This window comes from Vibrio sp. vnigr-6D03 (assembly GCF_002835515.1).
GTDB classification, from domain to species: Bacteria; Pseudomonadota; Gammaproteobacteria; order Enterobacterales; family Vibrionaceae; genus Vibrio; species Vibrio penaeicida.
This window is the reverse complement of sequence record NZ_PIZL01000012.1, coordinates 288,358-519,043: the sequence shown is the minus strand read 5'-3', so window position 1 is coordinate 519,043 and position 230,686 is coordinate 288,358. Positions and strand designations below refer to the sequence as shown.

Here is a 230,686-nt window from a genome sequence, read left to right as displayed (position 1 = left end):
CCCTTCTCTTCAATGTTCATATGGTACGTGTCCAAATGAATAAAGATGTTGTCAGAGCCAATTCTTTCTAGCAGTTCCACGGCTTGCCACGCAGTATTGAATAAGTGATTTTCGTACCGGTTGATCACTTCAATGCCCAATTCAATGCCCTGTTTTTTCGCATAGTCCGCCGTTTGTCTCATGGTTATAGCAACGTTATCCAGCTCCTTTTGTGTGGGCGGTTTTCCCGTTCTTTCACCAATACCGCCATACGTCACCCCTGTAAGGGATTGTCCGCCCAATGCCACCGTTTTATCAATGGCAAGCTTAAGAAAATCGAACGCTTTATCAGGTACTTGAGAAGGTAAACAATGCAAAGGTACGCCCAAAGAGCACACGGCATTTAACTCCGCTTTTTCCAATAGGGCTCGGGTATGAGGAGCGTCCACACCAGGGGGATCCAACATGGTGATTTCTAAAAAGTCGATACCTTGATATTGGCTGGCTTCGGAAATCGCACGTTCTGCTCCTTCACGGGTCCACTCCAATGCCCACATACTTGTATGTACACCAAATCCTTTCATTTTGTTTCTCCTATTAAACTTTCTTTCTGTAGAACCGTATCCAGCCCCATCGGATAACCATGACGGCAATCAAAAATAGCCCCCACGCCGCGGTAGCAAAATGTTGATTAATTCCAATTAAATTCAAACCCGAGGAAAGCGCTTGCAATATCACGAGTGCCAAAAGAACAGACACCACTTTTCCGAACCCACCAAATGGATCGACGCCGCCGAGAAAACACGCCAACACGGTGATCAATAAATAAGACTCTCCATGCCCCACACGCACCGAGTTAAAGCGCAGCATCATGACAATGCCCGCTACAGCGCAAAGTACGCCAGACAAGGTATACACCAACGTAAGAGCGCGTTTTGTGTGGATTCCGGAGTAACGCACCGCTTCGATATTTGACCCCATTAGATAGGTGATGAGGCCAAGCCGACTTTTGGCGAGGAAGACGTAACAGACCAAAAATACCGAAAGCATGATCAAGAGAGGAATGGGTATCCCCAAAACGCTGCCATGACCTAAAGGTTGAATAAAATCGGGGAACCCTGAGATGTCTTTCCCACGAGTAAGAAACTCGCCTAACCCACGTAAAAAAATCATCATGGCCAGCGAAACCAAAATCGGATGCGCATTGGTGTAGGCAATCACAGCGCCCATCATGTAACCAGAGAGTGCCCCAACCAATAAGGCAACCAAGCATCCGCCAATAAATGCCGCAACAGACGCATCCGTTCCACCGAACTGTGTCAAAATCCACGCCAGCGTCAGCCCACAGAAATTGGCGCTGAAGGTGATGGCGAGATTCAAACCACCCGTTAAAATCGGCAGCAGCATAGCCAGAGTTAAAATACCCAGCTCCGGTAATTGAAACGCCATGGATTCAAAATTAGCCACCGACAAAAAACGCGGAGAGGCCAAACTGAAACCTATAAATACCGCCGCCAGTAAGAGGCTTAAGCCGATATTCTCGATCCCTACGGTTTTAACAAAGTGAGGCCAAACGGAATCGTCTTTTTTCGTCGAAGATAGCTCAGACGCAGAGTGCTTGGGCGAAGATTGGCTATCCGAATGACGAACAGATTGATCACTCATGTGCTTCTCCTTTTGCCATCGCTCTTTTAAACCGCCCCGAAGGCAAAGACACGGTAGACCAATCCATATTTGAAACGGATATTGCCACCAATATCACCACGCCAACGACCATCTTGAAGGCGTAAGGCGATACCCCTAATAGGTTAAGACCGTTTTGCGTGACCGCCACCAGCATCACACCCAAAATACAACCGAGAACGGTTCCCCGCCCCCCGCCAAGCCTTGCTCCGCCAAGTACGACTGCCGCCAGCACATCCAGCTCGCGGCCATACATCGCATTAGGGACAACCTCTTGAGCGTAGTTGACCTGCATAAGCCCTGCGATTCCCGCCATCATCCCCATCCAGCCAAACGCAATGTACTGCATGGCGCCAATATTGATGCCAATTCTCCGAGCTCCTTCTGGATTGTTTCCAAAGGCATAGAGCTGACGCCCTATATTGGTGTGGCGAATGAGCACCCATGTCGCGACCACACACACCGCCATAACAACGACGGGAAGCGTCAATTCCGCCCACGATCCGTTTGCCATCTCGCGTTCAAAAATGATCACTCGATCCGTCCACCAATCTGGAAGGTTGTAAATGGAAACCCCGCGGGTGAAGAACATCAGCAAGCCAAAGAAAGCATTAAATGTGGCGATGGTGACCACTATAGAAATGATCCTAAAATGATGGATAAGCGCGGCGTTGATCGCGCCGAGTGCAATGCCAACTACCGCCGACAAACCAACGCCTAACGCCCAACTGCCGCCTCCTAAATCAATAATGGTGGTGGCCACGATGTATTGAACAACCGAAGCGCCCACGGCAAATGAAATATCAATGCCTCCTGCAATCAAAACCACCAGCAACCCGACAGCAAATATCAAATTGATGGAGCTCGCATTCAGCAAATCAAACAGGTTCGTTAAGGTAAAAAATTGCTCGGTAGACAACGACAAGCCAACACACGCCAGCAGCAACACTGCGCCGAGCCAGACTTCTGTTGCTTGATGTCGATACAAGGCTTTCCACCACGGCAGTGGCAATGATTTATTTGAATCAGACATACACGACCTCTTCCAACGATTTCAGCTCTAACTGACGCGGATCGTACTCGCCCACAATGTGCCCATCCGCCATATGAAGGACACGATCAGCATTGAAGTACACTTCTTGAATTTCATCGGAGATCAGTAATATTGCTAGCCCTTGCTTCGCTAGGCTCCTCACAATCTCAAAAATGCCCGCACGTGCGCCGACATCCACCCCAACGGTCGGGGAATCTAAAATCAGTAATTTAGGCTGAGTGGCTAACCATTTTGCAATGGCAATACGCTGCTGATTTCCACCAGATAAAGTGGCGATGGCGTCGTCTTGCAAGCCAATTTTTACGGCTAATTCTTGAATCCAATGTGTGACCAGTGCGTTTTTCTTGTCTGAGGAAATGAGTTTTGAACCGGAAAGTAAGCGGTCTAAAACAGGCAATGCGATGTTGTCTGCGATGGATTGCTCTTGAATCAAACCAAGTGAAAGACGGTCCTCAGAAAGATACGCAATGCCGAAGTCAATCGCGTCTCGATTCGATTGAAAGCGCGTGACTTTCCCATGCATATGAATGGACCCAGATTGGGGAGAAGACATACCAAAAAGGGTTTTCCCAAGCTCTGTTCTTCCTGCACCGATTAGACCAATGAGCCCAACCACCTCGCCTTCTTTGACGGTTAAAGAAACATCGTAAAACTCATTGTGACGCGTCAAATTGTGGGTTTGAAGCACAGTGGGGAAATCTTGAGTATCGGTTGCCGCGACTTCGGAATTCAAGAGCTTCCCCGTCATCAGCTCCGTCAAGCGAGACTGCGTCATGTCTTCTGTGTTGAATACTCCAACAAGCCGACCATCACGCAGCACAGTAACTCGGCTGGAGATTTCCAGAACTTCGACCAAGCGGTGGCTCACAAACACTACGGCGACACCTCTATCGGAGAGCTTACGGACGACATCTAACAAATAGTCTGTCTCTGCTTGCGTAAGCGATGCTGTAGGCTCGTCCATGAACACCACTTTCGCATCCGAGACCAGAGCACGAGCAATCGCGACAATTTGCCTCTCGGCAATGGGTAAGGATTTCACCGTTCGATTCAGATCCATGTCCACACCAAGTTTTTTCAGCGCCCGCGTTGCCATATCGGACATCTTGGCGTGATTCACCCAGCGCGGCGCCATGCCTAGGCTGCTTTCCATTGCAATGTTCTCTGCCACGGTCAGTTCTGGAAACAGTGCCAGATCTTGCCAAATAACCGCTACACCTAACGAACGTGCCAACTGCGGTGTCACCTTATTGACCTTTTGACCCGCCAGTTCCATTTCCGCACCTTGCGCAGGCTGATAAACACCGGTAATCACTTTAATGATGGTGCTTTTTCCGCACCCATTTTCTCCCGCAAGGCAATGTACCTCGCCAGCCCCTACCTCAAACTCGACATCATCCAAAGCCTGCACACCACCGAATCGAATCGAAACGTGCCGAAACTTCAGAATCGACTTTTGGTTCTGATTTACACTAGAACTATCCACCCAACAACTCCTGTAACTGGTTTACTAAAGCGGGTCAAGTTAGCTGACCCGCGATTGTGTTACTGACACTGAGTTACAGCCCCATAGCGGCAAGATCGTCTACCGTGTTTTTGTTGAGTTCGACCAGTTGATCGACAATTAAGTTGGTTGAGCCCGGCTCAGGGTTAACCACACCAAGACCCGGAATGCTGGTGCCTGCCTGAATCGTCTCTCCTTTGATGAGTTTGTCAGCCATAGTCACAAACACCTTGCCCGCTTCCATGGGGTTCCACATAAAGCCACCAGTTAGCACACCGTTGTGAACGAGCTTGCGCCCTTGCCCCGGAGAAAAGGGACCAAGTACCAGTACTTCACCCGTTTTTCTGCGCTCTTGCACTGCGCGAGCTGCACCAATTGGGCCTTGGCTTCCAAATGCGAGGAAACCTCTCAAACCGGGGTTTGCCGACATCAAATCCAAAGCCGTTGTGCGGCTATCATCCACACTTTCAGCCACGCCATAGCGATCGCCTGTTAAGGTCATATCGGGATGGTTTGCTTTGATGTATTCAATCGCGGCATCTGCCCAAGCGTTATGAAGTGGCACCGTTAGAGAACCGACAAATACAGCGTATTGCCCTTTGCCCCCAAGCTTTTCAGCCAGTAGTTTCCCGTAGGCATCACCAAAGCCCTTTACAGACGCCAATTCGAAATTCCAATCCACATTTTTTTGAGCAGGCGATTCGTGGGTAATGACTTTGATTCCTTGCTGACGCGCTTTTGCCAACACAGGCTCTAGCACTTCGGCATCATTAGGAACCACGCCAATCGCATCGACCCCTTGGGCAATCAAATCTTCAATCGCACGTACCTGAAGCGCAGGGTCGGCGCTGGTTGGCCCTATCATAAAGGCATCCATTCCCAGAGCTTTCCCCTGCTGTTTAATGCCTTCTTCCATTGCGTTAAACCAAGGGATCCCCCCTATTTTCACCACTACTCCCATGGTCGGTTTGTCGGCAGAAAAGACAGGCAACGAAGCCATTAATGCGAGAGAACCTATTGAGATCAATTTCAGCAAACGTTTCATAGCGTTAAAATCCTTCTTCTTCATCACACTCAATTCAGAGCGCGGCTGAATAACGTAGAGCGAATCGAACAATGGCAATTGGCTCTGCAAAGTAAGATGCTTTCAACCTTAAAAGCACCATCGATTGTGCAAAAAAAGGAAAACATAAATAAAAGGCAAACGAGCGAGCTTGTCGCACATGTTTTTTGCCGAATGACTCATATTTAGCACAATCGATAGTGCAAATAGTAAGGTATACTTTGAGAAAGTGGTTGCCTCACTATTGATACGACAGTAAAAAATAAAGCATTGATTTGGTAACTTATTAAAAAATATATGGTTATTTTTTAAACGTTTTTTTAAATGAAACGTCGATAAGCAAGAAAGGAAGCGCGATGAGCAAGTCAGAAAAGAAAACCACCATTTATGACATTGCCAAAGAACTGGAGATTTCAGCCTCCACCGTTAGCTCTGCACTCAATGGGACATGGAAAGCAAGGCGGATATCAGAAAAGAAAGCCATGCATATCCAACAATTCGCCAGAGAAAAAGGCTACTCCATTAACATGCAGGCTCGCGGGTTACGAGCGGCTAAATCTGGCATGATTGGCTTGTTAATTCCTCAGCACGATAGCCGATTTTTCGCCTCATTAGCACAGGAATTCGATCACAGCGCTAAGCGCCGAGGCTTATGCCCCATCGTTATCGCAACAGAGCGTGAGTCATCCGATGAACGGCAAACCGCAGAAACGTTGATTTCCTTTTCGGTCGATGCCTTGTTTATTGCAGGCGCAACCGATCCAGATGCCATCAGCGATGTGTGCACACAAGCTGGTGTACCGCACATCAACCTCGATTTACCCGGAAAAAAAGCGCCTTCGATTGTGACTGATAACTTCTCGGGCGCGACCGATTTAGTGGTCGCCATTCGCGATCGAATTAAAAGTGATTCAGCACAAAGCCTTGTTTTTATAGGCGGTAATTTGGAAGACTACGCCACTAAAGAGCGCATCAGGGGGTTTAAACAAGCAACCTCGGATCTTCCTAATGATCTTTGCAGTATCTACGCTGAAGGCTACCAACCCAAAGATGTACATGAAACCGCGAAGCGCATATTTTCCCCTTCTCATCCCGCCCCTGCTGGCGTGTTCGTCAATTCAATCACTGCTTTTGAAGGGATAATTCAATTCATGCAAGAAAACCAACGCCATCCACTCCGCCGCTCCATAATTGGCTGTTTCGATTACCACCCCTTTCTTGCCTACGTGCCCTACAACGCATTTATGGTGAGGCAGAACGTAAAAGAAATGATCCATTTAGCATTCGAACTGTGGGAACGTGGCGATACAGGCAATCACATTGTAAAGGTCAAACCCGAGTTGGTTATCAATGGAGCATAGCCCTTTAGCCCTTATAGATCTGGAGCTATGGGGCTTTGGGCTTTGGGCTTTGGAAAATAACTCAGTGGAAAAACGCGTCTGCTGCCAGAGAGCATTGTGAAAATGTAATAAAATGGGCACTGATCAGAACTCGCCTCACCATGACTTGCGATTCATCACTGACATACACATAATCGAACTCATTCATTTATTTCATTTTTGTTTCTAAGCCCTTTGGGTCAGTTGACCTAGGCAGGACAGGTTATCGCTTCATGAATATCATTTTGAATACCGACTCGTACAAAGCCTCTCATTACCTCCAATATCCGCCAAAGACAGAATTCGTCTCAAGCTACATTGAGTCCCGCGGTGGTGAATACCCGCAAGGAGTGTATTTCGGCTTGCAAATGTTTCTTGACCAATATTTGTCACACCCCATTTCTCAAGAAGACATTGATGAAGCGAAAGCGGTTTTAACAGCGCACGGTGAACCCTTCAATGAAGAGGGATGGCAATATATTTTAGAGACGCATAAAGGCTACTTACCGATTGAAATCCAAGCACTCCCAGAGGGCAGTGTTGTGCCTGCGCGTACACCTTTGGTGCAAATTCAAAATACGGATCCAAAATGCGCGTGGCTAACCAGCTACCTTGAAACATCCTTATTGAGAGCGGTTTGGTACCCAACCACTGTCGCCAGTAAATCTTTCGCGATTAAATTGATTATTCAACGTTATCTGAAAGAAACTGCCGACAACCTAGACGGGTTACCTTTCAAACTTCACGATTTTGGTGCTCGTGGCGCAGCAAGTAATGAAGCGGCATCCATAGGTGGTTTGGCCCATCTATTGAACTTTATGGGTACGGACACCGTTTCTGCATTGGTTTATGCCAAACGCTACTACAACGAAGACATTGCTGGGTACTCCATCCCCGCAGCCGAACACAGCACTATAACGGCGTGGGGGCAGAAAAACGAATCTTTGGCCTACCAAAATATGCTAGACCAATTCTCAAAACCCGGAAGCTTAGTGGCGGTTGTGAGCGACAGTTATGACCTGTTCCACGCCATCGATAATATTTGGGGGGACGAGTTAAAAGCGAAAGTCGAAAACAGTGGTGGAACCTTGGTTGTTCGTCCTGATTCGGGCAACCCAGTCGAGATTGTGGCGCAAACCATCGAGCGCTTAATGGCTAAATTTGGGGAATACAGAAACAAAAAAGGATTCCGTATGTTGCCAGATTGCGTTCGGGTCATTCAAGGCGATGGGATCTCTCAAACCACCATCGAACATATTCTCTCCGAACTTAAATCCAAAGAAATCAGTGCCGATAACTTGGCGTTTGGCATGGGTGCTGAACTGCTGCAAAAGGTAAACCGAGACACCATGAAGTTTGCCATGAAAGCGTCTGCCATTTGCATTGATGGGAAGTGGCACGACGTATTCAAAGATCCGGCGACCGATCCTAATAAAGCCTCTCGAAAAGGTCGCTTAGCCGTTATCGAAGCATCCAATTGGGAAACAGTCCGTGAAGACGAGTTAAACGGGCGTGAAAACGCGCTTCAAGTGGTATTCAAAGACGGGCAGGTACTTAAACGTCATACGCTGCAAGACATTCGCGAACGTATCCAATCATGCAAGTAATTTTTAGTGCAGTGATTATTAGGGTCTGTTGATCTTTCTCGGTTAAATTTTGTTCGAGTTCTATGCCTTTTAATCGCGGCGCAAGGTGTGTAGCCTAGTCATTCTAAGCAAATACCTGCAACAATGAGTAAAAGGCAAAGAAATGAACCCTTCAGGCAGCAAATTCCGTAGCGATTTCCTTCCGCCCCCACCATCTGCATCTTAGACCAGCAAAGTTTTTCTTTTTAGAAACATGACATTTCCTTTTTGCTTATCGAATAACCCCCTCTTAGATAATTAAAAAGCGTTCCTCTGTTATTGACTCAATAACACATTAATAAATAGAGACTTTACTGAAGGATTAGTTCTCCGTGACCAGACAAAATATGGGGACATAAAACAGATATTGTGCTAAGAGTACCAAAGATTAGAAATCGAAAGGAAACAATGGCTTTAAATAGAGTAAGCTATCAAAATTAAGGAAGATGAAAATCATTTTTCATCTCGGGTGATACAAGGCAGCATAGAGTTTCCGTTTCAATAAGCATACCTTGCAACACTTTCTAAGTTTGCTCCGCCGAATCTCATAAATTCAACAAAACTCATAACAAAACATCAATACTACGCTCGATTACATAAGCAATCATTGACTCCCGTCTAGCTGGCTAAACTCTCATCTAGCTTCACTTTGCTTTCCGTTTCAACCATCTCCTTTAACTTTTTCCATTCGTTGTATATAAAATAGATGGCAATAACAGAAAGGAATATATTGGAAATAGGGACAGCAAGCCAAATACCTTCTTTACCAAAGATGGGAGGAAGTACGAAAATGAAAGGAATTTGTATCACCATATTTAAGGTTGCTATTAACGACGCTCTGTTTCCATTACCTAAACTTTGAAAAAAGACACCAGCGGCAAATATCAACCCATCCAGACAAAGTGCAAATAGGTGCAACTTGAGCCCCAAGTTTGCAGCTTCATTGAGTGCGGAATCAGTACTGTTGAAGAAGTTAACAACTGGGTCTGTCCAAATATAGATAAAAGCAGTAACAATCAGACCAGAACCAATAGAAAACGAGAACATATATTTTACAACAGATTTGACATTCTCTATTTTTTTCCTGCCGAACTCATAGCTGATAAGTGGTTGTGCTCCCGAGACTATCCCTTCTGCAAACAAAAAATACAATGAGGTTACATAGCCCACAATGGCATATGCACCTACATACACAGGACTGGTGTAGTGCAAGAACAAGTAATTGTGAACTGCGACCACAAAGCTAATATAGGCATACATAATCACGCTAGAAAATCCAATGGAGCATATTTCCTTTGCTAATTCGAATTTTACCTTTAGGTGCTTCGCTACAACTCTAAATTCTCGGCTTCCCGCAAAGAAGTGGGCTAATGAAATGATCACCACGACGGATTGGGAAATTACCGTTGCGAGTGCAGCACCTGTCATCGCCATGTTCAAGTGAACAACTAAAAACCAATCCAACAATACATTCAATAGAGCGCCTATGCCTATAATAAAAGTGGCTTTTACAGGGCTGTTGTCGTTTCGTACTAAAAATGGCAGTGCGACTCCCCCCATACAAATTGGTGCGGCGAGATAGATGACCAATAAGTATTCTTTAGACAGACTTAGGGTTGTGCCTTCCGCCCCTTGAATTATCAGTAAGCCATTTCCTAATAAAAAGCTTGCCAGTCCAACAACTAATCCCAACCATAAAATGATGGATATAGAGTTTCCAATTTGCAGATAGGCTAGAGAGGTATTTCCTTCACCCTTCGACATCGAGCTAAGTGCCCCACCGCCAATACCTATCATCATACCCAAACCGTATATGATACCAATTATAGGCCAAGACAAATTGATTGCTGCTAGCCCTTCAGCACCAACATATTGCCCAATAAAATACCCATCAATAACTTGATAGAGTCCACTAACGATCATCGCCACAACCGATGGAATGACATACCCCATAAATTTCTTTCTTATAATAGACTTACTACTCATTGAATTTTTCCTTACACCTAGCCAAGTGACCGTCTCTAAATACTATTTTTATGTGAACGGCATGCCGCTGCTTCTGCCAGCTTTTCCAATGCCGCTTCTGTGTCTTTCCAACCAATACAGGGGTCTGTAATAGACTGCCCGTACGTTAACGTTTTACAATCATTAATCTGTTGAGAGCCTTCTACTAAGAAACTTTCAAGCATTACTCCAGCTAAGTATCGGCAACCATTTGTGAGCTGTCTGCACATTTCTTCTAACACGACCAATTGATTGACATGTTTTTTTTGGCTGTTCCCATGACTGCAGTCAACAATGAGGTTCGATGTTATCCCCGCTTCTCGCAACGCTATGCGGGCCTTTTGCAGAGAAAATTCATCGTAGTTTGGCTTCTTCCCTCCACGTAAAATAAGGTGACCACAGCTGTTTCCTATCGAAGTTGTCTCAGAAAGCCGACTGTCTCTGTCTAAAGACATATACCGGTGCTTCGCTGCGGCACTTACAATTGCATCAGTAGCAATGTCAACATTCCCATCTGTACCATTCTTGAAGCCAATAGGAAAAGGAAACCCTGAGGCCATTTGTCGATGAAGTTGGCACTCCGTGGTTCTTGCTCCGATTGCGCCCCATGACACTAAGTCTTGCAAATAATTTGCGTGTAAAGGTTCTAAAAATTCCGTTGCTGCACTTAAACCAAGTTCATTGATGGACTTGAGAATTTTTCTCGATAGCTTTAAACCATCATTAAAAGCAAGCGTACCATTTAGATAAGGATCGTATATCAACCCCTTCCAGCCATTCCGGGTTCTAGGTTTCTCAAAATAAGAGCGCATAACAATCTCTAAGTGAGATTTATACATTTTATTGAGTTCGGCTAGTTTCTCAGCATACTCTATTGCTGAGTTCTCATCATGAATAGAACAAGGACCAACTATCACGAGTAATCGATCACACTTGCCCTCAATGATTTTCGCTATTCTTTCTCTACTTTTTGCAACGCTTTGAGCTATGCCACGAGTTATTGGATGCTTATTGTCCAAATCGTTGGGAGTATAAACATAACTGCTTTCTTGTATATTTAAGCTGGTTAAAACTTCCATATATATATCCTTTATTTATATTAAAATTTAATTTTTTTACATATAAACAAGAGCTAAATCACTTTTTCTAATTATTCTCTCTCATACTTCTAGAACAGGCTCTTGAAAACATTTTTCCAAATATGAATTTAAATATTTTTCGAACAGCTCTTTTTGCTTATCAATGATCAAATTCATTGATTTTTTACAAATGTTAGGATTGCAAAAAACAGCCCGATAAACGGAATAGCATTCTGAGTTTCGACCTTTCAACTCAGTTAATGATACAAAACCATCACCATCTCGAAATATCTCTTTCTGTACTTTAGTGTTTAACAAGTTTTCAACTTCTCTTCTCTTTTCCTCATTCCAATGAGGTGCTCTTTGTATTCTTATTCGGTACGTCACGATATTTGTTTTGGGTTTCTCAAATAATTCAATTCCCTTTTCTTGTTCTATCAAACTGGCAAATTCTCTTGCTTTTTCTATATTGCTATTCACTACAGCTTCTATCCCATCTCTACCCCAAATAGAAAACAGTGCATGAAGCAGCATAGAGTATGCCGGACGTGTACCTTCTAGGGTGTACCTTCCTAAGTCATAACTCTCTTTCTTGCATTGATATGCCGTATTATTTTCAGAGTGGAGAGCAAAATCTGGCTGCCTGAACAAGCAGAAGCTAATTCCAACAGGTAGGTAGAATTGCTTGTGACCACAAACTGTGATGGAATCTGCAAGTTCAATTCCCGAGAATACGTGCTTGTGCTTGCGAGAAAAGAACATCGGTCCACCCCACGCTGCGTCAACATGGAAATGTGCGTTGTTGCGTCGAGCAACATCGGAAAGACGTACTAATGGATCCACACTTCCCGTCTCGGTTGAACCTGCAATTCCAACCAAAGACAATACTTTGATGCCCATTAGTCTTAGTGAAGATAAAACACGTTCAAGCTCATCTATATCGATGCTTCCATCAGGTAATGTTCTTACGCGAACCACTGAATTTTTGCCTAACCCTATGAGTTTCGCAGCTTTATCAATGGAATAGTGCATCCGTTCTGAACCGACAATAACTACACCTTCTGTTTTATAGTGTTTTAATGCATTGTGAAGCCCTTCTTGAGCAATACCTTCGAAAGAATTGCTTTTCGAGAACATCTTATTTAAAGCAAATGACATGGCTGTAATATTGGCTAACGTTCCCCCACTTGTGCCGACTCCCAAACAAACATTAGGGTTCTGCATTTTTTCCTTATAGAAAGAATGGCTTTTATCAAAATAAGCGTGATGCAGTGTTCCAATTACCTGACGCTCGATCAACGTTAAAATATTGGATGTCTCAACTTTGACAACGTTTTGGTTCATCTCGGTTATGGTGTTCATTAATTGCTTAATAAATTTTGGGATAGGTCCAGTCATGTGCCCCATGTAACCTTTTGAATCTAGGTTAATTGAATTGGGAATAATGGTATTCCTGAGCATTTCGTCATAGCTAGACACATCATCAACTGCTTTCTTTTGAATCAAACTGTAAATGTAATCATTCACTTTATTGCCTATTTCAAAACCACCTGAAAATGCTTCGCTTTTTCTATCCTCGAAGTTTTCTTGGTCTAATTCAAGCGCACAATCAAACAAGGTGTTACTTTCTAATTTTTCACTTTTCATTTTTCATTTTCCAAAATTATTAATAGGCTAATGGGAATTATTATCTCGATACCATGTAGATTTCTTAACACGCCCAAATCTCATGTCTGTAAATTTAATTTCTTCTAACGTAATTTCCCATATATCATGTGCTCTACTCTTAAATAGTGGATATTTATCAAGATATAAAGACTTTGCCTTTTCCAGTTGCGAACCCGATAAATTTTCAATTTGTCCTTTGTATTGAACCCCTTGCTTTAAGAACAAAAATGGCGATTTAGAGTACATAGTCCCTGAAACAACATAGTTTTCTTTCATTATTTTGGCGTGCCGAGTTTCTTTATGAGTTGATATGATTAATGCCATTTTTTCTTCGTCAAATTTAAATATACAATTCGCTGACCACAAGTCATCATCACTTGAAGAACATATACTTAATATATTATTCCTATGAAGAAATTTTTTCATGGTTTTATTTTTGCAAGTTAATTTATTTTCCATATGTCCACCATATAGGCAATTAAAACAAACACAACGTTATTTATTTATCTTCACTGCCAAATCAATAATATTTTCAGAGTTTTTAATCTGATTAGCTGTTACTTTTACATTCAGTTCAGAACTTATTTTTTGGGCAGCAATAAAGAATGATATAGAGTTCACACCTAATTCTGAGAATGTTTTTTCAGAAGGGAACCGAGGTATATTAGTAACTGAACCAAATATATCGCATATTCTACTAACTAAACTTCCTGGAAGTTCTATCTCTAGATCACTTAAAAAATCTTTATTACTTTTTAATATATTGTTCGGGTTAGGCTTTGGTAAAGACTTGCGATCGACTTTCCCATTCGCCGTTATCGGAAACTCATCAAGAACAATATAGTGCTCCGGTATCATGTATTGCGGCAGTTTTGACGACAATTGCTCGTCCATATCACGCTTTTCGATCGGGCTGTTTGTTGTTAGGTAAGCCGTCAACGCTTGAGCATCCCGAACTTCTGACTCAGCTAGGGTGACCACTGAAAAGTCAATCGCATCAACTTCCTCAATCACAGATTCGATTTCTTTAGGTGCCACCCTGTTTCCTCGAACTTTTATTTCTGAATTACTTCGACCTACCCATTCGTAAAGCCCCGAAGGTAACTTTCTAACCTTGTCACCGGTTTTGTACATGACTTCACGAGTCTCAGGGTGATGAATAAAAGACGCCTTATCACCACTGCAATACCCTAAACATACCCCATGCCCACCGATGTAAAGCTCGCCATCCTCGGAATAATTACCACCTGTATCAATTACATAGAAGTTGACATTCTCCAAGGGCTCTCCGATAGGGATCACCGTATCTTTCTGGTCAATCTTATAGCAAGAGGCGTAGATGGTGGCTTCTGTTGGTCCATACAAGTTCCATATAGACTTCGCGCCCTTCATCGCTTTGACTAGAGAAGGACGAATAGCCTCAGCACCGGAAAATACATTCAAGTTTTCGTGAGGCTTCCAGCCCGTTGCTAGCAATATTTGAAGATAGCTCGGTGTTGCGTGAATGAATGTCACTTCTTCCAATAACTCGGAGACAGCCATAGGGTCGGATGCTTGATCTGATGTGGCTATAAGTGTTGTTCCACCAAGATAAAGAGGTAAAAGAAGCTCAAATATTGACACGTCAAAGCATACCGTTGAGTGTGCAAGCGACGTGTCTTTTTCGGTTAAGGTGAGACGCTCCGACATTGAAGCCATAAAATTCAGAAGCGAACGATGAGAGATTTTGACCCCTTTTGGTGTCCCCGTTGAGCCACTGGTATACAAGATGTACGCAAGTTCATGTGGTTCTGGAAATTGGATACGGCATTCCTGTTCCCAAGTATTTAAATCCACTTCATCGATTTCAATGACTTTGCAATTCAATTGCTTGGCGACATTCACTGTCGTCTTATCAGCAATAATCAGCAAGGGGTTCGCCATAGAAGTGTATTGTTGAATGCGTTCCAGAGGATGATCTGAGTCTAAAGGATAAAATGAAGCGCCAACTGACCAACAGCCCAACATAGCGGGAACAAGAACAGAGCCCCGCTCAAGCATAATCCCCACCGTTTGGCCATGTAAATTTCCTTGCTCAGACAACAAATTGTTTATGTAAGAGCATTGGCGATATAAAGATTGATAACTGGTCTTCTGACCATTACAAATAATTGCGTCACTGTCTTTATGTGTCACTATCTTATTCCACAATGCGGACATAAACGTTTTACTTTCAGGTTTTGAGGTGCACATATACCTCTCCTTAAGGTAGATAAACCTTTGAGTTATGTTTTAATAGCTAATTGTTAAATATTTATTTGTAAATAATACGTAATATTATTTTTATATTTAGTTACTTAATTTAAGGAATTAATATACTAAATAGAAATTCAATTTAATTATTTTCAACCCAACTTTGATCGAAATACTCTGTTGGCAAGAAAAAGTTAAGTTCCAAACTTCTCAGGAAAGGACCAATACACACGACATTATCTAACTTATCTTGTTTTTGCTGCTCTAATAGCTCATCTAAATACAATGTTTCAATCTCATTCTTTGTTATGGCACTCTTAACATCTTCTGCTTCACTTAGACGTTTAAGATCTTTAAAACAAGTATTCACCGGATAATCACAGCGGTTTAATTCCATACCCTCTAGTAAACTTGAGATCTTCAGGCTTGCCGCCCCCCTTAAAGGAGAATGATAGGCGGTATTACATAGCTCTTCAGGAAGGACATCTATATCTAACAAGCTCTCTTGAGCCGCTTTTTCTAGGTCTTTTCTTAGCCCCGAAAGCATGACCAAACGACCTATCCCGCCTTGTATCTGACCATAATCTACAGCGACGTTAATTCTCTCAAAGTCTGAAGCGGAATGTTCTACCTCATTAGGGATAAATACAAACCCAACACCTTCAGGCTCATCACGTCGATCATGCGGTTTTTCTTCTCCATTCAGAATAATCGATATTGCGTCCTTTAACGAGATAGCAGAACTAAAGCACAGGGCAACAAGCTCACCTAAACTCACACCACCAACACTTTCTGGGGCACCGTGAGTAGACTTTATATAGTCGGCAATCCCAAGCATTCCTGCCATTAGCCCTAGCGAGCTCAATTGGAAGTTCGAGACTGAACTCGGGGTTTCTTCTTTTTTCAGCAAAGCATTAACCGAAATGCCCGAATACTCTGCCACTTCATTAAAACGCTTCGCTACGCATAGATGTCGTTTCACAAGTACCTGCATGTCTTCCATGTTGTGCGAAACATCCGCAGGTCCAAACACAATTGAATATTTATTCATAAGCTTTTGAAATCCTCTCCAATACACCATTCTTTATGAATTCGATACCCCCTAGCTTTGGTAAGAAACTCAGCGAGATAACCGTCGTGGGGAACATGCTTTGACATCCAAGTCGTGGGTATTGGACCAACATACACATTGCCGATATCAGAAAGTTGGAGTACATCTTCAACTACAGACACGTCTGTTGAATACAGGCTGACCGCCAAAGACCCCTTAAGTTGGCTTGGTAAGTTATCTCTATCCAAGGGAAGGACTGACACACAAGGAAACGGTAATTCTCTGTGTCTAAGAGACTCACTATCGCCCAAACTGTAGTCGACATAAGGTTTAACAATAATGCCATCATCAGTATGCGTTGTATGAAAGCCAAAACTGCCGCTTGAGGAGCTGAGATTTAAGGTTTGTTTGAATGCTTCAATCTGACTGTCGGAAGCCTTAGGGTAGTGCTTTTCATACTCACTCCGTTTAAAGTAATCTGCCAACTTTGTTGCAAACTCTTCGACATCACCATCGACATACACCACACTTGTAGAGACACATGCAGCACCTCCAAGAGTCATAACACACTCTGCGGTATGTTTTATTGCACTCTGCTGATTGACTTCTGAAGTCACCACTACTTTGGAATGCCCCGGTCCTTGAACCAATATGTTAGGTTGATGAGCGTATTGCTCAACCGTTTTCTTTCCACCATAAACAATGCCCAAGTCGGTCGTTTCCAGAAGTGTGCTGACACCTTTATGATCGGTACAACAGAGAGAAACATAGTCAACTAGCCCCACCTGAGATAACGATTCCACTAGGCGTTGAGCAGTAAACGGCTCGCTGTTTGATGGCTTTATTATGACTCGGTAGCCCAGAGCAACCGCTTGAGGCCAAAGCGCATGAAGCCCAGGACCATTTCCTGCGGCCACTACCGATAAGACGTCTCCCCTACGTGAAACGATACCCGTACCTTCAAATGCATCCTTTCCTATCAGGTCTGTACATAAACCTCTGGGAAGAGAAAATTGAACTGTATCAGAAATGTGTTCCAGCGCATCGCCAATGTAATGAATGGAATGCTGAACGGTAGACTCTGGTAACCCGGTCGCACGATGCACTAAGTTCATATATTGCGAAGGGCTTAAGCCACATACTGTGCCATTCAAAAACACGTCCGATGCTTCGCAAATTGCAGCTTGTATCTCTGCAAGCTTGAGACGTTTTCGGCTTTTGGCTTGTGAAGATAGCTCGTGAACATAGATGGGGGGAGCTAGGCTAATTTCAGCAATGGGCGTTGAACTGAAGTCCAATATTTTAGAACGCTTGCGAGCTTCGTAGCCTTTTCCAAACCCACAACTGTGCACCTGGTGTAAAGCGCCATCCTCTTCATTCAAACTGACAGAGTCCATTAGTACACTCCCTCAATGACTTCAACACCACCTACTTCTTGCAAGGGTTCAACCATCGCAACCGCATCGCCAACCAGCCCGTCGTTACGAGGCAGACGAATCGCCGTGTCCCTTTCTAAAATGTTGGGTAAAAATGCATATCGGGTAAGATGGTGCATGAGGACACGACCTCTGCTACCGTATTCCACCGTATTTTCGGCTTTCTCTACATCTATCACCTCAAAGAGAACATTTGGGCTAAAGCTGTCAAAAATGGGGTTGTCTTGATACTCTTCTCCCATTCTCGCACGGGCTTCTCCCAAAATCATTGTACTGCCATAGCTCGCATTGAATTCAACATCTGGAAAAACGTGCTCCTTCAGGTAATCCAATGTATCTGGATCCATTTGAGTCCCCCCCCAGGTAATGACTTTCAAAGTCCGATTTAGCTTTTCAGTTAGAGGCTTATTCTTTGCAATATTTTCAAGGAGAGGAGGAGTAGCAATTAAATAGCCGATATCTTGGTTAGACAGAATATCCTCTATTTGTTTAATGATGTGTTGGCTGTATTGGTTGGCTACATCAAATTGCTTTTCGTGAAGGAGTTTTTTTACCCACCTAGGATCCATATCGACCGTAAAGTAATACCCACCATAAGCCTTGGCTCTTCTTTTATTTATTTCCCCTACGATATGAGGACCACTTGGGACAACAGCAAGCGTATTAAGTGGTTTTTCCTCCTGTGAGTGAGATACGTTCTCCACTCGCCATGTCACTAGATTATTCAACCATTCATCAAAAGCGACCACTTTTTTTGGCTTGCCCGTTGTCCCTCCACTTTCATAAATTCCCGCAATTTCAGCTGAAAGAAGCCCCCTGGGAATAAGAGATTCCGCATCTACATGCTTTAAGTCTTCCGAAACGTCAGGGAATAACCGTAAATCAGACAGGTTGTTTATGTCTTTTAATGGGTCAAAATTGAACTTCTTTCTCTTTTCAAGCCAGAAAGGGGATCCTGTCTCTGGTGAGAAATGAAACGCTATGACCTTTTTCAAATGTTGCTCAAATGATGGATTACTAATATTCATGATGTACCTCTGCGATAGCGTTATGGTTGCAACCAAATAACATTCCAGTGACCATTGTCTTTTTCACAACGAATTCTTCGGTGAAGCCGATCGGAGCTCGATGCCCAAAACTCAATTTCTGTAGGAATAAGAAGGTAAACAGAGAAATGTTCAGGGCAAGGCAAAACGCCTTGTTGCTCTAGCTCTTCCGCTTGCTTCAACATCTCGCTGGGTTTTATAAGTGGTTCACTTTGCTTTGAAATGGTTGACATAGGATGTAACCCTGCCGGTCTTGCATTCCAATACTTTTCTATTTCATCGCGATTTAATTCTTTCACTTCTCCGCAAACCGAGAGCTGCCTACCGAGCTCTTTCCAATAAAAATGACAAACTGCTTTCGATCCTGCTTCTGCGTCCTGAATTTTTCGGCTACAACTGTGGGTGGCAAAAGTAATACCATCAATTGAGAATCCGAGTGCTGCCATGACTCTAGATGTGAGTTGACCTTCTCCATTTTGGGTGGTTAATACCATCGAACTTGGCTCTCTCGCTTTTATTTCCTTTGCATATTTCAACCAACTCTGAGCCAAATTAATGGGATCAACCGAAGTATCTAAAAATTTGGGGAATGGCGTATCAGCTATTCCTGACATACTTTCCAATTTACTTGACATATTATTTCCTAACTAAAATACACACCTTGAGCAGAAATAATTGCATGCCCAGCTACTTGAAGAGTAAAGGAATTACTCCCATCAAATGCAGTGCCATACATAATTGACTCTCTACCCATTTCAATACCTTGAATAATTTTTATTTGATCCCCAAAGTTTATTTTTCCATGCCTCGCTAAATGCAATGCAAACGGTGCGGCGGCAGAGCCGGTTGCGGCATCTTCAACAACACCATAAGCGGGAGAAAACATCCTAAGCCGCCAGTAACCATCGGATTCACAAAAGCACAAAAGAGCCATATCTTTATGTTTGGCCAACTTATTTATGTCCGGTTTAATATTTGCTAAAGTTTTTTCGTCTTTAACGCCTACAAATACATGCCTCGGTCCAACATCATAAAGCTCAATAGGTAATGTACTACGGTCGAGACCAGCAGCTTCTAAGAGGTGTTCATATGAGTGATAAGAAGAAATAACAGGTTCAGGCATTTCCATATTTATAAACGCTGACTGAGTTTCTCCCTCGTGTTTTTGATCACTGATGTTAAAACGGAAATTGCCTTTTTTCGTTTCAAATACTATTGAGTTTTTTCCATCTCTTATTGATATTGCCAGTGCAGTACCAAGTAACGGATGACCAGCAAAAGGCAGTTCGTTTACCGGTGTAAACACGCGAATATTTACATCAGCGTTTCCATTCGTTCGACATACAAATGTACTCTCAGACAAATTCATTTGAGATGCCATTAATTGCATTTTTTCTGTCGGTATATCATCACTGTCGAAAAATATTGCAACAGGATTTCCAGATAATGGGCGTTCACAAAAAGAGTCCGCCACAACATAGCTATGCATAATAATTACCCTTAATTAATAGAGCGACTTATTCTGTCTTTATAACCTTGATATTAAATTTAGGCTTAGCCTTATGTCTGGGTCTCGGCCTATTATTGATTTAGGCTTATTTGGAGGAAGGCTAGATAAATCTGGCTTTTCTTTATCCCAAATTACAATAGCTCCCCAGTATCCATCGGATTTATTTTCAAACCATAACTTATCGACAAGATTTTCGACGCTACTCCATTGGGAGAGGCAATCTTTATCAATTATTCGATTTAGGACAGATATGCTTGGGTCTGAATCTTTTATTTCCCAGTAAATAATCTCTATATTCATATTTGTACTGCGGACGCAATAGATTCATAGATAATCCTTGAACCATCTAGTGTGAGTACAGATTCTGGGTGAAACTGCATCGAGGAAAACCTTTCTCCCCGAATACCAAAAACATGACCGCTGGATTGATCAAATGCCACATCAAAATTACGAGAAAGGCTTTCTGCACTTTTATCATAAACAGCAGTAAAAGTATTATAAAAACCAACCGTTTCCTGGGTTCCAAAAAATCGTATTTCTTTTTGCAGCCCTTGATTTGGTATTTCTAGTGATTCTATTTCAAGCCCTAGTACTTGGCATAATAACTGATGACCAAAACAAATTGCGATAATAGGCTGATTCTTCCTAATGGCGTGTTTTATGACATCTAGGCTTTTTCTAACTCTTGGATCATTCATATCCCTTGGATCACCAGGTCCAGGTCCTACAACGATAATCTCATGATCAAGTATTTCGGTCGTATCAGAGTAGCTTATCAATCGAACCTTAAAGTCCATTTGTTTAAGCTGATACGCCATCATAGAAGTAAATGAATCTTCATTGTCTAGAATAACAACACTCTTGTGAGCTAAGAGCGAGGAATGGTAATTGTTCCTTTGTCGCCAAAACTTAGCGATTCTCGTATTTTTGCTGTCTAATAATTGACTTATTCTCCTCTCTTCGTAAAAAGGCTGATTTTTGTTCATGCCCATTGCATCTTTTAAAGAGGCCACTTTTGCTTTAGTTTCTTCTAATTCAGAAACAGGGTCCGAGTTGCGCACTAATGTGGCACCAACACTCAGAGAAAATGCCCCAAACTTATCGGATTCAACCGTCCTGATTAAAATACAAGAATCTATTTCTGGTTGTGAGTTCTCAGCACTTATCAATGCGGCAAACCCACTGTAATAAGAACGACCATCTGGCTCATATTTCACAATAACGCGCGCAGCATTTTCTATTGGGCTTCCGGTCACGGTAGGGGCAAACATCGACTTTTTTAAAATGCTGGATACCGGAAGGTGGCTTCTTCCATGAATGGTATACCCAGTGTGAAGGAGTTTTGACATTGGGAATAAAAAAGGTCCATCCACATTGACATCTTCGCTACATATGTCAGTCATTGTTTTGAGCTCTTCATCTAGTACCATGTAAAGCTCGCCTTCTTCCTTCTTATCCTCAAGAAATTGAGTCAACCCTTCTTGAGTTGGACCCGATGACGGGTATCGGTAGGTGCCGCTTATCGGCATCATGGACACCATTTTATCTTTGAGTGAGATGTGACGTTCTGGAGATGCCCCCACTAAAAGGTGCGAATCTGTTCTGACGATAAAAGTCCAGTATGCTCCCATTTCTTGGGTAAGCAATGCTCTGAATATCGAGAGCATTGTATCTATGGAAAACTCTTCAAACTCACCTTTCAAACTGCGCTTGATAACAAAATTAGCGCCTTGTCCCGTCCCGATTTCTTCGTTAATGATATTGGTTACTTTAGCTTTGTACTCATCATCAGATTCTGAAAATCCAGAGTGTTTTACTGAAACTTTCTTGTTAGTCAGATTTAAAAGCACCTCATCTACAGGAATCTCTACTCTCGCTTCAATATCAATGGCAACAAGTGGTGTATCATCCTCAATAACATCAAACCCTCTTTCTCTGATTTGCCGATATGGGGCGAGTAAGAAGCAACCTTTTGTTCCGCGGTCTGGAGAAATCAACGCGTCTATCTCATCTATGGATGAAAGCACCTTCTCTCTTCCATAAATGAAATCGACATTACCTACATTTTCTTCGTGATTTCGACATACCAATGCGAAGGATTGATGACTGTTAAAAATGACATCTTCAAACATCTTGCTCACATGCAACTTTGTCATAAAACCTCACTTACGCTTAAGTTCTTTGCACAGCACTGAGCCATATAATCAAGCGCCATACTGTGGTGAAGTGGAGAAAAATCTGCAATGGCGTCTTTTGCTATAAACACTTCAATATCATTCGAATAGGCTTCAACCGCCGTCGCTTGAATACCAATGTGGGCATATACACCACATATTATAATTTGATCTCGCCCTAGTTCTCTGAAAGTGTTGATGAGCTCTGTTTTTGAAAATGCGCTATATCGCCACTTCGGAGAAACAATTTCGCTATCTAAGGGAGTAAGAGGTTGGGCTATACGAACATTATCAGCGTCTGAAGACATGCCTTTGCCCCAGAAATCCTTTAATAGTCCTCTCTGATCTTCAGTCATATCCCCACACTGAGCGGTAAAAATAACGGGAACAAAATTCTGCCTTGCTTTTATCAATAGAGAGTGACAGTTATTGATAAGCGTGTTTTTCGTATCTAAAGATAAGTTTCTTAAAAAATAATCTTGCATATCATGGACAAGTAATACACAACGAGACTCGTCTAATTTCCAGTCAACAAGGTTATTTTTCGATGTATTTAATTTAGATATATCGTACGATATTATTTCAGGAATACTCATAACCAATGAATCACTCTTCAACCAAGCCTTTTCTTACAATTTTAGGTAAAGTAATACCTAAAGCTTTATATTGTTGACAGGGGTTCATAAACTCCCTTTGTAGTTTTATTTTCTCGTCTTCAAAATAGAAATAATGTATAAACTGGTTTTCATATTCTCCTTCTGGGTACCCTTCGTATATAATTTTTCCTTTTCCTTTACACTCTACCCAAAAAACATCGCTATTTAAGGTTTCGTGTATCTGAATATCGTACCACTTCCAATCAGGGAAACATTTCAAAGACCAAATAGCGTGTTCTGCTAACGCTTTTTTGCCTTCAATGATAATAGGCTCACCACTGTCTGTGGTCCAAAGCCCACCACATCCATCCTCAGTAAATAACTCATGCCTGTGCAGCCTATCTTTCCCTCTCGTTTCCATGTATTGCTTTACGATATCGTAATTACTATTCTCTGATATTTTCATCATGTGGTTGTCCTTAAAATATGATTTATTTCTCTAAGCAAGCCGCTCTATCTCGAAGAGTTTCACAAATCGTGTTTTCAAGCTCTTCACCAAGTAATAGACGTAAAGGAGGATTCGGGGAGTCGACTAGGTTTAAAATAGGATTAGCAGCAGAGCTTGGAGAGCATAAAGGGAAACGCGGCCAAAATTTCATCATAAAATCCTCTGTTGAGGGATAATTATTAGATGCAGCAGGTCTCACAGAAGAGTCACCTATCCAATCCGTCGCATGCGGCCCAGGCTCAACAATTGAAACGTTTATGTCGAATGCTTCTACCTCGCTTTTTAATGATTCTAAAAGACCTTCTATTGCCCACTTAGTTGCGTTGTAAAGACCCATTCCGGGTAAAGCTAATAGACCTGCGATACTCGATATCTGAACAATATGGCCTGACTTTTGCTCGCGTAGATGAGGCAAGACTTCTTGAATAACGTTTAATGAACCAAAAAAGTTAGTATCAAAAATGCTTTTAGAATCCTGTTCCGTCGCTGTTTCTATGGGGCAAAACAGACCATATCCTGCATTGTTTATAACGATATCAATTTTGCCAAAATGGCTTATTCCCTTTTCTATTGCACTTTTCACTTCAGCTCTGTTTGTAACGTCAACCCGAACAACTAATATATTGTCGAACTGGGATTTCAAATCTATCAAATCATTTATATTTCTTGCTGTTGCTATAACATTATCGCCACGTTCCAAGGCTGCTTTCGCCCATATGTTACCCAGACCACGGGAGCATCCAGTAATTAACCAAGTTTTATTCACCATAACCACCAATCATTAAAAATAATAAATTAGCCAACCCCTACAGGTTAAATTATCAAAGAATCTATACACTATTTTAAATTGGCTAATAATTAGACTTGAAGATATAGATTTTAATCTAATCCTGTAGTATCTGTTGCACACACTCTCAGCCTATGACCGTCCGGATCCAAACCAACAGAAGTGTAACCAAAATCCAAATTTTGTGGAGGAAGCTCTATGACAACACCTATTTTTTCCCAGTATTTATATATACGATCTACGTCTTCATTACTGATATCACTGAACGATAATTCAAAGCCGCCAAAATTCTCTTGAGCTTTGGGATCAATAACGTCTTTTTGTTGTAACCCGAGCATAAACCCATCGGTCAAGGAGTATAAAGAAAAGTCTTTAAAGCTCTCAATTGGTTCAGTAGATAAAATCTTATTATAAAAATCTGTACTTTCTTCAACATTAGAAACATAAAGTATGACACTGTTAGGTTTAAACATAATGGTTTCCTTTTGTTAGTTACTCTAATTAATAGTTAACACATAAATCATCTTTCAGACAAACCAATTAATCTGTGATAATTATCTTGTCCAAGATCAATGAAAAAACATTTAGTAACACTTTGAAATAATTTGATTCAACAAAAATATCAATAAATATCAATAAATATCTAATCGTAACAAAATCGGATTAAATATAAGTCAAATTTATTTATAGAATTATTTTTTACATTGAGTTCTCAAATAAACTTATTGTAAGTCACTTATACAAAGTAATAACTTTAAGTAAAAAGATGTTAACCATGTCGATTTTATATAAAAACAAAATACATACGGAGGTGTTGCCACAACTAAGTGTGGTAACACCTCTTTACTCTCCCATGCCTGTAGTTAGACACAGAAGATCAGTGGAAGGTAAATCCACCGTCCACATTCACTGCCTGACCCGTCACGTGCTCTGCCTGAGCAAAATACACAGCAAGTTTCCCCATATCCTCCGGTGTTTGACCAACCCCTTGAGGGATCAAAATATCCTGATGTCGCGCCCAAGACTCTTCCATGGTTTCACCTTCCAGCTTCCAACGCTCGGCTAGCCCATCCGGTCCGTACCACATTGATGTGGGCACAATGCCCGGACAAATCGCATTAACTGTAATTCCTGTGCGTTGTACTTCTTTTGCCAGCGAATTGGTAAACCCGACCACCGCAAATTTCGATGCGCAGTAGTGAGCCAAATCTGGGAAGCCTTCTTTTCCTGCAATGGAAGCGACATTAATGATCCGTCCACTACCCGCTTTTTTCATAGCGGTAATTTCAGCTTTGCAACACAAGAACACCCCTTTGGCATTCACATCGTTCACAAAGTCCCAGTCTTCTTCGGTTAATTCTTCAACAGATTTTATACTGATAACTCCAGCATTGTTTACCGCTATATCCAGCGTTCCAAAGTGTTCTACAGCTTTCGATACCATGCTTTGCACATCTTCCCATTTTGAAATATCACTTTGCAGAGCCAGTGTCTCAACGTCATAACCAGCCAGCTCTTTTGCTGTGGCTTGCGCATTATCTACATTGATATCGGCGATCACTAAATTGCACCCCAGCTTGGCAAATTCCGTTGCTATACCTTTGCCAATCCCTCTCCCCGCACCTGTCACGAGCACTGTTTTTCCTTTCAGAGACATAAAGTTTCCTTTCTGTTTATTGGTTTATTCATACCTCAATAGTCAAAAAGTGTTCCTGATAGAAAGATCGAACAACTCTTTAATAAATAGAGTTTTTAGAAGAATTAGAAACCTATGTAGCGTTGCAAGGAGGAGTTAGATGCAACAGGTGTGGCATTGATGGAATCAAAGATGAGAAATGGTATGAAGAGGTGAAACCGGCTGTCACCGCTAAAAGTGAAGCCGGTAAGATAACAAAAACAGTGAGCTCTTCATTGCTAATTTTCTTATATCAATCAAAAAGCCTCCCGTTTAACGGTAGTTATACTCAACTACCTACGTTGGCACTGAATAAACATAAATTGAGGACGAGTTTTCAGCCTTTGGTATCTCTCTTCTGATAGCGCTTTTACTTTTTCAGTCACCTCCCCTTCTGAAAATTGGGCGACGACTAAGCCACTTTGAGTAATGGCGTTAAACGTGTCGGTAAGTGAGCGGCGGTAGAAAGAGACTTCCACAGGCTGGCTGAGTGTATTCCATTCCTCTTCAATCAATTCGCATTGGAAATAGTCACCAGAAGGCGATGATTTGAAATCCACCATCGGGTGATGAGTGGAAAAAACAAAAACACCACCGGGCTTCAAAACACGCGCAACTTCTTTGAAAAACGCGGCCAAATCTTTTAGGTAATGAACCACCAGCGGGCACACAACAACGTCTGCGCTATCGTTTTCTTCGTTAGGCAAACCAACAGAGAGATCTTGAGAGTAAGCGCATACTTTGTTTTTAAACCTTGATTGAACAATATCAATCATATCTTGAGACACATCCACGCAGGTGACACTCGCAGCCCCCTCGGCAAGAAAATGGTTGGCATACTCACCGGATCCGCAACCTAAGTCCAATACCGCTTTCCCACTCACATCTCCAACTAATGCCAATGTAGAAGGACGTTCGAAATTCGCATTGTAAATATTGTCTTCAACTGCTTTTGCGTACTCTTTTGCGTGTTTGGTGTACATGTCCGATTTCATAGAAGCCCTGTGTTCAAGAGAAGAATGAGAGAGAGGTGGCTATCTTCTCTTTTTTTCCATTCTATGCAATCAAAATCCAATCTGATTCGTTTATAGAGTGAAGTACATACTTTTACTCACTAAGAAGAGAATCAAAATGGAACAAAAACACTCGCATTTTGCGCAGGCAGCGCTGTTTCTTCGTATCGGTCTGGGGTTGGTCTTTGTCATTGGGGGGCTATCTAAGCTCAGTTTATTGCTTTCAACTACCAAGCAAGCCGGTATGGTGGCGAATTACATGGGCACTACCGGCTACATCAACGAACTATTCCAAGATTATTTGTTCAGTAACGGCATTTTGACACCGTGGTTTTTCCTCACCTCCCTTTCTGCTTTTGAGCTCATTTCAGGGGTCGCACTTATCGTTGGTTTTATGGTTCGACCTTTGGCGCTGTTTTATGGGCTATTGCTTTGGACGTTTGTTTTCTCTCTTCCTGTCGATACGGTGCCAGGGGCTTCCGTAGGTGTAAAAACGTACACCTCCCCCGCTTTGTTCGTTCAGATCCGTGACATTACTCTGTCGGGCATGATGTTTGTTTTATTTAACCTAGGTGCGGGAGCCAAAAGTATCGATCTGCGTAGGGGATACGGCTCCGAGTCTGCTCAAAATGTGGATTGGAATACTCTTGGTCTTTTGCTGCGATTTTCCCTTGGTTTGACCTTCATTGTGGGTGGCTTTTTTGGTGCTTACGCAAAAATCCCAACTTTCGCAACGCCTCAAGTGGTTTTGGCTCTCCTCGGCGTAGTACTTGTTCTCGGGCAGGGAAGAGCACTCAAAGTTGCCGCCATCGCTGTCGTGGCGGTCATGCTTTGGTTTATGGCAACAAAAATCAGTGTCGATAAGGGTGTCATTGCCAATTTAAATGGCTTCAAGCGGGAATTTGCGCTGGCGGCAGCGGGTCTTGTACTTGTGGAGCTTGGCGGTGGAGAGCGATTTGCAGCACCCGACCTTATTCGCCGAACAAAACGCGCATTGGGGTATGGCAAGCTTTTAAAGTCATCATCTGTATAAGGAAATAGGCTCATCAACCGTGAGAGTGTTTGGTGAGCCACTCAATGAAATGATTCGATTATTTAAACGTCCAGCAAAAACCACCTTCGATGAAGCGTTGTTGAATCAACTTTTCCGCTATGCTTTTTCGCTTTGCCACGACGAAACACAAGCTTTCGATCTTGTTCAGCACAGCTGCGAAAAATCCTTATCGAATAATAGCAATCACGCTCATTCCAAACCGTATATGATGAAGGTGATTCGACACGCTTTTATTGATCAATACCGGCGAAAGCGATTTGAGCTCGTGAAAGACATTACCGAGATAGAATCGTCATTGGAAGAAGAGAGTCATTGCCTTAAAACGCTAGAAGAACTGCATATTGATAAACAAAATGTCGCCATGATTCTGGACCAAGTCAGCCCCCAAGAGCGAGAGCTTTTATATTTATGGACAATAGAAGGCATGAGTATTCAAGAGATTGCCGACATGACAGAAACACCTAAAGGCACACTGCTCGCAAGATTGAGTCGGTTAAGAAAAAGACTGGTGAAGCAATTTGAACATCTGGTGGAACAGGAGGCGTAAGAATGGATAAGCAGAAAAGTACACCCACCTTAAAAGAAAGTCTCTCTGAATTTTACGGCGAAAAAAGCCTGTCTAGCGAGCAACTTAATAAGCTTCAAACACAAACAAATAAGCGCAAGAGTACGGTATTTCCATACGCAGTGGCAGCAATGTTACTCGTATTGGTGTTATCTGCGGCGTTGCTGCTTCCTATAAAAAGCCGATACTTCGACATCTCGGCTGAGATTGCATACAACCATAACAGCCAAATGCAAATGGAAATCGCCAGTCACTCGCTGGAAGATATCGCCCAGTATCTCAATCGGCTGGATTTTTCCCTTATTGCTTCACAGCAACTTCCAGCAAAGGATTGGCAATTACTGGGGGCGCGATATTGCAGTATTGAAGGAAAAATTGCCGCGCAGATAAGCGTCAAAAATCGAGAAACCAACCAAGTTTACACGCTGTATCAAGCACAAAAACCCGACGGTATAACCGCGAATATTGAGCAGTACCAAGCTAACGTAGACGGCGTGAGCGTAACACTTTGGGAAGAAAACGGGTTATTAATTGGTTTGGCCAATTAATAACCCCGAACTTGGCTAAAAGATTACGTTAGAAATGAAAGTTACAAAGGAAACACTTTTTTGAACCTTTCCAGTACTAACTCCGACGAATCATTGAATTCAGCACCGACTTCCTTGGCATATTGAGTAAAAAAGTTCACATGCGCGGTATGCCACCATTCATAGGTGCCATCTCCTTCGCCTTCGGCTTTTGCAAACTCTTCGGTTACCTCCTCAAACGGACAAAAAGAAACGTCTGTTAGCTTCACAATACAAACGGGTTCTTCTTTCCAGTTTAAGACCAGGGTCAATCGCCCAACAACGGGCAGGGGTTCATCTTCGATATCGTAGCCTTGTTTCAAGCTACATGAAGCAGTTTTAGTACCTTCATTGATTAAGCGCGCGCATTCGTTGGCGTTGTATTCGTCGGCACAAAAATACTCAGCGGTTATTTGGGGGATAGTGTCTCTTTCGCTTTTAGGCAAGGTATCAAGATATTGATTTAAGAAAGCGTGTTGAGTCGGTGTCATTGGGTACCTTTAATAATGCAGAAACGAGCAGCAGTCTCACTGCCACTCGTTTTTCTTGTTGATTAATCATTTCACTGATTCAGAAGCCCCTAATTCAGCGACCTCTGTTAGCCATTGCTGTCTTTGAGCTTCATCAGAACCAATTATCGATCCAAACAAATTGACTTTTGCCGGTGACATTCCGCTGAATTGGAATGTGAATAGATCGAGTTGATCCAAAACGGGTTTCGCTTGATATTCCAAATACTCTTCCGGTGCATCCATTGTGAGTATGAGTCGAACCGTCTTCCCTGTTAGAAGCTGTGCCGGCTCTGCACTGCCCTTTTCATACTTGAACGCAAAGCCAGGTAGGATGGATCTATCTAGCAGCCCTTTAAACTTGGCCGGTATGCCTCCCCACCATATAGGGGAAATAACCACAATATGATCCGCCCAAGTGATCGCTTGCTGAAAGGCGTCCAAACTTGGTTCTAGTGGCTGCTCACTATCGTAGCCAGTGTCCAAGCTGAGATTAAACTCCATCTCTGACAGGTTCATTCGACGAACTTCTGCTTTCTCTCTAGCTTCAACTTCATAAGAATCGGCCAGCAGTTTAGCAAAACTTGATGACTTCGGGTTGGCATTAAGTAACAGTATTTTTTTCATTGTCTGATTTCCATTTAACTAAGCAGACAAGCATTACATCTTTGCCCTTAGGGGCAGAGTCAACGACTTTTTGGGCAAGAATCCATAGATTCGATGCAATTATCTATTTTTTCTATATTTTTCAGTGCCCTATCAAGTTCAATTTGTAGATTCTTTTTTACTTCTAACAAAAATTGATGCACTTTTTGCCAATCCACTTCACCATCTCGATAAGTAATCACGCCTTTCAGTTGCGCTAATGTCACGCCAAGTGACTTTGCTTCGACAATCAATTGAAGCACATCAAGGTCTTCTTCAGAGTAGACTCGATAACGACCTCGACGAGCGGGAGGCTGAATAAGCCCCTTTTCTTCATAAAGTCGAATCGCTTTGGTGGTTAAGCCAGTGGATTGAGATACTTGTCCGATAAGCATTGAGTTATTCCTTTCGTTTTACATCGATTGTCATTTGCACTTCAATGGTCGGGCTACCATCGGTAAGAATTAAGATATCAGATTCAATACGTTGCGCGATCGTGAAGCCTATTTTCTCAAATACAGATACATTGCCCGTTTGCTCGACACACCAGAGCGAAACACTTTGGGCAGAAGCATAAGATCCCATTGCCGCCTTGATCATCTTTCCGGCAATACCTTGCTTTCGATACTGATGATCAACAGCGACAGATCGAATACTGACGGAGTGACCATCGAATTGGGCTTCTAAGCTCCCTACCAGCGTTCCCAGAATCAACGCACCAAAAGCTTGATGATTATCGGTCCGGTATTTTTGGATCTGGTGTGCAGTCTGGCGCGGTGTGTATACGTTTCTTAACGCTTGAAAACATGAATGCTGCAATTCCTTATGCGCCATATCTTCCGAAGAAATAGGAACGATATCGACGTTATTCATTCTTGTTTTCGATGTCGTAGTTGAAAGGGGTTGTGACAGCGAGCTGCTGAAACCCGTGTTTTTCGGCAATGGGTTGACTCATATCTGACGCATCAATGGTGAGATAGTGAATCCCGCGGCGTTTAGCGTCGTTGATTCGTTGGTGTAAAAGTGCGGTATAACAGCCTTTTCCACGGTGTACTTCCAATGTACTGCCGCCCCATATACCCGCGAATGGACTTTCACTGTTATAGGTTATCCAACCGGAACTCACAGGTTCATTGTTGTCGTACACCACATAAATAGTGATTTGGTCTGGCTGCGTACGTTTGAAGTTGCTGAGGTAATCGAAATGCCCACTGAGATCGCTTTCCCAAACGGCCTCTTGGACAGCTATTGCATCTCGAATGCCTTCCTCATCACTGACTTCGACAACTCGGCCAGATACAGGGAGGTGGGCGTCAATGGTATCGAGATCCAACACCATAAAAGATTCAGGCTCATCTGCCACAAATCCTTTCTTCTCTAATCTTTTTCCCATGTCGCTCGGAGAATCAAAATCGTAGACTTTCCATTCAAAGCTACGTCGAAGCGAATTGAAGTAATCCACTTCACTATCAATGGCTGCATTCGCGTTAGCATCATTTAAATCAAAATACGAAATGAGACTGCCATCAGGGCTATCTGACACCAAACGAACCACTCCCATTGTTTGGTGCCTCTGATACCCCGTAAGGTTAATGTTGATTCGCTCAAACTGATTGTATTGAGTTAAAACTGCTTTTTTGTCCATTGTATTTCCCTATAAACCTGAACTCGGGATGCGTCACTAACGCATCATACTATTGTTTTAAATACAGGACATTAACGCTAATTTACAATGTAAACTCTATCCACTATTTTTGATCACGACTTGCGTAAAATCTATCCATCCATTAGGTAAAAGCTTGGTCATGGTCAGCTTGTCGGAAACACTCATATCTTGCCGAATATGAAAAATTGGCTGGTACAACCCTTTGGTCAAGAGTATGAATGATAGATAAGCTCTCAGAACCCTTAGAGATATGTGTCTTATAGTGTTAGGTATAGATGTGAAAAATTCAGCAGTGATGGCAATCCCAAGTGCATCATCAAAGACCATCGCAAAGCGCAGAATACTAACGCTTAAACGATTAGTGAGCCTGAAACTCTCGCACTAACGTGATTAGGGTTTACAGTGTAAATAATGGAATTGGAACAGCGCTCAAGCCATAGAACAATACCCAAGTAACGCAGAGGCGGTTACTTGGGTACAAACACAGGAAAACACTTTTTGATAAAAGCGCTCCGGCTTTATTTGGTTTGAAACCTAATGAAGGCTTCTAGTGAAGCAAGCCAAGTTCTTCTGCTTCTTCCAACGTTAAGCCGCTTTCCTTAATTTCGCGAAGCATTTCAATCCGACGGCGCGCTTCTGCCGATTTGCGTTTGTGGTCTGATTTCGCTTCAGTGACTTCATCCTTAAAGTCCCACTTTTCAGCTATTGTTGAAATCTCAGAGTGGTCAATAGAATTTATAGACATATATTGCCTCCAAAACACCTTCTATATCAGGGACGTCTAATCTTTAACAAAGGCCATTGAGCTTGTTAAGACAATTAAATACAGAATGTGACAGATACAAAATTTCCTGAAATATGTCTCTGCATTTACAATTAATATTTTGATAAATTGCCTTTCCAGTATTAGATTTAAAGAACTATTCGCTGCAATTTTTGTTCTGAGATACCCACCTGTTTTTTCTTGTTCTCGTAAAATGAAACTCGCCTTACTGACCTTTATAACAACGAACTCGTTGACATCTTTATAAAATCAATAAATTGAAGTAGCTCGCATTTTGTAAAACTCCCCCCCCATAGATACATGACCTTTATCACCCTTTTCTACCTGACTTATTTTTTAATGCGAAATTATGGGCGATGATAATCAATATCATTTCTACCCTGGAAAAGCTGTTATGAGTGAGTCAAAACACCCTCAGGCGTTTCACCCTGAACCCATTCTTCAGATACGCGATTTGTGTGTCGATTACATTACCGACAACGGCGACTTTAATGCGGTTAAGTCTGTCAGCTTTGATATCGGTAAAGGCGAGATTTTTGGTCTAGCTGGTGAATCCGGTTGTGGTAAGAGTACGATTGCTTTTGCTATAAACCGCCTTCACAAAGCGCCTGCCTACATTTCAGGTGGACAAATTTGGTTTAAAGGCAAAGACATCATTCGTTTATCGGATGAAGAGCTAAGAGTGCTTCGCTGGAGCGAAATCGCGATGGTTTTCCAAAGTGCAATGAACTCACTCAACCCAGTTTTAACGGTTCAAGAGCAATTTGCAGACGTTTTGCGTCATCACAAAGGCTTTAGCGATGCAGAAGCGAAAGAACGCGCTGAAAAGTTACTTGATCTGGTGAACATTCCACGTGAACGTCTAACGGAATTCCCTCACCAATTCAGTGGCGGCATGCGTCAGCGTTTGGTTATTGCTATCGCGCTCTCTCTCAACCCAGAAATGATTGTTATGGACGAGCCAACCACCGCATTGGATGTTGTAGTACAGCGTGAAATCCTACAGCAGATTTATCAGCTTCGTGAAGAGTTTGGATTCTCTGTGCTCTTCATCACCCACGATTTGGCCTTAATGAGTCAACTGTGCGACCGCATAGCCGTTATGCGCCATGGTGAGCTGGTGGAAGTGAATACGTCGAAGGAAATCCGCAACAATCCACAGCACCCATACACTCAAAAACTTTGGGCGTCGTTCCCGAACATTCACGAAGCGCGTAATAAGAATGAGCAAGGAGAGCCAGTATGAGCAGCGAACCAATCATCCAATTGAACAACGTGACTAAAGAGTTCAATATTGGCGGCGGCTTTGCAAAAGTCGAATCCTTTAAAGCGTTGCAAGGTGTTAGCTTTAACCTGTACAAAGGCAAAACCTTAGCGCTTGTCGGCGAGTCTGGCTGTGGTAAGAGTACTTGTGCTCGCCTGATGACCAAAGTGTACCCAGCTACCGAAGGTGAAATCCTTTATCGCGGTAAAAATATCAACGATATTAAGAGCCGAAAAGACGTGCTCGATTACCGCAGTAAAGTACAAATGGTTTTCCAAGACCCGTTTGGTTCGTTAAACCCAACGCATACCATCGAGCACCACCTCACTCGCCCAATTAAGATTCACAAGCAAATTGCCGATAAATCTAAGATTCCAGCAAGGCTACAAGAACTGCTAGATTTGGTCGAGTTGCCGGCTGAAACACTTAAAAAGTTCCCGCACGAACTGAGCGGTGGTCAAAGACAACGTGTTAACTTGGCACGCGCACTCGCTGTTGGCGCAGAAATGATTTTGGCTGATGAACCTACTTCAATGCTCGACGTATCCATTCGCCTTGGTGTGTTGAATTTGATGAAACGAATGAAAGAAGAACTTGGCATTGGTTTCTTGTACATCACGCACGATTTGGCGACAGCGCATTATATCGCGGAAGAGACCGCGGTAATGTACAAAGGTCAGATTGTTGAATGGGGCGACACTAACTCAATCCTAACTAACCCTCAGCACCCGTACACTAAGCTGCTTATCTCAGCGGTACCTGATCCTGATCTTCCGTTTGGCAACTTAGTTGAATCTGAGCCGAACTACTCTCAAGATGCCGACAAGATCCGTGCAACTAGCGGTATCTTACAACCTTTATACGATCAAGTTGGCGATAACCACTTTGTAAGACAGTGGACTAGCGCTGCATGATCTCCCTAGAGGCTTGGCAAGCCGAAGTCTCTGATTGGTATCAATCTGGGAAACATGATCAAGTGGAGCCGCTGGTTCCACTGATCCTTCAGCCACCAGAAGCCATTTGGGGTCCTTTGATCACAGACGAGCAAAGTAAGGCTATAGCCTGCTGGTTGGATGGATGCTTAAGAATATTTCAGCATTACAAAAGAGAAGAATCTCCAACAAAAAGCTACGAGTACTTAAACTTTGCTTATGCCAAGCTTCAAGCAGTCTCTTGCAACCCTGAAGCGGAGATAGATTTAAAGCACTGGTGTTTGAAAAGGCTCGATCACTTAATCGTCGTTATGCTGGAACAGTGTAATCAATTAGGATGGACTGAAGAATCTCAAAAGCAGATTCAGTGTCATGTGGAGTTTATGTCTCAACAACAGCAGAACATGAACCTGACCGTCGGAAATGGATCATAAATTCGAAAGCATGATCAAGGATAAATAGAGAATATCATCGGTTCTACGGAACGATGATCAAGCATAGAAACATGATCAAAGCATTTCCTTGATCATTCTTCCTAAAAATCCAAAACCAACCGAAATAAATTCATAATTTTCAATTCATTAAGAGTGTGTCCTTCCCTAAAACTCACTTATATCTCGAGTTTTAAGGTCACTCTACGCTTTGTTAATCTCAAATTTTAGGCAAAAAAATAGCAGGTTTTTCAACCTGCTAAAGTAATTCATTGTTTGAATGAACAATTGAGCCATTTATTAATCCATTGGAAAGAACAACAAGTGTTGTCATTTCGAGGGGGAGAATAAACAGCTCAGTACGTCGTCTTGTCAGAGTAATGTCAAACTTATCAGAACCTTAATGAATTTAGATGACGCGGGCGAGTTAGCCACCCGTAGCAACTTCATCCAAGGTGCGCATCACCAACTCATCGATGTGCCCTTCGAAAACTTGCTTGCACACTTTCTTGCGCACAGCCAATCCTCTGATGAGCTTTTCAATCGACAGATGATTAACCTCACGCTGACTATTGAACAGTTCGATGGTTTTGCTTAAAACCTCGTATGGTATGACATCTTCACCCACTCTAAGCCAATCAAGCTTCTCTATAAGCTCCTGACACTCTTCACGGATAGATCCGGGAGAATGTCCGGTCATAGCGGAAAGAGCCGTTATGCTGCGTTCTAGAGCCTCTGGAGAGGTATATTTGGACAGAGTGATCGTCAATTCATCCGCATTGATCTCTACAAGGTGTTTTCGCAGCTTCACTCTGCGCCCTAACCTTCCTTTTGGCGATGAGGGTTTACGCTGGATCGGTTCAAACTCACCGTCGATGATCTCGGCAAGTTCTTCTAATTTTTGTTTGGACACCATTTCGTGGCGCAGTGGGTTAGGCAACGTCGGCGCCATGTTTCGCTTACCAGCATTTGTGGTGCGCGCCCTAGAGTAACGAAGTACTTCTTCAACATCGCATTTGATATCAAGTTGGTAATCCACCACCTTAGACTTCTCTTCGATGTTGGTTACGGTGATGTGGTAACCCCAAAGGTTTACCACAAACATGTCTTCGGTGCCCTTCCCTTCTGACAGGCGTTTAAGTTCACGCATGAGATCCATAGAGAACCGTCGCCACTCGATGTTCCTGGCTAGTTTCAGGTTTAATTCACTCAAGAGCATGGTATCGGTAAACCGGCGTGACATGCGGCTACGGAAGAACGAATACAACTGGAAAACAAGGGTATGTTGGCGAAGAATTTCCGGCGGGAACAAGAAGAAATAATCGCGAGTGAGGAGCTCTTCATAGAACGATGGCTCCCAAACCAGGATGTATAGGTTCGGTTTAATGCGTATTTCGCCCGCAGCGTCCTCTGAAGGTGCTTCTTCCGATGCAGTGATAGTTCTGGCCAAAAAACGAAAACGATCGCTCTTAAAGCCTTCTGGCATGTTCTCGCTCATCCAGCGACCTGTTAGCTCATGAAGCTGAAAGTCGGTGTATTCGATCCTATCAATACTTTCGCGGATCGAATCACGCGCAGGTCCACTGTCTTTCTTGCCTCGCAGTGCCAAAATATCCGTGATGTACAACGGTGTCTTGTTTGGCACCTGACGCGCATTCATCTGATAATCTTCCTGATGATGCTCGTGATATTGAACAGTAAGAGTAAACAAGGCAAACAAGGTCATCAGATCGTCTACGGTCATGATGTTTTTTGATGATCGTGTCTCGATCACAGCTCGACTTCCCGAGATCGACACCATCGATTTTTGGTAACTCTTGCGAGTGCGTGGTGGCGCAAGCGCCTGATCAATGATTCCAGCCCAGTTTGTTGGTGATACGACAAATTGCTCCGATTCGTCTTTCATCGCAGGGGGAATATTCAAACCGTGTTCATTGAGTAAACGGCGATTGACTTGTGTTTGAGCCAATGCCTTTGAACGCTTCTGTTTTTCATTCTGCTTGCTTGACTCAGTCATTAAACTGGTCGCGCCTAAAACGGAAATCAACTGGCTTGGGTTTACAAAGGCATGGAGCATGGTTTTTCCAGCCAGCCCTTCTTCAAAACGAACTGGGGTTTGGGTAAACAAGCCAATGCTCACAGCGGCTCTTAACCGTTGCTGGATGGCTGCTCGTGTGAGTTTTCCATCTGTGGCTTCCACTAACTCCGTCGTAGAGACATACCCATCTTTACTGGAAAAGCCGCGAAGCGAAATTAAGTTCAACAGTTCAACAATGCTTTTCGTGACGCCTTTGAAGTGCTGGTACTGTTCAATCCAATCAACGACTTGCTCGCTAACTAAAAACAGATGCCCATCTTTATGATTCCTGGGATGCTTGATTAAGATCTTATCTTCAGACGTCATTTGTTATCCATGGCCGCTTGACCGTAATTCTGCTATCTTTCCGAAAGAGTAAAGAAAAATTATTCATAAATAAAGAAAAAATTACTGCTCTTTAAAAAACTGATCTTTATGATTTAATTGATCTAAATTGATTAAGTGATCATATGATCTGGGCGAAAATCTCTCCGTAAATTTATGAAAATAAAAGAGTTTATTTTTTTGCCTTCAGAAGCATGATCATGAAAAACTCGAAACGATGATCATTAAGTTATTGAAAGCATGATCAAAAAAATCAGAAACGATGATCATCAGTAGATCGAACCCATGATCAAGTACTTCACGAAACAATGATCAAAGAGCTTTAACAAGTTATCCACACAAGGCATTTCGTTTGGCTATTAAAATAACGGGTTATACGGATCAATGATCAAGTACGAATTTCAAGAACAACCATATTTGTTTTGTAATTCGGTTGAATTGGCACTGTAAACAACAAAGCAGCGAAACTTTTCCACAGCCCACTCTCTCTGAAGCATGATCAAGGTTTTATCGCTAACCGTTTGTGTCCATTGGATGACACTAATTTTACGATTCTATCGCTAGTAGAAATAAGCGATGCCTTATTGAATCTACACTCTCTGTAAGTTGGTCGATAATTTTCATGCTTCCGAGGGAAGAATACAACTTGATCATTGATCCGAAATGGATCTGTGTGAAGTAGTTAGCAATGAAGTGGTATTTACACCGATATTTCCCATGATCATGCTTCCTAAGCGGCTATTTATGCCTGAAAGCATGATCAAGTAGTGCTCCCTTGATCATGCATCCGTAATCGCGAACTTATCTTAATATCTGCTTAGAAGAAGTCGAGACATCTCTTACCATAAATTCAATTTACACCCCCCGTAATTTGTGGGCGCTCAATAATCGTTCCGTTGATTTTTAAGGGTTAAAAAGGTCCTGTTACTCCTTTAAACCCAAGAAAATCGCCCTTTGGAGCTTATCTTTTGTCCCATTTCATCGTCAAAGAAGTTAGACAGAACCCGCCATTCCAGCTTCTTTATGGCTAGAGAGGCGTGAATTGAAACGGAAGATGGAATTATGAATACTGCAGTTTTAAGGAGCTTGGAGCCAAATATAGGTTTGGTTTCTATCCTTCCCGTTCTCTGTCGGCGGGTATTTTTAAAAAAATCCAATAGGGTGTATTCATTTTTACTGGGGCTTATTGCGCCGAGCGATATGGTCGTATTGAAAATCGTACTTTCTCAGAAATAGTTCGCTTTTTTGTATAGCCAGCCAGCTCGAAGGTGTTAGCGTGTAAAAAGTAGAATTTTTCTAACAAAATAAGATTTGGGCTTTGACTCTCCACTTTAGTTATTACTTTGTTTGAAAAATGCCCATCTCTATTTCTATGGTATTTATTTTACAGTTCTGCTGATCAGATTTCGTTTACAGTGTAAATAAGTGATGCTGTAACACTTTAAATCTGTTCCGGTATGTAAACTAAGTCACGTGTTTTTTAAATCATGAAATTTTGAATTTTGCAGGGAATTCGTCTAAATAGCTTTATTTAATGTGATTTTGCTCAAAAGTACGTGTTCACCTTTTTATTGTTTAAGTTAGGTAATGCTGTACAATGCAAAATAGTTAATTCGTTTGGATGCTTAAAGATGAAACGAGAAAAAACAATAGAAAATCTCATCGAGTTGGCTGAACAGACTCAACAAGTTCAAGCCGACCGAATTGAAATTGTATTAGAAGAACGCAGTGACGATCATTTTCCTCCCATGTCGAAAGCGTTGATGGAGACTCGTTCGGGGTTAACAAGGCGTAAACTAGACGATGCTATCGGGAAACTAGAAGAGAGCGGGCACCAGTTCACAAAGAATAACGCTAATCACTATTCGATCTCTCTTCAAGAAGCGCATATGTTGATGGATGCAGCGGGTATTCCTAAGTTCCATGAACGTAAGAAGAATGGCGATAATAAACCGTGGATTGTTAACGTACAAAATCAGAAAGGTGGCACAGGTAAGTCTATGTCTGCCGTTCACCTTGCTGCTTGTTTAGCCCTAAACTTGGATAAGCGTTACCGTATTTGCCTAATTGACCTTGATCCTCAAGGTTCGTTACGACTATTTCTTAACCCACAAATTAGCGTGACAGAGCATGACAACATTTATTCTGCTGTCGATATCATGCTTGATAATGTTCCTGAAGGTGTAGAAGTCGATACGGAGTTTCTACAAAAAAACGTTTTACTTTCTACCCAGTACCCTAATTTGAAGACGATTTCAGCGTTCCCTGAAGATGCAATGTTTAATGCGGAAGCATGGCAGAGCTTATCTCAAGATGCATCTTTGGATATTGTCCGCTTGTTAAAAGAGAAGCTGATAGACAAAATTGCGAACGAGTTTGATATCGTCATGATTGATACCGGTCCACATGTCGATCCATTAGTTTGGAATGCGATGTACGCTTCTAACGCACTTTTGATCCCTTGTGCAGCGAAGAGGTTGGATTGGGCATCTACAGTTAACTTTTTCCAACATCTTCCAACGGTTTACGAAATGTTCCCAGACGATTGGAAGGGGCTTGAGTTTGTTCGCTTAATGCCTACTATGTTTGAAGATGACAACAAAAAACAAGTCTCTGTACTTACAGAAATGAATTATCTTTTAGGTGAACAAGTGATGATGGCGACGATTCCTCGTAGTCGTGCTTTTGAAACCTGTGCAGACACCTACAGCACAGTATTTGACTTAACGGTCGGAGACTTTGAAGGGGGTAAGAAAACCCTCTCTACGGCGCAAGATGCCGTCCAAAAAAGCGCATTGGAATTAGAGCGCGTAATGCACAGTCACTGGTCATCACTCAATCAGGAGTCTTAATTTATGGCACTGAAAACATCCGAATTGAATGCAAAGTTGTTTGGTAAAGCGAATAAGCGCCGAGCAACATCTCCACAAGAAGCTCAAACGGCTGCCAAAGAAAAGGCGCAGTTTATCGAACTTGCCGTTGCAGGTCAGGATTTGGTTTCGTTTGAACTTGTGAAAATTCCTGCAGGTAAAGTGGAATCAGACACGTTGGTATTTGAGCAAAATGCGCGAGAGCAGTCTTTCCTCAACCAGCATGCGCTTTCCGATATCTTAACGACCTTGGAAGAAAGAGGGCAGCAATACCCCGCTGTTGGTCGTCGTACTCGTGATGGAAAGATTGAAGTTCTTGATGGTAGCCGACGTCGCATGTCGTGTATTTTGGCTAAGAAAGACTTCTTAATCTACGTTGCTGAAAATATCGAAACAGAGCACGCCAAGTTTCTATCTGATGTAGCGAATGCCCATAAGCCGTTATCGTTGTACGAGCGTGGCCGTGAAATGCAGGCAAAATTAGACAGCAAAGAAGCGGCAGATCAAAAAGCATTGGCAGCGTTATTTCAATGCAGTGAAGCGTTAGTGAGTGGCGCGTTGAAAGCTGCTACTCTCCCGCTTGAGTTACTTCGTGCATACCCAAATGTTGGCGATTTAGGCCGCCCAACCATTGTCAAACTGCACAAACAATTTTTCCAGTTAACGGCAGATCAGCAGAAATCGCTATTGAAAAAGTGTCACGGCAAAAGCGGTTATGTATGGCAAAGTTCGCAAACCCAAGGGGTTAGCCGTATTACTAAAGAAGTGACTGAGCAGCTTGAAGCTTGGATTGAAGAACTGTCTCCAAGTAAGAAAGCAGCAAGTTCTGAAAAAGTGGATTTAGTGAAAGGACGCGTAAGCTACACTCGAAAAGGCAATGCACTTTCTTTGAATATGAAAAAGGTCGATAACCAAACGGTGGATGAAATATTAGCCTTTTTGCAGGAAAAACTCTCATAGAGAGCCATTGCTTATTCTTGTTTCGAAAAGCCGCTTTGTTAAGCGGCTTTTTTTCTTTTGTAATTAGGAACGCACAATAGGGAGCTCTTTCCATCTTTGCCTTCTTGAGCTTGTCGCGGGATCACTGATAACATGCCCTCATTCTCAGATTATTTGATGCAGGTTTTACGTGACCCATTCGGACTTCATTACCCAGCTTTTTGACATTGCCAATCACAATAAACATCGCTATTTGGTGGAGGTGTCAGGGGATGAGGAGTGGGTCGAAACAACACTAAATCCAGCCATTAAAAACATCATCTCTACATGTGATGAGAGTGTATTCAAGCTGGGAGGGAAACCGCTTTTTGGAGCCACTACAAAACCGTTTAAGTATGGAACGAAATTACTCGGCTCCGAAATGAGAGCGCTCATCTACGATTGCACAGACGGATTCGATGCCAACAGTTTTACCGCAGCTTGTGGTGCTGTTGTGGGTGGCGGAGTTGTTTTCTTGATTAATCTTCATAAATTGGAGAATAATTTAGGTACACGTTGGCTGAGAGCCCACCTAGTAAGTGCGATTAAAATAGGTCCATCAGTCGATATACCTGCACTTCCTGAGAAAATGCTTAAAGCGACTACTCTTCAATACGCAGATCAACGAAAGGCGGTTGATGCCGTTCAAAAGGTGCTAACAGGAAAGCGTAAACGACCACTAGTTATGACGGCCGACAGAGGGCGAGGGAAGTCTTCTGCAATTGGTATTGCGGCGGCAAAAATGATGCTGACCCGTAAAGTCGAGATTCTTGTTACAGCGCCTTCGACGAGCGCTATCACACCTATATTTGAACATGCTCAACGACAACTTGGTCTCGAAGCTCGCATTACCAAGCATATTGTAGAAAAGGCAAACGGGAGCAGTTTGCGTTTTATTGCTCCTGATGAATTGCTATCGACGTTACCAGATTGCGATTTACTGATTGTGGACGAAGCATCGGCAGTTCCTATTCCTCTTCTTATTCAAATGACTGAGCGGTATCACCGAATGGTCTTCTCGACCACCGTGCATGGATATGAGGGATGCGGTCGAGGGTTTACCCTTAAGTTTAATCAATGGCTGCAACAACATCGTGCTGGGTGGCGTTCCATATCTTTGAATCAGCCGATTCGATGGGCGGAAGATGACCCAGTTGAATCTTGGCTGTTTGATGCTTTTTTATTGGATGCTAATCTTGAGAAAATCAACATGCCATCGGGAGTGGACAGTCAGCATTTCACTTTATCTCGTCAGAATAAAAACGAGCTTGTTGAAAACAAAGCCCTTCTTAAACGTTGTTTTGGTCTTTTGGTTAATGCTCATTATCAAACGACCCCTAATGATTTATTTCAGATACTCAATGATAGCAATGTCGAATTGTGGCTCACGGTAGCGGACAACAACTTGGTTGGCGTTATCACCGTCATAAGGGAGGGCAATCTTTCTTTGGACGTGATTTCAGGTATTGTGAGCGGTAAGAGACGACCAAAAGGGCATTTAGTCCCGGCAAGTATTGCTAACCATTTAGGGTTCGATGAAGCGGCACAGCAGAACAGTGCGAGGGTAATGAGAATCGCGGTTCATCCAGAAATGCAAAGACAAGGGGTAGGTGCAAAAATGCTGTCTGAGCTGCATGCTCGTATAGATGGTATTCAGTACTTGTCCACCAGTTTTGGTGCAACCGACGAATTGCTCCGCTTCTGGCAAGAAAATCAATATCAAGTGGTTCGAGTTGGAAATACAAGGGATCAAGCCAGTGGTTGCCACTCTGTCATTATGGTACGCCCTATTGCTCAATTATCTTGGTTTAGAAGTGCCGTTCAATATTGGCAACAAAATTTTGTTTCTCAGTTGTCTAAAGAGTTAAACATACTTGAGCCGGAATTGATTTCTCAGTTCTTTATGCAGTGGCAATCGGAAACGCAGGTATTATCTGATCATCAATTCCGAATGCTTTCTCGCTACGCTGATGGTGGAAATGGTGAAGAATCTATCAGTCATATCTTAAGTGAATGGTTGGTTTCTACGTTATCTCAATCTCGTCAAGTATCGCTTTATCCGCTGATCACTCTATTTTTGCAACATCAAACTTGGACTAAGACTTCGAACCTGTACGGCTTCACTGGAAGGAAAGCGCTAGACGCATACTTACGTGAGCAAGTGTCGATAGTACTTAATGATTTACAGTGTAAATCGTAACGAGTAAATTTCTATTTTCATAGTCTGAAGGGGTTTGATGTACGTAGGCTGCTAAATATGCTCTTTTGTAACCAGGCTTAAACAACAACGCAAAACGCTAACATTCTGAAATTTACACTGTAAATTTCAATATTTCGTCTAACTCCACTGTCAAAATCTCACTTCTTCTAGCACAAAAAATAAATTATTTTCAAAATTGAATTTGAGCCGTAAAAGCACTCTTAGTGCGCGATTTTTTTGTGAGTAAATTTCTATGTATATATTTGTTTATCAGTAATATTTTTAAATTTAAGTGCTAGTAAGTGACTAGAAAATTAATGTGCAATCCTATTCGTACATAAGTGCTGATTGAGCCTATTACGTACTTTTATTGTTGATAAACAAAGAATCCCTCCTACACTCAAAATAAACGTCAACTCCGATAATGGCTAGGTCGAAGGGATGGATACATGGAACGTCAACTAGAAGAATCCTTAGAGATTGGTAACGTCCTAAACATCAAAAATGAGTATCAGCAATGGCTCGATAGCAACGAAGAGCTAATTGTTGACGCTTCCTCCGTTGTTAGAGTTGATGCAGCAGGATTGCAAGCATTGGCATCTCTTTTCTTTAGTGCCAAGCAGGCAAATACCAACATACAACTTGTCAATGTTCCTGATGACTTACAAGAAAGTATCAAGTTACTCGACTTACAAAGTGTGTTTGAAAATTAAGGAATTGAGAGGGATTTTTATGACTAAGATTCTTGCTGTCGATGACTCTGTATCGATCCGTCAAATGGTTAGTCACACTTTAAAGGACGCGGGTTACGACGTAGAAACCGCGAACGATGGTAGTGATGCATTAAAAAAAGCAAAAATGACCAAATTTGATGTAGTGATATCAGACGTAAATATGCCAGTTATGGGAGGGTTCGAGCTGGTAAAAGCCATTCGTGGAAACCCTCAGTACAAATTCATTCCTATCTTGATGCTGACGACAGAAACCAGCATGGAGAAAAAGCAACAAGGTAAATCGGCAGGAGCAACGGGGTGGTTGGTCAAGCCATTCAATCCGGAAACTCTCCTAAAAACCTTAAAGCGCGTTATATAGAAACAGCGTTTGTATCGAGAACGTGTTGCAAGATTTAGGTAGGTGACCCATGGCTTTAGACATGAACCAACTTCGTAAAATGTTTTACGAGGAATGTCGTGAAAACTTAGAAGTGCTTGAAACCGTATTGTTGGATCTCGATCCAGAGAGTGTCGACCTAGAGACCATCAATACCATATTTCGTGCCGCTCACTCCATTAAGGGGGGCGCAGCTACTTTTAACTTGCTTGACATCAGTGAGTTCACCCACAACGTCGAAGCTTACCTAGATGAAGTCCGAAACGGACAAATGAGCCTTACTCGGCACAGTGTTGACATCCTGCTGAAAAGTGGCGATTGCATTACTGAAATGCTGGAAGGGTATGAAACCGATACACCAGTCGAGTCGGCGTTAAAAGAAGAAGTGAATCAAGCGCTATCGACATTACTGGAATCGCCAGCGGAAAACCAGCGTAGTGATACTTCTCAAACCCCTTCTTCTAACAAGCAGGGTGGGGCAGTGTCATCTGATCATACTGAGAGCTCTTCTATTCATGCTGAAAGCGCATCTGACTGTGCCCCTTGGCATGTCTCTTTTACTCCGCATTCTGATTTATTCTTTAGTGGCAATGACCCACTTAGAATTCTGGGTGAAATTGTTGAATTGGACCCAGATTGCAACATTGTGTGTAACACATCCGAGTTACCGGAGTTAAGCGAAATCGAAGCCGAGCTCTGTTATTTGAGCTGGCGAATAACGCTTGCTGGTAGCATTGCTGAAGAGGACATTCGCGAAATATTTGAATGGGTAGAAGACCAATGTGATTTGGAAGTGCAACGTGAAAGTGTGCAAAAGGAAAACGTTGCTCCACCAGTGCCTGAGGTGACTCAAACAGAAACTCCACCGGAAGAACCACAAGTTGTCGACAACGCGCTTGTCGCAAAACCCAAAGATACCCAAAAGCCAGCGAGTAAACCCGCCAAATCCGAGTCTAGCGTGAGCTCCATTCGAGTTGATATAGACAAGGTGGACAGCTTAATCAATCTTGTTGGTGAGTTGGTGATCACCCAATCAATGCTCACCGAAATCGGCAATGATTTCACGGTCGATAAATTGGAGAAGTTAAAATCCGGGTTAGACCAACTTCTGCAAAACAGTAAAGACCTTCAAGAAAATGTTCTGAATATTCGAATGCTTCCAATGAGCTTTGCCTTTAGTCGGTTCCCTAGATTAGTACGGGACTTATCAGGCCGTTTAGGAAAGCAAGTTGACTTGCAGATCAAAGGTGAAAATACCGAGTTAGATAAAACTGTCTTGGAACGCATTGTGGATCCGTTAGTTCACCTAGTGAGAAACGGAATCGACCACGGCTTAGAGCTTCCTGAGCAAAGGCAAGAGCAAGGAAAGCCAGACATGGGCGTTATAGAGCTGAACGCCTTCCATCAAGGTGGCTCTATCATTATCGAAGTGAAAGATGATGGCGCTGGTATCAATTGCGACAAGCTTTGGCAGAAAGCGGTTGATAAGGGCGTGTTACCTCCAGAATCTCGACGTGAAGAAATGACTGACAAACAAGTGGTGAATTTGATATTTGCCCCTGGCTTTTCTACTGCGGATGAAGTGTCGGATATTTCTGGTCGTGGCGTAGGCATGGACGTAGTTAAGAGAAATATTGAAGAGCTTGGTGGGTATATTGAAGTTGAATCCCGCCTTGGTACTGGCAGTACATTCACCATTAGCTTACCACTTACATTAGCCATATTAGATGGGCAGCTGGTTAAGGTTGCCGGTGAGGTTTACGTTATTCCGTTGCTGACCATTATCGAGTCCATTCAAATTGATACACAGTGTGTGAAACACGCGGCAGGTGGTGTCGAATTGTATCGTCTCCGAGAGGAAAATATCCCTGTACTGCGTTTGCATGAAGAGTTTGAAATGGGAGAGAGCGGAGAGCTCGAAGGACGGATTCTTTGTTTGGTTGAAGCGGCAGGTAATCGAGTTGGGTTACTGATCGATGAGTTGCTGGACCAACAACAAGTTGTGATTAAAAGCCTCGAATCTAACTACAGCAAAGTCGCTGGCATTTCAGGTGCAACCATTCTTGGTGACGGTTCAGTTTCTTTGATCTTGGATATTCAAGGGTTAATCACCTCATTTTTGAATCGTCAGTCAGACAGTAAAGGCGGCATTGCAGCCTAGGGAGCGACAGTGAACGAAGCACTTCAAGTTGTCGAAGGTGACACCATTTCCGATAGCGAGATCAGTGAAAATGCTGACTTTTTGAGTTTTTGTTTGGCTGGTGAACTGTATGGAATCGATATTCGAGATGTGGAAGAAATCCGAGTTTGGGAGCGCCCAACGCCCATTCCTCGCTCTCCTAATTTTGTAAAAGGGGTTATCAACTTAAGAGGCATGATTGTGCCTGTGGTTGATCTTCGAATTCGTTTTGGTATTGGTGATTGCGCTTATCTTCCGACGACTGTGGTACTTGTTCTTCGTTGTGCAAGTACCGATACAGAGCGATTGATGGGGCTGGTTGTCGATGCGGTTTCCGATGTGGTGAGCCAAGGAGATAAAGAGCTGACTCCTGCTTTGGGGGATTCTGCTGTTACCCCGTTCACGGTTGGGCTTCTCAACGTGGAGGAGCAAGTGATGTCTCTGTTAGACACCGATGAATTGCTCAACATGGAAACGATACTCAAGGCAGGGTGAATGATGGCAATACAAGAATTCCTGAGTTTCATCTTAGATGAAGAAGAATATGCAGTACCCATTCTGGATGTAAGAGAAGTCAGAGGTTGGAGCAACGTACGCTCGGTTCCGAATTCACCCAGCTATTTAAATGGTGTCTTAGAAATTCGAGGGGAGTATGTCCCCATTGTTGACTTGAGAAAACGCTTCAACCTTGAACCTGCAGTCATTAATGCAACAACGGTTGTGATTGTTTTAAACGATACGCATGGACAGCCATTAGGCATCATAGTGGATGCGGTATCTGAAGTGTACGCATTGGACACGGACGATATTAAACCTGCTCCCAATATGTCGTTAACGGTAGATAAAAACTTCATAGTCGGCATTGTTCCGGCAAAAGAAGGACATGTGATCTTAATTAACTTGGAAGCTCTATTTAATGTCGCAGAGCTCAACAACTTATCAGAAGAAAAAGCGCTCATGTGAGAGGTAAAGTTATGTCATTTTGGAACCGAAAAAAAGAAAGAGCAGAAAGACAGTTTGTTGCTCCATCCCAAGACAACCTAATGGGAGAGACCGATAGTGTTTCGGGAGCCGTCAGTAATGAGCAACTGCTTTCCGCATTGAACACGGCGCAAACCGCCTTGATGATGATTGATCGGGATTTCAACATAACTTACGTTAACAGGCGTTCTCTGGATTTGTTAAAACAACACGAGTTACTTTTTCAATCGACATGGCCCGGATTCAGTGCGGATGAAGAGTTTCTGATAGGAAGCTGTATTGATGGTTTCCATACCAACCCAGCACACCAGCGTCAGTTACTCTCCAACCCCCAAAACATGCCTCATACAGCGACAATCCAAGTCAAAGATGTGCTACTGGAACTTAATGTAGGAGCCATCATCGATGCTCAAGGTAACTACACCGGTAACACATTAGAATGGGAAGATGTCACAGAGCTTAGGCAGCAAGAATCCAACATTCTGCGGTTACAGTCGGCTGTGGATCAGGCACAAACAGCCATGGTTATGATTGACCGTGATTTTGAGATTACCTACACCAACCACGAAACGCTTTCTTTATTTAAAAAACACGAAGCGAAATTTCGCAGTGTGTGGTCCAATTTTAGCGCAACAGAAGATTGGCTAATGGGGCGATGTATTGATGGCTTCCATAAAGATCCATCCCATCAAAGAAAATTACTCGATAACCCATCTAATCTTCCTTTTAGTACTGACATCGAAATTGCTGATTTAAAAATAGAGCTCAATGTCGCAGCAATTATAGATGCGCATGGCAACTATATAGGGAATACACTCGAATGGAGTGACGTTACTGAACAACGTAAGCAAGCAACAGAGATTGCGCGTTTGAGTGCCGCTGTGCACCAAGCTCAGACAGCGATGGTCATGATCGACCGAGATTTTTTAATCACCTACACCAATCTAGAAACCATTAACTTATTCAAAAAGCATGAGAACACACTGAGAACTGTTTGGCGTGATTTCACCGCTAACGAGGATTGGTTGATAGGTCGCTGTATTGATGAATTCCACCAAAACCCCGCCCACCAGCGAAAGCTTCTGGATAACCCGAACAATTTGCCAGTTAAAACAGACATTGTCATTGCGGACCTAAAAATTGAGCTAAACGTTGCTGCAATTACTGATGCTGAAGGGAACTACGTTGGCAATACATTAGAGTGGAAAGACGTTACAGAAGAAAGGGCAAAAGAGGCAGAAATTGGTCGTTTAGCCTCTGCTGTTGCAGGCATGACAACGAACCTAATGATGGCCGATGAAAATGGCATTATCCAATACTTAAATCCGTCTCTTATCAATTTACTGACCAGTAGAGAAAGCGATCTCAAAAAAGCGTTGCCGAGGTTCGATGCCAGTAACCTCATAGGGCAAAATATTGATATTTTCCATAAGAACCCAGCTCATCAAAGAGGCATCATTTCTAACCCAGATAACTTGCCGTTTTCTTCAAATATTGCCGTTGGGGGGCTTGAATTTAACTTAACGTGTATCGCCATGCGTGACGCGGAAGGTAATTACATGGGACCGGCTCTGCAATGGGAAGACATCACCGAGCAGCAAGATGGCCAGCGTCAGGTTGAAAGCCTGATTCAAAACGCGATCAAGGGTGAGCTTACAAACCGAATTGATACCAGTGCTTACAGTGGCTTTATGTCTGAACTCGGTAATGGCGTGAACAACTTGTTGGATGCCATCGTCGCGCCACTCGGGCAATGTATTGATGTAATGAGCGAAGTCGCAGACGGCAACCTAAACAAAAATATGTCTGATGATAACGAAGGTGAATTCGGTCGATTGTCTGAAGCCGTGAATACTTCAATCGTTAATCTACGCAATATGGTTGACCAAATCACCACATCGTCCGCAAGAGTCGCCACTGCATCCACAGAAATAGCAGAAGGCAATAACGATCTAAGCCAGCGTGTTGAAGCGCAGGCGTCCAACCTTGAAGAAACTGCCGCCAGTATGGAAGAGATGACCTCTACCGTTAGGCAAAATGCAGAGAATGCAAAAGGCGCAAATGACCTTTCGGATGATGCCGCTAAAAAGGCGGGCAAAGGTGGTGAGGTTGTTGGTCAAGCCATTGCAGCTATGGCAGAAATCAACAGCGCCAGTAAAAAAATCTCCGATATCATTGGCGTGATTGATGAAATTGCCTTCCAAACTAACCTACTGGCATTGAATGCGGCAGTGGAGGCAGCGAGAGCCGGAGAGCAAGGTCGCGGCTTTGCTGTTGTTGCGGGTGAAGTTCGTAATTTGGCGCAGCGCAGTGCCGCCGCAGCGAAAGAAATCAAAGGTCTAATCAACGACAGTGTCGATAAGGTAGATGAAGGTTCGAGACTGGTCGACGAATCCGGCGAAACACTCAACGAGATAGTTGATGCTGTTGCGAAAGTGTCGGAGCTTATTACCCAAATCGCGCAATCCAGCCAAGAACAATCAACAGGCATAGATGAGATTAGCCGTGCGGTTGCCACTATGGATGAAATGACGCAACAGAATGCTTCTTTGGTGGAAGAAACGTCTGCTGCTAGCCAATCACTGAAAGATGAAGGCAAAGAGTTACTTAACCTAATGAACTTCTTCTCCACCGACAATGATGTGAAAACCTTATCCTCAAGAGGAGCGGCTGGAGCGGTAAGAAAGCCGTCCAGCAATGTTGCAGAGATTCGAAATGTCCCCGCATCCAAACCAGCAAGCCGAGCGGTTAACTCGGGGATACAGTTGAGTGAGGAAGGAGACGAATGGGAAGAGTTCTAAGCCGAGCAGAGGCAGAGAGTCCACTGACTGGTAGAGAGTTTGAACTAACAGAACAGGACTTCAAATACATACAATATTTTGTCCACAAAAGTGTCGGTATATTTTTGTCGGATAAAAAGAAGGCGATGGTTTACGGTCGCATCAGCCGTATTTTACGAGAGCACGGGTTTCGGAGTTTCTCTGAATATCGTGAATTGCTCGAAATCAATGATGCCGAAAAAGTAAATTTTATTAATAACCTAACCACCAATAAAACCCACTTTTTCCGTGAATTTCATCATTTTGAATACCTAGAAGGCGTGATGATTCCAAAGTGGTTCAATGAGGGTAAAAAACAACTTAGGTTTTGGTCGGCAGGGTGTTCAACAGGAGAAGAGCCCTACAGTTACCTTGCTATGTTAAAAAAAGCGCAAGTATTCGACCGGATAAGAGATGTGCGTATGCTTGCAACCGACTTAGACACCAATGTATTAGCCCACGCTAAGCAGGGTGTTTACGGGGAAGAATCACTAGAAAGTATACCCAGCGAATACCTAAAAGGGGCATTCGTGAAGGGAAAAGGCCAAATGGCCGGAAAAATAAAAATAAAACGTCAGTTACAGCAACACCTTACTTTTAACCAGCTCAACCTATTAGCTGATTGGCCCATGGATCAGCAATTTGATGTTATCTCTTGTCGCAACGTCATGATTTATTTTGATAAGCCAACGCAAGAGACACTCATTCGGAGATTTTACGAACTTCTTGCCGACGATGGTGTGTTGTTTATCGGTCATTCAGAGAGTGTTGGAAATTGTACTGACATATTCCGTCACCTCGGACACACCATTTACCTTAAACAGTGAGGCAAGAATGAAAGGACAGCAGGCAAATGCACCTATCCAAACGTCACAATTCAGCCGCTTTTACCATCAACAAAAGAAAGTGCACATGGTGAAAGTGATGCCCGGTGGTGTTTACACCAGCCGCGAACCGGAAGTGATTTGTACCGGATTAGGATCATGCATCGCCGCCTGTATGTGGGATCCGCAGGCCTATATCGGGGGTATGAACCATTTTTTGTTGCCATTCGACAGTAACGCAGAAATAGAGCATTGGCATCCAACCGAAATTGTTTCGACTGCCTCTCGATATGGCAATAACGCAATGGAAATGCTGATAAACCAATTGCTTGCTGGCGGGGCTGTGCGAGAACGGATTCGCTTGAAACTGTTTGGTGGTGCGCAATTGATGGGCAGAAGTGCCCTTATTGGTGACAAAAATATTGAATTTGCACTGAATTACGCGCGTGAAGAAAAGTTTGAGATTGAAGCGCAAGATTTAGGGGGGATGATCCCAAGAAAAGTGATGTTCGATCCGCTGAGTGGTCAGGCTTGGGTTAAACGCATCCGACTCTCTGAAGTTGATAAGGTGAAACGAAATGAAGCGAAATACGCCAAAGAGTTGGATATAGAGAGTCATCGTTCTCACGATAATGATGCGGAGCTGTTTTTATGAATAAAAAACTAAAAGTAATGATCGTTGATGACTCCCCTGTATTTAGAGCGCTGCTAACGGAGATCATCGAATCCGATCCTCAGTTGACCGTTGTGGCAGCAGCGGAAAACCCCTATGAAGCACGGGATCTTATTAAGCAGCATAACCCTGATGTGCTTACCTTAGATATTGAAATGCCGAAGATGAATGGTGTGCAATTTCTTAAAAACCTCATGCGACTGCGCCCTATGCCCGTCGTCATGATTTCTACTCTAACTCAGCATGGTGCCGACATCACACTTGAAGCCTTAGAAATAGGTGCCGTCGATTACTTTCCTAAACCTGCCGTAGAAAACACGGCAGAGATGATCCACTACAAACAAATGGTCAATGCCAAAGTCAAAATGGCGGCAGGGGCGAACGTAAAACAGCAGCACAATAATCATCAGGCTGAAAAGCAAGAAAAAGTAAAACACAAAAGCAAGCGGTTCGATTTGATTGCCATTGGTGCCTCGACAGGAGGGACGGAAGCCGTCCGATCGGTATTGTCGTCTTTGCCATCGAATCTACCACCCATCGTCATCACTCAGCATATTAGTGCGTTGTTTACGCCTTCGTTTGCTCAGCGGCTTGATGATGCAAGTGAAATGACGGTACGAGACCTTGCCGTGGACTCTGCTCCACTTGTGAACGGATGCGCTTACGTTGCGCCAGGCGATCAGCACATGGTGATTGTTAAGCGGGGTGGCTGCTTGTATTGCGAATTGGATGACAGACCTCCTGTTAACCGCCACAAGCCGTCTGTTGATGTCATGTTTGATGCAATAGCAGAAACGCTAAAAGACAGAGCCATCGGCGTGATTCTTACGGGAATGGGGCAGGATGGAGCAGCAGGAATGCTGAATATGAACAATGCAGGTGCATTTACGATAGCGCAGGATGAGCAGTCCTCTGTGGTATGGGGAATGCCGCGTGTCGCGGTAGAAGTAGGAGCGGTAGAAAAAGTGGTGTCACTGAATAAAATCCCGAAACTGATATGTGACACGTTGTTTTCTTCCTGAATACTTCTGAATTGAAGGGGTCTATAACAATGCAAAAAATAACAAACTTCGTGACGAATTGGTGGCTCATTCTCGGCTTACAAGTGTTGGGGCTCAGTTTCGTTGCAATGGAAGTATCTTCAATGTGGGTGGTTGTGCTGTCTGTGTTGATCGCCGCTACACCTTGGGTTCTGATTAAATCGCCACAAAAAGAACCCAAGTCATTTGATTCGGGAGAAGAGCCAGAACCCGCCATCGAAATGAATTCAGATCGACGAGTACGGCTAGATGAAATCAAACAGCTGATGGAAGAAGAGCTTCCGCATATAAAAGAAAGTTTAGACAAACAACGTGGTGTGATTGATGAATCTGTCGTGACACTCAATGATAGCTTCTTCGGTTTGCAAGAAGTCTCGCAACGTCAAAGCCTTGTGTCAGAGACTTTAGTGAACAACCTTCTAGCCAATCAAGATAGTAAATACAGCCTGACTCAAGTACTCCCTAAAACAGAAAAAATATTCGCTCAATATATTGAAATTCTTGTCAGCGTTTCGGAAAAAAGCATCACCGCTGTACACAGCATTCATGACATGTCATCAAAATTGGACAACGTATTTCGCCTATTGGACCAAGTCCAAGGGCTATCCGAGCAAACCAACCTGTTGGCTCTGAATGCCGCTATAGAAGCTGCGCGAGCTGGTGATGCTGGGAGAGGTTTTGCCGTTGTTGCTCAAGAGGTGAGGAATTTGTCTCTTAAAGCCGAAGATTTGAACGGGCAGATCCAGAAAGAGATAACGATCGCCCAAGGCACGATCAATGAAGCAAACGAAACGGTGGGTGAGATCGCCTCAATAGACATGACTGTAGCGATCGATTCGAAAGATCAAGTGGAAGATATGTTGCAAGGAGTGCAGCAAGTTAACGTTGAGATTAAGGAAGAAGTCGACAAATTACGAGTGATGGGAAGCGAACTTGCAGAGCAGGTGAGCAACGGTATTCGAGCACTGCAATTTGCCGATATTGTTGCTCAGCAAGGTCAACATGCAGAGCGCAGTGCACATGCTCTGGAAGATATGACAGTTCTAATGGGCAAGTTTAATAGGCGAGAAATAGAGCTTTCAGAGTTGATACAAAGCATTGAAGAGCTAATGGGTCATGCCCAAAGCCGCGGAGAAGCTGCAGCACAGCAATCCGGTATCGATGAAGGTGAAGTGGAATTATTCTAGGGAGAAGAACTATGTCAGTATCCGCTGAAATAGATAACAACCAAAGACGCGTCGTCATTTCGGTTGAAGGGGCATTTGGGTTTAATTTGGTTCACGAATTTCGCCAAAGCTACAGCCAGCAAAAAGGGTATCGTTTTGTGGTCGACTTCCGAAAAGTCGATTACATCGACAGTGCCGGTCTAGGCATGCTACTCAATATGCATAAATTCTTACAACAGCAAGATGGTGATATCGTCATTACCAACAGCATGCCTCAAGTGAAAAAAATTCTACTGATATCGAGATTTGATAAGAAATTCTCAATCGAATAACGAATTCAGGAGGGCTAGGTTATGAGAGTGCTGATTGTTGATGATCAAAAAACCAATCGGGAAATGTTTCGCTACATGCTGACCAGCATCGCAGAAGAGATTACCCTATTTGAAAATGGCGAAGGTGTAGTAGACGCATTAAAAGAAGTAGAGAGCCTTCCCGATGTGATCCTTATGGACGTTATGATGCCAGTGAAAGACGGCTTTACGACGGCCAAAGAAATTCGCGAAGAATTCCCCGACGTACACATGCCCATAATCTTCTTAACCGTTTTGGATGATCGTGATTCGTTCGGTCGCTGTCTTTTTTATGGGGATGACTTCATCCTCAAGCCTGTCGGCAGAAGTACGCTCCTTGCCAAAGTACAGGCGCACTATCGTGTTGCGAAAATGCACAGTGAAGTGAGTAAACAGCGAGATGAGTTGAGTAAGTTTCGAGAGCAAGTTAAGTACGATTACGCCATCTCTGAATCTATCTTCACCAACCTTGCCGAAGATATGTACAAAAATATCGACGGCATTGAGTACATATCTAACCCCTCCACCGTGTTTAATGGTGATTTGATCGTTGTGGCTAACCGCCCCCAAGGCGGGGTTTACGTAATGATTGCAGATGCAACCGGTCATGGCTTACCTGCGGCCATTTCGACTATTCCTGCCACGAGAGCTTTTTTCTCCATGGCTTCTAAAGGCATGTCACTTGGTGAGATTTTAGAAGAAATTAATACGTCTCTCGTGCGCTTTCTACCACTAGGAATGATGGTGGCAGCGAACGTTTTCGAAATCAGTGCAAACGGGCTGGATGTGACGTGGTGGGGAGGAGGGCTACCAGACAGCTATATCCTCGACTCCTCTGGAAAAATCATCAACAACCTCACATCTTCTCATATGCCTCTGGGTGTATTGAGTGGTGAGGAATTTGAAACCAATTTAGTCCACCTACGCTTAGAACCAGGACAACAGATCGTGTGCTATACCGATGGTGTAACCGAAGCGGCTAGCCCCTCTGGTGAGCAATTTGGTGAAGATAGATTAAAACAGGTACTGAATGCGTGTGAGCCTAGTACCATCATCCCATCCTTGTATGAAGCCGTGAATGTCTTTTCAAACAAAAGCAAAGACGATGATCTTTCCATTCTTACCATGACATTCCCTATTCACAATGAGGCTGGGCAAACCCCTGACGCTGAATTGCCCTTTGTTGGCAAAGTGCCATTGAATACTCGGTTAAGCTTCCCGAAAGACGTGCTAAGTGGTGTAACCGTCATGGCGGAGGTTCGTCATTACATTTCTGGCATTGTGAGCGGAGGCCCTAACCTTGATTTGGTTTGCTCGGTCTTGTCAGAGCTCTTTGCTAACGCCATTGAACACGGCTTATTAGGGTTGGACTCAAAACTCAAAAATGATGAGGAAGGCTTTTTTACGTATTACCAGTTACGAGAAGAAAGGCTACAAGACCTCAACGAGGATGCCATGCTAACACTGGAACTCGAATATTTACCTGAGATCAATCAGTTGGGTATGACAATTGAGCATACTGGTGAAGGCTTTAATTACCATAACGTAAGTATGGTTTCTGATGAAAACAGCTATGGCCGGGGGATTGTGTTGGTTTCGGAGCTGTGCGAATCACTCGAGTATTCCAACTGTGGCAAAAAAGTGAAAGCCGTGTATCAATTTAGCCAATATTAGCGTTTTATTTGAGCTACTTATATAATTACTGACATTGATGGTGTAGTCGAATGTTTGCTTTATTCGTGTGATTTAAAGAATATGTAGCTGGAATTTGAATAATCAACATTTAGAGATGAAAATGTCATGAGCTAAATATTGAATTTTCTCTCTGTGGTGAAGTTGATGTGCTTGTATTAGTGACCACAGCCGGAAAACGCGCATGTTTTTGTTAAATCTCTGGGCAAATTCGTTACACTCATTCCAGAAATGGTGTCTTATTTTTGAGTGACGGACTATGTGGAAAGAGTTCATCCGACTTTCGGATGATGATCAAAGTGTCATAGCACAGATGCCCACCGATATGGCTGTAGAGTCTGACTTCGGTGAGCTGGGACTTGATCACGCCATCGAAAACTTGGGTGCCGCTTCCTTCTTCTTAGACGATGGTGCCGTAAAAACGTTTGTTAGTGCTGCCCGTAAGGCGAAAAAAGAAGCGTTTCAGGGTATCAAGGTTGCGTATCGTAAAAATGCGAGAGTGACTGTTGAGCTCGAAGATGACGATATGATCGCGCGTATGATTGTGCAAGGTGCCCAAGGAGGTCGAGCACTTCGAGGCAGCGAAATTGTAGAAGCGCTATCCGCAGCACACGTCACCAAAGGCATCAATAAACTCGCGCTTAAAAAGGTACTGGCGATGAGCCATAAAGTACCACCGGGGCAAGAGTTTTCTCAGGCTGTTGCCATTGGTAAGCGTCCTGTAGACGGAAAAGATGCGGAATTCATTTCTCTGTTCCCCGATATCAACAGCCGCGTACTCAGACCACAAGAAATTAATACGGTTACTCACCGTGTTGATATGCGTAATCTCGGCGAAACCATTACGGTTGCCGAAAATGAAGAACTTTTGCGGCGCAAACCGGCGACGAAAGGCACACCTGGTTTTACTGTCTGTGGCAAAGCTATCCCTCCTAAACCCGGAACCGACAAACTCTTACGAGAGGGGAAAGGCACCTATATATGCAAAAACAACCCTAATTTACTTCGGGCATCCGTGTCCGGAATGCCAGTCATGAAGAAAGGCTCGAGCGTTGAAGTTGATAATGCGCTGTGTTTAAGCAAGGTCGACGTATCGACAGGTCATATTAAATTCAAAGGTTGTGTTGTCATTACGGGCGATATAGAACCCGGAATGAAGGTGCTTGCCACTGGCTCTATCACCGTGGGTGGTTTTATTGAATCGGCCGATGTTCAGGCTCATGGAGATATTACCGCTGCAAAAGGTATTATCGGTCGCCCAGTTGGAGAAGGTGAAGAGAATGCCTGTGTTGTCCGTTCTGGTGGCTCCATTACGAGTAAATATGCTCAGTATGCGACGGTACAAGCTCACGATGACATTACTCTTGCCATCCATAGCCTGCAAAACGAAGTCCGTTGTGGAGGCGATTTAAGTGTCTGTGATGCGAATGGAAAACAGGGCACGCTAAGTGGAGGCAACACCCAAGTCGGTGGAAAGATTACCTGCGTGAACTTGGGCGTTGAAGGTGATTCTGTCACCAATGTGGAAGCTTGTGCCCGCTATAAAAAGTACAAAGCGGGTATTGAAAAGCTGAAAGAGAACTATAAAAAAGTTCAAGAAGAAACCATGAAGGTGGTTCGGGCGGAATTGGAGCTTTCCAAAACACCTAAATCCGAGCGGACTCAAGATATGGTGGATAACGTTGCGTCTTTAAAAGAAAAAAACAACGATCTACTCACTCGAACCAAGAAAAAGCTCGATGCGGTTGAACTTGAATTTGAGCAAATGCTTTCGGCGAATACCATCACCGTAAAAAACAAAGTGTATTCCCGTGTAACGGTTAGATTTGGTGAGGACACGGTAGTCACACGTCGTGAACATGGTCCTTCCATACTGTCTTACAATCACTATGAAATTAGCTTTGAAGCGATGATGAAGAGTTAATCTGTGTCACGCAAATTAACGCGTCAACAGACCCTAGGAATGCCTTAATCCAGAAACGTCCATGTATCCGCGCCATCAAAACGCCGCACACGAATAGATTCAACCATTTCTCTATCAAACAATCGGAAATTCACGCCCACTCTATCCATTCCCGCTTTATCTGTTGCCGTGTAATGGGTATGTACTTTACATATCGGGCAATGGTGGAAATGAATCATTCGATCGCCCCACTCGTATCCATCGGTTACACCAGAAGTCACGATCACGTCTACTTCACGCGATGTGTAGTAGCCGTATAAAGGGGCTGCTCTAAAGCAGTGAGAGCAGTTGCATTGAGTTAAAGTATCTGGAAGTGTCTTTACTTGCAGCGTGATATTGCCACAATGGCAGGTTCCACTTGTCATATTACATTCCCTTTAAAACCGAGGAGGTGCCGTGAAGTTGTCCGTCTTCTACTGGTTATTCTTGTTTATCTCTCTATTTTATAGCCACCTCCCAATTTATTGGTTATTGGTGTCACAGCTTTTGAGTTTATTCACGCTCTTTTTCTACTGGTGGGATAAACGGCAAGCGATCAAAGGGAATCGTCGAGTGAAAGAAGCCACATTGCACGGCTTGGCGATGTTGGGAGGCTGGCCTGGTGCGCTTATTGGTAGAGAAGTGTTTCGCCATAAAACGCAAAAGCGTCCATTTTATCTCATCCTTTATTCTGTCTCGGCATTACACTGTGCGTTTACCGCTCTCTTTGTTTACGTTGCTTTAGCGTAAATACTGGGGGAGGTAATCCCGATAACCTAACGAGTCCGTCCGCCAAACTCCTAAAGCTTATCTCTTATCATCGCAACCTTTTTTACTTCGTCAATTGTAAACATTTGCGTCTCTGTGTAATGAAAGATGAGAAACGTAAGGTGTTGTAAGTGATTGGTTTGTATGGTGTAAGCGTGAGTAAGGGGCTATTGATAACTAACGTCTTATGTCTAATATCCATTGCGCAAATGAATTCTTTTGCAATTAAATATAATTAGCAGTGGATGAATGATAATGAAAAAGACAATTCTAGCTGTTGCAGTAACTCTTGCAGCAACATCAGTAAACGCAGCAGAAATTTACAACAAGGATGGCGTTAAGCTAGATCTTGGTGGTGCCGCTGAAGTTCAGTACAAAAAAGAACGTGGCGAGAACGCAGAAAACAAATTCCGCCTAGATGACGGTGATTTGTTCGCAACAACAACCGTTAAACTAGACGACGAGCTAACGGCTATCGGTAAAGCGGCGTTTAAATTCGAAAAAACAGACGTTGAGAACGACGAGCTATACGTTGGTCTACAGCACAGCAAATTCGGTACATTTACAGCTGGTCGTCAATCAACGACGTTCGACGGTGCTGGTATCTCTAACGACATCGAGTTCGGTATTAAGTTCTTTGATGATGAAGTTGAAACGTTAGCAGTAGGTTCTGGCGATTCAGTTGCTAAGTACGCAGGTACTTTTGGTAATGCTTGGGTTGGTGGTTCTTACGCTGAAGTTAAAGAAACTAAAGGTGAGCACAAGTTTGCTTACGATGTTGCTGGTGGCTACAAGTTCGGTAACGTAGAAGCGGCTGTTTACCTTCAGCAGGTGAAGTTGGATACAGCTACTTTCGGCAAAGTAACGGCGAAAAACGTAAAATCTAACTCTGCACTAGCGCAGGTTAAAGGTACGTTTGATGCGATTACTGTTGGTGCTTCTTACGCAACAACTAAGCTAAGCGGCGGCGACAAAGTAACGGTTGATGGCAAGATCAACATTGCTAAGCTTTCTGCAGCGTATGCTCTTGATGAGAAAACGTCGATTGCTGGTGGTTACGACTACGGTGATGCAAAAGATGCTGCAAAAGTACACAACTTCTACGCAAACGTAACTCACAAGTTCCACAGCAATGTGAAAGTTTACGCAGAACTAGGTCACGCTGATGTTAAAGAAGCAAACGGTGACAAGGTTAAGACTGAGCTGGGCTATGCAGCAGGTCTAGAAGTTAAATTCTAAAAGTTACCACTGCCTTTTCTACTTTTAGAGTTTTGACCCCGCCCTTGTGGCGGGGTTTTTCGTTTTATATGGCGTTTAATCAAGTTCTAGTTTTGGAGCGAATGGGAATAATGTACTTGGATTTCATTTCAGGTAACGTAAAGTTTTTCAGGTTTTCAAACAACTCGTAATCTTGCCCCGTACCTCGTTCATATTCCGAATTGGGTAGCCAGTATCCATAAATGTAATCCATGGTTTTACCAACGGAGTCCTCATTTACCTCTTCTACTTCAAATACGGCAATCTCTTGCTGAGGAAGCCTATGAGTCGTCATGTCACTAGGGATAAGTTGTCGATCGGATACTTCCATTGCAGAAAGGTACGTCACTTCATCTTCTAAAAAAGTGCCAGAAGGGCTAATAGTCAGCCCGTAGTAGGTGTCGTCTTTTGCATGTTTGAGTTCTTCTCGCCTCCCCAATAATTGCATCCAAGGCGCTTCGAGTAAATCGCAAAAACTCTCTTCAAAGGTAAATGGAGAGGGAATGGTGGTTTCAAAACCGACCAGCAGCAATTCTGGCTGATGAATGATTTCTGGCTCAAGCTTCATGCCATTATTTAGGTGAGAGAAAAGTGATTGAGTAAGAACGGGCTTTTCTCTCAAGTTTACAACAGGGCTTTGCTGGCGAAACTGTTTCGGAGTGATTGCAAAATAGTGCTTGAACGAACGTGTAAATGCCTCGTGGGAGCTAAAGCCTACATTCAGCGCTATATCAATGATTCCCAGTTCGGTATGAATCAATTGCTGCGCAGCTCGCGTCAGCCGTCGACCACGAATGTATCCCCCTAAAGTATCGCCAATTAACCCTTTGAACATTCGCTGAAAATGCCACGGTGACATACTAAATCGCTTGGCTAACAGGGCGATGTCGATGTCTTCATCCAGGTGAGATTCAATATGTTCAACCAACTCTTGAAGCTGCGAGATTAAATGTGACATGCCGTCCTTCCAAAGCGATGGAGTTGAATCGTGATTTAAGCCAAACCCTGACCAGAGCCAAGTTGTGACTTCAGTAAAAAAGTAACCAGTACCGCACAAACTATCAAGTTAAGGATTCTTTGTCGTTTTAAAGTGAGGCGAGTGAATGAGCTAGGAAGATAGATAATGAAAGCTATGGTATATGAGCGGTACGGTGATGCAGATGTATTACAAACAAAGGATTTGGATATTCCCGTTGTAGAAAAACATCAGATTTTGATTAAAGTACGGGCAACAACGGTGTCTTCCGCCGATGTTCGTATGCGAAAAGCCGACCCATGGGCTGTACGCCTGTTTAATGGTATCTTCACACCCAAGAAACAAGTACTCGGAACTGAGTTTTCTGGGGAGATAGCGGCTATCGGGGAGTCAGTGACTCAATTCAACACCGGAGACTGCGTTTTTGGTGGTACTGGAACAGAAATGGGTGCACACGCCGAGTATTTGCTTCTCGATGAATCTGCTGCCGTAACGCATATGCCTTCAAACTTAACTTTTGAACAAGCGGCATCCATTCCCTTTGGAGCGACAGCTTCCTGGTATTTTTTGCATCATCGGACCTCAACAAGACCAAAATTACGCATTCTTATCAACGGTGCTGGTGGCGCTCTGGGTAGCTACGGTATTCAGATTGCGGTAAACAAAGGAATGGAAGTGACCGCCGTATGCCAGTTAGCAAAGAAAGCGCTCGTCCAATCCCTTGGTGCTCACCATGTTTGGGATTACACAGAAAGGGCGGTGGAAGATAGATCCGGAGAGTTCGACATCCTATATGACACGGTTGGTAATCTTAATTATTCAGCTTGTAAGCATCTGCTCACTAATGATGGCATTTGGCTTGCTGCATCAGGTGGTCTTACTGACTTTTATCGTATGCTGACTACGCGAATATGGGGGCGAAGAAAAGTTGTGTGTGGTTTAGCTATCGAAACAAAGAGTGATATGAATCAGATAAAAACGCTGATTGAGACCGATAAATTAACCCCAGTTATTGATTCGATTTTCGAATTCGACAAGTTGGTGGAAGCTCATCGTCGTGTGGAAGAAGGGCGCAAAGCAGGAAGTGTGGTTGTTAAATTGTGATGACGCTTTCGGATATATACCCAAGTGACCTCAAGATGCAGGGTATAGATTAAATTAAAAAAGCCCTCTCGGTTAGAGAGGGCTGAATTCACAAATAGATGTTGGCATCAGTATTGGCTGTAGGCTCAGTACTAGGATGCTTTCACACGACCTTGTTTTAAGCTGTTGAGAACTTGCTCTTTCGGTCCGTCGGCGATCACTGCCCCTTTTTCCATTACAATCACACGATCTACGACATCGAGCATTGAGGTTTTGTGCGTAATCAAAATCAGTGTCTCGCTCTTTTTCAGATTAACAAGCTGGTGTTTGATGTGCATTTCGGAACGGTTATCCATAGAACTGGTTGGTTCATCCATAAGTAGAACCGGAGGTCTGCCAAGGAACGCTCGCGATATAGCAACGGATTGACGCTGACCGCCAGACAGTAGAAGGCCACCTTCACCTACCTGCCTTTCGAGCCCAGCTGGGTCTTGTTGAGTAAATACGGTGACACCACCTCGGTTTGCCGCATCCAGTACTTCTCTGTCATCCACTAAAGGTTGACCAAGTGTAATGTTGTCTCTAATTGAGCCAAAGAACAGAGTGATATCTTGCGGTACACAACCAATGTTGCGGCGTACATCAGCGTGGTGCAGCTGTGCGATATCCGTATCGTCTATTCGGACATTGCCTTCTGTGGGTTGGTAGAGCCCCATAATGAGGCGCTCTATCGTTGTTTTACCAGAACCAATACGACCAATGATCGCCACTTTTTCACCCGGATTGATGCAGATACTCACGTCTCGAACTGAAGCGAGATCGGAGTCTGGATAGTGAAATGTCACGCGGTCGAGCTCAATTTTTCCTTGAATGATGGGGCGGTGGATATAGCGTTTGCCTTCTTCCTGCTCTTCGGGCATCGACATCACTTGTTCGATGATGGTCATAGAAGATTTAGCTTGATTGTATCGGGTAGAAAGCAGTGACAGTTGCACGAGAGGGCCGACTGCGCGACCACTCAACATAGTGGCGGCGATTAACCCACCCATACTCAGTTCGCCCTCGGCAATCAGGTACACACCCACAATGATCATACCGACGTTTGCCGTTTGCTGAATAAAACCAGCAGCGTTTTGAATGGAGTCGGTAATGCGTCGGCTTTTGATATTCCAGTTTGCCATATGAGCAACCGCTTCTTCCCAGCGGTATTGGAATTGGCTTTGTGCACCAAAAACTTTGACGGTTTCTAGCCCGGCAAGGCTTTCGATCAAGTTGGCGTATTTTTGTGAAGCCAAGCGCGATCCTTCTTCGATGCTTTTTCTCAAAGGACCTTGGATAAGCATGGAGTGAATGATCAGAATGAGAATTCCGACAATTGGCACAATGACAAGGTTACCGGCTACCAGCCATATGACCACCAAAAACAGCAGTGCAAAAGGGAGGTCAATCAATGAAGAGACTGTTGCAGAGGTAAAGAACTCTCTTATCGATTCAAACTCTTGTAGGTGCCTTGCAAACGCACCTACAGAAGCTGGGCGAGATTCCATTCGAATGCCCATGACTTTGCTGAATAATTTCGACGAAATCAGTACATCGGATTTCTTACCTGCAATATCAATGAAGTAACTTCGCAGCAGCTTAAGAAGGAAATCGAACAGGAAGACAACAAAAATACCAGACGCTAATACCCATAAAGATTCAAACGCAAGGTTAGGCACCACTTTGTCGTACACCAATCGAGTAAACATTGGTGCGGCAATGGCAAACATATTGATTAGAATGGAAGCAATCAATACGTCGCGGTAAATGTGTTTGGATTCGAGCAAAGTACTCCAAAACCAATGCCCATCACGCGGTTTCAATACTTCTGGAGAGCGTTCGTCGTAGCGAAATTGCTTTTTAACTAAAAAGTAGCGCCCTGTGTACAGCTGCTTCAATTCTTCAAGAGGCAACGAAATGGGCATTAGGTGGGAGTCAGATGTCACCACTTCTGCTTCTTGTGTTTCGCGGTTTATGCTCACAAGTACACAAGCGTCCCCCCCTTTAAGAAGCAAGACTGCAGGCAGAATAAGTTCTGGTATTCCTTCAAATTCAGTGCGATTTTCACGGGCAACTAACCCCGCTCTTTCTGCTGAGCGGGGAAAGAGGAACGGCGTCAGCTTACCATCTGCTAACGGTAAACCACTTACGAGTGCTTCTGGTGAATTCGACATGCCATAGTAGCGGCTAATGTACACCAGCGAGTTCAACAACGGATCTTGCATCCTTGATAGACCTTAAAACTTATTTATCAACAATGAAGCCTTGGAATGCTTCAATAAAGTGCTCAGAAAGAAAATCCAGCTGTGCTTGTGTTTCTACACGCGAAGCGATGGTTTTTATACCAAGGTTATGCGCAGTCCGAGAAATTGAAGTAAGTGTGTACTTCTGCTTCTCGTCATCAATTTGGTGGGTGTACAGGTAATCCAGCTTAACGTAAGCCGGTCTAAATTCGTTGATGTATTCCAAAGAGTGGAAATGACGACCGTAATTGTCCACACCAAAATCAGCGCCAGCGCTGCGAATAGCGTGACAGATCAAAGCGGTGTGGTGCTGGTGGTTGATGAAGCAAGACTCAGGAATTTCAAAATGCAGTTTTTTAGCCAGTGCGCCATTCTTGGTTAGGGTTTGTGTCAGCCAACGAATAAAGCTTGGCTCAGTAACACTGCTGATGGTTAAGTTGATTGCTAAGGTATCTGTGACTTCTCGGCTGCGGAGCTTATCTAACATCGCTACGATAACGTACTGGTCAAAGATATGACCTGCATTTAACTGCTCCAATGCAAACAGGTATTGGTTGGCAGTGAAGCGCTCACCGTTTTTCTCAATGGCAGAGAAAACCTCACGGTGATAGGTTGCTCCTGTTGTCGTGTTTGCAGTCTGTAACTTAAATTCAACCCATTGATTACTGATGGCTTCTTCGACCAAGGTGCGCCACTGCTGCTTTCCAAGTAGGACATGGTTTTGTTCATCCGTAACAAGACCGTATGTTTTCTCTGGATGCGCGTGTGCTTTCGATAGGGCATTATCGACAAGTGATAGAATCTCGGTCGTATTCTTGCGATTTTCGTTATACACCACACCTAAGAAAGCCGCGGATGGCGCGGTACCCGTCGGATCTGGTCGAATATCTTGGGTATAGTTCATGATGCTTTCCGACACCATGCGCAATTCACTTTCTTCTAAGTTAGGGAGAATGAAACCAAATTCTGCGGTATTGATACGTGCAATGGTGACGTCTGGAGATGAGGTCGTCGCTCTCAGTAAGTCGGCCAACTCTTTAACGAGGCTGTCGCCAATTTCGTAGCCTTCATCGTCGTACGCTTCTTTTATAAAGGTTGCTTGCAAGATAGCCACACCGCCTATTGCTGATTCGCTTAGCCATGTATTTAGCTGACCAATGAAGAATGAGCGGTTACCCAGATGTGATACCGGATCCATATAGGCTCTTTCACGTAACTGTTGGGCTTCTCTTGCTTGCGCTTTAAAGCTTTTTTCAACTTGGGCAGACATGGCATTAATACCATCGACGACCGCAATCAAGTCTCGAGTTCGTGGGCGTTCAAGTGGTTCTCCAAAGTGATTATTAGCGACTTCTTTCATTTTCTGAATGATGAGTGTTAGCGGGGTCAATGCGCGTCTCACTACCGCAGAAATCACCACCGCACCAATGATGAAGATTCCTGTAAATAGTGTGACTAAGCTGGTAAGAGCTTGCCAAAGTTGGAAGTAGGCATCACCCGGATGGCTGATGATTTCCACTTCTGCCAATTGGAGCCACCCACTGGTCACGACTCGACGATCGTGAATCGTTCTAAACAAATCCAAATTCGTGAACCAGTCAGGAATGTCGTGGTTCTTAATAGGGTAGGTTCGAACTATTTCCTTGTCGTTACTAAGGAAGATGAGCCTGACTGCGGAATATGAGCTGCCATCAAACAAGGCGTTTATAACCGACTCCACGGCAACTTCATCCTGATTTTCAAGATAAGGTGCTAACGCGAGACCGACGGTGTTGATGGTGTTGTTCACCTCAGAGCGTTGAGCTTGCTCTAAGAAGTTCCGTGTGGTGTTAAACTCAATCGCAAAGACCGAGGTTATCAACAGTAGAAATACTGCCAACATCCAAGCGACTAGCTGTCTATATAGTGTCATGGTGCTTACTCATCATAATTAATAATGGGTTTATTTAATTTCAATTTTTGTTCGCGTGAGCGTAAATCGTTCCATAAGCTCAAGCGAGAGGATTTTCCTGCTAACTTACCACTGGCTTTTTCTTTCATTAGCCATAGGTTTTTACCGTTAAAACTGTAGATAGGCAGTAAGTCTCTGCGCTTCGATGCTGGTTTAATATCTGCAATTAAGTTATCCAAAATCAAAGGCTGCGAACTTGGTGTTCGGTAATAGGCCAAAACCATGTGAAATTGATTTAATTCAATCGCTTTAACGTACACTAAGCGGAGCTTCTTATCTGGGACGCCGAGCTCAAGCAATGAGAAATACTTCGCAATTGTGAAATCTTCACAGTCCCCACCAGCGCTTCCTAGAAATTCTAGGGGTGTTGCCCAGTAGTCTTTCCGTCCCCACAGGTTTATGTCGTCGACAAAATTCATCTGGTTAAAGAAATTGTTGACGGCTTCAAGTTGATCTTTTTCTTTCAAATTGTGGTAGTCGGCAATGCCATTACGCCAAGCCGTAACGCGTTTCGCTGCGCGATCACCGTATGTGCCTCGAACAGCCTCTACCCAGCGTTGCTCTTTCGTATTTAGAGCTACTGAAGTGAATGGAAGTGACAACAGGCACATCAATAATGCACCTGTTTTTATTCGGTTAATCGCCATCAAAAATCAGGACGTTTCACTGAGTGTTTGAGACAATGTTACGCGCCAATTTGTTGGAAAAGGACAATGGTTTCCTCCGAATCGCATTCAATGTAATCCTCGGTTTATTCACGCAAAGCCGTTTGTTGGGCACGTGATATAGGCTTCAATAGATAATCCAGAACAGAACGTTTGCCCGTTATTATATCGACCGAGGTCGTCATTCCAGGAATGATTGGGAGCTGTTCTGAATGACCAAAGCTGTCTTGCAAAGTCCGTACTCGAACAAGGTAAAAGCTGTTGCCTTCTTCATCTTGGATGGTATCCGCACTGATGTGTTCTAAAATGCCTTCAAGCCCTCCGTATCGAGTAAAGTCATAAGCACTGAATTTAACGATAGCAGGCAGACCGGGTCTTAAAAAGGCAATATCTTGTGGGGCAATCTTCGCTTCGACCAGCAGAGTGTCCTCGGTTGGGACGATTTCCACTAAATCCATGCCGGGTTGAATAACACCACCTACGGTATTTGTGTGCATTTTTTTAATTGTGCCAGTAACAGGAGATACGACGATGGTTCGATTCACTCGGTCTTCAAGCCCAACCGTGGATTCGGTCAGCGATGACAATTTGTCTTGTGCTTGGTTAAGCTTTTCTTGTTGCTCCGAACGGAATTTTAAAGCGGCATCGATTCGACTCAAAATTGCTTCGCGGATGGCGGAGGTTAACACTGGTACTTTAAGTTCCGTAGAAGTGAGTTCTCGACTGGTATCGTTGAGTTGTCGTTCCAATTTTAGCAACTCGATTCGAGGAACGATGCCTTCTGTTGCCAATGGTTTTGTAATATCGAGTTCTTTTTTAGCGAAATCGTAGCTACGCTGAAGGTTGGTGACTCGAGCTTTGATTTCGACGAGGTCTTGAAGTTTCTGCTCTACTTGTTGATCCAGAACAGAGACCTGATTCTTTAGATTATTGAGATCTTGGCGATATTCTGCAAATTGGCGTGCGACCAATTGAGGGTCGTTTTCAGCCAGTGGTTCTGGGAAGATCAGTTTATCGTTTTCGATAACAACGCTGTCTTGCCAGTTTTCCAGATCCAAACCTTCACGGATTTTTATACTCGCGATGGACGCGGATAATTGCAGTACATTGGCTGTTAGGTTGGTGACTTGTTGTTCTCTTTCACGAAAATCAGAACGAAACCTGGTGTCATCAATCAGAAGAAGCTGTTGCCCTTTTTCAACCATCTCACCTTCGTGGACAAGGATTTTTTTAACCAACCCCCCTTCAAGGTTTTGAACCACCTGTAATTGTGAAGACGGGATAACCTTACCTTGACCTACGGTTACTTTATCAATTTGTGCCCAAGCCGCCCACGCAATGGCAATGGCAAAAAACAGTACGACCACCCAAAGAAGAATTCTAGCACTACTCGGTGTATTCAAAAGTAAAGCGGCTGTTTTATCATCCACGTAGTCTAGTTCTTTTGAGTCCAGCTTTTTCAGGCTCTTGGTGTCCATGTATTTCCCTTGCAACAAATCAGACGGTCAACAAAAATTTGTGTGTTTTATCTTGAAGCAATTTTCATGCTAACGCTTGTGAATCTTCGGATTTGATGAATAAATTGTTAAGTTGTTCATTTAATTATACCTCAGCTAAATACATTCACATATCTAGGCGGCAGATAGTTACCTCAAAATACGTGTTTTTGAATTCTATGGACTGGTAAAGCGGAAAGAAAAATGACTTGAGTTCCCAAATCCTTAGGCGCAAAATCATCGGAAACCAGAAGGAGTCGAAATGGAACTTTCAGATATTCGCCGTGAATACACAAAAGACGGCTTAAGGCGTCGAGATTTGAAATCTGATCCGATTGATCAATTTAATCTTTGGCTTCAGCAAGCTGTAGATGCCAAATTGAGTGATCCAACGGCGATGACAGTCGCGACCGTTGATGAAAACGGCATGCCTTTCCAAAGAATAGTGTTGTTGAAAAGTGTCGATAAAGAGGGATTTGTATTTTATACCAACTTAGGTAGCCGTAAGGCGCAGCACCTCGATAATCACAGTAAGATCAGCCTTCATTTCCCTTGGCACCCATTGGAACGACAAGTACATGTGACTGGTGTCGCTCAAAAGCTAACGGCAATGGAGAACATGAAATACTTCAGCTCCAGACCGAAAGAGAGCCAAATTGCCGCGATCGCCAGCAAGCAAAGTAGCCGGTTATCTGCCCGTAGCATGTTGATAAGCAAGTATATGGAAGTCAAAAAGCAATTTGAGAGTGGAGAAATTCCGGTTCCGACGTTTTGGGGTGGCTTTCGAGTAAAGCCAGAAAGTATGGAGTTTTGGCAAGGCGGCGAACATCGCCTTCATGATCGCTTCTTATTTTCACGCGATGATGATGAGTGGTCGATAGACCGACTCGCACCGTAATCAGTTTTAGCTTTTACATACGGCTTTAAAATTCCGCTTGAATATAAAAACGCCGCACTGTAAGTCAGTGCGGCGTTTTGTTTTTATTTACTTTTTTAGTTGGCTAGCTCGTGGTAGCGAATGTTTTTAACACTTAATTCAATTTCTTCGTTATCCACTTCCCATGAAGTTGGTTTATAGATACCGAACTTGATGTAAGGCTTTTGAATATCGTTGAATGTGTTTGGACCGCATACATCAGATAGTACTTCATCGTTAATTTTTACGGTTAAGCATGCATCTTTGTTATGAGAAAGCTCACCACTGATTTCTACATTATACCAACTGTCTGCTTCGTAGTAGTAATCGCTGAATAGCTTTCTGTATTCGATAGAGTTACCAGCCCCGCCACATGACCCATTCTTTGTTACTGAGATTTGGTTTTCATCCCAACGGTTGAACATTCTTAGAGTACCGTTTATAGATTCAAGAGCCATGATTGGGCAGCGCCACGCTTCACCTTGATCCGGTACTGAATGTAGTTGGAAGTAGCTGTGCCATTGGCTGTAGTGTGCAAAGTTGTCGTTAGTCTTGAAATCAAAAGAGAATTTAAACGGGGTATCACGCTTAACGACATCCTTTATTGCAAACTCACAACGTTTGCGGTTAGGAGCTTTGTTCATTTTTAGCTTCGTGACGTCATGATCTTTGGTTAAGTTCACTGAGAGTAGGTCGAAATGACACTCTATATGAACTTTTTCATTTGGTGTTTTAAGCCCGCCTAGGTCAAGCTGTTCGTATACAGTTTTCCACATGTTTGCCGCTTGCGCACTTACCGAAAATACACTTCCAACTAATAATAAAGTTAAAATTTTCATCATTATTCACCCACTCGTAAAAGAAATAAATTTAATTTTCAAGTAATTGCGACATAGAGAGCCCGCTTATTTCTCAAAGAGAAATAAATGTTTAATAGATAAAACAGATTTCTAACATTAAAACTCTGTGTTTTTGTAAATTAAAATCAATGATATTAAATGCTTAATGTTTATTGATTTAAAAAACTAACTATTTTTTGGCTTTTATATGTAGCGATAACAATCCAATTTTTAAGTACATCAAATAAGTTATTACATTAAGTTCGGAACTATTGTCTCGTTCCTCTCTTGTCCACAACGAGAATATTAAAGTTTATTTTTGGTTAGAAAAATTTCTAAAAGGCTCACAATGATATTTGTACAAAATCAAAAACAAAGATTTGATCTTCATTCCATAAAATAATTTACTAGGATAAAATAAAGTAAATATATCGATTCTATCATCGCTATTTAATCGCATATGTATTTGATATTTATTGATTAATATGGATTTTTGTTATCCATATTATATTGAGGGGTCAAAGTTTATTTTTTAGCTCAATTGGCATGTTTTATGTGAATGAATAGTATATTTTATTATTTTGTATTTAGCTCAATTGTTGTGGCTATTATTATATTTAATAAAGGGTTAAGTGAGTTTTTTGGAACTTTAATATCTAAGTGTAAATAAATATTACATTTGAGGGTTTCGAGTGAAAAAAGACGCTAATTGGCCATTATTCATCAATTAAGCAGTCGATTTTTGTTTTGTGTTTGTAAATGTTTGTGTAGAAAAAATGTGATGGGTTAATATGGTCTGAGCTAAATATATAGGGTGGCGAGCTTTTAGAGGTGTTATTTTTAAATGTGTAGAACTGTTTACATTTTTAATACATCGTACGCTACAGATTTTCTTAAAAGTTCTTCTTCTTTACAGGATGATACTTCTTAGCTGGTGTTATTTTATTAACTTATTGTTATTTAATAATTATTCGCGATTTGAATGGGTTTTGATAACTTTACTATTTGGCTAAAAAGACAAATTGCCAAGATGGTTCAGCGGGTTTGAAGTGGAGTGTTAACTATTTAACTTGGCTAAGCACAACGGATATCTGCGTATTCAACAGGCTTTCAGGAATAATCGAGCCAAACCCCTCATCCAAAGCTAGGTCTATAAGTTCACTTTTTGTTCTCGCTCCAAATTTGTTCCTTAACCGAGCAACGTGACCTTCTACTGTTTTCACCGAAATGTTCATCGCGTTTGCAATGAATTGAGGCTTCTTCCCGTATAACAAGAAGAAAAGAACTTGAGATTCTCGCTGGTTAATTTTTTTGGGTGTGCTGCAAATGGTACTGACGTAGACATCTCTTTTGAGGCTCTGCCCAGTGGCTCGACAAATCCAGTGTCCAATTTCCAATATGGCGGTATCTTCCAGTTCTTGACCGTGGAAAATAACACCTTGGACTTCTCCGTTGTCGTTTATCCATGGAGACTTGGTAAAGATATGAGCCCGCCATTTTCCGTCTGGATATGGATGGATGTCTAAGATCTTTAAAGTTTGTCGAGTTTCCATGACGTGTTTGTCTTGCCGCTGAAAATCGAGAGCACAGATAGTTGAAGGGCAAGGGATATCAAAGTCCGATAGCCCTACACATTCAGAATGGCTGTTTAACCCTACGAGCTGACTGAACGATTCACTCGCGTATACGTAGTTAGAATTTGTATCTTTGCAGCCCCAGCAACCCGGAAATTGATTGAGAATAGACAAAAGAGTTGAGTTAGGCACGAATATTCGCTCTGTTGTAGTGCGCCACTTGTTAATAATCATATCAGTCTCAATATAGAGATTACAGCGTATGTTATACGTTCAAGTAGGCTTGTTTAAAAAAAAGCCAGCTTGAGGGAGCTGGCAAAATACAAGATACATCTTGTCGACGTGTAGAAGAGGTTATGATCGGCTTCAGGGTCTAAGCGATCATAACTGGTATCAATATGATACCGAGAGTTAGATACACTGGACTGTATCTAACTCTATGACACTTAAGATAAAACAGTATTTTTTTCCTTAAAAGGGGGGAATTCCCCCCTTTTAAGGAAAAAACGGTCTAAATACGATAAATATCGTATTATTGTTCACCTGAAGCACGTAATTAGGGGATACTTAGCCTTTAAATACTTGTGTTTTTGTTGAAGTGATAATGGTTATCATTTACGATTGCAGCATCTAATGGATTCAGGATGAAAAAATGAAGAAGATTTTAGCCCAACTGGGATTGTGTAGCCTTGTATTGGTACCAAGTATGGCTACTGCTAATTTCAAAGTTGTTACAACGTTTACCATCATTCAAGATATAGCTCAGAATGTAGCTGGTGATGCTGCTGAAGTCGTTTCTATTACCAAACCTGGTGCGGAAATTCATGACTATCAACCCACTCCAAAAGACATTGTAAAAGCTCAGTCAGCAGACTTGGTTATGTGGAATGGAATGAACCTTGAACGCTGGTTCGAGCGCTTTTTTAGTAATATTGAAGGTGTTCCATCTGTAACGTTAACAGAAGGAATTACGCCACTTTCCATTTACGATGGTCCTTATCAAGGTAAACCCAACCCTCATGCGTGGATGTCTACAAGCAACGCTCTTGTTTACATTGAAAACATCCGTAAAGCGCTCGTAAAACATGACCCAGTAAATGCTTCGACCTATAATAGTAATGCAGCAGCGTATTCAGAAAAGGTTAAGAACCTCGATGCGCCAATTCGCAAGCAATTGAGTACGATTCCAAAAGATAAGCGTTGGTTAGTCACCAGTGAAGGTGCATTCAGTTACTTAGCGAAAGATTATGATTTAAAAGAAGCGTACTTGTGGCCGATTAATGCTGACCAGCAAGGTACGCCAAAACAGGTTAAATCACTTATCGATAAGATTCGTGATAACCAAATTCCGGTAGTGTTTAGTGAAAGCACCATTTCGGACAAGCCTGCAAAACAGGTTGTAAGAGAAACGAATGCAAAATATGGCGGCGTGCTATATGTAGATTCTCTGTCTACTCAAAATGGTCCTGTTCCAACCTATTTAGATTTATTGAAAGTAACTACACAAACTGTAGCGGATGGATTTGAATTATGAGTTCGTTGTCGGCCAGCTTAGAAGTATCCAACGTTGGTGTGACATACAACAACGGCTTCACAGCTATTAACCACGTTAACTTCTCTCTTAGCGGGGGCACTATATGTGCCCTCGTTGGGATCAATGGCGGTGGTAAATCGACGCTTTTTAAAAGCATCATGGGGCTTGTGAAGCTCTCGTCTGGTGATATTTGTGTCTCTGGGATGACCATACGTAAAGCTCTAAAAAGTAATTTAGTGGCTTACGTACCTCAAAGTGAGGATATCGACTGGGATTTTCCTATCCTAGTTAAAGATGTGGTGATGCAAGGTCGCTTTGGGTTTATGAATTTCCTTCGCCGACCAAGTAAAATGGATAAGGCGAAAGTCGCTTCAGCGATGGACCGAATGGGAATTAGCCAATTAGCTGAACGACAAATTGGCGAACTTTCCGGTGGACAGAAAAAGCGTGTTTTTTTGGCAAGAGCATTGGCTCAAGAGAGTAAAACAATATTACTTGATGAACCTTTTACTGGTGTCGATTTCACCACAGAAAGTGCCATTATGCAGTTGTTTCGAGAACTTAGAGCTGAAGGGCATCTGATTTTAGTGTCCACCCATAATTTGGGAAGCATTCCAGATTATTGCAATGAAGTGGTTTTTATAAACAGAACGGTTATTGCAGCAGGATCGTTAGATGTTACTTTCACTCAGCAAAATCTAGAGGCGACATTTGGTGGGGTTCTTAAACACGTTGGCATTCCTGGTGAAGAACTGCACAATGATGCCGATCGCCGTGCTGTTACGATCATTTCTGATCACGAGAAACCCGCGGTGTTCTATGGAACCAACAGAAATGACTCGACTCTAATCAGTGAAGCCCAACATCGCGATGAATCCAATCGTGGAGAACCCATTCGCGATCAAAAAAACCGGGTGGATCAGTAATGTTGGAATATTTATTGGAGCCCCTAGGTTACGAATACATGATTAACGCCATATTCGCGAGTGCGATTGTGGGCGCTGTGTGTGCGTTTCTTTCAGCCTTTCTTATGTTGAAAGGTTGGTCCTTAATTGGTGATGCTCTTTCGCATTCTGTTGTCCCAGGTGTAGCAGGTGCTTATGCATTGGGGCTACCTTACGCGGTTGGTGCATTCTTTTCTGGGTTTCTCGCATCTCTGAGTATAGCTGCGCTGAAATCACTTTCGCATTTGAAAGAAGACGCCATTATAGGGTTTATTTTTACGACCTTTTTTGCGGCTGGATTACTGCTGATTTCGCTTAACCCAACCTCTATAAACGTCCAAGCAATTATTTTCGGCAACATCCTTAGTATTGGGCCCGAAGATCTTTATCAAATTGTCATTATTTCAGTCGTGTCTCTGTTGATTTTAGGGCTGTTATGGAAAGACCTTATGCTGGTTTTTTTCGATGAAACCCAAGCGTCATCTGTTGGTCTTTCTCCTGTTAAATTGAAGATACTTTTCTTCACTCTTTTAAGCGCTTGTACTGTTGCATCATTGCAAACGGTAGGGGCGGTTCTTGTTATTGCTATGGTTATCACTCCTGGTGCAACAGCGTATCTGTTGACCGATCGATTTGGCTGGCTACTCGTTATTGCCACTACGATTGGACTATTGAGTAGTGGGCTTGGTGCGTATATCAGCTACTTCTTAGATGGCACAACAGGCGGCATTATTGTCTTGATTCAAACCATATTGTTCATGCTTGCGTTTTTGTTTGCGCCCAAGTACGGCCTATTTTCCGATCGTATTGCGGCTTTAGGTCGGTTGAGCAGCGCCAGCAAATTGGCTAGGAGAGCATAATGGAAGCGTTGATTAGCTGGATTATTGAGCCGTTCCAATACCCATTTATGATGCGTGCGCTATGGGCTGGTTTAGCTGTGGGCAGTGTTTGCGCCATTCTATCGTGTTATTTGGTGCTTAAAGGCTGGTCCTTGATGGGCGATGCCATTTCTCACGCAGTCTTACCCGGTATTGTGGTGGCTTATGTCGTGGGTATTGCGCTTCCGATTGGTGCATTTGTTTCTGGCCTCGCTTGTGCACTTTTGACCGGATATATAAAAGAAAATAGTCGGGTGAAAGAAGATACCGTAATGGGCATTGTATTCTCGGGCATGTTTGCTCTGGGGTTGGTGATGTTCGCAAAGGTAGAAACCGATCAGCACTTGTTACACATCTTGTTTGGTAACATGCTAGGTATTAGCGATTTTGAGTTCTGGCAAACGGTTATTATTTCTGTCATTGTTTTTTGTGTGATGGTTGTATTTCGACATGATTTCTTGCTTTACTGCTTTGATAAGAGCCACGCCCGTGTTGCTGGCTTGCCTGTAACGCTCCTACACTATGGTTTGCTTATTATGCTGGCACTAACCATAGTTGCGACCATTCAGGCTGTAGGCGTCATTATGGTCGTTGCGATGCTGGTTTCTCCTGGTATCACCGCTTTTGTATTGACTAAAAAGTTTACCAACATGCTGACAATAGCGCTGTCCGTGTCAATCGGGTCGACATTAGCGGGTACATTGATCAGTTTCCACATTGATGGCGCGACCAGTGCGTGTATTGTTCTCGTTCAAGCGTTCTGCTTCATTGTTGCATTGTCGTTTGCCAAGTTTCGAACTTACCTTGGCAAAGCGAAACCGCTAGCAGTGCGCACGGAATGCAACGAACAGTAGGAAATGAAATACAGTTGCCACTCAATTGGATTTGTATACCCAAGTCACCTCAAGATGCAGGATTCAGAGCCTCATATTCTGTTTCAGTTCAAGCCTCTTTATTTCAAAAAATCAGGAACGCAGCGGAATAATGAATCCTTTCCAAGTTCTTTGACGAAGAAATGGGACAGAATATGGGCTCCCAAGGGCGAGTTTAACAGGCTTCCATACTGCGTTACCGATTTTTGATTTAGAACCACTAAATCATTAAATCGGTGCCTTGTCTTAAAGCCAGTTAACTATTCTTTGGTAGAGAAGTCGCTGAACCAAGTATCTTGAGGTCACTTGGGTATATATTCAAAGCTGAGATTAGCTGTTTTCGTTCAGACAGTTATATAAAAAGGGCTTCCGTTTGGAAGCCCTTTTTACTGATTACTAGGTAAAGCAAATTATTAGCTTTTTGTGAGCATTCGAACGACTCGGAACCCGATGTAGTTTGTTGTTGATTCTGGGGCGACTTCCAAGGATTCGTGTGCAGAGGCTTTTGCAGGGGCAAAGCTCCAAGCACCGCCTTTTGCGCTACCGTATCGATTATTTGTCCATTCCCAAACATTGCCCACCATGTCGTACAAACCAAGTGAATTTGGGCGGAAAGCATTAACAGGGGAGCTACTTACATTTGACCACTTAGTACCGGCCCAACCTGTATTCGCCTTACCAGTACCAAACTCATCGCCCCACCAGTAAGCACTGGACGTGCCAGCACGAGCGGCAATTTCCCATTCTTGCTCTGTAGGAAGACGGTATTTGTAGCCTGTTTTATTGCTTAGCCACTTTGTATACGCACGAGCATCGCTTCTGCTAAGGCACACAACAGGGGACTGATCACTTTGCTTGAAGCCTGGTTGGCGCCAATAATTACCATCAACCACCACGTCTACACTATTTTCCATCGTGGAGCAGGTTTTGTTTTGTTCTGCGACTGTTTTGTAACCCGTGTCGTTTACAAACGCAGCAAATTGCTTAACGGTTATAGGCGTCGATGAGATTGAATATGCGCGCTTTAACTCGACTTGCTGAGAGCCGTTCTTGCCTACATAGTAATTACCTGCCCCAACAACAATCATTTGCGGCGCAGCTGTTGGCTCACCAACTTGGTCTGCAAAGGTTCTCCCTGAACGTGGAAGGTTAGCGTTCTCCACCAATACAGCTCGTAGGTTACCGTCTTGCTTGAGTGTCATTTCACGGCTAAAGGAACGGAATCCCTCTTTTTTGATACTCACAGTGTGAGCACCTGTTGGCAGCATGATATCTACAGGCGTGGAGCCGTAGCTCACTCCATTAATCAACACACTGTCGTCGTATTGATTTGAACGCACCGTTAACGTCACCCACCTTACTTCTTTCTGCGTACTTGATTTTTCGAGTTTCTCGCTCGGGTCAAAGCAGTAAGCTGAATCAATATTAAGTAAGCGACAGGCGGCGTTTAGCGAAGGGCGTGATTCGATGGCAACGTCAATTTTTGCTTGGTATTGACCACCGTTAACAAACCCTGTTTTGACTGGCTGATGACTTACAACATGAATGTTTAACGCGGTTTGTTGAAGGTGTTGCTTAACTATCTCACTTTCCGTTGCGTTGTTAATTAATGCAGACTGGAATTGATTAACTGCTTTTTGAAGCGCTAACCCTGTGGTTTGTTCCTTACATTGCGCCAGAGTGGCATCCTGAGCACAGTTATGAAGATAAGAGACCGTTTGGGAGGTTTGAACCGTTAACTCGTTTTGCAGCTGATCTGCACGCAAACGAAAGTGGCTCTCTTCTAATTCTCGGAGTTCAGCATTGAGTTGAGCACTTTTGGCTTTTGAACTTGATAAGGAAATTTGCTGCTCTTGAATTTGGTGTTCCACATCAAGCTGCTGCTGTTGGTTTTGCTTCAGTTCTGCCCACGCGTCCTGATAAGATTTTTGGCTCGAGGCAAGGTCTAGTTCAGGGTCATCCAGCATTCGAGCGTACTGTCTTTCCAGAGCTTGTTTGGCTTTCAGCCTTTTGTTTTCAAGGCGGTCTTCATCTTGTTCCACCTGTAGTAACTCTGCTTTGAGCTTTCGAATGGCTGCCTGAATGTCCGTTTCCTGAGTACCGACGGACTGTATTTCAGCCTCCTTCGAACTCATAGCTTTTGAAACATTCGTGATATCCAAAGCCTCAGCATATGCTGTTACTGATATCAGGCTCGGTGAAAGAGCCAACAAAAGCGCTGGTAATCCTTGTCTCATGTTCAGTTCTAATTCGTGTTGTTTGCTTAACTAAAGCGCCATTTTGTCACTATCAATGAGGATTGATATAAACAAAATGGCGATAAGAAATTACGTGTAAATGGGCAATGTATCATGCCGAAATTGGGCTCTACCCATGCTTTTCAGGTCTCAGTTTAACCCAAATAGTGTCATTACCGTTAATGGTTATCTGGCGGCTGTATGTTTCAAAACCTTCTTTAGAAACAGTAATCTGGTGGCGACCCGCTGGAAGTACTAACTCAACAGGAGTGCTGCCATATCTCACTCCGTTGACGGTAACGTCATCTTCGTACTGATCAGAGCGTACCGTAATGTTAGCCCATGCCTTATCAACTTTGGATGTAGTCACAACATTCGATTCAGAATAACAGTAGCGGTTTGCAACCCCTAGAAGTTTACATGCAGCCAGCGATTCAGGTTTAGCTTGAAGCTGCGCTTGCATTTTGGTTGCGTAACTGTTGTCGCCAGAAAAGCCACTTTTAATGATTTGGCTATCTTGAACGTGGATATTAAGTTGCACACCTTGCAAGTGTTGCTTTGCCACGTTCGCTTCAGTTAACTGGCCTATCAATCGTGACTTAAATGTATTGACGGCTTTTTGTTTGGTTAAGTGCTTACCACGGTTCGCACAGTCACGCAGGGTCATGCTTGCTGAACACGTTGTCTTGTAACTGGTTTCAAGAACAGCACTCTCGCGTAGTTCAGCTGCTAGCCTCTTTACTCGCGCTTCGACACGGGATTCTTGCAGATTTTGCTGCGCCGCGTTCAAGTGAGCCTGTTGCTGCTTTAGCTGAGACAGACGCATTTCGCTTTCGCTGACAAGGTGCTGTTGGTTGAGTTGTTCTTTTTGGTTTCCTTTAACCGCAACCCAAGACTCTTGGTATTGCTTTTGGAAGCTGGAGAGGTCGATATCAGGCTCTTCAACCAAACGGGTAAATTGCTTATCCAGAGCACTTTTTGCTCGGTTGCGTTTAGCAACTAACTCAGCATACTCGCGTTGCAGTTGCTCTGATTGTTGTTTGAGTTGAGAGTGCGTTTTGGCTTCTTCGAAGTGTTCATCATCGACAGAATCAATTTTCTCTTGATTTTGAGTGATTTTTTCATCGATAGCTGCCACTAAATCAACGCTTTGTATCTCTTCAGCCTGTAAAGAGGAAGGTAGCCAAACTGGGGTAAGCGCAAGCAAAAGCGCTGGGATTCGATGTTTGATCATAAGTCCCTGCATGATATTCATTTCGTAAGTAACCTTACTGCTCTGATAAGGCCATAATTTTGACTGATTTGAACTTAAATTTAGTATGAAATTAAGCACTTTCAGTCTCTTAGTTTTTTGAGCTAATGAGTAAAGAATCAAGTCGCCCAACTTATTGAACTCTCAAAAGTCTACTCTGTCTTTGAGAATTTCACAATTTTCTTAGTTTTGATATAAAAAAATGCGATTAAAGTGGATTGAGTAAGCATTGACCGTAATTTATGTGCACTTGATCATTGTTCCGTGAAATGTAACCTTTTTTGACTCAAGTTGAAGCCCGCAGGTACACTGCTCAATGATACTCTTTCAACCTTTGTGATCTTGCTTCATATTTTTAGTCATCATAGTGCGCATAAGCCTATGAATTTCCGGTGTTGCCATGAAAAATAATAACGGTCTTAATGGGCCTAAGCCTGCTCAAGTGATGACGCTTCCCAGTGAAATGAATAACCATGATCATGAATATACCCAGATCGTAATAGGGCTAAATGGGCAGGCAGAATTTGACGTCGCGGGGGTTGGGAATTTTATCGGACCTGGTCAAGGTTGTGTTGTAACAGCTTCTTCGCAACATGCTTTCGGAGGAATCGGCAAGTCGGACATTCTCGTGCTCAATATGCCTATGATGAGTGAGTACGATCCTCTGGTATTACAAAAATTGAATGAGCTAGGAAAGAAAGATATCTATTTTCAGCTCGATAACCAGATACAGCAATTGATTGCAATGCTCGTAAGTGAAATGCGCAATAGCCCTACTGATGAACTTTTGAGCCGAGCATGTAATGATACTGTCGTTGCTCTCATGCAACGACATCTGAAATCCTTCCAAGCTTTACAGAAAGATGGCCGGCTAGATATGGATGCTATTGACCGATATATTGAGCAGCATCTGAGCCATAGAATTACCGTTGCTCAGCTTGCAGGTAGTGTTTTCTTGGGAGAAAGTCAGTTTCACATGCTTTTCAAAGAGCAAACTGGTGTTACACCACATCAATATGTACTTGGAAGGCGTGTTGACATGGCAAAAAAACTGATTGAACAAGGAAATCTGAGTTTAGGGCATATCGCTGAGCTGACCGGGTTTTCTGGGCAAAGTACATTTACTCATACTTTTTCACGTCTTCAGGGAATCTCCCCATCGGTCTATAAGAAGCGTCTTTTGAACAAACACTAACTCCGTCTATCCTCAATCAAGTATCGGAAAAATAGAACTCAAATACGTTAAATCTGCGCGAATTTATTTGCACTATATTGCATAAACTGTCGCGAAATTCCTGTGATCATGTTTTCACTTTGTTAAAAATCCGACTTTTTGTCAAAAAAGCCGGAGTTTTTGACAAGCATATCACTTACTCTCAAAATACACTGCTACCCATTGTAGATGAACCCGATATTTTATTCGGTACTGAGATTGAGGAAAACGCATGTTTACAGCAACAGATGTGTTGACGAAACAGTTTGTTGAGCAACCGCTTGATCAACTTTGGTCGCTGATCTCTCCATTGTATATGGTTGAAGAGACCCAATGGTTAGAACAACTAATTCCATTAGCTAAGCCTTCTGATAATGAAAAGCGTGCTACAAAGGAAAAAACCACAGCACTGATTAATGCTATCCGTGCCGACAGAAATGCTGTGCAGATGATTGATGCACTTCTATTGGAATACAGTTTAGATACTCAAGAAGGCATCCTTTTGATGTGTTTGGCTGAAGCATTAATGCGTATTCCAGATTCCGCCACGGCAGACGCTTTGATTCGTGACAAGTTGAGTGTTGCTGATTGGAAGTCCCATCTTAAAAATTCTGATTCGGTTTTTGTTAACGCATCCACTTGGGGCTTAATGCTGACAGGTAAAGTGGTTGGACTTAAAGAAACGGAATCCAAATCCCCATCTCAAGCTGTTAATAGCTTAGTGAATAAGCTCTCTGAGCCCGTCATTCGCAAAGCGATGCATCAGGCGATGAAGATCATGGGTCATCAATTCGTTCTTGGACGCTCGATTTCTGAGGCACAAAAGAACGGCAAAAAGATGCGCGATAAAGGCTATACCTACTCGTTTGATATGTTGGGTGAAGCCGCGCTGACAGACGCAGATGCAGACAAATACTTTAAAGACTACATCATGGCTATTGAAGCCGTGGGACGCGATGGGTATGGATTAGACACAAGCCCAGCTCCGTCTGTTTCTATTAAGCTATCGGCATTGCATCCACGCTACGAAGTTGCGAATTACGAACGCGTGATGGATGAGATGTATTCCACCGTTCTTAAATTGCTTGAAAAAGCCCGTGAGCTTGATGTCGCGATAACGATTGATGCGGAAGAAGCGGATCGCTTAGAGCTCTCACTTAAACTCTTTGAAAAGCTTTACCGAAGCGAAAGTGTTAAAGGGTGGGGTAAATTTGGACTGGTTGTTCAAGCTTACTCCAAACGTGCGTTGCCTGTACTGGTTTGGCTAAATGGTTTGGCAAAAGATCAAGGTGATTTAATTCCATTACGTTTAGTGAAAGGCGCGTACTGGGACAGCGAAATTAAGTGGTCGCAGCAAGGTGGGTACGATAACTATCCGGTATATACCCGTAAAGAAGCAACGGATGTTGCTTACCTAGCGTGTGCTCGCTTTTTATTGAGTGCAGAAGTGCGTGGCAATATTTTCCCTCAATTCGCAAGCCACAATGCGCATACCGTTACTGCAATCGCAGTGATGGCCGATCACGGCGACTACGAATTCCAGCGATTACATGGCATGGGTGATGCGTTGTACGAGCATGCGATGTCTGCATTTGGACAATCCGTTCGAATCTACGCACCAGTTGGAAGCCATAAAGACTTACTTCCATACCTTGTTCGTCGCCTACTTGAGAATGGTGCAAACAGTTCATTCGTTCATCGCTTGGTTGATGCTCGTTGCCCTGTCGACACGCTGACTCATCACCCAGTTGATTCGCTATTGGCATTTGAAACACTGAATAACACTCAGATACCTCTGCCAGGTGATATTTTTGATGATCGCAAAAACTCGATTGGCGTCAATGTGGACATTGACAGCGAAGCCGAAGTGTTTGAAAAGGCTGTTCATGCCTTTAGTGATCGTCAATGGAAAGGTGCGCCAATCATTAATGGTGTGAATCTTTTCGAAAGCATGATCAAGGAAGGCGCGCAACCAACAGAGGTTACAGCCCCTTATGATCGTACTAAACACGTCGGTAATTTGGTCTTTGCAAACCTTGATCATGTTTCCGAAGCGTTGAACAGTGCAGCTGCTAATGTGGATGAATGGCGCAGTCAGACCACAGAGTCTCGAGGCGCATATTTAAATACGCTTGCCGATTTTATGGAGCGTGATTTAGCTGAGTTGGTGGCTTTATGTCATCACGAGGCAGGAAAAACCATTCACGACTGTATCGACGAGGTGCGTGAAGCGGTCGATTTCTGTCGCTTCTACGCAAATCAGGCGAATCTCTTGAAAGCGCAGCACATCACCGCATTTGATGGTTCAACTAAGCAGGTGACGCGTGAAGGGCGTGGTGTATTTGTTTGTATTAGTCCATGGAACTTCCCATTAGCGATTTTCCTTGGTCAAGTTACAGCGGCACTAGTTGCAGGTAACACGGTTGTGGCAAAACCCGCAGAGCAAACCAGCCTTATTGCAGTTAAAGCGATTGAGTTAATGCTAGAAGCCGGCGTACCAGCAGGCGTTATTCAGTTGCTTCCAGGTATTGGTCGCGAAATCGGTAGCGCATTAACCTCTCACCCAGCCATCGCGGGTGTTGCGTTTACGGGATCGACGGAAACAGCTCAGCGAATCAATGCAACGTTAGCAAGCCGCGAAGCTGAACCCGTTCCGTTTATTGCGGAAACAGGTGGTCAGAATGCCATGATCGTCGACAGCACCGCCTTACCAGAACAAGTGGTTCGTGATGTTATGCGTTCGGCTTTTGCCTCTGCTGGACAACGCTGCTCCGCTCTTCGCGTTTTATTTGTTCAAGAAGATATTGCCGATCGAATTACGTCACTCATTCAGGGCGCAATGGCTCAATTGGATGTGGGTTTACCCTACTTACATAAAACCGACGTAGGTCCTGTCATTGACCAGACTGCTAAAACCACTTTGCTTGCTCACATTGAAAAAATGTCGAGCACGCAAAAATTGGTGGCGCAGGCAGAGCTTTCTCACGCCTGTGCAAATGGTGATTACGTTGCTCCTTCTGCATTCGAAATTGACGATATTTCGGTATTAGAAAAAGAGCATTTTGGCCCGATTCTTCACATTGTGCGCTTTAAAGCGAACCAAATTGCTGATGTGGTTAAACAAATTAACAATACAGGTTTTGGTTTGACCATGGGTGTTCACAGTAGGAATGAAACCACCTACCGCTGGATCGAAAAACACATTCGAGTCGGCAACTGTTACATTAATCGTGACCAAGTTGGCGCGGTCGTTGGCGTTCAGCCATTTGGTGGTCAAGGGCTGTCGGGCACAGGCCCTAAAGCAGGTGGTCCACATTATCTTATCCGATTCACTCAAGCCGTTTACGCATAAGGAGAACCGTTATGGCACATCAAGTCACTTGTTTTTCAGATGCATACTCAGCATGGGAAAATTGGAATCTAACTGGCTATGAACAGCGTAGCGCCGCAATTACCTCTTTCACTAAGGCACTTAGTCAAAAGGAATCTGCGACCAGTGCGGTATGTTCGTATCACCTAGAGAAAAGCGAAGTATTACTGGCTAAAACCCATTTGATGCCAGGGCCTACGGGTGAAACAAACGAGCTTTACACTGCTGGCAGAGGCGTTTGTTTGTTGCTCCAAGATGAATCGTCCGACACTGGGCGACAGGCTGTTACGGCGCAGTTAATCTGTGCTTTATTAGCGGGTAATGCCGTTATTTTGAGTTCGGATGATGCCGTATTCACGCAGGCCATTGAGCAAGCGATATCGAGTACTTCATTACCCGCTCATGTTTTACAGGTTATTCCGCGAGAATCCGCTCAGGAAATTCTAGAGTGCGATGTTCGCGCTTTAGGTTTTGTTGGTTCTCCAGAACAAGAAATTCTTCTTAACCGAAGTTTATCCAATCGAAACGGTGCCATCGTTTCGTTTATTAGTGAAACGGATCTTGTCGGTCTTCCGACAGCATTAGATCCATTCCTTGCTTTGCGCTTCGTGACTGAGCGAACGCGCACCATCAATATAACGGCAGTCGGTGGAAACGCGACCTTGCTTGAGCTCGGGAGCGACGGCCACTAGCCAATTCATGCCCGCTTCTCCCTTAATTGTGAATTCAATTAGGGGGGAAGCTACATGGAATAAAAATAATAAAACGAGGAGTTTTATATGATCGAGAATAGCTTTGCTATTACCGGTACCTTTATTGCGTATCTTATTTTGATGCTTGCAATTGGTGTTATTGCTTATAAGCGTACTTCAAATTCAAGTGACTACTTTTTGGGTGGTCGTTCACTAGGACCTTGGCCAGCTGCGCTTTCTGCAGGTGCGTCAGATATGAGTGGATGGTTGCTTCTTGGTCTACCAGGTTATGCCTATGCTGCAGGTATTGAAGCATTTTGGCTTGCTGGTGGTCTGCTAATAGGAACATGGGCAAACTGGCTTATTAACGCCAAGCGTCTGCGTACCTACAGCATCACAACCGATGCGTTAACGTTACCTGAATTCTTATCGCGTCGATTCCAAGATAATTCGAAATTGATTCAGACAATCTCTGCTTTCTTTATCCTTTTGTTCTTCCTTTTTTATACCAGCTCAGGCTTGGTTGCAGGCGGCAAGTTGTTTGAAACGGTATTCGGATTGGATTACACCACAGCGGTTATAATCGGCACTATTTGTGTTGTTTCTTATACCTTGTTTGGTGGATTCTTAGCGGTTTCTTGGACGGATTTAGTTCAAGGTTTGCTAATGGCTGCTGCGCTTCTGATTGTGCCTATTGCCGCAATGGATGGAGGGCTTGGTCAGCTGACTGAAGATCTGAAAAACATTAACCCTGAGCTTCTGACTTTGTGGAATGACTCTAAAGGTGAACCACTGACTGCCATCGCCATTATTTCTTTGGCTGCATGGGGTCTGGGTTACTTTGGTCAGCCGCATATTTTGGCTCGTTTCAAAGCATCAAGAAGCAACAAAGATCTTGTCACGGCGCGACGCATTGCTGTTATTTGGTCGGCACTATCAATGGTTGGCGCCATGTTAGTGGGCTTGGTTGGTTTGGTTTACCTCAATGGACAAGGCAATGATTTGGCGGATGGTGAGAAAATCTTCATGCTGCTTGTTAATGCTATTTTCCATCCAGTGATAGCCGGTATTCTTTTGGCTGCCATTCTAGCGGCGATAATGAGTACAGCGGATTCGCAGTTACTTGTATCTTCATCAGCTCTAGCTGAAGACTTCTACAAGCAGGTATTTAATAACGAAGCATCACCTGAGCAAGTTGTTACTGTTGGTCGAATTGCGGTTGTCTTGCTATCACTTGTTGCTTTGTTCCTTGCGATGAACCCAGACAGTTCTGTTCTTGGGCTAGTTTCTTACGCGTGGGCTGGCTTTGGTGCTGCGTTTGGACCTGCAATCGTATTGAGTCTTTTCTGGGTTGGTATGAATCGCAACGGTGCTCTTGCGGGTATCTTGGTCGGTGGTATCACGATTGTGGTATGGAAGCAGCTTTCAGGCGGTTGGTTTGACGTGTACGAAATTGTACCAGGGATCATATTATCAACGATCTCTATTGTTGCAGTCAGCATTGCAACAGGCGAACCTTCTGATGAAGTGAAAGCGCAACATGCCAAGTTTGAAAAGCAATTGCAGGAACTTGACTAAGAGCGACAGTTCTTAGGAACAGATTTTTTCTTGTAAAGAGCAAAACGCCCTCGTTCATCCGAGGGCGTTTTTTTATTGAGTTTTATTGAATGGACTAGAATTTTTTAGCTTTTAATTGTCGTTGTCTTAATTAGCTATAAATAAAGTACTAGATATCGTATTTTCCTGAAACAAAACATTTTTATTATGACACTAAGCACAAGAATAGTGTTCGTTGAGTGTTAAGTTCTGAAAATATGTTATGTCCACCACAAATATTAATTTCAGAATTAATAATAGCGAACAGGTTTGTTCTAATTAGGTCTAATTAGTTCAAAAGTGCTAAAAGGAAACCAGTAATGCCTAAGGTATATTGTGAAGCGTGTGAGAAGAAGACCCACCATAAAGCCATTATGTGCAAAACCACACCGCAATGTACAACGCTGTTGGAAAAGGCTAATCAAATGATGTTCCAAATTTTTAGTGGTGATAATGACCACAAAATGGAGCAAAGGCTTTACTGCCGTGTATGCAATCAAGAATACTGCAGCCCGGTAAATACGGAAATAAAAGAAACCAGCATTGCTTAGATTCGCTGGGTTTTCATTGTCGTCTGCTTGTTTAGTTAATCAATGAACAAGTTAGGCTTCAATGGGCTCTAACGTTTTTTTAGCACTGTTGTGAAAGGTGCAAATCTTATCTCTTCCACTTCTTTTTGCATCGTAGAGGGCGTCATCTGCTCTTGATATAAGTTCATCAAGACTCATCGTCAGGTTCCATTCTACGACACCAAACGAGCACGTAACTTTAAAGGTATGATCGTCTTCAGAATAAAAGGGTTGATGGTTGATTCTTTCTCGTAACCTTGAAGCAAAAGAGGCCGCGCCACGCAAATCGGTGTCAGGTAACAGAATAATAAACTCTTCGCCACCGAAGCGAGCACACACGTCACAACTTCTCGCCACATTTTTTATCGTATCGGCAACGCCCACGATCACCTTATCACCCGTGTTGTGTCCATGTTTATCATTGATTGCTTTGAATAGGTCAATATCGAGAATCACCAAGCTATAAGGTATTTGTGTTCTACGAGCGATGTTTGTGGCTTTTTCCATCAAGCTAGCAAACATTCTTCGATTGTATAGACTAGTGAGAGGATCGACCGAGGCGAGGTGACGGAGCTGTTCTTCGACTTTTTTTCTGCTGGCCATTTCTTGCTTTAAGCGTCGCATTAGAAGCATCAGAATGGTGCATACACCAGTAAGTGAAATGAGTACCAGTGATAACCAGAACACCTTTTTCTGAGCGTCAGCAATTTGTTCTTTTTCAGCGTGATACACCAATCCATCCAAGTGGTAGAGATCATCGACCAAATTCTCTTGAATCAATATAGCGGCCATTTTTTCAATTCGGCTTTCATTGATGTAGCCAATATCCACTAGATCGGAACGCACGAGATTGGAAATGGCGAGTGCTTCGTAGCGTAATTCGTCGAGTGTCTTTTCGTTGTTGTATTTGCTTTGAATTATCTGAATGATTTCTTCGGGGTTATCGAGTGCGTATCGCCATCCTCGAAGTGTCGCTTCCCGGAATTGGTCCACCAATTGTGGATTTTGCTGGATGAGTGAGTCGCGTGTAAAAATAAAGTCACTATAAAAATCGACGCCATAAGCTCCAGGGTTGAGAATATTGAAGCGGATGTTTTGTTTTTTAAGCAGATAGGGTTCATTGGGTAAATAGGCATTAAAGGCATCGACTTTACCGTCAATGAGGTCTTGTACATCAAACGAGGATTTTTGAATCCTAATGGTAGAAACATCCGTACCTACAGACGTTAACATTGATAGATAGGAAGGGTACATCTGACCATTTAAGGTCATGATTCGTTTACCTTCCAAATCTTTGGGGGTTCTTATGCCCGAAGACTCAAGAGTCAGTAATACAGATGGCGAATATTGAAAAGTCGCGGCAATAGCAACTAGCGGTTTTCCTTTTAAACGCTGAAGAACAAGTTCACCATTCCCTACGCCAAAATCCAATTTACCGGAAAGTACTTCTTCAGTGACATTCAATGTCGGTGAGCCTTCAACCAAATTAATGTGAAGCCCTTTTTCTGCGTAGTAGCCCTGATCGATTGCTGCGTAATACCCAGCAAACTGAAATTGGTGAACCCAACGTAAACCCACGTTAATGGTTTGCGGTGAGGCGGCTATTTCCTTTGAGCTGAGTGAGCACACGGCAGCGGTAAGGTAAGCGAAAAAATGATACGTAGTACGGCTCATTAAGAAAGGTATTGTGATCTTAATTCAAAAGTTAGCTGATTGTAATCGGTTGTGACAATACGAACCATAGTGACTATGCAACTCTGCCTGTTAAATTCAGCGATTCCTTAAATACAGATCAAACTTTGAGAAGGTAGTCACACTTGCGAGTAGAGTATGTGAGATTTATAAAACGTTTAAGTGAATTTCAATTCTTTTGAGGATTCAATACGTTAAATGTTTTCTGGAAAAATACGCTCAAAGGCTGGTTTTACGCTGTTAATCTACCGTTATTAGAGGTGTTTCATTCTCACTATGCAATCGAGATTTCGCAATTTGCAAATCAATTTCATTGAAAAAATCAAAAACGATAGTTTTTTATCCAAAATCACTCGATTTTATACTGAAAAAAGTTGGCATCAGTTTTGCTTTATTAACTGTGACCCTTTTAAAGCCGAGGGTCACCTAGCCAACTGACGTTGTTAGTGAATATTATTTGTTCACACTATCTATCAGCCAATCGCACAGTTTTGCGGTTGGCTTTTTTTTATCCTTTTCTCTTTAAATCCCACTTTTATACCCAAGTAACCTCAAGATACTTGGGTATAGTAATAAAAACGTCAAAAAGTGATACCGTATAGTGATTTTGGTTCCACCAAGTGAATTCCACTTGGATGTGGTTAAAAACTCAGTGATACTTACTGTTAATGGATTGTAATTATTGCTAGGAAGTTGTTATGCCTCACTCGTCATTGGATAAAATTGATCTCGAAATACTGCGTATTCTTCATCTTAAGGGGCGTATCTCCATGGTGGAGCTTGCTAAACAAGTGCACCTTACAACCTCCCCATGTTCAGACCGAGTAAAAAGACTGGAAAAAGAAGGGTACATAAAAGGGTATCACGCGGAGCTATGTCCTGAGCGATTAGGGCTAGATGTCCAAGTTTTCATTCATATTCGCTTGGATCAAACGAGCTTTTCTATCTTCGAAAAATTTGCGAAAGCAGTAGAGTTAATGCCAGAAATTGAGGAGTGTTACTCCCTTTCCGGTGATTTTGACACCATGATCAAGGTGCGTGTTAAAGATATGAAAGCGTATCAAGACTTCATGTCGACTAAATTGGGCACGCTTCCAGGAGTAATCCAAACGCGCAGTGAAGTGGTGATTGAAGAGCATAAAACGGGATTCGGAGTGAACCCGGATTTGATTACCATGCTTTAGGGGATTCGTACCTTAAGAGTGATAATTAGAGTCATTGACCCTAATTATCACTTATAAACTCTATCAGACAGCACGAACCATAGAAGTGCGTTTAGTTATACGCTAAGAAAAGCCGAAACCACACCAATGAGACCACCAAAAACACCTCCCCAGACGACTAGCCAGCCTAGGTGATTTTTGATCATATCTTGAACCATGCTTTTTACCAGCTGAGGTGTTAGCTCATTCAAACGTTGGTCAATGATGTTTTCGATATTATTCTGAATTTCATCGATCATACCAGGCTGCTCTAACTGCGTTTTTAATGCTGCCTTAACGGCATCACTTTGGCTTATTTGAACAACAGATTGCTGCATTTTTTCGACAAAAGGTTGTTTTAGAGGCTGCAATGCATCGGTTCCACCGAACATCGCAAGCATGCCACCAAACTGAGAATTGGCGATAACCTCTACCAAAGACTCAAAAGTTGGCTCGAAGTCGATGGACTCGATGACAGGCTGAAGATCCAACGACTGACCTCCAGACATTTCGTTGCTCAAGAAGCGATCAATGTTTTCATTGGTAAAGAATTCCGCCATCATCAAGTTCTTAATGGCAGACTTAAATTCCTCGAATCTTGCAGGAATGACACCTGACCCATAGAGACCAGGGACTTTTTCAAACAACATATGTACGGCCAACCAATTGGTTATTGCACCTGAAAAAGCAAATACACCTGCATACAGTGCAATTTGATTGTCCAATTGGTATCCGACTGCCAGCAGACCAAGCGCTAGCAAATTAGTGACAACACTTTTATTCATCATTACTCTTGTCTTATGAAAAATTTTCGCGATTCTAGCAACATCATAATGTGACTTGAATACCTAAATAACCTCTTTGTATTCATCTTTTTCAAACTCACCAGTACACCCTAAACAAGTTTTGTGGTCAGCTCAATTAGAAAAACCGCCTTAAATTCAATCAGAACGCATACTCATTCAACTATCACTAGGAATTTGACGAATAATTTTTAGCGATCTCAATCACAGAAAACTTGCCTTACAGCACTACGCATGATAATTATTATCATTTCTATTTGTGTGAGTTAAACAGGATTGGTTTGCTCACAATACACTGGATAAAGGCTTCGGTACTGTAGCGATACATGCCAAAGGACCTGCAGAGCTAATAGCTGCAAGCAATCAAGGAAATGATCGAATGAATCAGGAATCTCGCTCGCTGTATGATCGCGAGCATGAACACTCAAGCTGTGGGGTGGGTTTCATCACGGATAAAACGGGGGAGCAGACTCATCAGCTTCTTGCCCTTGCCCATGAAGCTTTATGCACTATTCCACATCGTGGCGGTATGAATGCCGAGGGTATTGGTGATGGTGCCGGTGTTAACATCGACTTATCCGTGAACTTTTACCGCTTTCTGTTAAACGAACCAACGCTTGAAAAAGACGAATTTGGTGTCGCAAACTTTTTTTTCCCATTCGACTCTGCGCAATTTGAGTCGGCTAAATCACTTATTCTAGAGACGCTTTACAAGTATTCATTGAAGGTTGAATTGTGGCGCGAAGTGCCCGTTAACCCTGAAGCAGTCAATGAAGCGTCGCAAAAAGTTCAGCAAGCCATTCAACAGGTGGTTTTTTTACGAGGCGATAATCAGCCAGACGCACAATCGTTTGAAGACCAGATTAACGCTGCGCTTTCAGAACTTGAATCGATCGGTTTTACCGATTCTGAATTTGAAGGGTTTTACCCACTTTCAATGAGTTCGCGCACTCAGGTGTACAAAGGGCGCTTAAACTCAGGTGAAGTCGTGCCTTATTTTGCGGATCTTACGCACCCAGAGCATCACGTTACCACTTTGTTTTTCCATACCCGTTTTTCGACGAATACCGCACCCGCCACCATGATGGCGCAGCCGTTTCGTCGTATGGCGCATAATGGTGAACTTAATACCGATAAGAAAAACCGCCTAAGCGAAGATGCGATAGCGCGTCAGCAGCACAAAAAAGTGATTTTCCCGAAAGGACAATCGGACTCAGCCCGCCTTGACCAAACGTTGGCTAGACGCGTTGTTGAAGATCGCATGGACATCGTAACAGCGGTGTTGGCGATGATGCCGCCTGCTTGGGAAAACGACGAATCGATTTCGCAAGAAGTACGAGACATGCTGGAATACTTCAGTTTGTCCGAAGAAAAAAATGATGGACCTGCCGCACTGATTTTCTCCGATGGAGAGAAAGTGGGTGCGCGTCTAGACCGATTGGGTCTGCGTCCGCTTCGTAGTGTTGAAACCAACCGCTATCTCGCGGTGATGAGTGAATCTGGTCAAATTGATTTTCCACCAGAAGATGTGATTCGTTATGGGCGTATTCAAGCTGGTGGCATGATTTACTTCGATCACTCCACTGGCAATAGCTACGAAACCAAAGAAATTTTAGAAACGCTCGCGAAAGAGCGTAATTATTCGGCATTGTTAGAGTCGGCAAGAATCACGCTGAACGATATTGAACCCGTATCCCTTGACGCGGTTAAAGAAAACAATAATTTCAGTACCTACAGCCGCCACGTTGCTTATTCATTAAACCAAGAGAGCTTCAAATTCTTCCTCGATCCTATGATCGAAAATGGAGCGGAGAAAATCTCTGCCATGGGCTTTGGCTTGGCGCCAAACGTTTTGACCGATGAAGAAGGCGGCATGTCCAAATACTTCAGTCAGCGTTTTGCTCAGGTAACCAACCCGCCTTTGGATTCGCTGCGTGAATCGGACGGTATGACCTTGCGCGTTGCCTTAGGCGCTAAGCCAGGTTTCAGCCCTCAAGATACCGTTCAGCTTGTTTTGCAATCACCCGTGTTGCAGCCACAACAGCTGGAGCAAATTCTTGAACAAGATCGTATAGAGGTCGCAACGTTCGATACGCTGTACACTCCGACACTGAATAGCCGCGAAGACAACGCCAAGCGAGTAGAAGAAGCGATTAACGCGCTTTGTGACCAAATTGAAGAAGCGGCTCGTCGTCGCTGCGGTATTGTTTTGCTCAGCGATAAGAACATCAGCAAAGACAAAGCCGCTCTGCCTGCCATTTTAATGGCTGCCGCGGCTAACCAAAGGTTGATCAAACAAGGTCTGAGATTCGACACCAGTATTGTTTACCTCACAGGGCAGGCGGCAAGTAGCCACGATATAGCCTGCCTTCTTGGGTTTGGCTCATCGGCTGTTTGCCCTATTTCTGTGTTCTATCGTGCTCAAACGTTATCGACCAATCAAACGGTTGAAGCGGGTCTTAAGCATTTCCAAAAAGCAGTCGAAAAATCACTCATGAAGACCATGGGTAAGTTTGGTCTGTGTACTGCTGAAAGTTACATCGGTGGCGAGTTTTTCGAATCAAACTTCTTAGATTCCGATTCCGATTGTTTGAAGCATTATTTCCCGAACATCAGCTCGCCTGTGGGTGGGGCAAGGTTTGAAGATCTGGCTTGGAGTTCTGCTAAGTGGCACTTTAAAGCGCTTGCCATCAATGAAGAGAATCAGATTCCACTTCTTGGTTTGTTTAAAGAGCGACAAGATGGCGCGGGTCACAGCTTTGGTAACACAGCGGTTCGCGAATACATCAACATGACTCAAGAGCCTGTCAGTTACGCCGATCAAGCCGAACTGGCAATGGACAAGACCAATCAATTTGCCAGTGAAGACATTGCGTACAAAGACAAAGGTTACGAAAAACGCAGCCCAGAACAGATTGACGAATTTGACATTACGCCGTCTTATCAAGCGTTCATCGACAACCTGTATCAGGAACGTAGCGCTCGACCTGCGGCTCTTCGCGATATCTTGCTGCTGCCACTGGATTTCTCCAAAGCCAACACCGTAGAAGCATTTTCGCATCTTCTCGACCGTTTCCATTTGGATGGCAACGTCAATTATTTGTGGGGCGGCATTTCTATTGAGAGTGTATCGCGCCAAGACCGTGCGTTTACTTTCCGTTTGGACAACACCGATAACCTCTCTACGTTTGCAGAAGCGATGCAAACCTGTTGGGCAGATCACGTTGAACAGTTGTTCCTTCACCAAGACAAAGTGGATGTGGTTCTCGCACCTAAATACGCAGAGTTCATTGGGAAGATTCAAAAAGCAAAATCCCCTATAGCATTGGACGACGTCGAGCCTGCACATCTCATTACGCCTACATTTGCATCGGGCGCGATGAGTCACGGTGCGCTTAACTCCAATGCTCACATGGCTGTTGCGCAAGGCACCAATATAGCGGGTGCTATGAGTAACTCCGGTGAAGGCGGTGAACACTCAAGCCGTTTCAACAGCATCAAGTCGAGCAAGATCAAGCAGTTTGCATCGGGTCGATTTGGTGTTTGGGTAGGTTACCTTGCCGATCCACAGCTTGAAGAGATTGAAATCAAAATCGCGCAAGGTGCGAAACCTGGCGAAGGTGGTCAGCTACCATCACCAAAGGTCACCGTAGAAATTGCGGCGGCGCGTGGTGGTACACCGGGTGTGGAATTGGTGAGCCCACCACCACACCATGATACTTATTCGATTGAAGATCTTGGTCAGCTTATTCACGATGCAAAAGCAGCGCGTGTTCGCGTTATCGTTAAGTTGGTGTCATCCGAAGGTATCGGTACGATCGCGGTGGGTGTTGCGAAAGCGGGTGCGGATGTCATCAACGTCGCAGGTAACACTGGTGGTACAGGTGCCGCCGCAGTAACCAGTTTGAAAAATACAGGTCGTGCGGCAGAAATCGGCATTGCAGAAGTGCATCAGTCGCTCAGCGAGAACGGCTTGCGAGACAAAGTGACGCTTCGTTGTTCCAACGCACACCAAACGGGTACGGATGTCATCAAGTCTGCGATTATGGGCGGTGACTCGTTCGAATTCGGTACAACGGCGCTGATGATGCTTAAATGCGTTATGGCGAAGAACTGTAACATCAAGTGCCCAGCGGGTCTGACAACGAACCCAGAGCTCTATCAGGGCGATCCACGAGCGCTAGCGCAGTATTTCCTAAACGTTGCGCATGAAGTTCGCGAGATTCTGGCAAGCTTGGGCTATAGCAGCCTGCGTGATATCCGCGGTAAGACAGAACTTCTGCATCTTGCGAATCACCACAGCATTGTTGGTCGATTGGATGTGACAGGGCTTCTTCGCGAAGTGGAGCACGTTAGAGTGCCTCGCCCTGTTTACTTGGAAGCAGACTTCACGCCAGATGACGCATACATCGAAAAACTGCTCAGTGAGTACTTCAATTCAGAGCTTCTGAACATTGAATTAGCAGGAACAAAACTCAACAACCGCAACAAATCGACGGGTGGTCAGCTTTCAATCGATATTGAACGTGCGTTGAACTATGAAAATGTTGGAGAAAAGCACCCAGCCGTGTTCACAGCTGGCAATGGTCGTCGTTACCTTGATGCTGAATCCATTGTGGTCCGCACCCACGGTAGCGCAGGTCAGAGCTACGGTGCGTTCAATAACTCCGGTTTGGTGATGGAACATGTCGGCACATGTAATGATGGTGTCGGTAAGGGTTCCAGTGGTGGTCATATCGTGGTTCGCTCTCCGGGCGGAAACGATATGTCGGCAGGCAATAATGTGCTTATCGGTAACTTTGCCTTGTTTGGTGCAACAGGTGGTCAAGCCTTTATTCAAGGCGAAGCGGGCGACCGATTTGCCGTGCGTAACTCCGGGGCGATTGCTGTTGTAGAAGGCGTTGGTGATTTTTGTTGTGAATACATGACAAATGGTTCCGTTATTAACCTTGGCGAATACGGTAAAGGTTTTGGTAACGGTATGTCTGGTGGTCTTGCTTATCAATACGATGTTGATGGTGCGTTTGCGCAGCGTTGCAGCAAAGATTCCGTCTTAGCCTTGCCGCTCATCGAGCACGATGAAGGCTACGAAGAAGCATTGAAATGGCACTTAGAGCAGCACGTTCGATTTACTCAATCTGAAAAAGCGCAAGCCATTTTGGACGACTGGGCGACAAGCCGAACGTTGTTCACGTTGGTGCTTCCACTTGCATTAACGCAGAGTCAGCATCCTGAGAGCATTCTTGAGACCAATTCACGTAAGAAAATGCTGGAAGAATTGATCCAAGGAGAGGCGAATCGCTTAATTGAGCAAGTGCATTTTGCTTATGAAGGAAATGAAGCCTTGTCACGTGGTTTCAGCCCACAGTATGGCGATATGGATACGCCATTGATTTGTGATTTATTGACGCAAAGCGGTGTGCTTCACCGAGCGCATCAATTGGTAAAAGGTCAGTTTGAAGGTGAAGTAGAGCAGTCTCGTGCAGTGAAACGCTTATTCGAGCTTCGTGACAAAAAACTGTTGGATGCGTTGCTGAAAGATATCAAGGAAGCCATATCGAACTATCGCGATGACGAATTGGCTGTATTACTGGCGGCTAAACGAGTGCAAGACTACAAAACGTCTTTGGCACGTCGTGACGTCTGGGATACTCATTCGCGTGGTACTTCAGTCTGGATATTGGCGCGAGAGAAAGACATAAGCAAACAAATGGTTGAGATCGAAGCGGTGTCATTACGCACAGCGACGCTTTACTGCCACGTTTTTGCCGATGTAATTCGAGACGATATTGAAGAACAAAAAGCTCAGCAAGTTATAGAAGCCCAAACTGCCTAGGGAAGGCACCGATTTCAAAGTAGGAAGAAAAATGAAAGTACCTTATTTGCCTCAAGACATTCCGTTTAACGACGATCAGAAGACCTGGTTGGCGGGCTTCTTTTCTGGATTGCACTCACGCCTGCTGGTTAAAGAAGAGTCCGTGGTACACGCGGAATCCAAGCCTCAGGTTAAAGCACTGACGATTCTTTATGGTTCTCAAACTGGTAACGCAGAAGCCGTTGCTTACGATACGGCAGAAAAAGCCAAAGAATATGGCATGACAGCCACGGTATACGATATGGATGACGTCGATGCACAAATCTTCGTTAAATCTTCTCGTATCCTGATTGTAACCAGTACCTATGGTGAGGGTGAAATGCCCGATAATGCTGAGTCACTCTGGCAAACCATGTCTGATGAACATGCGCCTAAATTGGACGGCACCTTCTTCTCAATATTGGCGCTGGGCGACACCAGTTACGATGAGTTCTGCCTCGCAGGTAAACTTTGGGATGAGCGCCTTGAAGAACTTGGCGCAACGCGTGTTACGGCTCGTGTTGATTGCGACATCGATTTTGAACAACCTGCTGAAGAGTGGATGATTGCCACTCTGCCGGGTATCGCAGACAAAGGTGATGACGGTGAAGCCACCGTTGCTCAAGGGGGCAGCGCCCCAAAGGCTAAGTCGAAGTACAGCCGTAAACAACCACTGCAAGCAACGCTGAAACACAAGCGTGTGCTGAACAAAGAAGGTTCTAGCAAAGAAATCGTACATTACGAAATCTCGTTGGAAGGGAGCGGTGAGTTCTATAAGGCTGGTGACGCCCTAAATGTAATCTCTCAAAACCAGCCTGAACTGGTTCAAGCGTTCCTAGAGCATTTCCAGTTTAGTGGAGATGAAAAACCGTCGTGGAATGGCGACAACTTCAGTTTACGTGAAATCTTTACCTCGCATTTGGATATTCGAACTCCGTCGAAAGAGTTTGTTAAAGCCTTGGCTGAAAGTGCCAGCGACCATAAATTGATCGCTTTAATCGGAAACGAAGACAGCAAAGGCTTGAACGACTTCCTTTGGGGGAAAGACATTCTTGATTTGTTGCGCCAATATCCAAGCGTGACGTTATCGCTGGCAGAAATTTTATCGCTGCTTAAGCCTATTGCACCACGCGCTTACTCCATTTCATCGAGCTTGAACAAGCACGCAGATGAAGTGCACCTAACCATTGGTAGTGTGCGATATCAAAATGGCGAGCGTGACTACAACGGCACATGTTCAACATGGTTAGCAGACTTGGTGGAAGAGGGGGATGTAGTGCCTTGCTACTTTGCTCCTAACAAGAACTTCGCTGTACCTGAAGACGACAAAGCGCCAATGATCATGGTGGGTCCAGGAACGGGTATCGCGCCTTTCCGAGCTTTCCTTGAAGAGCGTGAGGTTCAAGCTTCTCCAGGCGACAACTGGCTGATCTTTGGTGATAGAAACGGTTCAACAGACTTTATCTATCAAGAAGAGCTAGAGGCACTTCAAAGTAAGGGAGTACTCACTAAACTAGATCTGGCATTCTCGCGTGACCAAGCAGAAAAAATCTATGTGCAGGATAAAATGCGTGAAAGTGGCGCTGACTTGTATGAGTGGCTAGAACGCGGTGGTTACTTCTTCGTGTGTGGCGACGCTTACTACATGGCAAAAGATGTAGATAAAGCGCTGCACGAAGTCATAGAAGTTCACGGCAACAAGTCCAAAGAAGAAGCTGAAGCTTACGTTAACCAGCTTAAAAAGCAGAAACGCTACGTGCGCGACGTGTATTAAGCTTTTCTAAGCTTAAATGTCATTCAAAGCCATGGTTCGCCATGGCTTTTTTATTCCTCTGACTTTTCTTTGTGTCCCATTATTCCTAAATGAAATTTTAAAAATAGTTTAAAGATCTAAAAAATATTGAAGGTTTTATTTTAAAGGTGTATTTTAAATGCATCTTTAAATAAAAAGGTAAAGCTCATGTCAGATTTCAAATTAACGCATCGTTCTACGAGCAAATTTTCTGAACGTGTTGCGTATCGTATTACGCAATTTCTAAAATTTACCCTCAATATTTTCTACGGGAAGAAATACGCGAAACGAGCAGTGATCTTAGAAACCATCGCCGCAGTACCTGGCATGGTTGCTGGTATGTTTAACCATATGAAAGCCCTAAGGCGTATGAAAGATGATGAAGGCTGGATCCGAGAATTGCTGGATGAAGCCGAAAATGAGCGCATGCACCTGATGATTTTTTTGGATATTGCGAAACCCAGTTGGGTTGAACGAGCGTTAGTGCTGCTTGGTCAGGGCACCTTCATTGTTGTTTACAGCTTGATTTACTTGCTTTCATCTAAGATTGCGCATCGAGTGGTCGGGTATTTTGAGGAAGAAGCGTGTAAAAGTTATACCGAGTATCTGGGTAAAATTGACGATGGTGAAGTCGAGAATGTGCCAGCACCGAAAATCGCTATTGATTACTACCAATTACCTAGCGACGCGATGCTACGAGACGTGATTTTGCAGATTCGTAATGATGAAGCCAAACACCGCGATCGCAACCATTCATTCGCTGACGCTTACGAAAAACAAGATTTACCAGCACACCAGAATTAATATCGACAACTCGCCAGCTTGCTCTTTTAAAGCTGGCGACAGCCTTGGTTTCTAACCTTTTACCCTGAGTCGTATTAGTCCTTTGAAGACTATACTGTGAGCAAAGGAATCTTCGCTGATCAACTTTCTGTTTATATGTGTTCGCAACAATCTATCATTTGCTATCTGTGACACCCACGACCGGAATGGTTGACCATGCACGTGGATTGAGGAGCTCGCAGCCATCTTCTGTGATGACTATGTTTTCTTCATGAACCATCACTTGTCCGTTACCATAAGTCATTCCTGGCTCCAGTGTGATAATCATTCCTGGTTCCAAAACCACGTTTCCATTTGGAATGAGCGATGGCCATTCAGTGAGCTGCATCCCTAAGCCGTGTCCCATTCGCCCGACATCGTTCCCAATCGCCCCCGCTTTTTTGAGCACCGACCACATTATTTGCCATAAATCACCGGTTGTACATCCGGGAGAGGCGAGTTTGAGACCGGCTTCCGTAGCGCGATATACGGCATCATAAGCGTGTTGAGTTTCTGGCGTGACACCGCCCAACGCATAATTCCGGTCAAAGTCGCTAAAGTAGCCATCAAAGTTTGCACCGGTATCGATGATCAACACATCTCCGTGAGTGAGTATCCTATCCGATGGCCCCATAATGATGTTGTTGTATCCACCTTGCCCTGAAGCAGAAATAAGGTATGGGCAGGTGTCTGCGCCAAGTTTAAGCATTTCGAGGTACATGAGTTTGCATGCTTCCCGCTCTGTCATACCCAGCGATAAGTGCTCTTTAAGATACTCAAACCCAGCAGCAGTAGCTTGACAGGCAAAGCGAACCTTTTCAATTTCTGCCGCGGATTTAATGTTGCGTAATTCTCTTATCATTGAAGAAACATCAACAACATCATGGCTGGAAAGATAATTTATCAGGGTTTCATAATTGGCGATGGGCATACGAAGATGTGTTTCTTCACCTAACATGGCACCTATGCGAGAAAAATTTTTGCTGTATGAGGACAGTGTGTCAGCGAGTAGCGTGATGCCATCATCCTCAGGTCTGGGGGATGACCAGCTTCGCACATCCTCTATCCAGGTTTCTGTAAACCCTGCGACACCAATTTGCGGCACAACAGCGATGGGCTTTCCTTCTAACGGTATAACCAGAAACCACGGTCTTGTTGGGCTCTCCCAGAATTGGGATTTAAAACCGCTGAAGTAACGAAATTCCGGTTCTGTTGTGAAAAAAACCACATCGATCTTTTGTCGACGCATTTTTCGCTGCAAATTCTCAGTTCTGCGTTCAAACTCTTCTATTTCAAAGCCTCTTTTGGGAGGAGTCATTGGTGTCTTTGTCATCAGGGTTCCTAGTTTTTACTGGAAAAGAAAATCTCTTGGAAACAGTGCGATCTCTGGGAAAAATATCAGAAGTGCTGACATCAATAACAAGATCAAAAAGAACGGCAGAGTGCCACGTATTACCTGAAGGTATGGTTTTTCAAATATAGCAATGGCGGTAAAAATATCGCATCCAAATGGGGGGGTAGCCGAGCCAATCGCCATTTGCAGCGTCACCATCACCCCAACCAATATAGGGTCGATGCCAGCTGCATCGACGATTGGGCTAAATATTGGCGTCAGGATTAAAAGCACTACCAGCGAATCAACAAACATGCAGCCAACGAAAAAGGCTAAAGCAATAACAAACAAGATGTATTCCGGTGAGGCGTTGTCTAGATTGAGTGGAGACAGCAATTCTTGCGGGATCTGTTCGAATGATATGTACCATGAAAAAGATTGACCAATGCCGACAAGGACAAAGACAACTGCTGTTATGAGCCCTGTGCTTAATGCAGCATCACATATGTCTTTAACATTGAGCTTTCGGTAGCAAATGCATTCCACCAAAATTGCGTAGAGAACGGCAAATGAAGCCGCTTCGGTTGGGGTGACAATACCAGAGTAAATACCACCAATGATCAAAGCAGGAAAACCTAAAGGTAATAGGGCTTGTTTGATCGCTTCGATTTTTTCCAAGGTTGTTGCTTTGTCGACTAACGTGATGGTTTTGCTGTGTTTTATGCTGTAAAGGTAACTGTAGAGAGAAAACAAAGTAGCGAGCACAATTCCAGGACCGATACCCGCGATAAACAGTTCTCCGACACTGGCGTTTGCAAGCGTGCCATACAGAATCAGACCAATGCTAGGCGGAATCAAAAAGGCGATGTCACTGGCATTGATAATGAGCGCCATCACAAAGCTGTCTTTGTACCCAGCCTGCAACAGTTTAGGGCGCATAATTTGCCCAACCGAAACGACGGTGGCTTGTGTAGAGCCTGAAACTGACCCAAATAGCGTGCAGCTTATGCAGGTAGTAATGGGGAGCCCACCGCGTAAGTGACCAAAAAAAGCCTGTATCAGCCCCAGTAAGTTATGGGCAGTATGCCCACGGGTCATGATATCGGCGGCCAAAATAAACATTGGAACAGCGATCAGTGCATTGGGTGAAATCCCCGTAACCATTTGTTGAATGATGACGTCGGGTTCAACCAAAGAAAAATGCAAAAGACCAATAAGAGCACCGATAGACAAAGGAACTATCATTGGGAAGCTTAGAAACAAAAGGATGACCATCACAAGTACCAACGTGATGGTGATGACATAGATATCCGGTTCTCCCGATATGATGTCGGAAACTAACTGTGTCAATTCATTCATTGTGTTTCACCCGCCGCTTTGTTTTTGTTTTCAATTACATCGTAAGAAACGTAAATCTCCGGGTGTAATAGGTTCATGATAAAACTCATCGCGTATTGCAGACCTGCAATGGCAAACCCGATAGGGATAATGGCATAGACCCAATACACAGGGATTTGCAGTGATGGACTCAAGCGGTTGATTTGTTTGAGCTCTATGACGTAGAAAAACGCCAAGTAAGCAAGGTAAAACATCAGAAAAGAAGTGATAAGGGCGATGAACATCGTCATACGTTTCTGTGCTTTTGTACTGAGAGAATCGTATATAGCGGTCATTCGAATGTTTCTACCTTTACGTACGGCATAAGCAAAACCCACGAAGGTGACGACAACAATCAAGAATTGGTTGAGTTCTTCTGAAAAGAAAAGGCTTTTGCTGAAGGCATAGCGCCCGATGGCGTTTGCGGTAGAGTTGATCATAATGGCGAGAATCGCGAACATGATCAGGTATCGTTCCAGTTTTTCCGTTAATTCACTTAGAGTGGAAAGCAGCTTTTTCATAGTAAACATTTCGCAGTCAAGAGCGTTGTACTTCTCATCCCAACGCCGCCATTGAGTTCAGTGGTTTAAGCTGACGATAAGCATCAGACAAAATTCAACAAGGGCGGCGCTGCGATCTCGGTTTGAAACTTATTGAGTCACGGTGGCGACTTCGACCTCTTTTAATAAGCTTTTAAGAATCTTCTCTGCTCCCGCACGTGCGACGGCTTTTTCTGATGCTGGGTAGGCATTTTCCACTACGTCGTAGAAGGTACTGTAGAGGTGTAGGCTAAGTGCTTTAAAACGTTTGCGCTCTTCATCATTTAAAACAACAACTTGAATGTCTGGACGTTCCTTGAGGATTTTGTCCATGTTCTCTTTGTTGATCTTAATTTGATAGTCATAGGCAGCTTTATCCGCAGCCTTGATCGCTTTATCAACCATGGCTTTCTTTTGCGCTGACAGCTTGTTGTACCATTTACTGTTTGTTGAAACGGTACTGACATAAGGCTGTTGGCCTGGGAACATCAAGTAGTCTTGCACTTCGTGCCATTTGGCGTTGTAAATGAAATAAATGGGGTTAACCATCCCATCAATGGTTTTCAGTTGAAGTGAACCATAAACTTCACCCCAAGAAAGTGGAGTCGGGGTGGCACCAAAGGTTTTATACGTTTCAACCGGAATGGTTGATGTGAATGTGCGTATTTTCTGATCGGCAAAATCTTCTGGTGTGCGAATTGGCTTATTGCTCCCCCAAACCATTTCACCTTCAGACATCATAGACAGCAGCTTCAAATTTACGTTTTCAAATTTCTCCGCTAACTCATTGTAAATAGTTGAACTTTGAGTCAGTACCTTATGCGTGACTTTCTCGTTAGTACCCAAAACATAAGGCAAACTGACGGCTTGCACTTCGGGTACATAAGACCCCAAATGACCCGCACCCACCGAAACAAATTGAATGGTGCCTTTTGCCGCTAGCTCGACAATGTCATTTTCTGTACCCAGTTGACCGTAGTAATAAATACGAACCCTAATATCGCCATCGGATTCTTTTTTTATAACCTCTGCAAATTTTTGCGCGTATATATCTTGGACATCCGTTTTGTCTTCTTCTGATGCAAACTTCCAAGTTTCGGCATGAACACCAAATATCATGCCTAAACTCAATAGCGCCACGCTTAGTCGTTTCATCTTGTTCTTCCTTGTTTGTCTTAATCCTAAATCCACTCGCTCATTTTCAGAGCTTTAGGGAAATCACTTGGGTATGTCTTTTTGCTTCGAACAGGAGTTTTCTTCTGCTTATTTACTTTTTGATTAATCCGTTACTCCTAATGGGTTATCTAATCTTTATGATTACTTTGCGCGTAGTCGGTTACACACTAGTTGGACCCAGTAGCTTGTCCCGTAAGGCAATATCCGGTCATTGAAGTCGTATTTTGGGTTGTGTAATGCACAACCGCCTACAGAGTCGACACCATTTCCGAGCAGCACATAGCAACCGGGCTTAACGCGCAGCATGCTTGAAAAATCTTCTGAAATGGTCAGTGGCTCACAGTTAGCTTCAACGTTTGATTTGCCGAGTATTTGCTGCGCGGCAAGTACCGAGTATTCCGTTTGTTCCGCGCTGTTCACCGTCGGATAGAAAGTATTGATGAACTCGCATTGGTATGTCGCGCCAGCCGCACCACAAATTCCCTTCACTATTCGTTCCATACTCGTTTCAATTTGAATCAAGGTGGATTCGGTGAAACAGCGGCAGTCGCCTTTAATCTGAACTTCATTTGGGATGACATTGACAGTACCGTCGGTGATGAACTCGGTGACAGAGATAACGGCTGTGTCACTAATGGCGTTAAGGTTACGTGAAACAATGGTTTGCAGCCCCAAAACAACTTGGGCTCCGACAACGATAGGATCCACCCCCTGATGAGGTAATGCGGCATGGCCACCTATGCCTTTTATGGTGATATGAAAGCAACTTTCGCTGGCCATTAACGAACCAGAACGCACCATTAGCTTGCCTTCTGCTAACCCTGGGAAATTGTGAATGCCATACACTTCGTCAATAGAAAATCGCTCAAATAATCCATCATCTATCATTGCCTGCGCACCACATCCGTGTTCTTCGTCGGGCTGAAAGATAAAATAAACGGTGCCATCAAAATTAGGATTCTCAGCTAAATAGACAGCTGCACCAAGCAACATAGCGGAGTGCCCATCATGACCGCAGGCGTGCATTTTTCCTGGGTGCTGGGAACAATGGTCAAAAGTGTTTTGCTCGTGAATGTGCAGTGCATCCATATCCGCTCTCAAGCCAATACTTGCGCTGCTGGTGCCATGCTTCAAGATTCCTACTAGTCCGCTTTTCCCGATATTCATGACGACTTCAATGCCAAAACTCTGAAGTTTGTCGGCAATGAATTGTGCCGTGCTGTCTACTTCGAAACCGCATTCAGGGAAACGGTGCATGTGTTTCCGCCATTCCTCCATATTGCGAATCAACTGTTCGGATAATGGATGGTTCACCGAGTTAAATAATGAATTCATTACAAAGCTCCAAAGTGTGTAATTGGATAAAAAAGCTGTGGTTCATGTATTTCTTCCCAAATGCTCAGACAGCAGCACACCAAACCCAGATAGCGAGTTGGGGTAGTGCATTAAGGTCAAAGAGTGCCATGCCAAAGCTTGATTGCTGGTTACGACGGGTTTACCCAGTTCTTGTTCAATTTGCTCTATAACGCCGCTAGCGCGCAGTGCAGTACACGAAATAAACAGTAACTCGGCATCTGAGTGGCACGTACTTAAGGCTGCTTGAGCAATATCTTTAGGGGAGATAAAGGTCATTTGTGTGTCATCGTCAAAGCCAAATCCAGCCACGTTCAATACATCAAAACCGTTTTCAGAATAATGGGTTGCTATGGCGTGGTTCACGGATTCTGTGTAAGGAGTCAGTATCGAAATACGTGTTGCTCTTAGAGTCTGGATTGCTTTTATGGATGCGCTAAGAGGGTTGGTGACCAACGTGTTTGGACGAGTGCTGTGAATCAATTCCGTTACTTTTTGCTCTCCGATGGCTACGGTTCCAGAAGTGCACGCGTAGATAACTACATCGAGAGCGGTCCCCGGCAGTATGGAATCCGCCGCTGCACTAATACCCGGTGCCATTTTCTGCAAGTTGTCGATGGTGAGTGGGTTGACGTTTCTTACTCGGCTTGTAAAGGGCTGAACATCGCTTGGGTAAATCTTGCGAAGATCACTTTCAATATTGAAATCCGTACCGAGAGCAATCACCCCTATCTTGCCAGATGGAGCAAGGTTATCTAAAGGGAGTGTGGGGGCAATAGTATCCACTAGCATGCGTTACGTCCTTGTTAGTATCGTTTTCTTTACATTTCCTTCACAAGTTCAATAATGCCTTTCGCGTATCGATGAAATTCCTTCAAAATTGGTCTGACAATGAGGAAAATCCGCAAATTTTGTGCGCTATAGTATTTTTAAATGAACATTGAATTACCAAGATGAAAAACAGCAGATTAGTTGGGTGATGAGTGGAAAAGAATAGGCTTATCGCTTCAAACGACGTATGCCTTTGAAGCGCTCTAATTTGAGTAAATGCCCAAGCATCTGGACGTGATTTATTAAGAACTCACCAACAAAGGAATGGTTTAAATGGCTCAACCCCCAACTCTTTCAGTGGATAATTTCGACCGAAAAATCCTCGATATAGTACAAGTATCGAATCGAACGACCTCAGATCAAATTGCAGAAAGAGTAGGGCTTTCTCCGGCAGCAGTACAAAGAAGATTAAAGCGTATGCGTGCTCAAAACGTTATTCAAGCGGATGTGTCAGTGATCAACCCGAAAGCCTTAGGTCATGCCATGACTTTTGTTGTTCAGGTAACTCTAGAGCGTGAACGCGTAGACCTAATGCATAACTTTAAAAAGGAAATGCTGACCAATCGCTCTGTTCAGCAGTGCTACTATGTGACAGGCAGTTCCGATTTTATTTTGATTGTGACGACGCAAGATATGGAAGGGTATGACGAGTTTACGCGCGAAGCCTTTTTCGACAACGCCAACATCAAGAGCTTTCAAACCAATGTTGTGATGGATTTGGTCAAAGTAGGGTTAACAATCCCAATCGATGAGGGAAACGAGTAACTTGCATCGAGTTGGCATTATCTGGTTAAAAGCCCCTAGTGAACACAAAGTATGGGGATAATAGTTCACTAGGGGGAACGCATAATTAGATTGATTGACAGACAATTAAGGTGTGTTGGGTAAACAAATCAGCTTATTAACGTCTGATACAGATCAGGGTCGGTTGCGCCCTCAGTACCTATGACCAGCACACGGCTATTGCTGTCCAGTTCAAGTGTTTTCGCCAGCTCAGTGTCGGAACGGGCAATTAATGCTGCCGCTAATCCAGGTACAGCGGATTCACCAGCTTCAATTTTCTCACTGTGTGACTCGCCACTGGCTAGCATTTTCATTGTTTGAGGAATGGCATCTTCGCTGAGTGTGAGAAAATCATTCGCGCCTTCTGCCAGTATTTCCCACGCCAAACTGGAGACTTCACCGCATGCCAAGCCTGCCATTAACGTTTCTAGGCTGCCATGGACGGTGACAGGTTCTCCTGCTTTGGCACTCTGTTGCAAGCAATTCGCTTGTTCGGGTTCAACGATTAAAAAGCGTGGACGTTGAGTGCCCCATAAGTCCCAGAAATACCCGCATACGGCAGAGGCAAGCCCACCCACCCCACCTTGGATGAAGACATGGGTTGGGATTTCTCCTTTCAGTTGTTCCACAATTTCTGCCAACATTACGGTATAGCCGAGCGCCACATCTTTTGGTATATCCATGTAGCCTTCGTAAGAAGTGTCTGAAACGATTATGCGACCGTGTTCTTTGGCCTCAGAATCGGCTAGGCGTACCGATTCGTCATAGTTTCCTTCAATGCGAATAACCTTCGCACCGTACGATTCCATGGCAAGTTTGCGACCTTCGGAAACGTCTTTATGTATGTATATGATGCATTCACAGCCAAACATTTGGGCTCCCCAAGACACAGAGCGTCCGTGGTTCCCATCTGTCGCACAGCTTACCGTAATTTCAGCGATTTCAGACTTCCAATCGCCAGCCAGCAATTCAGCGATAGTCGGTGTCTTCCCATACCTCTGAGCCAGTACTTGCTGCAATTGTTTCGCAACGGCGTATGCACCCCCTAAGGCTTTAAAACTCTTTAATCCAAATCGCTGAGACTCGTCTTTGTACCACAACTTACCCAAACCAGCGTCGGACGAAAGTGTGTCCAAATCATGAAGAGGAGTTACTGCATAATGAGGCCACTGAGTAATATCTTGAATGGCGTCTTGAGCGCTTTTTACACTGAGGATGCCCCTCTGTTTATCTGTATAAAGACGTTCTGGGTGTGCATTAGGATTCGAGAAATGAGTCAGAGTCCCGGTCAATGAATGCATAGAAGGTTTTCCTTTTATAGATGTGTACCCACTTAGAGCTCGGGTTGAATGGTCAATCCCAACCTTTAAAGACACACGAGTCGTTTTCAATAATAAAAGTTTACCAAGCGTGTTTGCAGGGGAGCGTCTAGTCTTGAGGAGTAATTGACGTTTTTCAGCGTAATTAAGCGGCTCGATGCGGAAATTCTTCAAACCTACGGATGTGCTTGTTTCATCGAGATTATTTGCTCGTCAGTGCTCAAAATGGCTAAGTGCTTTTCGGGGGTAAGTGCATACTTTAAAGGTTAAGTTAATGAGTTAGCTTTATTCTAAACAATGATTTATAAATAACCGATCGTTCTAATAAAAATATCCGATAGGGGTTTTAACTGAGAAAAAAGACCTAATGTATGTTGTAGGGTCTGCTGATCTCAGGCTCAGATAAATCCCCCTCCTCACACAGATAAGGAATTGAGATGGCAAACGAATATACACCACCAAAAGTTTGGACGATGGAAGATGAAAATGGCGGTCAGTGGGCAAGCATTAACAGACCAGATTCAGGTGCACGGCATCAACAGGAGCTGCCAGTCGGTAAGCACCCGCTACAGCTTTACTCCATGGGCACCCCAAATGGGCAGAAAGTCACCATAATGTTGGAAGAACTTTTGGCACTTGGTGTAACCGAAGCGGAATACGATGCGTATTTAATCAAAATAGGCGATGGAGACCAGTTTGGTTCAGGGTTCGTTGATGTTAACCCTAACTCGAAAATCCCAGCGCTGGTGGATCGCTCTGGCAGTGAGCCTGTGAATGTATTTGAATCGGGCGGTATTTTGCTTTACTTGGCAGAGAAGTTTGGGCAGCTATTACCTAAAGATGCAAAAGCTCGTACAGAAACGTTGAATTGGCTTTTCTGGCTTCAAGGGTCGGCACCTTACTTAGGCGGCGGCTTTGGGCATTTCTATGCCTACGCGCCAGAGAAGTTTGAGTACCCAATCAATCGTTTTTCTATGGAAGCTAAACGCCAGCTTGATGTCTTGGATAAGCGCCTTGCGAATAACAAATACTTAGGTGGCGATGAATACAGTATCGCGGATATTGCGACATGGCCGTGGTATGGCAATCTTGTGCTTGGTGTTCTCTATGATGCCGCTGAGTTTTTAGATGTAGAGAGCTACCCTAACCTTGTACGCTGGGCAAAAGACATTTCTCAACGTCCTGCCGTGCAACGCGGTCGAATGGTTAACCGCGCGTGGGGAGAAGAATGGGAGCAAGTACCAGAACGTCACTCAGCTGCCGATATCGATGAAGTCTTGGCGAAAAAGCCGTCCTAATCCGCTAAGTCACCTACCTGAGTACCTTTACCCTAAGGTAGCCTAGATAGACGAAAACCCTTTCATTATTGGAAGGGTTTTTTATTTCTAGCTGTTTTTTACGCCTTATTTTTGAGCGGCAACTCTAGCCGCAAGCTGTTTTGCTTCTTTCTTGGCTCCTTCAAACGAAAGGCTGTGGCGTTCATCTCCAAATTCTTGATACTCGCTGGTGATTTCGTGGAATTGACTGGCTCCCAGATAAGGGCTTAGTAATTTGATGTGCTTCCCTAGATGATTCATATGGTGCTTTTGCCCTCCTTCGGCAAAGCCCGATTCACCGCTGGAGGTACAAAGCACAACGGTCTTTCCAGACAATATGGGCTCGATAGGGTTCTCTCCTCGTTCTAAATCAAATGAGAAAGTTTTATTCACCCTTATGACTTGATCAAACCATGCTTTTAGAACCGCGGGCATACCGTAGTTGTACATGGGAGATGAGATAACAATCACATCGGCTTGCTCAACTTCTTCTATCAATTCATTGGATGTTTCCAATGCTGGGTATTCTTCTTTTCCCGCTTGTTTTGCAAAGCTTTGAGCGATCCATTCTACATCTATAAATGGTGGTGGATTTGTTGATAAATCTCGGTATATCAGATTATTATGGCGTCGGTCATTGAACTCGGAAACAAAGTGATGCGCTATTTGGCGAGAAAGCGACTGATGTGCTTGCTGGTTTGGAGAGTAAGGTCTCGGGCTTGAATCAATGTGAAGAAGTGTTGCCATGTTGATGTCCTGCATGATTAGGGAGTAGGTTTATTCTTAAATGGCAGAGAGTTTCTGACAAACGAGAAAAGACTACTTATAGATGAGAAATTTTTACTTATAGAGTTGGAGTGGTATGGCGAATATCCCATCTTTGAATCATTTAAGAGCGTTTTCCTTAGCTGCCCAGTATGGAAGCTTTAAACATGCCGCGACCGTACTGAACGTAACACCGACGGCTATTTCTCATCAGATTAGAAGCCTAGAAGCTCAACTGAACGTGACGCTTTTCGAACGCAAGGTTCGGGCGGTGACGTTGACGGAAGAAGGGAAGAAATTGGCGCAAACAACGAAGAATGTGTTTACCCAATTAGAAGACACCATCTCAGATATTCAGGCACCAATAAATCGAGTCACTATCTCGTGCTGTACATCATTTGCCGCATTATGGTTAGCCCCAAAACTGCCAGAACTGTATGCCAAGCGTTCAGATTTGGAAGTGGAAATATGCGCCAGTGACAGGCTGGTGGATTTTAGCAATGAGCGTCGCATTGATATTGCGGTGCGTTATGGTTTGCCAGAAACGATGGAAGAGGGAGAAGTACTTCTTGGGGCTGAGCAATTGGGGTGTTATGTGCCAGCAAACTTTGATGACCGAGCTGAAAATATGCCCAAAACCCTGTTTGTGACGGAGTGGGAGGACGAATCCTACATACCTAATGTGCCGTGGCAGAAATATTTTGTGAAATCGGACTTAGTGACTCACAAATTTAATCAGGAGCAATACGTATTACAGGCGGCACTTGCAGGTCAGGGCGTAGCATTAGTGAGTGATGTATTGAGCGAAGTCTCGAGAAAGCAGCAATGGCTAAAACAAAGAACCGATTTACCTTCTTTTGAAGGGTACAGCTATTACCTCAGGGTTTCCCCGTTCAGCAAAGACAAGCATGTGGTGAGGTATTGTGTGGATTGGTTGCAAAAGCAATTTAAGGAGCGAGGGTAGCCTCGCTCCAATAGCATCAAAAATTCATACTTGTTTCTTCAAGAATTCTTTTCGCTAAATATTTGTGAATGGCGGTTGTTGGGTGAGTGACATCCCAAAAAACGTATTTATCCGATCCAATGGCGGCGCAATCGTTCGTAATATCATGCCCATACAAATAGTCGGCAGCAGAGCTACGCGTTAAGTTCAAGCAAGGTTCGTTTGTGTTCACGAACCCATGTTGCTGTGGGTTGGCGAGTACATCTTCAAACAATTGATAGCCATCAAACAATGTAATGTTAACCCCTTGAGATTGATAATAAGCCGCCCGCTCTTTAATGAAACCGTTGAATTCAAGAATTTTCTTGCGGATTGTATTGATGTTTTCTTGAGTGCTGTATTGAAATTGCGGCGCTTTTGTCGCATCAGGTAGAGTCAGCAGTAAAATGTTCTTTGCCCCTGAAGCGGCGAGCTTATTCATCGCTGAATCAAAATCTGATTTTACTTCCGAGACTTCACGCCCGTAATTCATAAAGTCGTTCAAGCCGAATTCCAGAGTGAATAACGTGTTCTGGATTTTGTAGTTTTTGGCTTCTTCCATGTAGGTAAGGAATGAGTCGACTTGCGCCTTCACTCCTTTGATCAGTAAGTACTGATCCGATCCCGCAGCCCCACCAACCGACCAGTTGTACATCGGTAATTTCTGAGATTTGGCAAGATATTCAGCCCAAATAAAGCCGTTTGAAAAATGCCCCAAATACCAAGAATCTCGGCTCGGAAATGTCCATTCAGATTCGTTAAAAATATTACCGGTGTCCGATAGGCTATCACCAAGAACCACCACTTTATTGATGGTATTCGGCTGCATCACATGATCATTGGTCCAGATAGTGTGGTTGTAGGAAAGGTCGTTATCGGAGGCATAAAACATGATATCGGCATTGCTATAACTCACTCCGAGTGTGCGTTCACAATGCTGATGAATGGTTTCTTGTGGCATGTCGGTATAGAACATATTTCGTTTACCAAACGCAGACCACCAATAGCCATCCAGCTCAAGATAGCTGCCATTCTCATTTTTTGCCCACTCCCAAGCGGTGCCAACGTCTTCTTCCGCATGACTGGTTCGATACCAACAGCGTACATAAGTTGGTCTTTCTCGCTCAAAAATGAAAGAAACAGGCGCAGAAGAAAGTACGGAATCTGGTATTGCAGTTACGTCTAAGTCCAGTAGTGAACTGAATGGTTGCATTGCACTAAAACTGGTTATAACGGGTAATAGATAACTGAGCATAAGCATTAACTCCCTTATTAAATTGAGTTAGTGTTTTTACTCTAAATTGTAATGTTGAATTGGAACGAATCTCTATACGTTAAAAAGTTGAATACAAATGCTGGCGAAATTTGGGCTAAAAGACGCATTTTCAATTCTAATCTTTAACATAAGCGCTGGCGCTTTTTCTAAGTGATACCACTGGGGCTATGATGTTGTTTATTCGATAGAATGTGCATATTCAACAATGACTTGGTTACCTTCAATGTAGGTTTTTTTGATCTCTCCATCGACGGTAATGCGACTTTTTAGATAGATAATCTGGCTGGGGTTATCGTTGTTTTTTAATGAAGGGATAACCGACTTAGGATCGACGTGTAATTGACTGCAAAACTGTTCAACAAAAGCCGGCTCTAACCGCGCGCTTCCTCTTAAAAGCTCGGAAAAATCGATTTGGCTTATCCCGAGTCGTTTCGTGATTTCCATTTGAGTCATACGCATTTTGGCTTTTTGCGACATCCAGATTTGATAAAGTGCTTCGCGGTCTTGTTGAGTAAACTCCATAGCCATTCCTGATTGATTTATTGGTTTTAAAGTACGATGAACAGAAGTGCGAAGAAGTTTGCCGTGCTGATGGGGGGATTTGTCAAAACAGAGTTAGAAATTGTCAGTTCAATTTTCTAGGTTGTTATATCGTGACTTTTTGCCAAGGTAAAACAGGGTGCCACAAGGTGTATTAGGCTCGCTCCCTTATGGCTCTCTGGCTTAGTAAAGCTTGTTGTCGCCTAACGGCACTTCCAATGCGTTACTGATGGGTTTATCTGGTCCTCCAACCATTTCGTCGTAAGCGCTTTCTTGGCGCATTACTCGTTCATTGGCGTTAATATTTCGGCAACGCTTTTGAATCTCTATGAACGACCAAGCTCTTACTAACTGCCCATCTTGCTCTGTGAGAAACCACTCTTCGCCGTCAATCACAACAGAGACTTGATAGAGTGACATGTCCAAAGAGTGGATCACCAATTTATCGATATGAAAATATTTTTTGGCTTTGTTTAACGTCATTTTCATAGAAACTCACCTTCCATAGAACTCTCCAATACAGCTTTAGTACGCAACAAATTTACCTTCGGTTCACTCTCAAATATTCGCAAAATTTCTTGTGATCCCATTTGAAAATCCAGCCGTAGTTACAGCAACCAGTTATTTGCTGGAACTGTTGATCAAAAACTGAGGACAAAACTATGTTCAAAAAAATTCTGCTTGTTGCCACTGTTGCTCTTACTTCTTTTTCATTCATGACCAACGCGGGTCATCATGGCGAGAAGAAAGATATCGTTGATGTTGCTGTGAGTAACGGGTCATTCAACACGCTTGTAGCCGCTGTAAAAGCCGGTGGATTGGTGGATACATTGAAGGGAAATGGTCCGTTCACTGTATTTGCTCCGACCGATGCAGCGTTTGCAAAATTGCCTGAAGGCACCGTCGACATGCTTCTGAAACCAGAAAATAAAGACAAGCTAGTTGCTGTTCTCACCTACCACGTTGTTCCAGGAAAAGTGATGGCGTCAGATGTGGTTAAGCTATCAGGCGCGTCAACCGTGCAAGGACAAGATGTATCGATCAAGACAATGGGAGACAAAGTCATGATTGATAACGCGAACGTTGTACTGGCAGACGTCAAAGCCAGCAACGGCGTTATTCATGTGATTGATTCTGTGATTTTGCCTAAGTAATTAAGCCCATAAATAACCAATACCCAAAAAATTAATAACCAAGTGTTATGCAGTGCTTGCCGAGCAAAAGTAACCCAAGATACTAGACCCGCAGGCACTGCTTTTTACAGGACATGAAATGAACAAAAGCTGTTACACGCAAAAAAACATCAGAGAGATGGAAGACAGATATCGAGCTCGGTTTGTTAACTCTTTATCGGGGTATAAGAGCGCTAACTTGATAGGTACGACAGACGACAAAGGTCAACACAATCTGTCTATCGTGAGCTCCGTTTTTCACCTTGGAGCCAATCCACCTTTAATGGGTTTTATTATCCGCCCTCATAGTGTCGAAAGGCATACGCTAGAGAATATTCTGGTTAGCCAGCAATACACTATCAATTCCGTATGCCAATCAATTTTCAAACCAGCCCACCAAACGTCTGCTCGTTACAAAAAAGAAGAATCCGAGTTCGAGAAGGTTGGGCTTACTCCTATTCTAGGAAGTGAAATACGCGCTCCCTATGTAAAAGAAAGCCCTATCCAAATTGGCTTATCGTTAAGAGAACACACGACGTTGAGCGTGAACAACACTGAATTGATCATTGGTGAGATCCAAGAGATAAGAGTTCAAGACGACGCGTTAAACACAGACGGTTCAATTGATGTAGATTCGCTAGAGCTGGTTGCAGTTTCGGGGCTAGACAGCTATCACATTGGAACCCGACTTGCGCGATTGAGCTACGCAAAGCCGGATTCTGATCTAATGGAGCTTGAGTGATGGGTACACTGCAATATCAATTCACCTGACTTGCCGGTTCTAAGTTAATGTTGCTGCTTTTGTTTAACAATGTCATGAGTATGGCGGCAGCGATAACAATGACTGCAGCAATGACAAATCCATAACGAGTTATCTCATGGTGACTAAGGTACGCGATTAATACGTAACTCAGTGATTGAGCCAATGTTGAAAACAGCGCTAAGCCACCGTCTACTCGACCACGTTCAGACACCTTTACGCTATGGTGCATCCAGTTGGTTCTCGCAATTCGGTTAAGCGCATTAAAGAACCCAAAGCCTAATGTAAATGCCATCAAGTAGGCTGGGTGTTGATAGATAGACATTCCGACTAACATAAAGGCAACCACAAACATGGAATACTTCATAATATTTTGGTGGGACGATTCCGCCAAAATTTTACTGACCAACAAACCTGTAATTAACGAGCCTAAACCAAAGCTGATGTTGTATCCGGCAAGCCACTCTCCAGAAATACCTGCCTCAGAAAACCAAATAGGGACAAGCTTTCCCAAAAACGTCAATATTGGGTAAGACAAGCAAGACAATAGAATGAAGGCATAGAAGCGCGGTGCTTTGGCGAATATGCTTTTGCTCTCTTTTAACTGAGCAAAGAAAGGCACTGCTTGGGTTTTTCTCAGCTTTCTTCGATATGGGGTAAGCAGGTAAGCGATAGAGGCAATCCCAGACGAGATTGCAGCAAACAAAGCGAATTCCCACATACTCCACATTTCTAAAAGAACGACACCCAGCGCACCTGCACCCAAAGTTGTGCCCTGCATGACCACTTCTTGGTAGCCAGAAATAGACGCATATTCATGCGAATCGTAGTTTTCTTGAGTGAAGGCATTGTTGGTTGACCACGCTAAGTTACTAGAAACCCATATAACCAACTGAGCCCCAGCGAGCAACCAATGCGACCCTGCATCGAGTGAATACGCGACAACCACAATTGCGGCGGTAAGGGCTTGTATAACCTGATTGATCACCAATAATTTTTTTCGGGAATGGCGATCAATCAAAGTAGAAAAGAAAGGTGTTGCGACAAAAGAGACGGCAGTACATAAGAGTGCGACCATAGCAACGAACGTACCCATATTGGGCTTAGATAATATTACCCATGGCAATGCCATCATGAAAAGCCCAGATGAAATACCATCAAAAAAGCGGCCAACTAAGTAGGGAAAGGTTTTGTTTTTCATTCTTTTTCCTCCGTGAATTCTTTAGGTCTGCGTGCTACTCTAAAACCTCAAGTTAAGTTGAGGTAAAGGTCTTTTTCCTAAAAAAGTAGAGGAAAGATAATTGGGTAGTTAGGTACCACCTTGTCAATTTGGTCTTTAAAGCACTAAATGTTGTTCAAGAGAGCTGTTGAAATTTCTAGTGACGGAACATAAGTTTCGAAAATATAAAAATGAAAATGCGTCGCATTTCGATATAATGATTAGCTTTGATCTTTTGACTCTTTAATTTTTGACATGGAAAAATATATTATAGTAACGGCTGCTTCAGCAGCTTTGATCGGTTGTGGTGGTAGTGATTCAGGCAGTTCTGAAAATAAATATGGCTTTTCTTCACAATGTCCTGAACCCCAGGAAATTATCTATGTTGATAGTTTTGCTGATAATGTGACAAGTCATAGCGTTGCTGATATTAAGGGAACGCGTATTGGCGTCAATGATTGCATGATAAAAGTAGCGTTTGAATTGTTATCACCACCAAAAAATATCAAGGTAAACAATGCAGGTAAAAGTGACAACGAATTAGAGTACGCTTGGGAAATTTATTTTGACGTAGATGGAGACGGGACCTATCACAATGATATTTCTTTGAGTGCCAGTTATTTCAAAAAACCGGGTGCAGATGAATATTTAGCTAACGTACCAGATGTTACCCGAAATGGCATTGGACACACTGACGTTAACGGCCCCAAAACTCTGACGACTACAATGACCCCTATTTTTGCCACGCTGAATGGAAATGCTTTAACCTTAGCGATAAAAAGATCGGAATGGGAACGCGGTTATACTTTTAGAGACCTCAGCAAAATCACGCATAACACACCTTTTAGAGTGAGAACTACTTACCAACCAAATTCGTCAGGATTTGTTGATATTTATCCGAACTCCGGAGGTTACTACAACCCAGCAAAATCAAATTAGATCTTATATAAAAAACTAACACCTTGTTTATAAAAAAATAAATATTCAAGGGGTCAAACTAAGGCCAGATAGGATGTAAATGTATTTACGTTTACATCAGTTGAAATACCAAGTTCCTAAAGAATTAAATAGATAATGAATAATATAAAATTGAGTAGAAAGTACGGTAAATACCTATTGGTATTGCCTGCTCTATTGTTGATGGAAGGCTGTGGGGGAGGCTCATCTTCAACCCAATCAAGTTCCCAATCTGCGCCTTCGGCATTTAATCTGTTAGATGTTACAGCGCTCTCAAGCGAGATGATATTTTACTGGGACAAAGCTTCCGGTACGACAACTTATAGTTTGTGCTTAAAAGATGAATCCAAACCCAACTCTTGTCATGAGTTAGCGAAGACGTCTGAGCTCAGTATTACGGTGCCAAATACTGGTGTTATTAATAATTTAACTTCTACGTATTTTGTTAGAGCAACCAATTCTAAAGGCTCTCAATTTTCAAATGAAAAATCTCTTACACCAGATAACTTTAGGTATATGACCCAGCATGTAAAAGCTTCAAATACAGGTAGCAGAGATTATTTTGGGTATTCAGTTTCGTTATCGGCAGATGGTAAGACGCTTGCAGTATCAGCGCCTTTTGAAGAGTCGAATAGCAAAGGGATAAACTCAGACGGGCAAGATGATAATTCCGCAAGTGATTCGGGAGCGGGAGCAGTGTATGTTTATCGCTTTGCCGAAGGTAAATGGGCTCAGCAGGCTTACATTAAAGCGTCAAATACGGGCAGTGGAGATAAGTTTGGTTTCTCTGTGTCACTGTCATCTGATGGTAATACGCTAGCTGTTGGTGCATTAGGTGAAGATTCCGCAGGTACTGGGATTAATTCTAGTCTGCAAAACGACAATAGTGCACGGAATGCTGGGGCAGTTTACCTTTACCATTTTGATGGAGGAAGATGGAGTCAGCAAGCTTACCTTAAAGCTTCTAACGCTGAGAAGGATGATGAATTTGGTTATTCTGTTTCATTGTCATCTGATGGCAATACTTTGGCTGTAGGTGCTCCTGAAGAAGCTTCAAGTAGTAAAGGTGTTAACTCGGGTCTGCAAAATGATAATCGAGCATCTGGAGCTGGGGCGGTTTATGTTTTTCGTAATAACGGTGGAGGTTGGGCTCAACAAGCTTACGTTAAAGCGTCAAATACTTGGGGGAATGAATGGTTTGGATTTGCAGTGTCGCTGTCTGCCGATGGTAATTCACTAGCAGTAGGGGCTGGAAAGGAGGATTCCAGTGGTACCGGGGTCAATTCTGATACCCAATTTGACAATAACGCATCTTATTCTGGGGCGGTTTATCTGTATCAATTTGAACAGAGCATCTGGACCCAACAGGCTTACATTAAAGCTTCCAATACTGGTACTAACGACGGGTTTGGTCGCTTCCTTTCATTGTCGTCCGACGGAAAAACGTTGGCTGTCGGAGCTCTGCATGAAGACTCCCTCGCTACTGGAATAAATTCAAGTCAGGATGATGATCATAGAGTTGGTGATTCTGGGGCCGTTTACCTTTATCGTTTAGAAGATAGTGATTGGACGCAACAAGCTTACATTAAAGCTTCAAATACTGGTCCCGGTCATTTGTTTAGTGCAGTATCACTTTCTTCAGATGGCAATACGTTAGTTGTCGGTGCCTGGGGTGAGAACTCTGACGCGTATGGAGTGAACTCGGACCTACAAAATAGCGTTAGAGCAAGTAACTCAGGAGCAGCGTATCTCTTCCGTTTTGAATCAGGTATTTGGAGCCAACACGCATATATTAAAGCCTCTAATCCTGACAGTGGTGACGAATTTGGTCATTCAGTATCGATATCATCTGACGGTAATGTACTTGCTATTGGTGCCTACTCAGAGGATTCAAGCGGTGAAGGAGTAAACAGGGCTGTCCAACATGATAATCGTTCAAGTGATTCGGGGGCGGTTTATATATACTGATTGCAAATAGTAAAACTCTGCAAACGTACTAATGGATGAGAGAGCAAATATGGATATCGGAGTCGGGGAAGTGGCGAAGCGGGCTGGGGTGAAAGTCTCGGCTATTCACTTCTATGAGCAAAAAGGATTGATATCCAGTTGGAGGAACGCTGGAAATCAGAGGCGCTTTCATCGCAGTGTGCTACGCAGAATTGCTGTTATCAAAGCAGCTCAGCAAGTGGGGTTGTCGCTAGAAGAAATCGCCCAAGCTTTGTCACACTTACCCAAACACCAAGCACCAAACAAAAAAGAATGGGATACACTAGCCAGCCGTTGGCACACGATGTTAGAAGACAGAATCCGCCGCTTGCAGGCGCTTCAGAATGACTTGGGTGGGTGCATTGGCTGCGGTTGTTTGTCTTTAGAAAATTGCGCTCTTCGTAATCCCCAAGACCAGCACGGTGAAGAACACAAAGGGGAAAACTGGCTTGGTCACTCGAGTTAATAGCTTAGCCTAAAATCAGTTCTTCGCTGCCTTTTACAAATGGAGTTGTATATGGTCACAGCCGTGTTGCTCGCGGGGTTTATTCAGAGCTTAATCTTACTGGTGTTTTTGTTTTCAAGGTCTCGAACCCAGCCACTCTTCTGGCCATTAACATTGGTTCATGCCGTATTTTCAGCGGATCTTATCTTGCTAATTGCAGAACATGAACAATGGTTGAGCAGCCGATTTAACGCTAGCTGGGCTTTATTGTATCCGGTGTTGTTCTTCTTATTTATTCGAGCTTGTTTAACCCAAGAAAAGATCACACGACGTGCTGCAGTGCACTTTATTCCTTGGTTAGCGATCAGTGCGCTTATCTACGATTTTTCTTTATCCCCAGATTCTGTTGTGATCACTACAAGGCATTGGGTTGCCACGTATTTAATATTGCTTGTCTATCTTATTTACAATGTCGCCGCTATACGAATGGTTTGGCGTTATCAAGTTGAGCAAAAGACCGTTCAAGCAAATCTCAGCCGAGAAAACCTTTGGTTGATGTGGGGCGTATGTGCAGGGTTGATTGTCGCGATTTCAACCATTCCATTACAAGTTGCATTTAACACCGCGCTGCCTCTTCCCCAGTTGTTTGTTAGCTTATTCGTCTTTTTGGTGACGTACCTGTTTTTGGTTAAACCGGAGCTGTTGAATTTCGAGCCACTAGTGCAAACTCCAACGGAAGAATGCAACGCGAGTGAATTGGACATTGAGCTAGGTAAGCAGGTTTCTCTGTTGATGGATAGTAAGCAGCTTTACTTAAAGTCTGATTTGAATTTGCAGTCGTTAGCAGAAGAACTTGGCGTAAAACCCTATTTGTTGACTCAAGTTCTTAACCAACAATTAGGGGTCAAGTTTTATGACCTAGTGAATCAAAAAAGGGTGATTCATGTGTGTGAACTGATTAAGCAAAAGCCCCATAAATCAGTTTTAGATTTGGCATTTGAATCTGGGTTCAGTTCTAAGTCAACATTCAACTCAGCATTTAAGAAATACAAAGAATGTACACCAACCCAGTATAAATCAGCACTTGAACGTCTTAATTAAATAATCCGGACGTCCAAATAAGGCAATCGGACGACGGAATATTACGCCTCCCTCACTATTAGGCTCTCAATCAAGGAGAGCCTTTATGAACGTTAACACTGCTATTTTCATACCTTTCTTTATTGCACTGCCGCTGCTTACAGGGTGTGATGATGAGACGGTATCACCTGTCGAAGATATCAAACGGGTAGTCGACCATGTTTACCCTTCACCGAGCGGTATTTATCGAGTGGGGACTCAAGAATTCGATTTAATCGATTACCGTGAAGATACACTAAACCCGATTCCAGGCGAGATGCGTAAGCTCCATATTAAAGTGTATTACCCAAGTGATACAGAATCAGAACAGTATGAACAATACTTTGATGATGGTGGATACCAAGTCGAATACTTATCCAGTTTTCGCCCTCCCAATGCACCCGTTCATCCACAACAACATGATTTAAATAAGATGCTGTCGTGGTCGGTCAAAAATGCCGACATTGCTGAAATAGACCAAGGTTGGCCAATACTTTTTTACTCTCATGGTTCAATGTTGCTTGAGAAGGACAATGTCGAGTTACTTGAAGATCTCGCGAGTCAAGGGTTTGCCGTTGTAGCAATCAACCATACGTTTGCCTCTGGCATATCGGTTTTTAATGATGGCACCACGGTGAAAGGGTATATACCTGAAGGATCGCACGACGTGAATACAGATAAAGGTAAAGAGTATTTTAATGGTGTTGTCGCGCCGCAAATTACTCAGGATATTTTCACCACGTACCAATGGCTTTTATGGAATCAATGGCGTTTTCAATATCAACTGGATACCTCAAAAATAGGGGCTTTGGGCTACAGCTTAGGTGGCAGTGCAGCGATGAACAGCTGCAAAGCGATTACCGCATGTGTCGCAGCGGCCAATATGGACGGCATTATTTTGGGTGGCGTTGCCGAATCCCCAATGAATAAACCGTTGATGCTCCTGCAAGCAGCCGATCACAATTTAAGCGAAGGCTATGAAGCAAACCAATCCGATACCTATTTGGTGTCCGTCGCAGGCACGAATCATCGCGACTTTACCGATCAAAGCCGATGGAGTGTTGGGTTACCTTCAGGGATAGGGGCAAACGATATTCACGACATTGTTCAAACAAGCATGAGCGGCTTCTTCTCTCACTATTTAAAAGATAAAGAACTGATACTGTCTGAACACCCCAACGTTTCTATTGCCCGTAAAGACGACTAGGTTAATGCACCCAAAAATGGGGCTAGTTGCCCCATTTGATGTTTAGCAATTTTTCTATCGAGATTCTAGTTTCGAAAGTTCATTAAAGCAGCCCATTTTGCTTGATGAAGGTGGTGAGCTTCGTCGCGATGTCTTTGTGTTCGGCTTCTGTTGGGTGCCAAATGCAGCCTTCTAATGGCGATACAAAGGTATGGCTATACAGACCCGTCACACCTTTGCCGTTTAATACGCTAATTGCTTCGTGTGTTGCTGGAATGATGTAGTCGTACGGGTAGGCTGGGCGGGGCATATAAACAATATTGGCATCGTTGTAGCGATATTTCAGTTCCTCGGTGAACTCCACCATACGCTCGACCCAAGCTGTTTTCACTTCATCAATGTTTGCCCATGGTTCGTGAGGCTTTGGATCGGTGCTGAAATCATTGGTGCCAACTTCGATAACAATCAAATCTGGGTGTTTATCTTCAAATTGCTGTACGTTACCAAACACAGCGCCAGATTTATCAGCGTAGTAAGTCACATTATGGAAAGATTGGTTGCCGCCCCAGTTTCGGATTAACCCTAAGCCAGAAAGTGAGACTTGAGTAATACTGGCATCCAGTTGGTCGCCTGTTTGATGAGGGAAAGCCAAACGGGCGTTGGACGTGTTGTACACTTCGTCCCATGTACAGTCACGTTTGTTGGATTCGCTGGCAAACCCAGCACTGATGGAATCCCCGATAAACAGGACATGCGGTTGGTTTTCCCACACACCTTCTAGGAAGCCATCGTGATCGAGCGATACGATTTCAATCATGGCATCGTAGTTTTCTGTTCGTTTAACCACTTCGATGACAACCGTGCTTTTCTCTACACTTTTGAACAGCTCAAATTTTTGGGTTTCATTACCAATATTCGTAACAAGTTTGTGCGATAAGACACCATCGACCAGTACATCAAAATGATCGCCTTTGCCTTTTAAATTGATTGCAAGCTGAGTGCCCGTGAATTTCGTTTTCAGCGCACTGCCCGGGAAGTTGATTTGAACTGTACCCGTAGCGTAGTCCTTGACACTTCTTCCTTCATATTGCACTGCGTAATGCGTCGCCGAATCAGTTTGAGCAAACGTGTAACCAGAGCATACCATACAAGCCAAAAAAGCAATTTTTCTATACATAGCCAATTCCTTTTAGTTACTTATTTATCAATATGTTATCGATGGATAACTTGATCTAACTTAAGGAGCGAAATATTGAGGTTCAATGAAGAAATTATTAAAAGCTAAGTAATTTATTAGATCTATGGTGGGGTTGGCATTCTTTGGAGGTAACGGTGTAGTGGAGCGGCGACATTCCGTTAGGTAAGTCGTGCGGAGAGCGGATTCCCCACACGTAGAATAAATAGGCTAAAGAGCCGATTTTAAAGTTCGAGTATGCGGTGCAACCACTCTGAGATGTCTTTAATTTGGGGCATACAAACTTGATGTTCCATTGGGTAAGTACGCCAATTGGGCTTGTACCCTGCGGCTTCTAAATCGGTTTTCGCTTCTTCGCCCATCGCTGGAAATACAACAGGGTCAAAGGTGCCATGCATGATCTCTATAGGTAAAGATTTGCTGGCTTCTGAGTATTCAATGGAGTCGGATGTCGGGAAATAAGTGGATAGTGCTAACAGGCCCGCTAGTGGTTGGTCAAAGCTTAGTGCTGCATGGTATGCCACCGCGCCACCTTGAGAAAAGCCGGCAAGTATAATGCGGTTTGAAGCGATGCCACGTTCTTGTTCTTGCTTAATTAATTCGACGACTTGATGGGCAGAGTCGATAAGCTGCTGAGAATTTAGTTTTCTCCCTGCACCCATTTCAATGATGTCGTACCACGCTGGCATCACCATTCCACCATTGACGGTAACAGGAATGGAAGGCGAGTGCGGAAAAATAAATCTAACAGGAGCATCGGCTGGCAGTTTTAATTCAGGGAGGATGGCTTCAAAGTCGTGTCCATTTGAGCCAAGACCGTGCAGCCAAATCACACTGGCAGTGGCTTTTGTTGTTGGTTCAACTTCAACGTAGCTAAGCATCTTGATATTCCATATTGGTTTTAAGTTTGGCTCACCTTAACGTTATTTACGGTTGAATGCGATCTTCAATTTTTGCCTTGCAAATTCAGCTCTCGAACTTGAGAACACCCACAACTTCTTCTGATTGTTCGATACTTTTTCTTCCTAAATATCTGGATAAATTTTAACCTGTGCTATGTTGTAGTTGATATTTTAATCAGCAACCCTTGCCGTCGATTGATTGCCTAAAAAGTCCAAAGTGCCTATGAGAAACAGTATATTCATTCGTATAAGACCGATTCTGTTCGCAATTTTTGCGTTTGCGATCAGCCACAACCTATTTTATGTCATGTTGCCGATTCGCCTAAAAGACGGTGGGTTTGATTCCTCTGAAATCGGTTTGGCGATGAGTATGTTCGCTGTTGGAGCAATTTGCGCGGGCTTATTTGGTTCAAAGGTCGTCCTTCGAGTTGGGCATATACGAGCTTTTGCCTCTATGGCTGCCATGCTGGCTATTGTTTCAGTCGTGCACAGTTATTCCAACGACATTTATGTGACGTCGGCGTTAAGGATGATTTCGGGGATCTGCTATGTCACCAGTTTTATTACATTAGAGAGCTGGTTGAATGTACTGAGTGATAGAAGTAACCGTGGCAAGGTATATGGCACTTATCAAATCTGCTTTGCGATTGGTTTCGGTACAGCTCCTTTTTTGATCGCATTTTCAGGCGCTCAGGACCCACGAGTCTTTGGGATTATATCGGTGTTTCTGTGCATCGCCCTCATCATTATGTCGATGAGCCGATTACCCATGCCTGAATTACCGGAAAAAAGCGCGCCGCTTACCATTAAAAAAATGTGGAACTATTCGCCTTCGGGCACGCTTTCTTGTTTTTGTGCTGGTTTGATTAATGCCGCGAGTGTGTCTTTGATTTCTTTATATGCGTATGGAAAGGGCATTTCTGGGATCTGGTTATCGTTGATTTTGGGCTCTTACCAAATGGGTGGCTTGTTGACCCAGTTTCCAACTGGCTGGCTCGCCGACCGATACGACAAACGCGTCGTCGCTTCGGGGCTTATGTTCATGGGAGTCATCAGTAATTCTTTGATCATTCTAGAGAACTACATCCCAATGCCGATCGAAATGCTCGCTGTTCTGTTTTGGATTTCGGGTGGCTCTGGAGTAGCGTTGTTCCCACTCGCGGTAACTCAGGTATTTGATCACATTCAGCCTAAAGAAGCGATGCCAGCAACAAGCACCATGCAAATACTGGTGGGGATTGGCGGGGTAACGGGTCCCATCGTTGCAGGCTATTTGATGAATGAGTTTTCCATTGTTTGGCTTTATTACTACCTCATTGTGGTTCACTTATTTGTCTTTGCTTTCTTATTGTACCGCAAAGTTTTTGTGCGCACTGATACGCTGGAAGCCGTCAGCCAGTATCAAGTGAATGTGCAGCCGATTCCTACGGGAACCGCAGAGTTAGATCCTATGTTGGATTTCAAATACACCGACATTGCCGACCCAGAGCTTAAATTGCTGATCGCGGCACTGGGTCAAAACCCGACAGACCCGGGGGTGTTGTTTCGCACGGCGTTGGAAGGGTCATCGCTTAATGCCAACGATGTCGCCATCAATATTACGATGGCCTATCCCAAGCAATCAGGGGATCTTTTAAGCGAGTTAATCAATCAATATCCGCAGCGAAGGCTCGAGATAGCTTACTCATTACACGACTTTTTCTTACTGCGAAAAGCCAGAATCAATGCTTTGATTTACGAGGCGTTATTGGATGGTGCAGATGAAGAAGAAACCTTGGAGATAGAGCGTATTATTCAAGAGTCGGACGAGAGAGAGCTCGAAAGTGGTGCGGTTGACCAGTAATCTCGGTTGAAATTACTGGGTTTGCGATCGCGGTATTCGACAACGTTTGGGGATTTATCTATAAAAGATTTTTGCGAATGTTAATCACGTTTAGACCCCTCAATATGGAACGCTTATGAACTCGACTATCGACACCATTCTTTCTCACCGTTCAATTCGTGCATTTACTCAAGAAGCCGTGACCAAAGAACAGCTTGATACCATCATTCGGGCAGGCATTGCGGCGTCTTCTTCCAGTTTACTGCAGGTAAACTCCATTATTCGCGTAACTGATCCTGTAAAGCGTGAGGCTTTGGTGACGTTTTCTGGTGGCCAAAAATACGTCGGTTCGGCGCCGGAATTCTTGGTGTTTTGTATTGATTTCCAACGCCATGTTGAATTGAACGAGAACGTTAAACCAGAGTTTACCGAACTGACTCTAATAGGCGCAGTAGATGCCGGAATTATGGCTCAAAATTGCATGTTAGCTGCGGAATCTATGGGGCTGGGTGGTGTATACATTGGCGGATTAAGAAACTGTGCTCAAGAAGTGGATGAACTGCTGGAGTTACCACCTCATACTGCGGTTTTATTTGGAATGTGTTTAGGGCACCCCGACCAAAATCCTGAAGTGAAACCTCGGTTAAGCCCAGATGTGATTTTGCATGAAAACACGTATCAGCCATTAGATAAAAACAAAGTGAGTGAGTACGACCAAACCATGTTGGATTACTACTCAAGCCGAAGCGGTAACAATAAAAGCGTGACGTGGTCAGAGCAAATTACAGGTAAGCTCTCAGGAGAATCTCGACCTCACATTAAGGGCTATTTGAACGGAAAAGGTTTGGCGATTAAGTAATTCTGAAACGTTGAATATCAACATCAAGTGAGCCGCCTTAGTGCGGCTTTTTGTTTGCTTACTTAGAAATAATACCAACAAAGCTGTCTTCACTAATTTAATACCTGACGCTGCGTACCTACTCGATATTGGGGCATTCCATATCACCATCATGTAATAGTGTAACAATGATTGCTAAATTACCCGGTTAACGTTTCTATCAAGGCGTATCGACTTTACTTAGGTAAAAGAAAAAGACTTGGAGATCACGTGTTAACGATAGTGAGAAACGGGGCATTTGTCCGGCTTTGGCTCGGCAGCACAACATCAGAATTTGCGACATGGGGGCTCCCATTTTTGCTTGGCTACGCCATGACCCAAGATATGCTGACGACTGCACAGCTGGGAATTGCGTTGGCATTTCGAACCGGTGGTTTTTTGGTGGGTGTATTGCTTGGAGGCATTTTTGCTGACAGGTATTCGTGCCGAGGTGTTGTGTTCATCGCCAGTTTCATTGCTGCCGTTGGCATCGTGCTTACTCTGCTTTCTTTACCTATCGATACAGATCCGGGTTCTAGCATCAGCCTTTTGATTGCAGGAGCGATACTTTCGGGCTTTGGGCAAGGTGCATGCCGCCCCGCTTTTCAAGCATTGGTTCCCAAAGTTATTGAACCCGAACAATTGCAACCCGCCAATGCCGCAATGAGCCTATCCATTCGTGTGGTGACATTAGCCGGACCGGCTGTAGTAACAGCGCTGGCTATCTGGCAAGGTCTTCACAGTGGATTTGCCCTGCTTATCGCTGGCTGGCTAGTCAGTGCCTTTGTTCCCCCTTGGGTTGCGGAACAAAAAAGACATAGAGGGTCCGATTCGTTGCATGTTTCTTCAATGTGGTTTGATATGCGAGAAGCGCTAGAAGAGGCGAAGTGTCATCCTTGGTTTATAGTCAGTTTGGCAGCGCTAACCATTGTGATTGCCGCTGGGTATTCCGCCACCAGCGTTCTCCTTCCTACGATTTCAAAAGCGAATTTTGGTGATTCTAGCCTTCTCACTTATTCTATGACTGCTTACGCATTGGGCGGGTTGACGGGCGCTGTTCTTCTTGGGCGATTTGCTTTTCACCCTCAAGGCTGGTGGGCCTTAATAGGTCTCGCAGTGTATGGTGTTGTGCCCTTGAGCCTTTTATTTGGTCACTCTGTACTTTTGCCCGTTGTGGCTTATTTTGTTGCGGGTGTCGGCATAGAAATCCTCAATGTTATTTGGTTCTCTTCTTTGCAAAAAGAAGTCCCCAAAGACAAACTAGCCCGTATTTCATCCATTGATTTCCTGTGTTCTTATGGCTTCGCACCATTAGGGCTGTTAGCCATTGCTCCCCTTACTGGGTGGTTTGGAAATACGGCAGTTCTTCTGGGGTGCGGTGTGGTGTGCCTTGTGGCACCGTTGATCGCGATGAAGCAAAAAAGTACGAAGCATTTCAAAGTGGAATGATTGGTAATATGCACTAAAAAGGGATTTACAATGTAAATCCCCTTACTCATTTTCCTTTGTGCTCGGAGGTAAACTTAGCGCGCAAAGTTATTTTTTGATTTCCATATAAATCAAATGCTAGAGCGCATCACAAATGTCTCGTTCGGAAAAGCTGAGTCCCGCGCTTTGTGTAACTTCGCACTTTATGTCTTTATCAGAACTGACAAGGGTTGCTTTATCAAGTTTAATCCATGTCCCCTGTGCACCAACCAACTTAATGATCGTATTAGAAACAACATTATTCGTATCAGTACTATATTTGATAGTAAAACCATGAGTCTCACCACCTGCTGATATAGTAGAACTAAACGCTAAGATTGGATCGGTATACTTGAAGTCAATATTTTTGAAAGACAGTAATTCCTCGGCTTTATTTTCATCTGTAATGCTAAAGAATCCACTGAGGGTGTACGCGCTCCCTGCCTTAGAATAGTTAAGCTTGCCGTTAACCTTGATATTTAGATCGTGCGATAAGCTACAGCTATTGATTGATAGGCTACCGTTGTTGGTATGTTCATTACCGCTAGTTGTTAAAACAACATCTCCTGAACTGTTGAAACACGATGTAGTTTTATCCAATTGATTTGTTGCGGGAGAAACTCCCTGGCTTCCATTGTTCCGAAAACTATTGGCCACGTTAAGAGCAGTATCAAAATCAATATTGCCAATGCCAGTAGACATATTGTTTATGCTTTCTGCGGTGATTTTTGTTTTGCCATTACTGGACGTTGTTGATACACCATCACCACTGCCGCCTCCACCACATGCTGTTAGTAAGAGAGATGAAGAGATGAGGAGAGCGAGCTTTTTCATTTTTGAAGTCCTTTTGTGTTGAGCTCCCAATGTTAATGCATCTTATTTCTTATGGTTAGATGCGCTTTATAAATTTGCGAGCTAAACGACGGACGGTAAACTTCTATTTAATCAGTATTTTATGCTTTAATTTGTTCGTATCTCTATTCTTCTACATGGTTAGGCTCACCATAAAATCGAATTACAGATTGGGTGATATAGGTGTCCAAGAGCTGATTGAATTTTGTTATATCAGAGGTATCAATGGTTTGCGCTTTTACTTTTAGCGTGGTGCGGATATGCATCCTATTCTCTGATACTTTTTCCACTGTGCGCTTCATGGAGCCGAACTCGTGAGTGAAATCAAGCTCGGGTGGCAAGTCGGTCACTGTCCATAATGAGTTTGTGTCATAGTTAAATTCCGACACCATACTTAACCCAGGGAAATGCTCGTTGTAGCGTTCGTTACTCAGTTTCAAATCAGACAACTCATCTCGAATCCATGCGTCATTTTCCGTATATACCAGAGCTTTACCTACCTCAAGAAAAGGGGATAGCGTGGCATCGGACGAAATGGTCATACTCTCTGTCATAGCGTCGATATTGTTTACATGAAATTTGGGTTTTCCAAGATCCGATACGACATCTTGATATTCCTGATAATTGTTCTCATATACCTGCGTGAACTCGCATCAAAGGGGTATTCCCCCTAATGAGTATGACGGAATTGGTCTTGCCGGATAAAGTGATCGATTTGATTTGGAAGGTAGTGGTTGTAAATCATGCTGGTGTGGCTAGATTTGGTTTGTAAATGATCGGTCATGCCTTCAATTTGTGTTTCTTCTACCGTCACAGTGCCATCAGATAACGTATCGTTACCCATTAACAATAAAGGTCGCATGCCAAGGGGGATTGTTCCGGCAATACTGCCCAATTTTTGTGGGTAGCCCCATACATCGTCGTGCTTTTTCAATCCAAATTCGGGTGCGTTACCTAACATAGCACCCAGACCTAGCTCTTGAATTTTGCAAATAATAGATGCCCCTTTAAGTGGCGAGCCAACGGCAACGACATGGGAAACAAGCGAAGGCGAAGGGGAGCGAGAGGCTAAGTAGTTTTTAATCACCACGCCACCAAGGCTGTGCCCGACCAGCACATTTTTTTGTGTTCGATCTAGTGCTGAATCAATTGAGTGGAATAATTTATCTTCATCGATAGAAACGGAGTTATAGCTGATAACTTGGGTTTCATACCCGAGTTTTCTAAGGCGTTGGCTCAGCGGCTGCATGACCAAACCGTGCATATATAAGCCATGTAAAATGATGATTTTCATTGCGGTCTCCTGTACTCCTGCTTCGTTATCGATACTAGATTTAGAGTAACTAGATCGTCACATCGATGCCTTGCCTGAAAACCAAGTAACTCTTGCTGAACCCGTCATCATGAGGGTATCTGGGTATATTATTATGCTTCAAATTGGGTATAAAATCTGTGATGTTGTAGGTAAGTCAACCGTTTAAAGTGAACAGTTTCCCTTCCAGATTACCGAGCTATCAATGTTTCAACGTGGTGCTGGAGTAGAGAACGGCTTGCTGACTCTCCATTCACACTCTTACCGATGTTGATTTCCAGCTTTGACCAAAATCGTTTGGGTAGGTGAGTGAACGCATGCCCATCTTTATGTGAGAAAAACGACCCCCAAAGCCCTTTCAATGCAACAGGGACAACAGGTACAGGATTACTTGCCAAAATACGTTCCACGCCCGGTCTGAATTCGTTTACCTGTCCATTTTTAGTGATGCGCCCTTCTGGAAAGATGCACACTAATTGACCTTGATTTAATGCTTTATCTATTTGATCAAAAGCTTGGTTGTAGGTTTTTAAGCACTGCTTCGGAGAGCAGATAGGGATGACACCGGCATGACGGAAAAAGTATTTAAGAACGGGGAGCTCACTTAAACTCTTGTCCATTACGAAGCGAATTGGTCGATTCGCCAAACCCATAAGAATCAGTGCGTCTATGTAGCTGACGTGGTTAGCCACGATCAGTGCAGCTCCATTTTGCGGAATGTGTTTTTTGCCATTTACGCGGATACGATAAAGCAAGCGGCTGAATAGAGAGCTGATGAGTCTTAGATAAGTGTGCATGTAAACCTCACAGACTGCTTTTAGAAATAGACAGTATTTTAAAAATGACCACTGCCTTAAGAAATGAACAGTGCCTTAGTGCATGAGGCTAATGTGCTGTATTAATACCGGATTTAAAATGTAAACAATTAAAGTTACATAATGCGTAACTTTTTGGCTCAATTATGGTTACTTTTTGGGTCTCTCGTGTCGTTTAAACTGCGGGAGGCTCCAATGACGAATTCCAACGATCATCGATGTTCCATGGCGATCTTCCAAGTTCAGTTCACCATCATCACGGCAGGCGGTGTAAAAATCGGAAACGAGTTTATCGATGCGCTTCTGAATTTTCTTATTACTAGGGATAGACATTAAACCCGTTGCCATCATCAGTTTTTCATCTTCACCAGAAAAGTGACTGCGGAAAAATTCGTCTTGAACTTGTTGTTGGAAAAAGCGCTGAATAGGTCCGCCAGCAATCCATGAGAACGTGGGAGAGAGCTTAAGTTTTAGCCTATTGTTTGGAAGCAGCTCGATGATATCCAATTTATCCAATTGGACGAGGTATTTAATAAGCTCAGGTTGAGTGAATTCATATTGATTAAGAATTTCTTCAAACTGATAGCCGTTCACAACACAAACCGCCACCAGTAATAACGCTTTGTCATCGACGAGTTGTTTTTCTTGTTCATAAGTTAATGCAGTAAGTGCCTGCGTTGGCGATGCAAGTTTAAACAGTTCGGCCATATCCATACCAATCAATTCACAAATGGCGTTCAAGCGTTCCAAACTGATTTGATTACCAGTGGCAAGTAAGCGCTTGACGGAGCCTTCAGTGAGGGACAGGGCTTGGGCTACATCTGTGTATTTAACTCCACTGATTTTAAGTTGGCGCTTGAGCTCTGTGATGACTTTATCTGTTTCAGACATGTTTATTCCGCTTCGTTTTGCAGTTGCAAGAGGTAACTTTTCATAAATGCCACGCGTTTTTGAGCTTCTTTTTTCGCTGATAGGGTATTCATTGTTTCTGCAATTTTGAACAGCTTCACCTCAAAATGATCGATGGTATAGCGTTTATCATCAAGTGGTCGATGTTGGGCAAACATGTCATCAGGGTGATATAAATCTGAACCGAACGTGCTGCTGACTTGAATGCACCGAGTTACTCCAATGGCACCCAACGCATCTAACCTGTCTGCATCCTGAACCACTTTGGCTTCTTTGGTTTTGGGTGTGAGTCCCGCACTGAAACTGTGCGCCATAATGGCGTGGTGAATTTCGTCTAAGTAATGCGATGGGTATTCGATGGAGCGCAAAAACTCGCACGCTTTGTCTGCGGCTATCTGAGCACTTAAATGACGTTCTGGATGATCTTTAGGGTAGGTGAAGCAGTCGTGTAGATAAGCGGCAGGTAAAACAATATTGATGTCGGCTTGTTCTTTGTCTGCCAGCGACTTCGCTGTTTTGACGACTCGAAAAATATGCTGCAGGTCGTGGGCAGCGTCGGTGACCATTTCTTTTGTTATGAATTCAATGCAGTCTTTTTCGTATTTTAACGCGAGGCTCATGGGTGCTCATCTACTTGAAAGTGGTGGTGTATTATACCCAAGCATCTAGAGTTCGGTTACAAAAACCAACACGCCAGCAAAATGCTGGCGTGTTTTTAAAAGGTGTCTCGATCAAAAGACCCTTGTAATTTAAGACGCTTGCTTGCCTGGGAACTGATGAACATGCACATCGCGCTGAGGGAACGGGATAGTGATGCCTTGTTCGTCGAAGGCGATTTTCACGCGCTCGTACAAGCTAAAATACACAGGCCAGTAATCGTCAGACTTCACCCAAGCCCAAACCAGCATACCGACATGGCTGTCGCCGTGTTGGCTAACGTGAACAAGCGGCTCAGGATCGTCCAACACAAGGTCGTAATCGGCCAGTACTTTCATGAGAACTTCGCGCGCTTTACGCACGTCGTCACCGTAGCTGATACCAAATTCAATATCGACGCGGCGATTCTCTTCACAGAAGAGGTTTTTAACCGTTCCATTAGAAAGCATACCATTAGGAATAATGATTCTTTGATTATCGTAAGTGATTAATACAGTAACAAAAATTTGTATATCAACCACTTTACCCATGTGACCTTGCGCTTCAATCACATCGCCTATTTTGAAAGGCTTGAAGAACAGAATGAGTACGCCACCAGCAAAGTTAGACAAGCTCCCTTGCAGCGCCATACCCACGGCTAAACCTGCGGCACCCAGCATAGCGATGAAGGACGTGGTCTCGACCCCTATCATCGAAGCGACAGAGATAATGAGCAGAATTTTAAGAATGACCGAGGCAAGTGAGCAGAGGAAACTTCTTAGCCCTTGTTCTAAGCGAACACGTTCTAGTGCAACGTCAACACCTTTGGTTACTTTTCCAATTAACCACCAACCAATGACTAAGACCAAAAATGCAAGAATGAGCTTAGGTCCGAATGTCAGAACGAGTTCTAACGCTTTTTCGTAGATTTGTTCTAACGAAATATTGTCCATCATAAATATGACTCCTTTTTAAAATCACCTGAATTATAGGTTAGACCATCTACGTAAGTACTTCCCATTGTTGAGAAAATAAAGGGATCAAAGACATACTGTTACTTAGAGCTGTGGTTACCGACCATAGAGGCTATCAAGGAGTGGAGTACCGGATCGGTTTGGCGAGATTTCTTGCATACGAGTAATGTTCTGATTCTTAGGGATATGTCATCCAGAATAACGATGTCGTCTGTTTGTTCGCTTGATTGAGGTTGAGAATGAGGTTTATCGTGAACCAACCCTATACCAAGACCACCGGCAATTAAGGTGCGAGTGACCTTTTCCCTATCGGCATGAATCAGTTTTTTAGGGCGAAAGCCACGCTGTTTGAATAAATGTTCAGCGGCTTTTCCGCAGCACGTATCTTCTCCGGGATAAATCCAAGGGATGTGCTGCAACGATTGCCAGTCAACAGGAGAGTAGAGCTGAGGGAAATGTGGGGACGAAGCGAGCAGTAACCTTATTTTAGACAGCTCTGCAGAGAAAAAATCTTCTGGCGCTTCACCGAATTCATTATAAATACCAGCATCCAAGTCGCCGCTTCGAATACCAGCAACAATGTCTTGCGTTGAAAGATGTTGCAACTTTACGTCAACTTCGGGGAAATGCTCAGCAACATATATCATGATTTTCCCAAGTGTTTTGGGATCAGTATGACTGGTTGCGCCAACTTGGATAACTCCTGCTATTTGCCCTTTGATTTTGCGTGCTTCTTCGACCAAATCTTGATGCGCTTGTAGCGTTTCTTCTGCTTTAAGCAAAATTCGCTGACCATCTAAGGTGAACCGCATACCTTGTGGTGTGCGCTCAAACAAAGTGAGATCCAAAGACGACTCTAACGCTTTAATGTGCGCACTGATGGCTGGTTGACTCAAAAAAAGCCGATCTGCCGCGCGTGTAATACTGCCTTCTTGAGCGACGACGACAAACGTTCGTAGTTGGTGGTTGTCCATGACCCCTTCTCCCTCCTCTTTTTGCCAACATGACCTACTTCAGAATAGACCGATAAGACGCCACCATAATAGATCGAGCGGTAAAAGAACCACGACTGTGATGAAAAATAGGACCAAACATAACTTACTGATGGCTGTGATGGGTAACTTACCCATTTGTATTGCTGTGACTAACGGAGGAGCTTGGTACGGCAACAAAATGTTGGAGAAGGCAAAAACCTGTGTCATCAAAACGGTGGCGATAGGCAAACCTGTGGATAGTGCAAGGTCGCCTGCGATGGGGGTCATGACCGCTGGAACCCCCGGCAAGCTGGTGGTAATGGCAACAATCGTTGAGATGAACGTTAGCGAAACAATACTTTGCAGTTGTTCTTGCGGCGAAAACTGCACGCTATCACCCAGAGCTGCGATAAGTGTTTCCCCTAAGCCAGACTGCGCAATGACCGCACCCAAGCCAATAATACCCGCCACAAAGAAAAGAGAGTTGTAATTCAAATCGGCTTGAAAACTGGTTTTGGTGGTTAAATTCAAAAATGGGCATAAACAAATCACCGCACCAGCAAGCCCAATCCATCCCGGAGAAATATGGTGGATGCCGTCTGTTAGCCACATGACCAAACAACCCAAAATAATGTAAGCCAGCGTTTTCTCATCTTTCGTTACTGAGGGCAAAGAGGCCGTTTCTTTTGTTGTGTGCTTTGGATCGTCGGAAGGAAACATTTTTAAAATCAACAAAACCAATACCACACCTTTCAGCGCACCTAATACAGGGAAGTGGATCAGCAAGTAATCCCAGTAGGAAAGTTGCAAACCGTGAAGGTTTTCAGCCATACCCACAAGGATCATATTGGGCGCGTTGGCGGGTAAGATGGTGAAAGCAGGTAACCAAGTTCCAAAAGCCGTGGCGGTAATCATACCAATGCGTCCTTTAGAATCACTTTGGTATCCCATTTGCTCCGATAACGCCATAATTATAGGGAGTAAGAGCGCTATTCTGCCCATGGAAGATGGCATGATAAAGGCGAGTGCAATACCGAAAATGACAATCCGCCAAATTATGGTGTTATAGCGCGTACCTAGCGCAGAAGCGAGCAAATGGGCGATGCGCTTTCCCAGCCCTGTATGTTTGAACGCGGCTCCAAGAATCAACCCAGCAAACAATAACCAGAACGTAGAGGATTGAAATCCAGAAAGCGCAACGGAAGCGGGTGCAATATTGAAAACGATGGCGATAAGAAAAAAGCTCAATGCCGTCCAATATTCCGGCACGACGACCGTCGCCCACAAGCCTATGCAAAACACCGTTAGTGCCGCAACAGATGCGATCTGAGTCGACTGAAATTGCGCGACTACGATGCCAGTTAATACACTGAATAGAGTAATACCTGCGGCTACCCTAAGATTCTTTGCTTTTTTTCTGATGGCGAAGCGTCGGGTGAAGGCGGCGCTTTTATCGTTGTGGAGATTGGGTCTGACATGCGGATCTCACTCCTTTTTAATATTGTAAGAATACTGATTGCTGTGAGCATGCTAGCAACACTCTTTGATTCAAATCCAATCAATAAAATTGAAGCAGGCGATCAGGATTGCTGAGGTCTGATTTTTTCTTCATTGCGGGTGTTTAGAATTTGTAATTGTTTGATTTTACATAAATGTCTGATCGTTACCGCTTTACTTGTTCTTTTGAGATGTACTTGCACTTATGGTGGTAGAGGTGAGTCGCAATACCATGAGTCATCAATGAAAAACTGTGAGGTGGAGTCAGGAATTTAGTAAAGTTACGTGAATATAAAACCGGATTCTAAAAGAAAAATGGGTAGTGGAATTATGAAGAAATTACGTAGTGGCTTGGTTCTCATCGTCGGTTTGATGTCTGGCTTTGCGAGTGCTCAAGATTTTAATCGATTGGAAGGTTGGAGCCTTGGTGCGGGGTATTCCGATACCGATTATTCAGCGAGCCTTGGAGGGTTCTCAATTACAGAAGATGCAGGCTCTGGGCTCAGATTGGAAACCACATACAACTTCAATGGGTTTGCCGCGTTAAAGGCGTCTTACGAGAACAACACTAAAGATGAGCTGAAGGGGCACACCTTAAAAGCCGGGGGAGAGTTGGGGTATTCTTACGTGTTATCCGATGGCTCATTTATCAAACCTTACATTGAAGTGGGTTATGCCAACCATCGAATTGAAGGTACCACGACGACCCAAAAAGTGAACGAATCTGCCGCATTCGGCGGAGCGGGTATACGGTTCTCGACCAACTATGGCTTTTATGTCGATTTCGGCGCTGATAGAAGCAAAATGGATGGTGTCAACGTGACTCAGCTGAGTGCTACATTTGGTATGAAGTTTTAATTCTGTCCAACCTCACCTGATGCCTCACCCAAAAAAACAGCCTGAATTTGTCAGGCTGTTTGCGTTTCTATTGGTCCGTTAATTAACTTGTCGGATTAGTAAAAAATAAACAGATCAGTGGTGTTAAATAGTGTCATAAAATCTTGTTCGCTCATGGCGCTCTCCTTTCTGGTTTCTCTTTTCTGATTTAGGAACACGGCGTTCATTAAGATGCGTTTGCTTTTTTAATGGCTTTCTCTAACCCTTCACCGTATGCCTTGTCTGCTTGATACGCGTGGTCAATATGACGTTGCTGTATAAAGTCAGGCACCCCTTTGATAGAACGGGCGGTGTTATCAAACAAACGTTGTCGCTCCTGCTCATCCATTAGGCGGAAAAGATCGCCCGCTTGAGTGAAGTAATCTTCGTCTACACGGTGGTCGTAATGATCCGCATGACCAGAAATACGCAACGGTGGTTCGGAGTAGTCGGGTTGTTCTTCCCACTCTTGTTGTGAATTTGGTTGATAACCAATGGTGGAACCGTAGTTGCCATCGACTCTCATCGCACCATCACGGTGGTAGCTGTGCACTGGGCATCTTGGCGCATTCACAGGGATCTGATGGTGATTTACCCCTAAGCGATAACGCTGCGCATCACCGTAAGAGAATAAACGACCTTGAAGCATTTTATCTGGGGAAAAACCAATACCCGGAACAATGGAAGCCGGGTTAAATGCCGACTGTTCAACTTCTGCGTGGAAGTTTTCTGGGTTGCGATTAAGTTCCAGCTCGCCCACTTCGATCAACGGATAATCTTTCTGAGACCACACGCGGGTCAAATCGAATGGGTTGAAATTAACCTCATCGGCTTCCAGCTCCGGCATGATTTGAACGTACATGGTCCATTTAGGCGAATTTCCGTTTTCGATGTTGTCATAAAGATCGCGGTGATGGCTTTCTCTATCTCGTCCACACAAACTGGTGGCCTCTTCGTCAGTCAGATTTTTAATGCCTTGATGCGTTTTAAAGTGGAACTTCACCCAGTAACGCTCACTATCGGCATTAATAAAACTGAAGGTATGGCTGCCAAAGCCATGCATGTGACGGTAGCTGGCAGGAATGCCTCGGTCACTCATAACGATGGTGACTTGGTGGAAAGCTTCAGGCAAAGATGTCCAAAAGTCCCAGTTATTCACCGCACTTCGCATATTGGTTCGTGGGTCGCGTTTTACTGCGTGATTCAAGTCTGGGAACTTTAGAGGGTCGCGTAAAAAGAACACAGGGGTGTTATTTCCAACCAAATCCCAGTTGCCTTCCTCGGTGTAAAACTTAAGCGCGAAACCACGAATATCGCGTTCTGCATCTGCTGCGCCTCGTTCTCCTGCGACGGTAGTGAAACGTGCGAACAAATCGGTCTTTTTCCCGACCTTGGAGAAGATTTTTGCCCGAGTGTATTGAGTAATATCATGAGTCACTGTGAAGGTGCCGTAAGCGCCAGACCCTTTGGCGTGCATACGCCTTTCTGGGATTACTTCACGGTCAAAATGCGCCAATTTCTCCAAAAACCAAACATCTTGAAGAAGTTGCGGTCCTCGCGGGCCAGCGGTCATAACATTTTGGTTATGTGCAACAGGGCAACCTGCTGCAGTCGTTAGCTTCTTATTCATAATATATTCCTTCCAGTGTATTTGGGGGGATCAACTCGTTTACAACGACAACGGTGCAATCCGGCAACAAAGCAAAATGTGTATCGTTATGTTCTCGCTTTTTAGCGTTTATATGACCTAATAAGCTTTCGCTGTTTAGATATAAGCTAAGAATACAGAGATTTTTTGTTAGTTAAATTCGATTGTATTTATATTATTGATAGTTAAAACTGATTGAAAGGCGGCAGTACTAGCTACCCTTTAAGTGTAGCCATGCATAATGATATGACTTACTGGCTATTGATTGTTTTGTGAGTAATGTCTCTCGTTAAGCCTGAGGTCGATATATTGAAAGGAACCAGCTTTCCTTCGGCTTGTATTTTTTGAGGATATAATGCGGAATTTTGAGGGGGCTAGAACATACAAAGAGAGAGGCTTGACGCCCCTCTCCAATGACTTTTAAGGATGATTTATCCTGCTAGTCGCTTACCGTTTACTCTGCTGTTAGCGTTAACGTGACGCCAGAGCTATTGTAGTAACCGTAAATACCGATGTGCCAAGTGCCAGCACCAGGGTTCGTAAACGTACAAGATTCATTGTTGCCATTTTTCCAAGGACGGCAGTCGTATTGGTAGAGTGTAGGGTCGGAACCTTTTCTAACATACAAATCGACATCACCATACCCGCCAGACGTGGTAATCGTCATGGTTGAGTAGCCCGTACCTAATTCTTGAGTGAAGCGTTGCCACTGACCACCGCCAACAGAGATGTTGCCCAGTGTGTCGTAGATTGGTGTTGGTCCACTAGGTGGTGGTGGAGGTGTTGTACCGCCATCGTAGCTGGCAGTTAAAGTTACGCCACTTATCTGATTCCAAGCTTCAACCATGACATGGTACGTACCCGTTTGGATGTTGCTGATCGCACAGGTTTCGTTGCTTGAGCTGGTGGTGCTCTTACAATCGTAAGTGCTTAGCGATGGCTTGGATCCGAATTTTACGTAAAGGTCGGCATCACCCGAACCGCCTGTAGTCACGAAACGCAAGTTTGTCGCGCCCGCAGGAACTTGGAATGTGTAGAATTTCTGATCTTTCGCTGCGCCTGAAATCCCCGTTACAGGAACGCCATTTTGCAGTTCGTTATCGCCAGTAGGGGGCGGTGGAGGCGGTGTTGTTGTAGGGCAATCGCCCACACCAACGGCACACCAAGCGGTTTCAACGGCGTTTTTCTCTGTTGTGCCATACAGGTCTTGCGCTGCTTGAGCGGTTGCTGTTCTAGCACCCGAGAAGTTGGTGTTTTGGTTCATGTAGGTGACCAGCGCACGATAGAAGATTTTCTCGGCTTTTAGCATGCCAATACTTGGCACTTGTGCATTGGATTTTCCGCGAGGGTGTGTTCCACCGTCTACAAGTAATACGTACGCTAAGTTCGCAATACCGGAGTTGCCGTGTACGCCGCCATAGTCGTTGTCTCTGTTAGGATTATTGCTGAATGGTATGCGTTCTGGGTACCAGTCTTTTGAGTAATTATCTTTGGTCGGATCGTTCATGTAGCGGAAAGCTTTACCGGGTTGGTTGTACAAACCGTCGCCCAGTAACCAGCTGGATGTCGTTGTGCCATTTTTGAACGCTTCTGCGGATAGACCAAGAATATCTGACCATGCTTCATTCAATGCACCAGGTGCATTTTGGTAAACAAGACGGGCAGAGAAGTTGGTGACACCGTGCGTAAACTCGTGACCAATGATGTCGAAATCTGAGGTGAAATCGTAATCAACCCCGCCACCGGCTTGACCATAAAGCATTTGCGAACCAGTCCAATACGCATTTTGCTCACCAAGATCGACACTGGATACCAACGTCATCCCGTTGTTGTTAAGGCTGTCACGACCATGTCGCTGTTGGTAATAATCGTAAACTGTTGCTGCACCATCATGAGCGCGTTGCGCCGCAGCGTTGCCGCCACAATTTTGGTTGTTCGTACAAAGCAGTTGCCCTGGTGCAGAGTTTTGATTACCGCCGTTAAGGGTGTACGTTTTCCAACTCTTTGCCGAGTGTACCTGTGCATGTCGTGCGAGCACTTCATTGGTTGCGGCATCAATGTAAACTATGTCACGACCAAATGGTCCAGCACCAGCAAAGTAGACGACTTCCATACGCCAAGCGAGTTTTGCTTCGTCTTGATCCGGCAAGTAGATGTAAGCCAGTTCGGGTTGTGTTTGAACTGAGCCAATGCTTTCGCCAACTGAGCGCGCCTGTTTACCATTGTCATTACTTTACTTGGTGGCAAACGCAGCCGAAGCCGGAGCAGAGGAAACAGCGAGTGCACCTGTTACCGCATAAACAGGGGCATTATTCAGCAAGCCGTTAGCGTTATTGCTGGCTTCTGTGTGCAAAGCAATACTGTTGCCATAAACTTTAATGCCATTGATTTTCTGATCAAAAAACGTGTGCTTTTTCCCGAGTTCATCAACCCACTGGCGAGAAACTTCAAATTCTTCGCTTCCCGTCGACTTATACGATGGGTTGCTGGCTAGAATTTGTTTTAACGCCTGAACTTCAGCACCTGAAGTTGCATTACCTAAGTTCCCAGTGACAAATGAAGGTCGCCCAGTATCTGTCGCTGTTTTTATTTCCATCTGTGCGAAAGCAGAGGTCGATAATGTTATACCGACCACTAAGGGGATAATTCCTATTTTAAACTTCATGATTTATTTTCCTGTATTTAAAGGACCGCTGGATATTTCCAACATTCCATCCACCATGAATATTCATGGTTTCCTTATACGTATTCTTTTATTTAAAAAGAGACGTTATTCCATTAATACCAAAGATTTTATTATCTATTTCAGTATTAATTTGATGTGCTTATTCATGCTGTTCTATTAACTAAAACGGCATAGTAAATAGTTCATGCAATGACAAACTCATCAAATTTGGATGTGTTTAATCTGCCCTTTTCTGATTCGAAAAGGGCAGTGAAGCGCCACTATTTTATGGTGTGGCTTTGATATTGAGCGTTAGCCCTGTCGTTGTTGAATATCCGTAGATGTCGATATGCCAAACGCCAGATTGTGGTGACGTGATTGGGCAGTTTTCATTATTCCCATTGAGATAAGGTCGGCAGTCGTGTTGCCCAAACGTAGATTGAGCGCCATGGCGAACGTACAGATCTGCATCGCCCGATCCACCCGATATCGTGACGGTTAGGTTTGAATAACCTTCGCCTAGTGTTTGGGTGTAGCGTTGCCACTGACCACGAGAAACAGAAATATTAGTAGCCGTTTCGTTAATGGGTTCAATGCCTGTAGGCGGTGGGTTACCGCTGTCGGCATAGCTTGCTGTAAGAGATACGCCAGATATCGAAGACCAAGCCTCGACCATCACATGGTAAGTTCCCGCTTGTGCGTTTGGAATTTGGCATTGTTCATTGTTGGAACTGTTGGTGCTTTTACAGTCATAGCTGTTAAGCATTGGCTTAGAGCCAAATTTTACGTATAAATCCGCATCGCCAGTTCCGCCTGATGTTGTGAATTTCAGGTTGGAAGCCCCTGCTGGAACATTAAACGTATAAAAGTTCTGCGCTTTAGCTACCCCAGATATGTTGGTTTTGGGAACACCATTTTGCAGTTCGTTTTCGCCAGTAGGTGGCGGTGGTGGAGGGGTTCCTGCCATCGTACCTTTGGCGAGTTCAGAAATGAAGGCAACGGAAAGTTTGGCAAACTTAATCGCGTGGCTTGAGTCAAATTGGGTATCATTTGCTGTATGGATGAGTGGGTTCGAATCGTGGAAATTTGCTTCCGCTGGCATAGAAGCAGGGAAGCCCTCATTGTACCAAGAGGCGTGGTCGGAACACGCGTAACCACACTGCGAATTGCCGTGCGTCATATTCGGCAAGTATTTGTTGATCAGGTTTCGAATAAACTGGTTTTGTCCTGAATTGGTGTAGTCAGTGATGAGTACGATGTCGCGATTAAATGTCCCCTTATAGCCCGTCATATCAAACTGAGCGACACCCACTACGTTCTTACCAGAGCTTTTGTAAGACTGGGCGATAGCTTTAGAACCTCGTAGCCCGACTTCTTCTGCGGCATAACCGATGATTTTAACGGTACGCTTAGGCTTAAATCCGCTTTTAACGATGGCGTTTAGCGTTTCAGTGAGAACAGAAATACCAGAAGCATTATCGTCCGCACCTGGGGCGGATTCGTTACCCGGGCTTCGTGTATTAATGGAGTCTAGGTGCCCGCCAATAACAACGATTTCGTCGGCAAGAGTTGTACCATTTATCGTTGCGATAACAGAAGGTTGTTTCCAGCTGTGATTAAAAAATTCCACACTGATATCACTGCGTGCCTGCGAAAGCTGAACCCAATGATCCTTTATCCATTTTGCCGCGTCGTAACCCGACTGAGACGTATAATAACGATCGTAGTAATTGGATAATGTATTGACGGTATTGGTTAGGTTTTGCTGTGACGTTTCTGACATCATCGCATTGGTGACAGACTCGTTGTCGATGGTGTAGTTAACTGCTGCAAAATTGGCAAAGCTCTGATTCGCATTCGCGGCTTGTTTCGCGTATGCCTGCGCTTCTTCAAACGAATCGTGATAAAAGAATCCACCACAGCGTTTGAATTCATGGTGCATGAGCTCACTCAAATTGTTTATATCAGCGGTATTAATCTCCGATACGGTAATGCCATTAACGCCTTGTACTGTTTGAGGTGAAAAAGCCAACCCTTTGTGTTCTTGCGCTGTTGTAAAGTGCTGAATTGCGTCGCTACCAATTGTTATCCAAGCTTTTGTTGGTTCGTTTGGATTTATAATGTTTTGGCTAGCGATTGAATTTGTAGCGCTAATTGCTGTGACGAGTAAAAAATACTTAACTTTCATTTCTTATTCCCGAAATTGTTAAATCGATACCCAAGTAACCCCAAGATGCTTGGTTCAGCGAGAATTAACTGGTTTTCAGGCGAGGCACCGATATGAAGATCTAGTTGTTCTAAATCAAATATCGGTAACGTGGCATGAAAACCAGTTAAACTCGCCCTTGGGAGCCAATATTCTGTCCCACTTCATCGTCAAATAACTTGGAAAGGACTCGTCATTCCACTGCGTTATTTTCCTTGAATTGAAACAGAATATAAGGCTCTGAATCCTGCACCTTGAGGTCACTTGGGTATAAAGCAAATAAAAAAGCCTATACCCACTAAAATAAGCGAACACTTATATAACTCAATATTATATTTTATAAGTCATGTGACTATAGCTATTAATTAGCTTATTAATGTTTGTTGAAAATATGATTTTCCTCAAGCATCAAAAGAAAACAGAAATAGAGCCAAACCCTATCCCACTTTAGAAAGTTCGAATTAATCAAATACACAGCCGTATCAGTGACTGAGTACAGAGATTGTTATCAATGGTGTGAGAAAAAACAAATTTCAGAAGAATTTAGAAAACCTTATTATGTTGACAGGTGTTATCTAATATGTTTTTTGGTGTTTTTTTACGGTACGTGTATAACGGAATATGCTTGGTATATAGGCGATACAGCAAAGAGTGTAAAAAATATTTTCCATTCCCCTAGCAATCATCCTTAGTAGAAATCACGTGAACAGAAGATGAATAAGGGTAAAAAATTAAGAATAAATGAGATCAATGTTGCGTTGAATAAGAGTTTAATTTTCAACTTATTGATATATATAAACTTATAATTGAATTAATGATATATGAATTAAACGGATTGCTGTGCGATTTTACATATCTAAAGCATAAGTAATTGAAAGACTTATACTTTATTTTTATCCCGAAGTAACGAGTTGAGCCAATTTTAAAATTGTATTTTTCATTCGTTTCATTAATTTCATGTGATAACTATTCAGGAATTACTATAATTAATGTCAGAGTTATGTCATTCCAATAATGAGAATGAAAATACATATTTCATTGTTTAACGTTTGCTTTCCTGTAAACAACAGAATCAATATCGTTATGTTATACAGTAACGTAAATTAATATTCAAATCTTAATTCATTTCCTTCTCCTTATATTCGTATGGCATGTACCTAACTCTTTCTAATAAAAATACCCAAGAACCTTTTGGGTTCTTGGGTATACGGATTACTTAAGGGTTAGAATGGCGTTTTTAACTACGCCAGTATCTCGTTCGAATTTATCCGTGACACGCAGTGTCCACTGACCGTTGAAGTCGATACCTTCAATATCTTGTAAGGTGAAAGTAACATTGTATTTTTCACCACGATCTCTACTGTTCGCTTCCTTCAAATTCCAGTAGCTATTATCTGGTGCGATAAGTCGAATAGATAAATCACCAATGAACTCATGTTCCACGTTTAGCGCGATTGTTGGTTTGGTGATTTCGCCTTCGAAGGACACCTTAAGAGGAATGTCTACCTGAGCTTGGTCTGGAATTGCTACAGGGGAGTCGATTTTAAAGACGTTGTTGGGTTCTTTAGGATCGATTGGCTGGGTCGGTTTACCTGTATCCGTACCATCGGTTTTACTTTGATAGATATTGGCAATTTTAGGTGCGGTTAGACCAATAGCGCGAGCGGCATTTGCTACCCCTTTGCGGCCACATGGCTGCCCTTTACACTCTACTTCTGGGTTAGAGAAATTGTAAGAACGCCCTCTTATACCGAATAGGTACCCATAAGCCATTGTCGTTGCAAATTGCCCGTTTACGCCATAACCATAAGCATCTTTTTCTGTTCCATTTTGGAGGTGAGGCAAACCGTTGTATTGCTCACGTGCGTGGTTAATACCAAAATTGTGGCCTAATTCGTGAATAAACGTATCACCACCACATTCGTTAATGTAGGTATGGCTGTACATTCTGCTTTTCGCCCAAGATTGGTTACCATTCCATTGGAATGCTGGTATTACCCAGGCCACACCACAACTGATGCTATAACCATTGGCGGTGCGTTCGTAATCCGGAGAGTTGTCGAGGTCTAGATAGCGGAACATAGCCACCATATCCGCGCCTTCATCTTTTCTTACTTGCTCGATATCGCGGAACAACGCGGACTGCTTATATCCAGGCGTTATTGCTTCCAAAGCAACACCTTGATCTTGTTTTCTACCGGGTTCGGAGTCGAAGTTGTACTCTTTCAGCCCAGCGAGATTCACTTTTATGTCTAGCTTACTGTCCTTAAGAATCTTATTACCAACATTGAAACGATGCTGGATAGCAGTAATGTGATCAGTTTTTTGCGCGGTTTCTGTCGTGTAAACACCCAGTACATCAATATTCGTTGTTGCGTGTGTAAGGGGTGCAACAAAGCTCGACGCAACAATCGCCGCTAATAACGTTTTTTTCATTTTTAATCCTAAAATAGTATCTTTAATTAATTAGTTTGTTTTTATTTGAACTGCATTTATTAATTAGTCGTATCCATGACTATCTGGGACTTCATAAATCCACGCAGTGTTTCCAGAGCCTTCAATTTTAATTGGACCATTAGGGTGACCAATAAAACCAAAAATTGAAGAACTTCCAAAAGTGAAGGTGGCTGGGTAGTTCTGATTATCAATTTTGAAATTCCCCGACCAAGTTCTTACTCCTTCATTTTGAAATTCGTTTGATTCCACTTCGATATCAATGTCAGTGTTATCCGGTAAGTTCAGAGTCACGTTGTCATTTGTATTTAGAGATTGGAATTCTGATACATTCGAAAACTCAATCGCTTTAATACTTTCTATGGCTTCACTTTTAGGCCTTATGCTTGCAAGTGTTTCGCTTGGATTTACATCTATCCAAGCTTGTTCCAAGCTTATTGGCTCATGAGATTTGTCTTCATGCGCTCTTGTTTCCTCAAGCGATTTTTCTTCCTCACGAGTGCTTTTCTCGCTTTGCGCTTCTAAATGAACGGGTTCATCTATTTTTTCAGCGTGATGATTGCCACTCTCTTGCTTTTTTCGACCCGCTTGTTTGTCCAGAATGCTGCTTTCTTCAGAGCCTCCGCTCGCTTTTAAATTTTTAGAAGAATTGGTATCTAGCGATATATTAGGATCGTTAGATATATCGCTAAAAATAAATAAAGATAAAGGCACAGCTAACCCTATCGCGAATAATATGGGTTTTATTTTCACAAAAAATCTCCCTACCAATAATTATGTTTATGGCAAAAATATTAAGAATACAGCTTGTTTAGAGTCTACTATCTAGGCAGACTCCGACCCTTTACGTTACGTGCAAAAGGCTATGCGTACGTATAATTTTTGGATGATAAATCTTTAAATTAAAACTCTTTGTTAATTCCTTGTTTTATTTTGTCAGGATTAAAATAAAACAAGAAACCTCTCCTGATTGGGAGTAGAGGATTCTATTAGAGTTATTTTACGCTAACAATAGTTCAATCAGTTAATACATTTAGTGGGTTGAAACTTCATTGTATTTATGTATCGCTGTTGTGGTTTTTATCTTATCTACTCTATAAGTATTGATGACTATAGGTTTCAGAATTTATTGATAATTATGTAAATTATAATGCATTAAGCCTAGCGAACACTGTATGAGTTATGGAGTGTTTCTCGTTGCCTACCAAATGTATTTGATTCGTGTTTTTCTATTAATGTTATGAAATTAAAGGTCTTTTCCTTTCTATTGATATGCTGGTGACTAAATTATTTTTAGAGTAAAAGCTTTAATTTTACCAACTGGATGAAAATAAATAGAAACATGGCAGGGATCTTGGTTTATCGAAAACTTGCATATTCCAATGTGATCACAATTCAAATAAGAACATGCGATTATTATATTTTATCTTCAGTATTTATAAGAGATAAATATTAATATTCCCATTTAAACGTTTGCTATTAATATAAGCGTCTAAATTGTTATGTTATTAAATAACAATTTAAATTATTTAGGTAAACATAAAAGTCTGCACGCACGGTGAGCGGTACGAAAAGAAAGACAGCAATTGCTGCCTTTCTTGAATAAGCTTATTCTGCAGTCAGTGTTAGCGTGACACCAGAGCTCGCTTTATAACCGAATAAATCAATATGCCAAGCGCCCTTTTTCGGGTTTGTAATGACACATTCTTCAGCATTGGAAGTGGTGTTTGACTCACAATCGAATGCGGTTGCTGTCGATTCTTTTCCATAGGTTACGTATAGGTCTACATCTCCTAAGCCACCTTCTGCCTTAATCGTCATTTTTGAGTAGCCTTCACCCAAGTCTTGCGTGTAGTGTTTCCATTCGTTCAAAGGAATGGAAATATCGCTTACGGCTTCATTAAGTGATGTTGGCTTTTCCGATGTTGGTATCGCTGTTGGACACTCTCCTACGCCAACCGCGCACCATGCTGTTTCAACAGAGTGTTTTGCACTTTGGCCATATAGGTCAGCCGCCGCTTGAGCTGTTGCCGTACGAGCTTCAGGGAAATTAGTGTTTGGACCCATGTAGGTGTTGAGAGCGCGGTAGAATACTTTTTCCGCTTGAAGTAAACCAATACCATCAACAACCGCGTCCGACTTGCCACGTGGATGGGATCCGCCATCAACTAACAGAACATAGGCAAGGTTTGCGATACCAGAGTTTAGGTGAACCCAACCATTGTCATTATCCTGACCCGGATTTTTTACAAAAGGTCTGCGCTCTGGGTACCAGTCTTTAGAACGCCCATCTTTGGTTGGATTGTTCATATAGCGCAACGCTTGCCCAGGCCTTTGATACAGTTCGTTACCTAGCAACCAAGTAGAGGTTATTTTGCCATTTTTATACGCTTCTGCCGAGATCCCTAGAATGTCTGCCCACGCTTCGTTTAACGCGCCCGATGCGTTTTGATAAATTAAATCGGCGGTTGAATCGATAACGCCATGAGTAAACTCGTGGCCAATGACATCGAAATCTGTTGTGTAATCGGCGCCTGTTCTGGATTTACCGTAGAACATTTGTCCCAAATACCACGACGCATTTGCTACACCCAGGTCCACACTCGAGATCATCGTCATATCGCGATCATCTAAACCGTTTCGATTGTGTCTCTCTTTGTAATAGTCATATACTGTCGACGCACCATCATGTGCTCGTTGAGCCGATAGATTGTTACCACAATCTTCTTGGTTAGTGCAAAGCAGCCTACCTGGTCGGCTGAAATAGCCTCCTCCATCTAACGTGTGTGTTTTCCAGTTCTTAGCTTGATGAATTAATGTTTCACGGGACAATATTTCATGAGTAAGTGCATCTACGTACACTAGATCGTGTCCGAAAGAATGCCCAGATCCTCGGAAGAATTTAACTTCCATACGCCAAGCCAATTTCGTATCGTCAATATCACGAAGATACACGTAAGCCAGCTCTGGTTCTGTCACGACGTCACCAATGCTTTCAACGACCGATTTAGCTTGTATACCGTCATCATTGCTCATACGTATAGGTGCAAATGTGGCGGGTGATGCTGTCGGCACTGCGACCGTTCCCGACACCGCGTAGATAGATTCATTCGCAGGAGCAAAACCGTTTCCAAGTGTGACATCGGTATGCAACGTAATTCGGCTGTTGTGTACCTTAATACCATCAATGGTTTGGTTAAATACGGTGTGCTTTTTGCCAAGCTCGTCGACCCATTGGCGCTCTACAACAAATTCTTCGTTACCTGTGGATTTGTAGGAAGGGGTATTTGCTAGGTAATGCTTCAGCGTTTCCACATCAGCATTAAGTTGTGCGGCACCCAATGCACCAACTGCAAACGTAGGGCGTCCAGATTCAGTGATGTTATTAATATCCACTTGTGCAAGTGCAGTCGTCGGTAAAGCCATACCGACCAGCAAGGGAATAAGTCCAATTTTAGTATTCATTCTTTTATCCTTATTGCTATTTGGGTCCTAAATTTTGAGAAAGTAGGACTGCTAAACTTTTAATTATTTATGAGTGTACCTATAAGGCATACAACTCAATTTTTAAGTGACTATTCTTTTATTACTTGGCGTTGAAGCCTTATTCTTTATTGGCTTACTAACCAAGTGACTATCATTTTATAAAACGTATTTTTTATTACAAACCTATCTGATAGGAATGTATTCTGGTACTTGAAAATTGATTGGAAATATGTGTGTAAGAAAAATTTCTTAGAAATATTATTCGGTAGGACCTGATAGTATTAGAGTTTGAGTTTGTTGATAAATAAGTTACTAGCGTAGATTTTTTAGATAACAAGAGTCGGAAGTAATGAATATGAAATAATATTAATAGATATGGGTTTATTTCGGTAACTAATTGTATTTAAACTGTATTTTAATATTTCTTTGTTAATCCTAAATTAGAGTTAATACTCTAAGTTACTGATTATTAATAAAAGTGGCTTTTCTTTTATAAAGGTGAATAAAGATCTTTTTTTTCAATAAATAATACGAGGTAAAATGTGATCATAATTCAGGTGATAGATCTTAAGTGTAGATTTAAATTGAATGAATATTGAATTTAAATCCATATATTTAATATTATTATTTATAATCTTTAGATTGATACGTAATAACATTTCAATAGTGATATTATTGCTATTACATAATTTTATGATAGGTATTAGATTTATTATTTAATTAAAGAGAAAAAATTCCAGATCATATTTCCAACTGGTCCTAAAGACTTTGATTTTACCTTTGCAACATAAATGGGAATTTGCATTGTCTCCTGAGACTTCACTTCGAATAACGTATTGTCTATCTTTTCGAGATTTGCTTCATGTTCAGGCAATCTTCCCCAGCCTAGACCACTCAAAATGATTGCTTTCTTGGTCTGTTGATCGGATACATACCACTGGATTCCATCTCGCATAATATTGGTATCTGGGCTGTTGCCATACGAGGACTTAACGACAACCTGAGGGAGCTGTGCGAGCTCTTCTGGTTGTACGTTACGGATATCGTTCGCTTGGAAGCGATCAGAGACATAAACAGGGAGCTTGAATTGCTCAATCTGGCGGTACTGAATGTCGCTGTCCTTTTGCATGCCACCATAAATGCCAATATCAACCAATTCATCCTTTAGCATTCTCTCGCCTGACGCGGTTTCGATATTCAAGTGAATAATGGTTTGAGGGTAGGTTGCTTTTAGCTCTGCCAATAATTGAGTGACAAGGTTCATTGGGAATATTGCGCTGATACTGAGGCGAATTTCAGACTCTACTTCGCTGTTCAGTTGCTTAGCGAATTGATCAAACTCGTTGGCTTCATGCAATAGGTGCTGAATTTTATTGAGAAGAATTTTCCCATCTCGGGTGAGTTCTGGTCGATATGTTTCTCGGTTGAATATTTCTATGTCGTAAAACTCTTCAACTTGCTTAACAGAGTAGGAAACCGCCGAGCGAGCCTTATAAAGCTTCTCACTCGCTTTAGTAAAGCTGCCTTCTTGATGAATCACGTTGATAACGTGCAAATGTTCTAATGCAATCATGGTCTAATTATATGACCGTTTTGTGCAAAAACGTATGCTTTTTTCGCCTCTTAATATCTCATACCTTGTAAATACAGCACAGGGCAAAGAACAGAGGAAAGATTATGCATAGCCAAATATTAAGAACGCCTGAGAGTGCGTTCTCACATTTAGTGGATTATCCATTTACGCCTAACTACATCGAAGTCGATGGTATGCGCATGCACTACGTAGACGAAGGAATCGGCAACAAGAAAACGGTTTTTTTGCTTCATGGTCAGCCTTCTTGGAGCTATTTGTATCGCCATATGATTCCGTTGTTGGTCAATGAAGGGTATCGAGTGATTGCCCCTGACCTTATTGGCTTCGGAAAGTCTGATAAACCGTCGTCGAGTGATATTCAAACCTACGCAAACCAAGTGCGCTGGATGAATGAATTTGTACAAAAGCTTGGAGTAAAAAATGCCGCAGCTTTTATGCAAGACTGGGGCGGAATGATTGGTTTACGGGTACTTGCGAAGCAACCCGAATGGCTCGATAGGCTCGTGCTAGCTAATACCGCTTTAGCCGAGATGAGTGGGCTTGAAAAATTCATGGTGCCAAAAGTGTTGAAGTTGATGGCCTCTTTTTCAGGAAGACCCAGTATCGAAACCTTGTCGAATAAAATGAATTACGGTAATTGGGCTGGGTATTTTAAACACGCAGAAACACTAGAGATCGGAAAGGTGATTCAGGCGCTGACAACACGGCATCTTTCTCAAGATGAAATGAGCGCCTACGATGCCCCATTCCCAGATTCCCGCTTTTATGCCGCACCGAGAAAAATGACTGCCATAGTTGCTTCCGATCTGAACGAAGTGAATGAAGCGTGGCAGCACCTGAAGCAATGGGACAAACCCGTTTTAACGCTATTCAGCAATGAAGACCCATTTCTTGCGGATCAAGGTTACGACATCAAGTTTCAACAAAACTTTCAGGGAGCGAGACATCAGCCTCATACAACTATTGAGGACGCCTCCCACTTTCTACAAGAAGACAAATCAGCACAGCTAGCCGATCAAATGATCGCGTGGCTCGATCAAACTCGCTTCAAATAATCCAAGATCAGATTAAATAGGAAATAATATGAAAATCATAGTAATAGGTGCGAATGGCATCGTAGGGCGCGGCATTTCTAAACACCTAGGAAAGGAGCACGACATTGTTGTAATAGGGCACACGAAAGGTGCGCTACGTGCCGACATTGAAAGCGAGGCATCGCTTACCGCAGTGTTTGAAAAAATTGGTCTGGTCGACGCTATTATTTGTGCCGCTGGTAATGGCATCCTTGGCACATTATCAGACATGCCGGAATCCGATTACCGAACGGTATTAGACAACAAAGTGTTGGGACAAGTGAATGTGGTCAAGGTTGGTTGTCGATTCTTAAAGCCAGAAGGTTCGATAACACTCACATCGGGGGCAACGGCCCAAGAACCAATAGAAGGAAGCATTGCCATAGGAATGGGCTGCGCGGCGATTGAGGCATTTGTACGCTCCGCAGCACTTGAACTACCAAAAGGGCAAAGAATAAACGTTGTTAGCCCCGGTTTTATCAAAGAATCCATGGAGCAGTTCGGAATTGATAGCCAGTATGGCGTTCCAGTAGAAAAAGTTGCTATGACTTACCTGAAAAGTGCAGTAGGTTCAATGACGGGAGAAGTACTAGCTGCAAGGCTTTAATTGCAGTTTTTTTACTGTTGCAGATATTCTGCCACGCGTCTCCATTCTTGATTCTTGTCACTTTTCTTTTTGAATTCCCCTGTAACTCTCTACCTAACGGCTTAGGCTGTGATATATTCTTGCCCTTTCAAACTATCGATGCAGGTCTTACTATGTCGTTTAACCTTTCGCTCCTTCCTTCTGAAGAGAAAAATGAAGTAGAAATCGACAAGCAAGCTTCGTTTTTGGTGTGGAAAATCAAGCAAGCTCAGGCTGGTCCTGAAGTGTTGGTTGAGCACAAATCGAAGCTGAAGCTGGAATCAGAAGTCGAGTTATTCGAGCAGTCGGTAGCAAAGTATAAAAGAGTTATGGGTGTGGCTTAGCCGCCCCCTTGTAAAACCTAACAAAGCCAAGCAAATCTCGCTGAATCTAGCATCTTGACTTGGTTTGGGTATACAATCTTTCGCATTAATTGAATCAGAGAGAACATCCCGATGGGAAGAAGTTTTGAAGTGCGCAAAGCCTCTATGGCAAAAACTGCAGGCGCAAAAATTAAAGTTTATTCCAAATACGGTAAAGAAATTTACGTATGCGCGAAAAACGGTGGTTCAGACCCAGATATGAATCTGTCGCTTAAGCATTTGATTACCAAAGCGAAAAGAGATCAAGTGCCAGCGCACGTTATCGATAAAGCCCTTGATAAAGCGAATGGCGGTGGCGGTGAAGATTACCAACCAGCGCGCTATGAAGGTTTTGGACCAGGTGGTACAAGCGTGATCGTAGATTGTCTAACGGATAACGGTAACCGTACTTTCCAAGATATTCGCCAGTGTTTTGTGAAAACCGGTGCGAAAATTGGCGTTGAAGGCTCTGTTTCTCACATGTTTGATCACCAAGCGGTATTCCAGTTCAAAGGCGACGATGACGAAATCATCTTAGAAACGCTAATGATGGATGATGTGGATGTTACCGATGTTGAGTTGGAAGACGGTGTAATTACGGTATTTGCGCCACACACTGAATTCTTTAAAACGAAGACAGCTCTAACGGGTGCATACCCTGATTTGACAATGGATGTAGAAGAAATTACGTTTGTCCCACAAACGCACACGCCAGTCGCAGGCGAAGATGCAGAGAAATTCCAAAAATTCTTGGACATGCTAGATGAGTGTGACGACGTACAGCAGGTTTACCATAACGCTGAACTGTAATATCAACCTTAATTGATAGAAACCGAGCCTAAGTGCTTAATGCTGATCAGTTAAGAGAAAAAAGATGGGTTGAACGGTCCTCCAAGGATGTCAAAATCCGAGTGTTACTTTAACACTCGGATTTTTTATGTTTCTTAAATAAGTCCTTAGCCAAGTCCATAACTTCTCTCACTTACCTTCATTTAAATGTCCAGATTCAAAGTCATTAACCTGGTTTCTGTGCTTTTACTTAATGCGAATAATACCCGATAGAGGATCCTACCGGGCACGATTGGGTTTGAGTTCAATGCTGTCGTGTTTTGACCGAATCAAACGACGTGTCTTTCGTTCGCCAATTTGTCATTGTCACGTTCATTTCATCGAATTCAAATATTGTGAAGGTACGGGTTGCGAACACCGCTATCGTAAAAGGTTATTACTCATCCCTGCCGCTCCTTCATTTGCGTTAAACTGAATGTCTTTAAAGCTTTTGGTTGGGATGTGGATGTTATTGTCATTTAGATAAGCGGACACTTCACTAACTTTGTCTGCGGTGGTGTAGATCACCTTGATTTCGTTCATTTGTACACCTCCCCGAACCCCAAACTCTCCCTTTATGTCAGATTGGATCGGCTCAATGTTGAACTCGGAAGGTTCGAATCCATACATAATGGGAAACTCCTCCTGGACAAGCTGTTTTTCCGCTGGCGCAAGTCCGTTGAATCGAATAACACGGTTGTTATTTAAAGCGAGCTTTCCGCGAGCCACGTTCGCAACTTCGCTCTGAATTCCATCCAGAGGTGCGTACGCGTTACCTGCTTTAATATCGTCAATAATGCTAGGGGATACAGAGTATTGCATTAACGTTAACTCGTTCTCAGTCGCTTCATTTGTCGCGACGTCTATATTGAACTTCGCTGCTCGGCTCGTGTTCGTTGCATAGTCGTAGGCTGAGCCTGCTTCATCGAGTGTGACGACAGAAACCAGGTTTCTATTGGCGGCATTTTCCGCCAACGAGTTTCCTGCTTCGCCAGAAAATGGAAATACGCGCTTTTCAATGAGTTGACCCATTGGCTCAATAGCGCCATTGGTTTCCGAACCTAGCTTGAACGTCAGTAAACTGGACGATCGGCTACCATGGAAGTAGTTAGCGCCATTGGACTCAGCAATGAGTTTACGCTTGTCTATGCTGTAACCATCTTCAATTGTACTGGCTGTTGGAATGACATTGGGATCAATGGCACTTAGCGTTAACTTAAAGCCTCGTTTCCCACCGCCTAACAAGCCGCCTTTGTCGAGGAATTGGCGACGATTGGTCACAGGATCCGTTGTGTCTACTATTCTGCTGTTGGCAATATCCCGCCCGGATTCAAAGTTAGTTTCAATAAACGTTCCAGAAGGTGTACGCCGCATAGCGACAACTCGTTTGGTGTCCGTCAAACGTACAATGTACAGCTCTTGTTGCGTTTGAGGGTGGGTAACCACCACTGGGTTATCTCCAACGTTCAATCGATCGTACTCAGCTGGAACACTCGATTCAATGATGTCTGCTACATTGCCTGTTGGGTGTAATTGAGATGCGGATGTCTTTATTGAGTCGCTCAGTTTTTTGGCGACGGGAATGATGCTAGCGGCAAGGAAACCGCTGTCTAATCCGGCACCAAGTGCTCCTTTGTTTCGTTCCGCTTCTGTGTCGCCTGTAACAGCTTTGTTGATGTTTAACCCCAAGCTGGTTGCATTTAAGATAACCAGATCGAGCGGGATACTGATTTCAGGTTCGACGATTTGCATGGCAGGGAGTAAGTTTATAATTGCGCCTATGGTCCTTAGGGCGGTATCACGAGTGACTTCGCTATTGGACTTAATCTGCATGTCACCGTCGCTGATGTTTCGAGCCATAACCGCTTTTGCAACGCTTTGGAAAGTGTCTTCGTTAATACGAGAATGCTTTGTCATAATATAGCTAGACGCCCATTGACCATTCGCGATCCCTCTTAGGGCACTATTGACCCCTGAATATGAGGTGCCATCCTGACGATCGTAAATACTAAAGTGCTCTGCTAACGCGGTTCGATTCGCTGTACTTTTAAGGTCAGTAACCAGTTTTCCTCTTAGTTCTGTTAGCGAGGAGACTTCGATAAAGGGTTTTTTAGCCCCAGGAATATAAAGGAGTTTACTCCCCTGGTTAGTGGAGGGCTCGATCCATAAAATGTCAGGGGAAGAGTAACCATAAATATCCATATGATAGATATTGACGGAAGCGTTCTGGTCTAAAACGTCCTGAATCATCTTCAGCGCAGATTGTGAGATTTCGTTTTTCTGGAATGCGCTATAACCTGAAACTCTGAATGCGTCTTTAGATGCTGAAACAAACTTTCCAAGGTTATTGTTCCAGAATTTTTCTACTTCATCATCAAATTGTGTTTGTAAATCGGCATCCCAAACCGTTTTGGCTACGTCTTTTGGGGAGACTCTCACTAGATTGGTGCTGTCGTAGATTTTTGCGCCAGCGCCAACGGTATAAAATCCGCTTACTGAATTTAATACATCAGGCGAGCTTAAAGAGAAGGTATCAATTAGGGCTGCTTGCGTCATTGTCATGGCGTGTATAGGGGTGAAATGATCCCAGCCTAGGAAGTTGTGAGCAGAGCGCCCTTCTTCACCGAAGTACACGTAGAACGTACGATCCGGATCAATATTTGGGTATTTTTGCTTGAGTACTCTCCGTGCAATATTCGCTGGGTCAGGAATGTCGGCCAGTAAATCGGCGTAGTCCGTCAACGCGTGCGATTTCCATAACGCGCTTAATTCTTGATGTTGGCGTTGCTGGCTAGAGGTTTCGACAATTGTGGAATTGAGTGCATTTCCAGTCAGAGAGGTCGCGATTAATGGCGTTGAAATCAATACAGGCGCGATAGTGAGGCTGTAAACAATGGATTTGTATATAGAAGAAGTTTTGAACATTTTTATCCCCAATTACAGTTCGATTAAAAATACAAACGACAGACAGCTTTTGTAGGCAAACGGTTATTAACTACCTGGTTATATTCGATTAATTTTTTAGGTTACATGCATTGGAGAGAGTATAGGGTTATTGAAATGACTCAATGGGAATGATCCCATTAATTGATCTTCTTTCAATTTATAAAATACTATTTTCTATTTCCGCTTTTATCTTTCTATTGTGATTTTGTTTCCATACTCAAGTCTAATTGTAATGATTCCCATCAATAGAGTTCGAGTTGATATTTACGCTAAAAATGTCAATTTTATTATTAAGTTACTGATATATGGAGTAAGTAATATTAATATTAAACACTCTTCATCACAGAGATAAGTAATTTGAGTTCTGGATAAGAATGTAAAGTAAAGAAGGGAACGCATTACGCGTTCTAAGATCAGGTCATTCGACCAAGAGTGAATTTAACTGTCTTTCATACTGCGTTACCGATTCTTGATTTAGAATGACTAGATCTTCATATTGGTGCCTTGTCTGAAAACCAGTTAACTCTTGCTGAACCAAGCATTTTGAGGTTACTTGGTATATTAGTGAGATAAATAGACTGACCAGAAAGCCAGAATTTAGTGAAGCAAGGAGAATTATAATGAAAGTGAGTTTTATCGGATTAGGTGTGATGGGCTTTCCCATGGCTGGGCACCTAGTGAATGCAGGTTTTGAAGTTACCGTATTCAACCGAACGTTTGCTAAAGCGCAGGCATGGCAGGAAAAGTACAAAGGCAACATTGCAGAAACCGTTGCCGAGTGCGTGAAAGAAGCCGACGTTGTCTTAACTTGTGTGGGTAATGATGACGATGTTCGTAGTATGACGACCAGCGAATCTGGCGCACTAGTGAACATGAAGCAAGGCGCGATTTTAGTCGACCACACCACCACGTCTGCTCAATTGGCTGAAGAACTGGAAACGGCTTCGAAGAACGCAGGTATTCAATTTATGGACGCTCCGGTATCGGGCGGGCAGGCAGGGGCTGAAAATGGCGTTCTGACCATCATGTGTGGCGGCGACCAAGCTTTGTTTGATGCGTTACAGCCAATATTTAATGCCTATGGCAAGTCCTCCGTTTTGATGGGCAGAGTAGGGCAAGGGCAACGCGCAAAAATGGTTAACCAAATCTGTATTGCTGGCGTGCTTAATGGTCTTTCCGAAGGGTTACTTCTGGCTGAAAAGTCGGGTTTAGATATCCCGACTTTGGTGAATTGCTTGAAGAATGGCGCAGCGGGATCTTGGCAAATGGAGAACCGCGCCGAAACCATGTCGCAAGACAAATTTGATTTTGGTTTCGCCATTGATTGGATGATCAAAGACTTAGGTTTCTGTCTAGATGAAGCCAATAAGCAAGGGCTTCAACTGCCATTGACCGAGAAAACCAATAACGCTTATAGGGCTTTGTCTGAATCCGGTGAAGGTAGAATGGACACATCGGTATTGCTAAAAGCGGTGCGTCGTGAAGCCGAGAAAGGCTAAGTTTTACAAATTCGAATACCTTGGTTCAGGCTCTACAGTCGCTGACGGTAGACGCCCTTTACGTGGCACGATGTCCGTGCCACAAGTCAGCTTCTTGAAGTTGATTTTCATGGTGACACTCCTCCCAACGTTTCACTTATGCGAGCTTCCTCCATTTCTTTTGAAATTCCCCTGCTTTATTTCAACATTTCCTACATTTGTCATTTAACAATATCTTGTTTTATTTAGTATTTATCCACTCTGACATGCTCAGATGCGCTTAGTCGTGTTTTGAGCAAAGTAAGAGTGAATATCGAATAAAAAAGTAAAGGACGTTGTTTTGAAACTTAAAGAGCAGTTGGATAATAAAGAGCTAAAAAGCTCAGGCTTTTGGCTCAATCAAATGTTTATGATTGTGTCGACCATAGTCGGTGTTTACCTCGCGGCCCAGAGTGGTTTGCAGCAGGCGCTCACTTTTGATACCTACAGTAAAATGGAAGATAACTACTATCTTCGCATGTCACTGCATGATGAGCTTACGGACAACACCAACGATTTGCAGGCTTATATCAATGATTACCTTTCTCGAAATCCGCCAGCACAAGAAATGAAAGACAATCGCCCAGATATGAGTAAATACATTTGGGAAACGATGAAATACAACCCCACCACATTGGAAACCCCAAATGAAGTGCTAACGGCTGCCCGTCGTTTTTATGCCAAATCGGAAGATATTTTAGATAGGGCAATGGCGCGCAGGTTAGGAGCAAAATACGCAGGCGATCAACTGCAAGTACTGGTTGACGATATGAAAAACGAAACCTTGCCGTACATTGCAAAAAGTGCCAATCAGCTGAAAACCGAGTTGGCTAAAAATGGTGTCGTGATAGGCTCAATCAAAGGAGGTCAATAGCCATGACTAAGCAGTGCCCAAAATGTGATAACTCCCAATTGAAAGCCACGCAATACGAAAGTGAAGAAATTGATATTTGCTTAGAATGTGGTGGGCTTTGGTTTGAAAAAAATGAAGTGAATCGACTGATCGATGAAGTCAATGACGGCCCTATAGGTGAATGCTATAGCGAGCATTTTGGTGAAGAATTGGGTGAGTCAGAATACCAATGCCCAGATTGCGCCAAACCAATGGAACGACATCATTTATTGCAAAGCTATCAACATGAAATCGACATTTGTCGTTCTTGCGATGGCAGTTGGATTGATAAAGATGAATTAGAGGCGGTAGAGCGCAGCCCTGAACTCCGCAAAGTCTTGGGAGAATTGAATCAAAAAATCAGCTGGAAAACGTATCTCTTTCAATTCTTGACTCAGATGCCTGTCGAATACAATTTGAAACCCAAGACATTACCTTGGTGTAACTGGATCATCATCGCCCTTAACTGCATCATTTTTTCTCTGTATGCATTCAGTTACGAAACTACCGATTGGGTTATCGAACACCTTGCTATGACGCCAGCGGACATCTTGGCGGGAAGAGAATTATGGACACTCGTAACGGCCACGTTCTTGCATGGCGACCTTATGCACTTAGCCGGAAACATGTACTTTTTGTATGTGGTTGGAGACAACATAGAAGACGCCGTAGGGCATAAGAAGTACCTTGCTCTCTACTTCTTCTGTGGGATTGCTGCCTCATTGGTGAGTTTTGCATCCAATATGGATGGCTTAATCCCATCGGTAGGCGCGAGCGGTGCTATAGCGGGCTTCTTTGGTATTTACTTGTTGTGGTTCCGCCACGCAAGCTTGACGTTTATGATTGTTGTTTTCCAAAAGAAAATCTCGCCGATTCTTTTCTTTATCATATGGTTAGGGTTTAACCTCTTTGGAATGATCATGGCGAACCAAGGTGTGGATTATGCTGCGCACTTGGGAGGCTTCTTCGCTGGTTTGCTGGTGGCTTACTGGATGAAAGAGCGAGTATTGGCGGACAACCCAATGATCAACTTGCTCAGCCACGATGCGGTCAAGATTCAGCGATAACGGTTGATAGCATACAAGCAAAAAGGCTGCGTTCTTACGCAGCCTTTGTGTTGATATTCTTCTTAGTTTTTTCGTTTTTATCTCTTAACTTCTAACTTCTAACTTCTAACTTCTAACTTCTAACTTCTAACTTCTAACTTCTAATTTGGGCCATTGTTTAAGCCAGTTTTTGTTTGCGATGCGTTGTTCAAATATGGCAAAAGAGCGCTTCGTGTTATGGGTGATTTTCAAATCAAACAGTGAGTCGAAGCCAAACGCCGAGACAACTTCATACTGCCCTTCATCGATAATTCTTGCCCCTACTGCGGTTTCTCTCTCGGGCCAGTAGCTCATTGCATCCACCGAACTTTTGTATGGTAAATCGCCATTACGAGAGTACATTGTGACTTGATTTCGCACTTGCCAATTGAGTTGAGGCATACGGGTTCTGAGCACATTTTCGTACTCCAAATACTGTTGGGAATCGTATTCTCTCGCATCAAAGTAAATCACATCCACGTCATTGAGTGGCGTGGGCTCCGACTTTTGATGCAGATGATCCCATACTAAGTTCCGAACAAATCCGGCGGCCAAATAGCCTTGAGGAAGCTCAAGTTCAGCAACCGTCTCCAACGCTTTTTGCCGTAAAGGATCGCGTTTAAGAAGTTCAATAATGGCGTTCATGTATGTTATCACCCGCATGTTGAGGTTATTTACGTAACGTTCAGACGCTCCGATTTATCACTATCGAGAATGGAGCGTTTGCGTTACGTTATGCCTTGAATAGCGGTAATGATAATGTGATCATCGATTGAACATCAATGAGTTTGAGTTACTGATATGTGCACGAATTTATCGGTAGTTAAAGCCGCTCTTTGTGGCTGTAACCGCTGCCCACCCTGCTCCTGAAATGAGAGAGATTCCCTTATCTCTTGTACATCTTACGTGATGAGTGCGTCACGTTTTTATATAGGAAATACAAACATGTATTTTCGAAACAGGAGCAAACAATGACTATTGATACTCTAATTGCTTTCGCCGGTATTACCTTTTTGCTGGCTATCGTACCCGGCCCGAATGCGTTACTGATTCTGCATACCTCTATCACGGCTGGAAAGCGCTGTGCATTGGCCAATATTTTTGGTTTTGCAGTGGGCTTTTTCATTCACGCTTTTATCTCTGCAAAGGGGTTGAGCCTTTTAATGTCTCAGTCTGCTACAGCGTTTACCCTATTTAAATGGGTGGGCGTCATTTACCTACTTTGGTTGGGCTTCTCGAACATTCGCAGTGGGCTACGAATGACTAAAATCGAGCTTGATACCCAGAAAGTGCCTAAAGCCGAAACCCTTTCCAGCGGCTTTATTAAAGGGCTACTAACAAACCTTCTCAACCCTAAAATTGTGCTTTTTTATCTGTCGATATTTCCACAATTTGTCGAGCCAGAGTTCATTCTTGAACAGAGCATGCTACTTGGTGGGGTTCAATCTCTTGTTGTGGGAAGTTGGTTTGTTGTGGTGATCTTTTTTGCCACCAAATTGAAAGCTTGGTTATCGGCACCTAAAACGTCTCGCTGGCTCAACTATGTGAGTGGCACATTGTTTATCGGGTTTGGTGCAACGTTAACCAATACACGAATCTAGCTGACCAGATTTACACTGTAAAAATCGCCCCAGTTCTATGCCTTATAGTGCTGGGGCGTTAAGTGATGAGAGAGTAACCTTCGCCTTGAACATTCAAAAAAGCCAACCGGGGAGCGGTTGGCAAGCGACCTTACAGGTCAAGGGAAGGAAAATTGTTCACTTTTCATAGACGGAAGTATCCAGTCCTTTCTCACTTCGGCTAATTAAAACTGAAATCATAAGGTCGCCGCACACATTCACGCTGGTTCTTGCCATGTCTAGGATTCGGTCGATGCCAGCGACAATCGCAAGCCCTTCCAGCGGTAACCCTACCGTGGATAAAACCAAAGACAGCATGATCAAACCAGCCCCAGGAACGCCAGCCGTACCTATCGATGCTAACGTAGAGGTCATAATGATCATGAGGTAATCTTGCACGTCCAAAGAAACACCAAAGACTTGCGCAATGAATATGGCCGCCACACCTTGATAAATAGCTGTACCATCCATGTTAATCGTTGCACCAAGGGGCAATACAAAACTTGATATTTCGCGGGACACGCCCAACTCTTCATGGGCTGTGCGGATGGTTACGGGTAATGTTCCCGAGCTGCTGGTTGTAGTGAAAGCGACAGCGGCAGGGTTAGCTAAAGCTCGTAAATAGTGAATAGGGCTGAGGTTTGCTAGGACCTTTAAAATACCCGAATACACCACTAACACTTGTATGATGCAGCATAAGTACACCAGAAAAATCACTTTGATAAGCGGCAGTAAAATATCCAATCCATATTGCCCAGCCACCACGGCGATAAGCGCAAAAATACCGTAGGGCGCAAACTTCATAACCAGTGAGGTGAGTTTGTACATGGCTTCAGCCAAGCTTTCAAAGACTCTAACCGCGGGCTTGGCTTTTTCACCACTTAACGACAGCGCTATCCCAAGGCCAATAGCGAAAACAATGGTTTGCAAAACGTTACCAGAGGCCAGAGCGCTAATGGGGTTTTTGGGTACCAGATTTATCAAGGTGTCCAAAAACGAAGGCTCAGATTTGGAGGCGACTTGCGTGGCGGAAAGGCTCATTTCTAACCCTACCCCTGGCGAAATCAGTGAAGAAGCAATCAGACCAAGGCTAATGGCAAGAGCCGTAGTTACAAGATATATACCGATTGATTTTGCTGCAATTCTCCCCATTTTCTGAGTGTCACTTATCGCGGTAACACCCACAACGAGAGAGCAAAATACAAGAGGGATAATGAGCATTTTTATCGCATTAAGAAAAATGTCGCCAATGGGTTTTAGCAGAACTGCATCCTGCCCAGCAACAATGCCAACGACGATGCCGCTAAGCATACCAATAAAGATTTTTTTCCAGAGTGCGATCCCTTTTTCGGGGGATGAAACGTCCATTTTGTTTGACCTATCCATAGTAATTCCAATTTAGTTTATGCCGATGACTTAGCCCAAAGTACGCACTTTTGAGCCAAAATTTCTAAAGAGTCCAAGCATTTCTCAGGCACTTCTTGTTCGATTTTTTCTAGAGCAATAGGGATCTCAGTACACCCTAAGATCACTGCGTCAGCACCGCGCTTCACCAATTCGTCAAAAATGGGCTCAATAATATTGGTGGCCACGTTCAAATGCCCAGATTTCACCGCTTTAATCCCCTCCATGACGGCCGTTTGCTGCCAGTGGTTAGGGATTAGTGCTTCAATGCCATGCTGCCCTAATGAAGATTGGTATAAGTTGGTTTGAATAGTGGCATCGGTGGCCAGTATGCCAACACGCTGAAAACCACGGGAGATTGCCTGTTCAACGACACTTTCGATAATGCTGATGGTGTGAACGTGCTTGTCATAAATAAGGCGCTCGTACCAGTGGTGAGCCGTATTGCAGGGGATAACAATGCACGTCGCTCCAGCTTTGAGCAGCTCTCCAAAACCGTGTTCAAGCGCGGCAAAAGGATCGGTCCCAAAACCCATCAAGAAATTTGTACGATCTGGGACTTGTGGAATATTCCGAATAAGCATAGGAATGTGTTCCTGATCGACACTGGCGGGTGTGTGTAATATGACCTTCTTCATAAACTCGGCAGTAGCAAGCGGTCCCATACCACCAAGAACACCAATAACTCTGTCCATTCTGATATTATTCATATTAGTAAGCATGGAACTAATCTACGCCACGAAAGATCGTTTGATAAATGCCGAGTTTCTTTGCTTCATGCAAGATATGCATAATGTAAGTGCGAGTCGAGATAACGTAGGGAAGCGTATGAATATAGAAAGTAAATGGTTAGAAGATTTTGAAGCGCTAGCCGAATACCGAAGCTTTTCCAAAGCGGCGCAACTCAGAAACATGACGCAGCCGGCATTCAGTCGGAGGATTCAATCGCTTGAAGAGGCATTGGGCTCACAGTTGATCGATAGAAGCAAAGTCCCCATTGAGTTGACCCCAAGTGGGCGAGTATTCCGAACGTCAGCCCGAAATCTGTTGATTCAAATTACCGATTCTGTCGATCAACTACTGGGAATATCTCGGCTTGATGGCAACGTAGTCAAAATAGCGGCGGCGCATTCTCTGGCAAGCAGTTTGGTGCCTAAACTTCACGCAATGAGAAACAGCGAAAGCATCAAGCCGATTTTGAGCGTAGAAGCGATCGATGTGGATCGAGCAATTGAAGCGCTGCAACAAGGGGAGTGCGACATTTTGCTCGCATTCGATGATGAAAGGTTAAGGCTACCGCCTTATATGTCTTTGAAGGTGGGCGATGCCAAGCTGTTGCCTGTGTGTGCTTGCGATGAAAATGGGCAAGCGATTTACCAGTTAGAAAGCCAAGAAACGATCCCTTGTTTGGCATACAGCCTAAATTCGTACATGGGCAGGCAGGTTGAAAAAGTTCGCCCTCATTCTAATTTAGACGTGGTATTTACGTCGTCCATGACGGATTTGCTAAAAACTCAAGTGCTAAACGGGGCGGGTGTTGCGTGGCTGCCAGACTACGCCATTCAAAAGGAACTGAGAAACAACGAGCTTACCGTAGTAGGGGCAGACGATCTGATTTGCCCGATCTCTTTCTACGCTTACCGCTATCAAGCGAGGTTGCACATAGCCGGAGAGCATATCTGGCATGGGTTAAGAGAACTTGCAGCAGTGGTATAAACCATTGGCATAGATTCATGTGACCCGCGTATTTTACGTATTCGCTTTGGGCGTTTCGGTTAAATCATCAGTGATCGCCCTCACTTTTTCCCATCTTCATTTCCTTATTTGGAAGATCAAAATCACACATTAATTGCCGCTGTGATGCAAAAAAAAATTTTAGCGATACAGTCATCGAAACGTTTCGATGAGCTTTCTAACAATAAAGAAAGCCAACATAGATAGCCTGTAGCTATAAAAATGCAGATGACGATATTTATCAGAATTTTAGAGCTGTTTGCATGTTTTTTATGACTTTTAGCTACGAATTAAGGCAATTCGCCTAACCATTAAAGGTATGAAAATGAAGAAAAGTACCCTCATCAACTCGGAATTGTCGTATCTGGTTGCCACTTTAGGTCATACCGATGAAATCACGATTTGTGATGCAGGCTTACCGATTCCAGAAGCGGTTCAGCGAATTGATTTAGCACTGACGCACGGCGTACCCCAGTTTTTGGAAACGGTTAAAGCGATGTTGTCTGAGTGCCAAATAGAGGGCGTTGTTATCGCCGATGAATTTGCGGAAATTAGCCCAGAACATCACAACATGTTGGTGGCGGAATTGAAGAAAGAAGAACAGCACTCCGGCAAAAGTATCGCTATTCATTATGTTTCCCATGAAGCATTTAAATCGCGTACGCATCAAAGCCGAGCCGTTATTCGTACTGGCGAATGCACGCCTTACGCAAATGTAATTTTTCAGGCTGGTGTGGTTTTTTAGCCTCTCCAATGTTTTGAACCTCTCAATGTTGAGGACAAATTATGACTCAAGCCATTTTACAACTCAGCGATATCGAAAAAGCGTTTCCGGGCGTTAAAGCATTGGATAAAGCGAGCTTAAAAGTTTATCCGGGGCGCGTTATGGCGCTTTTGGGAGAAAACGGTGCTGGTAAATCAACTCTGATGAAAGTTTTAACAGGCATTTACTCCAAAGATTCAGGTGTCATTCGCTATCAGGATAAGCCCGCAGCTTTTAAAGGGCCACGAGACTCACAGCAAGCGGGTATCAGCATCATTCACCAAGAGCTGAACCTCATTCCTGAACTGACCATTGCAGAGAACATCTTTCTGGGGCGCGAGCAGACCAATAAATTTGGGCGTATTCAATGGCGAAAAATGTATGAGGCGGCTGACGCTTTATTGGCTCGCTTAAATGTGAAGCACAGCTCGAAAACCTTATTGGGCGATTTAAGTCTTGGCGAGCAACAGATGGTTGAAATCGCCAAGGCGCTGTCGTTTGAATCCAAAGTCATCATCATGGATGAACCGACCGATGCGCTCACCGACACGGAAACGGAGTCTTTGTTTAGCGTTATCAATGAACTGCGAGATCAAGGCTGCGGCATTGTTTACATCTCGCATCGATTGAAAGAGATCTTTGAAATCTGCGACGACATTACCGTTTTACGTGATGGCAAATTCATCGGTGAGTGTGCAGTCAACGAGACCAATGAGGACGGGCTTATCGAGATGATGGTCGGCCGTAAATTGGAAGAACAATACCCGCGTGTTGACGTTAACCACGGAGACGTATGCTTAGAGGTTCGCGGCTTAACGGGATCGGGTGTACACGACATCAATTTTGCGCTTAATCGCGGTGAAATTCTCGGTGTCTCTGGGCTAATGGGCGCCGGGCGCACGGAATTAATGAAAGTGATTTACGGTGCGTTGCCCAGTGAGCACGGCGTTATCAATTTGAATGGGAAAACCATCAACCCAGTGTCCCCACAAGACGGTTTAGCAAACGGCATTGCGTACATTTCCGAAGATAGAAAGGGCGACGGTTTAGTGCTTGGGTTGTCGGTAAAAGAAAACATGTCTCTTTGCGCGTTGGACCAACTGACAAAAGGCGTTCAGATCCAACATGGTGACGAAGCGATAGCGGTGGAAGATTTCATTCAGCTGTTCAACATTAAAACCCCAACACGCGACCAAATTATCGGGAATTTATCGGGCGGTAACCAGCAAAAAGTCGCTATTGCCAAGGGGCTAATGACCAAACCCAAGATATTGATTCTCGACGAACCCACCCGTGGTGTCGATGTGGGCGCCAAGAAAGAGATCTACCAACTTATCAATAAATTCAAAAGCGAAGGCATGAGCATCATTTTGGTTTCTTCAGAAATGCCAGAAGTTCTGGGCATGAGTGATCGCATTTTAGTTATGCATGAAGGGCGCATCAGTGGAGAGTTTGATGCAAAAGACGCCGACCAAGAAAAGCTGCTTGCGTGTGCAGTAGGCAAGAAAATCAATGAGGAAGCAGCATGAGTACCAAAACCTTAGATAAATCCGCACCGGACAGTGGCAAGAAACTGTTTAGTAAAGAATGGCTAATCGACCAAAAGTCGCTGATTGCGTTGCTGCTTTTGATTGTTGTGGTGTCGTTTTTAAATCCGAATTTTTTCACCGTAGACAACATTCTTAACATCCTTCGTCAAACATCGGTTAACGCCATTATCGCTGTGGGAATGACACTGGTTATTTTAACGGCGGGCATCGACCTAAGTGTCGGCTCCGTGCTGGCGTTGTGTGGCGCATTTGCAGCCAGCCTAATTGCGATTGAAGTTCCCGTACTTATTGCAGTACCCACCGCTTTGTTTGCTGGTGCTGCACTGGGAGCCATTAGCGGCATCATTATCGCTAAAGGGAAAGTTCAAGCCTTTATCGCGACGCTGGTAACAATGACATTACTGCGCGGCGTGACCATGGTTTACACCGATGGTCGCCCAATTTCTGCAGGGTTTACCGACACAGCAGATGCCTTTGCTTGGTTTGGTACGGGGTACGCGTTAGGTATACCTGTTCCCGTTTGGTTGATGGTTGGGGTGTTTGCTGCGGTTTGGTATTTGCTCAATCACACGCGTTTTGGCCGCTACGTTTACGCTTTGGGCGGCAATGAATCCGCGACTCGTCTTTCTGGCATCAATGTGGATCGCGTAAAAATCGGCGTGTATGCGATTTGTGGTCTGTTGGCGGCGTTGGCCGGCATCATTGTGACATCACGTTTATCTTCTGCTCAGCCTACCGCTGGAATGGGATACGAGCTCGATGCGATTGCCGCTGTTGTGCTAGGCGGTACAAGCCTAATGGGCGGTAAGGGTCGCATCATGGGGACGTTAATTGGTGCACTGATTATCGGCTTCTTAAACAACGCTCTGAATCTATTAGATGTGTCTTCTTACTACCAAATGATCGCAAAAGCTGTGGTGATTCTTCTGGCAGTACTGGTAGACAACAAAAACAAGTAATTCTTCTCAACACAGATCGTGACTGGGGAGAACTTACAGCCCCCGTACCGACTTGGAGAAGACGATGAAAAAGAAAACGATAAAAATTTTGCTCACTCTTTTATCAACGACAAGCATTTCTTTTGCTGTGGTAGAGACTGCCAACATTGAAGTGAATATTGGTTTAACCAGCGAAGCTTCAAAGCAGTGTGAATACGAGCGTGACGCAGAACCTCTGCACCAAGCCATCGGGTAAATGCAAATTCCCTAAGGTCTTGGTGACAACCCTACAAAAAGGACGATAACAATGAAAAAACTTGCAACCCTTATTTCTGCTGCTGTGCTTTCTTCAACTGTGTCGGTATCGGCACAGGCACAAGATACCTTGGCGATTGTATTGTCAACGCTGAACAACCCGTTCTTCGTGACGATGAAAGATGGCGCGGAAGCCAAAGCGGAAGAGCTTGGTTACAAACTGATCGTATTGGACTCTCAAAACGATCCAAGTAAAGAGCTTTCGAACGTAGAAGACTTAACCATTCGCGGAGTGAAAGCCATCCTCATTAATCCAACGGATTCGGATGCCGTATCCAACGCCATTCGCATTGCTAACCGTTCGAAAATTCCAGTTTTAACCCTCGACCGAGGCGCAAGCCGTGGTGAAGTCGTCAGCCATATCGCTTCGGATAATGTGGCAGGCGGTGAAATGGCTGGTCGCTACATCGTTGAAAAAGTGGGCGAGAAAGCGAAAGTCATTCAACTTGAAGGCATTGCAGGTACGTCGGCTGCGCGTGAGCGTGGTGAAGGCTTCAAGAAAGCGGTAGAGGGCAGCCAGATGGAACTGCTTGCCAGTCAGCCTGCGGATTTTGACCGTACTAAAGGGTTGAATGTTATGGAGAACCTTCTTGCTGCGAACCCGAACGTACAAGCGGTATTCGCACAAAATGATGAAATGGCTCTAGGCGCGCTACGTGCTGTGCAGGCATCAGGTAAAGATGTGATGATCGTCGGTTTCGACGGCACAGATGATGGTATCGCGGCGGTTAACCGTGGCAAGCTTGCGGCAACCATCGCCCAACAACCCGATATGATTGGCGCACTCGGTGTAGAAAATGCCGTTAAAGTGTTAAACGGTGGGAAAGTGAAAGCGTACATTCCTGTGCCACTAAAAGTAGTGACGAAGTAACCGTAAATAGATTCAAATAGAAAACATGTTGCCCTCTTCTTCTTAAATCTCCTGTCGTTGGAGGAGGGGGCACTTTCTACTATAGACCCTAAGGTCTTTCCATTTTTATATCATAGTGACATTCAAAGCGTTCCAATTGACCCAAGGACAACCGTATGAATAAGTTAGTGGTTTTAGGTAGTGTTAATGCAGACCACGTTCTTCAAGTCCCTTCTTTTCCGAGACCCGGAGAAACACTGCACGGGGAGAATTATCAGGTTATTCCCGGTGGCAAAGGTGCCAATCAAGCGGTTGCAGCAGCGCGTTTGAAAGCCGACGTCGGTTTTATTGCGTGTGTGGGTGATGATGCGTTTGGCATCAATATACGTGAAAGCTTCCAATCGGATGGCATCAACATTTCTGGTGTTCAAGTACAGCCCAACTGCCCTACGGGTATCGCCATGATTCAAGTCTCAGATAGTGGTGAAAACACCATTTGTCTGTCTGCCGAGGCGAACGCAAAATTAACCGCACAAGCATTGGAGCCGAATCTAGCGCAGATTCGCAGTGCGAACTTCTTATTAATGCAGCTAGAAACGCCATTAGATGGCGTTGAAAAAGCGGCTCAAATCGCGAAGAAAAGCCGCACCAACGTTATCTTAAACCCCGCCCCCGCCCGTGAATTACCAGACAGTTTGCTTGAATGTGTCGACGTAATAACCCCAAATGAAACCGAAGCAGAAGTGCTAACGGGAGTTACGGTTACCGACGATGAATCTGCGCAGCGAGCGGCGGATGTCTTGCACCAAAAAGGCATCGAAATCGTTATGATTACACTGGGAGCGAAAGGCGTATGGCTGAGCCAGAATGGGCGAGGTGAATCGGTACCCGGATTCCGCGTGTACGCTGTGGATACAACGGCTGCAGGAGATACGTTTAATGGGGCATTGGTCACTGGTTTATTAGAAGATATGCCTTTAGAATCAGCTATCCACTTTGCGCATGCTGCGGCAGCCATTTCCGTTACTCGTTTCGGAGCGCAAACATCTATTCCGACTCGTGAAGAAGTCGAGGCATTTATTGCTGATCATTAAACGGAGAACTGCATGGCAACGATGAAAGACATAGCGAAACTCGCAGGAGTTTCTACATCGACTGTTAGCCATGTCATAAATAAATCTCGTTATGTCAGCGAAGAAATCTCGCTTCGTGTCAACAACGCCGCCAAAGAACTCAATTACTACGCGCCTTCAGCTTTGGCGCGTAGCCTCAAAATCAATCGCACTCAAACCATAGGCATGCTAGTGACAACCTCGACCAACCCCTTCTTCGGAGAAGTGGTAAAAGGGGTCGAGCGCAGTTGTTATCAAAAGGGCTACAACCTCATTTTGTGTAACACCGAAGGTGACAATGAACGCATGAAAGCCTCTATCGATACGTTACTGCAAAGGCGCGTCGATGGCTTACTGCTGATGTGTTCCACCCTTGAAGGTGAGAAAATCGATGTTTTTGATCGCTACCCTGATATTCCAGTGGTGGTGATGGATTGGGGACCGATGCTGTTTGCCAGCGACAAAATTCAAGATAACTCCCTGCGTGGTGGTTACATGGCCGCGAAGCATCTGATTGAATCAGGGCACCAAAACATTGGTTGTATTACTGGTCCGTTAGCCAAACATCAGGCGCAAATGCGTTATGAAGGCTATAAACGCGCAATGAATGAAGAGGGGTTAGCATTCAACCCAGATTGGATCATTGAATCGGACTTTGAATGTGAAGGCGGGTATGAAGCATTCAAGAAAATGCACGCAAAAGGACCGTTGCCGAGTGCCATATTCGTTTGTAACGATATGATGGCGATGGGGGCAATCAACGCCGCACATGAAATGGGCATTCAAATCCCAGACGACGTGTCACTGATTGGCTACGATGACATCCATATCGCGAAGTTCATGACACCACCACTTACTACTATTCACCAGCCCAAACACAGCTTAGGGAAAGCGGCGGTAGAGACGTTGCTCAAGAAACTGGAGAAAGAGACAACAGAGCCTCAAGTGGTGCAGTTAGAGCCAACATTGGTGATCAGAAACAGCGTCGATGTTATTGGTTAAAAACAGTCCATTTCCTCAGATTACTTCTCACAATTTCAGCGTAATGTCAGTGCTCTGAAAACAGTTAATCAGTAATGCTGTTTGCCTGTTTAACTTTTATAAATTTCCGTTTAGCGTCGGGACTCTCTAATCCAGAAGCTAAGGAATTTTATGTTATATGGTGTAAAAACAGGTACTTTACTTGCAATTTCTTTATCCGTTCTGGCGGGGTGTGGTAGTGACAACAGCTCGAGCACATTGACGGGAGGGCAAACGACTAATCCACCCACAACTCAGCCACCCACCACTCAACCGCCTACAACAAAACCAACAAAGCCACCTATTGAGCAAGAAGCCTTTGCCAAAGAAATGCTTGAAGTAATCAATGAGTATCGGGCTTCTTCTCAGGTATGCGGGGGCAGGAGCATGCCAGCCGTAGCGCCTCTTACTTGGAACACGCAGTTGACCGAAGCGGCACATATTCACTCGTCGAACATGGCAAATTATGATTTTTTTGATCACGATGGATTGGATGGCAAACAACCAGCGGATCGAGCCAAAGATGCAGGTTATGCCGGAAATTACGTAGGTGAAAATATTTCAGCAGGGCGAACCAATATTCATGATGTAATGGCAGGGTGGATGTCGAGTAAAGGGCACTGCGAAAACATCATGCGAGCTGGTTTTAAGGAAGTGGGAGCTGCCGTGGTTGAAAATAGCGATGCTGAATATCGTTATTATTGGACACAGGTATTCGGTGCGGCAAAGTAATTAAGCCAGAGCTTTAGAGCGGTGAAAAAGGCACGAATCATGCAATGGTATGAGGTTGAATTTTTTTGAATACAGTTAAAGGTACACAAGGATACGAACAAGGCGTCGACGCGTTTGCGAAGGCGAGCCTGAATCTCAAATTTGAAGAGGTTAACCAAGAGTTTATCCCCTTTTTACCACGGATATTAAGCCGAGTATTGGATGTGGGGTCTGGCGTGGGGCAAAACTCAGCAGCACTGTCTCGCCTTGGGTATCAAGTTGTGTCAGTGGAGCCCTTACAAGCGTTTCTTGATATCGCCAAAAATACCCATCAAAACTTACGCATTCAATGGGTTCACGACAGTTTGCCCAACCTAGATAAAGTAAAAGCTGGGAGTGAGGGTTTTGATTTCATTCTGTTAGATGGCGTATGGCACCACCTTAACCCATCAGAAAGAAGAACGTGTCTTCAGAGCTTTTTCGATTTACTTAATCACAATGGTGTTTGTGCCATTTCACTAAGAAATGGACCGGCAGGGTTGGGTAAGCACATCTTTCCCGCTGGTACTGAAGAGTTATTCCAATATGCGCAAGAGCTTGGATTTCAAACCTTGCTGCATTTGGAAAACCTTCCAAGCAAAATGAAAAATAAACCAGATGTTATTTGGTCAAAAGTCGTTTTGCAAAAGAGTAAATGATTTATACCCAGCCTTGAGCCTAAAAAGCAACTTCAATTGAGTGATCTTGCTTCGACATTTTCAGTTTTAAAACAATAAATTCACTTTTAAAGTAATAAAAATCAGAACGTTATACTGATTGAATTAATACGAAAATATAAGTTGCATTTAAAATGCAACTTATATTAGTCTTAATGATAACCATTATCAAAAAGAGGTTTAACACATGAGTCAAGCAACCCTAAATGACCAAATCATGACCGCAGTTCATAACGCAATGGTTATCTCCAAAACGGATCTAGAAGGTAATATTACCTACGTAAATTCTCTTTTTTGTGAGTTAACGGGGTACGAAGAACACGAGTTGATTGGTCAGCCACACAGCCTTGTTCGCGTAGAGCAAGTGCCGAAAGCGGTCTACAAAGACATGTGGGACACGATTAAATCGGGGAAAATCTGGACAGGTATTGTGCCTAACAAAGGTAAAGGTGGCGGTATTTATGTAGTGGATACATCGGTTCAACCAGTATTTGATGAGAAAGGAGAGATCACCGAATACATCAGTGTTAGGCGTGTAATTAACGACCTTATGGCGGATTTTGATGCCGTTGAATTTTCTAAGGAAGTCTACGACGAATACTACGACGAGGCATAAATGTATGCAGCCAGCCATTCAGAACGTTTATGTTGTGTATGGTTCTGTTTCCGGAAATGCACAAGAGCTGGCAGCCCAGCTCTTTTCCGATAGCGAACTGACGCAGCGCTTTGATATAAGTCTTCAAGAGCTGGATGAATTCGAACCGTCCAACCTTACAACAGATTCCTTTGTCGCCTTTATTTCCAGCTCGTTTGGCGACGGTGAACCCCCAAGTAACGCCGAAAATTTTTGGCAGATATTTCAAGAAAGCACAGCATCCTTATCGTTTTCTTACGGTGTCTTTGGGCTCGGTGATACCGCTTATTCCAATTTTTGTGGGTTCAGTAAAAACTTGGATGATGCATTGTCGACACGCGGAGCAGAAAGACTGATTAACCGAGTCGATTCCGACCTCAATTACCCAGCACTGTTTGAAACGTGGAAATCAACGCTGAAAGCTGTGCTACTGAACAATGATTTACAAGCAGGGAAAGATCTCGATATATCGGTCACGTCTTATGGTGAGCATTTTGCTTATCCAGCCAGCTTGGTTTCTGCATCTCAAATCTCGGGTACTTTTCCTAGCTTGTACCGAATTCATTTATCGATAGAAGGCAGTGGTATTCGTTATCAACCGGGCGATATTGTTCACTTGATGCTGAGCAATACGGAATCGCTTCTTATGCCTTATGCGGATTTCTTTGGTCTGCCAGTCAGTGAGGTAGAGACATGTTTGAAAGACAAGGAAATTGCTCGGATCAGTAAATCGGCTATTCGCAAAGTTACTCAGCGTTTCCCAAATAGCGACTTAAAAGCGTTACTGAAAAATCGCAATAAAGTCGCGTTGATGGAATACGTGAAAAGGCATCAATTTATCGATTTATTACGGGACTTTTACCCTCCCCAAACCATGTCGCTAATGGACTTTTCCGAGCTTCTGGCCAGTGTGGAGCCTCGCACTTACTCCATTGCATCTAGCCAACTTGCCAATGCTGATGCTTTGGAATTATGTGTGCGAGAAGTGTGGAGCGACCCAGAAAATGCAGAGCCGACACCGGGGTGTTCGACGGCGTATCTGCAATCGCTAAACGTTGGGGATAGTGTTCCAATCTTTGTACGTTCTAACCCGCATTTTCACTTTGACTTCAATGCCCCTAGCATTCTTATTGCAACGGGTGCTGGTATCGCCCCCTTTATTGGGTATCTGCAATCCAGAGCACAGCAAAAAGCGTTAGCGCCTTGCATCCTGTTTTATGGCGAAAAGCACGAAGGCGAAGACTATGTCTATCGCGATGAAATTGCGCATTGGTTGAAAACAGGTGTTCTGCAAAACTGCTTTGTAGCATTTTCTCGCGACCAAGAAAGTAAGCGTTATGTGCAAGATTCCGTGAAAGAGCAGGGAGACCTTGTTCAGAATCTTATTTATCAGGGAGCGAACGTGTATGTATGTGGGAGAAAGCAGAATCTAGCCAGTCAAATTGAACCGATGTTTAATGCATTACAGACCTCTGAGAGTTCATCTTCTGAGGCTAATTTGTACAACAAGTTAGTTGCAGAGGAAAAACTGCATTTAGATTTATTCTAAGCTGCCCCTAACGCGCACTTGTCAACTGAAGGAATGGTTGGCAAGTGCCAATTATCGCTTCAGATAAGGCTTTACCAGTTGGTGAATGTTCACTTTTGCGTCGAGTCGCGCTGCGAGCAAATATATTCCTCCAATCTTTCTATGCAGGAAAAGAGCATCCGCTGGTGGCGTGTGCCAGTAGTCCTGCTTCATGCTTAGAATCGTGCCAGCTTCACGTATTCTTTGTGCCAATCCACTGGCTTTGAAATCGTATTCTGCATCTATTAACATGGGCTCACAGGCCATTTTTACCAACTCAATGATTGATTGACGTTGGCTGGGTAAAATGGACTGACTAAAAAATCCGATGTGTTCTAATGCTTGATTTAGCCCTTGGTCATCTTGATTTAAAACAGAGATAAAAGCTTGGCGATAGCCGTTGCTGAATCGCTCACTGTATTCTCGTGTGGCACCAAAATCCAGTAACCCTATTTGCCCAGACTCTTCGAGGTACAAGTAATTGGCAAAGTTTGGATCAGTCTGAACCATTTGCAGTTCGAGCAGCTCTTTAAACATCAAATCGATGAGCTGATGCATAACATGGTTGCGCGTGCTTTGCTCCAAACCCTCTATCTGTTCAATTGAATTGCCCTCTAAAAACGCCATCGTAAGAACAGAATCAGAAGACATGTTGGAATGAATTTTGGGGACAACAAAATGAGGGTGTTCTTTTAGCGCTTCGTAATAACGTGACGCAAATTCGGCTTCACGAGTGTAATTTGCTTCATCATGGAGTTGCAATTTCGCTTCTTCTAGCAGGCCTTTGTAATCGACCGCTTCAGGCACCAGCCCAACGAGTTTAAGCAGAGTTCCTACATTATCGACATCGCTGTCTATGCTTCGTCTTACTCCGGGGTATTGCACTTTAACCGCGAGCTTTTCACCGTCGTCGCTGTAGGCTTGGTGTACTTGTCCGATAGATGCACTGGCAATAGGCTTGAAGTTAAATGCCAAAAATTGCGATTTCCAATTTTCTCCAAGGCTTTCTTCCAATACTTGATTAAGCTGCTTGGAAGGCAAAGGATCGGCATTTGAGCGTAGCCTAGCTAAGATGTTTGCTAATTCAGGCTCCAACAAATCACCGGCATCCATAGAGAGCATTTGACCTAACTTCATCGCTGCACCACGAAGGTGTGCTAGTTGATCAGTTAACCTGCCAATATTCTGTGGGGTAAGGAGTAAATCCTTTGCTTTCGGCTTATTGCCTTTAGCCAGTTGTTTGGATCCTTCCGCTAAGACGTTACCGGCAACACGTGCGGTGAGTGATGCGAATTTACCAAACCTAGAAATACGTCGGGATGGCAGGTTTCGTTCTTTTGGTGGCATGAAGGTTCTCGGTTGGGTGCGTCAGTATTTTCAATAATTGTAAATGGCTAAGGAAAACAAGAGCACATTAAATGGCGATGTGCGTACCAATACGATGAATGAGGGTGAAATGGATCAACACCAATCTCACCCAAATATGCTCTTATCTGTTATCTAAGGCTATATTGAAGTGGCTAGTCACCGCCACCACCGCCACCATCTCCGCCACTATCACTACTGTCGTAATAATGCGGACCAGAACCTGAGCCATCGCTGCCGCCTCGGTTAGCGGGGCGATTTCCAGAGGCAAAAAAGGAATAAACAACGGTTAGTACACCGATAAGTAATAATATCCAACCGGTAACAGCGGAGTTTCCTGATGAGATGATTTCGATCCCCACCCAAGAAATACCAATACCCGTCGCAAAATAAATGATCTTCATCTAATCACTCCTGATTTTCCGTTAACTGTCATCATTGTTAATCATTGAGTACAGGGGCTGGCTTAATTCCCAATATTCCAATTGCTCACCATCACTGTCCACAACTATCCCTTTGTAAACAAAGCCATTCTTTTTAATGACGTTTAAAGATGCCATATTATCTTTTGATATCAGTGCCTTGGTATGATTGATGATGCCGGAATGAAAGGCAATTTTATTGAGTGCTTTTACAGCAGATGTCGCAATCCCCATCCCTTGAGCACTAGGAGCAACGTTATAGCCAATTTCTACGCCACCATCTTTTGGGGCGTATTTAAAACCGCAGCTACCCACTACTTCTCCTTCGACTTCAATGAAATAGGGTAACGCCCACATAACATCTACAGCGTTTTGATATTGCTCCCATGCTCGTATTAACACGTGTTTAGGTGGAATCGCATCGTCCATATGAGAAAAAGTCGGCTCACCAACTAAGATGTGTTCAAACTGAATCGGACTTAACTGCACAAGCTTCATTTTGGATTCCTATAAGACGTAACGTTGCAAAGGAAAAGACACTATTCCTTTAGTTTCATTGGATTATGCCATGGATTTAAGGCAGCACGAGAAAAGGCGTTAGAACCGTTCAGTATGCTTGGGCAAATCCACAAAGACTGATATGAAGCAAGAATCCACCTCATAGCAAATGAAAATATAAAACACTTTCCTGTGCAATTGGATCTGCTGTACAAAAAAGTCCCAGAACTGGTTAGAGAGTGAGGAATGAACCTTTTATTCGGTGTAATCTAGTCTTCAAACTACAGACATAAGGATACGTCATGTCGATTACAGGTGAGTGTTTTTGCGGTGACATAAAGTACAAGATCAATGGAACGCTTCACGATGCTCGATCTTGTCATTGTTCTCGATGCCGAAAAGCATTTAGTGCTCAGGCTTCAGCGTATGCACTGGTGAAAGAAGGCGAATTTGAATGGTTGTCTGGTGAAGATAAATTGACATCTTATGTTGGCGAGCACGGATTCGGGCTGCAGTTTTGTTCAAAATGCGGCTCGACGCTGACCGGTGTATTCAACGGCGAGGTTCATGGCGTTACGCTGGGCTGCATCAATGGCGACCCAGAAATCTCGCTCAGTCGACATATTTATGTGGGTTCCAAAGCGACGTGGGAATTGATTGCCGATGGCGTACCGCAGTATGAGGAAGCACCACCGAGAGACGCATAGCCAAGAATTTACAATGTAAACTGAATTCAGGTGTTACTGAATAATCAAGCGCGTGAGTTTCTTGCAATCTCCCAACAAGCTTCGAAATCTTCTGATTTGAGGGTCCAATTTCAGCGCTCGTAGATCGAATAAGATGGCTGTGGAAAATTGCTTTAGCCCCCGATAGTAATCCGCGTACCCTTCAAGAACTCTTGCGTTGGCTTTGTTAAAAGAGGCATAACCTACGCGTTCTAAATCACGGGCGCTTTGATATTTCTTAATAATGGATTCGACACTTTTCAGGTTATCTAATCGACGGCTATCTGTTTGGGTTGCTGAGCCATTGCGCATTAGGTATCCCGTTAAAACGGAATTTACGACTCCCACGTCATGCTGGTCACATATTCTTAGCCAAAGCTCCCAATCTTCAGCATAAGTGGTTTGCGCATCAAACATGCCTAACTGTTCGAGAACTACTCGCTTTACCATAACGGTAGATGTGCCAACGATATTGTTTTCGATAACGCACTCTAGTGGGTTGCTCAGACAAAGGTCCTGCTCGGACACCTGAAACTGATTCCAATACTCAAAGCAGTCGATAATGAGTTGGTATTGTTCATCTAGGTGATCGTAGTTTGTAAAGCTCATGGCTAGGTTTGGGTGATTGGCGTGAAGATTCAGCTGTTTCTCTAGCTTTTCTGGGTGCCAAAAATCATCGGCATCTAAGAAAGCGACAAATTCCCCATTCGCTTCTCGTATTCCTATATTTCGAGCCTCAGACGCTCCAACGCCTTGCGTTGTCAGAACTTTTAACCTTGTATCAGTGATTTGATTTAAATAGGTGCTGGTTTCATCAGTGCTGTTGTCATTGATGACGATCACTTCATAGTCGCCAAAAGTTTGGTCCAAAACGCTGTTAATTGCTTTGGGTAGATAAGCAATGCAATTATAAGTGGGAATAATCACCGATACTTTAGCCATCAAGCTTTCCTTTTGAATATTCTAAACACTGATAGTCCAATAAAGCACTATTTGTGCCACTCATTAACGTACTGATTTTAAATATGATTGGGTGTTTAGAGTGCGTATGTTTGGTGAAGTACTGCTTTATTCTGCATTTTGAATTGCAGATTGATAGGTTGGGTGATTTTTAAAGAAAGAGGGTGTTTCTTTCCATGCATTTTAATCAGATCGGATTGTGAAAATGATTTATATATTAGACTTTTATCACAAATTATGGTCTTAACTTTTTGAAAAATAAAACCTTTATTTGATATGGTGTGAGTTGCTTATTTCTTGTTTAAACATGGAGATTGAAATGAAACCTTTTAGAATTCTGATTACGTCCGCTTTGTTGCTTTCTGTTTCTGGTTTTAGCTTTGCAGCTAAAGATATTCATAAAAGTAACGTGAATTACGTATATCAGCTTGATAGCGATGCGACGGTTTTTGAGTTTAATTCTTCAGTAAGAAATGGCTGTGGATCAAACCTTTATCGAGTAAAAAGCCCAAATGAAGCCGTTGCAAATAGAAAGTTCTCACTGGTATTAACGGCGTTTACTACAAACGGAAACCTAGCATTTCATGATAGAGAAGTGTGCGAAGGAAATCGTTCTGTCGTCGCTTGGGTCCGCCTTACTCGATAAACGTTTTGTGTTGTGGGTGTGTTGCTGAGGTAGCTATGACAAAGAACCAACTTTATCCTGCTGTACTCGTGAATCAAATAGAATCAATATTGTAGAGGGAATAATGGACTTGTATGCAGAATTGTTGCAGCAAAGGGAATATGTCGTTTTATCTGTTCTTCTTGCTATATCTACGTTAATCAATTTACCTAAGATCGTGAGCTTTTATCAGTCGAGTAAAAAGCAGCGTGGTGTGTCTATATCTAATGCTATAGCTGACCCAGATGTATCCCAAGATCTTAAGGCGCATTTAAAAGAAGAGCTCGATACTGAGTACTTTAGAAATATTCATGGTGTTAAGCTTGGTCTCCCGATGTTGAAAGCCGCACTAATTTTAAATGGAAGAGTAAGTGACAGAGTGTCATTCCGTCATGTAATTAAGCTGATAAAGCTTTTACCAGATATCAGTGACATTAACGATGTTTCTTACAGAGTTAAGTTATCTTCCTTGGACAATGTCATGTGCTTATACAACTTGGTTTTAGGAGCACTAATTACAATCTTTGGATTTGCTTCTTTTTTGCTTTTTCTGTATTCAATTTCCACAAACTTCAATCTTGGATTTTTGTTAACAGGTATTGCTTGTGTGTTTATGGGGGCTTATATGTTCAATGACGGTGTTGCGTGGGTATCTGTGAAACACGTTAATAAGGCACTTGAGGGATTTGAGAGTAAATCTATAAATTCTTAAGTTGTCTAACTCCAAACCACCGCAAAGTGCCAACCCATAAGGCGAATTTGCGTATAAGAGATCGGTGAAATTTCTAGTATCTCTCACTTTCTTATACGCAACCCGCGAGTTACAAAAGATCTCTCTATCAAAAAGTAACTGACGACAATGATTGTGGACATGAGAATCGGGGTCATCCATTTCAATAAATTCTGGGCAGCAACAACGTGAATGGGGTTCCCGATAATAAAATCCATCACTGGTTGGCGGATTAACATCAATTTCATCGCTAGAATAATGTAGCTGATCACGCTTATGTATATGAATCATAAAGTATTATTCCGAATATGCTTTTTGATAATATTCAATTTACTTTTAGAAGCGTACAATCCTTTCTTACCCACCTCGAAAAAGGAATTTGAATGTTCGGTATTGAAAACTTTTGGCTGTTTGTTGTTTCAGGAATAGCGCTTAATCTGATTCCTGGTCCGGACTCTTTGTATGTAATGGGCAGAAGTGCCACGCAAGGAATGAAGGCGGGAGTTGTGGCTGGGGCAGGTATTGGCGCGGGTACTCTATTTCACATTTTTGCGGCGGCATTTGGTCTATCCGCTGTTTTAGCCACCTCGGCTATGGCGTTTACGGTCGTCAAAATTATAGGTGGTTTATATCTTCTTTATATGGCAGCAATGCTGCTGTTTTCTAAGCCTTCTAATTCCAATTCAGACGCAGCAGCAAAACTGAATAAAGCCCCTTTAAAGAATATTTTTCTACAAGGCTTTCTTACCAACGTCCTTAACCCTAAGGTGGCGCTGTTTTTCCTCGCTTTTGTTCCTCAGTTTATTTCAGCGGAAAGTGACAGCAAGGCACTAGCTTTTTTGATACTTGGTGTTGTATTTAACGTTAACGGTATGTTCTGGTTGTTATTCCTTTCTTGGAGCTCTGCAAAAGTCAGCAAAAAAGTACAGCAAAGCGAAACCATTATCCGCTGGACAAAACGCGCAGCAGGTTCGCTGTTTGGTTACTTCGGCATCAAGTTAATGATTACGTCGAATGCCAGCTAATTTTCGGCTTCAACCGGGCTTATTCGCCTGCTATAGCCAAATGTTAGAAGCAGGTAGCCACCGCCACCATGCGATTCAGCTTACTATCCCTGAAGGGAGTGCGGAGCTGGCTATCGAAGGCGCTACGTTCAGTGGTGCTTCACTATTAGCCCCTAATGTTATGCACCAACTCGATATGGAGTCTGGGTGGGTTTGGCTGGTTGAACCTGAGTCGACATTGGGGGAGGTCTTTCTGGAACGACTCAATGGAGACACGTGCATATCTGTGAAGGCGTTGTCGTGTGATGTCGATATAAATCAACAGTTTGATTTTGTGTCTGAGTGGACCGAAAAACAATCGCCTCATCTCAGTAGGCATCGAATTCCAATGGAAACGGAATATGTTCAGCTCGACAGCCGAATACAGGATTTATTGGAACGGCTGAACCAGTGTTTTGGGCAAGTGTGCGTAAAGCCAGATCATTGGCGAGCGAGTGATGTTGCCGAAGAGGTCGCTTTATCTGAGAGCCGGTTCCTACATTTGTTTAAAGAAAATATGGGGATCGCATGGCGACCTTACTTGCTTTGGCGTCGTCTGCTTTGTGCCATTGGTATGTTGAATTCAGGGAAGAGTGCGACCGAGTCTGCCTATATGTCAGGATTTGCCGACAGCGCTCATTTGAGCCGAACGTTTAAACAACACTTTGGGCTGACCATTCGCGAAGCCATAAAGCTCTTTGAGCAGCATTAGATAGTTTATATAACCAGTTTATTCAATTTCTTTTCTGGCTGATTTCGTAATCTGAGACCTCCAAATCGCAGGAGGTAATATGAATAACGATTTCAACCAATATCTTGTATCTAGCCCTATGGTGGATTTTGAGCACCCTTCCATCCAATCCCTAATTGAGCGAAAGGGTTGGCGTGCGCTACCTCCTTTTCGCGCTATAAAAGCCATATACAACTTTGTCCGTGACGACATTCTCTTCGGCTATAACTTCGATGATACGATCCCAGCAAGCCAAGTTCTGAAAGATGGGTATGGGCAATGCAATACTAAAGGCACTTTGTTGATAGCGCTGCTCCGCGCGGTGGGGGTTCACGCTCGTTTTCATGGGTTTACTATCGACAACCAACTTCAAAATGGGGCGATTCCGGCTTACTTGTTTGTGGCGGCGCCAAAAAGAATCATCCATAGCTGGGTTGAAATTTGGTACGAGGATCAATGGCGGGAGGTTGAAGGTTATATCATCGACAGTGATTACCTTTCTCGGGTGCAGCAACGATTCTCAGACCAATGTGATGCCTTTCGTGGTTATGGAATTGCGACTTCATGCTTACAAAATCCGGAAAATGATTGGAATGGTGGGAACACCTATATTCAGCGCGAAGGCATTGTCGATGACTTTGGCGTTTACACTCACCCTGATGCCTTTTATGCCGAAAAAGGGAGTAACCTGAAAGGAGTAAAACGCATCCTGTTTCGCTATGTTTTGCGTCACCTAATGAATCGGAATGTGAATCGCATTCGGGCTGAAGGAATCCGCACTATATTGGGTGGAATTGCTCAGAAGTAGTGCAACTCGGTGTAAGGCGGTCTTATTAATGTATTGAATTATATGTAGATTATTTTTTGGCTCATTCTTTGCTCTTGTCTTTTTACCTCATATAAGCGTACGGAAGCGATGTGATATGAGCGTCTTGGGTTCAAAATTCAAAACAACGTCAAAGGCAATGGTGCCTTTCCAGCTTTCGCTGGTTGGGTGCCTTTTTTTGTATCCAAGCAACCTCGATAGGCGAGGTTAACAAGGTTACGGAGAATAATCTGCCAAGGGAAGTCTGCATGTCGAAATGTGAAATACAATCTACCTGCCCTTACTGTGGGGTTGGGTGCGGTGTAAGCGTTGCTGAAGATCAAATCAAAGGTGATGAAAAGCACCCAGCCAACAAAGGCGCATTATGCGTAAAAGGCGCCGCTCTGAAAGAAAGTTTGAATATGCCATCGCGGCTACTTTACCCCCGAATTAAGGGCGAAACGGTGACTTGGCAGCGGGCGATAGATACCATTTCAGACAAGCTGAAAGACACAATAGAAAAGCACGGACCAAACTCCGTAGCCATGTATGTCTCAGGGCAAATACTCACCGAAGATTACTACGTCGCCAATAAATTGATGAAGGGGTATGTCGGGAGCGCCAATATTGATACCAACTCACGGTTGTGTATGTCGTCGGCGGTGGCTGCACATATTCGTGCGTTTGGCGAAGATGTCGTCCCCGTTAACTACGACGACCTACTTAAAACTGATCTGATTGTCATAACCGGGGCGAATACCGCATGGACTCATCCTGTGATTTTTCGCCAGATCCAGCAAGCACGAGAACAAAACCCACATTTACGTTTAGTGGTACTAGACCCCCGTAAAACCGTCACAGCGGAGCAAGCTGATTTACACCTAGCATTAGAAAACGATGGTGACATCGTGCTTTATAACGGCTTGATTCGTTTTTGTATTGAAAACGGGCATATGGACGAGCGCTTTATTGAGCACCACACCAATGGCTTTGAATCACTGTCTCAACTTGTTACCACGCCTGAATATGAACTTCGCAACGTCGCGCAAACGTTAGGACTCGATGTAGGACCATTGCGTACTTTCTACCAATGGTTCGCACTGTCTCCCACCGCAATTACCGTATTTTGCCAAGGAATCAATCAGTCGAGTGAAGGCGTCGATAAGGCCAATAGCATTATCAACGCCCACTTACTTACCGGAAAAATAGGTAAAGCGGGCAGCGGGCCTTTTTCAATAACTGGGCAACCCAACGCTATGGGCGGGAGAGAAGTGGGTGGTCTAGCGAATATGTTGGCCGTGCATCGAGGCTTTGATGAGGATTCGATTGAAAAAGTGGCTCAGTTTTGGGGGGCGCCAAACATCGCAACCAAACCGGGTTTGAAAGCCGTGGATTTGTTCGACGCGGTGGAAAAAGGGGAGGTAAAAGTCATTTGGGTTATGGCTACCAACCCAGTGGTTTCCATGCCGAATGCCGACAAAGTGCGTCGTGCACTCGCTCAGTGTGACATGGTGATTGTCTCCGACATTACGCCAGACAGCGACACTGCTCAATACGCTGATGTATTGCTTCCCGCGGCTGGATGAGGCGAAAAGCAAGGCATGGTGACAAACTCCGAGCGATGCATGTCTCGTCAGCGCCGTTTTGTGGCACCGCCAGGTGAAGCCAAAACCGATTGGGAAACCATCAGCGCGGTAGGTCGGGCATTGTGCGAAAAAATGGGCATAGAAAGCGGGTTTGATTTCGAGTCTGAAGCCGATGTATTTCGAGAATACGCGCGAATGACATCCATAAATAACGACTCGCCGCTTCTGCTGGATATATCAGAATTGGCAGACATCTCAGATGATGAGTATCAACACTGGACGCCAGCTCGATGGCCTTTAAATGAAGATGCCGCCCCTTATCGTAATGGTCGGTTTAGCACGGCTTCTGGCAGAGCCAACTTCTTGGTGACCAAGCCCAATGAATCGAATAAAACCGATCCAACATGGTGGCTGAATACGGGGCGACATCGAGACCAATGGCATACGATGACGCGAACTGGGCACATTGAGCACCTTTCAGAACTCGATCCAGAACCTACCTTGTATCTCAACTCACTGAGCGGTGAAATGCTAGGCGTTAGTGAAGGTGAACTGGTTAAAATTCAGCATCCAACTCTTGCCGAAGGTTCTATTGTTTACGCCAAAGCAAAATGGGATAAAGGGCTGAATGCCAAGCAAGTGTTTATGAGCATGCACTGGGCTGGTTGCTACAGTGGTCATGACGAGTCAGCAAGCCAAATAAATCGAGTACTCGAATCGGTGGTTGATCCTCTTTCCGGACAGCCCGCATTCAAATCTCAACCCGTATCTCTGATGCCCGCAAAAGTGGGCAGTTACATCACTCATGTTCAGCGACATGGTGATCACAACAAACCGAATACCATTGTGCAGAGTCATCCTATTTATTCATCAATGCAAACGCTCGATACGGGTGTTGTTTGGCGTTATTGCACTTCAACTTCTTATTCCAAACCATCATTAATGCAGGCGCTTTCAGGATGTCTGATTCTAGACATGCCACAAGGCTGGTGCGTAATCGCAGGACGATTTGATCCGTTAGAAAAGTGCTTTGTGACTGACGCGATAACGGTGATCAGCCACAAACCGATGCCTGTGAATGCCAATGAAATTGCAGAGATGTTAGGAAAGCCACTTGATATTCGAAACTTATCTCAAGGGTTGTCTGGTCGTGAGCGAGGCACCTTAGTTTGCAGCTGCTTTAGGGTGTCAGACATTCAAATTCAGCAAGCGATTGAGCAACACAACATTCAATCATTACACCAATTGCAGACCGTACTTAAGTGCGGAACCAACTGCGGGTCATGCATTCCCGAGCTCAATAACGCTTTGGAACAAAACGTAATTTTTATGAAGTAGGGGATATTCTGGAATGACAAAAGTAATGCAAACGGATTGTAGATCGACTTCATTCAGACCTCTGCTGTTTAAAAAAGTTAACTTAGATGCGCGCGCACCCAAAATGCATCAGACAAACGGAAAGGGTGGGGGAACAGTTAAATTGGTGGGGTGTGGTCCAAGTGACCCCGAATTGCTAACCATCAAAGCATTTAAAGCCATTCAAGATGCCCAAGTGTTGGTGTATGACCGCTTGATCAACCAAGACATTTTAACGCTCGCCAGCCCACATGTGGAAACCATTTATGTTGGTAAACGCTGCGGTCATCCAAGTATGAAGCAAGAAGCGATAAACGCATTGCTTGTCCGGTTAGCCAAGGAAGGCAAACAGGTCGTAAGGCTAAAGGGGGGCGACCCTTTTATATTTGGTCGGGGTGGTGAAGAAGCATTGGAATTAGCGAAATATCAGATCCCGTTTGAAGTGGTACCTGGCATTACTGCTGCGATCGGCTGCGCTGCCAGTTCACTGATTCCGCTGACTCATCGAGAAGTTTCGCGTAGCGTCACGTTAGTTACGGGGAACGTGGTGACGGGCGCTTTACCTGCTTGGAGTGGTTTGGTGAATAGCGGGCAAACGCTGGTTTTTTACATGGGGTTAGAAAAAGCAAACGAGATCCAGCAAGGGCTGATTAAAAATGGATTAAAGGGAGAAACGCCTGTCGCCATTGTGACCAATGGATGCAGCGATGAAGAAAACATTCATACCCTAGCACTGAACCAGCTAAATGATGCAGCCCAGAAATTAAAGGGCATTAGCCCTGCACTGATGATCTTGGGCGAAGTGGTGAATATAAGAGCAAGTATTTCAGCTTTGATATCACAGAGCGTGGAGTTTTCTGTATAGTGACCACTTCGTCAAAAGGTGCAGTAAAAGGAAGCAGTAAATGTCTATCGCTATTCAGTGTATTAAGGCTCTCGGGAAAGGCGAGCGTGGAAGAAGACCGCTCACTGAACAAGAATCGTTTGATTTGTTGAGAGGATGGTTTGATGGGCAAGTTGCCGACGACCAACTGGCGATGGCATTGGTATTAATGCGGGTGAACAACGAAACGCCGGAAGAAATAGCAGGATTTGTCCGTGCATTTCATGAAGGCTTTGAACCTATCAAAGCGGATTTGGATTGGCCTTTGTATGCGGGAAAGCGCGTTCACGAGAACAAAACGACCGACAGAGCTTGGCATTTGGTCGCGGCTAAAATTTTGGCGGATAACGGTCACAAGATTCTATTGCACGGTCATGCGCAAAGACACTTAACAAAAAATCATGCCGAGCAGTCTCTAGAAGCGGTCGGCATTGTTAAAGCCGAGAGTTTGGAGCACGCAGAAAAAGTCATTCAATCCGAGGGCATCGCATACCTGCCATTGGAGGCTTTTCAGCCCAAAATAGTAACGTTACTAAGTTGGAACGCGCGATATGGCGTAAGAACACCAATCAATACGGTAGTGCGAGCGCTTAACCCAGGTCAATTACCTTATGGTCTAAGAGGCAGCTTCCACCCAGGCTTTCAGGAGCTGCACGCCAAAGTAGAACAAAAAGTTTGCGCTGAATCTGGTCGTGTACTGTCGTTTAAAGGTACATCGGGTGAAACCGAATTCAACCCAAAAGTGAGCCAAACCGTCTGGGTGTGCGACCACGGAAAAGTCGAGCCCGTCTATTGGGAAGAAAGCGCTTCTCAGAGCGTCAAAGTCGCGGAAAATTGTGTGCTCGGAACGGCACCTGCCGAACTTGAATTGATGTCGCACAGCGTTGTCGCGACGCTAGTGTCAGCGCTGTTTGCGATTCATGGAGACAAAGAAAAGGCACAAAAATTGGCAAACGAATATTGGGACCAATATCTAGCTAAGACAGCCTTAGTCTCCTAACCCATCCCACTTCATAACAGAAGTCGGAATGCGATAAAAAGGACATGTTATGAAGGATCATACGGTTTTCGTACTCAGCGATAACTTAGAACATCAAACGCGAATTTGTGAACAACTGGCCACGCAGCAAATGAAGGTTGTGCGTTGCCAGTTGGCACATATAGACGCGATGCTGAACGAAGCAGATTCGGGCATAGAACCAGAACTCAATTTCAATCGTCAGGCGTTGGTGGTTTCATGGGCTGCCCCAACCACTGAATTGAAGTGCCTCATTGAATATGCTGCCGCCAAAAAGTGTGCATTAGTCATCCTTGTAGAAACACTTCAGGTCGATAACATTGCTCACCTGCCTTTCGCAAACCAATATGTCATCCTTCCTTATCGTTCCGATCATGATTTATCCATGTGGCTCCAACACGCTGCGCGATTACGTGAAAATATGGATAAAGTGGAACAAGAAATCGCATCGCTACATCAAAAGCTCGATGATCGAAAGTGGATCGAAAAAGCCAAAGGCACTTTGATGAAAATGCACCGCATAGATGAAGAAGAAGCCTATAAAGCACTTCGAACCAGCGCGATGAAATCCAGCCAGCCAATCGGCCTTGTGGCTAAGAATCTAATGCTAACGTTTGACGCGATTGGTTAACTCAGACTCCATAGATTACGTGGGTTTGAATAACACTCGATCTGGTGCAGGGATGCACTACAAAGCGGCAAAAGAGCTAAGTTAACAATGTGATTATAAATTAACCTTATGATTTTAATTGAAATTTTCATTTGGCACGCAACTTGAACTAATAAAAACTATAAGTGGAGCAATGCTCCAATAGACCATCAACGGCGGTGGTCAATAGCTAAGCAATGGCGCGACTGCACTCTAGGTGCAGCCGCGCCTTTTTTTTAAGTTTTTATTATTGGAATTTTGAACAGGAGCGTTCGAATGGGTTGTCGGAAAAACAGAATAAGGTCTTGGTTGCTAAAAACAGTGGGTTTAACACTTTCATTCGGTGCAATCTCATTAAGTGCACATTCTGCTTTTGCACAGGTTGGGGAACCTGAGCTAGAGGACTTGAAGTTTGGCTTTATTAAGCTGACCGACATGGCGCCTCTTGCGGTGGCGTACGAAAAAGGTTTTTTTGAGGACGAGGGGCTGTACGTAACGCTGGAAGCGCAAGCCAACTGGAAAGTGTTACTCGATAGAGTGATTGATGGAGAGTTGGATGGTGCGCACATGCTGTCGGGGCAGCCGCTGGGGGCCACCATTGGCATAGGCACAAAAGCAGAGGTGATCACCGCGTTTAGTATGGATTTGAATGGCAATGCCATCACGGTTTCTAACGATATATGGCAGCAGATGAAGCTCCACGTAAACAAACAGTCAGATGGGAAACCTGTCCACCCAATCAAAGCCGATGCGTTAAAACCTGTTGTAGAAAGTTACCTCGACAAAGGAAAGCCATTCAACATGGGTATGGTGTTTCCGGTTTCTACCCATAATTACGAATTACGCTACTGGCTAGCGGCTGGGGGGATTCACCCGGGGTATTACGCACCGAAAACAGGGGACAACAGTGGCCAGTTAGACGCTGATGTGCTGCTGAGTGTCACCCCTCCACCGCAAATGCCCGCCACGATGGAAGCGGGGACCATAATGGGATACTGCGTCGGCGAACCGTGGAATCAGCAAGCGGTTATCAAGGGAATAGGTGTTCCTGTAGTCACCGATTACGAAATATGGAAAAACAATCCTGAAAAAGTGTTTGGTGTCTCTAAAGCTTGGGCAGAAAAGTACCCGAATACACACATTCGCGTAGTTAAGGCATTAATTCGGGCGGCCCATTGGTTAGATGAGAACAACAACGCCAACCGTGAAGAAGCGGTGAAGTTACTGGCTAAAAGCCAATACGTTGGCGCAGATGCGGATGTGATCGCCAACAGTATGACAGGCACGTTTGAGTATGAAAAAGGCGACAAACGTTCAGTACCAGACTTCAACGTGTTTTTCCGCTATAACGCGACCTACCCCTATTACAGCGACGCTATTTGGTACCTCACGCAAATGCGCCGCTGGGGGCAAATTCCAGAAGAAAAGCCAGATGATTGGTACGCCAATATCGCGAAACAAGTGTATCGCCCCGACATTTACCAACAGGCTGCAGAATCCCTCATCAAAGATGGAGTTTTGCTCAAATCAGATTTCCCAGAATTCAGTTCACAAGATGGTTACCGCCAGCCACAAACGCATTTTATCGACAACATCGTGTACGACGGTAAAAAGCCAAATGCTTATTTGAAGAAGTTCAATATCGGGCTGAAAGGCGCAGAGGAAATCTAATATGGACAGTCAGTTATCTAAGAAACCCTTGCCTAAGAATAAAATATCGGAAAACAACGTGTTTTCGTTATTTCCAAATAAAACGCAAGTCGCCAATCACAGCAGAGCATTGTTGCTTCCTTTGCTTGGGATATTGTTATTCTTGATGCTTTGGCATTTGTCAGCTCGCCAAGTACAAACCTCACTCGGCACATTGCCGGGGCCCGTTCAAACAGCGCAGCAGTTTGGTCATTTGGTTTCCGACCACTGGGCAGAAAGAGAGAAAGAAGTGGCGTTTGTTGAGCGTCAAGAAAAACGCAATGCAGCCAAACTGGCGAAAGATCCAGATGCCAAAGTGAAAATTCGCCCTTATACCGGTAAGCCAACCTTTTTCGACCAGATAGCGACCAGCTTAATCACCGTCGCGTGTGGCTTTCTTCTCGCCTCATTTATCGCCATTCCCGCGGGTATCGTATTGGGGTTAAATCACAACTTGTACCAAGCATTCAACCCAGTAATCCAGTTACTTAAACCAGTTTCACCATTGGCATGGTTACCCATTGTCACCATGGTGGTGAGTGCCACATACGTTAGCTCCGATCCTTTAGTCGCGAAATCGTTTGTGAACTCTTTGCTTACCGTAGCGCTGTGCAGTTTGTGGCCGACGCTAATCAACACAGCTGTAGGTGTAACGAGCGTCGATAAAGATCTGGTGAACGTAAGCCGAGTGTTACGCCTATCGTGGTGGAAACACATCTGGACGATTGTTCTTCCTTCAGCCATTCCCATGATTTTTACCGGCTTGCGCCTTTCGTTAGGCGTTGCGTGGATGGTGCTGATTGCCGCAGAAATGTTGGCGCAAAACCCGGGGCTAGGAAAGTTCGTATGGGATGAATTTCAGAACGGCAGCTCAGCCTCACTAGGGCGGATCATGGTTGCTGTGATCACGATTGGGTTCATCGGGCTGTTGCTCGATAGAGGAATGCTGACGCTGCAAAAGTCAGTGTCTTGGGACAAGCAGCAAATACTGCGTTAGGAGAGCATTATGCCAAATACATTTTTAAACCTGACTCAGTTAGGTATGCGATTTCCCACTCCCAAAGGCGAATTTGTTGCTTTGAAAAAAGTGGATTTACGCATTCAAGAGGGCGAATTCATTTCACTGATTGGCCACTCTGGTTGTGGGAAGTCAACGGTACTTAACCTTGTTGCTGGGTTGCACGATCCAACCGATGGCGGCGTGATATTGCAAGGACGAGAAGTAGATGGACCGGGACCAGAGCGCGCAGTCGTGTTTCAAAACCACTCGTTGCTGCCTTGGCTGTCGGTTTACCAAAACGTGGAACTAGCCGTAAAACAATTGGCTTCCAAGAACTTATCTTCTAAGAACTTAGTTTCCAAGAACTTAGCTACCAAGAATCTAGCCACAACCCATACAGGGATAAAGAAAAACAAATCATGGGTGCGGGATCAGGTTCAGCATTACCTTGAATTAGTGCAAATGACCCACGCCAGCGACAAAAAGCCCGATGAAATTTCAGGTGGCATGAAACAGCGAGTCGGGATTGCACGAGCACTTGCTTTGAAGCCAAAAGTGCTACTGATGGATGAACCCTTTGGCGCGTTGGATGCGTTAACTAGAGCCCACTTGCAAGATGCACTGATGGCGATTCATGCGGAGCTCAATACCACTGTGATCATGATAACGCACGATGTTGACGAAGCTGTTTTGTTGTCGGATCGAATTGTCATGATGACCAACGGACCAGCAGCCACGATTGGTGAAGTACTCGATGTAAATCTGGACAGACCGCGAAACCGCGTCCAGCTGGCGGATAACGCCCAGTATCAAAAATATCGCCAATCGGTTTTACGCTTTCTGTACGAAAAACAAGCCAAACCGCAACCCGTATTGGCAACCCCAAAACAAGAGGAGCCTTTAGACGCTCCCAAAAGCGCATAAGGAAGGTGAGCAATATGGAACGTTTGGTCATTGTCGGGAACGGAATGGTGGGGCATCAATTGGTGGCTTCACTGGTAGAAAAACACGCTCATTTACACTATCAAATTACAGTGATTGGGGAAGAGACTTGCATCGCGTACGACAGAGTACAGTTGTCTGCTCTCTTTTCTGGTAAGTCCCACGAAGACTTAAAGCTTGGAGGTGAGGAGTGGTATAAAAAATATGGGGTAGAGCTAATTCTTGGTCGTCAGGTTACGTCTGTTAAAACTGAAAATCAGCAAGTGGTGATCGATGACAACGTTATTCTTCAGTACGACAAATTGGTTCTTGCAACGGGATCTTATCCATTTGTCCCTCCCATTCCTGGACATGAGCGTAAAAACTGTTTTGTCTATCGAACGCTGGACGACCTTTCTGAGATTCAAGCAGCCTGTAAAGGGGCGAAATCCGGCGCAGTGATCGGTGGTGGGTTGCTTGGTCTAGAGGCGGCCAACGCATTGAGGCTACTTGGGTTGGATACCCACGTGATTGAGTTTGCACCGAGATTGATGCCTGTTCAGCTTGATGGTGGGGCCGGCAATATGCTGAAAAGCAAAATAGAGTCGCTTGGTTTGCACGTGCATACAGGCACTGCGACAGAAAAAATTATTGATGGAGAAAGCGCATTTCATCGCATGAATTTGAAAGATAAAGACTCGTTAGAAGTTGATGTCATCGTTTTTTCTGCTGGGATTCGACCTCAAGATGCGTTAGCAAGGCAGGCTGGGATTGCCGTAGGAGAGCGAGGTGGCATTGTGATTGATGACCACTGTATTACGAGCGATCCGAACGTCTACGCCATTGGGGAATGCGCTTTATGGCAACAAAAAATCTTCGGGCTGGTGGCTCCTGGTTACCAAATGGCACGGACGGTGGCCGAGCAATTGTCGGGTGGAGACAGCACGTTTACTGGCGCGGATATGAGCACCAAGCTCAAACTGCTTGGGGTGGATGTTGCCTCGATTGGCGATGCGCAGATGACGACAGAAGGCGCTCAGGAACTCATTCTTCAAGATGCTAATACCGGCATTTACAAGAAGCTGATTACTGATGCATCTGGGTCGCGATTGTTGGGCGCGATATTGGTAGGGGACAATACTGATTATGATGCTTTGCTTCAGTGTTACCTGAATCAATCACCGCTACCTGAATATCCAGCGGAGTTGCTGTTGGATGCTTCAGCCCTATCGGGGGAAATCGGCGATAACACGCTTGTCTGCTCTTGCCATAATGTCACTAAAAGCGATTTGGTGGTTGCCATTCAAGCTGGCGCGCACGATCTCAATACCTTGAAATCTGAAACCAAAGCGGGCACAGGTTGTGGCGGGTGCAGCAACATGGTGAAAACCGTGCTGGATGCAGAATTGGCTGCGATGGGCATGGAGGTCAACAACCATATCTGCGAGCATTTTACTTATTCAAGACAGGAGTTGTTCCATATCTGTCAGGTTGAGGCGATCCACGATTTTGAAACTTTGCTCACCCGATACGGTAAGGGTGTTGGGTGCGATTTATGTAAGCCGACAGCGGCGTCGATTTTTGCATCGCTGTGGAATGAACACATTTTGGAGCCACAACACCAAGCGCTGCAAGATTCGAACGATGCCTTTATGGCTAACCTGCAAAAAGACGGTTCCTACTCCGTTGTGCCTCGCGTTCCCGGTGGAGAGATAACACCAGAAAAGCTTATCCGTTTAGGGCAGGTTGCAAAGCAATACGATCTCTACACCAAAATTACTGGTGGGCAACGCGTTGACTTGTTTGGTGCCAAGATGGAGCAATTACCTGAAATATGGGAACAACTCATCGAAGCGGGCTTTGAGACAGGGCATGCTTATGGCAAGTCTCTACGAACCGTGAAATCGTGCGTTGGTTCAACATGGTGTCGATACGGCGTCGATGATTCCGTTGGCTTCGCCATTGAGCTTGAAAATCGCTACAAAGGTTTGCGTTCGCCCCACAAGCTAAAAATGGCGGTGTCCGGATGCACACGGGAATGTGCGGAAGCGCAGAGCAAAGATATCGGCGTGATTGCCACAGAAAATGGTTGGAATTTGTATGTTTGTGGCAACGGGGGAATGCGTCCTCGCCATGCGGACTTGCTGGCTTCTGATTTGTCGAAAGACGAGTTGATTACCTTGATTGACCGTGTGCTGATGTTCTACGTTCGAACGGCAGATAAGCTTCAACGAACCTCAGTATGGATGGACAATCTTGATGGAGGGTTGGAGTACCTGCAAAGTGTCGTGATAGAGGATTCATTGGGAATCAATGCTCAATTAGAAGCGCAGATGCAACATGTGGTGGATTCGTATCAATGTGAATGGAAAACCGCTGTGATGTCGGATAAAAAACGTGCCCGATTCCGTCCATTCATAAATCACGAAGGTGACAGTGTTCCACTGCCTTATCAGAGAGTTCGAGGGCAACGTATACCCAGTACAATTCCGATTCAAAATTCAGAGGTGAAATGATGTGGAAGAAGATTTGCGATATCAATCAGCTTTCGCCCTATCAAGGTGTTGGGAGTGTGTTTGACGATCATCAGGTCGCGCTATTTTTGGTGCCGGACGAAGCGTTTGTGGGTTCAAGTAAACCGGATAAGTCGCCTCGTGTTTTTGCTGTTGGGAATTGGGATCCAATAGCAAGGGCGTACGTAATGAGTCGAGGAATTGTTGGAAATCAGGGGGAGAAGTTGTGCGTCGCCTCTCCTATGTACAAACAGCATTTTAGCTTAGAGACTGGTGCGTGTTTAGAAATGCCAGAACAGAGTTTAAGAACGTGGCAAGTTCAGATAAAAAATGACGAAGTATGGATCCTATCTAAGCAATCCTAAGCGCAAACTTAGCCAATGACATTAAAAGGGGTGAGGCATTTATTCAATGCCTCACCCCTTTCTTTACTGAGTCAGCGAAAGTGCCCTGTTAGAGAGAACGAAAGCACCTTTATTTCTGCTCGAACTGTTTCGCCAATTGGAACAGCCTATCGACACCTTGTTTTAATACTTGGCTGTTTTGCTCAACCAGATCCGTTTCGGCTAAATTTTTCTCAGATGTTTGAGCAATAGAATGTACGCGATCGCTGACTTGACTAGACAGTTGAGTTTGTTGGTTGGCCGAGTTAGATACTTGGTCAATCAAACCGTGAATTTCAGTCATCATTTGCTCAATTTGCTGTAGGCTTTGCGCGCCCTCCTGAGCAATCACAACACAGTCGCCAGTCTGGTCTCGGCTGCGTTCAATTTCTTTTTGCCATGTCGAAATGGTCGACAACATTTGCCCCAAGCTTGCCTGAATAGTCTCGGTTGCATTTTGGGTGCGTGATGAAAGCGCACGAACTTCGTCGGCAACAACGGCAAATCCACGGCCTTGTTCTCCTGCTCGCGCTGCTTCTATCGCAGCATTCAGTGCCAATAAGTTCGTTTGTTCGGCAATGCCACTGATCTCAGACATCACTGAACCAACTTTTTGTGCCTGTTCGCTCAATTGATAGGTGGTTTGCGTTGCCTTTTCTGCATTAGCCGCGAGTTGATTCAACTGATTTTCAGTCGCATCAATTTTGGCTCGGGTTTGGTCGCATTGCGATTGAGTGTCGTTGATCAGCACTTGAGTTTGGGAGGCATGCTCAAATACTTGATTAGCCGAAGAAGCCATATCGTTCACCGCGCTGGCAACGTGGTGAATGTCGGTGTTTTGTTGTCGAATGGCACCCATGGCTCGGATTGCGGTATTGCTTAAATCATCGGATAACTGGTGAAGAGGCGCAGCGGAATCGGTCATTCTTCCCAACACAGTGCGAATACGTGCTTGTAGCAACTTGATATGGAAATCTGCGGAAGACGCAATGTGATTACCTGAATAAACCAATCGGCTGACACTGTCGTATTCTGATTGCAGCTTTTTCAAGAACGCAGGGGTATCAATGAGTTCTTGGCGGAAGAAAACCGCAAGCACAGCAGCAGGTAATGCGCTCATCATAAGTTGCCACGACACGCCACTTTCCATCATATTCGCAATGATAGGGACGGCACACGCCGCAGCAAGTGCGGAATATTTGAATGCTGTAGGCAAACCAAAAGCAAAGCTGCGCCCGTTCTTTTCTGCTTCTAGGAGCTTTTGGTAGGCTTTTGAGGCTACATCAACCCATTTTGATTTTGGTTTCACTCGGACCGATTGGTATCCCGCTATTCTGCCTTGTTCGTAAATAGGGGTTACATACGCATCTACCCAGTAGAAACCGCCATTCTTGGTTCGATTTTTCACAATCCCTCGCCAAGCGTTACCCTTCTTTAGGTGCGACCACATATCAGCAAACGCCGCTTTTGGCATGTCGGTGTGGCGAACAAGGTTATGGTTCTGCCCTAAAAGCTCGCTCTCTTCAAAACCAGCGACTCTACAAAAGGCAGGGTTACAATACGTGATAACGCCCTTTAAGTCGGTTGTAGAAACAAGCTGTTCATTTTCACCTACTAGAACTTCTTGAGCTGATTTTGAAAGGATTTGAGGCATGTGATTTTTATTCCATATGAGCAATTTGTTGGGCCCAATATAATCACAACAATTGTGAGGAATACAAAATAAAATTCTACAAAAGTAAATTTATATGATCAGTAGCTCATAAAATCCCCACATTGATTTTAATTTGAGCTTTAAAAAAAATAATCTTACATTTGATTCTTATCTCGTTTAGTTATTTCTCATAGCGGAAGACATCTTAGAATGACCTATTATATATAGTCAGGTCTCACTTGGAGTGGTGGAATGGCACGTCTAACTGTTTGGTGTTCATTACTTTTTATTTGTTTTCCTTCATTTGCCGTTTTAAAAGCGGACTCTGTTGTGCGTAACGCCAATATTTACACCGGGAAAGGCTTTCGTGTCTCTGCGATGGCGATCCGAGAAGGAAAAATTGACTATCTGGGAAGTGAAGCCGGTGTAGAAGATTATATTGACGTTGAAACCAAAATCATAAACGCCAACGGTGCGTTAGTTTTACCGGGGTTTATTGATAACCATAACCACGTTTTTGAATCGGCTTCCGAAGTGGGCGGCGATTGTTATGTGGATCCAGACGTTTTTCTTGAAGAACAAATCCCCTATTTACGCTATTGCAAAGAATATGGGGAGAAGCAAAGGTGGATCATTGGGTACGGTTTTCAACTCGATCATATTCTGCATAAATCAAACAGGCGCACTCCGTTAGAGGTGCTTGATAGTGTGTTTCCAGATAAGCCAGTGGTTCTCATGGAGCAAACGTCACACTCTATGTGGGTTAATTCTGCAGCCCTTGCTGCGGCCAATTTTACTGCGAAAACACCTCATCCTGCTGGCGGGCGAATTCTGAAAGACAAACGCACAGGTAAGCTCAACGGCATTTTATTGGATAACGCTGGAGACGTGATCATGGAGCTTGCTTGGAACAGCTCCGATAACCTTTTCGAAGCCAGTTACAGAGGGCTTATAAATGGGTTAAACGAGACTGCACAGCATGGTATTACCACCATTGGTGATGGACGGATGTATTGGAAGCGAGGCTGGCTAGAAGTTTGGCAGCAGGCTGAAATCAATGGTGCTTTAACCGCTAGAGTCTCTCTTCGTCCGTGGATCTATCCTCAAGATGACATGCTTAAGCAAATGAAATACTTAGAGCGCATTTATCGGAACGATGATCAAGGCTGGTTACGCATTGATCAGGTGAAAATATACAGTGACGGAATATTGATTAATGGCACGGCGAAAACGTTGGCACCGTATTTGTTTTCTTACATGCCTAAAAGTAAAGATGGGTTGTACTACATTCCACCGGGCGAAATGGAAGAGTGGCTACATTTGTTAAATGGCATTGGTTATGGTGCTCACATCCACGCGATTGGCGACAAAGCCGTCCGAGCGTCGCTAGATGCGATTGAAAGCCTAGATAATCGAGCCAAAACCGCTTCCTACACGCTAACGCACGTTGGGATGATCAATAAAAAAGACATACCGAGATTTGCGAGGCTGGGCGTGACGGCAGACATGCAGGTTGGGTCTGACTACATTGCACAACAAGACCATGATTGGGCGAAGCCATTTATTGGAAAGAAACGCATCCACGATTTGATGCCTTTGAACAAGCTATATCGTTCAGGGGCGAATGTGAGTTTAAGCAGTGATTGGAATGTCCATCCGATCAGCCCATTAGCGGGTATTGCCAATAGCCTAAAAATGGGGGAGCAGGGGCTTCCCGATATCGATGCTGCGATAAAAGCGTACACTCAAAACCCTGCGATAAGCTTAGGGATAGAGCATTTAACGGGCACATTGGAAGTAGGCAAATCCGCTGACCTAGTCATACTCGGAGACGACATTACAAAAATGTCTCCTGAAGATATCCCTTACGCACCTATTTGGCTCACCATGGTGATGGGGAACATTGTTTTCTTACTTGAGTAATTATTTACAAGAGTAATTGTTTACAAGAGTAATTTTTATGTGAGTGGCTCTTTCTCCTGCGAATTAACCTCAAGCTTTGCTGAACCTATGCTTTGTTAAACCTATGCTTTGTTAAACTTATGCTTTGTTAAACCACGGTCGGTTTGAAAGACGCGCTTTAATAAAGTCTAAGAATAAGTTCACTTTCAATGGACGTTGTTGTCTGTCATCAGACACTAGCGCCACCACATCGGCTCTTGGAATAGGGAAGTCAGGTAAGAGTGAAACCAGCTCACCAGATTTGAGTTCTTTTGTCACATCCCACTCTGAACGTTGGATGATTCCTTTCCCATCCACTGCCCAATCTTTAATAACTTGCCCTACATTACTGGATAATTTGGGATGAATTCTTACCCCTGTGAGTGGCTGATTGCTGGTGGCTTCAAACTTCCACATGGTCACATCTTCATCATTTTCTCGCAATGCGATACATTGATGCTTGTGCAAATCTTGCGGACAGAGCAAAGGTGGCGAATTTCTCAAGTATTGAGGAGATGCAAGCAAAAGGCGTCGATTTTCTGCAAGATGTATGCATTTGAGTGAAGAGTTCTTAAGTTCACCAATGTAAACCATTACATCCGGATGTTGCCGGTCTGTCCAGCGTGGTATGTCTGAAAGAGTCAGGTCGATATCAATATTTGTGTATCGTTCTTGAAACTCTGTGACAAGAGGAGCAATGTAATCGATGCCAAATCCTAATGGGGATAATACCCTCAATTCTCCCTCAATGACTTGTTTATCAGCGAGTATTTCATTCTGCAATGATTCAATGTCTACAAGTAGCTTGCGCCCCCGTTTGGCCAGCTTTTCCCCTTCTTCAGTGAGTGTTGTGGACCGAACGCTTCTTTCAACTAATTTTACATTTAATTTTTTTTCCAGTGCCTGCAACCTTTGCGAAATACTTGGGGGGGTTACGTTGAGCGTTCTGGCAGCCGCTGCCAATGAAGGGCTGTTAGCGATCGTATCGAAAAATTCAAGGTCCTGTGAAGTAAGCATTAAGTTCAACCTTAATATTGGAGTTAGATATGATTAATTTAACTACATGTTGAAAATTGATACTAATAATGGCGTCGCATAATTAAACAAAAAGACGGACTTAACGATCATGGACAAGGTTGCAACACCACAATTTAAGATAGAAACGCGTGTCAGGCGATTGGCACCCCATATGGGCTTAGAAGTTGAAGGGCTGAAATTAGCGGAGCTAGACGAAGACGGGCTTATCTTTGTTAAAGAGCTAATGCTAGAAAACAAAGTCTTGGTTTTTAGAGATCAATTTATCTCAGCTGAAGACTTGATGGCATTTTCAAACAAGTTAGGTGAAGTACAAAAGTACCCATTCTCAAGCGGAATTGAGGGGCACCCAAATATCGTAGAAATACGAAAAGAACCTCACCAGCAAGAAAATTTTAGCGGGATGTGGCATGTGGATTCCACTTATTTGGACAGCCCACCCGACTTTACCATTTTGACCGCTCGAGCTACGCCTGAATTGGGTGGTGATACGGTTTTCTCTGACAGCCAAACGGCGTTCAGTCGATTATCGAGTGGGATGAAGGAGTTCTTGTTGAACAATGATGCTGTGTATATTTCGAACAAGCATCAGTCAGCAAAACAAAAGACTCCACATTTAACCAATTTTAGTGAGATTGCTACAGCGAACGCATCGTTTGAAGCAATCCACCCAGCAGCAAAGATTAACGAAGATACAGGCAATCCCTCTATATACGTTAATAAGGAGCACACACACAAATTTGCCAACATGACTGTAGAAGAAAGTACCCCAATACTAGAGTACCTCTACGAATATGTTGCAAGACCCGAGTTCACCACCCGCATTAAGTGGGAAAATGGCACGGTTGTTATGTGGGACAACCGGTCGGTGCAACACCATGCGGTAAACGATTACTATGGTTCATTACGTGTAATGCACCGTGTAATTGTGAATCGCAGAACGTCCTAAATCCATGTTTTACCGAGCCTTGGTCAATGGTACAAGGCTCGGCTTTTTTTTGCCCTGTACGGAGTTTTGACAAATGGAGCTGTCGCTTTTTAGTGTATCTGAAAGTGTTTTAATTTGGCTGTTTTGCGCTGCATTGATTGCTGGAATCGTGGATGCGATTGCTGGTGGTGGTGGGCTAATAACAGTGCCAAGTATGATGCTAGCAGGTATACCACCACTGGTTGTATTAGGAACCAACAGATTACAGGCAGTCATAGGTGAAACCACAGCGTTGATTACTTATTGGCTAAATAAAGAGATAAAACTCAAAGGATTTGGATTTGGTATTTTAACCACGGCAATAGGGGCAGTTTTAGGCTCTTATTCGGTGAGTTTGTTTTCAAAAGAAGTACTGCAACTTCTTCTGCCAGTTCTAATGGTGTGCATTACATTTTATTCGATTTTATCGAAAAGAATTAAAAACAACGTAGCGGCTGAAGCCAAGATTTCCAATCGTCGATTCATGTTGATTTGTGGATTAGCGATTGGGTTCTATAACGGTTTTTTTGGTCCAGGTACTGGTTCGATCTGGATGGTGGCTTTCGTGATCCTTTTAGGTGTCACGATCAAGCAAGCAACCATCGCTACAAAACCGCTGAACCTCATGGGTAACTTGGTCTCTTTACTGTTTTTTATAGGGCTAGGTTCCGTGGACTACACACTGGGACTTGTAATGGGCGCTGGACAGATTTTAGGTTCAGTCGTCGGAAGCAAAATCGTAATCCATAACGGCGATAAAGTGGTTCGCCCAGTATTTATCACCGTTACATTACTCATGACAGTCAAACTGATTGTCGACAGTGACCATCACATGTTCGTATCTGAAACGATGGCACTGATATCCAAGCTATAAATGGCTTGAAACGCAAGGAAACATCACGCATTTGTGAAGCCAGTATGAGGGTGCTGGCGTTTCCTGAGGCATAACGCCAAGGATGTAATAAAAGGGGGAAAGGGTATGAACGTAAATGTTGATTCAACCATACTCATCGCGCAGCGATTTGGACGCGTAAGCTCTCGTGCAATGTTTGGAGGCACAGGGATTTTCTGTAACGATGTCATTTTCGCGGTGGCCCGTGATGAACATGTTTTTCTAAGGGCAGGAGACCAACTCAAAGGCCAATTGGTTGCTATGGGTTGCGGTGAATGCCAACCAGAGCCACAAATGAAGGGCGATTTTAAAATTGCCGCACACTATTTTTCATTATTCTCTGAGCTTGATGAGATCACATTTATCGAGGCGGTTCATTTGTCTATCGAAGCCGCTAACCGTGATCATCGAGCCAACCAACCTCTGCGGTTGTTGCCAAATGTTCGTCGTCTGCATCTTAAGTTGTTCCGCAGAATTGGCATCGGTTCTATGACAGAACTTCAACAAGACTCTACCGCAGATATCGTGAGCAAAATCGTAAAGCTCGGGCTTGATTTGGATGTGTCGCCTAAGCTGCTTTACGAAATTGAAGGGGCAAGAACAGGTCAACATTGGACGGTTCTACCCGAAGAAGAAAAGCGCAGGTTAGATGCCGATTATCAAATGATCGTAGGCAAGCAAGCGTCTTAACTGAGACTTTTCAATGCATCGTATGATGTAGTGCTGAGTGAGCGATAGTCTTTGTACTTATCGCGATGACAGCACGTAATAATCTACTCGTTTGGCAGATCTTCGGATCTGCTTTTTTTATTTTTACAAATAGGTATGACGTAAAAACCGCAGGCTATACTGAATCTGTAGGAATCAGTGGAAATTATGATGTGCGGCCGACTTAATGTTATGGACGATCCATTTGCTCAGCAAGTATGTGAGCAGCTTGGTATTCGATTTTTGGCACAACCCAACTCAGATGTCAGACCAACAGATACGCTTGCTACGGTAAGCGCAGCCCCATTTGGTTTACAACAATACGACCTTAGCTGGGGTATCAAACCCCAATGGGCTAAAAAAGTCATCATTAATGCGCAAGCAGAAACGGTCGCTTCCAAGCCAACGTTTCGAAGCGCTTATGAATCGTCACGCGTGGTAGTGCCCTGTAGTGGTTGGTATGAATGGGTATCACATGAAGGTTTAAAGCAAAAGTACCTTTTCGAACCACCAAAAGATGAACCGCTTTATATGGCTGCGATTGGGTTAGAGTCCATGAACAATGTTGTTACATTAACGACTAAACCCGATAAAGTTTACGAACCTTACCACCATCGAATGCCGCTTCTCATCCCATCTAGCGAAGTAGACCAGTGGCTATGTGCGCCTTCAGTCGACACCACCGATTTACTTGAACATTCCGGTGACTTGCTTTTGAAAGTCACAAAGTGTTGATTTATCCCTGCTAATTTTGCTAAGTAACCCGAACTCGGGATAAGAGGTTAGTAGCCCACTAGTCTTTTATCACGTTGCAGCACCCGCTATAGGCTTCTTGACCGTGTACAAGGAGTATCGTCTCGTATTGATATACTTTATCGCTCATGTCATCAGAGCAGGTATGAGTGTCGGCTAACGCTATAACAATCTGTTGGTGAAACTGGTCGTCCTCAGTGGTAATGACCCATTTATTGGTGTGATTATCGGTCTCTATTGATTGTGTAACGCTGACCGAGAATGCGTCGGTAGAGAGCGATTTGAATGATGCTTTTTTCGGCGTGACTTCTAGGTACCAATCGGGCTCACTGCCTACGCAGTTCAATACGTCACTGGGGATAGACATCTCTTCAGCTGCAACATGGACGTTAAACATCATTAGGCTTAAAAGAAGTGTTCGCATCACCTATTCCTTCCCATATTCTATAGAATCGATAGTAAGTTCGACTCTATATCGAACTACTTTTCATATGCAACTGTATGTTTTTGGTGTGCGAGCTAGGTAATAAAAAAGGATTGATAAAGCTTAGGGGTGATCGCCAAACGTTTTTTGAAATGACGTTGAAAATGCGCCTGATCAGAAAACCCAGTTTCAGAGGCGGTATCGGCTAAAGATAACCCACGTTTAAGTAGAGATTTTGCTTTGATTATCCGTTGGTCTAATTGGTAGGCATGAGGAGAAACGCCATACCGCCGATTGAATGCTCTAATCAGCTGGTATCGACTCATGTCTACTTCATTTGCAAGCTTATCCAGTGCGACATTGACTTCCAATTGATCGCACAGCATCTCTGCTGCCCGATTCAATTTTGATTCCGTTTTCAGGGGCTTATTGAGGCTTGGGCTAACAGGATGTTCAAAGATACTTGCCAAGTATTCAACCATCAGCGATTCAGTCACCAACGCGTTTTTCTCTGATAAAAGCGATTGATAGAGCTGATGAAATAACCGATACAAATCAGAGCGTTGTTCGTATTGATGGAAGAAAGGTTGGTAATCCACACCGCTTTTTTTGGTCCACTCTTGCTGTAATTTGCCAATCCACTGGGTATCGACAAATAGCATTCGATAAGACCACTGTGTTTTGTCTGGATTGCAAGAATGCATGTCTCCGGGGTTAATCGTCACGGTGTGACCTTGATGCACCTGATGGGTATGATTCAGGTTGCGATAGCTTGCACATCCTCCATCGATAACACCAAAAGAAAACTCATCGTGGGAGTGAGCTTGATAGCATGCGAATGAATCAGACGCTGTGCGCATTTCGACAAATGGTAGGCTTTGAGATTGGGTCAAAAATACTGAATCATCTTGCTTCATGTTTTAACTCCACCACATCCCTATCACCGTTGCCGTTAATAGCAAACCCATTGTCCAATTGAATGCTCTTTGACGCTGAGCGCTATTGAGCCATTGACCGATTGCTTGCCCAAAACATGCCCAAATACTGACACCAAAAAGGCAAACTACTAAAGAGATAGTGACGAATAGCGGTAAATGCAAGTCTTGGGTACTGCTACCTGCAACAAACAAAGACACGCCAGACGAGGCGTAAAGCCATGCTTTAGGGTTCAATACTTGAGTTAATGCACCCTTACCAAATCCCGGCGCATGCTGCCCGATATTCGTCGCCTTCAGTGGTTTAGGGGAAGCGGTAGCGATTTTATACGCTAAATAGATCAAGAAAGCCGACCCGACCAATTTAAGGTAAAAAGTAAATGCAGGCAGGGTTAGTAAAAGTGAACCAATCGTTAGCCCACTGAGCAGCACAACAATTGCGTAAGAAACAGATGCGCCAACGACATAAACCGAAGCCTTGCGTAAGCCGTATTGAGCGCCAGATGCCGCGGCAATGATATTCACCGGACCAGGTGTCGCCGCGCCAGCAAACGCGAAGACAATCATAGACAAGACTAAAGACTCCATTCTGTATTTCCTTGATTGACTTGGAAAAACAAACGTATCGAGATTGCTGACTGAAGTATTGAACGAAATTGCGGGGCACATCTAATAGAACCTTCGCTCAGCCGTTTCATTTCACCAATGAAACCGCTAGATTTTTTCGTTCACGTTTTATTTTTAATAGAGTATACCCAAGTGACCTCAAGATGCAGGATTCAGAGCCTCATATTCTGTTTCAATTCAAGGAAAAGAACGCAGTGGAATGATGAGTCCTTTCCAAATTCTATGACGATGAAGTGAGACAGAATATGGGCTCCCAAGGGCGAGTTTAACTGGCTTTCATACTGCGTTACCGATTTTTGATTTAGAACGACTAGATCTTCAAACCGGTGCCTTGCCTGAAAGCCAGTTAATTCTCGCTGAACCAAGCATCTTGAGGTTACTTGGGTATATATGGATACGGTTAAATGAAAATCGAACCGACAGTCGGTGATGTAAAAGCTGTAGAGATGGCGGATGCCAATCCAGAACAAATTCGACAGGGAAAGCGGGGAGAGGGTACGGAAGATACACGTATTCTAGCGAGCCCCGGTAGGCGATATGTTGGGCAAATAATAGATGGTGCTATTTCTTGGGCGATTTTTCTCACAGTAATGGCCGTAACGGACTATTTGCAGGTTGGAAGCGATGTTGAAGTTCTGACTTCTATCGCTGCTGCCGCCACCTATTTTATATTCTCGGATGCCCTGCCACGGGGTAAAAGCATCGGAAAATTGGTATTGGGTATGTCGACCATCAACAAATCTACGGGTAAAAGCTGTACTTTGTGGCGCGCATTTTTACGCAATATTTTATCGCCCATAATTGGCACTATCGACGCTCTCTTTATATTGGGTAAAGGTCGGCAAAGAATAGGGGATAAATTAGCGAATACGATTGTAGTGTTAGATAAATAAAGTTTTTGTAATCAACGAGTTGTTTTCATACACTCTGAACACGACAATGTCGGACTAATTGGCTTAATTAAAGAACGGATTTTTATATGGATGTAATTAAAGCAAGTACAGAAAATGTCGCTATGGTAGCGGACCTATTTAACCAATATCGAATCTTTTATGGTCATGAAAGTGATATCGGTGTCGCGACGGCGTTTATTCAAGAGAGGCTCGAAAACAACGAATCTGTCGTCTTTCTTGCATTGAATGAGCAAGGTGAAGGTATCGGGTTTACCCAGCTTTACCCGACCTTTTCATCAGTTTCTGCGCAGCGCTCATGGATTTTAAATGATCTGTTTGTTACAGGGGGTGCGAGAGGTCAAGGCGCAGGAAAAGCACTAATGAACGCTGCAAAAGAGCTAGCAATCAGTACCAATGCCAAAGGGCTAGCCCTTGAAACCGCACACGATAATCTCACAGCGCAGAAGCTGTATGAATCTTTAGGGTATGAACGAGATACTGCCTACTACAGCTACTTTTTGAGTGTATAAAATTCAGAGATATTACAAAGTTAAGAGACATTATCTCAGCGACCTGATACGTTAAGTTCATGCGTAAAACTCTCTATCTAATCCCTGGCACGATGTGCAATGAAAAACTATGGTCTGAGTTATCGAACTACCTAGTCGATGACTTTGACCTAGTTCATTTGCCAATTCCCAATGATAAAAGCTTCGACGAAATTACCGAGCATTATAGTGAAACCTTAAAAGGCGATGAACTTAACCTCATCGGTTTTTCATTGGGTGGCTACAGTGCAGGGCATTTCACCCATCAATACCCAGACCGCGTTTCTAACCTTATTGTAATATCGAACGGTTTAACCGAATTGCCATCCGCTGAGGTAAAACAAAGAAACCATATACTTCAGTACGTTAAAGCAAAAGGATATTCCGGTATTAGCCGCACGAAAGTCGCCGCTCTATTGGATGAAAGTAAGCGGACTGATTCGCTTATTGAGCAAATACAGGAAATGGATCGCGAGTCGGGTATCGACACCTTTTTAAGTCAATACCACCATACGACTCATCGGAAAGATTTGTATCAAGAACTTGCTTGTGCACCCTGCAACACGTTCATTTTTTGCAGCGAGAAAGACAAACTCGTCGACTTAAGCTGGTATAACGAAGCGACATTTCTGGCGTCGAATATCTCGGTCACCAGAATCTCAGGAAGTGGTCATATGCTGCCATTAGAAAACCCTGAACAGCTGGCAAAATACATCCTGCATTGCCTAGCCTAAAAACTAAGTGAAGTCTGCTACCTCAAAATACTTTAGGTGACCAAGTATCGATCTTTAATGCCCTGTTATCGCTCACGATGGTTGAATACGAACAAGTTGCTTGCCCTTTCATTGCTGCTTTGGGAGTAAATCGATATGCCTACCTTTCAACGCCATCATATTCCTTTTGTCTATTTTCTTACTATTTCGCTGTTTTGGGCGATGTTTTACCAATCTACGGCGATCCACTCATCGATAGAAAAGTTGTTCATTATTGCAGGTAACAATATTGCAGATAACAAACCGGAGTGGTTTCTGTTGCTTGATGGCATTATCGTGTTACCGATTCTCTGCTTTATGTACATCAAAGATAAAAAAGAAGCAGGAATCAAAGCAGGTGTATATGTAGGTATAGTCGTTGTTTTGGGTAGCTTTATTATTCCCGAAGACTCAAAAGTTTTATGGTCTCACCTTGAGTTTGCTCGTTACTTAATTGCTCCGTTACTGTTTGCAGTAGAAATTTTCGCAATGTTGATGGTTATTCTTACCATCAAATCGTTACTTAAGAAGAACTCCGACCCCGATGAAGCAATATCAACCTCCGTCGAGGGGGTATTTGGGCACGGTATATTCAGTAAATGGGTATGTTTCGAAATTCGCGTGTGGTCATACGCATTATTCTCTAGAAAACTGAAAGCGGAGGATTTCCAAGGTAATTCACATTTTCATGGGCACCTGAAAGATGGTACAAAAAGTAATCTTCTTGGGTTTATTTTCATCATTTTATTTGAAGTCCCGATTACCCATGTTCTCGTGCACTTCTGGATATCTCCTTTTGCCGCTAATACTTTGACCTTACTGACATTGCTTGGTATGCACTTTTTCATTGCGGAATACAAAGCACTATCCATACGCCCTATTTCTTTAGGAAAAAATCAGATTTTTATTCGCTACGGAGTATGGCATCCGAGAGTGATCCAATACGCTGACATCGATGAAGTTAATGTATGGAACCAAGCTGTAAAACGGTCTAAAGAAGTGAAGATTTATAACGTAATGGGTGTTCCTAACGTTGAAATTAAACTGAAGTCGGGCGAGCGTGTTTATTTAGGGTTGAATGAGCCTAGCAGCTTTATCAAAGAAGTTAATTTTGCGGTATTATGTTTTACATAATAATCAATAGAACGAGAGTTTATGATGAATGCATTGGAGCACAAATTTAAGCGTTGGAAACAAAAGCGTGAAGCGGGAAAAGTTCGGTACATTTTCAATTGGACCATTTTCTCGGGTTTCATTGCCTTACTGGCAGCGTACTCGATACCAGCATTATCGAAGCACGATGTTTCGGCCTTAGTGAGTTTGTCGCAAGCGGCTGGGATTGGCTTAGGTGGCGGCTTTGTTTTCGGTGCTCTGAGTTGGTTTATCAATGAAACTTGGTACCAAAACGAGCTGAAAAAACGAGAAGAAGACGAAAATAATTGAAAGTAGAGTAATGCTAATCTTCTAGAGGAGAATGTCCGGATTTGAAAGTTCATAGAGCTGCCTCAGATATCAACGTTAGGTCTGTTCGAGAGTCAGATACGACTTCTCTTTTTAAAAATTATTTGGGAAGGGAAGAAACAACCCAATACCTTGCTCGAAAAGCGTTTGCTAATGAAGATGAGGTGTCAGTGGCTCTCAAAAAATGGTCCCAATCCAACCTGAAAACCTCTTCGAAAATTAAAGTATCTGTTGCGGAATGTAATCAAACGTCTGAAGTGATAGGTATGCTTGTCTTTATCTTTAACGGTACACACGCTGAAATTCATTTTGGTATTTCGCCTGATCATCAAAATAGAGGCCTGGCGACTCAATTATGCTTGGTTGGAATCGAAATACTAAAAGGAAGCGGTATTAGCGAGATTCGAACTCACCCATATGTAAATCACGTTGCGAGTATCCGAGTCCTAGAAAAATGTGGATTCGTTAAAACAGGCGTTTTGAGTGAATACATCGTGTTCCCTGCTATGGGTAATGTGTATCAGGATTGCGTAGATATGAGATTACACCTCAAGGGGGATATACCTAACGCATTTTCAAATAATTGAACTGAGGACACAACATAAAAAGAGGCGTGGAAGGAAAGTGGAAGCACCACGCCTAAAAGTTTAGATCGGATGACTCATGCGGACTACTGCATCATATCGTCTAGTTTGTTGAGCATTTTTCTTCGTCGCAACTCAAGCCTTTGTTTTTATCTCCAGACAATGAATGATCCGCGTCTATGTACTGTTCATGCAGTAATGAAGTGATCATTTTCCCAACCATCATATCTTCAATGATCCCATGATGCGTAAATCGGATCTGACCCGATTTATCGATCAACACCAATGTCGGTGTGCCGGGTAATCCGTACTCTGCCATTGTGAGTGGGATATCACCGCCAGAAGGCGCATCAATTCCGATCGGAAACGTTAACCGATATTCGTGGACGAAGGCTTTTAGCGACTCTAGCTGCATACCTTGATGATGCTCAAATACGGTATGTAACCCAATCACTTGTACATCATCATCTTTAAAAAACTGATGGATTTTAGAAGCCTGAGGCAAGCCGTGGCTGACACATCCAGGGCAAAGCATCTGGAATGTATGCAGTACAACCACTTTTCCTCGCAAATCTCTTAGCTCAATCGGAATATCAGAATTAAGCCAGCCCGCCGTTTTTAGTTCAGGCGCTAGTGGTAATGATTTCATTGTTTTTCCTTATTTATTAACAACGCCCGGTAGGCTTAAATCACCAGAGGCGACATCAAACACATCAACAATGCAAAGAAGCGGTGAATGCGCGCTTGCATTGACTCTTAAACCTGACGTAACGCCATCAAATTTGGCCAATTTGACGGCATCGATATCATCGAACTGAACTTGTACGTTCAGCGTATTGCCGTCAAAGTTAGGGGTGTAATCGGGGCTATCAATCAGTAACGGCAAGCCTGGCCATGTGTCTGGTACCTTGGGCTTACTTCCCTCTGGAATGTCAACGACTCCGAGAGCGCCAGGTCCACATTGTTCATTAGGCTGCAATACCACCCAGTGACTGTGCCAAACGTCCCCGTCGTTTGCTTTGTCGCCATCGCCGTTTTCATCGTAAAGCGGGGTATCGTCAAAATCGGGGTGGGATGTGACCGCGAAAGCCAAAATTCCTGCATCATCTTCAAACCCGATTTGCCCACTGTTCATGGTGGTCGGCCAAACGTAAGAAAAAACGTCGCTCCCTGCTAGCTTTCCTGTTGATGTCGGTTTAACGCTGCCTGCTTTGTCGGATACGGCAATATGAAATGTTGCCGTGTTGCCCGCGGTCGTGATTTTGGTGTGAATAATGTCAAATGCAGAGAGTACGGAATCACTGGTGCTCGATTGGATCCCACCCGTATGTTTTGAATGGGCAACCGTATGGGCGGAGGTGGCCAGCAATACAGATGCAATCACTATCGACGACGTCTTTTTGACTAAGTTTAATTTGCTCATGTTACTTCCTTCGATATAGCTACTTTTGGTTTAGGTCTTTGGTTTAGGTTCTTGGGTTATAGTGTTCTATTGGTATCGACTCGATACCAATAGATCTAACAGTAAATAAATAAACTTGTCAATAAGGTTTTGAGTCGATACTATTTAGGTATGAATACTTATCTTGTTCATCAGTTGCTTGATCGAATCGGCAACCTCGTTAGAAATGAAACCCGCGCTGGTTTAACCGAGCATGGGTTGCAGCCCGTCCAGCTAGATGCGCTCCACTATTTGGCTATTTGTAATCGATTTTCCGATACACCCAAAGCGGTGACGGAGTATTTAGGGTTGACGAAAGGAACCGTATCTCAAAGCCTTAAGGTTTTGGAAAGTAAGGGTTATATAGAGAAACTTGCCGACGCAGATGACAAAAGAGTTACGCATTTAGTGGTATCCCAAAAAGGGCGAGATCTGGTTGATGGCTGTTTTCCTTCCCAAGCCCTAACGCGTGCATTGGCGACCGATGGCGATTCGGTTTCAGATTTGCGCCCAGATCTCTTACAGGAGCAACTGCAATTGCTCCTGTCGTCGATTCAAAAACAGAATCACTTCCGCACATTTGGCGTTTGCGTTAGCTGTAGCCATAACCGTCCTCTTTCTGATGGCTCTCATCTCTGCGGACTTACCCAGACTCCATTGAGTAAAGTGGACATCAATTTGATCTGCATTGAGCACTGTGCTTAAACCTGATTTCACCTGAAAATATGGCGTTCACGACGCTCGTCGCACTAAGTCAAATGAACTCAACATCTTGAGGATGTTTGGATTCAAATATGTGATATGTTTCATTTGGATTCACTATCGGTAGAAGTGACTTGGGTATAAATTTAGGCGAGGTGACATAGTGCAAAAGTTTTTCATTGTTTTGGCTACGACGGGGTTGCTTTCAGGCTGTGTATTTATGACGCCAACAGAGGCGGAGCCCACCTTTCTGAAAAACAGCCAACGCTTTGAAGTAAAGGGGCGAGAAGGGTGGATGCCAGGAAAGAATATTCATTTTGGCGAGTACTCCAGTGACGTCAGTAAAGGCAAAATTACGGGGCAGAGAGACGTGTATTTTAGCGGCCCGTATTTGGAAGAAGATGATGCTCGCACGGTCAGCATTAAGCAATTTGGTCCAAACAATACGTCGGCAGCATTGGAGTACAAGCAATACTGCATTGTGAAGGGGTACCGTCCGCCCTACGATGAAAAACCTGAATATCAAAGCATCAAGGTCACTCACGATCCCAATATCGGCGTATTAACATTCAATAATAAGCAATGGACGTTGAATGCCATGAAGCTGACAGATGATGCTGGAAATACATTTAGCATTTCATCAGGTGCGATATCATTGAACAGTAAAATAGTCTCGGAATACACCTTAGGGCATTGGACTGGCGGTTTGAACAACGCAGACTACATTTGGCTAGATGAGACAGCCACGAAAGAGACAAAAATGATCGCTGCAACCTTGATGACCTATCTCTCCACTGTGGAGCCACTGCCTTGTGAAATGAGACTTAAACCGGACAACGGCGAATGAATCTAGCACTGTTTGATTTTGATGGCACCATCACCAGCGAAGACACCTACACAAAATTTATTTTTTATTCTACGCCCAAGGTCAGAATGGGGATCGGCTTGCTGCTGGTATGGCCGATTATATTTCTTTATAAGCTTGGATGGCTGCAAGCCTCTAAAACGCGCCCTATTTTGTCTAAGGTGGCTTTTTGGCATCGAAAAGAAAAAGATGTCACGCTAATCGCCAACCAGTATGCGAAAGACTATCTAACCACGATAATCCGACCGGAAGCAGCAGAAAAACTCCGTTGGCACCAAGCGCAAGGAGACAAAATAGTCATGGTTTCGGCATCGCTTGATGTGTACTTAAAGATTTGGTGCCAATCCTATGGCATCTCACTTGTGTGTAGCGAACTAGAAGTAAAAAATGGCCGCTATACTGGACGGTACAGCCAAGGAGACTGCAGTAAAGAAAACAAAGTCACATTGCTAAAACGCACAGTCGCGCTGGAAGAGTTCGATAAAATATACGCGTATGGCGATACTTATGAAGATTTGCCAATGCTCGCGCTTGCAGACGAAAAATGGTACCAGTGGGAAATCGTGAACGAGTAAGTTTTGTTTTGGGTATACATATGGGAGCGCTGGGCTCCCATTTTTCTGTCTAACCTAAGGATTAAAGCATTTCTTCCAGCAGCTTTTCTGGCTCGGCTAAGTATTGCTGCAGTTTTTTGTAGTACATGGAAATATGCCAACCGTCCATAAGTGCGTGGTTCGCTTGTACTGACACAGGCATATCGACGTAACCATCCTTATCGATAATCTTCCCCCATGAAATCAGAGGAATAGTCGAGGGAATATTCAAATTGACCGGATGAACAAAGGAGGTAAACCGCAACCAAGGCAAGCACGATGTGTAGATAACATCATCACTTTCCAGTTTGGTTTCCAACATAATTTCTTGTGAAATTCGAGATTTCTCGGATTCGATAAAATCATTAAACTCGTTAAAAGATTCGCCTTTTTCGACCTCCCCAAAGCTAAAAAGCGGCGGTTCTTTTGTCATTGCGATAAATCCAAACCGCAAAGACTCGTATTCTACTATTTCGTCACCATGTGCCCTCAATCTAAACTCCCTAATGTCATTAGCCGCTGCCAATACCGCATAAGAAACCAAATTGAAGATCGAAATCGAGTGTGCTTTGGCATAGTAAAATGAGTTGGTAAGTTCTACCTCTGCACAAAACCCAACATAGGGAAAATCCCTTTGGCTGAAATGATCATAATGCGGGGTTCGCCCCCACGTATTTTTATCTATAACTCTTGCTGACGTTGTCATACATGATTCCTAGCTGACAGTTGTTTTGTAATGATTATTTTGATTGTCGTTATAAAGCTATTTCTGGCTTCAATGACAAAAATTTGTTCTGAGTCTTTCAATTATTGCTTTAATACTTGTGGAAATATAGAAATGACTATCTAGCATGGTTGTATCTTTATGTTCCCTCAAGTTGATAAGTTCCAGAGGTAGAAGATTAGATTTGACCTTGACGTCTATTCCATTGACAGAAGCGATAAAAGCGCATGCTAGAGCATCAGTAGAAAAATACTGACCTATTTGGAAATAATGAGAGTTCCTCTCGCCGGATTGATGCTCTGACAATATCGATCGAATTGTATTTTCGATACCTGAAATATCGCTCTTAATAAGACTTATAAAGAACCTAGCCTCGGTTTTTGCCAGTTTGGATGCGTTACTTTTCATAACTAGTTGAGCTTGATTGCTTAATTGAGAAAATTTGCCGGACAAAGCCAGTTGGAATAACCAGAATCGATGTGGGTTAGTTCCTGGTAACTGCCTATTTTTCATAAAATGGGAATACGTTGAGTGCTCGCTTTCAGATAACTCTTCTTCCAAAAAGTGAGGAAAATTTATGAAAGACTCTAGGTGATTTTTGTCCTTGGTTAGAAGTGTTAACCAGAAAATTGCGCTAAGTGTTTCGTTGTATTTGATACTATCGCAAATATTCTCTATGGATTTCTTTCTAATCCAATGATTTTTAATATTTTTTGCAATGGACGCTATCATCGTCGGATTTTTGTCAGCACACCATATAGAAGCCGCGACGTTACTCATTGTGACAGGGCTCCTATCTAGTCTTGATATGAAACGCTTTAAATTCTCTGACTCTTTATAGACTTCAAACCCATCATTTAGACGGTCAATCGATTCCAAGTTATTTCGTATATAAGGTGTCTTGTCTCCAATGAAGTCGGGAAGTAGTGGTTTATATACAAAGATTTGGTGACCACTCCCAATTTCAGTAACAAACTGCCAAGGAGTAGGCATAGCCACTTGGTCGAAGTTGTGGAGCCAAGCACTGGGCATGATACCTTCTGGCACTTGAAGTTGATAACCGTGAGATTTTGCAATTATTATTAATCTAGTTGCGTTTTCAGAGAAAACTTGTTCATTGAAAATCCACTCCTCTTCTAAGTTACTTTCACCATGGAAGTCATCATAAATCTCATTTAATACAGACTGCATTTCTTTTGTATCATGCCTAATTAGTGCGGAAAAAAACGCGAATTCTAGTTTTAGTTGTAATGGTATATCTGATGTACAACCATCTACGATCTTAACGTATTTTCCTTTAACATAGCTTTTAGTCAGCTCTCTAATTTTCTCTTCTAACTCTTCCCATTTACCAAGACAGGCTAACCTCTGAAGATTGAAGCTTTCATTCTTGTCATATTGATTTACTAGAAAATTATCTTCCAATAGACAGTTTTCTTTCTCTAGAATCATGTTTAATAGCTTGTTATTGCCACTAATCTGTGCGTAAAGCAACGCACTTTCCATTGAGCAAGAGTCTAAGCGACACCCCCTATAATAGATTAAATAGGAAGTTATCGTAGCCCATGCCTTAAGCAGAGTAATGTCGTTAAAGATGTACCAGCTAATGAGCATGTTGCATTTAGCATCATCAATATATTCAGAGAGATTAAAGACATCTTCATCGGAAAAGCTGTCATAATTGAGGTCGTTGTTGACTCTATATATGCCTCTATAAGCATGTATCACATGTTTTAGTTTGCTAACGTCCATTCTCTCTCCATAAGAAACGGGTAATATCCTTGAAATTATTGTTACGAACTGTCGTTACTAAGACAGTATTTTGATAAAAATCTCTATCAGTTTATCTTTTTAACTCAATGATAATAAATAAAAATAGTAACAAGTGTTATAAGAAACCCTGCTGACAAAAGCTGACACCTTCTTTAGTTAAAGTTGGCTGATATCAATTCCAAATAACGAGGTCACAATGTTTCAGCAAGAAGGGCATTTTAATATAGACGGCGCGAGTATTTACTACGAAGTCAGTGGCAATCCCAATGGCAAACCCTTGCTGATGATTCATGGCGGGTTAGGGTGCATGTACGACTTGATGCTACTGCTGGATTACGTTCCCGAAGACTACAAAGTGATATTGGTCGATTTACGTGGGCATGGTCAATCCACGTTAGGGGAGGTGGCATTAAGTTATGAACGTTATCAACAAGACGTAGAGCAGTTGCTGAGATCGCTGAACATATCGACCTATTCTGTTTTTGGATTCAGCGACGGCGGAACAGTAGCGTATCGCCTTGCCGCTAGTCAGCCGGAATTAGTGGAGAAAATAGTAACGTTAGGCTCGCATTGGCGGTTGCCACAAAACGATTCATCGGAAGCAATATTGGGCTCGGTTTCGGAGAAGATGTGGCGAGAGCAATTTCCCAAAGATGTCGCGAGATATGAAGAAATCAACCCAAGCCCAGATTTCGGTGCACTGATAGAAAAAGTAAAAGCGGTATGGTTAGATAAAACCCCGACAGGGTACCCAAGTGAGTCAATTCAGCGCATTGGTTGCCCATCACTGGTTATACGCGGTAATAATGATTTTCTATTGTCGGCGAACGAGGCACTCTTAGCTGTTAATCAATTGCCAGACGCAGAATTTATGAATGTGCCTTTTTCTGCCCACGCAACACACCAAGAATTCCCAGAAATGGTCGGATTTGCATTGAACCGTTTCTTATCATTTACATTGTAAATTCGAAGAGATTAAAGAATGGATGTCATCTTACTGAATGGTCCGAGTAGCAGCGGGAAAAGCAGCATCGCAAAGTCTTTGCAAGAAACGTTAGATGCGCCATATCTAATCATGGGCATCGATACGTTCATCTCTATGATGCCAGAAAAGACCAATAAGCTCGATGATACCACCGAAACCGCAGAAGGCTTTTACTGGGAAACGCAAAAGACCAGTGGCGAGCCAATTTACCGAGTCCGGAAAGGAGCATATGGCTCACAGGTGAACGATGCATACAGAACAACGGTTAAGCACCTAGTGGAGAGTGGGTTAAAGGTTATTGTGGATGAGGTGGCGGATGGAAACCAAGAGATTGAAATATGGCGGAATTTATTGGAAGAACACCACTGCTTTTATGTCGGAATCAAATGCAGTGAAGCGGTTTTAGAGCAGAGAGAATTGGCTCGCGGCGACCGAAAAGTCGGGTCTGCACTAGAGCAGATGCAGCGAGTGCATCGTGGAGTGAAGTACGATCTGGTTATCGATACAACGTCTGCGTTGCCTCAAGAGTGTGCATTGATGATTGCAGAGGCAATCAAGCCTTAGGCCTAAACCTTGGGTGCGCACCATACTTGGCGCACATCACAATAGGTGAGGAGAAAATGATTTGGAAATAACACTTCGCAAAGCCACTCCAAAAGACATGGATTTTCTGTATTCCCTGCGACGTTCTACGATGGAAACGTATCTAAAAGAAATCGGAGCACCAGCGGCGGAAGCAGACCACATTGCTCGTATCGAATATCAGTTTGACCATGCCAAGATTGTTTTGGTCAATGGTGTTCCTGCAGGTCTCTTTAAGGCGGCACTGCAAATGGAGCATCAACGTTGGTATTTGGTGCAAATCCAAGTTAGCCCAGAATTTCAAGGTTGTGGAATTGGTCGGACAGTGATCACCCGCTTAATTAAACAAGCAGAAGAAGATGGATTGTCGGTAGTATTAAGCGTGTTAAAGAACAACCCTGCAAAAGTGTTGTACGAGAGAGTTGGGTTTTCAATTGTCGGTGAGTCGGATATTGAATTTGAAATGATGTACCACACACCTTAAGTGTTGCGGCACTCGAACAAGCTCATAGCGCTAACGTCTATGAGCTTGTTTCGGTTTAGCTAGGTGATTAGGCTAAGTCGGTCTTGCGGTGAGAAAATCAAACACAATGGTGTTAAACAAATAGTCTTTTTCCAAGTGCACGTTGTGTGAACAGTCTGGAATGACCGCAAGGCTGGAATCTTTAATTTCTTGCCACAGCAGGTATGGCTGGTTCCAAATATAGCTTTTGTCTTTATCCCCCCAAATAACCAATGTTTTCGCCAAAATTTGACCTAAGCGATCAACGGCACTCCAATTCGCCATGGCTTCTAATCCATTGATGTAAGTTTGGAGCGAAACGCCTTTCGCTAACTCCAATCCAGGCAGAAAATTAGGGTCGCTTTTGCCTTTTTGAAACCAACTTTCTACTGTGTAAGACTTGGCATCGGATGTACCAAACAGCTGAACTTTCTCCATGCTCTGGCTGAGTGATTCGAATCGACCGGGCAGATCCCCCATTGGCCCCGTACCATAAAGCACCAAGCGTGTGACTCGCTGAGGGGCACTGAGCGCAATTTCTTGCGCAATCATTCCACCCATTGAGTGCCCAATTAAGTGGAAATTTTGGATGCCCATGTCATCAAGCTTTTTCAATACCGATAGTGCAAAGTCAGAAATACTGTTGTGCCCCGTTTTGGCGACTTCACCACCATACCCCGGTAAATCCATCGCAATAACATCAAAATGCGTGCTCAGTTTTTCAATCTGCTTATCCCAATAATGCAGCCCACTTAAAAAGCCATGCACCAGCACTAAGGTTTGCCCTTGTCCTACTCTAATACAGCCCATGTAACCTCCTATTCCATGACTTCAGGTAGCCACAGAGCAATGTCTGGGAACATAACGAGTAAGCCAATTAATGTGACTAAGCAGGCAATAAATGGCAGGCAACCAATAATGACATCTCCAATGGTCACTTCTTTTCGAGCAAGCGCTTGAATCACATAAAGGTTCAAACCTACGGGAGGTGTTAAAACCGCGACTTCCATAGTGATGGTATAAATCACGCCAAACCAAATAAGGTCAAAACCGGCGGCAGAAACCAACGGGTACAAGGTGGGTAGAGTGATAAATGTCATGGACACAGGTTCCAAAAACATCCCCAGAATCACATAGAAAACAATGATGGCGGCGAGGACCACATAAGGGGAAAGCTCCATCGCTTTAAATACTTCCGTGAACTGCTGAGGCACGCGGTAGTAAGACATCACAAACCCAAATAACACACCGGCTGACAGCAGCAGCCCAAGGTAACCCATGGTTTGCATCGTGGATCGCAATGCCGCTAAAAAGCCATCCCAACGTAACCCTCCTACGGAAAACGCAAGAATGATGGTAGCAATACAAGAGACGCCGGCCGCTTCTGTTGGGGTGGCGATCCCTGTGTAAATGGAAACTGTGATGATAAGACCAATAATGATCACCGGAAGAATCGCGCTGAGAGCGAGCCCCCAAGGGATTGGTTGGCTATCATCTCGATTTGGAATATCTTTTGGGCTGAGCCAGCCCCACACTGTGACGACCAATGCGAAGAACGACACCAATATCACCCCAGGTATGACACCTGCGATGAACAGTTCACCAATGGATTGGTCGGTAACGATGCCATAAAACAGCAAAATCAAACTCGGTGGAATCAGAACACTCAGTGTGCCGCCTGCGGCCAATACACCACTGGAAAGACGCTTGTTGTATCCTAATTTGAGCATCTCTGGCAGTGCCACTCCCCCAATGGTAAGTGAACCAACCATGCTTGAACCACATACCGCTCCAAACCCTGCACATGCACCGATACTGCCGTAAGCGGCAGAGCCTTTAAACGGGACACGACTGTGCATAAACCAATATAAATTAGGTCCGATTGCAGATCGCCCAATCAGCTCGCCTAGCAACACAAACAAAGGGACGGCAAGCAAAATGTAGTCTACCCATACCCCCCATAGCTTAAGTTCCGCAGTGATCAGGGAAGTAGAAAACGATTGAATGCCTAAAAGAAAGGGCAAAGATGCCGCCGCAAGTGCAAAGGGAATAGGCAGACCGATTGCAATAAAAAAGATCAGAAGAACCAGTAGCCCGATTCCAACCATATACCATTCCATTATGGTGTCTCCTTGTCTTCAAGCGTGCTGGGGTGTTGGTAATTCAGTAATTGGACTAACGCCAATAGCGTGAAAACAACCAATGCAATGGATACGGGGATCCAGAAGTAAAACCGAGGCCAAAGAAGGATTTCAGATGCAGCACCGGAGTGAAATGTTTTAAAGGTTGCTTTACAAGCAGCAACGCTGAAAAACAGACCCGTTAACGTCATGATGATCAGGTTTAAGCGATCGAGATACCCTTGAACACGTGTTGGCAATTTATCGCGGAACAAAGTGACTTTTGGGTAAGCGTCTTGGCTTAGTGCGTACGCTAAACCAAAAAAGGCAACGGGTACCAGCATGAGTGCGGTGGCTTCTGTTACCATGCCATCTGGGGAGTTCATGACATAACGCATAAACACACCATAAGAAATCCAAAGCGCTTGGATGAGAACAACGAACCCACCTAAATAGATGAGCAGTTTTGCAATTCGCTCCAAATACTGAGCAATAGCTGTGCGCATAAAATGCCCTCAATGAAAGAGATTCAGTGAACAACGAATCTGATGGATACCAGATATCGACTGTTCATGATTCTCACGTCGTTAGATTGCATCCCCATTTTTCATGAAATAGAAACCGTCATGATTGAGAAAATAGGGATGCAAGGTGATGAAATCAGTCTTTGTGAGCAGCCAGTAACGCGCGATACTCGTCTGCCAACTCTTTACCACAAGCCTTATCGACTTCACTATTCCAAGAGTTCTGAGCATTCTTGATGATTCTTAGGCGATCTTCTTGCGGGATAGTAACCGCCGTACCGCCCCCTTTCATCACAGCATTGCCGACACGCTGATCCACCCAATCTTCGTAACGAGGTTTCAACCACTCTTCAGCTTCACGTGCCGCCTCTTTTAAGGCTTTTTGGTTCGCTGGGGAAAGTGAATCAAACTTGTCTTTGTTGATCATGTAAATGATGTTGGCATAGAACAGATTGGTATTGAGCATGTGTGGCATGACGTTCCACAACTTCCAAGAACTGTAAGTCGCAACCCCCATATTTATGCCATCGACTACACCACGCTCTGCCGATTGGAATACCTCTTTCGGCGCAACGAAAACGGGTTTTCCGCCCCAAGATTCGATCATGCTGCTGACTAAAGGCCCAATCGAACGAACCAGTTTTCCATCCAGCTTATCCAATTGGGAAACAGGGGTTTCAAACCACCACTCTTGGTCGTAGGAGTAATTCGAGTTGAACAAAGGCATCAACCCGACTTTCGCCGATTCAGCTTTCACAAGGTCGGCGTATTTTCCGTCCAATTCAATTTGATGTTCTAAATTGATTTCTGCAGGGTACAGAGAGGTCACTCGGTAGCAGCTCAATCGCTTGTCGGCAGGTATCCAGCTGATATCCGATACACCACCTTGAACGGCATCAACCCCTTCACTCCATCCGTGGAGTGTAGAAGAAGGGAAAATTTGAACATCCAAATCTCCGTTCGACTTCTCACTGGCGAGCTGAGCGAGTTTTTGGAAACCTTCATATCGGATGTCGGCTTCATTTACATAGGTAGAGAGCCGAATGATTTCTTTTGCCTGCACTGCCGTGATTGGGAGTGCAAGAGCAACAGAGCTTGCTAAAAGGGTACAGATGGTCTTTCTGACTTTCATTGGAATCTCCTTTCCTTGATGTCCTTTCAGAATTTTTCTTCGCGACTTTTTCTTAACGACAAGGCGAATTAAAGTTTTTGAGCTCGATAAAAAGTATCTTCACAGATTAGAAAATTAGCTAATGCTATTTTGGACTGCTGCTATTCCAAAATTGTTGAAGCTAAATACCGCGGTATATCGCTCGTACTTAGAATTGAAAAAATTATTAAAAACGAGAAGTGAAATGAGTGGATATCGGCGTAAGTTTACGTTTGGTTGGTTGACAAACTTCGTTGGTGACAAAACAATCAGTAGCGATCGCGCGTATTCACAGGGAGTGAACCATGCAAGGAGGTAGGTGTGCATTTTAAGTTATTAAAAGATTTCGTGTGTTTGGCTCATTTGCAGAATTTTACGGCTGCAGCCTTAGAGCGACGGGTGACACAATCGGCATTTAGCCGTCGGATTAAGGCGCTGGAGGACTGGCTAGGCGCGGAGCTGATCAACCGAGAGTGCAAGTCGTTTGAGCTGACGCCCCAAGGTGCGTTATTTGTCTCGGAAGCGGAGGCAATATTGAGGAAGCTCTATAATGCACGTGAAGCGCTCAGTGTTATGGGCAACACAGAAGAAAAAGAAATTGCCGTTGCGGCACAAAACTCGATTGCTCAAACGCTATTCCTAACGTGGGCAAAACGGCTAGAAAGGCGGTTAGGTTCAGTCTATGTTCGGTTAACATCAGATAAGCTCCCCAACTGCATCGAACTTTTCAGCCAAGGTAAAGTTGATTACATGTTTTGTTGTGCTAATGAATTGGTGGGTGTCCCCATAGATGGAAATCGATTTTCGTATACCACTGTTGGTAAAGAAGTGCTGATACTGGTTTCTGTGCCTTCTCACATTCCCAATCAGCCGCTCTTTTCTTTCCCAGGTAAGCCAGATGATCCCGTCCCTTTTATCGCGTATACCCACGAGTCGATGTTTGGGAAATCGATTGACCAAGTCTTAAAGAAAAGCGGTTTGGACTATTATTTGTCGCGCCGGTACGAAAACCCCTTCGCTCACAATCTGAAATCGATGGTGATGGAACGTCTTGGTTTAGCATGGCTTCCTAAATCCGCTATAGAGAATGACCTAGCTGAAGGTCGGTTGTGTCGTGCCGCTGGGGAAGAATGGGACATAGAATTTGATGTCCGGTTGTATTACCACCATGAAGCACGATCCAAGCACGAGCAAATGGTTTTGGAACTCTCCAAAGAGATGTCTGAGGAATTGCTGGTGTAGTGGCATACTGTGTTCCGCTATTAAAAAGCACGCCGATTACTTAGAGCTGAGGTGTCGCCATAAGTTGCTCATTTCCGGTGTTCGTTCTGGGTTTAAACAATATACTCGGATTTTCATTTTGGCCGAAGGAAGACCCGTTACCAATTTAAGGCGTTGCTCTACAAGCTCTTTCTCTATGATGGAATGTGGTACCCAAGCTACGCCATGTCCAGCCAAAACCAAAGCTTTTACGCTTTCCACTAAGGCATTTTCTAACACGGTTTGTGTGCGAACTTTTGATTGGATTTGAGGAAGACAATCCGATTGAACGATTCTTCCGGTAAACGCGTCCGCAGGGTAGTTAATGAGCTTGAGTGGATGTACACCATCAATGGAATGAAGCTGCTCTCCTTGCTCGTTCACAGATGAGACAGGAGCGAGCATATCTTCTCCCAATTCTAAGTACACCAGATTCGGGTTTTGTGTATTGGGAAAGCCATGATGAGAGTAATAACTCAGCATGAAATCGGCTCGCCCAGACATTAACTCGTCAAAGCAGTCATGCAGATCGCCCGTGTTCACTTTCACGGTCGTATGCGGGTTTATCTCGTTGAGTGGCGCCAGGAATTTGGGTAAGTACGTGACCGCTAGCGAGTGCTGAACTGAGAGTGTTATTTGCTGGGCGCTCTTTTGTTGCTGCTGAAGTTGGGACTGCGTCACGTATACCTGAGTGAGCCAATTTTGTGCGATAGAAACAAAATCTTCCCCCTCTTTGGTTAACGTGGTTGGGTATCGTTCACGATCCACTAAATCGACACCGAGCCAGTTTTCCAGAGCGCGAATTCTTCGACTAAATGCGGGTTGGGTGACGAAACGCGACTGCGCGGCTTTTGAAAAGCTGCCTTGCTCGTTGAGGGCGATAAAATCTTCCAGCCATTTTAATTCCACGGCGTTCTTCTCCTTGAACTGGAACAGAATGTGAGGCTTAGAATTCAGCATCCTGAGGTCACTGGATATCAGGTTATGCCAAAAAGTAACCGGTCGCAATACAATCGGCATTGGTGAGTGTTGGGATTTCACGTTTACGATGAACGCATCTGATTGAAATACGAATTCTTAAACAGCGGTGTTCAGACCATAGCGGTTGAACACGGATTTGCAGACAACAAGGGAATGAATCCATGCACTTATCACGTTACCCAAGAGCTCACTTTGCACACCTTAATACGCCACTCGAACCAATGCGCGAGTTAAGCAAGTATTTAGGGGGCCCCAATCTTTGGATTAAAAGAGATGACTGTACTGGTCTTGCTGGCGGAGGAAACAAAACCCGCAAGCTAGAGTTTTTAATGGGTGATGCCATTCAAAAAGGCGCAGATATCATCATCACACAAGGTGCGACACAGTCCAACCACGCACGCCAGACGGCGGCTATCGCTTCAAAGCTGGGTATGGAATGCCATATCCTGTTAGAAGATCGCACTGGCAGCAAAGATATCGACTACAACTACAATGGCAACGTATTACTCGACCAGATCTTTGGCGCTCCGCTTACAAAACTTCCAGCGGGCACTGATATGAACCAAGCGATGGAAGAGCTTGCAGCGTCTTTGCGAAGCGAAGGTAAAAACCCCTACATTATCCCCGGTGGTGGCTCTAACCCTATTGGGGCATTGGGGTACGTGAATGCGGCATTAGAGTTATTGTGCCAGAGCAATGACATGAGTTTGAAGATTGATCATTTGGTTCATGCGACGGGCAGTGCAGGTACACAAGCAGGCTTAGTGACGGGGTTGGTGGCGTCGAACAGTCAAATACCCGTATTGGGCATTGGTGTCCGGGCTGCAAAGGAAGCGCAAGAGAATAACGTTTTTGCTTTGGCAGAGAGAACGGCAGAGTTTTTAGGCATTAAAGGTGTGGTGAAGCGTGAAGATGTAGTGGCGAACAGCGATTATGTTGGTGAAGGCTACGGTATTCCAACAGAAGGTGCCATTGAAGCCATCGAGTTGTTTGCTAGAAAGGAATCCATTCTTCTCGATCCGGTTTATTCTGCAAAAGGCGCTGCAGGGCTGATTGACCTTGTGCGTAAAGGCCACTTCGATAAAGAAGATAACATCGTGTTTCTTCATACTGGCGGTAGCCAAGCACTTTATGGGTATCGTGAAGCCTTCAACTACCCAAAATATGATTGATTTAGACTACGACCTAACATTTTAATTAAAAAAACTGGCTCAAAATGTTGCGCCAGTTTTTTGTTTTTTACCGACAATTCAAAGGGAGGGAAGTTGTAGACGTTGGTTCATGGTGAATCTGTAAAATTAATACTCCTTTGGTTGCTTATAAGTGTCACCTTACCTAACATGTTGAGTGTTCGTAACTTTAGGGTCTGTTGACCTTTCATGGTTAAATTTTGTTCGAATTCTATGCCTTTTAATCGCGGCGCAAGGTATGTAGCCTAGTCATTCTAAGCAAATACCTTGCAACAATGAGTAAAAGGCATAGAAACGAACCCTTTGGGCAGCATTTGTGGCTTATTTCTACTGCGTTATCGCTCATTGATGTAGAGCGACTACACCGAATAAGCTCTGCCTTGTATAAATCACCCACAAATTGCTGCAAAAATCATCTCGAAAGGTCAACAGACCCTAGGCAATGGAGAGCCCATGAATTACTTGGATGGAATACTGCACGTCGAATCTTTTCTCGCGGTCACACTTGGCATCGTCGTGCTGTTTTTGGGGCGTCGGCTAACACAGGCGAGCAAATGGCTGAGAGAGTTCAGCATTCCAGAACCCGTATCCGGCGGGATTTTAGTGTCCATTCTATTTGCCGCTCTGCACTACCTATCCGGAATTGATGTTGAATTTGATTTGGCGGCGCGTGACCTTCTGCTTGTTTACTTCTTCACGACCATCGGCATCAACGCCAGCCTGAAAGATCTCTTCAAAGGTGGGAAACCACTTATCATCTTGCTCACCATCACTATAGGGTACATGTTTATCCAGAACCTAACGGGGATTGGCATTGCAACCATGTTGGGGCAGCCAGATATCGTGGGCTTGTTGAGTGGAACGGTTTCACTGATAGGTGGGCATGGTACTGCCATTGCGTGGTCACCAAAAATTGGTGAGAGCTTCGGTTTGGAAACGGCAATGGAAATCGGCATCGCCAGTGCCACCTTTGGGCTTATTTTAGCCAGCGTGATGGGCGGACCGATTGCCAAGTTTCTCATTAATCGTCATAACCTTAGCCCTGCGAAAGTTGAAAAAATGGATGTGGGTACTTCACCCAATAACCCTAAACCCAGTATCAATGCGTATGATTTTTTGGATGCCGTGCTGGCTATTCATATCTGTGTGATATTGGGGGCACTTCTTAATGAAGCGGTGTCAGAATTCGGGCTGGACTTGCCATTGTTTGTGACTTGTCTGTTCGCGGGTATTCTTATTTCTAATCTGATTCCAGATTCTTACCCTCGCTTAACCGGAACACGTTGGCCAAAACGTACACCTGCGATTGCATTAATTGCCGATATTGCATTAGGTGCATTCCTTGCCATGTCACTTATGAGCATGCAGCTGTGGGCGCTTGTCGACCTGGCTGGTCCTATTTTCGCTATTCTTGGCGTGCAATTTATCGTAGCGATTTGTGTCGCTATTTTTGTTGTTTTTCCGTTGATGGGAAAAACGTACGATGCCGCTGTTGTGTGTGCTGGGTTTGGTGGTATTTCTTTGGGGTCAACACCTACGGCAATGGCTAATATGTCGGCGGTGGCGCAAAAGTACGGGAATAGCCATCAAGCGTTCATTATTGTTCCACTTGTATGCGCGTTTTTTATTGATTTAGCGAATGCGCTAATCATTCCATATTTTGTTGGTTTACTAAGTTAGATTTTTCACTTAAAAGCTCATATTTAGATTGAACAGCAACCTAGTTAATAGTTTTTTATGAGTGTTATTGAGTAGTGTTACATTTAAATACAATATAGACACATTTAAATATATAATATTTTATTTTTATAAAACAGTTAGATAGTTAATAAATCCTAATCGGGATACCTGTCTGTTTGTGTGACATTACTCCCAATTTTATTTTAGATCTGTACACTTCTTGCCCTGTAGCAATCAGCTCACTAAGAGTTGATGAATGAATAGACAGGTAAAAGAATGATTAAATTTGGATTTAAGCAACGAGTGATTACGGTTGCAGCCTTGCTGCTTGTTATCTCACTGAGTGTGTCGCTTTGTATTTCCTATTATTTTCTAGCTCAAGACAAGCAAAACAGCATTGACTACAGTGCCTCTCTTAAAACAGATGCAGTGAGTGATTCCATTGAATCTTGGGTACACAACGTCTCCCAGACATTGGTGAAAACGGCACCGACATTTTCTCAACCGTTCTCTGATAGCGATACTGAGTTGCTTATATCGCAGGTGGCCAATGCGTCACAGGTTTTTGCCATTGTTATTGGTTTTGAAGATGGGCGTGCGTTCAGTTCTCGCTCAGGTAAATACGATTCAAACAAGTACGATCCACGTGTTCGTGGGTGGTATAAGCAAGCAAAAGCCAAACGATCTACCATCATCACCGGTATCTATCGAGGTTCATCCACCAAAAAGTTGATGGTGAGTATTGCGGAACCTTTCTATGACGGAACCGAGTTGAAAGGTGTATTGTTAGCCGATCTTACCCTTGAAATTGTCGCTGAACACATAAACAACAATTTGCCGGCTGGTGCGATTGCAAGTTTATTTGATGCAAAAGGAACGGTGATTGCGTCGTCCTCTTCAAAAAGTATCGCAGGTGAAACGAACATTAGTGACATTTCAGCACTGGCCCCATCTAAGCCAATCATTCTCAGCGCGGGATACGGTTCCTTTACCTTCGATAGTTCTGGTCTGACACGCATCGGTTACCACAACGAGGTAAAACTGGGTTCGAACACATCTTGGTATTACCTTGTGAGTGTTGACCAAAAGAACGCGTACAAGAGCTTAAGTGATTTATTCAGCACCATGTCTTGGATTGCGTTTGGTTTAATTATTCTGGCCAGCTTAACGTTAATGGGCACGCTTCAACTTCTGTTTAAACCTATGCAGCGTTTGCAGGCAAAAGTAGACGATCTGACAAAAGGCGATGGCGATCTCACCAAAAGTATCGCGGTGCATAATGAAGATGAAATAGGTAAGGTCGCACTTAGCATCAACGCATTAATGAGTCAGCTACAGAGCCTAATTTCAGACACCAAATCGTTGGGTGACGATATCTCTGTCAGCATGAAGTCTTCTACCGAAGGTACTGCGAAAGCACAAAACTACATTTCAGAACAAATGCGCGAAGTTGATCAATTGGCAGCCGCTATTAATGAAATGTCGGTGAGCGCAAGAGAAGTGGCAAACCACTCACAGCAAGCGTCTACTGCGGTTCAAAGCGCTAATGGCAATATTGAGAAAAGTGCCGTGCTGGTGGAAGATTCAGCTCAATCAACGGAAGCTTTGTCTAAAAAAGTCATGGAGGCAGTATCCGTTGTTTCCGACCTCAATCAGGCAACCAACCGAATTGAGTCGGTCCTTGGGGTAATTAACGACATCGCTGATCAAACCAATTTGCTGGCATTGAATGCAGCTATCGAAGCGGCACGTGCAGGTGAGTCGGGCCGTGGTTTTGCGGTTGTGGCGGATGAAGTGCGTACGTTAGCGCAGAAAACTCAAGCTTCAACCGAAGAAATTGGCAACATGATCGATGAACTGCAAATGGGTTCTAAGTCAGCGCTAGAAGTGATGGAATCCAGCCAGAAAGAAGTGACTAAAACGTTAGATCACTCTCAAGAAGCTGATACGGCACTGCAAGCCATTCGCCATGCAATGGGTCAAATTACAGATATGATTCATCAGATTGCGTCGGCAGCTGAGCAACAAAGCATCGTGAGCGAAGAAGTGAATCGCAATGCGCAGGCTACCAAAGATATTTCTGTCGAGGTGTCTGACTTTATGGGCAATCTAACAGAGTCGATTGGTGAACAGCAAAAAGTGGTGGAAAAACAAAACCAGCTACTGAGCCAGTTCAAAGTGTAGCTATCGCTTTAAATACGAACTTTAACCATCAAAGGCATGCTCACGGGCATGCCTTTTAAAATTCTGTAATGAACGATTCTGCCTTATTCATCACCACTCCAACTTCGGTTTTTCGTATAGTAATAAGGGTATAAATGGTAAGCCATCAGATCCCAATCGAACGCTTGCTCGAAGAAGCGGACTTGACCACTATGCTCATCCAGTTCATCGGTCAATTTGAGCTTAGGAAGCTTGTCGTTTCTCTCTCGGTAGTATGGACAGCCGCTGCCGGAATGTTTCAGAAAGGGTTCTTGCTGCTGCCCGCATTCGACGCGCACTGAGTTGCTGTGGGAGCTGAGATAAATAATGCGTTGATGCTAATGCATTTTGTGATAGACGAATGGCAAAGTCGTGCTCGTCTTCATGGCTGATGGATTGAACAGTTCTCGGCGCCGAGAAGGTAAAGATTGGGTCTCTCATACCTTTATACCTGACATTATTAGTTAATATTTTATAAATATCACGGTAGCAAGGTGGTTAAAAAATAACCGTATCGTCTATGAGAATGTAAGCATGTTCATCTTAGTTAATAATGTAGTCGTCGTATTCGATGGGTTCGTAAGTACCTGAATCTATTTTTATTGTGTGGAATTCAGCTTGCCCAGCGTCGTTGATAAAATTTACAGCAACCCAAACCTGATCATATTCATCTATGGAATCAACCTCCCATAAATGATCGGTATTGATGAGCTTAGAGTAGATCACCGATGTTTTATGCAAATCGTGGTTTGTATCCCTAGAAGCTTCTTTTAAGTCTTCTGGTAACGTGTGAACGCGAAGTAAGTAATTTACCGTTTTCATGAGCCCTTCTGATCAACGGGTATTAGGTCAACAGATTCTAGTAGTAACGAAAATCAACGAGTTTTTCGTGTTCAGGGAAATCACCTTTACCCCACATCATCTCTGTTTTGCACATGAGGGTTGCGATTTCGGACTCGTCTTTTTCAACGATGATTCCAGCTTCACTGATGTGCTCAAAGCTGCCGTCTTCTTGGCGTTCGCCACGCATTATTCGACTGAAAACAATGTAGTTGTAGCGTCCGTTTTCAAATAGGACAAAACCCGCGCCACCACCACTGTAGCTTGAGCGAGCCATTTTTACTGGCGACTCAATTTCCATTTCAATTTTTTCAGCGGTGCCATATCGATACAAAATGGTGTTTTCACTGGCGGTACAAACCGAGACACTTTTCTTACCAAAACTGCACCCTTCTATTAGCAGTTGATTTTCAGGGCAAAGGTCTGAGGCATGCGTCGTCGCAGAAGCAAAAGGGAGAACGAGCAGTAGAGGCAAGATAGATTTTGTCATAATGGTTCATAAGGTAATGTTAGGCCTCTGCATTTTAGATCATTTACTCCGTTTTACACGCGCAAATTTAAATAAAAATGGAAATACATTCAGGCAAAACTTTTGATGTTTGCGTGTCGTCTTGCAGGTTTAGGATGTCAATTCTGGCGATGAAATTTTCTCACGGTTACTATGCGCCGCCAAAAGAATTGAAGAGTGAAAACATGAAATTTCTAGTGGCACAGATCCGTATGGAACTTGGGGCTGAAAAGCAAA

General features: G+C 43.8%; 208 protein-coding genes and 2 pseudogenes (2 of these 210 running past the window's edge). 112 read left to right on the top strand and 98 right to left on the bottom strand.

Annotation, left to right across the window (positions count from 1 at the left end; genetic code table 11):
- The 5 genes from CW749_RS10265 to CW749_RS10245 all read right to left on the bottom strand — a co-directional run.
- Positions 1-563: the 5' portion of a sugar phosphate isomerase/epimerase gene (locus CW749_RS10265; RefSeq protein WP_101111925.1), read on the bottom strand. Its footprint begins 289 nt before the window's first position; only the first 563 of its 852 coding nucleotides appear in the window; it begins with the start codon at positions 561-563; the stop codon falls past the left edge of the window.
- Between the two features lie 13 nt (positions 564-576).
- The gene (locus CW749_RS10260) at positions 577-1,644 is read right to left on the bottom strand and encodes an ABC transporter permease (protein WP_237322395.1); all 1,068 of its coding nucleotides are present in this window, start codon (positions 1,642-1,644) and stop codon (positions 577-579) included.
- Positions 1,637-2,695, bottom strand: a complete 1,059-nt coding sequence (locus tag CW749_RS10255; RefSeq protein ID WP_101111924.1) for an ABC transporter permease — start codon at positions 2,693-2,695, stop codon at positions 1,637-1,639. The genes CW749_RS10260 and CW749_RS10255 overlap by 8 nt, the downstream gene beginning before the upstream one ends.
- Complete coding sequence (locus CW749_RS10250) at positions 2,688-4,202, bottom strand: sugar ABC transporter ATP-binding protein (RefSeq protein ID WP_101111923.1); 1,515 nt, start codon at positions 4,200-4,202, stop codon at positions 2,688-2,690. The genes CW749_RS10255 and CW749_RS10250 overlap by 8 nt, the downstream gene beginning before the upstream one ends.
- Positions 4,203-4,275: 73 nt before the next feature.
- Entirely contained in the window at positions 4,276-5,265 is a 990-nt protein-coding gene (locus tag CW749_RS10245) for a substrate-binding domain-containing protein (RefSeq protein WP_101111922.1), read from the bottom strand.
- Between the two features lie 374 nt (positions 5,266-5,639).
- Here CW749_RS10245 and CW749_RS10240 point away from each other — a divergent pair, with 374 nt between their 5' ends.
- Both CW749_RS10240 and CW749_RS10235 read left to right on the top strand, forming a co-directional pair.
- On the top strand, positions 5,640-6,644 hold the full coding sequence (locus tag CW749_RS10240) for a LacI family DNA-binding transcriptional regulator (RefSeq protein ID WP_101111921.1): 1,005 nt from the start codon (positions 5,640-5,642) through the stop codon (positions 6,642-6,644).
- 251 nt (positions 6,645-6,895) lie between these two features.
- Positions 6,896-8,269, top strand: coding sequence for a nicotinate phosphoribosyltransferase (locus CW749_RS10235; protein WP_101111920.1), 1,374 nt, complete (start codon positions 6,896-6,898; stop codon positions 8,267-8,269).
- 636 nt (positions 8,270-8,905) lie between these two features.
- Here the strand turns inward: CW749_RS10235 and CW749_RS10230 are convergent.
- From CW749_RS10230 to CW749_RS10145, 18 genes are all read right to left on the bottom strand, one after another.
- A complete protein-coding gene (locus CW749_RS10230) occupies positions 8,906-10,273 on the bottom strand; it encodes an MATE family efflux transporter (RefSeq protein WP_101111919.1) in 1,368 nt (455 codons plus the stop codon).
- Positions 10,274-10,308: 35 nt separating this feature from the next.
- Complete coding sequence (locus CW749_RS10225) at positions 10,309-11,370, bottom strand: 3-deoxy-7-phosphoheptulonate synthase (RefSeq protein WP_101111918.1); 1,062 nt, start codon at positions 11,368-11,370, stop codon at positions 10,309-10,311.
- Positions 11,371-11,451: 81 nt separating this feature from the next.
- Positions 11,452-13,017: an aminotransferase class V-fold PLP-dependent enzyme gene (locus CW749_RS10220; RefSeq protein ID WP_101111917.1), complete on the bottom strand. Its 1,566-nt coding sequence runs from the start codon at positions 13,015-13,017 to the stop codon at positions 11,452-11,454.
- Between the two features lie 27 nt (positions 13,018-13,044).
- Positions 13,045-13,497, bottom strand: coding sequence for a pyridoxamine 5'-phosphate oxidase family protein (locus tag CW749_RS10215; protein WP_101111916.1), 453 nt, complete (start codon positions 13,495-13,497; stop codon positions 13,045-13,047).
- 36 nt (positions 13,498-13,533) lie between these two features.
- Entirely contained in the window at positions 13,534-15,270 is a 1,737-nt protein-coding gene (locus CW749_RS10210; protein ID WP_101111915.1) for a non-ribosomal peptide synthetase, read from the bottom strand.
- Positions 15,271-15,412: 142 nt separating this feature from the next.
- Positions 15,413-16,321: a hypothetical protein gene (locus tag CW749_RS10205; RefSeq protein WP_101111914.1), complete on the bottom strand. Its 909-nt coding sequence runs from the start codon at positions 16,319-16,321 to the stop codon at positions 15,413-15,415.
- Positions 16,318-17,718: an aldehyde dehydrogenase family protein gene (locus CW749_RS10200; protein ID WP_101111913.1), complete on the bottom strand. Its 1,401-nt coding sequence runs from the start codon at positions 17,716-17,718 to the stop codon at positions 16,318-16,320. Before CW749_RS10200 ends, CW749_RS10205 begins: the two co-directional genes overlap by 4 nt.
- On the bottom strand, positions 17,718-18,785 hold the full coding sequence (locus tag CW749_RS10195) for a hypothetical protein (RefSeq protein WP_201797004.1): 1,068 nt from the start codon (positions 18,783-18,785) through the stop codon (positions 17,718-17,720). Before CW749_RS10195 ends, CW749_RS10200 begins: the two co-directional genes overlap by 1 nt.
- Before the next feature lie 20 nt (positions 18,786-18,805).
- On the bottom strand, positions 18,806-19,438 hold the full coding sequence (locus tag CW749_RS10190; protein ID WP_101111912.1) for a pyridoxal 5'-phosphate synthase: 633 nt from the start codon (positions 19,436-19,438) through the stop codon (positions 18,806-18,808).
- A gap of 8 nt (positions 19,439-19,446) precedes the next feature.
- Positions 19,447-20,292 carry a PhzF family phenazine biosynthesis isomerase gene (locus CW749_RS10185; RefSeq protein ID WP_101111911.1) on the bottom strand — a complete coding sequence of 282 codons (846 nt, stop codon included), beginning with the start codon at positions 20,290-20,292 and terminating at the stop codon, positions 19,447-19,449.
- Between the two features lie 39 nt (positions 20,293-20,331).
- Complete coding sequence (locus CW749_RS28390) at positions 20,332-20,613, bottom strand: hypothetical protein (protein WP_101111910.1); 282 nt, start codon at positions 20,611-20,613, stop codon at positions 20,332-20,334.
- A complete protein-coding gene (locus tag CW749_RS10175; protein WP_101111909.1) occupies positions 20,610-22,469 on the bottom strand; it encodes an anthranilate synthase family protein in 1,860 nt (619 codons plus the stop codon). Before CW749_RS10175 ends, CW749_RS28390 begins: the two co-directional genes overlap by 4 nt.
- The gene (locus CW749_RS10170; RefSeq protein WP_022612341.1) at positions 22,466-23,083 is read right to left on the bottom strand and encodes an isochorismatase family protein; all 618 of its coding nucleotides are present in this window, start codon (positions 23,081-23,083) and stop codon (positions 22,466-22,468) included. Before CW749_RS10170 ends, CW749_RS10175 begins: the two co-directional genes overlap by 4 nt.
- A 10-nt stretch (positions 23,084-23,093) precedes the next feature.
- Positions 23,094-23,552, bottom strand: coding sequence for a PhzA/PhzB family protein (locus CW749_RS10165; protein WP_201797003.1), 459 nt, complete (start codon positions 23,550-23,552; stop codon positions 23,094-23,096).
- Positions 23,553-23,574: 22 nt separating this feature from the next.
- Entirely contained in the window at positions 23,575-24,360 is a 786-nt protein-coding gene (locus CW749_RS10160) for an SDR family NAD(P)-dependent oxidoreductase (protein ID WP_201797002.1), read from the bottom strand.
- Between the two features lie 110 nt (positions 24,361-24,470).
- Positions 24,471-24,851 (bottom strand): VOC family protein, encoded by a 381-nt coding sequence (locus CW749_RS10155; RefSeq protein ID WP_101111908.1) that lies wholly within the window; start codon positions 24,849-24,851, stop codon positions 24,471-24,473.
- 404 nt (positions 24,852-25,255) lie between these two features.
- Complete coding sequence (locus tag CW749_RS10150) at positions 25,256-26,035, bottom strand: SDR family NAD(P)-dependent oxidoreductase (protein WP_101111907.1); 780 nt, start codon at positions 26,033-26,035, stop codon at positions 25,256-25,258.
- A 311-nt stretch (positions 26,036-26,346) separates the two neighbouring features.
- Positions 26,347-27,048 (bottom strand): class I SAM-dependent methyltransferase, encoded by a 702-nt coding sequence (locus CW749_RS10145; protein ID WP_101111906.1) that lies wholly within the window; start codon positions 27,046-27,048, stop codon positions 26,347-26,349.
- Between the two features lie 136 nt (positions 27,049-27,184).
- Here CW749_RS10145 and CW749_RS10140 point away from each other — a divergent pair, with 136 nt between their 5' ends.
- Genes CW749_RS10140 through CW749_RS10130 form a run of 3 tightly spaced genes read left to right on the top strand, consistent with a single transcriptional unit; the run spans position 27,185 to position 29,233 of the window.
- On the top strand, positions 27,185-28,099 hold the full coding sequence (locus CW749_RS10140) for a DoxX family protein (protein WP_101111905.1): 915 nt from the start codon (positions 27,185-27,187) through the stop codon (positions 28,097-28,099).
- Between the two features lie 19 nt (positions 28,100-28,118).
- Positions 28,119-28,667: a sigma-70 family RNA polymerase sigma factor gene (locus CW749_RS10135; protein ID WP_237322394.1), complete on the top strand. Its 549-nt coding sequence runs from the start codon at positions 28,119-28,121 to the stop codon at positions 28,665-28,667.
- A gap of 2 nt (positions 28,668-28,669) precedes the next feature.
- Positions 28,670-29,233, top strand: a complete 564-nt coding sequence (locus tag CW749_RS10130; RefSeq protein WP_101111904.1) for a hypothetical protein — start codon at positions 28,670-28,672, stop codon at positions 29,231-29,233.
- Positions 29,234-29,274: 41 nt separating this feature from the next.
- Here the strand turns inward: CW749_RS10130 and CW749_RS10125 are convergent, their stop codons facing one another.
- The 6 genes from CW749_RS10125 to CW749_RS10095 form a co-directional block, all read right to left on the bottom strand.
- Positions 29,275-29,742, bottom strand: coding sequence for an ASCH domain-containing protein (locus CW749_RS10125; RefSeq protein ID WP_101111903.1), 468 nt, complete (start codon positions 29,740-29,742; stop codon positions 29,275-29,277).
- 66 nt (positions 29,743-29,808) lie between these two features.
- On the bottom strand, positions 29,809-30,387 hold the full coding sequence (locus tag CW749_RS10120) for an NAD(P)H-dependent oxidoreductase (protein ID WP_101111902.1): 579 nt from the start codon (positions 30,385-30,387) through the stop codon (positions 29,809-29,811).
- Positions 30,388-30,446: 59 nt separating this feature from the next.
- Complete coding sequence (locus tag CW749_RS10115; protein WP_101111901.1) at positions 30,447-30,800, bottom strand: MerR family transcriptional regulator; 354 nt, start codon at positions 30,798-30,800, stop codon at positions 30,447-30,449.
- A gap of 4 nt (positions 30,801-30,804) precedes the next feature.
- Positions 30,805-31,278, bottom strand: a complete 474-nt coding sequence (locus CW749_RS10110; RefSeq protein WP_101111900.1) for a GNAT family N-acetyltransferase — start codon at positions 31,276-31,278, stop codon at positions 30,805-30,807.
- On the bottom strand, positions 31,271-32,050 hold the full coding sequence (locus CW749_RS10105; RefSeq protein WP_101111899.1) for a GNAT family N-acetyltransferase: 780 nt from the start codon (positions 32,048-32,050) through the stop codon (positions 31,271-31,273). The genes CW749_RS10110 and CW749_RS10105 overlap by 8 nt, the downstream gene beginning before the upstream one ends.
- A gap of 568 nt (positions 32,051-32,618) precedes the next feature.
- Positions 32,619-32,816, bottom strand: a complete 198-nt coding sequence (locus CW749_RS10095) for a hypothetical protein (RefSeq protein WP_101111897.1) — start codon at positions 32,814-32,816, stop codon at positions 32,619-32,621.
- A gap of 433 nt (positions 32,817-33,249) precedes the next feature.
- Here CW749_RS10095 and CW749_RS10090 point away from each other — a divergent pair, with 433 nt between their 5' ends.
- From CW749_RS10090 to CW749_RS10080, 3 genes are read left to right on the top strand one after another with little or no spacing between them, the layout of a single operon-like run.
- Positions 33,250-34,101, top strand: coding sequence for an ABC transporter ATP-binding protein (locus tag CW749_RS10090; protein ID WP_101112004.1), 852 nt, complete (start codon positions 33,250-33,252; stop codon positions 34,099-34,101).
- The gene (locus tag CW749_RS10085; protein ID WP_101111896.1) at positions 34,098-35,033 is read left to right on the top strand and encodes an ATP-binding cassette domain-containing protein; all 936 of its coding nucleotides are present in this window, start codon (positions 34,098-34,100) and stop codon (positions 35,031-35,033) included. Before CW749_RS10090 ends, CW749_RS10085 begins: the two co-directional genes overlap by 4 nt.
- Complete coding sequence (locus CW749_RS10080; protein ID WP_101111895.1) at positions 35,030-35,485, top strand: transcriptional regulator; 456 nt, start codon at positions 35,030-35,032, stop codon at positions 35,483-35,485. Before CW749_RS10085 ends, CW749_RS10080 begins: the two co-directional genes overlap by 4 nt.
- Before the next feature lie 424 nt (positions 35,486-35,909).
- On the opposite strand, the gene CW749_RS10075 is transcribed toward CW749_RS10080, so the two are convergent.
- A complete protein-coding gene (locus CW749_RS10075) occupies positions 35,910-37,886 on the bottom strand; it encodes a replication initiator protein RctB domain-containing protein (protein WP_101111894.1) in 1,977 nt (658 codons plus the stop codon).
- Between the two features lie 1,649 nt (positions 37,887-39,535).
- Between CW749_RS10075 and CW749_RS10070 the strand changes: the two genes are divergently transcribed.
- The 16 genes from CW749_RS10070 to CW749_RS09995 all read left to right on the top strand — a co-directional run bounded on the left by CW749_RS10070 (position 39,536) and on the right by CW749_RS09995 (position 58,710).
- The gene (locus CW749_RS10070) at positions 39,536-40,756 is read left to right on the top strand and encodes a ParA family protein (RefSeq protein ID WP_101111893.1); all 1,221 of its coding nucleotides are present in this window, start codon (positions 39,536-39,538) and stop codon (positions 40,754-40,756) included.
- Positions 40,757-40,759: 3 nt separating this feature from the next.
- Positions 40,760-41,734 (top strand): ParB/RepB/Spo0J family partition protein, encoded by a 975-nt coding sequence (locus tag CW749_RS10065; protein WP_101111892.1) that lies wholly within the window; start codon positions 40,760-40,762, stop codon positions 41,732-41,734.
- 169 nt (positions 41,735-41,903) lie between these two features.
- Positions 41,904-43,952, top strand: a complete 2,049-nt coding sequence (locus tag CW749_RS10060; RefSeq protein ID WP_101111891.1) for a GNAT family N-acetyltransferase — start codon at positions 41,904-41,906, stop codon at positions 43,950-43,952.
- A gap of 449 nt (positions 43,953-44,401) precedes the next feature.
- Positions 44,402-44,665, top strand: a complete 264-nt coding sequence (locus CW749_RS10055) for an STAS domain-containing protein (protein ID WP_101111890.1) — start codon at positions 44,402-44,404, stop codon at positions 44,663-44,665.
- Positions 44,666-44,684: 19 nt separating this feature from the next.
- Positions 44,685-45,044, top strand: coding sequence for a response regulator (locus tag CW749_RS10050; protein ID WP_101111889.1), 360 nt, complete (start codon positions 44,685-44,687; stop codon positions 45,042-45,044).
- A gap of 49 nt (positions 45,045-45,093) precedes the next feature.
- The gene (locus tag CW749_RS10045) at positions 45,094-47,223 is read left to right on the top strand and encodes a chemotaxis protein CheA (RefSeq protein WP_101111888.1); all 2,130 of its coding nucleotides are present in this window, start codon (positions 45,094-45,096) and stop codon (positions 47,221-47,223) included.
- 9 nt (positions 47,224-47,232) lie between these two features.
- Positions 47,233-47,736: a chemotaxis protein CheW gene (locus tag CW749_RS10040; RefSeq protein WP_101111887.1), complete on the top strand. Its 504-nt coding sequence runs from the start codon at positions 47,233-47,235 to the stop codon at positions 47,734-47,736.
- A 3-nt stretch (positions 47,737-47,739) separates the two neighbouring features.
- The gene (locus tag CW749_RS10035) at positions 47,740-48,204 is read left to right on the top strand and encodes a chemotaxis protein CheW (RefSeq protein ID WP_101112003.1); all 465 of its coding nucleotides are present in this window, start codon (positions 47,740-47,742) and stop codon (positions 48,202-48,204) included.
- A gap of 11 nt (positions 48,205-48,215) precedes the next feature.
- Positions 48,216-51,023: an aerotaxis transducer Aer2 gene (aer2, locus tag CW749_RS10030; RefSeq protein ID WP_180958374.1), complete on the top strand. Its 2,808-nt coding sequence runs from the start codon at positions 48,216-48,218 to the stop codon at positions 51,021-51,023.
- Positions 51,008-51,868, top strand: a complete 861-nt coding sequence (locus CW749_RS10025) for a protein-glutamate O-methyltransferase CheR (protein ID WP_101111886.1) — start codon at positions 51,008-51,010, stop codon at positions 51,866-51,868. The genes aer2 and CW749_RS10025 overlap by 16 nt, the downstream gene beginning before the upstream one ends.
- Before the next feature lie 7 nt (positions 51,869-51,875).
- A complete protein-coding gene (locus CW749_RS10020) occupies positions 51,876-52,520 on the top strand; it encodes a chemotaxis protein CheD (protein WP_101111885.1) in 645 nt (214 codons plus the stop codon).
- Positions 52,517-53,560: a chemotaxis response regulator protein-glutamate methylesterase gene (locus CW749_RS10015; RefSeq protein ID WP_101111884.1), complete on the top strand. Its 1,044-nt coding sequence runs from the start codon at positions 52,517-52,519 to the stop codon at positions 53,558-53,560. The genes CW749_RS10020 and CW749_RS10015 overlap by 4 nt, the downstream gene beginning before the upstream one ends.
- Before the next feature lie 29 nt (positions 53,561-53,589).
- Complete coding sequence (locus CW749_RS10010; protein WP_101111883.1) at positions 53,590-54,765, top strand: methyl-accepting chemotaxis protein; 1,176 nt, start codon at positions 53,590-53,592, stop codon at positions 54,763-54,765.
- Between the two features lie 11 nt (positions 54,766-54,776).
- Positions 54,777-55,076, top strand: coding sequence for an STAS domain-containing protein (locus CW749_RS10005; protein WP_101111882.1), 300 nt, complete (start codon positions 54,777-54,779; stop codon positions 55,074-55,076).
- A 21-nt stretch (positions 55,077-55,097) separates the two neighbouring features.
- Positions 55,098-56,768, top strand: a complete 1,671-nt coding sequence (locus CW749_RS10000) for a SpoIIE family protein phosphatase (RefSeq protein ID WP_101111881.1) — start codon at positions 55,098-55,100, stop codon at positions 56,766-56,768.
- Positions 56,769-57,045: 277 nt separating this feature from the next.
- On the top strand, positions 57,046-58,710 hold the full coding sequence (locus CW749_RS09995) for a FapA family protein (RefSeq protein WP_101111880.1): 1,665 nt from the start codon (positions 57,046-57,048) through the stop codon (positions 58,708-58,710).
- Positions 58,711-58,754: 44 nt separating this feature from the next.
- Here the strand turns inward: CW749_RS09995 and CW749_RS09990 are convergent, their stop codons facing one another.
- Positions 58,755-59,114, bottom strand: a complete 360-nt coding sequence (locus tag CW749_RS09990) for an aldehyde-activating protein (RefSeq protein WP_101111879.1) — start codon at positions 59,112-59,114, stop codon at positions 58,755-58,757.
- Positions 59,115-59,145: 31 nt separating this feature from the next.
- Between CW749_RS09990 and CW749_RS09985 the strand changes: the two genes are divergently transcribed.
- A complete protein-coding gene (locus CW749_RS09985) occupies positions 59,146-59,478 on the top strand; it encodes a DUF1294 domain-containing protein (protein ID WP_201797001.1) in 333 nt (110 codons plus the stop codon).
- A 273-nt stretch (positions 59,479-59,751) separates the two neighbouring features.
- The gene (locus tag CW749_RS09980) at positions 59,752-60,735 is read left to right on the top strand and encodes a porin (protein WP_180958373.1); all 984 of its coding nucleotides are present in this window, start codon (positions 59,752-59,754) and stop codon (positions 60,733-60,735) included.
- A 79-nt stretch (positions 60,736-60,814) separates the two neighbouring features.
- On the opposite strand, the gene CW749_RS09975 is transcribed toward CW749_RS09980, so the two are convergent.
- Positions 60,815-61,711 carry a helix-turn-helix domain-containing protein gene (locus tag CW749_RS09975; RefSeq protein ID WP_101111877.1) on the bottom strand — a complete coding sequence of 299 codons (897 nt, stop codon included), beginning with the start codon at positions 61,709-61,711 and terminating at the stop codon, positions 60,815-60,817.
- 165 nt (positions 61,712-61,876) lie between these two features.
- On the opposite strand from CW749_RS09975, the gene CW749_RS09970 reads away from it, so the two are divergent.
- The gene (locus CW749_RS09970; protein ID WP_101111876.1) at positions 61,877-62,833 is read left to right on the top strand and encodes an NAD(P)-dependent alcohol dehydrogenase; all 957 of its coding nucleotides are present in this window, start codon (positions 61,877-61,879) and stop codon (positions 62,831-62,833) included.
- Between the two features lie 131 nt (positions 62,834-62,964).
- On the opposite strand, the gene CW749_RS09965 is transcribed toward CW749_RS09970, so the two are convergent.
- The 4 genes from CW749_RS09965 to CW749_RS09950 form a co-directional block, all read right to left on the bottom strand.
- Positions 62,965-65,076, bottom strand: coding sequence for a type I secretion system permease/ATPase (locus CW749_RS09965; protein WP_101111875.1), 2,112 nt, complete (start codon positions 65,074-65,076; stop codon positions 62,965-62,967).
- Positions 65,077-65,095: 19 nt separating this feature from the next.
- Positions 65,096-67,006 (bottom strand): EAL domain-containing protein, encoded by a 1,911-nt coding sequence (locus CW749_RS09960; protein WP_101111874.1) that lies wholly within the window; start codon positions 67,004-67,006, stop codon positions 65,096-65,098.
- Positions 67,007-67,011: 5 nt separating this feature from the next.
- A complete protein-coding gene (locus tag CW749_RS09955) occupies positions 67,012-67,677 on the bottom strand; it encodes a transglutaminase-like cysteine peptidase (RefSeq protein ID WP_224055952.1) in 666 nt (221 codons plus the stop codon).
- Between the two features lie 119 nt (positions 67,678-67,796).
- Positions 67,797-69,188 carry an HlyD family type I secretion periplasmic adaptor subunit gene (locus CW749_RS09950; RefSeq protein ID WP_101111872.1) on the bottom strand — a complete coding sequence of 464 codons (1,392 nt, stop codon included), beginning with the start codon at positions 69,186-69,188 and terminating at the stop codon, positions 67,797-67,799.
- 280 nt (positions 69,189-69,468) lie between these two features.
- Here CW749_RS09950 and pdxH point away from each other — a divergent pair, with 280 nt between their 5' ends.
- Positions 69,469-70,104: a pyridoxamine 5'-phosphate oxidase gene (gene pdxH / locus CW749_RS09945; RefSeq protein ID WP_101111871.1), complete on the top strand. Its 636-nt coding sequence runs from the start codon at positions 69,469-69,471 to the stop codon at positions 70,102-70,104.
- Between the two features lie 95 nt (positions 70,105-70,199).
- On the opposite strand, the gene CW749_RS09940 is transcribed toward pdxH, so the two are convergent.
- The gene (locus CW749_RS09940; protein ID WP_101111870.1) at positions 70,200-70,964 is read right to left on the bottom strand and encodes a heparin lyase I family protein; all 765 of its coding nucleotides are present in this window, start codon (positions 70,962-70,964) and stop codon (positions 70,200-70,202) included.
- A gap of 1,058 nt (positions 70,965-72,022) precedes the next feature.
- Positions 72,023-72,769, bottom strand: coding sequence for a helix-turn-helix transcriptional regulator (locus CW749_RS09935; protein WP_101111869.1), 747 nt, complete (start codon positions 72,767-72,769; stop codon positions 72,023-72,025).
- Positions 72,770-73,187: 418 nt separating this feature from the next.
- On the opposite strand from CW749_RS09935, the gene CW749_RS09930 reads away from it, so the two are divergent.
- The 4 genes from CW749_RS09930 to CW749_RS09915 are packed head-to-tail and all read left to right on the top strand — an operon-like array spanning position 73,188 to position 76,745.
- On the top strand, positions 73,188-74,069 hold the full coding sequence (locus CW749_RS09930; protein WP_101111868.1) for a metal ABC transporter substrate-binding protein: 882 nt from the start codon (positions 73,188-73,190) through the stop codon (positions 74,067-74,069).
- Positions 74,066-74,995, top strand: coding sequence for an ATP-binding cassette domain-containing protein (locus CW749_RS09925; RefSeq protein ID WP_101111867.1), 930 nt, complete (start codon positions 74,066-74,068; stop codon positions 74,993-74,995). Before CW749_RS09930 ends, CW749_RS09925 begins: the two co-directional genes overlap by 4 nt.
- A 2-nt stretch (positions 74,996-74,997) precedes the next feature.
- Positions 74,998-75,873 (top strand): metal ABC transporter permease, encoded by an 876-nt coding sequence (locus CW749_RS09920; protein WP_272897855.1) that lies wholly within the window; start codon positions 74,998-75,000, stop codon positions 75,871-75,873.
- Positions 75,873-76,745 carry a metal ABC transporter permease gene (locus tag CW749_RS09915; protein ID WP_101111865.1) on the top strand — a complete coding sequence of 291 codons (873 nt, stop codon included), beginning with the start codon at positions 75,873-75,875 and terminating at the stop codon, positions 76,743-76,745. The genes CW749_RS09920 and CW749_RS09915 overlap by 1 nt, the downstream gene beginning before the upstream one ends.
- A 431-nt stretch (positions 76,746-77,176) precedes the next feature.
- On the opposite strand, the gene CW749_RS09910 is transcribed toward CW749_RS09915, so the two are convergent.
- Complete coding sequence (locus CW749_RS09910; protein ID WP_101111864.1) at positions 77,177-79,000, bottom strand: SUMF1/EgtB/PvdO family nonheme iron enzyme; 1,824 nt, start codon at positions 78,998-79,000, stop codon at positions 77,177-77,179.
- A gap of 130 nt (positions 79,001-79,130) precedes the next feature.
- Entirely contained in the window at positions 79,131-80,234 is a 1,104-nt protein-coding gene (locus CW749_RS09905) for a PEGA domain-containing protein (RefSeq protein WP_180958379.1), read from the bottom strand.
- A 418-nt stretch (positions 80,235-80,652) separates the two neighbouring features.
- On the opposite strand from CW749_RS09905, the gene CW749_RS09900 reads away from it, so the two are divergent.
- From CW749_RS09900 to CW749_RS09880, 5 genes are all read left to right on the top strand, one after another.
- Positions 80,653-81,447 carry an AraC family transcriptional regulator gene (locus CW749_RS09900; RefSeq protein ID WP_101111862.1) on the top strand — a complete coding sequence of 265 codons (795 nt, stop codon included), beginning with the start codon at positions 80,653-80,655 and terminating at the stop codon, positions 81,445-81,447.
- A 250-nt stretch (positions 81,448-81,697) separates the two neighbouring features.
- Entirely contained in the window at positions 81,698-84,817 is a 3,120-nt protein-coding gene (gene putA, locus CW749_RS09895) for a bifunctional proline dehydrogenase/L-glutamate gamma-semialdehyde dehydrogenase PutA (RefSeq protein ID WP_101111861.1), read from the top strand.
- Between the two features lie 11 nt (positions 84,818-84,828).
- Entirely contained in the window at positions 84,829-85,527 is a 699-nt protein-coding gene (locus CW749_RS09890; RefSeq protein WP_101111860.1) for a 1-pyrroline-5-carboxylate dehydrogenase, read from the top strand.
- Between the two features lie 90 nt (positions 85,528-85,617).
- Positions 85,618-87,105, top strand: a complete 1,488-nt coding sequence (putP, locus tag CW749_RS09885; RefSeq protein WP_101112000.1) for a sodium/proline symporter PutP — start codon at positions 85,618-85,620, stop codon at positions 87,103-87,105.
- Between the two features lie 338 nt (positions 87,106-87,443).
- Positions 87,444-87,674 (top strand): hypothetical protein, encoded by a 231-nt coding sequence (locus CW749_RS09880; RefSeq protein WP_101111859.1) that lies wholly within the window; start codon positions 87,444-87,446, stop codon positions 87,672-87,674.
- Positions 87,675-87,725: 51 nt separating this feature from the next.
- Here CW749_RS09880 and CW749_RS09875 read toward each other — a convergent pair whose 3' ends face one another.
- Positions 87,726-89,366, bottom strand: a complete 1,641-nt coding sequence (locus tag CW749_RS09875) for a GGDEF domain-containing protein (protein WP_101111858.1) — start codon at positions 89,364-89,366, stop codon at positions 87,726-87,728.
- 716 nt (positions 89,367-90,082) lie between these two features.
- Between CW749_RS09875 and CW749_RS09870 the strand changes: the two genes are divergently transcribed.
- Positions 90,083-90,568, top strand: a complete 486-nt coding sequence (locus CW749_RS09870) for an Lrp/AsnC ligand binding domain-containing protein (protein ID WP_101111857.1) — start codon at positions 90,083-90,085, stop codon at positions 90,566-90,568.
- Positions 90,569-90,663: 95 nt separating this feature from the next.
- Here the strand turns inward: CW749_RS09870 and CW749_RS09865 are convergent, their stop codons facing one another.
- Positions 90,664-91,371, bottom strand: a complete 708-nt coding sequence (locus CW749_RS09865) for a DUF445 domain-containing protein (RefSeq protein ID WP_101111856.1) — start codon at positions 91,369-91,371, stop codon at positions 90,664-90,666.
- Positions 91,372-91,768: 397 nt separating this feature from the next.
- Between CW749_RS09865 and CW749_RS09860 the strand changes: the two genes are divergently transcribed.
- The 3 genes from CW749_RS09860 to CW749_RS09850 all read left to right on the top strand — a co-directional run bounded on the left by CW749_RS09860 (position 91,769) and on the right by CW749_RS09850 (position 99,839).
- Complete coding sequence (locus tag CW749_RS09860) at positions 91,769-97,225, top strand: glutamate synthase-related protein (protein WP_101111855.1); 5,457 nt, start codon at positions 91,769-91,771, stop codon at positions 97,223-97,225.
- A 31-nt stretch (positions 97,226-97,256) separates the two neighbouring features.
- Entirely contained in the window at positions 97,257-99,017 is a 1,761-nt protein-coding gene (locus CW749_RS09855; protein WP_101111854.1) for a sulfite reductase flavoprotein subunit alpha, read from the top strand.
- A gap of 186 nt (positions 99,018-99,203) precedes the next feature.
- Positions 99,204-99,839 carry an alternative oxidase gene (locus CW749_RS09850; RefSeq protein ID WP_101111853.1) on the top strand — a complete coding sequence of 212 codons (636 nt, stop codon included), beginning with the start codon at positions 99,204-99,206 and terminating at the stop codon, positions 99,837-99,839.
- Positions 99,840-99,993: 154 nt separating this feature from the next.
- Here CW749_RS09850 and CW749_RS09845 read toward each other — a convergent pair whose 3' ends face one another.
- The 6 genes from CW749_RS09845 to CW749_RS09820 all read right to left on the bottom strand — a co-directional run bounded on the left by CW749_RS09845 (position 99,994) and on the right by CW749_RS09820 (position 106,427).
- Entirely contained in the window at positions 99,994-101,190 is a 1,197-nt protein-coding gene (locus CW749_RS09845; protein WP_101111852.1) for a Xaa-Pro peptidase family protein, read from the bottom strand.
- 15 nt (positions 101,191-101,205) lie between these two features.
- Positions 101,206-102,549 (bottom strand): TRAP transporter large permease, encoded by a 1,344-nt coding sequence (locus CW749_RS09840; RefSeq protein ID WP_101111851.1) that lies wholly within the window; start codon positions 102,547-102,549, stop codon positions 101,206-101,208.
- Positions 102,546-103,088, bottom strand: a complete 543-nt coding sequence (locus CW749_RS09835; protein WP_101111850.1) for a TRAP transporter small permease — start codon at positions 103,086-103,088, stop codon at positions 102,546-102,548. Before CW749_RS09835 ends, CW749_RS09840 begins: the two co-directional genes overlap by 4 nt.
- 129 nt (positions 103,089-103,217) lie before the next feature.
- Positions 103,218-104,261, bottom strand: coding sequence for a TRAP transporter substrate-binding protein DctP (gene dctP / locus CW749_RS09830; protein WP_101111849.1), 1,044 nt, complete (start codon positions 104,259-104,261; stop codon positions 103,218-103,220).
- Between the two features lie 162 nt (positions 104,262-104,423).
- Entirely contained in the window at positions 104,424-105,617 is a 1,194-nt protein-coding gene (locus CW749_RS09825) for a M20 aminoacylase family protein (RefSeq protein ID WP_101111848.1), read from the bottom strand.
- 42 nt (positions 105,618-105,659) lie between these two features.
- Positions 105,660-106,427 carry an Asp/Glu racemase gene (locus tag CW749_RS09820; RefSeq protein WP_101111847.1) on the bottom strand — a complete coding sequence of 256 codons (768 nt, stop codon included), beginning with the start codon at positions 106,425-106,427 and terminating at the stop codon, positions 105,660-105,662.
- A 312-nt stretch (positions 106,428-106,739) separates the two neighbouring features.
- Between CW749_RS09820 and CW749_RS09815 the strand changes: the two genes are divergently transcribed.
- Entirely contained in the window at positions 106,740-107,231 is a 492-nt protein-coding gene (locus CW749_RS09815) for an Lrp/AsnC family transcriptional regulator (protein WP_101111846.1), read from the top strand.
- A gap of 128 nt (positions 107,232-107,359) precedes the next feature.
- Here the strand turns inward: CW749_RS09815 and CW749_RS09810 are convergent, their stop codons facing one another.
- Positions 107,360-108,550 (bottom strand): diaminopropionate ammonia-lyase, encoded by a 1,191-nt coding sequence (locus CW749_RS09810; protein WP_101111845.1) that lies wholly within the window; start codon positions 108,548-108,550, stop codon positions 107,360-107,362.
- Positions 108,551-109,005: 455 nt separating this feature from the next.
- On the opposite strand from CW749_RS09810, the gene yghU reads away from it, so the two are divergent.
- Positions 109,006-109,866 (top strand): glutathione-dependent disulfide-bond oxidoreductase, encoded by an 861-nt coding sequence (gene yghU / locus CW749_RS09805; RefSeq protein ID WP_101111844.1) that lies wholly within the window; start codon positions 109,006-109,008, stop codon positions 109,864-109,866.
- Between the two features lie 105 nt (positions 109,867-109,971).
- Here yghU and CW749_RS09800 read toward each other — a convergent pair whose 3' ends face one another.
- Positions 109,972-110,631 carry an NAD(P)H-dependent oxidoreductase gene (locus CW749_RS09800; protein ID WP_101111843.1) on the bottom strand — a complete coding sequence of 220 codons (660 nt, stop codon included), beginning with the start codon at positions 110,629-110,631 and terminating at the stop codon, positions 109,972-109,974.
- 115 nt (positions 110,632-110,746) lie between these two features.
- On the opposite strand from CW749_RS09800, the gene CW749_RS09795 reads away from it, so the two are divergent.
- Positions 110,747-111,613 carry a LysR family transcriptional regulator gene (locus CW749_RS09795; protein WP_101111842.1) on the top strand — a complete coding sequence of 289 codons (867 nt, stop codon included), beginning with the start codon at positions 110,747-110,749 and terminating at the stop codon, positions 111,611-111,613.
- A gap of 16 nt (positions 111,614-111,629) precedes the next feature.
- On the opposite strand, the gene CW749_RS09790 is transcribed toward CW749_RS09795, so the two are convergent.
- From CW749_RS09790 to CW749_RS09780, 3 genes are all read right to left on the bottom strand, one after another.
- The gene (locus CW749_RS09790; RefSeq protein WP_101111999.1) at positions 111,630-112,886 is read right to left on the bottom strand and encodes an SGNH/GDSL hydrolase family protein; all 1,257 of its coding nucleotides are present in this window, start codon (positions 112,884-112,886) and stop codon (positions 111,630-111,632) included.
- A 198-nt stretch (positions 112,887-113,084) separates the two neighbouring features.
- Positions 113,085-113,429, bottom strand: a complete 345-nt coding sequence (locus tag CW749_RS09785; protein WP_101111841.1) for a transcriptional regulator — start codon at positions 113,427-113,429, stop codon at positions 113,085-113,087.
- Positions 113,430-113,630: 201 nt separating this feature from the next.
- A complete protein-coding gene (locus CW749_RS09780; protein ID WP_101111840.1) occupies positions 113,631-113,936 on the bottom strand; it encodes a DUF6482 family protein in 306 nt (101 codons plus the stop codon).
- A gap of 173 nt (positions 113,937-114,109) precedes the next feature.
- Between CW749_RS09780 and CW749_RS09775 the strand changes: the two genes are divergently transcribed.
- Together CW749_RS09775 and CW749_RS09770 are read left to right on the top strand one after the other, a co-directional pair.
- Positions 114,110-114,601, top strand: coding sequence for a fasciclin domain-containing protein (locus CW749_RS09775; protein WP_101111839.1), 492 nt, complete (start codon positions 114,110-114,112; stop codon positions 114,599-114,601).
- A 118-nt stretch (positions 114,602-114,719) separates the two neighbouring features.
- Entirely contained in the window at positions 114,720-115,361 is a 642-nt protein-coding gene (locus CW749_RS09770) for a flavin reductase (protein WP_101111838.1), read from the top strand.
- 16 nt (positions 115,362-115,377) lie between these two features.
- Here the strand turns inward: CW749_RS09770 and CW749_RS09765 are convergent, their stop codons facing one another.
- Entirely contained in the window at positions 115,378-116,580 is a 1,203-nt protein-coding gene (locus tag CW749_RS09765) for an MFS transporter (protein ID WP_101111837.1), read from the bottom strand.
- Between the two features lie 273 nt (positions 116,581-116,853).
- Here CW749_RS09765 and CW749_RS09760 point away from each other — a divergent pair, with 273 nt between their 5' ends.
- The 5 genes from CW749_RS09760 to CW749_RS09740 all read left to right on the top strand — a co-directional run bounded on the left by CW749_RS09760 (position 116,854) and on the right by CW749_RS09740 (position 122,312).
- Complete coding sequence (locus tag CW749_RS09760; protein WP_101111836.1) at positions 116,854-117,537, top strand: hypothetical protein; 684 nt, start codon at positions 116,854-116,856, stop codon at positions 117,535-117,537.
- A gap of 135 nt (positions 117,538-117,672) precedes the next feature.
- Complete coding sequence (locus tag CW749_RS09755; protein ID WP_101111835.1) at positions 117,673-119,523, top strand: FG-GAP repeat protein; 1,851 nt, start codon at positions 117,673-117,675, stop codon at positions 119,521-119,523.
- 49 nt (positions 119,524-119,572) lie between these two features.
- Positions 119,573-120,007, top strand: coding sequence for a redox-sensitive transcriptional activator SoxR (soxR, locus tag CW749_RS09750; RefSeq protein WP_101111834.1), 435 nt, complete (start codon positions 119,573-119,575; stop codon positions 120,005-120,007).
- Positions 120,008-120,058: 51 nt separating this feature from the next.
- Positions 120,059-121,087: a helix-turn-helix domain-containing protein gene (locus CW749_RS09745; RefSeq protein ID WP_101111833.1), complete on the top strand. Its 1,029-nt coding sequence runs from the start codon at positions 120,059-120,061 to the stop codon at positions 121,085-121,087.
- Positions 121,088-121,172: 85 nt separating this feature from the next.
- On the top strand, positions 121,173-122,312 hold the full coding sequence (locus CW749_RS09740; protein ID WP_101111832.1) for a hypothetical protein: 1,140 nt from the start codon (positions 121,173-121,175) through the stop codon (positions 122,310-122,312).
- A gap of 82 nt (positions 122,313-122,394) precedes the next feature.
- Here the strand turns inward: CW749_RS09740 and CW749_RS09735 are convergent, their stop codons facing one another.
- Together CW749_RS09735 and CW749_RS09730 are read right to left on the bottom strand one after the other, a co-directional pair.
- A complete protein-coding gene (locus tag CW749_RS09735) occupies positions 122,395-123,468 on the bottom strand; it encodes an SGNH/GDSL hydrolase family protein (RefSeq protein ID WP_101111831.1) in 1,074 nt (357 codons plus the stop codon).
- 242 nt (positions 123,469-123,710) lie between these two features.
- Complete coding sequence (locus tag CW749_RS09730) at positions 123,711-124,367, bottom strand: carboxylesterase (RefSeq protein ID WP_101111830.1); 657 nt, start codon at positions 124,365-124,367, stop codon at positions 123,711-123,713.
- A gap of 244 nt (positions 124,368-124,611) precedes the next feature.
- On the opposite strand from CW749_RS09730, the gene CW749_RS09725 reads away from it, so the two are divergent.
- From CW749_RS09725 to CW749_RS09715, 3 genes are all read left to right on the top strand, one after another.
- Positions 124,612-126,231 carry an MFS transporter gene (locus CW749_RS09725; protein ID WP_101111829.1) on the top strand — a complete coding sequence of 540 codons (1,620 nt, stop codon included), beginning with the start codon at positions 124,612-124,614 and terminating at the stop codon, positions 126,229-126,231.
- 115 nt (positions 126,232-126,346) lie between these two features.
- Positions 126,347-127,069: an oxygen-insensitive NADPH nitroreductase gene (gene nfsA / locus CW749_RS09720; protein ID WP_101111828.1), complete on the top strand. Its 723-nt coding sequence runs from the start codon at positions 126,347-126,349 to the stop codon at positions 127,067-127,069.
- Positions 127,070-127,240: 171 nt separating this feature from the next.
- Entirely contained in the window at positions 127,241-128,536 is a 1,296-nt protein-coding gene (locus CW749_RS09715; protein ID WP_101111827.1) for an MFS transporter, read from the top strand.
- 117 nt (positions 128,537-128,653) lie between these two features.
- On the opposite strand, the gene CW749_RS09710 is transcribed toward CW749_RS09715, so the two are convergent.
- The 9 genes and pseudogenes from CW749_RS09710 to CW749_RS09670 all read right to left on the bottom strand — a co-directional run bounded on the left by CW749_RS09710 (position 128,654) and on the right by CW749_RS09670 (position 136,328).
- On the bottom strand, positions 128,654-129,388 hold the full coding sequence (locus tag CW749_RS09710) for a hypothetical protein (protein WP_101111826.1): 735 nt from the start codon (positions 129,386-129,388) through the stop codon (positions 128,654-128,656).
- A 143-nt stretch (positions 129,389-129,531) separates the two neighbouring features.
- Positions 129,532-129,948, bottom strand: coding sequence for a hypothetical protein (locus CW749_RS09705; protein WP_145997844.1), 417 nt, complete (start codon positions 129,946-129,948; stop codon positions 129,532-129,534).
- A 128-nt stretch (positions 129,949-130,076) separates the two neighbouring features.
- Positions 130,077-130,700, bottom strand: coding sequence for a cobinamide adenolsyltransferase (locus CW749_RS09700; protein WP_101111824.1), 624 nt, complete (start codon positions 130,698-130,700; stop codon positions 130,077-130,079).
- Between the two features lie 209 nt (positions 130,701-130,909).
- Positions 130,910-131,500: pseudogene (locus CW749_RS09695) on the bottom strand (1-acyl-sn-glycerol-3-phosphate acyltransferase); the annotation flags it as partial.
- Positions 131,501-131,683: 183 nt separating this feature from the next.
- Positions 131,684-132,424 (bottom strand): helix-turn-helix transcriptional regulator, encoded by a 741-nt coding sequence (locus CW749_RS09690; protein ID WP_101111822.1) that lies wholly within the window; start codon positions 132,422-132,424, stop codon positions 131,684-131,686.
- A gap of 2 nt (positions 132,425-132,426) precedes the next feature.
- Positions 132,427-133,062 (bottom strand): HD domain-containing protein, encoded by a 636-nt coding sequence (locus CW749_RS09685; RefSeq protein WP_101111821.1) that lies wholly within the window; start codon positions 133,060-133,062, stop codon positions 132,427-132,429.
- Between the two features lie 129 nt (positions 133,063-133,191).
- Positions 133,192-134,034: a mechanosensitive ion channel family protein gene (locus CW749_RS09680; protein WP_101111820.1), complete on the bottom strand. Its 843-nt coding sequence runs from the start codon at positions 134,032-134,034 to the stop codon at positions 133,192-133,194.
- A 98-nt stretch (positions 134,035-134,132) separates the two neighbouring features.
- Complete coding sequence (locus tag CW749_RS09675) at positions 134,133-135,026, bottom strand: LysR family transcriptional regulator (protein WP_101111819.1); 894 nt, start codon at positions 135,024-135,026, stop codon at positions 134,133-134,135.
- A 39-nt stretch (positions 135,027-135,065) separates the two neighbouring features.
- Positions 135,066-136,328 carry an SLC13 family permease gene (locus CW749_RS09670; RefSeq protein WP_201797000.1) on the bottom strand — a complete coding sequence of 421 codons (1,263 nt, stop codon included), beginning with the start codon at positions 136,326-136,328 and terminating at the stop codon, positions 135,066-135,068.
- Between the two features lie 525 nt (positions 136,329-136,853).
- On the opposite strand from CW749_RS09670, the gene CW749_RS09665 reads away from it, so the two are divergent.
- Positions 136,854-137,381 (top strand): outer membrane beta-barrel protein, encoded by a 528-nt coding sequence (locus CW749_RS09665; protein ID WP_180958371.1) that lies wholly within the window; start codon positions 136,854-136,856, stop codon positions 137,379-137,381.
- A 205-nt stretch (positions 137,382-137,586) separates the two neighbouring features.
- Here CW749_RS09665 and CW749_RS09660 read toward each other — a convergent pair whose 3' ends face one another.
- From CW749_RS09660 to CW749_RS09620, 8 genes are all read right to left on the bottom strand, one after another.
- Positions 137,587-139,029, bottom strand: coding sequence for a catalase (locus tag CW749_RS09660; RefSeq protein ID WP_180958370.1), 1,443 nt, complete (start codon positions 139,027-139,029; stop codon positions 137,587-137,589).
- A 472-nt stretch (positions 139,030-139,501) separates the two neighbouring features.
- The gene (locus CW749_RS09655) at positions 139,502-141,196 is read right to left on the bottom strand and encodes a M4 family metallopeptidase (RefSeq protein WP_101111815.1); all 1,695 of its coding nucleotides are present in this window, start codon (positions 141,194-141,196) and stop codon (positions 139,502-139,504) included.
- 84 nt (positions 141,197-141,280) lie between these two features.
- A complete protein-coding gene (locus CW749_RS09650; RefSeq protein WP_101111814.1) occupies positions 141,281-141,712 on the bottom strand; it encodes a hypothetical protein in 432 nt (143 codons plus the stop codon).
- A gap of 286 nt (positions 141,713-141,998) precedes the next feature.
- Complete coding sequence (locus CW749_RS09645; protein ID WP_101111813.1) at positions 141,999-143,900, bottom strand: M20/M25/M40 family metallo-hydrolase; 1,902 nt, start codon at positions 143,898-143,900, stop codon at positions 141,999-142,001.
- Between the two features lie 1,230 nt (positions 143,901-145,130).
- Entirely contained in the window at positions 145,131-146,354 is a 1,224-nt protein-coding gene (locus tag CW749_RS09635) for a zinc-dependent metalloprotease family protein (protein ID WP_101111811.1), read from the bottom strand.
- A gap of 63 nt (positions 146,355-146,417) precedes the next feature.
- Positions 146,418-147,125 (bottom strand): hypothetical protein, encoded by a 708-nt coding sequence (locus CW749_RS09630; RefSeq protein WP_101111810.1) that lies wholly within the window; start codon positions 147,123-147,125, stop codon positions 146,418-146,420.
- An 855-nt stretch (positions 147,126-147,980) separates the two neighbouring features.
- Positions 147,981-149,837 carry a M4 family metallopeptidase gene (locus CW749_RS09625; RefSeq protein ID WP_101111809.1) on the bottom strand — a complete coding sequence of 619 codons (1,857 nt, stop codon included), beginning with the start codon at positions 149,835-149,837 and terminating at the stop codon, positions 147,981-147,983.
- A 733-nt stretch (positions 149,838-150,570) separates the two neighbouring features.
- Complete coding sequence (locus CW749_RS09620) at positions 150,571-151,431, bottom strand: LysR family transcriptional regulator (protein WP_101111808.1); 861 nt, start codon at positions 151,429-151,431, stop codon at positions 150,571-150,573.
- A 104-nt stretch (positions 151,432-151,535) separates the two neighbouring features.
- On the opposite strand from CW749_RS09620, the gene CW749_RS09615 reads away from it, so the two are divergent.
- From CW749_RS09615 to CW749_RS09600, 4 genes are all read left to right on the top strand, one after another.
- Positions 151,536-152,507, top strand: a complete 972-nt coding sequence (locus CW749_RS09615; RefSeq protein ID WP_101111807.1) for a haloalkane dehalogenase — start codon at positions 151,536-151,538, stop codon at positions 152,505-152,507.
- Between the two features lie 28 nt (positions 152,508-152,535).
- A complete protein-coding gene (locus tag CW749_RS09610) occupies positions 152,536-153,132 on the top strand; it encodes a short chain dehydrogenase (RefSeq protein ID WP_101111806.1) in 597 nt (198 codons plus the stop codon).
- Between the two features lie 152 nt (positions 153,133-153,284).
- Positions 153,285-153,494 (top strand): DUF3283 family protein, encoded by a 210-nt coding sequence (locus CW749_RS09605; protein ID WP_101111805.1) that lies wholly within the window; start codon positions 153,285-153,287, stop codon positions 153,492-153,494.
- 111 nt (positions 153,495-153,605) lie between these two features.
- Positions 153,606-154,322, top strand: coding sequence for a YebC/PmpR family DNA-binding transcriptional regulator (locus CW749_RS09600; RefSeq protein WP_101111804.1), 717 nt, complete (start codon positions 153,606-153,608; stop codon positions 154,320-154,322).
- A 399-nt stretch (positions 154,323-154,721) separates the two neighbouring features.
- Here CW749_RS09600 and CW749_RS09595 read toward each other — a convergent pair whose 3' ends face one another.
- Positions 154,722-157,265: a DUF6543 domain-containing protein gene (locus tag CW749_RS09595; RefSeq protein WP_101111803.1), complete on the bottom strand. Its 2,544-nt coding sequence runs from the start codon at positions 157,263-157,265 to the stop codon at positions 154,722-154,724.
- A gap of 641 nt (positions 157,266-157,906) precedes the next feature.
- Here CW749_RS09595 and CW749_RS09590 point away from each other — a divergent pair.
- The 3 genes from CW749_RS09590 (at position 157,907) to CW749_RS09580 (ending at position 160,762) form a co-directional block, all read left to right on the top strand.
- Positions 157,907-158,785 (top strand): NAD(P)-dependent oxidoreductase, encoded by an 879-nt coding sequence (locus CW749_RS09590; RefSeq protein ID WP_101111802.1) that lies wholly within the window; start codon positions 157,907-157,909, stop codon positions 158,783-158,785.
- A 319-nt stretch (positions 158,786-159,104) separates the two neighbouring features.
- On the top strand, positions 159,105-159,677 hold the full coding sequence (locus tag CW749_RS09585; RefSeq protein WP_101111801.1) for a hypothetical protein: 573 nt from the start codon (positions 159,105-159,107) through the stop codon (positions 159,675-159,677).
- Between the two features lie 2 nt (positions 159,678-159,679).
- A complete protein-coding gene (locus CW749_RS09580; protein WP_101111800.1) occupies positions 159,680-160,762 on the top strand; it encodes a rhomboid family intramembrane serine protease in 1,083 nt (360 codons plus the stop codon).
- Positions 160,763-160,888: 126 nt separating this feature from the next.
- Here the strand turns inward: CW749_RS09580 and CW749_RS09575 are convergent, their stop codons facing one another.
- Complete coding sequence (locus CW749_RS09575) at positions 160,889-161,425, bottom strand: nucleotidyltransferase family protein (RefSeq protein WP_101111799.1); 537 nt, start codon at positions 161,423-161,425, stop codon at positions 160,889-160,891.
- A gap of 326 nt (positions 161,426-161,751) precedes the next feature.
- On the opposite strand from CW749_RS09575, the gene CW749_RS09570 reads away from it, so the two are divergent.
- Positions 161,752-162,381, top strand: coding sequence for a LysE family translocator (locus tag CW749_RS09570; protein WP_101111798.1), 630 nt, complete (start codon positions 161,752-161,754; stop codon positions 162,379-162,381).
- A 156-nt stretch (positions 162,382-162,537) separates the two neighbouring features.
- Here the strand turns inward: CW749_RS09570 and CW749_RS09565 are convergent, their stop codons facing one another.
- Both CW749_RS09565 and CW749_RS09560 read right to left on the bottom strand, forming a co-directional pair.
- Complete coding sequence (locus tag CW749_RS09565) at positions 162,538-163,785, bottom strand: dicarboxylate/amino acid:cation symporter (protein ID WP_101111797.1); 1,248 nt, start codon at positions 163,783-163,785, stop codon at positions 162,538-162,540.
- Between the two features lie 17 nt (positions 163,786-163,802).
- Positions 163,803-164,513, bottom strand: a complete 711-nt coding sequence (locus CW749_RS09560; protein ID WP_343232581.1) for an amino acid racemase — start codon at positions 164,511-164,513, stop codon at positions 163,803-163,805.
- 118 nt (positions 164,514-164,631) lie between these two features.
- Between CW749_RS09560 and CW749_RS09555 the strand changes: the two genes are divergently transcribed.
- The 12 genes from CW749_RS09555 (at position 164,632) to CW749_RS09505 (ending at position 175,695) form a co-directional block, all read left to right on the top strand.
- On the top strand, positions 164,632-165,519 hold the full coding sequence (locus CW749_RS09555; RefSeq protein ID WP_101111998.1) for a LysR family transcriptional regulator: 888 nt from the start codon (positions 164,632-164,634) through the stop codon (positions 165,517-165,519).
- Positions 165,520-165,862: 343 nt separating this feature from the next.
- Positions 165,863-166,282, top strand: a complete 420-nt coding sequence (gene rbsD, locus CW749_RS09550; RefSeq protein ID WP_101111795.1) for a D-ribose pyranase — start codon at positions 165,863-165,865, stop codon at positions 166,280-166,282.
- A 41-nt stretch (positions 166,283-166,323) separates the two neighbouring features.
- Positions 166,324-167,829, top strand: coding sequence for a ribose ABC transporter ATP-binding protein RbsA (gene rbsA, locus CW749_RS09545; RefSeq protein ID WP_101111794.1), 1,506 nt, complete (start codon positions 166,324-166,326; stop codon positions 167,827-167,829).
- Entirely contained in the window at positions 167,826-168,809 is a 984-nt protein-coding gene (gene rbsC, locus CW749_RS09540; RefSeq protein WP_101111793.1) for a ribose ABC transporter permease, read from the top strand. Before rbsA ends, rbsC begins: the two co-directional genes overlap by 4 nt.
- A 64-nt stretch (positions 168,810-168,873) precedes the next feature.
- Complete coding sequence (locus CW749_RS28180) at positions 168,874-169,044, top strand: hypothetical protein (protein WP_180958369.1); 171 nt, start codon at positions 168,874-168,876, stop codon at positions 169,042-169,044.
- A gap of 51 nt (positions 169,045-169,095) precedes the next feature.
- Positions 169,096-169,974, top strand: a complete 879-nt coding sequence (gene rbsB / locus CW749_RS09535) for a ribose ABC transporter substrate-binding protein RbsB (RefSeq protein ID WP_101111792.1) — start codon at positions 169,096-169,098, stop codon at positions 169,972-169,974.
- A gap of 155 nt (positions 169,975-170,129) precedes the next feature.
- On the top strand, positions 170,130-171,047 hold the full coding sequence (gene rbsK / locus CW749_RS09530; RefSeq protein ID WP_101111791.1) for a ribokinase: 918 nt from the start codon (positions 170,130-170,132) through the stop codon (positions 171,045-171,047).
- A gap of 12 nt (positions 171,048-171,059) precedes the next feature.
- Positions 171,060-172,067: a substrate-binding domain-containing protein gene (locus CW749_RS09525; protein WP_101111790.1), complete on the top strand. Its 1,008-nt coding sequence runs from the start codon at positions 171,060-171,062 to the stop codon at positions 172,065-172,067.
- Positions 172,068-172,217: 150 nt separating this feature from the next.
- Positions 172,218-172,817: a CAP domain-containing protein gene (locus CW749_RS09520; RefSeq protein WP_101111789.1), complete on the top strand. Its 600-nt coding sequence runs from the start codon at positions 172,218-172,220 to the stop codon at positions 172,815-172,817.
- 65 nt (positions 172,818-172,882) lie between these two features.
- Positions 172,883-173,494: a class I SAM-dependent methyltransferase gene (locus tag CW749_RS09515; protein WP_237322392.1), complete on the top strand. Its 612-nt coding sequence runs from the start codon at positions 172,883-172,885 to the stop codon at positions 173,492-173,494.
- A 205-nt stretch (positions 173,495-173,699) separates the two neighbouring features.
- Positions 173,700-174,128: a PAS domain S-box protein gene (locus tag CW749_RS09510; RefSeq protein WP_101111787.1), complete on the top strand. Its 429-nt coding sequence runs from the start codon at positions 173,700-173,702 to the stop codon at positions 174,126-174,128.
- 4 nt (positions 174,129-174,132) lie between these two features.
- A complete protein-coding gene (locus tag CW749_RS09505; protein WP_180958368.1) occupies positions 174,133-175,695 on the top strand; it encodes a sulfite reductase flavoprotein subunit alpha in 1,563 nt (520 codons plus the stop codon).
- Positions 175,696-175,746: 51 nt separating this feature from the next.
- Here CW749_RS09505 and CW749_RS09500 read toward each other — a convergent pair whose 3' ends face one another.
- From CW749_RS09500 to CW749_RS09490, 3 genes are all read right to left on the bottom strand, one after another.
- Positions 175,747-177,060, bottom strand: coding sequence for an AarF/ABC1/UbiB kinase family protein (locus tag CW749_RS09500; RefSeq protein WP_101111785.1), 1,314 nt, complete (start codon positions 177,058-177,060; stop codon positions 175,747-175,749).
- A 173-nt stretch (positions 177,061-177,233) separates the two neighbouring features.
- Entirely contained in the window at positions 177,234-177,482 is a 249-nt protein-coding gene (locus CW749_RS09495) for a hypothetical protein (RefSeq protein WP_101111784.1), read from the bottom strand.
- 21 nt (positions 177,483-177,503) lie between these two features.
- Positions 177,504-177,998: a GNAT family N-acetyltransferase gene (locus tag CW749_RS09490; RefSeq protein ID WP_101111783.1), complete on the bottom strand. Its 495-nt coding sequence runs from the start codon at positions 177,996-177,998 to the stop codon at positions 177,504-177,506.
- 302 nt (positions 177,999-178,300) lie between these two features.
- Between CW749_RS09490 and CW749_RS09485 the strand changes: the two genes are divergently transcribed.
- Positions 178,301-178,705, top strand: a complete 405-nt coding sequence (locus tag CW749_RS09485; RefSeq protein WP_101111782.1) for a GFA family protein — start codon at positions 178,301-178,303, stop codon at positions 178,703-178,705.
- 33 nt (positions 178,706-178,738) lie between these two features.
- Here the strand turns inward: CW749_RS09485 and CW749_RS09480 are convergent, their stop codons facing one another.
- Positions 178,739-179,665 (bottom strand): glycosyltransferase family 2 protein, encoded by a 927-nt coding sequence (locus CW749_RS09480; RefSeq protein WP_101111781.1) that lies wholly within the window; start codon positions 179,663-179,665, stop codon positions 178,739-178,741.
- A 337-nt stretch (positions 179,666-180,002) separates the two neighbouring features.
- Between CW749_RS09480 and CW749_RS09475 the strand changes: the two genes are divergently transcribed.
- The 14 genes and pseudogenes from CW749_RS09475 (at position 180,003) to nirD (ending at position 195,635) form a co-directional block, all read left to right on the top strand.
- The gene (locus tag CW749_RS09475; RefSeq protein WP_237322390.1) at positions 180,003-180,329 is read left to right on the top strand and encodes a hypothetical protein; all 327 of its coding nucleotides are present in this window, start codon (positions 180,003-180,005) and stop codon (positions 180,327-180,329) included.
- 103 nt (positions 180,330-180,432) lie between these two features.
- The gene (locus CW749_RS09470) at positions 180,433-181,059 is read left to right on the top strand and encodes a hypothetical protein (RefSeq protein ID WP_101111780.1); all 627 of its coding nucleotides are present in this window, start codon (positions 180,433-180,435) and stop codon (positions 181,057-181,059) included.
- Between the two features lie 401 nt (positions 181,060-181,460).
- Complete coding sequence (locus CW749_RS09465) at positions 181,461-182,102, top strand: LysE family translocator (RefSeq protein ID WP_101111779.1); 642 nt, start codon at positions 181,461-181,463, stop codon at positions 182,100-182,102.
- Positions 182,092-182,832, top strand: coding sequence for an AraC family transcriptional regulator (locus CW749_RS09460; protein ID WP_101111778.1), 741 nt, complete (start codon positions 182,092-182,094; stop codon positions 182,830-182,832). The genes CW749_RS09465 and CW749_RS09460 overlap by 11 nt, the downstream gene beginning before the upstream one ends.
- Before the next feature lie 79 nt (positions 182,833-182,911).
- A complete protein-coding gene (locus tag CW749_RS09455) occupies positions 182,912-183,658 on the top strand; it encodes a transglutaminase family protein (protein ID WP_101111777.1) in 747 nt (248 codons plus the stop codon).
- 266 nt (positions 183,659-183,924) lie between these two features.
- Positions 183,925-186,579: pseudogene (locus tag CW749_RS09450) on the top strand (molybdopterin-dependent oxidoreductase).
- Between the two features lie 13 nt (positions 186,580-186,592).
- A complete protein-coding gene (gene cobA, locus CW749_RS09445) occupies positions 186,593-187,462 on the top strand; it encodes a uroporphyrinogen-III C-methyltransferase (protein ID WP_101111776.1) in 870 nt (289 codons plus the stop codon).
- 40 nt (positions 187,463-187,502) lie between these two features.
- A complete protein-coding gene (locus CW749_RS09440; protein ID WP_101111775.1) occupies positions 187,503-188,480 on the top strand; it encodes a glycosyl transferase family protein in 978 nt (325 codons plus the stop codon).
- A 49-nt stretch (positions 188,481-188,529) separates the two neighbouring features.
- Entirely contained in the window at positions 188,530-189,129 is a 600-nt protein-coding gene (locus CW749_RS09435) for an ANTAR domain-containing protein (protein WP_101111774.1), read from the top strand.
- A 339-nt stretch (positions 189,130-189,468) separates the two neighbouring features.
- Positions 189,469-190,818: a CmpA/NrtA family ABC transporter substrate-binding protein gene (locus CW749_RS09430; RefSeq protein ID WP_180958378.1), complete on the top strand. Its 1,350-nt coding sequence runs from the start codon at positions 189,469-189,471 to the stop codon at positions 190,816-190,818.
- A gap of 1 nt (position 190,819) precedes the next feature.
- Entirely contained in the window at positions 190,820-191,833 is a 1,014-nt protein-coding gene (locus CW749_RS09425; RefSeq protein WP_101111773.1) for an ABC transporter permease, read from the top strand.
- Positions 191,834-191,842: 9 nt separating this feature from the next.
- A complete protein-coding gene (locus CW749_RS09420) occupies positions 191,843-192,760 on the top strand; it encodes an ABC transporter ATP-binding protein (protein ID WP_101111772.1) in 918 nt (305 codons plus the stop codon).
- A 14-nt stretch (positions 192,761-192,774) separates the two neighbouring features.
- Entirely contained in the window at positions 192,775-195,273 is a 2,499-nt protein-coding gene (gene nirB / locus CW749_RS09415) for a nitrite reductase large subunit NirB (RefSeq protein ID WP_101111771.1), read from the top strand.
- A complete protein-coding gene (nirD, locus tag CW749_RS09410) occupies positions 195,270-195,635 on the top strand; it encodes a nitrite reductase small subunit NirD (protein ID WP_343232580.1) in 366 nt (121 codons plus the stop codon). The genes nirB and nirD overlap by 4 nt, the downstream gene beginning before the upstream one ends.
- A gap of 109 nt (positions 195,636-195,744) precedes the next feature.
- Here nirD and CW749_RS09405 read toward each other — a convergent pair whose 3' ends face one another.
- Entirely contained in the window at positions 195,745-197,307 is a 1,563-nt protein-coding gene (locus tag CW749_RS09405; protein ID WP_101111769.1) for a PAS domain-containing methyl-accepting chemotaxis protein, read from the bottom strand.
- A 252-nt stretch (positions 197,308-197,559) separates the two neighbouring features.
- On the opposite strand from CW749_RS09405, the gene CW749_RS09400 reads away from it, so the two are divergent.
- Positions 197,560-199,230: an amidohydrolase gene (locus tag CW749_RS09400; protein ID WP_101111768.1), complete on the top strand. Its 1,671-nt coding sequence runs from the start codon at positions 197,560-197,562 to the stop codon at positions 199,228-199,230.
- A 117-nt stretch (positions 199,231-199,347) separates the two neighbouring features.
- Here the strand turns inward: CW749_RS09400 and CW749_RS09395 are convergent, their stop codons facing one another.
- Positions 199,348-200,265 carry a LysR family transcriptional regulator gene (locus CW749_RS09395; protein WP_101111767.1) on the bottom strand — a complete coding sequence of 306 codons (918 nt, stop codon included), beginning with the start codon at positions 200,263-200,265 and terminating at the stop codon, positions 199,348-199,350.
- A gap of 109 nt (positions 200,266-200,374) precedes the next feature.
- Here CW749_RS09395 and CW749_RS09390 point away from each other — a divergent pair, with 109 nt between their 5' ends.
- The 4 genes from CW749_RS09390 to CW749_RS09375 all read left to right on the top strand — a co-directional run bounded on the left by CW749_RS09390 (position 200,375) and on the right by CW749_RS09375 (position 203,585).
- Complete coding sequence (locus CW749_RS09390) at positions 200,375-201,232, top strand: TauD/TfdA family dioxygenase (RefSeq protein ID WP_101111766.1); 858 nt, start codon at positions 200,375-200,377, stop codon at positions 201,230-201,232.
- 73 nt (positions 201,233-201,305) lie between these two features.
- Positions 201,306-202,124, top strand: a complete 819-nt coding sequence (locus CW749_RS09385) for a TSUP family transporter (protein ID WP_101111765.1) — start codon at positions 201,306-201,308, stop codon at positions 202,122-202,124.
- 105 nt (positions 202,125-202,229) lie between these two features.
- Positions 202,230-202,832 (top strand): TfoX/Sxy family protein, encoded by a 603-nt coding sequence (locus tag CW749_RS09380; protein WP_101111764.1) that lies wholly within the window; start codon positions 202,230-202,232, stop codon positions 202,830-202,832.
- A gap of 186 nt (positions 202,833-203,018) precedes the next feature.
- Positions 203,019-203,585, top strand: coding sequence for an SOS response-associated peptidase family protein (locus tag CW749_RS09375; protein WP_237322388.1), 567 nt, complete (start codon positions 203,019-203,021; stop codon positions 203,583-203,585).
- A 58-nt stretch (positions 203,586-203,643) separates the two neighbouring features.
- Here CW749_RS09375 and CW749_RS09370 read toward each other — a convergent pair whose 3' ends face one another.
- The 3 genes from CW749_RS09370 to CW749_RS09360 all read right to left on the bottom strand — a co-directional run bounded on the left by CW749_RS09370 (position 203,644) and on the right by CW749_RS09360 (position 205,550).
- Positions 203,644-204,027, bottom strand: a complete 384-nt coding sequence (locus CW749_RS09370) for a hypothetical protein (RefSeq protein ID WP_101111762.1) — start codon at positions 204,025-204,027, stop codon at positions 203,644-203,646.
- A 95-nt stretch (positions 204,028-204,122) separates the two neighbouring features.
- Positions 204,123-204,944 carry an AraC family transcriptional regulator gene (locus CW749_RS09365; protein ID WP_101111761.1) on the bottom strand — a complete coding sequence of 274 codons (822 nt, stop codon included), beginning with the start codon at positions 204,942-204,944 and terminating at the stop codon, positions 204,123-204,125.
- 3 nt (positions 204,945-204,947) lie between these two features.
- The gene (locus CW749_RS09360; protein ID WP_101111760.1) at positions 204,948-205,550 is read right to left on the bottom strand and encodes a LysE family translocator; all 603 of its coding nucleotides are present in this window, start codon (positions 205,548-205,550) and stop codon (positions 204,948-204,950) included.
- A gap of 443 nt (positions 205,551-205,993) precedes the next feature.
- Here CW749_RS09360 and CW749_RS09355 point away from each other — a divergent pair, with 443 nt between their 5' ends.
- The 6 genes from CW749_RS09355 to CW749_RS09330 all read left to right on the top strand — a co-directional run bounded on the left by CW749_RS09355 (position 205,994) and on the right by CW749_RS09330 (position 209,830).
- Positions 205,994-206,482 (top strand): RDD family protein, encoded by a 489-nt coding sequence (locus CW749_RS09355; protein ID WP_237322386.1) that lies wholly within the window; start codon positions 205,994-205,996, stop codon positions 206,480-206,482.
- 86 nt (positions 206,483-206,568) lie between these two features.
- Positions 206,569-207,012: a GNAT family N-acetyltransferase gene (locus tag CW749_RS09350; RefSeq protein ID WP_101111759.1), complete on the top strand. Its 444-nt coding sequence runs from the start codon at positions 206,569-206,571 to the stop codon at positions 207,010-207,012.
- 59 nt (positions 207,013-207,071) lie between these two features.
- Positions 207,072-207,764 (top strand): alpha/beta hydrolase, encoded by a 693-nt coding sequence (locus tag CW749_RS09345; RefSeq protein WP_101111758.1) that lies wholly within the window; start codon positions 207,072-207,074, stop codon positions 207,762-207,764.
- 135 nt (positions 207,765-207,899) lie between these two features.
- Entirely contained in the window at positions 207,900-208,916 is a 1,017-nt protein-coding gene (locus CW749_RS09340; protein ID WP_101111757.1) for a hypothetical protein, read from the top strand.
- Between the two features lie 21 nt (positions 208,917-208,937).
- Positions 208,938-209,225, top strand: a complete 288-nt coding sequence (locus CW749_RS09335) for a hypothetical protein (protein WP_101111756.1) — start codon at positions 208,938-208,940, stop codon at positions 209,223-209,225.
- Between the two features lie 41 nt (positions 209,226-209,266).
- Complete coding sequence (locus CW749_RS09330; RefSeq protein WP_101111755.1) at positions 209,267-209,830, top strand: GNAT family protein; 564 nt, start codon at positions 209,267-209,269, stop codon at positions 209,828-209,830.
- Between the two features lie 100 nt (positions 209,831-209,930).
- On the opposite strand, the gene CW749_RS09325 is transcribed toward CW749_RS09330, so the two are convergent.
- On the bottom strand, positions 209,931-210,476 hold the full coding sequence (locus tag CW749_RS09325) for a redoxin domain-containing protein (protein WP_101111754.1): 546 nt from the start codon (positions 210,474-210,476) through the stop codon (positions 209,931-209,933).
- A gap of 9 nt (positions 210,477-210,485) precedes the next feature.
- Complete coding sequence (locus tag CW749_RS09320; RefSeq protein WP_101111753.1) at positions 210,486-211,250, bottom strand: hypothetical protein; 765 nt, start codon at positions 211,248-211,250, stop codon at positions 210,486-210,488.
- Positions 211,251-211,400: 150 nt separating this feature from the next.
- Between CW749_RS09320 and CW749_RS09315 the strand changes: the two genes are divergently transcribed.
- From CW749_RS09315 to CW749_RS09305, 3 genes are all read left to right on the top strand, one after another.
- Positions 211,401-211,973, top strand: coding sequence for a MarR family winged helix-turn-helix transcriptional regulator (locus CW749_RS09315; protein WP_101111752.1), 573 nt, complete (start codon positions 211,401-211,403; stop codon positions 211,971-211,973).
- 160 nt (positions 211,974-212,133) lie between these two features.
- Entirely contained in the window at positions 212,134-212,817 is a 684-nt protein-coding gene (locus CW749_RS09310) for a hypothetical protein (protein ID WP_101111751.1), read from the top strand.
- Positions 212,814-213,410 (top strand): HAD family hydrolase, encoded by a 597-nt coding sequence (locus tag CW749_RS09305; RefSeq protein ID WP_101111750.1) that lies wholly within the window; start codon positions 212,814-212,816, stop codon positions 213,408-213,410. The genes CW749_RS09310 and CW749_RS09305 overlap by 4 nt, the downstream gene beginning before the upstream one ends.
- Before the next feature lie 61 nt (positions 213,411-213,471).
- Here the strand turns inward: CW749_RS09305 and CW749_RS09300 are convergent, their stop codons facing one another.
- Together CW749_RS09300 and CW749_RS09295 are read right to left on the bottom strand one after the other, a co-directional pair.
- Complete coding sequence (locus CW749_RS09300) at positions 213,472-214,134, bottom strand: CatA-like O-acetyltransferase (RefSeq protein WP_101111749.1); 663 nt, start codon at positions 214,132-214,134, stop codon at positions 213,472-213,474.
- Between the two features lie 69 nt (positions 214,135-214,203).
- Positions 214,204-215,904, bottom strand: a complete 1,701-nt coding sequence (locus tag CW749_RS09295) for an immunity 49 family protein (protein ID WP_101111748.1) — start codon at positions 215,902-215,904, stop codon at positions 214,204-214,206.
- A 217-nt stretch (positions 215,905-216,121) separates the two neighbouring features.
- Between CW749_RS09295 and CW749_RS09290 the strand changes: the two genes are divergently transcribed.
- The 3 genes from CW749_RS09290 (at position 216,122) to CW749_RS09280 (ending at position 217,976) form a co-directional block, all read left to right on the top strand.
- On the top strand, positions 216,122-216,889 hold the full coding sequence (locus CW749_RS09290; RefSeq protein ID WP_101111747.1) for an alpha/beta hydrolase: 768 nt from the start codon (positions 216,122-216,124) through the stop codon (positions 216,887-216,889).
- Between the two features lie 18 nt (positions 216,890-216,907).
- Entirely contained in the window at positions 216,908-217,474 is a 567-nt protein-coding gene (locus CW749_RS09285) for an AAA family ATPase (RefSeq protein ID WP_101111746.1), read from the top strand.
- Between the two features lie 61 nt (positions 217,475-217,535).
- Entirely contained in the window at positions 217,536-217,976 is a 441-nt protein-coding gene (locus tag CW749_RS09280) for an N-acetyltransferase (RefSeq protein ID WP_101111745.1), read from the top strand.
- Between the two features lie 72 nt (positions 217,977-218,048).
- Here CW749_RS09280 and CW749_RS09275 read toward each other — a convergent pair whose 3' ends face one another.
- The 4 genes from CW749_RS09275 to dctP (CW749_RS09260) all read right to left on the bottom strand — a co-directional run bounded on the left by CW749_RS09275 (position 218,049) and on the right by dctP (CW749_RS09260) (position 221,770).
- Positions 218,049-218,804, bottom strand: coding sequence for an alpha/beta hydrolase (locus CW749_RS09275; protein ID WP_101111744.1), 756 nt, complete (start codon positions 218,802-218,804; stop codon positions 218,049-218,051).
- 8 nt (positions 218,805-218,812) lie between these two features.
- Positions 218,813-220,114, bottom strand: coding sequence for a TRAP transporter large permease (locus tag CW749_RS09270; RefSeq protein WP_101111743.1), 1,302 nt, complete (start codon positions 220,112-220,114; stop codon positions 218,813-218,815).
- Positions 220,114-220,620 (bottom strand): TRAP transporter small permease, encoded by a 507-nt coding sequence (locus CW749_RS09265; RefSeq protein WP_101111742.1) that lies wholly within the window; start codon positions 220,618-220,620, stop codon positions 220,114-220,116. The genes CW749_RS09270 and CW749_RS09265 overlap by 1 nt, the downstream gene beginning before the upstream one ends.
- Before the next feature lie 154 nt (positions 220,621-220,774).
- Positions 220,775-221,770 carry a TRAP transporter substrate-binding protein DctP gene (gene dctP, locus CW749_RS09260; RefSeq protein WP_101111741.1) on the bottom strand — a complete coding sequence of 332 codons (996 nt, stop codon included), beginning with the start codon at positions 221,768-221,770 and terminating at the stop codon, positions 220,775-220,777.
- Between the two features lie 339 nt (positions 221,771-222,109).
- Here dctP (CW749_RS09260) and CW749_RS09250 point away from each other — a divergent pair, with 339 nt between their 5' ends.
- The gene (locus CW749_RS09250; protein ID WP_101111739.1) at positions 222,110-223,030 is read left to right on the top strand and encodes a LysR family transcriptional regulator; all 921 of its coding nucleotides are present in this window, start codon (positions 222,110-222,112) and stop codon (positions 223,028-223,030) included.
- A 36-nt stretch (positions 223,031-223,066) separates the two neighbouring features.
- Here the strand turns inward: CW749_RS09250 and CW749_RS09245 are convergent, their stop codons facing one another.
- Complete coding sequence (locus CW749_RS09245) at positions 223,067-223,957, bottom strand: LysR substrate-binding domain-containing protein (RefSeq protein ID WP_180958367.1); 891 nt, start codon at positions 223,955-223,957, stop codon at positions 223,067-223,069.
- A 233-nt stretch (positions 223,958-224,190) separates the two neighbouring features.
- On the opposite strand from CW749_RS09245, the gene CW749_RS09240 reads away from it, so the two are divergent.
- The 3 genes from CW749_RS09240 (at position 224,191) to CW749_RS09230 (ending at position 229,083) form a co-directional block, all read left to right on the top strand.
- Positions 224,191-225,201 carry a D-cysteine desulfhydrase gene (locus CW749_RS09240; protein ID WP_101111737.1) on the top strand — a complete coding sequence of 337 codons (1,011 nt, stop codon included), beginning with the start codon at positions 224,191-224,193 and terminating at the stop codon, positions 225,199-225,201.
- A gap of 471 nt (positions 225,202-225,672) precedes the next feature.
- Complete coding sequence (gene gltS / locus CW749_RS09235) at positions 225,673-226,899, top strand: sodium/glutamate symporter (protein ID WP_101111736.1); 1,227 nt, start codon at positions 225,673-225,675, stop codon at positions 226,897-226,899.
- A gap of 276 nt (positions 226,900-227,175) precedes the next feature.
- Positions 227,176-229,083 carry a methyl-accepting chemotaxis protein gene (locus CW749_RS09230; RefSeq protein ID WP_101111735.1) on the top strand — a complete coding sequence of 636 codons (1,908 nt, stop codon included), beginning with the start codon at positions 227,176-227,178 and terminating at the stop codon, positions 229,081-229,083.
- Positions 229,084-229,166: 83 nt separating this feature from the next.
- Here the strand turns inward: CW749_RS09230 and CW749_RS28070 are convergent, their stop codons facing one another.
- The 3 genes from CW749_RS28070 to CW749_RS09215 all read right to left on the bottom strand — a co-directional run bounded on the left by CW749_RS28070 (position 229,167) and on the right by CW749_RS09215 (position 230,431).
- Positions 229,167-229,400: a hypothetical protein gene (locus CW749_RS28070; RefSeq protein WP_145997842.1), complete on the bottom strand. Its 234-nt coding sequence runs from the start codon at positions 229,398-229,400 to the stop codon at positions 229,167-229,169.
- Between the two features lie 244 nt (positions 229,401-229,644).
- Positions 229,645-229,923, bottom strand: coding sequence for a hypothetical protein (locus CW749_RS09220; protein WP_101111733.1), 279 nt, complete (start codon positions 229,921-229,923; stop codon positions 229,645-229,647).
- Positions 229,924-229,960: 37 nt separating this feature from the next.
- Complete coding sequence (locus tag CW749_RS09215; RefSeq protein WP_101111732.1) at positions 229,961-230,431, bottom strand: hypothetical protein; 471 nt, start codon at positions 230,429-230,431, stop codon at positions 229,961-229,963.
- A gap of 203 nt (positions 230,432-230,634) precedes the next feature.
- Between CW749_RS09215 and CW749_RS09210 the strand changes: the two genes are divergently transcribed.
- Positions 230,635-230,686: the 5' portion of a carbon-nitrogen hydrolase family protein gene (locus tag CW749_RS09210; RefSeq protein ID WP_180958366.1), read on the top strand. The gene runs 719 nt beyond the window's last position; 52 of the gene's 771 nt are visible here — the first part of the coding sequence; its start codon is at positions 230,635-230,637; its stop codon lies off the right edge, out of view.

Excerpts from the sequence above, each read along its gene's own strand:
- CW749_RS10260 (WP_237322395.1), bottom strand. The coding sequence starts at position 1,644 with ATGAGTGATCAATCTGTTCGTCATTCGGATAGCCAATCTTCGCCCAAG.
- CW749_RS10255 (WP_101111924.1), bottom strand. The coding sequence starts at position 2,695 with ATGTCTGATTCAAATAAATCATTGCCACTGCCGTGGTGGAAAGCCTTG.
- CW749_RS10245 (WP_101111922.1), bottom strand. The coding sequence starts at position 5,265 with ATGAAACGTTTGCTGAAATTGATCTCAATAGGTTCTCTCGCATTAATG.
- CW749_RS10240 (WP_101111921.1), top strand. The coding sequence starts at position 5,640 with ATGAGCAAGTCAGAAAAGAAAACCACCATTTATGACATTGCCAAAGAA.
- CW749_RS10235 (WP_101111920.1), top strand. The coding sequence starts at position 6,896 with ATGAATATCATTTTGAATACCGACTCGTACAAAGCCTCTCATTACCTC.
- CW749_RS10230 (WP_101111919.1), bottom strand. The coding sequence starts at position 10,273 with ATGAGTAGTAAGTCTATTATAAGAAAGAAATTTATGGGGTATGTCATT.
- CW749_RS10225 (WP_101111918.1), bottom strand. The coding sequence starts at position 11,370 with ATGGAAGTTTTAACCAGCTTAAATATACAAGAAAGCAGTTATGTTTAT.
- CW749_RS10220 (WP_101111917.1), bottom strand. The coding sequence starts at position 13,017 with ATGAAAAGTGAAAAATTAGAAAGTAACACCTTGTTTGATTGTGCGCTT.
- CW749_RS10215 (WP_101111916.1), bottom strand. The coding sequence starts at position 13,497 with ATGGAAAATAAATTAACTTGCAAAAATAAAACCATGAAAAAATTTCTT.
- CW749_RS10210 (WP_101111915.1), bottom strand. The coding sequence starts at position 15,270 with ATGTGCACCTCAAAACCTGAAAGTAAAACGTTTATGTCCGCATTGTGG.
- CW749_RS10205 (WP_101111914.1), bottom strand. The coding sequence starts at position 16,321 with ATGAATAAATATTCAATTGTGTTTGGACCTGCGGATGTTTCGCACAAC.
- CW749_RS10200 (WP_101111913.1), bottom strand. The coding sequence starts at position 17,718 with ATGGACTCTGTCAGTTTGAATGAAGAGGATGGCGCTTTACACCAGGTG.
- CW749_RS10195 (WP_201797004.1), bottom strand. The coding sequence starts at position 18,785 with ATGAATATTAGTAATCCATCATTTGAGCAACATTTGAAAAAGGTCATA.
- CW749_RS10190 (WP_101111912.1), bottom strand. The coding sequence starts at position 19,438 with ATGTCAAGTAAATTGGAAAGTATGTCAGGAATAGCTGATACGCCATTC.
- CW749_RS10185 (WP_101111911.1), bottom strand. The coding sequence starts at position 20,292 with ATGCATAGCTATGTTGTGGCGGACTCTTTTTGTGAACGCCCATTATCT.
- CW749_RS28390 (WP_101111910.1), bottom strand. The coding sequence starts at position 20,613 with ATGAATATAGAGATTATTTACTGGGAAATAAAAGATTCAGACCCAAGC.
- CW749_RS10175 (WP_101111909.1), bottom strand. The coding sequence starts at position 22,469 with ATGACAAAGTTGCATGTGAGCAAGATGTTTGAAGATGTCATTTTTAAC.
- CW749_RS10170 (WP_022612341.1), bottom strand. The coding sequence starts at position 23,083 with ATGAGTATTCCTGAAATAATATCGTACGATATATCTAAATTAAATACA.
- CW749_RS10165 (WP_201797003.1), bottom strand. The coding sequence starts at position 23,552 with ATGATGAAAATATCAGAGAATAGTAATTACGATATCGTAAAGCAATAC.
- CW749_RS10160 (WP_201797002.1), bottom strand. The coding sequence starts at position 24,360 with ATGGTGAATAAAACTTGGTTAATTACTGGATGCTCCCGTGGTCTGGGT.
- CW749_RS10155 (WP_101111908.1), bottom strand. The coding sequence starts at position 24,851 with ATGTTTAAACCTAACAGTGTCATACTTTATGTTTCTAATGTTGAAGAA.
- CW749_RS10150 (WP_101111907.1), bottom strand. The coding sequence starts at position 26,035 with ATGTCTCTGAAAGGAAAAACAGTGCTCGTGACAGGTGCGGGGAGAGGG.
- CW749_RS10145 (WP_101111906.1), bottom strand. The coding sequence starts at position 27,048 with ATGAAATCGGACATGTACACCAAACACGCAAAAGAGTACGCAAAAGCA.
- CW749_RS10140 (WP_101111905.1), top strand. The coding sequence starts at position 27,185 with ATGGAACAAAAACACTCGCATTTTGCGCAGGCAGCGCTGTTTCTTCGT.
- CW749_RS10130 (WP_101111904.1), top strand. The coding sequence starts at position 28,670 with ATGGATAAGCAGAAAAGTACACCCACCTTAAAAGAAAGTCTCTCTGAA.
- CW749_RS10125 (WP_101111903.1), bottom strand. The coding sequence starts at position 29,742 with ATGACACCGACTCAACACGCTTTCTTAAATCAATATCTTGATACCTTG.
- CW749_RS10120 (WP_101111902.1), bottom strand. The coding sequence starts at position 30,387 with ATGAAAAAAATACTGTTACTTAATGCCAACCCGAAGTCATCAAGTTTT.
- CW749_RS10115 (WP_101111901.1), bottom strand. The coding sequence starts at position 30,800 with ATGCTTATCGGACAAGTATCTCAATCCACTGGCTTAACCACCAAAGCG.
- CW749_RS10110 (WP_101111900.1), bottom strand. The coding sequence starts at position 31,278 with ATGAATAACGTCGATATCGTTCCTATTTCTTCGGAAGATATGGCGCAT.
- CW749_RS10105 (WP_101111899.1), bottom strand. The coding sequence starts at position 32,050 with ATGGACAAAAAAGCAGTTTTAACTCAATACAATCAGTTTGAGCGAATC.
- CW749_RS10095 (WP_101111897.1), bottom strand. The coding sequence starts at position 32,816 with ATGTCTATAAATTCTATTGACCACTCTGAGATTTCAACAATAGCTGAA.
- CW749_RS10090 (WP_101112004.1), top strand. The coding sequence starts at position 33,250 with ATGAGTGAGTCAAAACACCCTCAGGCGTTTCACCCTGAACCCATTCTT.
- CW749_RS10085 (WP_101111896.1), top strand. The coding sequence starts at position 34,098 with ATGAGCAGCGAACCAATCATCCAATTGAACAACGTGACTAAAGAGTTC.
- CW749_RS10080 (WP_101111895.1), top strand. The coding sequence starts at position 35,030 with ATGATCTCCCTAGAGGCTTGGCAAGCCGAAGTCTCTGATTGGTATCAA.
- CW749_RS10075 (WP_101111894.1), bottom strand. The coding sequence starts at position 37,886 with ATGACGTCTGAAGATAAGATCTTAATCAAGCATCCCAGGAATCATAAA.
- CW749_RS10070 (WP_101111893.1), top strand. The coding sequence starts at position 39,536 with ATGAAACGAGAAAAAACAATAGAAAATCTCATCGAGTTGGCTGAACAG.
- CW749_RS10065 (WP_101111892.1), top strand. The coding sequence starts at position 40,760 with ATGGCACTGAAAACATCCGAATTGAATGCAAAGTTGTTTGGTAAAGCG.
- CW749_RS10055 (WP_101111890.1), top strand. The coding sequence starts at position 44,402 with ATGGAACGTCAACTAGAAGAATCCTTAGAGATTGGTAACGTCCTAAAC.
- CW749_RS10050 (WP_101111889.1), top strand. The coding sequence starts at position 44,685 with ATGACTAAGATTCTTGCTGTCGATGACTCTGTATCGATCCGTCAAATG.
- CW749_RS10045 (WP_101111888.1), top strand. The coding sequence starts at position 45,094 with ATGGCTTTAGACATGAACCAACTTCGTAAAATGTTTTACGAGGAATGT.
- CW749_RS10035 (WP_101112003.1), top strand. The coding sequence starts at position 47,740 with ATGGCAATACAAGAATTCCTGAGTTTCATCTTAGATGAAGAAGAATAT.
- aer2 (WP_180958374.1), top strand. The coding sequence starts at position 48,216 with ATGTCATTTTGGAACCGAAAAAAAGAAAGAGCAGAAAGACAGTTTGTT.
- CW749_RS10025 (WP_101111886.1), top strand. The coding sequence starts at position 51,008 with ATGGGAAGAGTTCTAAGCCGAGCAGAGGCAGAGAGTCCACTGACTGGT.
- CW749_RS10020 (WP_101111885.1), top strand. The coding sequence starts at position 51,876 with ATGAAAGGACAGCAGGCAAATGCACCTATCCAAACGTCACAATTCAGC.
- CW749_RS10015 (WP_101111884.1), top strand. The coding sequence starts at position 52,517 with ATGAATAAAAAACTAAAAGTAATGATCGTTGATGACTCCCCTGTATTT.
- CW749_RS10010 (WP_101111883.1), top strand. The coding sequence starts at position 53,590 with ATGCAAAAAATAACAAACTTCGTGACGAATTGGTGGCTCATTCTCGGC.
- CW749_RS10005 (WP_101111882.1), top strand. The coding sequence starts at position 54,777 with ATGTCAGTATCCGCTGAAATAGATAACAACCAAAGACGCGTCGTCATT.
- CW749_RS10000 (WP_101111881.1), top strand. The coding sequence starts at position 55,098 with ATGAGAGTGCTGATTGTTGATGATCAAAAAACCAATCGGGAAATGTTT.
- CW749_RS09995 (WP_101111880.1), top strand. The coding sequence starts at position 57,046 with ATGTGGAAAGAGTTCATCCGACTTTCGGATGATGATCAAAGTGTCATA.
- CW749_RS09990 (WP_101111879.1), bottom strand. The coding sequence starts at position 59,114 with ATGACAAGTGGAACCTGCCATTGTGGCAATATCACGCTGCAAGTAAAG.
- CW749_RS09980 (WP_180958373.1), top strand. The coding sequence starts at position 59,752 with ATGAAAAAGACAATTCTAGCTGTTGCAGTAACTCTTGCAGCAACATCA.
- CW749_RS09975 (WP_101111877.1), bottom strand. The coding sequence starts at position 61,711 with ATGTCACATTTAATCTCGCAGCTTCAAGAGTTGGTTGAACATATTGAA.
- CW749_RS09970 (WP_101111876.1), top strand. The coding sequence starts at position 61,877 with ATGAAAGCTATGGTATATGAGCGGTACGGTGATGCAGATGTATTACAA.
- CW749_RS09965 (WP_101111875.1), bottom strand. The coding sequence starts at position 65,076 with ATGCAAGATCCGTTGTTGAACTCGCTGGTGTACATTAGCCGCTACTAT.
- CW749_RS09960 (WP_101111874.1), bottom strand. The coding sequence starts at position 67,006 with ATGACACTATATAGACAGCTAGTCGCTTGGATGTTGGCAGTATTTCTA.
- CW749_RS09950 (WP_101111872.1), bottom strand. The coding sequence starts at position 69,188 with ATGGACACCAAGAGCCTGAAAAAGCTGGACTCAAAAGAACTAGACTAC.
- pdxH (WP_101111871.1), top strand. The coding sequence starts at position 69,469 with ATGGAACTTTCAGATATTCGCCGTGAATACACAAAAGACGGCTTAAGG.
- CW749_RS09940 (WP_101111870.1), bottom strand. The coding sequence starts at position 70,964 with ATGATGAAAATTTTAACTTTATTATTAGTTGGAAGTGTATTTTCGGTA.
- CW749_RS09935 (WP_101111869.1), bottom strand. The coding sequence starts at position 72,769 with ATGATTATTAACAAGTGGCGCACTACAACAGAGCGAATATTCGTGCCT.
- CW749_RS09930 (WP_101111868.1), top strand. The coding sequence starts at position 73,188 with ATGAAGAAGATTTTAGCCCAACTGGGATTGTGTAGCCTTGTATTGGTA.
- CW749_RS09925 (WP_101111867.1), top strand. The coding sequence starts at position 74,066 with ATGAGTTCGTTGTCGGCCAGCTTAGAAGTATCCAACGTTGGTGTGACA.
- CW749_RS09915 (WP_101111865.1), top strand. The coding sequence starts at position 75,873 with ATGGAAGCGTTGATTAGCTGGATTATTGAGCCGTTCCAATACCCATTT.
- CW749_RS09910 (WP_101111864.1), bottom strand. The coding sequence starts at position 79,000 with ATGAGACAAGGATTACCAGCGCTTTTGTTGGCTCTTTCACCGAGCCTG.
- CW749_RS09905 (WP_180958379.1), bottom strand. The coding sequence starts at position 80,234 with ATGATCAAACATCGAATCCCAGCGCTTTTGCTTGCGCTTACCCCAGTT.
- CW749_RS09900 (WP_101111862.1), top strand. The coding sequence starts at position 80,653 with ATGAAAAATAATAACGGTCTTAATGGGCCTAAGCCTGCTCAAGTGATG.
- putA (WP_101111861.1), top strand. The coding sequence starts at position 81,698 with ATGTTTACAGCAACAGATGTGTTGACGAAACAGTTTGTTGAGCAACCG.
- CW749_RS09890 (WP_101111860.1), top strand. The coding sequence starts at position 84,829 with ATGGCACATCAAGTCACTTGTTTTTCAGATGCATACTCAGCATGGGAA.
- CW749_RS09880 (WP_101111859.1), top strand. The coding sequence starts at position 87,444 with ATGCCTAAGGTATATTGTGAAGCGTGTGAGAAGAAGACCCACCATAAA.
- CW749_RS09875 (WP_101111858.1), bottom strand. The coding sequence starts at position 89,366 with ATGAGCCGTACTACGTATCATTTTTTCGCTTACCTTACCGCTGCCGTG.
- CW749_RS09870 (WP_101111857.1), top strand. The coding sequence starts at position 90,083 with ATGCCTCACTCGTCATTGGATAAAATTGATCTCGAAATACTGCGTATT.
- CW749_RS09865 (WP_101111856.1), bottom strand. The coding sequence starts at position 91,371 with ATGAATAAAAGTGTTGTCACTAATTTGCTAGCGCTTGGTCTGCTGGCA.
- CW749_RS09860 (WP_101111855.1), top strand. The coding sequence starts at position 91,769 with ATGAATCAGGAATCTCGCTCGCTGTATGATCGCGAGCATGAACACTCA.
- CW749_RS09855 (WP_101111854.1), top strand. The coding sequence starts at position 97,257 with ATGAAAGTACCTTATTTGCCTCAAGACATTCCGTTTAACGACGATCAG.
- CW749_RS09850 (WP_101111853.1), top strand. The coding sequence starts at position 99,204 with ATGTCAGATTTCAAATTAACGCATCGTTCTACGAGCAAATTTTCTGAA.
- CW749_RS09845 (WP_101111852.1), bottom strand. The coding sequence starts at position 101,190 with ATGACAAAGACACCAATGACTCCTCCCAAAAGAGGCTTTGAAATAGAA.
- CW749_RS09840 (WP_101111851.1), bottom strand. The coding sequence starts at position 102,549 with ATGAATGAATTGACACAGTTAGTTTCCGACATCATATCGGGAGAACCG.
- CW749_RS09835 (WP_101111850.1), bottom strand. The coding sequence starts at position 103,088 with ATGAAAAAGCTGCTTTCCACTCTAAGTGAATTAACGGAAAAACTGGAA.
- dctP (WP_101111849.1), bottom strand. The coding sequence starts at position 104,261 with ATGAAACGACTAAGCGTGGCGCTATTGAGTTTAGGCATGATATTTGGT.
- CW749_RS09825 (WP_101111848.1), bottom strand. The coding sequence starts at position 105,617 with ATGAATTCATTATTTAACTCGGTGAACCATCCATTATCCGAACAGTTG.
- CW749_RS09820 (WP_101111847.1), bottom strand. The coding sequence starts at position 106,427 with ATGCTAGTGGATACTATTGCCCCCACACTCCCTTTAGATAACCTTGCT.
- CW749_RS09815 (WP_101111846.1), top strand. The coding sequence starts at position 106,740 with ATGGCTCAACCCCCAACTCTTTCAGTGGATAATTTCGACCGAAAAATC.
- CW749_RS09810 (WP_101111845.1), bottom strand. The coding sequence starts at position 108,550 with ATGCATTCATTGACCGGGACTCTGACTCATTTCTCGAATCCTAATGCA.
- yghU (WP_101111844.1), top strand. The coding sequence starts at position 109,006 with ATGGCAAACGAATATACACCACCAAAAGTTTGGACGATGGAAGATGAA.
- CW749_RS09800 (WP_101111843.1), bottom strand. The coding sequence starts at position 110,631 with ATGGCAACACTTCTTCACATTGATTCAAGCCCGAGACCTTACTCTCCA.
- CW749_RS09795 (WP_101111842.1), top strand. The coding sequence starts at position 110,747 with ATGGCGAATATCCCATCTTTGAATCATTTAAGAGCGTTTTCCTTAGCT.
- CW749_RS09790 (WP_101111999.1), bottom strand. The coding sequence starts at position 112,886 with ATGCTCAGTTATCTATTACCCGTTATAACCAGTTTTAGTGCAATGCAA.
- CW749_RS09785 (WP_101111841.1), bottom strand. The coding sequence starts at position 113,429 with ATGGAGTTTACTCAACAAGACCGCGAAGCACTTTATCAAATCTGGATG.
- CW749_RS09780 (WP_101111840.1), bottom strand. The coding sequence starts at position 113,936 with ATGAAAATGACGTTAAACAAAGCCAAAAAATATTTTCATATCGATAAA.
- CW749_RS09775 (WP_101111839.1), top strand. The coding sequence starts at position 114,110 with ATGTTCAAAAAAATTCTGCTTGTTGCCACTGTTGCTCTTACTTCTTTT.
- CW749_RS09770 (WP_101111838.1), top strand. The coding sequence starts at position 114,720 with ATGAACAAAAGCTGTTACACGCAAAAAAACATCAGAGAGATGGAAGAC.
- CW749_RS09765 (WP_101111837.1), bottom strand. The coding sequence starts at position 116,580 with ATGAAAAACAAAACCTTTCCCTACTTAGTTGGCCGCTTTTTTGATGGT.
- CW749_RS09760 (WP_101111836.1), top strand. The coding sequence starts at position 116,854 with ATGGAAAAATATATTATAGTAACGGCTGCTTCAGCAGCTTTGATCGGT.
- CW749_RS09755 (WP_101111835.1), top strand. The coding sequence starts at position 117,673 with ATGAATAATATAAAATTGAGTAGAAAGTACGGTAAATACCTATTGGTA.
- soxR (WP_101111834.1), top strand. The coding sequence starts at position 119,573 with ATGGATATCGGAGTCGGGGAAGTGGCGAAGCGGGCTGGGGTGAAAGTC.
- CW749_RS09745 (WP_101111833.1), top strand. The coding sequence starts at position 120,059 with ATGGTCACAGCCGTGTTGCTCGCGGGGTTTATTCAGAGCTTAATCTTA.
- CW749_RS09740 (WP_101111832.1), top strand. The coding sequence starts at position 121,173 with ATGAACGTTAACACTGCTATTTTCATACCTTTCTTTATTGCACTGCCG.
- CW749_RS09735 (WP_101111831.1), bottom strand. The coding sequence starts at position 123,468 with ATGTATAGAAAAATTGCTTTTTTGGCTTGTATGGTATGCTCTGGTTAC.
- CW749_RS09730 (WP_101111830.1), bottom strand. The coding sequence starts at position 124,367 with ATGCTTAGCTACGTTGAAGTTGAACCAACAACAAAAGCCACTGCCAGT.
- CW749_RS09725 (WP_101111829.1), top strand. The coding sequence starts at position 124,612 with ATGAGAAACAGTATATTCATTCGTATAAGACCGATTCTGTTCGCAATT.
- nfsA (WP_101111828.1), top strand. The coding sequence starts at position 126,347 with ATGAACTCGACTATCGACACCATTCTTTCTCACCGTTCAATTCGTGCA.
- CW749_RS09710 (WP_101111826.1), bottom strand. The coding sequence starts at position 129,388 with ATGAAAAAGCTCGCTCTCCTCATCTCTTCATCTCTCTTACTAACAGCA.
- CW749_RS09705 (WP_145997844.1), bottom strand. The coding sequence starts at position 129,948 with ATGACCATTTCGTCCGATGCCACGCTATCCCCTTTTCTTGAGGTAGGT.
- CW749_RS09700 (WP_101111824.1), bottom strand. The coding sequence starts at position 130,700 with ATGAAAATCATCATTTTACATGGCTTATATATGCACGGTTTGGTCATG.
- CW749_RS09690 (WP_101111822.1), bottom strand. The coding sequence starts at position 132,424 with ATGTCTGAAACAGATAAAGTCATCACAGAGCTCAAGCGCCAACTTAAA.
- CW749_RS09685 (WP_101111821.1), bottom strand. The coding sequence starts at position 133,062 with ATGAGCCTCGCGTTAAAATACGAAAAAGACTGCATTGAATTCATAACA.
- CW749_RS09680 (WP_101111820.1), bottom strand. The coding sequence starts at position 134,034 with ATGATGGACAATATTTCGTTAGAACAAATCTACGAAAAAGCGTTAGAA.
- CW749_RS09675 (WP_101111819.1), bottom strand. The coding sequence starts at position 135,026 with ATGGACAACCACCAACTACGAACGTTTGTCGTCGTCGCTCAAGAAGGC.
- CW749_RS09665 (WP_180958371.1), top strand. The coding sequence starts at position 136,854 with ATGAAGAAATTACGTAGTGGCTTGGTTCTCATCGTCGGTTTGATGTCT.
- CW749_RS09660 (WP_180958370.1), bottom strand. The coding sequence starts at position 139,029 with ATGAATAAGAAGCTAACGACTGCAGCAGGTTGCCCTGTTGCACATAAC.
- CW749_RS09650 (WP_101111814.1), bottom strand. The coding sequence starts at position 141,712 with ATGAAGTTTAAAATAGGAATTATCCCCTTAGTGGTCGGTATAACATTA.
- CW749_RS09645 (WP_101111813.1), bottom strand. The coding sequence starts at position 143,900 with ATGAAAGTTAAGTATTTTTTACTCGTCACAGCAATTAGCGCTACAAAT.
- CW749_RS09635 (WP_101111811.1), bottom strand. The coding sequence starts at position 146,354 with ATGAAAAAAACGTTATTAGCGGCGATTGTTGCGTCGAGCTTTGTTGCA.
- CW749_RS09625 (WP_101111809.1), bottom strand. The coding sequence starts at position 149,837 with ATGAATACTAAAATTGGACTTATTCCCTTGCTGGTCGGTATGGCTTTA.
- CW749_RS09620 (WP_101111808.1), bottom strand. The coding sequence starts at position 151,431 with ATGATTGCATTAGAACATTTGCACGTTATCAACGTGATTCATCAAGAA.
- CW749_RS09615 (WP_101111807.1), top strand. The coding sequence starts at position 151,536 with ATGCATAGCCAAATATTAAGAACGCCTGAGAGTGCGTTCTCACATTTA.
- CW749_RS09610 (WP_101111806.1), top strand. The coding sequence starts at position 152,536 with ATGAAAATCATAGTAATAGGTGCGAATGGCATCGTAGGGCGCGGCATT.
- CW749_RS09605 (WP_101111805.1), top strand. The coding sequence starts at position 153,285 with ATGTCGTTTAACCTTTCGCTCCTTCCTTCTGAAGAGAAAAATGAAGTA.
- CW749_RS09600 (WP_101111804.1), top strand. The coding sequence starts at position 153,606 with ATGGGAAGAAGTTTTGAAGTGCGCAAAGCCTCTATGGCAAAAACTGCA.
- CW749_RS09595 (WP_101111803.1), bottom strand. The coding sequence starts at position 157,265 with ATGTTCAAAACTTCTTCTATATACAAATCCATTGTTTACAGCCTCACT.
- CW749_RS09590 (WP_101111802.1), top strand. The coding sequence starts at position 157,907 with ATGAAAGTGAGTTTTATCGGATTAGGTGTGATGGGCTTTCCCATGGCT.
- CW749_RS09580 (WP_101111800.1), top strand. The coding sequence starts at position 159,680 with ATGACTAAGCAGTGCCCAAAATGTGATAACTCCCAATTGAAAGCCACG.
- CW749_RS09575 (WP_101111799.1), bottom strand. The coding sequence starts at position 161,425 with ATGAACGCCATTATTGAACTTCTTAAACGCGATCCTTTACGGCAAAAA.
- CW749_RS09570 (WP_101111798.1), top strand. The coding sequence starts at position 161,752 with ATGACTATTGATACTCTAATTGCTTTCGCCGGTATTACCTTTTTGCTG.
- CW749_RS09565 (WP_101111797.1), bottom strand. The coding sequence starts at position 163,785 with ATGGATAGGTCAAACAAAATGGACGTTTCATCCCCCGAAAAAGGGATC.
- CW749_RS09560 (WP_343232581.1), bottom strand. The coding sequence starts at position 164,513 with ATGAATAATATCAGAATGGACAGAGTTATTGGTGTTCTTGGTGGTATG.
- CW749_RS09555 (WP_101111998.1), top strand. The coding sequence starts at position 164,632 with ATGAATATAGAAAGTAAATGGTTAGAAGATTTTGAAGCGCTAGCCGAA.
- rbsD (WP_101111795.1), top strand. The coding sequence starts at position 165,863 with ATGAAGAAAAGTACCCTCATCAACTCGGAATTGTCGTATCTGGTTGCC.
- rbsA (WP_101111794.1), top strand. The coding sequence starts at position 166,324 with ATGACTCAAGCCATTTTACAACTCAGCGATATCGAAAAAGCGTTTCCG.
- rbsC (WP_101111793.1), top strand. The coding sequence starts at position 167,826 with ATGAGTACCAAAACCTTAGATAAATCCGCACCGGACAGTGGCAAGAAA.
- CW749_RS28180 (WP_180958369.1), top strand. The coding sequence starts at position 168,874 with ATGAAAAAGAAAACGATAAAAATTTTGCTCACTCTTTTATCAACGACA.
- rbsB (WP_101111792.1), top strand. The coding sequence starts at position 169,096 with ATGAAAAAACTTGCAACCCTTATTTCTGCTGCTGTGCTTTCTTCAACT.
- rbsK (WP_101111791.1), top strand. The coding sequence starts at position 170,130 with ATGAATAAGTTAGTGGTTTTAGGTAGTGTTAATGCAGACCACGTTCTT.
- CW749_RS09525 (WP_101111790.1), top strand. The coding sequence starts at position 171,060 with ATGGCAACGATGAAAGACATAGCGAAACTCGCAGGAGTTTCTACATCG.
- CW749_RS09520 (WP_101111789.1), top strand. The coding sequence starts at position 172,218 with ATGTTATATGGTGTAAAAACAGGTACTTTACTTGCAATTTCTTTATCC.
- CW749_RS09510 (WP_101111787.1), top strand. The coding sequence starts at position 173,700 with ATGAGTCAAGCAACCCTAAATGACCAAATCATGACCGCAGTTCATAAC.
- CW749_RS09505 (WP_180958368.1), top strand. The coding sequence starts at position 174,133 with ATGCAGCCAGCCATTCAGAACGTTTATGTTGTGTATGGTTCTGTTTCC.
- CW749_RS09500 (WP_101111785.1), bottom strand. The coding sequence starts at position 177,060 with ATGCCACCAAAAGAACGAAACCTGCCATCCCGACGTATTTCTAGGTTT.
- CW749_RS09495 (WP_101111784.1), bottom strand. The coding sequence starts at position 177,482 with ATGAAGATCATTTATTTTGCGACGGGTATTGGTATTTCTTGGGTGGGG.
- CW749_RS09490 (WP_101111783.1), bottom strand. The coding sequence starts at position 177,998 with ATGAAGCTTGTGCAGTTAAGTCCGATTCAGTTTGAACACATCTTAGTT.
- CW749_RS09485 (WP_101111782.1), top strand. The coding sequence starts at position 178,301 with ATGTCGATTACAGGTGAGTGTTTTTGCGGTGACATAAAGTACAAGATC.
- CW749_RS09480 (WP_101111781.1), bottom strand. The coding sequence starts at position 179,665 with ATGGCTAAAGTATCGGTGATTATTCCCACTTATAATTGCATTGCTTAT.
- CW749_RS09475 (WP_237322390.1), top strand. The coding sequence starts at position 180,003 with ATGAAACCTTTTAGAATTCTGATTACGTCCGCTTTGTTGCTTTCTGTT.
- CW749_RS09470 (WP_101111780.1), top strand. The coding sequence starts at position 180,433 with ATGGACTTGTATGCAGAATTGTTGCAGCAAAGGGAATATGTCGTTTTA.
- CW749_RS09465 (WP_101111779.1), top strand. The coding sequence starts at position 181,461 with ATGTTCGGTATTGAAAACTTTTGGCTGTTTGTTGTTTCAGGAATAGCG.
- CW749_RS09460 (WP_101111778.1), top strand. The coding sequence starts at position 182,092 with ATGCCAGCTAATTTTCGGCTTCAACCGGGCTTATTCGCCTGCTATAGC.
- CW749_RS09455 (WP_101111777.1), top strand. The coding sequence starts at position 182,912 with ATGAATAACGATTTCAACCAATATCTTGTATCTAGCCCTATGGTGGAT.
- cobA (WP_101111776.1), top strand. The coding sequence starts at position 186,593 with ATGACAAAAGTAATGCAAACGGATTGTAGATCGACTTCATTCAGACCT.
- CW749_RS09440 (WP_101111775.1), top strand. The coding sequence starts at position 187,503 with ATGTCTATCGCTATTCAGTGTATTAAGGCTCTCGGGAAAGGCGAGCGT.
- CW749_RS09435 (WP_101111774.1), top strand. The coding sequence starts at position 188,530 with ATGAAGGATCATACGGTTTTCGTACTCAGCGATAACTTAGAACATCAA.
- CW749_RS09425 (WP_101111773.1), top strand. The coding sequence starts at position 190,820 with ATGGACAGTCAGTTATCTAAGAAACCCTTGCCTAAGAATAAAATATCG.
- CW749_RS09420 (WP_101111772.1), top strand. The coding sequence starts at position 191,843 with ATGCCAAATACATTTTTAAACCTGACTCAGTTAGGTATGCGATTTCCC.
- nirB (WP_101111771.1), top strand. The coding sequence starts at position 192,775 with ATGGAACGTTTGGTCATTGTCGGGAACGGAATGGTGGGGCATCAATTG.
- nirD (WP_343232580.1), top strand. The coding sequence starts at position 195,270 with ATGATGTGGAAGAAGATTTGCGATATCAATCAGCTTTCGCCCTATCAA.
- CW749_RS09405 (WP_101111769.1), bottom strand. The coding sequence starts at position 197,307 with ATGCCTCAAATCCTTTCAAAATCAGCTCAAGAAGTTCTAGTAGGTGAA.
- CW749_RS09400 (WP_101111768.1), top strand. The coding sequence starts at position 197,560 with ATGGCACGTCTAACTGTTTGGTGTTCATTACTTTTTATTTGTTTTCCT.
- CW749_RS09395 (WP_101111767.1), bottom strand. The coding sequence starts at position 200,265 with ATGCTTACTTCACAGGACCTTGAATTTTTCGATACGATCGCTAACAGC.
- CW749_RS09390 (WP_101111766.1), top strand. The coding sequence starts at position 200,375 with ATGGACAAGGTTGCAACACCACAATTTAAGATAGAAACGCGTGTCAGG.
- CW749_RS09385 (WP_101111765.1), top strand. The coding sequence starts at position 201,306 with ATGGAGCTGTCGCTTTTTAGTGTATCTGAAAGTGTTTTAATTTGGCTG.
- CW749_RS09380 (WP_101111764.1), top strand. The coding sequence starts at position 202,230 with ATGAACGTAAATGTTGATTCAACCATACTCATCGCGCAGCGATTTGGA.
- CW749_RS09375 (WP_237322388.1), top strand. The coding sequence starts at position 203,019 with ATGATGTGCGGCCGACTTAATGTTATGGACGATCCATTTGCTCAGCAA.
- CW749_RS09370 (WP_101111762.1), bottom strand. The coding sequence starts at position 204,027 with ATGCGAACACTTCTTTTAAGCCTAATGATGTTTAACGTCCATGTTGCA.
- CW749_RS09365 (WP_101111761.1), bottom strand. The coding sequence starts at position 204,944 with ATGAAGCAAGATGATTCAGTATTTTTGACCCAATCTCAAAGCCTACCA.
- CW749_RS09360 (WP_101111760.1), bottom strand. The coding sequence starts at position 205,550 with ATGGAGTCTTTAGTCTTGTCTATGATTGTCTTCGCGTTTGCTGGCGCG.
- CW749_RS09355 (WP_237322386.1), top strand. The coding sequence starts at position 205,994 with ATGAAAATCGAACCGACAGTCGGTGATGTAAAAGCTGTAGAGATGGCG.
- CW749_RS09350 (WP_101111759.1), top strand. The coding sequence starts at position 206,569 with ATGGATGTAATTAAAGCAAGTACAGAAAATGTCGCTATGGTAGCGGAC.
- CW749_RS09345 (WP_101111758.1), top strand. The coding sequence starts at position 207,072 with ATGCGTAAAACTCTCTATCTAATCCCTGGCACGATGTGCAATGAAAAA.
- CW749_RS09340 (WP_101111757.1), top strand. The coding sequence starts at position 207,900 with ATGCCTACCTTTCAACGCCATCATATTCCTTTTGTCTATTTTCTTACT.
- CW749_RS09335 (WP_101111756.1), top strand. The coding sequence starts at position 208,938 with ATGATGAATGCATTGGAGCACAAATTTAAGCGTTGGAAACAAAAGCGT.
- CW749_RS09325 (WP_101111754.1), bottom strand. The coding sequence starts at position 210,476 with ATGAAATCATTACCACTAGCGCCTGAACTAAAAACGGCGGGCTGGCTT.
- CW749_RS09320 (WP_101111753.1), bottom strand. The coding sequence starts at position 211,250 with ATGAGCAAATTAAACTTAGTCAAAAAGACGTCGTCGATAGTGATTGCA.
- CW749_RS09315 (WP_101111752.1), top strand. The coding sequence starts at position 211,401 with ATGAATACTTATCTTGTTCATCAGTTGCTTGATCGAATCGGCAACCTC.
- CW749_RS09305 (WP_101111750.1), top strand. The coding sequence starts at position 212,814 with ATGAATCTAGCACTGTTTGATTTTGATGGCACCATCACCAGCGAAGAC.
- CW749_RS09300 (WP_101111749.1), bottom strand. The coding sequence starts at position 214,134 with ATGACAACGTCAGCAAGAGTTATAGATAAAAATACGTGGGGGCGAACC.
- CW749_RS09295 (WP_101111748.1), bottom strand. The coding sequence starts at position 215,904 with ATGGACGTTAGCAAACTAAAACATGTGATACATGCTTATAGAGGCATA.
- CW749_RS09290 (WP_101111747.1), top strand. The coding sequence starts at position 216,122 with ATGTTTCAGCAAGAAGGGCATTTTAATATAGACGGCGCGAGTATTTAC.
- CW749_RS09285 (WP_101111746.1), top strand. The coding sequence starts at position 216,908 with ATGGATGTCATCTTACTGAATGGTCCGAGTAGCAGCGGGAAAAGCAGC.
- CW749_RS09275 (WP_101111744.1), bottom strand. The coding sequence starts at position 218,804 with ATGGGCTGTATTAGAGTAGGACAAGGGCAAACCTTAGTGCTGGTGCAT.
- CW749_RS09270 (WP_101111743.1), bottom strand. The coding sequence starts at position 220,114 with ATGGAATGGTATATGGTTGGAATCGGGCTACTGGTTCTTCTGATCTTT.
- CW749_RS09265 (WP_101111742.1), bottom strand. The coding sequence starts at position 220,620 with ATGCGCACAGCTATTGCTCAGTATTTGGAGCGAATTGCAAAACTGCTC.
- dctP (WP_101111741.1), bottom strand. The coding sequence starts at position 221,770 with ATGAAAGTCAGAAAGACCATCTGTACCCTTTTAGCAAGCTCTGTTGCT.
- CW749_RS09240 (WP_101111737.1), top strand. The coding sequence starts at position 224,191 with ATGCACTTATCACGTTACCCAAGAGCTCACTTTGCACACCTTAATACG.
- gltS (WP_101111736.1), top strand. The coding sequence starts at position 225,673 with ATGAATTACTTGGATGGAATACTGCACGTCGAATCTTTTCTCGCGGTC.
- CW749_RS09230 (WP_101111735.1), top strand. The coding sequence starts at position 227,176 with ATGATTAAATTTGGATTTAAGCAACGAGTGATTACGGTTGCAGCCTTG.
- CW749_RS09220 (WP_101111733.1), bottom strand. The coding sequence starts at position 229,923 with ATGAAAACGGTAAATTACTTACTTCGCGTTCACACGTTACCAGAAGAC.
- CW749_RS09215 (WP_101111732.1), bottom strand. The coding sequence starts at position 230,431 with ATGACAAAATCTATCTTGCCTCTACTGCTCGTTCTCCCTTTTGCTTCT.